We start from the raw sequence: 186,039 nt of genomic DNA on the forward strand, positions 1-186,039 counted from the left end.
AGAAGGGTCGAGAGCGGTGGTTTCAGATTACAGGTACTTGGCCATCACCAGGGCGGTGTCGGCCATGCGGGTCGCGAAGCCCCACTCGTTGTCGTACCAGGTCAGGACGCGGGCCAGCTTGCCGTCGACGACCTGCGTCTGCGGCAGGGCGGCGGTCGAGGAGGCGGCGACGTGGTTCAGGTCGACCGAGACCAGCGGGTCGGTGGTCGTGGCCAGGACGCCGCTCATCGGGCCGTTTGCGGCGGCCAGCAGGGCGGCGTTGATTTCCTCGGCGGTGACTTCGCGACCGGCGACGACCTTCAGGTCGACGACCGAGACGTTCGGGGTCGGGACGCGGATCGACGAGCCGTCCAGCTTGCCCTTCAGCTCCGGCAGGACCAGGCCCAGGGCCTTGGCGGCGCCGGTCGAGGTCGGGATCATCGACAGGGCGGCGGCGCGGCCGCGGTACAGATCCTTGTGCATCGTATCCAGCGTCGGCTGGTCGCCGGTGTAGGCGTGGATGGTGGTCATATAGCCACGCTCGATGCCGAACAGGTCGTGCAGCACCTTGGCCACCGGGGCCAGGGCGTTGGTCGTGCACGAGCCGTTGGAGACGACGATGTCGTCGGCCGTCAGCGTCTCATGGTTGACCTTGAAGACGATGGTCTTGTCGGCGTTGTCGGCCGGGGCCGAGACCAGCACGCGCTTGGCGCCCGCCTTCAGGTGGGCCGAGGCCTTGTCCTTCGACGTGAAGATGCCCGTGCATTCCAGGGCGATGTCCACCTTCAATTCGGCGTGCGGCAGGTTGGCCGGGTCGCGCTCGGCCGTGACCTTGATCTTACCCGTGCCGACGTCGATCCAGTCCTCGCCGGTCGTGACCGTGCCGGGGAAGCGGCCGTGCACCGAGTCATAGCGGAACAGGTGGGCGTTGGTCTCGACCGGGCCCAGGTCGTTGATCGCCACGACCTCGATGTCCTTGCGGCCGTGCTCGACGATCGAGCGAAGGACGAGGCGGCCGATGCGGCCGAAGCCGTTGATGGCGACGCGAACGGTCATGGGGAGCAGTCTCCTGAACAAGGGGCGGTTGTGATTGGCGCCTTAGTGGGACGGAGCGCGCGCGGTTGCAACCCCGTCCCCGTCACAAGGCCCGTAACAAGATATGATCGCCTGTAACCGTCCGGATGCGGTCAAGCCGCTCAGCAGCAGCGGAAGCCGCCGCCTTCGCCGAACCGTCGCGCTTCGTGCAGGCGGAAGAAGGCGGTGCGGTCCAGCGGCGCCTGATCCGGATGGGTCGCCTTCGCATGGGCGACATAGGCGTCGTAGTCCGGCTGGCCGATCATCAGCCCGGCGGTGCGGCGGGCGTCCTTGCCCCACCGCACCAGGGTGTCGCGGCAGGCGCAGAACAGGTCCGCGCCGCCGGGGGTGAAGGAAGCAGGCGGCCTAAGCACGGGCGATGTCCATGGCTTCGTCGGCCAGGGTCAGCTCATGCGCGGCCGGGGTCTCGACCACGGTCGGTTGCCCGGACTTCAGCGCCTTGAGACAGGCTCCGACGCCATAGACCACGACCGTCAGCACCACGAACAGGAAGCCCGCCGTCAGCGCCGAGTTGACGTAGTCGTTGACGATGACCCGGTGCATGTCGCCGATGGTCTTGGCCGGGGCCAGGATCTCTCCGGCGGCCATGGCGTCCTGATACTTCCGGGCGTGGGCCAGGAAGCCGATCTTCACGTCGGGGTGGAACAGCTTCTGCAGCCCTGCCGTGACCGTGCAGATCAGCAGCCAGACCGCCGGAACCGCCGTGGCCCAGGCGAACCTGTGCCGTTTCATCTTGAACAGGACGACCGTGCCCAGGATCAGGGCGACCGCCGCCAGCATCTGGTTGGCGATGCCGAACAGGGGCCACAGGCTGTTGATCCCGCCCAGCGGATCGACCACGCCGGTATAGAGGAAATAGCCCCACAGCCCGACCGTCAGGGCCGTGGCCACGACGTTGCCGGTCCAGGACTGGGTCTGGCGCATCTTCGGCACGGCCATGCCCAGCAGATCCTGGATCATGAAGCGGCAGACGCGGGTGCCTGCATCGACCGTGGTGAGGATGAACAGGGCCTCGAACAGGATGGCGAAGTGGTACCAGAAGGCCATCATGGCCTTGCCGCCGATGACGCCCGACAGGATGTGCGCCATGCCCACGGCCAGCGTCGGGGCGCCGCCCGCGCGCGACAGGATGGAGTGTTCGCCCACGTCCTTGGCCAGCTGCTCCAGCTCGGCCGGGGTGATGTGGAAGCCCCACTGGGCCACGGCGGCGGCGGCCGAGGCCGCATTGTCGCCGATGACGGCCACCGGGCTGTTCATGGCGAAATAGACGGCCGGGTCCAGCACGGTGGCGGCGATCAGGGCCATGATGGCTACGAAGCTTTCGCACAGCATGGCACCGTAGCCGATCAGCGGAATCTGGTTCTCATTCTCCAGCAGCTTGGGCGTGGTGCCGGACGAGATCAGGGCGTGGAAGCCGGACACGGCCCCGCAGGCGATGGTGATGAACAGGAAGGGGAAGAGGGCGCCGGAGAAGACGGGGCCGCTGCCGTCGATGAAGGGCGTGATGGCCGGCATCTGAATGTGCGGGCGCACGATCAGAATGCCGATGGCCAGGGCGACGATGGCGCCGATCTTCAGGAAGGTGGACAGGTAGTCGCGCGGCGCCAGCAGCAGCCACACCGGAATGACCGAGGCGATGAAGCCGTAGGCCATCATGGCCAGGGCCAGGGTCGTGCCCGACAGGGTGAAGGCGGGGCCCCAGAACGGATCCGCGGCGATATGGCCGCCGCCGATGATGGCCAGGACCAGCAGCACCACGCCGATGACCGACACCTCGCCCACGCGGCCGGGCCGCAGATAGCGCGTGTACAGGCCCATGAAGACGGCGATGGGAATGGTGGCGGCGACGGTGAACGTTCCCCACGGGCTCTCGGCCAGGGCCTTGACCACCACCAGCGCCAGCACGGCCAGGATGATGACCATGATCATCAGCACCCCGACCTGGGCGATGACGCCGGGGATGGGCCCCATCTCGGTGCGGACCATGTCGCCCAGCGACCGGCCGTCGCGGCGGGTCGACATGAACAGGACGATCATGTCCTGCACCGCGCCCGCCAGCACGGCGCCGACCAGGATCCACAGGACGCCGGGCAGATAGCCCATCTGCGCCGCCAGCACCGGCCCCACCAGGGGGCCCGCGCCCGCGATGGCCGCGAAGTGGTGGCCGAACAGGACGTTGCGCGGCGTCGGCACATAGTCGAGGCCGTCGTTATGTCTGACGGCGGGCGTTGGTCTGCGCGCGTTCAGCCCCAGCACCTTTCCGGCCAGATAGCGGGCGTAGAAACGGTAGGCGATGGCGTAGACGCACAGCGCCGCCACGACGATCCAGACGGCGCTGATGCTTTCGCCCTGGTGCAGGGCGATGACGGCGAGGGCGACGGCCCCCAGAATGGCGATGGCGCCGAAAATCAGCGCGGTCCTGAGCTTGCCCATGGCGAAGGGTCCTCCGGGTCGACTGGGTGCGACCTTTCGCCTTTTTTGGACCCTAATCGCGCCCGGCGCCAATCGACAAAAGTCGTAGGCCGGCTTCCTTCTCCCTTGTGGGAGAAGGTGGGCGCCGGAGGCGCTCGGATGAGGGGTGTTGGCGCGGCGGTTGAGGTTCTGAGCGGACGCGGGCCCTTCTTGAGGAAAGGTGGCGCAAGCACCCCTCATCCGTCAGGCTCCGCCTGCCACCTTCTCCCACAAGGGGAGAAGGATTACGGAGCGACCACTCGCACCTTGCCCGCCGCTTCGCCTGCGCGCGCCCGCGCCTCGGCCGTATCGGCGCCGCGGGCCAGAGCCACGCCCATGCGGCGCGTCGCATAGCTCTCGGGCTTGCCGAACAGGCGCAGGTCGGCGGTCGGGACCGACAGGGCCTCGGCCACGCCCTCGAACACCACGCCTTGCGCCTCGATGCCGCCGTAGATGACGGCGCTGGCGCCCGGCTCGCGCAGGGTCACGTCCACCGGAAGGCCCAGAATGGCGCGGGCGTGCAGCGCGAACTCGCTCATGACCTGCGTGGCCAGCGTCACGAGGCCGGTATCATGCGGACGCGGCGACACCTCCGAGAACCACACCTCGTCGCCCTTCACGAACAGTTCGACGCCGAAGACGCCCAGGCCGCCCAGCGCGTCGGTCACCTTGGCCGCAATGTCTTGCGCCGCCTTCAGCGCGCCGGGACTCATGGCTTGGGGCTGCCAGCTTTCGACATAGTCGCCCTTCTGCTGGCGATGGCCGATGGGGGCGCAGAAGGACGTAGCGATCGCGCCGTCCCGCAATGACCGCACCGTCAGCAGGGTGATCTCATAGTCGAAGTCGATCCGGCCCTCGACGATGACGACGCCGCCCGCGACCCGGCCCGAGGCTTCGGCGTAGGCCCAGGCGTCGGCGACGCCTTCAGGCCCCTCGACATAGGACTGGCCCTTGCCCGAGGACGACATCACCGGCTTGACGAAGCAGGGGAAGCCCACGGTCTGCGCGCCCGCCGCCAGTTCCTGCGCCGAGGCGGCGAAGGCGTAGGGGCTGGTCGGCAGGCCCAGTTCCTCGGCGGCCAGACGGCGGATGCCCTCGCGGTTCATGGTCAGTTGGGTCGCCCGCGCGGTGGGGATGACGCGCGCAAAGCCCGCTTCCTCGATGCCGGCCAGCACTTCGGTGGCGATGGCCTCGATCTCGGGCACGATGATGTGCGGCGCCTCGGCCAGGATCACGCCGTTCAGCACCTGGGCGTCGGTCATGGGGATGACGTGGCTGCGGTGCGCCACCTGCATGGCCGGGGCGTTGGCGTAGCGGTCGACCGCGATCACCTCGGCGCCAAGGCGCTGCAGCTCGATGGCCACTTCCTTGCCTAGTTCGCCCGAGCCGAGCAGCATGACGCGGGTGGCCGTGTCGGAGAGGGGTGTGCCGATACGCATGATCATCTCCGCTTCCTTCTCCCCTTGTGGGAGAAGGTGGGTCGCAGCGCGACCCGGATGAGGGGTGACGGCGGCGCGGTGTCCGATGTCATGCCGCCGGTCGAAAAGATCATTGAGGGGCGCGCCGACACCCCTCATCGGATCTGCTTCGCAGACCACCTTCTCCCACAAGGGGAGAAGGAGTCTTCTTGATCGCTATCGCCTTACGGCTGCTTGAGCGCAGATTACAGCCGGGCCTTGACCTGTTCCACCACGGCCTCGGCGGTGATACCGAACTCGCGGTAGAGGACTTCGGCCGGGGCGGAGGCGCCGAAGCCGGTCATGCCGACAAAGCCGCCATCCTCGCCGATGAAGCGTTCCCAGCCCTGCTTAATCGCGGCCTCGACGGCGACGCGGACCGTGCCGCGGCCGATCACGGCGTCCTGATAGGCCTTGGGCTGCTGCTCGAACAGGGCGAAGCAGGGGACCGAGACGACGCGGGTGGGCGTGCCTTCGGCTTCCAGCATCTCCGCGGCCTTCAGAGCCAGGGCGACCTCGGTGCCGGTGCCGAACAGGGTGACCTTGGCTTCGCCGCTGGCGGCCTTCAGCTCATAGGCGCCCTTGCGCGACAGGTTCTCGCCCGCGTCGGTGACGCGGACCGCCGGGGTCTTCTGGCGCGACAGGCACAGGGCCGTCGGCGTGGTCTTGTGCTGCAGGGCGACCTGCCAGCACTCCAGCGCCTCAACCGTGTCGGCGGGGCGCATGGTCAGCAGGTTGGGGATGGCGCGCAGGGCCGCCAGATGCTCCACCGGCTGGTGCGTCGGGCCGTCTTCGCCCAGGCCGATGCTGTCGTGCGTCAGGACGTGGATCGCGCGCACGCCCATCAGGGCGCCCAGACGGATCGCCGGACGGCTATAGTCTGCGAACGCCATGAAGGTGCCGCCGTAGGGAATGACCCCGCCGTGCAGCGCCAGACCGTTCATCGCCGCGGCCATGCCGAACTCGCGGATGCCGTAGTTCAGATAGCGGCCGGCGTAGTCCGGCGCGTCCATGATCTGCGTGTTCTTGACGAAGGTGTTGTTCGAGCCGGTCAGGTCCGCAGAGCCGCCGACCAGTTCGGGGATGGCCGCGAACACCGTTTCCAGCGCCTCGCCCGAGGACTGGCGCGTGGCCATCGCGGGCTGGTCGGCGACCAGCTGCTTCAGCTTGGCGTCCAGCGCCTCGAAGGCGCCGGTGGGCAGGTCGCCGGCCATGGCGCGGGTGAAGTCGTCGCGGTGGTCGTGGTTCAGCAAGCGGGCTTCCCACGCCTTGCGGGTCTTGGCGCCCTGTTTGCCGACCTTGGCCCAGGCCTTCTGGACGCCTTCGGGCAGTTCAAACGGCTCGAACGGCCAGTTCAGCCCCTGACGCGTGGCGGCGATCTCCACGGCGCCCAGGGCGGCGCCGTGGGTCTTGTGGCTGCCTTCCAGGGTGGCGGCGCCCTTGCCGATCTTGGTCTTGCAGGCGATCAGCGTCGGCTTGTCCTGCTTGGTCGCCCAGTTCAGCGCCTTCTGGATCTGCTTGTAATCGTGGCCGTCGATGGCCTTGACCGCCCAGCCCGAGGCCTTGAAGCGGGCCAGCTGGTCGGTGGCGTCGGACAGCGACAGCTTGCCGTCGATGGTGATCTCATTGTCGTCCCACAGGACGCACAGCTTGTTCAGCTTCAGGCGGCCGGCCAGGGCGATGGCTTCCTGCGACACGCCTTCCATCAGGCAGCCGTCGCCGGCGATGACCCAGGTGCGGTGATCGACCAGATCCTTGCCGAAGCGCGCCGCCAGATGCCGCTCCGCAATGGCGAAGCCGACCGAGGTGGCCAGGCCCTGACCCAGCGGGCCGGTGGTCGTCTCGATCCCGGCCATGTGGCCGTATTCCGGGTGGCCGGCCGTCTTGAAGCCCCACTGGCGGAAGTTCTCCAGCTGTTCCCGGGTCGCGTCCTTATAGCCCGTCAGGTGCAGCAGGCTGTAGATCAGCATCGATCCGTGGCCCGCCGACAGGATGAAGCGGTCGCGGTCGGCCCAGTCGGGGCGGCTGGCGTCGAACTTCAGGAATTTCGAATAAAGGACGGTGGCGACGTCGGCCATGCCCATCGGCATGCCGGGGTGGCCGCTCTTGGCCTTTTCGACCGCATCCATGGACAGCACCCGGATGGCGTCGGCCATCTGCTTGGGCGAAGGCTTGGCGAATGCGGCTTGGGCGTCGGTCACGGCGAGACCTTTCCTCAGGAACAGGATAAAGCGGGGGCGGCGCCGCTTTACCCCGGCGCGCCGGCAGGTTCTACACGGAATCTGGAAGAAAGGACCCCCATGGACGCGGTTACGGCTGCAAAGGCGCGGATCGATCGAGCGCTGGCCGATCTGGAACGCAAGGTGTTGGAGCTGAAGGCGAGGCCCGCCTCGGCCCCGCCCATCCCTGACGACGACCTGTTCGCGCCGCGTCCTTCGAACGCGGCCGACGTGGCGCGCATCGCCGAGCTTGAAGACGTCGGCCAGGAAACCGCTCAGGCCCTGGCCCGTGCGGCCGACGCCGTGCGCGAGGTGCTGGCGCAGCAGGTCGGGCAAGAGGAGACGAACTGATGGCGACAGTGACGGTAGAGGTCTATGGCCGACCCTATGCTGTGGGATGCGCCGACGGTCAGGAGGCGCGGGTGCGCGATCTGGCGGCCCAGTTCAATGATCGGGTGCAGGGCGTGGCTGATCAGGTGGGGCAGGTCGGCGACGTTCGCCTGTTCCTGATGGCCGCCCTGATGCTGTCGGACGAGCTTGCAGAGGCGAAGCGTCAGGCGGCGGTTCAGAACTCGGGCCGGGCCAAGGCGGCGGCTGCGGCTGTTGCGGCGCCCGCTGCGAACAGTGAAGGCGTGGCCGAGGCGTTGAACGCCGTGGCCGCAAAGATCGAGAAGATCGTCCAGACGATATAGGACGCCGACGCCTCTCCCTCCCTGTCCAGGGGAGGGTGGCTGAGGCCGTCAGGCCGAAGCCGGGTGGGGGCGGCGAGGCTATTCAGGCGCTGAGTGCCTATCACCAAGCCCTCCCCACCCGGTCGCTGCGCGACCACCCTCCCCGGGACGGGGAGAGAGAATCGCGCGCTTCGCCATTGTTGAAACCCGCCCGAACGCCTATCTTGCTTGGCGGCGGGTCCTGCTGCGGCTCACGTCGAAGACAACATATCCTTCTGACCTTAATTCACTCATAGGGATCTGTCCCTGTCCGGGCTCGAGGGCCTGGGCATACGGAGCCCACCTGGCTACCCAGGTCGAGAGGATTTAAACGTTCTTCACGGCTCACGCGGCGCCGCCAACCCTCTTTTTTAGCGCGCTATGCTCACGACGCGGTCGCTCGCGGCTTGAGCGCGTTTTCTGCGCTATCGCTCGCCGCGCGGCGGCTCGCTGGCTGAGCGCTTCTCCTCCCCATTTCATGGGGAGGTGGGTCGGCGGCGAAGCCGATGAGACGGAGGGGCCGTTCCCGCGGGCGCGACTGCCCCTCCACCGCTAAGCGGTCCCCCTCCCCACAAAGTGGGGAGGAAAGACGACGCACGACCGTGTAGAGAAGCCCGATGACCCCCAAGCATGAACTTCGCGCCGCCATGCGCGCCCTGCGCAAGCGTCTGGCCGAGGCCGACGCCGAGGCGGCCGAGCGCGCGGCGGGCCATGCCGACGCCCTGCCGCCTGGCGAAACGGTCGCCCTCTATCGCGCGATGGGGTCGGAACTGGATGCGGACGCCCTCGCCAATGTCCTGCACCTGTCCGGCCGCCGCCTATGCCTGCCGGTGGTGCTGGAGCGCGACGCGGCCATGATCTTCCGCGCCTGGGCGCCGGGCGAGCCGCTGGAGCTGGACGCCGCCGGATGCCCGGCGCCTCTGCCGCTCGCTGACGCCGTGACGCCGGACCTGATCCTGACGCCCCTGCTGGCCTTCGATGCTCACGGCGGTCGGCTGGGGCAGGGGGGCGGCTATTACGATCGGACGTTTGCCGTGCTGCCCGACGCCCGCCGCATCGGCTTCGCCTATGCCGGGCAGGCGGTCGATCGCCTCGATCTGGAACCGCATGACATCCGCCTGCATGGCGTTTTGACCGAGACCGGCTATAGAGCCTTCCCATGAGATTGGCGTTTTTCGGTGACGTGGTCGGCAAGTCCGGGCGCGATGGGCTTTCGGACCACCTGCCGGGGCTGAGGCGCGACCTCAAGCTCGACTTCGTGGTGGTCAACGCCGAGAACGCGGCGGGCGGTTTCGGCATCACCGAGAACACCGCCAACGACATCTTCAACGCCGGGGCCGACGTGCTGACGCTGGGCAACCACAGTTGGGACCAGCGCGAGGCCCTGACCTATATCGTGCGCGAGCCGCGCCTGATCCGCCCGGCCAACTATCCGCGCCTGATGGACGCGCCGGGGCGCGGCGCCGACGTCTTCGTCACCGCTGACGGCCGCCGGGTGCTGGTCATCAACGTGCTGGGCCGCGTCCACATGGACCCGATGGACGACCCCTTCAGCGCGGTGGAGCGCGAGTTGGAGGCCGCGCCGCTAGGCGTGGTCGCCGACGCCGTCATCGTCGACATGCACGCCGAGGCGACCAGCGAGAAGATGGGCATGGGCCACTTCTGCGACGGCCGCGCCAGCCTGGTGGTCGGCACCCACACCCACGTCCCGACGGCGGACGCCCAGATCCTGTCCCACGGCACGGCCTATCAGACCGACGCCGGCGGCTGCTGCGACTACGACTCCGTCATCGGCAACGACAAGGAAGAGCCGCTGCGCCGCTTTACCACCCGTCTGTCGGGCGGCCGCTACGTCCCCGCCAGCGGCCCGGCCACCGTCTGCGGCGTCTTCGTCGAGACGGATGACCGCACCGGCCTGGCTGTGCGCGTCGAGCCGATCCGCGTCGGCGGCCGCCTCAGCCAGGCGATCCCGCAGGTCTGACGACGCCTAAGCGCGTTTGGCCTGCACCAACTGCTGGCGCAGGGTGGCCAGCTGTCGGGCGCGGTGTTCAGGGGCGTGGGTTTCGCTCACATAGGCCTCGGCCGCGCGGGCCAGGGCCAGACGCCGTTCGGGCGCGACAATCAGGCTCTCGATGGCCTGGCTCAGGCCTCGCGGCGTCAGATCATCCACATAGACGGCGTGCGGGCCGCTGGCCTCGCGCAGGCCGCCGCGCCCGGATGAGACCAGCGCCGCGCCCGCCGCATGGGCCTCCAGCGCGGTCAGGCCCAGAGGCTCGGCCCAGACTGAGGGCGTCAGGGCGATGGCCGCGCGCTGCATCTCGGCGCGCACCTGCGCCAGCGGCGCCGACTTCAGCACCCGGACGCGCTCGCCGAACCGCTCCAGCGACGCAATGTGAGGCGCGGCCCACGCTGCGTGTTTGTCCCAGTCGTTCAGCATAAGCACGGCGCGCCAGTCAGGATGGCGCTCCAGCAGGGCGGGCAGGGCGGCGCAGATCAGGTCCACGCCCTTTTCCGGCATGGCGCGACCGGCGAAGGCGATCGCCGGCTCGCGCTGGTCCCTCGGGCCGCGCCACAGCTCCACGTCGATGGGGTTGGGCACAGCGAAGGCCTTGGCCTCCAGCCGGGGGAAGTCCTTCAGAAAATCCCGCCGCGCCGCCTCGCTGACGAAGATCAGCCCGTCCATCCGGTCATAGCGCCGCTCATAGCGCCAGCGGTCGATGATATGGCGCGGCGGTTTCACTGCGTTGTGGCGATACAGGGTGATGGCCGCGTTCGGGAAATGCCGGGTCAGGGCGACGGCCTGCTGCGTCTGCTGATGGAACTCAATGACGTCAGGGCGATAGTCGGCCAGCGCCCGACGCAGGGCTTTCAGACGGTTCGCGGCGGGCAAGGTCTGCGTCGGCACGTCGCCGTGATCCTGGGCGCCTTCGCAGCAGAAGATGCGAACCTCGCCGCTGTCCGCCCGCGCCAGGGTGCGCGCAACCGTCTCCATCGAGTTCGGCTGGTGCAGGTCGAAGCGCGCGCCGACAGGCATGACGACGGCGGTTCTCATGCCCGTGCGTGTCAGGTCAGTCGGGGGTTCTGGCGGCGGCGCGGGCTTCCAGCGCGCGCAGGCTGGCTTCTTCGGCCTTCAGGTCTTCAGTCAGCTGGGCCTTGAGCGCCGGATCGGCGATGGCGGCCAGGGCGGCGCGCGTCTCCTGCACCGCCTGGCGTCGTGCGGCGATCAGGCGCGACAGCTCGTCCGGCTCATGCAGGGCCGGACCCGAAGCGGTCGCACGACGGATCGCCTGCGCCTCTTCTTCCTCGGTGGTTTTCAGCGCGGCGGCCTGCCGGGCGGCGGCCGCGTCGCGCAGGGCGTGCTGGACCGGATCGCCGCCCTCGAACTCGCAGGCCGACAGCAGGGCGGCGCCCGCGACGACGAGGATGAGGGCGCCAATCCGGGATTTTGCTCTCATCAGCCTTCGATCCAGTTCGGCATCCAGCCTTCGTGGAACTCGCGCACATGGGCGACGGGGATCCGGAACAGCTCGCCCTTCGGACCCGAGGAGGCGAAGTCCGTCCCCTTGACCTGGCCTACGACCGAGGCGTGCAGCCCGGCGGCCTGCGCCTTGGCGATCAGGGCGTCCGCGTCCGAGACGGCGACCAGATAGCGGGCCTGATCCTCGCCGAACAGGAAGGCGTGGGCGTGGGCGGCGCTGGAGGCGTTCAGCTCGATCCCGACGTCCGAGGCCAGGGCGATGTCCGCCGCCGCCCCGACCAGGCCGCCGTCCGACAGGTCGTGAACGACCGTCAGTTCGCCCGCCTCGATCAGGCCGCGCACGAAGTCGCCGGTCTTGCGTTCCAACTTAAGGTCGACCGGCGGCGGGGCGCCGTCCTCGCGGCCCAGAACTTCGCGCAGGTAAATGGAGGCGCCCAGTTCGCCGTTGGTCTGGCCGATCAGGACCAGCACGTCGCCCTCGGCCGCGCCGGCGAAGCCGGTGGTTACATCGTAGTTGGTCAGCAGGCCCACGGCGCCGACGGTCGGCGTCGGCGGAATGGCGACGCCGTTGGTCTCGTTATACAAGCTGACGTTGCCCGACACGACCGGGAAGTCCAGCTCGCGGCAGGCCTCGGCCATGCCGTCGGTGGCGCGCACGATCTGGCCCATGATCTCGGGCCGCTGCGGGTTGCCGAAGTTCAGGTTGTCGGTAATGGCGATGGGGCGGCTGCCCACGGCCGTCAGGTTGCGCCAGGCCTCGGCCACGGCCTGTTTGCCGCCTTCATAGGGGTCGGCCTGGACATAGCGTGGGGTGCAGTCGCTGGTCACGGCCAGACCCTTTTCCGTGCCGTGGACGCGGATCACGCCCGCGTCGGCGCCGGTCGAGCTGTCCTGCAGCGTGTCGGCCATGACGTGGCGGTCGTACTGCTCCCAGATCCAGCGCTTGGACGCCATGTCGGGGCAGGCGATGACCTTCAGCACCGCGTCGTTCCAGCTGTCCGGCGCGGGCACTTCGCCCGGATCGAGGCGCGGTTGCAGCTCGGGCTGGACCCACGGACGGTCATACAGGGGCGCGTCGTCGAACAGCGGGGCCAGCGGCACGTCGCAGACGATCTCGCCGTGATGCTTCAGCACCAGATGGCCGGTGTCGGTGGTCTTGCCGATGACGGCGAAGTCCAGGCCCCACTTCTGGAAGATGCGGTAGCCGACGTCCTCGAAGCCCGGCTTCAGGACCGCCAGCATGCGCTCCTGGCTTTCCGACAGCATCATCTCATAGGCGGTCATGCCGGTTTCGCGCTGGGGCACCTTGTCGAGGTCCAGCTCGACGCCGACGCCGCCCTTGCCCGCCATCTCGACGGACGAAGAGGTCAGACCCGCCGCGCCCATGTCCTGAATGGCGGCCACGGCGCCCGAGGCCATCAGCTCCAGCGTAGCTTCGATCAGCAGCTTCTCGGCGAAGGGGTCGCCGACCTGCACCGTCGGGCGTTTAGCGTCCGACTCGTCGTCGAACTCGGCCGAGGACATGGTGGCGCCGTGGATGCCGTCGCGGCCGGTCTTGGAGCCGAAATAGACCACGTCGTGGCCCGCTTCCGGCGCGGCCGAATAATAGATCTCGTCAGCGCGGGCCAGGCCGACGCACATGGCGTTGACCAGGATGTTGCCGTTGTAGCCCTTGTGGAAGTTCGTCTCGCCCGCGACCGTCGGCACGCCGACGCAGTTGCCATAGCCGCCGATGCCTGAGACCACGCCCTTGACCAGGCGTTTGGTTTTCTCATGGCCCGGTTCGCCGAAGCGAAGGGCGTTCAGCAGCGCCACCGGGCGCGCGCCCATGGTGAAGACGTCGCGCATGATGCCGCCCACGCCCGTCGCCGCGCCCTGATAGGGCTCGATGTAGGAGGGGTGGTTGTGGCTCTCCATCTTAAAGATGCAGGCGTCGCCGTCGTCGATGTCGATCACGCCGGCGTTCTCGCCGGGGCCGCAGATGACGCGCGGTCCGGTGACCGGGAACTTCATCAGCTGGTTTTTGGACGACTTATAGGAGCAGTGCTCGGACCACATGACCGAGAAGACGCCCAGCTCGACCTGGTTGGGCTCGCGGCCCAGCCGGTCCAGCAGGACCTGATATTCATTGGGGGCGAGGCCGTACTCTTCGGCCAATTGGGCGATGGTTTTTTGGGGCGCGCTCATGGGCGGGCCTTCTAGCCCTCTCCGAGGCGTCTGTCAGCCCGTCACCGGCGTTCGACGCCGCGTCTCAGACCAAAGGTGACAATGACCCCCGCCACCACCAGCACGAAGGCCGCCGCCAGGGCGGTGAAGGCCAGCACCGGCTTGATCTCCTGCTCGGCCACAAAGGCCCCGACCAGACCCCAGGCGATGGGCAGGGGATAGGCCATCGTCCGCAGCGCCCAGGTCACGCCGATCCCGACCAGGGTGGTGACGACCACGGCCGCCACGGCCCACCCGGTCGGCGACAGAGCGGCGGGCAGGGCGTCGAACGCCGTGGCCACGGTGATCAGGTTCAGCGGCGCCGCGACCGTCAGCCACCCGGCCAGCGCCGCCAGCGGCCAGATCACGAACCAGCGGTCCCGCTCCATCGCCCCGGTCGCCCGAATGGCGCGCGCGCTGGCCAGCATCGGCAGCAGCAGGGCCAGCAGCGCGGCGAAGATGACCAGAACGCTGGCGGCCTTCAGGTTCATCGCCGCCATGACGATCCAGAAGCCGATGCCGAAGAAGGCCACGGCCGACGGCCAGCCCATGCGGTTGATCAGGACGCTCTCGCCTGTCTGCGGCAGGGCCTGACGACCGGCGTAGATCAGGATTCCCAGATAAATCAGGCTCCAGATCGAAAAGGCGTATCCGGCCACCCGCAGCGTCTGGTTGCCGTCGGCGGCGAACTCGGCCTGGCTCAGGCCGAAACCGCCCAAGGCCTGCACAACGGGCACGATGACGGCGAAGACGGCGGCGGCCAGGACAGCGAGGCGGCGGGTCCGCTGGGCGGGGGTGGGGCGTTCGATGGCGATCATGCGTCTCTCCGGCTCAGCTTCGCCTTAACTACGCGCCGGGGCCCAGAAGGTTCATCGGGCCACGATGGAACCGCCGCCCGCCTTCCCGCCTTGCTTTCAGGTCATTGAGAAGGAGGTCGTCATGCCTGACCCAAACAAGCCGGAACCCATCGAGCAGACGCTTGAAGAGGAGGTCGAGACCAACCGCGCCCTCGAACAGGGCCTGGGCGTCGGCACCCGCGAACTGGCCGCCATCCACGAGTCCGGGGCCGAGGGCACCCTGGAGCGCGCGACCGATGAGGACGGCGAACCGGTCGAGGAAGAGGTCGAGGTCGGCGACGCTGGCCGCAGCACCAGCGTCCTGGATCGCAAGGAGCCTTAAACCGCCGCGTAGATGCTCTGGAACAGGATGGCGCCGTCGGCGCTGCCCAGTTCGGCTTCGAACGCACGGTCCGGGTGAGGCATCATCCCCAGCACATTGCCGCGCTCGTTCTGCAGGCCGGCGATGTCGCCGACCGAGCCGTTGGGGTTGTCGACGTAGCGGAAGACGACCTGGCCCTCGCCCTCGATGCGTTTCAGCGTCTCTTCGTCGGCGTAGTAGTTCCCGTCGGCGTTGCCCTGGGTCATGACGATTTCGCGCTGGCCCTGATAGCCCGAGGTGAAGCGGGTCTGGCCGTTGGCGACGGTGATGCTGATCGGCTTGCAGATGTATTTCAGGCTGCTGTTGCGCATCAGGGCGCCCGGCAGCATCCCGGCTTCGCACAGGACCTGGAAGCCGTTGCAGATGCCGACCACGGTGACGCCGTCGTCGGCGGCCTTCTTGACCGCCTGCATGATCGGGGCTTGGGCCGCCATCGCGCCGCAGCGCAGATAGTCGCCGTAGGAGAAGCCGCCCGGCAGGACGATCAGGTCGAGGCCCTTGGGCAGTTCGGTCTCGGCGTGCCAGACCATCTGGACCTGTTCGCCAGTGGAACGTTCGACGGCGACCTTGCAGTCGCGATCGCAGTTGGAACCGGGGAAAACAATGACGGCTGCGCTCATGGCCGGGCCTCCTAGCACCCTTCGCGAGGAATGTCAGGCGGGGCCGCAAAATGAAAAGGCCGCCCACGGCGGGGCGGCCTTTCCTGTCAGAGCGAACGCCCGGCTCAGGCTGTCTGGCGACGGCGCTGCAGCGTCAGGGCCGCAAAGCCCGCCAGCGCCATGGCCAGCAGGATCATGGCCCACTCCGTCAGGGTCGGGACGGCGGCGGGGGTCGAGGTGGTCGTGGGGCCTACCGCGATGCTGGAAGGATTGACGCCGACCGTGATGGTGTCGACCACGGTGTTCGTGGCCGTATTGATGACCGACACCGTTCCGGGAATCCCGCCGCCAGGGGCGCCGTAGTTGGCGACGTAGAGCCGCGATCCATCGCTGGAAAAAGCCAGCGAGTGAGGGTTCGTCCCGACATTGGCAGTGGCTATCGGCGCAAGGTTTGTGGTGTCGTAGCTGCCGACAGAAGCGGAGCCGTATTGGACGACATGGACGGAGTTCCCGTTGGGATGGACCGCCGAGGCGTGGGGGCTCATTCCGACTGGATAGTCGCCCATCGCCGAATGGTCGCTTGTTCTGATTTTGGTCAATTTGCCGTCCATGGCGTTGGCGACGTAGGCGAAGCTTCCGTCACTGGAGAAGGCGACGTTGTAGGCGGACGGCCCGACCGGCACAGTCCGGACGACCTCGTGGTCGCTCGTCCGGATGACGGAGACGGTGCTGCTGTTGAAGTTGACGGCGTAAACAAAGGCGTTGTCAGGCGAAACGGCCACGCTGATGGGGCCGTCTTCGACCATCACAGTGGCGACGACGGCATTGCTGGCCGTGTCGATGACCGAGACGGTGTCCGAGCCGAAGTTGGCGCTGTAGGCGCGGGCGCCGTTGGGCGATACCGCCACGCTATAGGGCGTGGTTTCGACGGAAATGGTGTGCACCAGGGCGTGGCTGGCGGTGTCGATGACTGAAACAGTGCCGCTGCCGGCGTTTGCGGCGTAGGCGCGAGCGCCATTGGGCGAGATGGCTATGCCCTGGGGGTTGGCCCCGACGGCGACGGTATGGATCGAGTTCCCCTCATTGGGACGAATGATCGAAACCGTGTTGGAGCCGGCGTTGGCGACATACAAGGTCTGAGCAAACGCCGGACCGGCCAACCCCATCGCAACGACGGCGCCGAGAAGCACGCGTCGCACGCGCCCGGCGACTGGCGTAATATTCATGATTGAGCCTTCCCCTCTGTGCAAGAAACGCTGGTTTCTCGCAGTCTGGGAAAAAGCACTCTTCATTGCTTATGGCAACGCTTGATGAGCGGTTATGATCACGATGTTCTGCCGCGCCCGGTCAGCTAGGCGATGAGCCAGACCGCAAAACCGCCCAGCGGCAGCGCCGCCCGACCCAGCTGGTCGAGGGTCCAGCCCCACCGCCGCCCCTGCCGATCAGCACCACCACGCCGAAGTGGTCAGCGGCCCAGGCGCCCAGATTGCCCGCCATCATGCCCGGGCCAAACACGGCGAAGACCCAGGGCGCGCCTCCGGTCCCACGCCCGTCACGCGTTCGTCGTCAACCCGCCAGGCCGGCCTTGATGCGCGGATGAGACACCGACAGGCCCAGGGACTGCGCGGCGTACAGCTCCAGCAGGACGCGATCCTCCTCGTCGCCCAGTCGTAGCCATCGCGCGGCCACGGGCGGCGGCGGGACGGCGCGCGTCGATACGTCGGGCGTCCCCAGGCCGCGCGCCGAGACCGTCTGCGCCAGCCGCACGGACGGCGCCAGGGTGCGGACCTCGTCCACATGCGGGGGGCTGCCGACCAGGACGGGCTCCTCGCCGTGATAAAATAAATAGAGAGCGTCGCGATCCGGCAGGCGCGCCCGCGTCAGGGGGCGCAGGGGCTGGTCCAGCAGCCGCCGCAGCAGGTCGGGCATGGCCGAAAGTCGCGCTTGATGCATGTCGGCCGCCGAGCCTTAGCCCCGGTTCTCGTAGGTCGCCGTGATCGACGCCTTGGCCAGGGTGTGGAAATGCAGGTTGAAGCCGAAGACAGCGCCCGAGTTGTCCTCGGTCACGTCCAGACGCTCCACGTCGACCGCGAAGACGGTGAAGATGTAGCGGTGCGGGCCGTGGCCGGGGGGCGGGGCGGCGCCGCCGAAGCCCGCCTCGCCATAATCCGTGCGGCCCTGCACGGCGCCCTTGGGCAGATCGGCGCCGCCCACGGCGCCCGCGCCGGCGGCCAGCTCACGGACGTGTGCGGGGATGTTGGCGACCGTCCAGTGCCAGAAACCCGAGCCGGTGGGGGCGTCGGGGTCGTAACAGGTGACGGCGAAGCTCTTGGTCCCTTCCGGCGCGCCCGACCACGACAGTTGCGGGGAGGTGTTTCCGATCGCCTTGACCTGGGCGTCGGGCAGGACGCCTCCGTCGGAAAAATCGGTCGAAGTGACGGTGAAGCTCATGGCGGCCCTCTCCCTTGGCGGCGGATTCGATCTCTAGGCTAACGGAAGACTCGCCACGGGCGTTGCCGCGCGACATTCTGTCCCCAGCTTAAGTCAAGCTGTCTTGATGAGCGGAGGAACGGGATGCTGCAAGCCCTGTTGGACCGAACCTTTCAGACGCGGGCGATCCGGGTGCGGCTTCCGGACGGCCGAGAGCTGACGGCGGGGCCGGGCGAACCGGAGCTCACGGCCGTGTTGGCGGACATGAAGGCGGCGGTCGCCATCGCCGCCAACCCCGACCTGGCCTTGGGCGAGTGCTTCATGGACGGGACGTTCAGCATCGAGGGCGGGAGCATCTATGACTTCCTGCGACTGACCAGTTCGCAACTAGCCTTGCGGCAGCGCTCGCCGAAACTGAGTTGGCTCCAGCGAATTCGTCGCGGGGCGGAGCAGGCCAACGACCGCCTGCACGCGCGCAGCAACGTCCACCACCACTATGATCTGACGGTCGACTTCTATCGCCTGTTTCTGGACGAGGACCTGCAATACTCCTGCGCCTTCTTCGAGACGCCGGACGCCACTCTGGAAGAGGCGCAGGCGGCCAAGAAGCGCCGCCTGATCGACAAGCTGTTGCTGGAGCCGGGCCATGCCGCCCTGGACATCGGCGCCGGATGGGGCGGGCTGGGCCTGTCGATGGTCGAGCGCGGCGCGCGCGTGACGGGCGTCACCTTGTCCACCGAACAGCACCGCACGGCCAATGAGCGGGCGGCGGCCCTGGGCGTCGCCGATCGGGCCGATTTCCGCCTTCAAGACTATCGCGACCTCGACCAGACCTTCGATCGCATCATCTCGGTCGGCATGTTCGAGCACGTCGGGGCGCCGAACTATCAGGAGTATTTCGACACCGTCGCCCGCCTGCTGGACGACGACGGGGTGGCGGTGATCCACGCCATCGGCCGCAACTCGCCGCCCAACCGCACCCAGCCGTGGATTCGCAAATACATCTTCCCCGGCGGCTATATCCCGGCCCTGTCCGAGGTGCTGCCCGCCATCGAGCAGGCGGGCCTGTGGGTCACGGATATGGAGATCCTGCGCCTGCACTACGCCGAGACGCTGCTGCATTGGCGCGAGCGGTTCCTGGCCCGGCGCGGCGAGGCCCTGGCCATGTATGACGAGCGCTTTTGCCGGATGTGGGAGTTCTACCTGGCCTGCAGCGAAGTCGCCTTCCGCGAACTGGGCCACATGGTGTTCCAGCTGCAGCTGTCCAAGAAGCAGACGGCCGTGCCGCTGAGCCGGGATTATCTGTGCGGGTAGGGAGCTTTCCTCCACATGTAATGGGGAGGGGGACCGCGTAGCGGTGGAGGGGCTTTACAACAGCGGAACCAAGCGGCCCCTCCGTCACGTCGGCTGCGCCTCCGCGCCACCTCCCCATTGCATGGGGAGGAAATGAAAAAGGCCGCCCTTTCGGGCGGCCTTGATCGTCTGATCTCTTACCGCCTCAGGCGATTTCGATCCGGTAGCTTTCGATGACCGTGTTGGCCAGCAGGGTGTCGCACATGCGCTTCACCTCGGCCTCCTTGTCGGCGACGGCGTCGTCGAGGTCGAACTCGATCAGCTTGCCGACGCGGGCGTTGGCGACGCCGCTCCAGCCCAGACCCTGCAGGGCGCCTTCGACGGCCTTGCCCTGCACGTCCAGAACGCCGGGCTTGAGGAAGACGTGAACTTTAACCTTGGCCATTAATGCAGCCCTCCCTGAATCACGGTCGGCATGTCCTTCATGATGCCGAGGCGGCGGGCCACCTCGGTGTAGCTTTCGATGACGTCGCCCATGTCGCGGCGGAAGCGGTCCTTGTCCAGCTTCTCGCCCGTGGTGGTATCCCACAGGCGGCACGAGTCGGGGCTGATCTCGTCGGCCAGGATGACGCGGCTGAAGTCGTTCTCCCACACGCGGCCGAACTCGATCTTGAAGTCCACCAGGGTGATGCCGACGGCGCCGAACATGCCGCACAGATAGTCGTTCACCCGCACCGTCATGGCCAGAATGTCGTCCAGCTCCTGGGTCGAGGCCCAGTTGAACGCCGTGATGTGCTCTTCGGTCACCATCGGGTCGTTCAGCTCATCTTTCTTGTAGTAGAACTCGATGATCGAACGGGGCAGGGGCGTGCCCTCTTCCTGACCCAGGCGCTGGGCCAGAGAGCCGGCGACGACGTTGCGGCAGACCACTTCCAGCGGAATGATCTCGACTTCGCGGATCAGCTGCTCGCGCAGGTTCAGGCGCTTGATGAAGTGGTTGGTCACGCCGATCGAGTTCAGGCGCGACATGATGAATTCGCTGATGCGGTTGTTGATGACGCCCTTGCCCTCAAGCGTCGCCTTCTTCTGGGCGTTGAAGGCGGTCGCGTCGTCCTTGAAGTATTGGATCAGCGTGCCGGGCTCAGGTCCCTCGTACAGGATCTTGGCCTTGCCCTCGTAGAGCTTCTTGCGCTTGGTGTTCATCATCGGGTCCCGAACGGGAAGAAAAACAGATGACCGCAAAACGAAAAACGCGCGGCCCGAAGGTCGGGGCGGCGCGGTCCTGAATCGACGGCGGCTATGACAGAGCCACGCGCCCTTTAGCCGAAGGGCGTCTGTGACACAAATATCCTGAAGCGCCCTTACGTCAGCGTCGCCACGGAAGCCCAGTTGCGTTCGGTCGCGGCGGGGGCCATAGAGCCGTTTGCGGACAAGACTTGGTCCGCGGCTGGAGTTACGACGCGCATGACGACCTTCGACGATCGGGAACAGGCCTTCGAGGCCAAATACGCCCTCGATCAGGAACAGGAATTCAAGGCCATCGCGCGTCGCAACAAGATGCTGGGCCTGTGGGCGGCCGAGAAGATGGGCCTGTCGCCGGAAAGCGCCGAGCAATACGCCGCCGCCGTGGTCCGCGCGGACTTCGAGCAGCCGGGCGAGGAAGACGTCTTCCGCAAGGTCGCCGGCGACTTCAAGGGCTCGGGCCTGACCGTCTCCGAGGGCGAGCTGCGCTCCAAGATGGACGAACTGGCCTCGATCGCCCGCGAACAGATCCGCGCCGGCGAATAAGCCGCTGGATCAGCCCGGGGGGCTTGGCGGCTGAGTTCCTGACGGGGATTTCAAGACGGCGGCCTCATCCTCGGAGGCTGACCAAAACATAAGGCCGCTGCCGGCGATCGGCAGCGGCCTTTTGCTTTTGAGCGATGCGCTCGCCGGTTATTTCGGCATCAGCACCGTGTCGATGACATGCACCACGCCGTTGGACTGAGCCATGTCGGCCTGGGTGACCATGGCCTTGCCGCCCTTGGCGTCGGTCAGCTCCCACTTGCCGCCGCCCATGTCCTTGGCCGTCAGCTTCTCGCCCTGAACGGTGGTCAGGGTGGCCGTCCCGCCGTTGGCTTGAGCCTGGGCGGCGAGGTCCGCGGCGGTCAGGCGGCCGGGCACGACGTGGTAGGTCAGAATCTTGGTCAGGGCGGCCTTCTGCGCCGGCTGCATCAGACCCTCGCGCGTCGCGGCGGGAATCTTCTCGAAGGCGGCGTTGTCGGGGGCGAAGACAGTGAAGGGGCCGGGACCCTGCAGGCGCTCGGCCAGACCGGCGGCCTGGATCGCGCTGACCAGGGTGGTCAGGTTCGGCGCCTTGGAGGCGTTGGCGACCAGATTGTCTGACGGGTTCATCGCTGCGCCGCCGGCCATCGGCTCGGTTGCGGCGGAGGTCATGGGCGGCGGCGCCACCTCGACGGGGGCTGGCTCCTGCTTGGCTTCGTTCTGGCCGCAGGCGGCCAGCGCCAGCAGGGCGAAGCTCGAAACGGCCGCGAGCGCGGCGGTGCGATGGGTCATCATGGCTTCTCTCCTTCGATGAACGGGCGGCGCCCGTGTCGGGAAGGATTACGACTCAGAACCCCAAAAGGATGCGGTGGCGATCAAATTTTCCGGCGCGACACGTGAACGGCCCGCGCCGATCATGTGCGCCCAGCGGCCAGATAAGGGCTCAAAGTGGACCACTGCGCCAGTTTTTTCTCGAAGGGCCGCGCGTGGGCGGGGCTGGATGACGGCAGGTCGAGCAGGGCGGCTGTGGTCGCGCCCTCCAGGATGCGCCGCCCCGCGCGCGCCGCCGTTCCGCCATTGAAGGCGACCGCGTGCAAGGCCGGAAGACGCGCCGTCAAGTCGATCAGATCGGCGGCTTCGGGATTGCGGATGGCGGCGTCCAGACTGCCGCGACGCTCGGCCGAGGCGATCACGTCCCATAGGCCGACGCCATGCGCCAGGAGCGCCTCCAGCCGCGCCGGGTAGGGCAGGGCGGCCAGCGGCGCGCCGAGCAAGGCCTCCATCAGCCGCCAGAAGGCGTTGCGCGGGTGAGCGTAGTATTGACCCGCGCTCAGCGAGGCGTCGCCCGGCAGGCTGCCGAGGATCAGGACGCATGTGCGCTCGTCAACGACGGGCGCAAAGCCGACCCGGCGGGCCGTGCTCACCGGTCGCGCCGGAACCCGGTCAGCTGACGGCCGAAGGCGGCGAATTCCTCGCCCATCAGGAAGCCGGTCACCGGGTGCATCGGATGGTTGGCGCGCGGTTCGCCGCTGTTGTAGGCGGACACCATGCCGAAGTTGAAATAGATGAAGCCGTACTGCTTGCCGCTGCGCTGGATCAGGGCGGCGACCTGTTCCCTGAGGTCCCCCGCCGCGCCTTGCAGGGCCTCCATCAGGATTTTGACCGGCCGCCCGTCCTCGCCCGAGAAGCTCAGGGACCAGGGCAGGGAGGTCTCCATGATCTCGCTGATCAGTTCCGCCGTCGGTTTCTCGAACACGTCGGGAATCTGCACCAGCCCGTCGCGCGCATAGACGTCCGCATATTTCTGAGCGTCGAGGGCGGGGTTCAGGCGAAGGGGCGGCTGGGACATCGTGCGGGCGCTCCGGGGCGTGGGATCACGCCGATATTCCCTCATAGGGCAGGCGGAGCGCCGGGGCCAAGGGCCGTGATGCGGCCCTTGGCTTTCCATACAAAGGCTCAGGCCTCGCCGAACACCCGAGCGAAGATCACGTCCACGTTCTTGGTGTGGTAGCCGAGGTCGAACAGGGCCTCGAGCTCGTCGTGGGGCAGGGTGACGCGCGGGTCGGCCTTCAGGAAGTCGATGAAGACGCCTTCGCCGCGCCAGACCTTCATGGCGTTCTCCTGAACCGCCGCATAGGCGTCTTCGCGCGACACGCCCGCCTGCGTCAGGGCCAGCATGACCCGTTGCGAGAAGACCAGGCCGCCCAGGCGGTCGAGGTTCTTCTGCATGTTCTCAGGGTAGACGTTCAGGCGCTCGATCACGCCCGCCAGACGGTGCAGGGCGAAGTCCAGGTGGATGGTGGCGTCCGGGCCGATGCCGCGCTCGACCGAGGAGTGGCTGATGTCCCGCTCGTGCCACAGGGCGACGTTCTCCATCGCCGGGGTCACGGCCGAGCGGACCAGACGGGCCAGGCCGGTCAGGTTCTCGGTCAGGATCGGGTTGCGCTTGTGCGGCATGGCCGACGAGCCCTTCTGGCCCTTGTCGAAGAACTCCTCGGCTTCGAGGACTTCGGTGCGCTGCAGGTGGCGGATTTCCACGGCCAGGCGCTCGACCGAGGAGGCGACGACGCCCAGGGCGGCGAAATAGGCGGCGTGGCGATCGCGCGGGATGACCTGGGTCGAGACCGGCTCGACGCTGAGGCCCATCTGGTCGGCGACGTATTGCTCAACCGCCGGATCGACGTTGGCGAAGGTGCCGACGGCGCCCGAGATGGCGCAGGTGGCGATCTCTTCACGGGCGGTGATCAGGCGGCGCTTGGCGCGCTGGAACTCGGCGTGATAGCCGGCCAGCTTCAGGCCGAAGGTCACCGGCTCGGCGTGGATGCCGTGCGAACGACCTACGGTCGGAGTGTATTTGTGCTCCTTGGCGCGCTTTTCCAGCGCGGCGAGAACTCGGTCGATGCCGCCCAGCAGCAGGTCGGTCGAGCGCGCCAGCTGCACCGCGAAGCAGGTGTCCAGCACGTCCGAGGAGGTCATGCCCTGGTGCAGGAAGCGGGCCTCGTCGCCGACGATCTCGGCCACGTGCGTCAGGAAGGCGATGACGTCGTGCTTGGTGACGCTTTCGATCTCATCGATGCGGTCGGCGTCGAAGGTCGCGTCCTTGCCCTTGGCCCAGATGGCCTGCGCGGCCTCGGTCGGAATGACGCCCAACTCGGCCATCTTCGTGGCGGCGTGGGCCTCGATCTCGAACCAGATCTTGTACTTGGTCTCTTGCGACCAGATGGCGACGGCGTCGGGGCGGGAATAGCGCGTGATCATGGACGCGTCGTGTCGTTCGCGAGGGGCCGGGAGTCAAGGTTGGCCGGGCGGAAGTGGCGGCTTTTGAGCATCACTTCCGCGCGGATCGGCATTCCTCGGCGCGGAAATCTTGACTGGCGGGGGCCCTGTCCCAGATACAGCGCGCTCAGAGGACGACCTCTCCCATTATGGGCATGACGCCGGGACGACCCGGCACGCCATGCAAGGGAGACTGTCATGGCCTGGATTTTCCTTCTGCTCGCCGGTCTGTTCGAGATCGTCTGGGCCTTCCTGATGAAGATGTCGGAAGGCTTCACCAAGCCGTGGGCGACCGTTGGCACCATCGGCTTCATGATCGTCAGCTTCGGCCTGTTGTCGCTGGCGATGAAGTCCCTGCCGCTGGGCACCGCCTATGTGATCTGGACCGGCATCGGCGCTGTGGGCGCCTTCGTCGTCGGCATCGCCGTGCTGGGCGAGCCGATCACGCCCCTGCGCGTCTTCGGCGCCGTGCTGATCGTCAGCGGCCTGGTGGTGCTGAAGCTCGCCTCCAGCCAGTGACGGCCCGCGGCCGCGCCCCAGGCTGGCCTAGCGCGAGCCGCCGCCCAGCACGGCCTCGGCCACCTGCAGCGGCGCCGGGGCGGGCGGGACGTAGTCGAGGCGGATCGGTACGGCGCGCGCGCCCGAGGCCAGGGCCTCCAGCGTCTTGACCGGCCCGCCCATCATCCGCTGATAGATCCAATAGGCCGCGACGACCTTCTCGACGTATTCGCGGGCCTGAGGCACGTCGATGCTCTCGATCAGCAGCAGGGGATCGGCGTCGGCGCCCAGTTTGCGGATCGCCGCCAGCATCGGTCCCGGCCCGGCGTTGTAGGAGGCCACCGCCTTCAGCAGGTCGCCCTGGAAGGACTCGATCTGGAACAGGCGGTTCACATAGTCCTGGCCCAGCTTCATGTTCACCGCCGGGTCCAGCAGGCGCTGGGGCGTGCGGACATAGCCCTGGTCTCCGGTCATGTGGGCGGCGGTGGTCGGCATGACCTGCATCAGCCCATAGGCGCCGGCGCCCGAGCGGGCGTTGGCGTCAAAGCCCGTCTCCTTGCGCGCGATGGCGTAGACGAGGGCCTTCTCGATGGTGAAGCCGCCGATCGGCTGCAGTTCGGGCATCGGGTAGTGGAGGGCGTCGATGCGGCTGGCCTCGGACTGGGCGGCGCGGCCTGAGGAAACCAGGCGATAGATCCCGGCCCACATCGGGCGCGCCGCGGTGTCGCCGCTGGCGGCGCGCAGGCCGTTGCGGGCGGCCAGTTCGGCGTCGCTGCGTCGCCCGACTTCGTACAGGGCCACGGTGCGGCGAGCGTCCTCGTCCGACTGGATGAAGGCGTTGAGCGCGCGCGTGTCGACGCCGATCGGCTCGGGCGCCAAGGCGGCGCGCTGCAGCGTCGCCTCATAGGAGCGCGGCCCCAAGTTCTCGATCACCGGCTCTTCGCCCAGCTGATGCAGGGCGATCTGGCCGTAGAAGGTGGCCGGCCAGCGCGCGGCCTGGCGCAGGTATTCGACCACGCGCTCCTGACGGCCCGACTGGGCCGCCGCCCGCGCCGCCCAGAAGGCGCCGCCCGAGCGCACCCACGGATCCTCGGTCGGGTCCTGGGCTACGTGTTCAAAGGCGCGGAAGGCCTCGGCGTGCCGGTCCATCCGCCAGGCGGCCAGCCCGGCCGTCCACCAGTCGCCGATCTGCTGGCCCATGTCATAGGCGCCGGCCAGATCATCGTTGTTCAGGGCCACGCGCGCGGCCTTGGCCGGATCATTCACCCCGCCGTCGCCGGGGCTGGTCAGGCTGGCCCAGGTGCGGGACAGCAGGCCGCCTGGACGCTTGGGCTCGGGCGCGCCGTCGGGCAGGCGCCGCATGGCCAGGGTATAGACCCGGTCGGCCATCGGCAGGTCGGAATAGGTCTCCAGCCAGGCCGACAGCTCCTCATAGGCGGCGACGTGGCTGGGGTGGAACAGGCGTTCGAACTCGACCTGGCCCAGAAGGACGCGGTCCTTGGCCTGACGCGCCGAGTTGCGGGCCAGCTCCAGATCGCCGCGCCGCAGGGCGTCGAAGGCGGTGGTGTAGCTAAGGCGGTCCTCGCTGCTCAGCGCCGTAGGCGAGGCCTCGGCGACAGCGGCCGTCGCCACATAGGGGCGGGAGGAGTCAGCATCCTCGGCCTGGGCGACGCCCCCAGCTAGGGCGCACAGGGCGAAGGCGAACAGAGACGCGCGACGCGTCCGGCGGAAAGAATACATGACGCGGCGGCCCCCTTCGTCGGCGTCGGCCCCGTCTCGATTCGGGATTCTACGACGCTCTGCGGACTGGTCTCCAAGACGGCAGGATGCCTGAATCAGGCGCCCGGCTCAACCACTTCGCTTCGCAGACGGACGGACAAATCGAGAATGTCCTTCCAAACCAGACCCTTAGCCTGGGGTTGGCGCAACAGGAAGGCGGGATGGAGGGTGGCGATGGCGGGCGCGGCGGTTCCGCCCTCGGACAGCCGCCATTCGCGCCGCTGGCCGCGGATCCGCATGATGCCGTCGTCGGTCTTCAGCACAGCCTTGGCCGCCGACGCCCCGACCAGCAGCACCGCCTTGGGCTTGAGCAGGGTCGCGGCGCGCTCGACGAAGGGCGCGCAGGCGGCCTGTTCCTGGGGCGTCGGCGCGCGGTTTCCCGGCGTCTTCCAGAAGACGGTGTTGGTGATGAAGGTCTCGTCCAACAGCCCCGCCGCCGTCAGGATGCGGTCCAGAAGCTGTCCGGCCTGCCCGACGAAGGGCTGGCCGCGCACGTCTTCCTCGGCGCCGGGGCCTTCGCCGATGATCATCAGCGAGCCTTGCGGATTGCCGCGCGCAAATACGGCCTGACGGGCGCCCATGGCGCGCAGGGGGCAGCCCTCGAAGGCCGCGATGGCTTCAGCCAGTTCGTCCAGCGTCGCCGCGCCCGCCGCCAGACGGCGGGCCTCCGCTGCGGCTTCGTCGAGGGACGGCGCCGCGCCGGGCGCACGCAGGGGCGTGATCGTGGCCGGTCCCTTGGCCGCGACCGGGGCGACAAAGATCGTCCGGTCGACCGGCTCGTCCTCGAAGCAGGCGTCAACGCCCGCGTCGCGCCAGAAGGCGAACAGGGCCTCTGCGGCGGCCATGTCGAGGGAGGAGGCGTTCATAGGACCCTAGGCAATAGGCCTTGACCGCCCCCGCGTCACCTCCCGATAAGGCGAATAACCACGACGACAATGAGGATTGAGGGGACATGGCCGAGGAAATGATCGAAGGCGGCGCCAAGAACGCATGGCAGGAAGCCGTCATCGACAACCTGCCCCCGCTGGAGGCCCTGGTCGGCGCCGAGCGCGAGGTCATGGAGTATGACGTCGTCATCGTCGGCGGCGGCCCCGCCGGCCTGTCCGCCGCCATCCGCCTGAAGCAGCGGGCCGAGAAGGACGGCAAGGAGATCTCCGTCGCCGTGCTGGAGAAGTCGGCCGAGATCGGCGGCCATGTCCTGTCGGGCGCGGTGATCGATCCCAAGGCGCTGAACGAACTCTTCCCCGACTGGAAGGAACGCGGCGCCCCGCTCGAGACGCCGGTGACCAAGGACAAGTTCCTCGTCCTGGGGCCGCAGGGGCAGGCGTCGCTGCCGATGTTCGCCCTGCCGCCCTTCATGCACAACGACGGCTGCTACATCGCCTCGCTGGGCAATGTCGCGCGCTGGCTGGCCGAACAAGCCGAGGCGCTGGGCGTTGAGGTCTACCCCGGCATGGCCGCCAGCCATGTGGTCTGGGACGAAGAGACCGGCCGGGTGAAGGGCGTCGTCGCGGGCGTCTTCGGCATCGACCGCGAGGGCAAGCCGACCGGCGACTTCCAGCCCGGTCTCGAACTGCACGGCAAATACGTCTTCATCGCCGAGGGCGTGCGCGGCTCGCTGGCCAAGACCATCATGGCCCGCCACAACCTGTGCGACGCCGCGGATCCCCAGAAGTTCGGCATCGGCCTGAAGGAACTGTGGCAGATCCCGGCCGAGAAGCACCAGCCCGGTCTGGTCCAGCACACGACCGGCTGGCCGCTGGACGACAAGACGGGCGGCGGCTCGTTCCTGTACCACTTCGGCGACCGCTACGTGTCCGTCGGCTTCGTCGTGCACTTGAACTACAAGAACCCCTTCCTGTCGCCGTTCGACGAGTTCCAGCAGTTCAAGCACCACCCCTCGATCGCCGAACATCTGGAGGGCGGCACGCGCATCTCCTACGGCGCCCGCGCCATCACCGAGGGCGGCTTCCAGTCGGTGCCCAAGCTGGCCTTCCCCGGCGGCGCCCTGATCGGCTGTTCGGCGGGCTTCGTGAACGTGCCGCGCATCAAGGGCAGCCACAACGCCATGAAGACCGGCATGCTGGCCGCCGACGCCGCCTATGACGCCGTGATCGCCGGCCGTTCGGGCGATGTGCTCGAGGCCTATGAAGCGGCCTACAAGTCGTCGTGGGTTTACAAAGAGCTGAAGGTCGTCCGCAACGCCAAGCCCCTGCTGTCCAAGCTGGGCACGATGATGGGCGGGGCGGTCGGCATGTTCGACCTGTGGGTCAACCACCTGACCGGCGGCTTCTCCTTCTTCGGCACGATGAAGCACGGCAAGACCGACGCCGCTTCGACCGAGCCGGCGGCGATGCACAAGCCGATCGCCTATCCCAAGCCGGACGGAAAGCTGTCGTTCGACAAGCTGTCGAGCGTCTTCATCTCCAACACCAACCACGCCGAGGACCAGCCTGCCCACCTGAAGCTGCTGGACCCGTCGGTGCCGATCAACGTCAACCTGCCCAAATACGGCGAGCCCGCGCGGCTGTATTGCCCGGCGGGCGTGTACGAAGTCGTCTATGCCGACGAGGCGAACCGCGCCGATCCGCGCTTCGTCATCAACGCCCAGAACTGCGTCCACTGCAAAACCTGCGACATCAAGGACCCGTCGCAGAACATCGTCTGGACCACGCCGGAGGGCGGCGGCGGCCCGAACTATCCGAACATGTAAGCTGACATCCCTCTCCCGGCGGGAGAGGGCTTGAGCGCACGAGAGCGCAGCGATCGTTCTTGCGCGAAAGGGTGAGGGGCTAAGGTTTCAGTCGGCGTTAGCCGTTACGCCATGGCCTTCGGCCGACTTGGCCCGCGAACCCTCACCCTTTCGCCTGTTCCAATCGCCTTCGGCTCTTGGAGGCTCAAGCCCTCTCCCAACAGGAGAGGGATTTGCGCTTTCAGACTCTTGCGGGCGCAGGGGAAAGCGTGAAGGGTCCGGCCATGCGTTTCGTCTCTTCTCGCCCTGTCCTGTTCCTGGCGGCTTCCGCCCTTGCGCTGTCGCTGGCCGCGCCCGCCCTGGCGCAGGAGGCGGCGCCCGAACCCGCGCCCGACGCCGCGTCGCAGGACGCCCCCTCCCAGGATGTAGAGACGCACTCCGAGCCCAACGGCGACCCGGTTCCGCACATCATCATCGCCGATGAACCGGAAACGCCCGAAGAACCCAAGGTCACGCCCATTCCCGCCGAATGGTCGCCGATCCCGCTGGACGCCCATCGAAACAGCGCCTTCGGCCTTTACCTGGCGGGCCGCAACGCCCTGACCAGCGGCGAGAGCGCGACCGGCGCCGATTACCTGGCCCGCGTCTACGCCCTGACGCCCGAGCAGCCGCGTGTGCGCGAGCAGGCCTTCACCGCCGCCCTTCTGGCGGGCGACCTGAACGAGGCGGGGCGCATCGCCCCGACCGATCCCGAGGTCTCCCCGGTTATCGTTCAGGCCGGGCGGCTGGTGCAGGCGGTGCAGGCCTATGCCGGGGGCGACGCGCGCCGCGCCAACGCCCTGTTGATCGCCGCCCCTGTGGGCGAGCCGCACGACCGCGCCGGTTTCTATGTCCAGGCCTGGATCGCCGCCGCAGCCGGGGACTGGGATCGCGCCCTGGCCATGCCGCCGGCCGATTTCGACCCGGTCAGCAATCTGGTCGCGCGGGGCAATCGCGCCCGCCTGCTGGAGCAGCGCCGTCGTTATGATGAGGCCGACGCCGAATGGCGGGACCTGACCAGCCACGCCCTTGCCGGCGCCCTGTTCCGTCTGCCCTATGGCGAGTTCCTGGAGCGGCGCGGCCGTCGGGACGAGGCTCTGGTTCAGTATGACGCCGCCGTCACCGCCCGCACCGCCGACCGTCGGGTCATGGAGGGCCGCGAACGCGTCTTGTCCAAGGCCCGTCCTCCGGCCTTGGTGAACTACCGTGAGGGCGCGGCCCAGGCGCTGCGCACCGCCGCGGACCAGATGGTCGCCCAGCGCGCCTATGAGTTCGGCGCCGTCTATCTGCGTCTGGCACAGAACCTGGCGCCCAGCGACAACACCCAGCTGCTGATCGGCCAGACCCTGATCCAGGGCGGCATCGAGCCGGCGGGCCGCGCCGCCCTGGCCGAGGTCAGCGAGGCGTCGCCGGCGACCTACGCCGCCGCCCGGGTGCAGATGGCCATCAGCCTGGCCAAGGTCGATCGCAACGACGAGGCCCTGGTTGAACTGCGGCGCGCGGCCTCCGTGCGGCCGGACGAGGCGGCGGTGGCCTATATGCTGGCCAGTCAGTTGCTGCAGATGGAACGGCACGAAGAGGCGCTGGAGCTGTTGAACGGCCCGCTGCTGAACACGGCGGATCAGGGCTTCGAGGTCCATTTCCTGCGCGGCGCCGCCTATGAATCGCTGGACCGGGACACCGAGGCGGAGGCCGAGCTGTGGGCCGCCCTGCAGATGCAGCCCGACAATCCGACCCTGCTGAACTACCTCGGCTATCTGTGGGTCGATACGGGCTCGCGGGTCGAGGAGGGCGCCGCCATGATCGCCCGCGCCCACGCCGCTGATCCCAAGGACGGCAATATCCAGGACTCGCTCGGCTGGGCCCAGTTCCGTCAGGGGCAGTATGAGGCGGCGGTGGTCAATCTGGAGGGCGCTGTCGACAAGGAGCCGGCCAACGCCGAGATCAACGACCACCTGGGCGACGCCTATTGGGCGGTGGGCCGCCAACGCGAGGCGGGCTTCCAGTGGAACCGTGTGCTGACGCTGGAGGTCGACGACAAGCGCCGCGCCGAGGTCGAGGCCAAGCTGCGAGACCGCCTGGGCCAGGACCCGACCGGGGACAAGGGGATCGGCTCTGCGGGCGGCGCGGCCGACTGACGCCATGTCGACCCCTGACGCCCCGACCCATGACGCCCTGAGCGGACTGGCGCCCGCCAAGATCAACCTGTTGCTGCACGTCGGACCGGTTCAGGCCGACGGCTATCATCCGCTGGTCAGTCTGGCCGCCTTCGCCGATGTCGGCGACCGAGTGACCGTGCGCCGCGCCGAGGCCCTGTCGCTTGCGGTCGAAGGGCCGTTCGCGGCCGGGTTGGACGGGCAGGGCGACAACCTGATCATCAAGGCGTTGTTCGCCCTAGGGGAGGCGGCGGGAATCGGCGCGCCGCCCGTGGCGGTCACGCTGGACAAGCGCCTGCCCATCGCCGCCGGACTGGGCGGCGGATCTGCGGATGCCGGGGCGGCGCTGCGGTTGACGGCGCGCCTGCTGGGCCTCGATCTGCCGGAAGACGAACTGGAACGCCTCGCCCTTTCCGCCGGGGCGGACGGCCCCATGTGCCTGCGCGCCCGCCCGGCCTGGGCCTGCAGAATTGGAGAGGCGCTGGAGGACGAACCGCGCCTGCCGACCCTGCACGGCGTGTTGCTGAACCCCGGCCTGCCGTCGCCGACGGGCGCCGTCTATCGCGCCTATGACGCCGCGCCCGCCGCCGGGGCGGATCGCCCTGCGCCGCCTGCCGACTGGTCGGTCGCCTCGGTCATCGACTGGCTGTCGGCTCAGAGGAACGATCTTGAGGCGCCCGCCCTGTCGGTCACGCCGGGGATCGAACAGGCGCTGGCCGCCATGCGCGCTGCGCCGGGCTGTCGCCTGACGCGGATGTCCGGCTCGGGCGCCACGGTCTTCGGCCTGTTCGATGATCGTGCGGCGGCGATCGAGGCGGCCTTGGCGCTTGATCGGCCGGGCTGGTGGTCGCGTCCGGTAGTGCTGGGCGCGCCGGATATCGAGCCGCGTTCGGCAATTTAACCGGATTTACAGCCCCTGCGGTCAAGCTGGCGGCCATGACCCAGCTGACGCCCGAACAGACCGCCGCCTTCCAACGCGCCCTGTCGCGCCTGTCGCCCGCCGACCGCGCTCGCGTCGCAGAGATCAAGGACGCTGCGGCCCGCGCCGCCGCCGAGGTCGCGCCTCACTGGGACTTCGAACTGGCCGCACGCGCCGTGGACGGCCTGCTGGGGGAGGGCGCGAACGACGACCAGAGACGCGGCCTGGTCGCCGCCTGGGCGCTGGAACTGCCGGGCCGCATCGCCGCCGAGCGCCTGCCGCAGGCGGTTCTGGCGGGCTATCCGACCTATGTGGACCGTCTGGCGGCCTATCTCGACAGCGGGGCGGACCCGTATGATCCCGACTTCTGGGCCAAGGACGTGCGGGTGGCCCTGGCCCTCAGCGTGCCGGGCAGCAAGACGCAGATGCTGGACCTGTCCTCGCCGGTCGGACCCGGCTTGGTGGTGCGGCACATGCTCGGCGGGCGCGGTCCTGGTCCGTTGATCGCTTGGCTGCAGGCGGGAGGCTGGCGGCCCTGGCTGGAGACCCACACCGAGGCGCGCGACCTGTCGGACTTCAACGAGGCGGGTTGGGAGCGCAACTGGGCCGCCGCCGCCGCCCTGTTGCAGACGCGGCCGGAACTGGCAGGCGTCATCGGCTCCAGCTGGTTCTTCGATCCGCCGCTGGAGACCATCAGCCCGCGCCTGACCTATCTGCGGACAACGCCCGTGAACAACGGCGCCTTCATGATCCATCAGGGCGGCGGCGAGATCCATGACGAGCGGGCTTCGGCCTCATCCCCGACGCGCCGGGCGATGATCGAAAAAGGCGAATACCGCGCCTGCTCCTGGCTGCTGTGCTGGCCGCGCAGGCCCCTGATCCGCTGGGCGACGCAGCAAGGCCTCATCTGAGGGCAGGGCGGCTGAAAACCTTCAACCTATAGGTGCGACATCTTGGCGCGCCGTGTCCGGATTTCTCGGCTGGGCCTTGGGGCGGAATCTCAAGCTCCCTTCCCGGCGGCGCTCGGAAAAGCGGGGTTTGGAGAAAAATTCCAATTTCGAGCCGTCGAAGCGTTGCCGTATCGTAAAATCATAGTTGTGAAGAAGAATCTCCGTTCCGTGATTGACAGTAGTCGGAACTTTCCGGCTCAAATGCAGGTAGAGGGAGCGCCGGGGAATCGACGGTCAGGGGACTATCGGGACGGACGCGCCTTTTTGTGCAGTCATCATTGCGGGGAACCATGATTAACGCGTTCAAGGCCGGCCTTCTTGTTGCAGTCGCCGGATCGGCCCTTGTCTGGGCCAGCGACGCCTCCGCCCAGGCGCCGGTCGCGCCGCCGGCGGGCGGCTTCTATATGGCGGACGGCTCGCGCACCGCTGATTATCAGGCGGCGCTGGCCTCCTGGCGCGAAGACGCGCAGTTCTCGATCGACTACTCCAAGGCTTATCTGGGTCTGGAGCACGCCTATGCCCTGGGCCTGACGGGCAAGGGCCTGACCGTCGGCGTAAATGACGCGGGCGTCTACATGGACCACCCGCTGTTCGGCGGGGCGGGCAAGATCAAGGGCCTGAACACCGTCGTCTCCGACGACTACGGCAACAACGGCCGCATCAATCCGCGGCGCGGCTGGGAAGGTCACGGCACCCACGTGGCGGGCACCATCGGCGGCGGCCGCATGGAAGGCGAGCTGATGTTCGGCAACGCCTTCGGCGCCAACATCTATTCGGCCACTACCAACTTCGCCGCCGGCGACTTCCTGTGGTTCCGCGACGTCTACATCAACGGCGACATCGTCAGCACGCCCCAGGCCAATATCATCGACCTGGCCGCCACCGGCGAGGTGCGGATCATCAACAACAGCTGGGGTTCGTCGAACAGCCTGCCCTTCAACGCGTCCGAGGCGCTGGTGCGTCAGACGTTCGGTCCGCGCAGCAACTACGGCGACTTCTACAAGCCGGTTCTCGACAATGACGTCCTGGTCGTCTTCTCGACGGGCAACGGCGGAGGCGCGCATGCCGGCATCGACGCCGCCGCGCCCATGTTCGATCCGCGCCTGCGTTCCAACTGGCTGTCCGTCGCCAACTATACCGGCGCCCTGACGCCCAGCCCCTCGACCAGCTTCTGCGGCCAGACCGCGACCTGGTGCGTGGCCGGTCCGGGCCATCAGATCATCTCGGCGGTGCCGGGCTTTGACTTCGACTTCAACGCCATTGTCGCCATGTATCGGCCGGCGGATTACATTTCGCTCTACACGCCCACGACGGTGGCGGCGTTGCAGAACGCGGCTGTAAACCGCTTCCTGGGCACGCTGAACGCCTATCTGAACGCCAAGTTCGCCGCCGAGGCTGCGGGCCTGCCGTTCGATGAGGCCGCCGCGCGTCGTCGGGTGGCCGAGGACGCGGTCGCCATCACCCTGATTTCGGGCGGCCGCATGGGCGACCCGGACGGCTTCACCTCGCAACTCGCCAGCCTGCTGACCTCGGCCGGCAACATGGCGATCCTGACTCCCGCTTTCTCGTCCGACGTGCTGACCCAGGCCAACGCCCTGCTGATGCAGCGGCTGGAGAGCCTGATCACCTACACCGGGCCGGGCTATGCGGCCTACACGGGCACCTCGATGGCTGCGCCCAACATCTCGGGTTTTGCGGCCCTGCTGATGGAGCACTTCCCTGAGTATGACACGGCGCTGATCAGCGACATCCTGGTGTCCAGTTCGCTGGACCTGGACGCGCCGGGCGTGGACCTGAGGTCCGGCTGGGGGGCGCCGCAGATGGAGGTCGCGCTCAAGGGGCCGACGGCTCTGCGCGACGTTCGGGACGTCGATGTCCGCGTCGGCACGGTGGACGTGTGGAGCAACGACATCGGCGATGCGCGCGACCGCTATTCGGCCGAGGTTCTGGCCTCCTTCCCCGACGACATCGGCGGCATCGTCAAGAAGGGCGGCGGCGAGCTGATCCTGACGGGCAATAACGACTACACCGGCGCCACGCGGGTCGAAGGCGGCCTGCTGACCGTCAACGGCAGCCTGATCAACTCGACCTCGACCGTGGCCGAGCTGGGGATGCTGGGCGGCCTGGGCCGTCTGGCCGATGTGGTGGTCGAGAAGGGCGGCGTCCTGTCGCCCGGCGATACCGCCAATCCGTTCGGCACGCTGACCATCGCCAACGACCTGCTGTTCAAGGACGGCTCCTATCTGTGGATCCGCTCCAGCGTGAACGGCGCCCAGCATTCGCGCGTGGCCGTGGAAGGCGCGACCACGCTGGAAGGCGGCGAAGTCATCCTCAAGGCCGACCAGGGCGAATGGAACCTGCGCACCCGCATGAACATCCTGCAGTCGGCGGGCGGCGTGACCGGCGCCTTCGCCGGCGCCAAGAGCGATCTGGCCTTCCTGAAGCCGATCCTGACCTATGACGCCAACACCGTGAAGCTGACCCTGGTCCGCAATGATGTGACGATCGCCTCGGTGGGGACGACGCCGAACACGAAGGCTGTCGGTGGGGCCCTGGACGTTATGACGGCGTCGATCATCCCGGACGCGCCCGCGGGCCGCAACACGGCCCTGGAAGACGCCATCCTGGACGGCAGCTTCGACAATGTGCGCGGCGCGCTGAACAGTCTGACGGGCGAGGTCCACGCGACCCTGGCCGGCGTGGCGACCGGCGACTCGCGCTTCATCCGCGACGCCATGCTGACGCGCGGCCGCAACGGGACGACCGAGGCGGTCGACGGTCGCGGCGTCGCCGTCTGGGCGTCGGGCGTCTTCGGCAGCGGGCGTCAGGACAACGGCGAACTGGCCGGCTTCCGCAGCGAAACCTCGGGCTATCTGGCCGGGGTCGAGAAGACGCTGAACGGCCGCTCGCACATCGGCGTCGCCGTCGGTGAAAGCCAGTCGGAAATCCGCGCCAACCGCCTGAGCTCGACCGGCGAGGTCAAGACCCAGCACATCGGCGTCTACGGCGCCGCCAGCCTGGGCGCCTTCGACTTCCGTCTGGGCGGCGCCTGGATGGATTCGCGCACCCGCACCGACCGGACGGCCTCGCTGAACCGCTTCAACGAGCAACTGACCGGCCGCTACGACGGCGAGGCCTGGCAGGCCTATGGCGAGGTGTCCTGGCGCAAGCCGGTCATGGGCTCGACCGTGCTGGAGCCGTACCTGAACTACACCCGTGTCGAATATGATGCGGACGTGGTCGAGCGCGGCGGCGACGCGGCCCTGTCGGGCGACGTCTCCCAGACCTCGGACCTGCTGACGGCGGGTCTGCGCACCGAGACCTATCTGGCGGGCGGCAACGGCCGTCCGGCGCTGTCGGCGGTGGGGCACCTGGCCTGGACCGAAGACCTGAGCGGCGACGGCCCCGTGTTCAACGCGGCCTTCTCGGACGGTCCGGTGTTCCGCGTCGAGGGCGCCGACCTGAACTCGGGCGCGCTGCAGGCGGGCCTGGGCTTCAACATCGAGGCCAACAAGTCGACCAATATCGAGGTCGGCTACTCGGGCGTCTTCAACGACGACTACAAGGACCACCGCCTGACCGGCCGCGTCAGCTTCCGGTTCTGATCAGTGCGGACGCCGGGACTTCGGTCCCGGCGATCCTGACGGACAGACGCCGTCGCCCTCAACGGGCGGCGGCGTTTTTCGTCGCCGACTAACAATCGCTCATCCCGGCGAAGGCCGGGATCCAGATGCCGTGACGAGGCGCCAGGAGGTCAAGGCGCGAACGGGCTGCGCGACAATGTCCGTTGCGCCATACAATCTGGATCCCGGCCTTCGCCGGGATGAGCGGAATTTAGAGGCCGCCGCCCAACCGCTCCCACGCCTCGCCGACCGGCAGGATCTCCAGCCCCGCCGCATTGGCCAGGCGGATCAGGCGGTCCAGGTCTGCGGGCGTGCAGCCGTAGGGGGTGGGGTCGCTCTCTACGTCATGGCCATAGGCGATCAGCCAGCCGGGCGCTTCAGCCGCGCGGGCGACCAGCGCCTCCAGGTCGTAGTGGGGCAGGCGGCGCGACTCCAGGCCGATGGCCTGAAGGTTGGCCCGGTCGGCGCGCCCGGCGTTGACCCCGTCGCGCACGCCGCGACCCAGCAGGAAGCGCTCGTCGATCACCGCCTTGGCGCCCAAGGCCACGTCGCCGAAGGGCCAGGCGAAGGTGGTCATGACGTGGCCGTCCAGCCGATCGCTGACCCACTCGGCGTTGCGCGCCAGCTGGTTCGTCAGTTCGGCGGGGCTAAGGCGCAGGGCGCTGACGTGGCCGAAGGTGTGGCAGCCGATCTCGTGCCCGGCCTCATGCGCGGCCTGCAGATGCTCGACCTCGAACTGGGCCTTGCCTATGTTCTCGCCGCCGCACAGGCCGCCCGCGACGTAATAGGTCGCCCTGATCCCGTGTTCAGCCAGGATCGGCCCGGCTTCGGTCCAGGCGCTGGCCGGGAAGTCGTCGAAGCTGAGGCTGAGAATCCCGCGCGCCGGCGCGACTGTCACCGGCCTGACGCCCATATAGCGCGCCGCCCGGCGGCGCATCTGATCGATCCGTTGCTGCATCATGGGCGCCTTCTAGCGCATCCGCGCTTGCAGAAGGGTGAAGGATTGCACCGCCTCGCCTTGCTGGCGAAGCGTGGCGGCCCTATGGTCCGCGCCTCCCGAAATCGGACCGAAATGTCGACCGTGGCCGCTGCTGAACCTCTATCGTTTCAGGACCTGATCCTGACCCTGCACCACTATTGGAGCGAGCAGGGCTGCGCCATCCTGCAGCCGTATGACATCGAGGTCGGCGCCGGCACCCTGCACCCGGCCACCGTGCTGCGGGCGCTGGGCAAGAAGCCGTGGAAGGCCGCCTATGTCCAGCCGTCGCGCCGTCCCGGCGACGGCCGCTATGGCGAGAACCCCAACCGGCTGCAGCATTATTACCAGTATCAGGTCATCCTGAAGCCGAACCCCGACAACCTGCAGGAGCTGTATCTGAACTCCCTGCGCGCCATCGGCATCGACCCCAGCCTGCACGACATCCGCTTCGTCGAGGACGACTGGGAGAACCCCACCGTCGGCGCCTGGGGCCTGGGCTGGGAGGTCTGGTGCGACGGCATGGAGGTGACGCAGTTCACCTATTTCCAGGGCGTCGGCGGCATCGAGGTCGACGTCGTCTCGGGCGAGCTGACCTACGGGCTGGAGCGTCTGGCCATGTATGTTCAGGGCGTCGACAACGTCTATGATCTGAAGTTCAACAAGGAAGGCCTGACCTATGGCGAAGTCTTCCTCGAGAACGAGCGCCAGCAGTCGGAAGCCAACTTCCACGGCTATGACGTCGCCGCGCTGAAACGCCGTTTCGAGGACATGGAGCGCGAGGCGGCCCACTTCCTGACCATGAAGGGGCCGCAGGGGCAGCCGCTGGTGCTGGCCGCCTATGACCAGGTGCTGAAGGCCTCGCACCTGTTCAACCTGATGGACGCCCGCGGCGCCATCGCCGTCGCCGAACGCCAGAGCTACATCGGCCGCATCCGCGACCTGTGCAAAGCCTGCGCCCTCGCTCAAGTCGAACACGAACGGGCGACCGCCTGATGTCCCAGCTTCTCCTCGAAATCTTCTCCGAAGAAATCCCCGCCCGCATGCAGCCCGGCGCCGCGCGCGATCTGGAGCGCATGGCCTCCGACCGTCTGAGGGCCGCAGGCCTGACCTGGGATGCGCTGACCACCTATGCCGGGCCGCGCCGACTGACGCTGGTGATCGACGGCCTGCCCGCCGCCACGCCCGACCGCAATGAAGAGCTGAAGGGGCCCAAGACCTCGGCCCCGGCGCAGGCGCTGGAAGGCTTCCTGCGCAAGACCGGCCTGACGCAGGACCAACTGGTCGAGCGCGACGGCGTCTGGTTCGCGCAAATCAGCAGCAAGGGCCGCGCGACCACCGAGGTCGTGGCCGAGAGCGTTGACGACATCATCCGCCACTTCCCCTGGCCCAAGTCGATGCGCTGGGGCACGGGCACCCTGCGCTGGGTGCGGCCGATCAAGCGCATCCTCGCCCTGTTCGACGGTGCGGTGATCCCGTTCGAGGTCGACGGCATCCAATCGGGCGACGTGACCGAGGGCCACCGCTTCATGGGCGCGGGCCAGCCCTTCGCGGTCAAGGATTTCGCCGAATACCGCGCCAAGCTGGAGCGCAACTTCGTCCTGTTGGACGCCGCCGACCGCAAGCTGCGCATCCTCGAGGGCGCCCGGGCCGTCTGCGCGGCCCAGGGGCTGGCTCTGGTCGATGACGACGGCCTGCTGGACGAGGTGTCGGGTCTGGCCGAATGGCCGACGCCGATCCTGGGCGACATGGACCCGCAGTTCCTGGCCCTGCCGCCGGAAGTGGTCCAGCTGTCGATGAAGGTGCACCAGAAGTATTTCGCCGTGCGCGAACCGGGCAAGGACGGTCTCGCCCCCCACTTCGTCGTCGTCGCCAACGTCGAGGCGACCGACGGCGGGCAGGCTCTGGCGGCGGGCAACGCCAAGGTGCTGTCGGCGCGTCTGAGCGACGCCGAGTTCTTCTGGACCGAGGACCAGAAGGTCGGCTTCGACGCCTGGAACGCCAAGCTGAAGGACGTCACCTTCCACGCCAAGCTCGGCACCCTGGCCGAGCGGGTGGACCGCATCGCCGCCCTGGCGCGCGAGATCGCCCCGCTGGTCGGCGCCGACCCGGCGCAGGCCGAACAGGCCGCGCGCCTGTCCAAGGCCGACCTGGCCTCGGGCATGGTGGGCGAGTTCCCGGAACTGCAGGGCATCATGGGCGGCTACTACGCCCGTCTGGCCGGTCAGCCCGAGGCCGTGGCCGACGCCGTCCGCGACCACTACAAGCCGCAGGGACCGGGCGACACCGTCCCGACCGCCCCGGTCACGGTCGCCGTCGCCATGGCCGAAAAGCTCGACACCTTGGTCGGCTTCTTCGCCATCGACGAAAAGCCCACGGGCTCGAAAGATCCCTATGCGCTGCGCCGCGCGGCGCTGGGCGTGATCCGGCTGGTGCTGGCTGCTGAGGCCCGAGTTCATTTGAGCGAGGTCGCGTCCCGGCATGCGGAGCTGTTGGCCCAGGGTTTGTACCATCAAGCTTTCGCGTCGATTGAGTTGCAGAGTTTCTTCGCAGACCGACTAAAGGTGATGCTGAAGGAAGGTGGCGCTCGTTACGACCTTGTCGATGCGATTGTCGAAACGAAGAAGCTCAGTGAAGGGCAGGCTGACGACGATCTGGTGCGGATCGTGCGTCGTGTGGAGGCGCTGGCCGCCTTCCTGGCGACGGACGACGGAGCGAACCTGCTGGCGGGCTACAAGCGCGCCGCCCAACTGCTCAAGGCGGAGGAGAAGAAGGGGCCGCTGCCGCAGGGCGCCGTCGCCACCGGCCTGCCGAACCAGCCGGCGGAAGAGACCGCCCTGGCCTTCGCCGCCGCCGCCGCCGCTTCGGCCGTGGACGCCGCGCTGGAGGCCGAGGACTTCGCCGCCGCCATGACGGCGCTTGCGCGCCTGCGCGCTCCGGTCGACGCCTTCTTCACCGCCGTCATGGTCAACTCCGACGTGGCCGAAGAGCGCGAAAACCGCCTGAAGCTGCTGGGCCAGGTGCGCGGGGTCATGAACCGCGTCGCCGACTTCGGCCAGATCGCGGGCTAATCCATCATCCCTTCTCCCCTTGTGGGAGAAGGTGGACGGCGAAGCCGGACGGATGAGGGGTGCGAGGACACGGGCGGGCGGCTTCTGATCTAACCTCGCGCCGACACCCCTCATCCGGCCCTGACGGGCCACCTTCTCCCACAAGGGGAGAAGGATTTGAGGGTGCTAACGTCTTCGGCTGCTTGAGCACCCTTGCCCGCAAGGGGAGAAGGCTCAGGCTACCGCATAGCGCGCGGTGATGCCGTCCGGCTGGAAGTCGTGCTGCTCCAGCCGGTCCAGCGAGGCCAGAACGCGGGCCAGGAAGTCTTCGGGATCGCCGTCCTCGATCGCCGGGCGCAGCCAGTCGGTGACGATGGCGCGCGCCGGATAGGTCCCGACCGGGCCGGGGACGCTCAACGCGACCTCTATCCCCTCGGCGATCCAGCCCGCCACAGTGACGAAGAAGTCCATCCCCGTCAGAAAATCCGAGCGGCGCAGGACATAAAGGGTGATGACCCCATTCTCGACCCCGTCGGGGCGCACGATCACGCCGCTGCGGTCGGGCCGCCAGTCGTCCGACAGCTCGACCGCCCGCCACAGGCAGAACCAGACGCGGCACGTCTGCGGCCGGATGGCGTGCACCGAACATCCGGCCCCGTCGACGCAATAGCCGCACAACTCTCCCGTCGGCTTGGCCAACTCAGGCAGATCCAGCGGTATCACGCGGCAGCACTCCACACAGCCGCCGCAGGTCCGCTCGGGAAGAAGAGGAAGGCTCATGCCCGCCCCTTAACCCAAAACCCGGCGAAAAGCGCCGGATGTCGATCACCTCGGGCGAGACCGGCGGATCGTTGTCATGGGTAGGGGGGTGGTGGCGGACAGAGAGTCTGCATTTCGTCAGTTCACGGCGTTTCAGTTCGTTTTATTTTTGTTATTTTTCAAGAAGATAGTTATTTTGACGTTTCAGCGTTATGCAAAATGTTTCACCCAAGCGCAAACCTGATGGTGGGTGCAGTGATGGGTGTGAATGGAGCCGGGTTTGCCGACCATGTGAATTTCTTTGGGGAGACATGAGAGCCAATTCTCAAGCTTATGGTGGGTGTAACTCAGGCTTCATGAGGGGCTTGTTGGCGGGTGAGATGGGGCGTGGCGGACGAAAGGAATTCGAACCCGACAAGTTGTCGGCACTCCGCAGTAGGGTGCATGGTCTCGCATTGATCGTAGCGCTATTCGCCGCATTCGGTGCGGTGATTAGCGCTGGCATTCACCGCAAGGTCATCGGGGGCAGGTGTGACAACCGGTCCGGCCTCGCCATGGATTCTCGTTCGGCAGCTTTTGTGCGAGTCTGGTCGGTCTGATTTGCGAATGCGGCGGAGGGGGCGGTGCCCAAGCTACCGGAGCCAATGGGACCTTTGGCGGTGTCGAGGCTGAGTAGGCCCGGCCTACACACGGTCGGCGGCGTTCCGGGTTTGGCGCTTCAGGTGTTGTCGAGCGGCGGGCGAACCTGGATTCTCCGAGTGGTCATCGGTAATCGTCGCCGTGAGATGGGGTTGGGCGGCTATCCAGGCGTGACACTGGCCATGGCGCGAGAGGCGGCCCGTGAAGCGAGAGACCTTGTTCGCCGGGGGATCGATCCGATCGAAGCCGCGAAGGAGGCGAGGGAAGCGCTCAAGGTGACGCCGACCGTCACCTACACATTCCAGGCTGCGGCAGAAGCCTACATCGCCGCCCACGAGGCGAGTTGGAAGAATGCGAAGCACCGGGACCAGTGGACCGCTACGCTGAAAAACTACGCCTATCCTGTCATGGGTAAGCTCGACGTCGCGGCCATCGAACTCCCGCACGTCATGCGGGTTCTCGAGCCGATCTGGCTCAAGAAGACTGAAACCGCCAAGCGTCTGCGGGGGCGGATCGAGATGGTGCTCGACTGGGCGGGCGCTCGGGGCTTTCGAGAGGGACCGAACCCTGCCCGCTGGCGCGGACACCTCGACAAGCTTCTGGCCAAACCGTCGAAGGTGCACAAGATCGTTCACCATCGCGCTCTGCCGATCGACGAGATCAGCGCCTTCATGATCAGGCTTCGCGACGCCGAAGGTGTCGGGGCACGCGCTCTCGAGTTCGCCATTCTAACAGCGGCGCGTTCCGGCGAGGTGCGAGGGGCGACCTGGAAGGAGATCGATCTCGACGCTCGACTTTGGACCATCAGCGCGGAGCGCATGAAGGCCGCACGCGAACATCGCGCCCCGCTATCCGAGGCTGCGGTCGCCGTATTGAAAGCCATGCCTCGGGGGCGGCCTGACAGCTATGTGTTCCGGGCCGCTCATGGCGGCCGGCTGTCGGACATGACCATTTCGGCGGTGCTCCGCCGACTGGATGTCGATGCCGTTCCCCACGGCTTCCGTTCGACGTTCCGGGACTGGGTCGCCGAGCGCACGGCCTATCCGAACGAGGTCGCTGAAATGGCCTTGGCGCACGCTGTGGGGAGCAAGGTTGAGGCTGCCTACCGGCGCGGCGACCTGTTTGAGAAGCGTTTGGCCATGATGAATGACTGGGCCGAGTTCTGCTCCATGAACGGGGAGGCTCTTTGATGCCAGTCAGCCATGTAAATCGGGCGGAACTGTCGGAAGTGCTCTCCCGTCGCGACAGCCGCTAATTGCGCACGCGCGGTCATGCTTTACGATCCCGATCGTCCCGGCAGTTTCAGTCATCCAGGATATGCCAAGGAGAGATGGGCGTCAGGTCGCACTCGTCATAGTCTAGGGCCGACGGCGGCGTTGGTGTCAGCGGATCAATGCGATCCGCGTGGCGTGACGCCTGGTCGATCCACTGAACGGCCTCGGCTGGCAGGGCGCCTTCAGGCTCGCGGCGGGCGGCTTCATAGGCGAGGATGAAGCCGCGCATGCGTTGAGCGCGTTCCCAGGCGAGGGATTGTTCTTCGAGGTCGTCGAGCTGTTTGCGCGAGGTCGCGCGCTCCAACCGCAACGCGGCGCGTCGGGCGTTCTCCTCTCCGGCGCGGAGCTCTCTAATTTCAGCCTTCCGCGCTTGCACGGTTGCAGCATGGGCGGCGCGATACAGCCCGACCATGATTTCGTTGAGGCAGTCCTCGACTTTTCGAGTCTTGCCATCCTTCCAGAGGCTGCGCAGGCCGTCTCGATATGTCGCCGTCGTGATCTGGACGGTCATGACGCCGCTGGGAACGAAATCGTACATTGGCGCCGTCGAGTATCCGAAGCGCTTCGTTCTAGCCTTCTCGGCCTCGGTCGCCCAATGGATCTGTCGCTGGGAGGCTTCCTCGATCGCAAGACGCTCGGCTTCGCCGCCGATGATGACGCCGACGCCGCCAGGTCCTGAACCGCCGCTTCGAATTTCGATGCGACGTTGGTCCAAAGCTATGGCGAAGGCGTCAATCAGGTTCACCGCTCGTTCTATCGAACCGGGAGGAACGCGAACGCGAAATGGGTCAGGGCCTGCGTAGACGACGGCGCCGTACTTGTCGGGTCGAGCCGCCTTCAGCGCCTTGAAGATACGTTTTGCTATCGGGTGCGTCGGGGAGGTCCCGGTGGAGACCTCGATCCGGGCCTCTGGTCTGGCTTCGGCTTCGATCAGAGGCGCGAAGATGCGGTCCATCAAATCCATCGCGAACGCTGGCGGTTCGGGTGTCACCGTGAACTCGATTGTCGGATCGTCTTTTGATTTCGGCAGCGGGGCGGGCTTTGGCGCCCGACCGGCGGCGACCTGTTGTCGATACCCTTGCGGGGGAAGGGGGATGTCGTGGCGCAGGCAGATCTTTCTCAAGCCCACGTCCGAAAGGCCGAACTGCTGTGCGAGTTTCGTCAGGGGCTCGCTCCACACCAGGCGGTGGAGTTCGCTTCTCGAGACCGTGTGGCGTGTCGTCATTGAGGTGGTCTTTTGATCTGTTCTTCGGCGTCGGCTTTTGAAGGGGCCGCTCCCGCACGAGCCGCCTGATCAAGAGATCAAGCTTCCAGAAGGCCTGCCAAGCGCTGCGCACGCGCGGTTACGGTTTCGATCAGGCGGGGAATGATCGGATGGGCCAGGCCGGCTTCGTTGAGTTCGATCCCGACCTGAGCGGCGATGTTCGGAGTCTGCAACGCAAGGTCTCTGGCGTGGGTCACAAGCTTGGCGGGGTCCAGTCGGGCTTCTTTCGCCAGTCGGGCGACATGTCGCGTGCCGATGTCGCGGAGCCGGTACTCGCCCCCGAACTTCATGGCCAGTTTCAGTTTCTGGAAATCCAGACCGTCATAGGGCAGGGCGCTGGCGACGTCGTACAGGGGGGCCAGGCGCACCCGGCCTCCACCGCTGATCAGCACCGAATAGTTCTTCGCGTGGGCGTCCGTGCCGGCGATGATCCAGTTGAGCAGAATGGCGTCCACGAAGGTAGCGATATCGGTTGAGGGATCGCTGGACTGGTCGGCCAGGAGGTCGATGCTGGCCCGCACGTTCGGGCCGCCTTCGTTCTCGTATTTCTCCCAAGGCAGTCGGGCGAGAGCCTGGCAGAAGTCTTCCTGATGAATCCGGGCGATCCGGCCGCCGATCAGCAAGCGGTCGTACCGCTCGATGACGATGGCGATCTCGTCGCCGAAGGTTCGTACTTCGGATCGCGCCGTCGGCAAGCCGAGGCGACGCGCCATCGTCAGGCAGAAATGCTCGTTCTCGGCGTGACCGTCGAATTCGCCGGTCGGCGGCTTGAGGATGTGGGTGGTAGGCAAGCGTCCCGAGGGGACGCCCCAACGTCCGTCGGCGAAGATCAGCGCCGTCTTGGGTTGGGCGCCGGCCAGGCTGAACTGGCCCGTGTCGCGCGCCTGGCGCCAAGCAGTATGATCCTCGCGCAACGCACGCAGGCGTTCGGCGATGCCGCCCTCATCAAGCCATTCGACGGCGTCGGTCGTGCCTGCCTGGAGCGCGTCCAGGCGATCAGGCCGGACGAACTGCACGGCGCCGGCGCAATCCTCGCCGACCGCGCCGATCAGGGCGAAGGGATTGCGCGGGGAGACATGAAAGCGACGCGCCCATCGGTCGATGACGGCTTCACTGTCCGGCAGCAGTCCCCACAGGAAGGCCTCGACGGGGCCATGGGGATGTTCAGCAGCGGCCAGCGGCATGGAGAGGGATAATGGATAGGCGTCGGGTCGGGCTCGCCAGGCATCTTCATAGGCGAGAGACAGCCGGCCCTGTTTCCGGTGGATGCGGCCTATCTGCTGGCCGTCCAGGAGAAGAATGAGCTGGTCGGTCATGGCGCTTTGGCGGCCGCGACGATGGCGTCGATGTCCACGGACGAGATCGGTGCGCTGGAGGCGGGGAGATCGTCCCCCAGGCTCAGGGGGATATCCAGCGCCTTGAGCGTTCGCAGGACGAGGCCGAGCTCTGCGCCCGCCTTGCCCTGCTCAAGAGAGCCGATCCATTGGCGGCTCACGCCGACCCGATCGGCGACGGCGGCCTGATCCAGGCCCAGCGCCTTGCGGCGTGCCCGAACGGCGGCTCCCAGGTCTCTCGGCGAGCGGATGATCATGACCAGTCCTGTCAGCGTTCGACGACAAATAACATTGTCAGCGTTCGATAACAATCCAATTTGTCAGCGTTCGAAGACGTGCGTGGCGATGCTTGGTCACCGCATATTTCGCGATGTATGCTGGCGGGCTGACCTGTTCGAGAAGCGCTTGCCCATGATGAACGATCAGGCGCTTCTGCATTCCGAGCATCTCGGTCCGGTGACAGAGGGCTCGTACGGCGACAGTTGATGCGCGAGCCCGGCTCCACCATTGGCTGTTCAGCTCTTCTGGAAGCCTTCCGCTTCAAGATTGTCCAGGACGCTCATGAGCCTGATGCTCTGCTTCTCCGTCGGGAAGGATCCCGGCCGAGCCGCAACCCGAAAGAGCGAATGGTCCGCAGGCGTGAGCAGCTTCCTGCCTGCTGCAAATTGTGCCGCTGCGGCCCAATGGTCAGGGCCGAGCTGCACGACGCGTGACTGCGCCTCGATGCCGTTGTCCATCTTCTGGGTCTTACGGGCGTCGCTGACGGCAGCCTTGCGGCTCTGCGGGTCAAGCAGCATGACTTCCATGGTCTCGGGCAGCTCGAACGGCACATCCTGCACTCGTGCCCAGCAGGCCTGCTTCTTGGCCCATTCGGTGACGTTGGCGACGCTGGAACCGGGCTGGGTGACGGCTGGACGGATGGTCTGGGCGATATCCAGGAGAACGGACGCCAGGGCGGAGGGAATGGTTTGCGCCTTCCAGACCTGGTCGAAATCCAGGGCCAGGCCCCGGGCCCTGATGAGCTGGTCCAGCTTGGCGATCGTGTAGGCGACCAGCTGGGCGCGATAACCGCCTTCGTCCTTGTACCACTGCTGGTCGCTGATCCGCTTCTCGAGGCCGCGGAAGATGATGGCCTTGGCGACGGCGCTTCGGAAGTAGAGCTCGTTTACGGAGTCACTGTCCTTCTCCCATCGACGTCCGACCAGCCGCGCATATTCCGCGAAAGTGTGCTGAGCGCCCTTGCTGACGAGGAAGGGGCAGGCTTCCCAAGCCATCTCGAATTTCGCGAGGTCCGTCTTGGCGAAGCTCTGGGACTTGGGAAACTCCTCGTCGAACCGCTTTTTCTGCGTGGGAGTAAGATAGGCGCGAGCATCGGCGTAGGAACCTCGAGCCCGCTCGTAGAACCATTTGGTCTGTCGGAAGGACCCGTCCGACGCGGGCGCCCAGATCCGGCGAGAGAACTCCTCGATGCGGATATGGAACGGGTGGTTGGCGAAGAAATCCGCAGCGTTCACGCGATTCTGACTGTTCGCGTACTCCGAGATCTTCGGCACGACCTCGGTCGCGCGAGCCGGCTCGACGACTGACAGCTTCATCTGGACGAAGATGCGCGAGAGATCCGCCTTGTCCTTCTTTCGCGACGAGAAGATCGAGGCTGTTGTCTGGCCGCCGTTCACGATCTGAAGATTGCGGAGTCGGCTTATGTAGGTCGTGCCGTTCCTGACGACCGTCTCCACCTCCTCGGCCGTGGCCGTGACGCCGTTGTTGTACGCGAAGAACATCGCGGGATCATTGAGGATGGTGTTGCGGATGCCCTTGTTGACGCCGCCCCTGGCCTGAAGGAAGGCGCGGACGTTCTGCTCGAGGAGCCTGGCTCCCCACTGCTCGTAGATTCGCGACAGCAGATCGCCCGGCACGACCGAGAGGTAGGCTTCGTAACCGTCGCCTCCGACGTGCGCCGGCAGGCATGGAAGCAGCTCGCCGAACTGCTCGCCGAAGTCGATCTCGATGTCTTCCTTGCCCCGGCCGGAAGAGACAAGCCGGTGAAGGCGGCCGATGTCCCAGACATTGTAGGAGATCGGCAGGGCGCCCAGCGTTCCGGCTTCCTGGCCGTCGTATCTGTCGTTCAGCCGACGGTTGGTCAGCAGCAACAGGCGGGCTCTCCCGATCTGCGAGCGCCGGGCGTGAATGAGTTCGGCAAGCCCGTACCCGGGCGAGCTTTCCTCCAGTCGATCCCTGAAGTCTCCGGACAGCGCCATCTCGAGGAAGTTCTCGAGCCGTCTGAAATGAGCTGGCACTGCTGACGCGCCCAGGGAAGCCACCGTGACGTCGGAGGAGAAATCGACGACCACCAGCGAGAGCACGCCGTCGGTTTCCGAAGGGTCCCCGCCGTACCCGTCCACTCGCATGCCCTTGGCCGCTCGATAGGGCGTCACGTCCAGCGTCTCCAGCTCGCCCGAGTTGACCAGCCAGTCCCCGAACTGTTCGAGGAAGCTTGTTTCCATGAAGCGGCCCGCGGCGTCGGCCTGGGCGCGGACCTCGTTGAAGAAGTCCTCGTGAAACTGTTCGAGAGTCTCGGCCATCAGTCCTGTTCCATCTCCAGAAGCGCCGCTTCCGGTGTCTCGAACGCTGTGCAGGCGTCCAGTCCGATCCAGTAGCTCACGCTGGCCACCCCGCTTGCGAGACCTGCTGCGTCGATGCAGGGGAAGCCATCGCGAACCTCGAATGCGGACGAGGATGTCCAGGCCCACCAGCGATCGCCGTAGTCATGTTCGGCCGAATAGCCCGCCGCGAGAAGCCGGGCCTCGAAGCCTTCCTCACTGGACGGGTCCTTCGCCACAAGAGCGTCCCTGACCCGTGCGACAAGGGTGTCGAGCGTGAAGGCCTGTCCGGCTTCCGCCAAGGTCGGGGTCAGTGCGTGTACGAGGAGGAACAGCCGCTGATCGATTACCTGCTGCAGCTGGTGCTCTGACGAGATCTTGATTGCGGCCTTGCCGGCATGGCGAGCCTTCACCTCGACAGCGCGGGTCCCGAACACGAAGTCCTTCGGCTCGTCCAGCGGGCCCCGCCAGGCCTCCAGCGCCGGCTTCGGCGAGATCGTGCCCGCCAGGCTTTCCAGGAAGAGGAGCTCGCCGATGAGACCTTGCTGCTCTTCCGGCCCCAGCCTGGCACGACCGGCGCCCCTCAGCAGGCTGTGCCACTTCCAGGCGCGCCTGATGGTGGCTGCAAGAAACGCCCGGTCGCCGTCGAGATGCCGGCTGACCTCGACGATGTCTTCGCAGAGACGATGGAAGAGTTCGACGTCCTCCTCTCGACGGAGAGTCAGGACGAAGGCATGCTGATCGTCGGTCTGCACCATTTCGACGATGTCAATGCCATTCAGCCGGGGGCGGGCCTCGTCAACCGTCGCGCTGCCCACGACCTGCAGCACCAGCGCGCATCGTCCATGGGCGTCGCGCGCCCAGAAGAAGTTCGCAGGGTGCAGGGGATCGATCCGTCGAAGGGTCAGGCCTTCGGACGGCCGCCCCATCTGTGTCCAGGGATGATTGGTCATTCTCCGTCGACCTCCTCGTCCAATGCGTCCTCGCCCATGTACTGCTGCCACCAGAGGCGGGCGACGGCATACTCGACGGTCGGCGGGTTGCCGTCGGCGGGCGGGAAGCTGATGCCCCAGGTAATCAGCGGCTTGTCGGTCATGGACGCGGCGTCGCCGTCGTCCGCAGTGAGATGGATGGGCTGAATGACCAGCAGCGGGCGTTTCCTCACCCTGCGATAGGCTCGATCAGGAACGTTCTGAGTTGCCGGATCCGACGCCTTGCGTCCGGCGAAGAACTCATCCCTGGCGAGGGTGCGCTCGTCTTCCGAGAGCCCGATGGCCTCCACCCCGCGCGACGAGACCCGGCTCTTCGTGCCGACGAGGATCAGGTCCTTGTGTTCCTTTTCAGCGACGCCCGTGCGTCGCTGGCAGCGAACGCTGAAATCAGGATCGGGATAGCTGCCGTCATCGGAGACGCCGACAATGGCCACGTCCCATCGGTCCTGACCCTGTTTCGCAACTTCGCGGATGAACGCGGCTACGGGTTCGGACTGGGTGGCGAGGCTGCGGTCGTTGTTTCGGAATGACCGGATGAATTGCTCGACCAGGGCATGATCGACGTCCTGCCACACGCGGTGGCGTCCGGACCACTGCCCGGACGAACCGTCGTGGCCCTTCTCCGCCCGGACCGCATCCACGAACTCGACGGCGGCCCTGCGGTTCGCTTCGGTCCTGACGGTGTCCGACCAGAGAGCGTAGGTCTCGACGAAGCGATTCGACAGGCCGATCACCATGGGGACCGATTGCGCCGTCCGCATCTTGTTGCGAGCGGTGACGATCAGGGTGTCCGGGTGAGCGCGGACCCGCAGGCCGAACTGCTCGGGCGTAAGCTTGAGCCGTTCCATCCTCCGAAGTTCGTCGCGCAGTTCCTCGATGGACTCGCTGATGTGCTCGTACCAGCCCCGGGTCTCTGGCGGCATCCAGATCCGGCAGAGGTCCTCGTATCCCGGACGATAGCCGAACCACCGGCCCATCTGCAGGAGGGTGTCGTACATCATCGAGTTGCGCAGGAAGTAGCTGACGGTCAGGCCTTCGAGCGTAAGGCCGCGTGAGAGGCTGAAGCCGCCGACGGCGATGACCTGAAGGCCGGTCTCCTCGTGTGCGTCATAGGCGAGCGTTCCTGCCGACCCGCTGTTCACCTCCACGACGCCGATGGGAGCGGCGCCTTCGAGCAGGGCCTCCTGCACATCCTCCCAGGAATGTCCGAGGTGATGGTGCTCCTTCAGCCAGGTATCATGAAGCGCCCTCATGTGCTCGTTCGCCAGCGCTTCGACCGCAGGGCGGGACGCCTCGTGGCGCACGGCTCGCACCAGACGGTTGAGATAGTCGTGGATCAGGTTCCGGAGCTGCTTCTGCACCGCGGTGAAACGCGATGCGTTAACGAGCATGCTTGTGTGGCGAGCGCCCTGTCCGCGCAGGACGCGAAGCGTGCGAGCGATGACGAAGGTCCGGACCGCCTCCTCGAGAGAGGCGGGCAGGCCGGTGACCACATGAGGCTGCTTGTGACTCATCGGCAGATGATCTGCGTTGTCGGTGATGGACCGGATGAATTCGCCGCCCGTCTCGTCCTGGAATATCCGCGACGCGCCGAAGTAGTTCGACGGGGCGTCAAGGGTGACGATGAAGTTGCGCGGGAAGAGGTCCGCCTTGAGCATCTCGTCGTTGGTGTCGGGATCGATGAAGATGTTGGCAAACGGGGTGGCCGTGTAGCCCACGTAGCACTTGCGATTGAAGAGGTTCAGAAGCTCGCGGATCTTCTGGTTGATCTTCGTGGCCTCGTCCGGGTTTGCCGAGGTGTTGATCGAGGCGTTGTCGGCCTCGTCATCGATCAGGAGCATGGGGTAGTCGACGAGCGACTTCGTCCAGCCTGTGTTGTGGGCCCGCAGCCATTCCGTCAGGTTGCGCAGGGTGTGCATGTTCTTCTTGATGACGAGCACAAGAGGAACGTTGAGCGACCCTATGTCCATGCCGGCGGCGTCGGCGATGCGCGAGTTGAAATCGCTGGTGGCATTGGTCAGCGTGATGGGCGTCCTGGTCGACGAGAACTTCGATACGCCGATGTGGGGCTTCTTCGGCTTGCCGCTGTCTCGTCCCACGAAGCCTTCGTCGATCCGCTGCTGCGTCTGATTGCGGAGATTGTTGTGGATGCCTGCAATGACCACGATCAGCTTGTAACCGGCATCGGCGGCCTTGCAGATCAGGCCGGTGTAGTTCGCCGTCTTGCCGGACTGTACATGCCCGACCACCATTCCGCGCCGATCCCATTCACCCGGCTTGCCGGGGTCCTCGAGAAGGCCGGCGATCCGGTCCGTCACGCCGTCCATGGTCGCGAGGACCTGCGGAGCGAAGTTCCGTTCCTCCATCAGCATGCGGTATCGATCCCAGTAATAGGGTTCTATCCGGGCCTTCGCGGCGGGATACCATTCCGTGAAGCCTTCATCCTGGACCACGCCGCCGATCGTCATGTGGATGTCGAACTGGCTCTCGATCTCGCGGGCGAGCTGCTCGGCCTGGTCGTCGGAGACGGTGAAGCTGTCCAGCACACGGAACTGGCCGATCGCTGCACGTATGGCCTCCGGCGTGGGGGCCCCTGTCTTGGCGATGAGCGGGCGGACCACGGTCCTGAGAAGATCGTAGGCGGTGTCAGACATTCTTGTCGTCCATGTCCTGGAAGGATTTGCGGATGAGGGGTTCGGCCGCCGCCCAGCTGGAACGGTAGGGCTCCAGGCGGGCGAGATCGGCGAGCACGGTGTCGAGCGGAATGCCCATGTCCCGGAGGGCTGCGGTCGTCAGACGGACCACGGCCTCGAGGTCCTCGGAGGGCAGGCTGGGAGATGAGACGGATTTCGGATCGGAAGCGGCGTCGGAGAAGATGGCGTCGATGGGGAAGGCCCGCTCCACGCTCTTCAGAAAGGCTTCCAGTTCGCTGGCGTGGCCGTCGGGCAAGGCCTCGGTGATGTGCGCCAGCATCGGGTGATCCCGATTGATCTCGTAGGACACCTGCCCCTTGTTCGCCCTTCGATGCCAGAGCGTGGCGGGACTGTTCGTAGCCGACACATGGCCCTTGGACGTGTAGACTCGCCTCGAGGGGCCCGCGATCTCGTTGATCAGGGCACGAAGTCGTTCCCTCACGACATAGGGGGGCTGGGCGGACGCCTTTCGCACATCGATCTTCCAGAAGGCGTCGAGGCCGTTCGGCATGTCGATCCTGACGCGGGCCAGCTTGGTGAGTTCGCTCTGCCTGGCAAGGCGGAACCACGTGCCGTGGATGATCAGACGGCCGCCGCGATAGACGTAGAAACCCTGGTTCTTGAGATATCCGCCCTCGCCTGCGTAGTGCTCCCAGTCCTTCGCGCTGACCTTGTTGTGATGGGGAAGGATGAAGCCCTCGATGTCGACCTTCTGTCCGGCGACCTGGATGGATTCGGCGGGCAGGCGCTGGGTGGCGGCCGACTTCAGATGAAACGGGTCAAACGGCCTGAGGTCTCGCCCGTTCATGCGGATGCGGACCTTCCGAAGGCCGGGCTCGCCCTGGAGGAAGCGGTGAAAGACCAGTTCCAGGTGGCGGCGGGCGCTGTCCAGGCGATCCAGCAGATGATCGGTCAGGGAGCTGCCACTGGTCGCGTCGGCCAGACGGTCCAGCTTCTGCCATACGACGGCAGTGCCGCTCGCGCCCAGTCCGGACAAGCCCGGCGTGGATCCCAGCTCGAATGCAGGGGGGAGCTGAAGGACCCAGTCGTCGCGCTCCACCACGAAGTCCAGATCCCAGCGTGCAGCCGAAGTCGCTCCGGCGGACCGAGTGACGACGGTGAGGCTCCGCGCCTGCGAGAAGGAAGCCGTCTTCAGGCCGAGACCGAAGCGGCCGAGATCATTTCCATCACGGCACTCTGTCGGGCTGCGGCTGCCCGGGCGCAGGGCGGTGAGGAGATCGCCCCGGCTCATGCCTTCGCCGTCGTCGATCACGGCAAGCCATGGTTCGCTGCCGGTCGTGTCGTAGTTTATCGAGACCGTCGAGGCCCCGGCGCTGATCGCGTTGTCGATGATGTCCGCCAGGGCGGTCTCGAGCGTGTACCCGATGTCGCGCATCGCCTCGATCAGCGATGCGGCGCTCGGGGGCGCGCGATGCTCGCTCGCGCCCTCGTTGATGTCTTGCAAGTTGCAGCTCCTCCCCCACGCCCAACGCTTAGGTTGCGAAACCTACCTTCGTCTTAATCGGCGTTATCCGAATGTCCTGTGGAGGCCGCATGCGACGGAATCGGTCGCAGGAATGCTGTCAGGGCGGTGTGATCGGCGCGCCGAACTCGCAGCTGGGCGCGCCGGAGCCTATCCAGGCGGCAAGGGCCTCGAGTGTTTCCGCAGGCTCACGACGCAACGCACATTCCCAGACCGTGGCGACCCTCCATCCTTCGTCCTCGAGGGTGGCCAGCGTGGCTGCGTCTCGCTGCATGTTGCGGTCGAACTTCTCCCGCCAGAAATCCGGACGAGTCGCCGGCGTGGTGGCGTATCGACATCCCGTATGACGATGCCAGAAGCACCCATGGACGAAGACGGCGGCATTCCAGCGAGGCATGACGACATCGGGCCGCCCCCGCAACTCGCGGGCGTGGAGCCGGAACCGGAAGCCGGCCGCATGCAGATGTCGCCTGACCAGTAGCTCCGGGCGCGTGTCGGCGCCACGGATGGCTGACATCATTCTGGAACGCGTCGCGGGATCGACAATGTCTGCCATGCGTGACTTTGACGGTGGTGGCGCTGGCCGGTCCTGGTAGATAGGGGATCGAATCGGTCGAGGACAGGGTGAGGCGCATGCCGCAGGCATTTCAGGTTGTGGACCTCTTCGCGGGCCCCGGCGGCCTGGCCGAAGGATTCTCTGGCTTCGAGGACGGGACCGGTCATCGACCGTTCGACGTGACGATGTCCGTCGAGAAGGAGCGGTCGGCCCATCGGACATTGCAGCTCCGCGCCTTCCTGCGACAGTTCGACGAGTTTCCGGACGAGTACTACGCGGCCCTGAATGCCGGCGCGGACATGCCCGACTGGTCGAAATCCCACGCCGGCGAGTGGGAGACGGCGCTCGGCGAGGCTCTCTGCCTGGAGCTCGGCACCGAGCAGGCCGGAAGGGTGCTGGATCAGCGCATCGACGAGCTCTTGCGGCTCGACGTGCCGACCGTCGTGATCGGGGGGCCTCCCTGTCAGGCCTACTCTCTGGTCGGCCGCTCGCGCAACATGGGCAAGACCGACTATGTGCCAGCCGAGGATCAACGGCACTTCCTCTATCGCGAGTACATACGGATCCTGAAGCGGCTTCGGCCCGTCGCGTTCGTGATGGAGAACGTCAAGGGCATGCTGTCGTCGTCCATCGACGGCCAGAGAATCTTCGATCAGGTCCTGGGGGACCTCCGCGGAGCGGCAGGCGAGGGATCCTACGTCCTGCTCGCCATCGGTCATGGCCGATCGGGGGCGATGGTCCTGCGCACGCCCCGGGACGCAGCCGACTTCATCGTCCGTGCCGAGGGTTTCGGCGTGCCGCAGGCGCGCCATCGGGTCATCGTGGTCGGGATCAGGAGTGATCTGGCTGCCGGACTGCGTCTTTCGGGGGAAAGCGCTGGCGTCGCGCCGAAGCGGGCCAGTGTTCGAACCGTGCTGGAAGGCATGCCTGCGCTCAGAAGCGGGCTCAGCCGCGCGGACGATCCTGCCGCGTGGCGAGAAACGGTGCTCGCGCAGGTTTCAAGGGTGGTAGACGCCCTGTCCGAAGATCCGGCATTTTCCCATGGCCTCCGGGAACGCGCCCGCGAGCACCTGGCCGCCTTCGAGGGGCGCAACAGCGCTCTGGAGCGCACCAGCAGGGAGCGCCCGGCGGCGATGTCCGATGATCATCGGACGCTCGCGGACTGGATCGAGGATCCCCGCCTCGAGGTGCTGCTCAACCATTCCACCCGCGGTCACATGGACGAGGATCTGGCTCGCTACTTCTTCAGCGCAGTCTTCACGGAGGTCGTGGGGCGTGCGCCCAAGGCGTCCGAATTTCCAGTCACGCTCGCGCCGGATCACGCAAACTGGTCGACTGGAAAGTTCGCGGACCGGTTCAGGACGCAGGCCTGGGATCGGGTGTCGACGACTGTCACCAGCCACATCTCCAAGGACGGCCACTACTTCATCCATCCTGATCCCGCGCAGTGTCGCTCGCTGACGGTTCGGGAGGCGGCAAGGCTCCAGACCTTCCCGGACAACTACCTCTTCCTGGGAAATCGCACCGAGCAGTACGTCCAGGTCGGCAACGCCGTGCCTCCCTTCCTTGCTCGCCAGATCGCGGAGGTCCTCTGGGGAGCTCTGGACAGCTAGGCTTCCCAGATTGAAGAGATCGATGAGCCGGTTTTCTCTAACGTCGTCCTGAGCCGCCAAACCTTTACCCTCCAGCCACGCCTTTCCTAGCGTGGCTGTTGGGTGGGAGTTATTTGGAAACTGCCGCTAGGTGGATGGCGTGTTGGGGAAAGGGGCGGCTCCGCGCGGTCAGCCCGAGCGCCGAGTCACTCGCGAAGCTGTGCGGCGCAGTAGGCCAGGGCCTTGATCATCCGCCCTTCCACGGTCTTGGGCGAAATGCCCAGATGGTCTGCGATCTGCTGGTGGCTCATGGCCCCGAACCGGCTCAGCAAGAAGACGTCCCGGAGCTTCACGGGCATTCCCAGTATGATGTCCTTCAGGACGACGATTTCGACCTGGTCGGCGGCGGCGGGTTGAGCCCGCGTCGCGAACAGGGGCTGCTCAAGCGCAAACCGGTTTTGGTCCCGGCGATAGTCGCTGAGGAAGACATTCCTCGCGACCTGAAGCAGGAAGGCCTTCGGTTTCAGGATCTCGATAGTGGCCGCATGACGCGTCACGCGCAGATAGGTTTCTTGCAGCAGGTCGTCGGCGACCTCTTTGCCAAACTTGTGCTGCAGGGTTCGAAGCAGCCAGGGGCCATAGTCGCGGAACAGCGCCTCGGGATCGCTCCCCTTGGAAAGCGTCAGGGATGGGTTCGCACTCCGGCCGCCAGACGCCACTTCGTCGCCTCCGATGACAAGGCGGGATGTCGCCATATCCCGAGCTCGGTGCGAGGCAAGCGTGCAGGCTTTCAGGCACGTTTGGGCACGCATGAACGCCATGCGGTTCCGGCCTGCTTGTTCGCTTCGTCTCAACCGAGGTTCTCACGCCTCGACGCCGCTCAGCGACGCATCGCCAGCATGAATCACCTGCGCAACCTTGGCAAGTGCGGTCGAATGGCGTTCTCTGGAAGCGCAAGCTTGACGGTTTGGTGCGCCGGGCGTTGAGAACATGGTTGAGCCATGCGCCGCCGCCTTTAGCCGAAGCCTGGACATACGCGGGGGCCGCCCGGGCGGAGGAAAGCTAGCCGAACCTCTGGCTGCCGCAAAGCTGGCCGCCCGATCGAAGGTCTTGGCGTCTGGCTTGGGCCTCGGGAAACGAAAGCCATCACGGGTAAACAACAGCTCAGCGACAGATCGGGAGGGCAAGATAAAAGAGGGGCGTCTTCGCTTCGCTTTTGTCCTTTCGTTTCCACTCACTAGCGAGCGCTCCCGACCGGTTCTGCGACTTGTGACGACTTGCGGCGGTTGAGAGCGGTTTCGCACCCCCTGAGAGGCGTCGTCATGACCTTCCGCAACATCATCGAAGACCGCATGTCGGCCCTGTCGGCGACGGCGGATGACGGGCTTCAGGTACGCCTCGCGACGAGCCTGAAGCGCGACGGCTCTGTCCGGACTTCGATGCTGAAGCGGCTCTCGTCGTCGATGCGCTTCAGCTACGGCGCCAAGGCGGGGGCGCTGAAGACGGCGGCCAAGCGATCCGGCAGCGCCTTCCGCGCGGACGTGCGCCAGCGGGTCATCGTCAAGGCGCTGGTGTCACGCCACCTCGGCAAGGGGATGGCGAGAGGCAAGGCGCTGGCGGCCCATGTCCGCTATCTCGGCCGCGACGGCGCCGGCCAGGACGGGGAGGCCGGGGCCTTCTTCGACCGCAACCGCGACGCCGTCGATGGGGCTGAGCGGACCCAGGACTGGGCCGAGCATCGCCACCACTTCCGCTTCATCGTCTCGCCGGAGCATGGCGACCGCATCGCTGACCTGCGCGACTACACCCGCGACGTGATGGGCAGGGTCTGCGCCGACCTCGGCGAGCCGAACCTGCCCTGGATGGCGGTCTGCCACTTCGATACCGACCAACCACACGCCCACGTCCTGATGCCGGGGCGGCGAGCGAACGGACGCGACCTGGTCATTCCCCGGGACTACGTCGCCTACGGGTTTCGGGCTCGGGCCCAGGAGACGGCGCAGGAGCGCTTGGGCGATCTTTCCCGCCTCGACGCTGAACGGCGCGTCTGGCGCGAGACCCAGAGGGACAGCTTCACCAGTTTCGATCGGCGGCTTCTGGCGTCGATGGACGGGGAGGGGATGGTCGCGGACGCCGTGGGTGGTCGAAACGCCTGGGCCGCTTTGACGCGTGGCCGTCTGGCCCATCTGGAGAGCCTGGGTCTGGCGGAGCGGCATGGGCGCCGGTTCAGGCTCGCGGATGAACTGGAGGGCAAGTTGCGGCGGCTGCAGGTCTCGAAGGACGTCATCCGCACCTTGAACGAGCGCAGGCTGGAGACGGGACGGACCGCTGAGGTTTTCCGCGAGGGAAGGGTAGCGGGACAGGTGATGAAGGCCGGCTTCCACGATGAACTCGGAGCTTCGCCCTTTGTGGTTCTCAAGGACGCCAAGGGCGTCGAACACTACGCGCGCCTAGCGGTCGGAACGGCTCTTCCAACCGTCGGCGCGCAGGCGACCCTCGGTCTGGATGCGAGGGGCATGATGCGGGTTGTGCCGGGAATGGCGCGAGGGGTCGGCCTTGGGCTCTAGGGTGCGGCCGGGGTGTTCCATTCGCCGGATCGGCGCGGCTGCCGGGAGGACGAGCGCAATCCTGTTAGTTGGCTCCGCGCCCAGTCGTGGAGTCGCTGGCGAGGATAGTAGGGCGTTCGGCCCAAATGCATGCAGGGTGGTCCGTCAGATCTCGTGCTGAAGATCTTGGCCAAGGTCCCCGGCGAGCGGCGGATGCCCATGCGCAGCAGTTCGGTCGACGCCTCCTTGCGGGTCAGCAGGACATCCTCCGTCTCTCCCAGGTACAGACCAGTCATTTGGGGTGCTCCTCGTTGCGGGAGCTATCCGGGGACGATGATCCGCTGGCGGTCAATGCGGCCGCCGAGCGGCGATCACGCGCCGGGCCGTTTCAGGATTGTTCAGGGCGTTTCAGGCGGTTTCACCGCGTCCGATCCACTCACGCGGTCTCTCACGAACGTGATGGTGACCGGCCGTCGGCATCCACAGTCAGGCGGTTGTGGCCTTCGATTTCAGCTCAGCTATCCTGGATTGGCAGAGGTCGGCGACGAGGTCGCGCAGTGCGCGAGCCCGCGCCATCAGCCATTCCAAGTCCTCGGCTGAGGCGTGGTATTGATCACTGTAGCGAGCTTCGACATAGGCGCGTTTCAGCAGCTCGAAGCGACGACGGTCGGCGCGTTGTTCGCGGGGCCAGGCCTCGACCAGGCGCGTGTCCACATCCTCGGCGAGGGAGCGCAGGAACTTGATGTTGTGAGAGCGCGGGAAATAGAACGTGTGGACCAGCAGGAAGCAGGCGTAGGCGGCTTCGACAGCTTGGTGGAGATTGAAGGCCGCTTTCCTGCGCCATTCGATGTCGTCTGCGTGTTCCAGCGACACTCGAGCGAGTTCAAGCCATACGTCCACCGAGCGCGAGATTCGCTCCTGATAACCCTCGGCTTGAGCCCATGCATCCCGAGCCGTCAGCGGTTGTGGCGTAGCGAAAGGGTGGCCGGGGATTTCGTAGAGCGAGACGCCGTCGCGGACGATGTCCGTCCAGAAGTACTCGCCGCGCTTCAGAGCGTCGTTCACTTCATGCAGATCATGAACGATGATGTTGACGGTCCGGCCGATGGATGGGTCCCGCAGGATCTGATCCTCGGAGTTCCACCAGTAGTCGGCGATGTTGGTCATCTTCGCGTTGTTGACGACGATCAGCAGATCGAAATCCGACAGGTAGCCGTTCTCGGGTTCATCGACCCAGTCGCCGCGCGCATAGGAGCCGAAGAGAATGATCTTCAGCACCATCCCGCCGCGACGCCATTCCTGCGTGCCGCCCCCGCCGCCGTTCTTGGCGGCCTCGAATCCGGCCAGCAGGGTATCGCGCACGCGCTCAAGCTCGCGCTGCTGCCGCTCCGGAAGATGGTGCAAATCAGACCGCATGAATGGAGTCTAGCCGAAAACTCCGAGGCTGCACCAACCAACGGTCAAGGTGGCGGCGCTTTAGGCCTGCGACGACTGCTTAGCGCCAGGAACGGACATTAGCACCTCGGCAGCAACCAGACATCGAATCGAGGCCGAGTGAACGTCTTCTTCCGATCCGTTGCGGCGTCGCAAGATGCGACGAGGCTCACGGCAGCGGTAGAGGCGGCACGAGAGCCACAGCGGATCAGCGCCAACGATCATGCGGTGTCAGCGGCGGTTGAGCTGGTGCATCAGGTCGAGAAGCGAGACGCGGCATGAGAGAAAGGGCCCCTTCATTTCTGAAGAGGCCCGCCTTCAGCGAGAGATGAGCGCGTCGAGATCCAGCGGGGCGGAAGCGTCAAAATCCACCGGGGTGGCAGAGTGGAAGCGGGACGAACCAACGTTCACGACCACATCCTCTTCGTTCACCGATGCCAGTTTGAGCAACGGGGCATCCCACGCAACGACCTTGTAGGACGAGGTGCCAAAGCCATGCTCCGTCTCCATGGCGAAGCTATAGGATTTGCCGACCTCAAACATCGGCGGGATGCGCGCGCCTATCACTGGAGCCATCAGCGATAATCCTTCGCCGCTTTCAGGCACTCGGCATAGAGGTCGAGCAGGTATTTGCGGTCGGGTCGCTTGCCAGACCCTTCTGCTGCTCCGAGCTGCTTACCTTCAGCAATCATAACATCTTTGTAGAGATCGTACGCGACCCGTTCTTGAGCGGAAGATTGTGGGAGATTCGTAATACGGACGTCGTCGGCCATTGAGGCGTTTCCTGTGCGGTTGATGGGTCTTTAGCCCTAAAGCCAAGGTGGGATTGCTCACTTAGAGACACAAGGGCGAACGGCGGTTGCCCACAGGTTGTCTAGTCCGCGCTACAAGTTCACGCCACACAGCATGTCGCTTCTCTAACATATCGAGGGCGAGTTTGTTCGCGGCAGTCTTGGCCTGCGCGGACGCCTACACGTTCAAGCGACCGACGCAGATGACCAATTCTTTTGGCTGGCAGCAATATTACGGACTGTTGGACTGGTCGTGGCGGAAGCCAAACTTCCCGCCATTCACCGTCACGAAGTCTCTGAAGGATCAGTTTTAGGGCTAAATGATTTGGCTCACGGACCCGAAGTGGGTCAGGCTGAGCCTTCCACGATGTCGCTGATGGGCTGGAAGCAATTATCGACGACGGGCTGGAAAGTAGATCTTTCGACTAGCCTCACTAAGAACAATTCCGTTCCGCTGCGGAAGCTCAACATCATGGCGAACAACGCCTCCATGCTCTCTAATGTATAGCCTACGCCCCGCGCCCGATTGCGCGCCTCCGTGAAGCCTCTCCATCGAGCCTCGCCGTGATTCACCCCGACCCGCAAGCTACGAGAGTGATCGCCGACCTGGGCGACGAACTCGGCACGCTGAACCCAATGCGCGCTACGGCCGTGTTGGGCGGGCTGATGACCCTCCCGGCGCTGCAGGCGAACACGCTGCGACTGGAGACGCTTGCGACCGCAACTGCCGCAGTGGCTACCGGAGGACAGGCACCTGGTCGTGGCCGGCTGGCCAGCTGGCTCAACAATGGTATGCGCGGCATCGCTTTCGCCGAGGATCCGCCCGAGGACGCTTTCCTGCTGCCGGTTCTGACAGACTTCGGAGAGTTCCGTGTTTTCGAGGGTGTGTTCGAGAAGAATGCTGCGATGACGGACGCCTTCGTCGAAGCTCTTGCGGATCTCTCGCGGGAAGAGCCCGACGTCACCGAACTCATGTTTGAAGCCTTTGCGCTGATGTCGCTCTCGGAGGTAATCGCCACACGCGCTCGCCTCGCTCGCGCGGAATATGGTGGCGGATCAAACGGCGAGACGATCGAGCTGCCGCCCAGCGATCGGTTATCTGCGCTGGGCCGTCGCGTTCAGTTCAGCCGCGCCGATCTTGCGTTAGCGCGCGCGCCTTATCAGTTGTTGAAACCATACCTGCTGGACGTGCGGGAGGAGGTTGGCAATCGCGACTCGCTGCGACGCCGACCGGTGATGACCGACGGGACGACATTCGTAGTCGGCGCGCCAAGTTTCCTGCTCGCCGCGTGGCGCCAGCGCGTCGCCATTCAGGCCGAGATGGCCTCTTGGGGGGGCGGCTGGCCGAGAAGCTCGTCTTCGCCGAGCTCCGTCGGGTGGCGGAGAGTGGCTTCGAGAAATTTCCGGACCGGTTTCTGATGAAGCCGGTCGGTTCGTTCGTAACAACGGCAGTTCTGCGCGACCACGGCCCCGGTCGATGGATTCATCTGATGATCATAGGCGACGGCTTCGCCAATGCATCGGAGGCCAGCCTTGACGAAATGGCGCCGAACGCCGCCGAGGTCGGCGACTTCCTTATACAACAGGCGGCCCAGGCTGAATCTTTCGTCTCGACGCAACCCGGTTTCATCGCCGGTGCGCACCTGGTGATCCTGTGTGGGTGGGGGCGCGGTCTGATGTGTCGGCTTCCGGCACCTGGGGTCGGTTGGACGGTGATCCATGCTCCAGCCGCCGATTTCGCGACGATCGGCGCTTTAGGCGTCGACCTCGACGATCTCTGGCGCATGGAGCAACAGCAGGAGCGTTTGACCGAGGCCGGCATCCGGCTCCTGAATCTGAACGGCACGCTCAATCTGGTTCAGTACTGGCGCTCGACCAACAATCTGCTCACCCCCAATGTCGACGGTGGATCGGTCCCGGTGACCATCTCCGTAGGCACTGACTACGTTCTGCCCGCTCGGCGCGAAGCGTTCAGTCGACTCGGTCTCCAATCACTTTCCTGGCGCGAAGATGGCCCCTTCATTCGCGTCCGCCGCAAAGCTACGTCGAGCTGGTTCAACGAACCCGAAGACCTGAAGCAGTACATGGCGATGGGAATGGTCATGCACGGCGAGACAATCGGTGCAGTCGCTATCGACGGGTTCGCACCGGTGTGGGTTGAAATTCCCAAGGTCTGCGGGTCGCACACCTATCGGGTTCCGATGCTGGATATCGTGATCGGCTGGACGGAACGTGCGGTAAAGGCTCTCGCATCCGCCGGTAAAGGGCCAGATCAAGTCCTACACCTGACGTTCCAGATCCCCGCCGAGGCCGATACGGAAGGGTTCGAAACCGCTGGCAATGAGACGGCTCCCGACATCTCAGAAACTATCCGGGTTCAGGTAGAGGGCAAGTCAGCGACATTCGAGTTGTCTCCCGCTTGGTTCGGTCGATGGCACGACAAGGCTAATACGGCAGAGCGTGCGTTGGCGGAGCGGATACTACTCGTCGTGAGCAACCTCTCGGGCCGACCCGCGAGCGCGGCTACCTTGGCGCGGTTGGCCACCGTAGTCGTGCCCGACGATCGCGCCCGTTATCGGCATGCGATCGCGGCCCAAACATACTACGACCTGATCCAAGGCGTAGACGCACCCGAATATCGGGACCTTCCAGAGTCTGCGGCGGCCCTAGCAAAAACGGGCCTCGCCTGGGATGCCTTAGGACGCAACATCGTCGGGCGGTTATCCGAGGCCGACGTCCTGCCGACCATCCGCGCGTCGGTGAACCATCTTCTCGACAAGGTGGCTTCGCGCGCCTTAGCCCTCGATCACCCTGCGCTGGTTCGTCAGATCCTTCGCCGCCTCGAAGGCGCCAATATCGACGAACGTCTCTGGAATGACACTACCGGATCGGCTTTGTCTCTCGCCGATGACAGGGAAATAGCCGAGGGGGTCTTGCGCGAACGCATCTGGGCCGGGACCGCCGTGCGCATCGGTTGCCGATTGCTTGCCGAGATCGTTGGATCGGTCCCACTCAATGATGACGTCAGCCCTGAGCCGAGCGTCGTCGATGTAGACGAGATGCTCGCCGACACGGTTTTGGCGCTGCACATGAGCGACCTCCACGCCGAGATTGAGAATGGGGTTACGCCCCCGGAGGTCGCGGTGTCGCTTTCCGGCGAGTTGCTGAGTCAGCAGGACTTCAGCGAAGCGGTAGTTCGGCCAGTGGGTGAGCGGGTCGCCAATCGTAAGATTCGCGCGGACATGCGCCGCTACGAGAAGCGCGTCGTTCAGCAGGAGGGCATGCCGTCCGTGGATGACAAACTTCCTGCAGAGTATGGCGAAGCCCTGGCGGCCGAATTCGGCCTCAGTATGGATGGAATCCGCAACTTTCGGGACGAGCTCGAAAACATCGCGGTCGAGAAAGGCGAGGCCGTGTTCCGGATGCGCCGGTCCGAGCTGGTGAAGCACGTAGTGGCATCGCGTGGATTGTCAGCGTCAGGCGTGACGCAGCTCGTCATCCGTATGACGATGCCCGTGCGCACCCACTGGAGCGCTCCGCCGGTCGGCTTCTCGCGCCATGAAGTCGAACCGTGGCGCTCGGGACGTCGGTTAGCTTTTCACGCTCGCCCGCTGCTCCCTCTCGACTCGAGCGATGACCCAGAGCTGATGATCGCCGCCGGAGCTGTTGGAACGGGCTTAGAATGGATGACCCGCCGCGCGTTCGACGGCGCACTGCCCGAGTCTTTCTGGACGAGTCCGCAGATGAAGACTTGGTCCATCGACGCGGCCGCGCAGGAATCCGCCAAATTCGCTGAGGACGTCGGCCGCAGGTTTGAAGCGCTAGGATTGGAAGTCGATGTCGGGGTCTACGCCAGCAAAATTTTGAATGCGAAGGTCCCGCCCGAGCTTGGGGATATCGACGTCTTCGCGCTGGATCGCGCGAGGAACCGCACCTGGATCGTTGAGGTGAAGGACTTGGGTCTCTGCCGGAGCCAGCGCGAGATCGCGCTGCGCCTGGCCGACTATGCCGGCATAGTAAAACCCGGCGGCCGTCCCGACTCCATGATGAAGCATCTACGCCGTGTGCGATATGTGCGCGACCAGGCGGCAGCGCTGGCCAAGCAGAATCGCCTGACGGCACCCGTCGAGGTCCGGGGCCTTCTCGTAGTCTCCACCCCGCAGCCCATGATGGTCGTGGAACCCGCCGACCCGGACGCTCGCGTCGTGCTGCTGGATGATCTTGAGACGGCCATCAAGAATTAGCATTCGCGCAACAGGCCTTGCAGATGGGCCAAAAAGGTAGCCATGCCCCACCTTTTAGAACATTTGGCGAACGAAAGCCGCGCTTTCGGAGGAACTATGGACGCGAGGACCGAAACAGAAGTGTTCGCGGACCTAGCTGAACTTTGCCGGTCACCAGGCTTTATCCATGCGATCGTCTACTTCGACTTCCGCGACAATCTCATCCGGTTTGGGGACCGCCTCGATGCCGAGGCGATGGAAAGCCAACATGCAGCGGAGCGGCTCGTCCGCACCGAGATCGCCACCATGATCGGCCTGATGGTTCAAGGCCCCATCGACGCCATCCTACCCATTCCGGAGCGGTTTCAGGAGTATGTGGATCGCGCGCAGGCCCTGCTTCAGGAGCTTCACTGGGCAATGTCGGCGTCCTGGCGCGATAGCTTCAAGATCGTGGATGGCGTGGTGCAGATTCAGGAGCCTATGTGGGCTGGCGCCAATCTACGTGAGCCGATCTTTTACTCAGGGGAGTCTGCCTACGGGTTCCAATACCGGGCTCTGGCGATACGAAAATACGCTGCCGACAACCCGTGGCTCCTGGCCAACAAAGGCTTTGAGATTGGTGACGCCGTCGCGGTCGCACAAACCCTCGCGGATGTGCTGTCAGAACGCCAAATGGCGCTATCCAAGGCAATGGTGGAGCTTCCCCCCGACCAGTGGACAATGCTGCCGGGATCAGTTTTTTCGGTCGATGACATTCAGGGTCGATGCGAGTTGGATCGCTCACGGATTGAGGCGGTGCTGGCGGCGTTCACCTTGCCGCCAGGGCATCTGAACCCACGCTTCACGGCTCTCCACGAATTCAACGCTACCAACGCGATGCCCCTCTTGCATTGGGACGATGGGCAATTCCTGCTGCTTCAACACTACAGTCTTTTGGAGGCGATTTACGAAAGTCCCGTGTTCTGGCTGACCGAAGACAGAACGTATGCGCCGACCGCTGTGCGGCATCGGGGCGAGTTTACCGAGGACTTCGCTGCCGAGTGCCTCGAAAAGGTTTTCGGGAAAGCTCGGGTGTTGCGGAACATTGACATTTATGGCCCTGATCGCAATCGCGTCGGCGAGATCGATGCGCTTGCCATCTATGGCCGCCGCGCGATCCTCTTACAGGCGAAATCCAAGCGGCTGACCATTGAAGCCCGCAAAGGCAATGACCTCCAACTCAAGGACGATTTCAAGAAGGCGGTGCAGGACGCTGCCGATCAGGCGTTTCTCTGCGCAACCGCGTTGTTGGACTCATCCTTCAAGCTGAAGAATGCCGCAGGCGATGGAATTGAACTTCCGCGCAGTTTCGACGTCGTCCAGCCGCTTTGCATCGTCTCCGACCACTATCCGGCCCTTGCCTTCCAGGCGAGCGCGTTTCTCAAACAGAGGACGACTGCGCACATCGTCGCCCCCCTAGTGATGGACGTGTTCGCTTTGGACGTGATGGCCGAAATGCTCGTCGGCCCCTTGCAATTTCTACATTACTTGACGCTGCGGGAGCGGTTCGGCGAACGGCTTTCAGCCAGCCACGAGCTCACTTTGCTGGGCTACCACCTCACGCATCATCTCTGGTTCGATGACGAATTCAACATGATGGTAATGGGGGATGACTTCAGCATTCCCCTCGATATCGCCATGCTGGCGCGTCGCGAGGGACTTCCGGGGCTAGAAACGCCGGAAGGCATCCTGACCAAGCTCAAGGGTACGACATTTGATCGTTTGGTCGCCCAGATCGAAAGCCACGATGACCCCGACATCGGGGAGTTGGGATTGGCGTTGCTCCAACTCGGTGAGGAGACGGCCAGGTCACTCGGTTCTGGTATCGATACGCTTGCCGCCGCTGCCCGAAGAGATCGACGTCCCCATGACCTTTCCCTGGAGTTCGGGGAAGCACAGGCTGGCCTGACTGTTCATTGTCGCTACCCGGACACGCCAGACACCATGCTGAGGCTGTGGGCGCATTGCCGGCTGCGCAAGTACGCCAGCAAGGCCGACCGCTGGTACGGTCTTCTCATTCACCCCGACACCCGCGATGTCCTGGCTAGTGTCGGCTCACTCGAGCCTTGGACGTCCGACGCCGAGATGGAAGAACAGGTGAAGCAGTGGCCGGTTCGCCCGCAGGTGCCGTGGAGCGCCATGAGGCGCCGGCTTGCTCAAAAGGTCGGCCGAAACGATCCGTGTGCCTGCGGCAGCGGAAAGAAGCACAAGAAATGCTGCTTGGTGAGACCCTGAACGGACCCTGCCAATTTCCGCTTTGAGTCAGCTTCAGCCTTTCGCGGAGAGATCGAAGGCAATGACAGTTCCTGACTCGAAGCGGCAGTTCTGAATGTCTGTTCCAAGGCAAAGCGGCGAAGCCCTTCGCCCCCCTTCGATCAGCCAGCAATAATCGGCCCAACTAGCGGGACCAGCGTCCGGCGGCTGTTAGGCCTAGACGGCCAAGCACCACCTCAGGGTATCATTCGTCCTTAGCCAGGAACGATCACCCGTCCGGAGATGCCCAAGTGACATTCGCCGCCGCCTTCCCACGCTCCGCTGGTCTAGAGCCCGACGCTCTGTTCTGGGAGGCCCCCTTTGATTGGATGAACCCTGACGTCGATCTGCTCGAAGCGCTTTGGACGCTCCAGGTCGCGAAGCTTGAAGATCTCGCCGGGTTTTGGTCGTGGACCGAAGCTATCGTCGCAGATTTCGCAGACGCGCGCGGCGCGGCTGGAGGCGCTGCGGCCGTTGACGCGATCGATTGTGCGCGCTTTATCACCTGCATTCCAGCGCTGCATGCGACCCGCGTTTCCGGTCAGCTCGGTGCCTGTTACGATTGGGTCTGGACGGCGATTGCGCCAACTCATGTGCGCGGGCAACGGCTGAACGAGAATGTCTTCTCGTTCCTGATCTTCCCTCATGCGCCTGACGCCTTGCTGCAACTCTATGTCGGCTATGTCCCGAACTTCGCTGCGGCCGCCTTTTATCTCGCTTTCAAATTTGGCGGCCTCGATCAACTAACGGCCGCCATTGCGCGTGGGTCCTGGGAATGCTCCAAGCGCGCGTACGCGCAAGAGCCGAGGGATGGAGCTGCGATCGAGGCCATCATTCAGATGGTCACCTGGGCCGCGCACCAAGACTGGCCGGACGGACAGGTCTGGGCTGAGCACCTTCTCGGCTTGCTCGAAACGACGCCGGTTCTCGAGCACCGCAAGGATATCGCCATCGCGTTCATCACGCCGGCATTTCGCTACACAAACGTCAGTGTGCGGGATCGAACCAATTGGATCCTCGAGAACTTCAACTCGGTTCTAGGCGAGCATGAGCGGCTCCAGGTGCTCGCAGCGGGTATGGAGGGCCCAGAAGACTGGGCTGCACGCCGTGCTGCAATCCTCGACGAAATCGGTCGCGTCAGAGCTCTGCATCTGGCTAGCGTGCGGCCGGGACAGTCCAATCTGGAGGCGCTCGAGCAGAGGGTCTCGATTCTTTGGCCGATCGCCTACTCGCTCGGCCTCTGGGGCGAGGTCGGGGACCTCGTCGAGGTCCTGGGGGCCTGGTATCGGGCCGCCGGACAGGACCCTGCCGATGCCGACCTGCTGACGATCATCCCTACTCACGGCGGCGGTGCGGCGTACCTCTGGCCCGGCGGTCGTTGGCTCACGGGCGACGGCACCTATACGACGCACAACGCGATGCAACGCGCGTCGAGCGAGGCTTTGGGCTCCTACTACCGTGGTGCCGATGGGGATCACGATAGCTCGGTTTACCAAGATTTTCGTTTCGACATTGTAGACGCCAAGGCGGGCTACACGCTCGAGGCGGCGATGCGCGACCATTACCAGTTCGCCGAGCTTCGGGCGCGACTCCCGGAGGGATGGTCGCCGCGGGCCTTAATGGTCTTCCCGAGCGGGCCGGAACCTATCCAGGGAATGTTGATGAAGGACGCCGGCATCGCCGCACCGCTCGAAATCAGCTTCGAGTGCCCCCTGGAGCTCCGGCCGATCCGCAAGATTTCAGTCTGGGCGGGCGGACCATGGCACGAAGCCTTCGAGTTGGAAGCCATCCAGCATGTCGCCCAGCGTGCGGGCTGGAGCGTCGGCGTCACCGCGCCCCAGACGCCGACCGCCGACGACCTACGGCGCTTCTATGAGGACCCTGATGCAGACGTCTGCTGGGTTATATCGCATGGCGCGCACGACCCTTTCGCGATCGGCGGGACCGGCTTGCACCTTCCCGACGAAACCCTTGTGAGTCTAGAAGAACTCCAGCGTTGGACGACGCCAGAGGCGGGCCGTCGCCTTCTCGTCCTCAACAGCTGCAGCGGAGCGACCGCGCAGGGCCGGGGCGGCCTGGCGCGCATAGGGCTGGCCCAGAGCTTGGTGGGACAGAGCCAAGGCGTCGTGGGGCACCTTTGGCCTGTGCACTGGACAGCGGGTCTGGCCTTCGGCGCAGCGTTGGTTGCATGCCTCGAGGACGATCCCTCCGCGAGCGCCGTATTGAGGGCGGCGGCCCTGCTTCGCCAGCCGGATGACCTCATGAGACTGTTGGAGACGCGTTTTGCGGACTGTCCTGGCCTTCTCGAACGCCTTCAGCGTTCGGGTGAAGACCTTGAAAGCCTTATCAACTGGGGCTGCCCGGTCTTGCTGACATAGGCTTAGGACTCATAAAGCTGTGCACCTTTTACTCGCCTCAAGACAACAGAAATGTCGAATCCACCGGAGCTGTCAAAGTTAACGCTTACAAAAGACGAGAAGAAGGATCGCTAGGACCTAAAAATTGACAAGACCGATAAGTTCGTGAAATCCTTCGAGGAGAAGTCCGATGCCACGAAAGGTGGCGTTCTAAAGAAGGCGCTCGGAAAAGAGGGAGGTTCCGTGAATATTCAGAAGGAAGACAGAGACTACTAAGAGGAACGGACCTATCCACGTAGCAAGGATCCGAAGGCTTCCAAGGGCTAGAGAATCGGTCATTCTGTCGCCATGACTAAATGTGTTCTCGAACCATGTGGCTAACCCATCGCAATAGGCGGTGCGTGGAGCTGGACGATCGCGTCTTCCAGCGTCTCCTGACGTTCTATCCCGAGGAGGAGCTGGTCAGTCGTCCAGTGCTCTCCGCAGCTATCCGCTCGGGGGAGATCCGGAAGTCCGATCTCGTGGCCGAGGCCGATAAGCTTTTCATTCCATGGCAGATGTTCCTGCTCACCTGGCCAAACCTTCGTCGGCATCTCCAGGCGATCGAACGTGAACGTCGAGACAAGATCGACGTAGGCCACCTTTCGACCCGATCGGGTGCGAGAGGCGCGGTGCCATATCGCCTGATCGATCGATACATCCGCGCTCAGCGCTTCCTGTTAGAGAGCGAGGCCCACTCCCGAAACAAGTTCTGCGGATCGCTTCGAGGCAAGTCGGTGCCGGCCGCGGTCGCTGCTATCGAACAGCACTTCGGGATCAGTCGTGCGGCGTTCTGGGGCCGGTCGACGAAAGGGCGGGCATTCGATTACTTGGCGGGCTGCATAGAGTCGGGCAATGTGAATGTTGCGCTTGGCACGTCAGAAGCCCGCCTCGTGCCAACTACGAAGAACCACAAGTCTCTCTACAAGAACGTGAGCGGCTTCTGCCTCAAAAGTCCGAAGGTGCCGTTCGCGTTCGTCCACATGAACATGGCAGACACCGAGGAACCCGCAGGACGCCGCATCTACACCCTGATGCTCCTCGTCGTTCTAATCGGCTTGGACATCTACACCGTCACACGGGACTGGCGCCCAGGGCGGACACGCGCCGGCAGAGATGCTGAGCATTCTCCGACTGCGCACCGGATTGTCGGCGAGTTCTTGCTGCCGTGCTCTGCCTTCGAGCACCTTGAAGGACGTCCGGTCACCCGGAAGACCATCGATGACCTGAGCGATACCTATAAGCTTACGCCTTCCGCCGTAACCTACCGGCTCTGGAAAGCGAGCGTCATCAGTCGCGAGGAGCGCGACAGCCTCATCACCCCGTCGACACCCGTAAAGATGAAGGCTCGTTCGCCCTACATCGAGAACGCAGTGCGAAAGTTGAACGGGGGTCTCGTGGTGTCGGCCGTGAACGGGGCCTTCAGCCGGCATTCCATCTCTCAGAACCAGGCGCAGTACGTCCTATTTGGACGCATTCGCCGCCCGCTTTGGGCGAAGTACCGGGCCCGAGTTGGCATATGATCAGAATCCTCGACGCCAACGCCCTCATTGACCTGTGCGACGCTGGCCAGAAATTGGCCGCAGACGAGAAATGCTTCGTGCCCGACGAGATCGCTGCGGAGCTTAGTGGCAGTGAGGCGAACGAGCGTTGGCTGGCTGCCCAACCATTCGAAGCTATTCGCCTTGAGGAGCACGAGTTTCTTGAAGCGTTTGCCCGCTACCTCAACACGTTCCCCGGGGTCTCGTTCTACAGCCTGAAGGGATTCGGTGACGTCGCCATTCTCGCGACGATCGAGATCCTCCTGCGTCGTGCGCCTCCTACGCCCACGCTCTCAAGAGAGGTGTTCCCATGGGATACGGTCTATCTCGTCTCAGATGATCGGAAGCTGAGAAATTTCATCACCCGCACCTTCGGTGATCGCGTGGTTCTGCAGAAGCTTCAGGATTTCCGAGCGTGAGCGCAGGCCGCGAGACGGGGGACCAGAGGGACTTTGGTCGCTGGGGGCTTGAATGTCCTGCTTTCTCCCCACGCCATCGTTCTAATGACTGGTGTCCGGCGATGGCGCGAGGACTGCTTCTGGCGCAAACCTGCCCACCATTTCCAAGACGAAATCAGGTGAAACCCATTGAAACGCCCTGAACAGCCAAAACCAAGCGCAAACACCTTGGCGGGTTAGATGGCGGGTGACGATAACGATTTTCCAAAAAATCGTTTCAAAACAAAGCGTGTGGCGGACAGAGAGGGATTCGAACCCTCGATAGAGTTGCCCCTATACACGCGTTCCAGGCGTGCGCCTTCAACCACTCGGCCACCTGTCCATTCCACCTGAAGCCCGGATGCATCCGGGGCGGAGCCGTCGGGAGCGGACCGACGGGAGGGGCTGATTAGAGCATGACGACCCCATGGGCAAGCGCTCTTGAAGCCTCCATATAGGCGTTGACGATGTTTTCGCGGAGTTCTCGCCATGTTGTTGAAGAAGAATGATGAACTGCCCACGCCTGAGACGGCTTTGCCGGGGCGGGCCGAGGCGCTGGCGACCGATGAGACCCACTTCGTGCTGGGCCATGCGCTGAAGGGGCCGCACCCCGCGGGGATGCAGACGGCCGTGTTCGGCATGGGCTGTTTCTGGGGCGTGGAGCGGGTGTTCTGGCAGTTGCCGGGCGTTTGGGTCACATCGGCGGGCTATGCGGGCGGGATCACGCCCAATCCGACCTATGAAGAGGTCTGTTCGGGCCGCACCGGCCATACGGAGGTGGTGCAGGTGGTGTTCGATCCGACCAAGATCACCTACGGCGATCTGCTGAAGGCCTTCTGGGAGAACCACGACCCGACGCAGGGCATGCGTCAGGGCAATGATCTGGGCACCCAGTATCGCTCGGCCATCTATACGCTGAATGATGAGCAGCAAGCGGAAGCGGAAACGTCGCGCGACGCCTATCAGGCGGCGCTCAGCGCGGCGGGGCGCGGGGCCATCACGACCGAGATCGAACCGGCGGGCCCCTATTATTTCGCCGAGGATTACCATCAGGGTTATCTGGCCAAGAATCCAGCGGGCTATTGCGGCATCGGCGGGACGGGCGTGGTCTGCCCGATCGGTCTGGGTGTCGGCGCCTGATGGATCGGGCGGGCGTCGGCAAGGTCTGCTTGGCCTTGCCGGGGGCGACAATGGATCACCCGTTCGGACCCCGGCATGACGCCTATAAGGTCGGAGGCAAGATGTTCGCCCTGATCGGGGCCGAAGGCGGGCTGTCGTTCAAGGTCTCCGACATCGCCTATGAGGTGCTGACCGAGGAGGGGCGGGCGGCGCCGGCTCCCTATCTGGCGCGGGCGAAATGGGTGCATCTGGCCGATCCGGGCGACTGGCCGGATGACGAGTTGGCCGATCATCTGAAGTCGGCCCACGCTCTGATCGCCGCCAGGCTGACGAAGAAGGCGCGGGCCGAACTGGGACTTTAGGGCTGGGGGTTTCAGGCGGCGGCGCTGCGCGACCGGAACCACAGATAAAGAATCCCCACGGGCGCGATGAAGATCGAGAAGCCCCACAGGAACAGGTTCACGACCAGCTTCAGGAACATCAGGATGACGGCGTTCATGAAGAAGACGGTCTCGCCCATCATCACTCGCTTGATCTCGTCCCAGACCAGCTTGGAGAAGGGAAACAGCAGGGCGCCGACGCCGAAGATCGCCAGGGTCGCGGCGCGGTCATGCAGGGGCTGCGCGCCGCCCGTGGACAGCGTCATCCAGACCATCAGCACCATGAAGGCGGCGCTGAGCACATAGGCGCGGATCAGATAGCGCGGCTGGACCGCGCCAAAGATGCGCTTGATGAGGTTCATGTCGGAGGGACGCTTTCTTACTGGGAGGCGGTCTTCTGTTCGGCGATCCAGCGCTCCATGCGCGCGTCCAGCAGGGCCAGCGGCAGGGCGCCGTCGACCAGCAGGGCGTCGTGGAAGGTCCGCACGTCGAAACGGTCGCCCAGCTCGCGCTCGGCCCGGCTGCGGATCTCGCGCAGGCGGATTTCGCCGATCTTATAGGCTGTGGCCTGGCCGGGATCGCCGATGTAGCGCTGCAGTTCGGTCTCGATGTTGTGCGGCGACAGGGCGGAGTTGTCGCGGAAGCAGGCGCGGGCCTGTTCCTCGCTCCAGCCCAGCCAGTGCAGGCCCGTGTCGGCCACCAGACGACAGGCGCGCCACATCTCGTAGCTGAGGCGGCCAAACCGCTCATAAGGCGTGCGGTAGATGCCCATTTCCTCGCCCAGGAACTCGGAATACAGGCCCCAGCCCTCGCTGAAGGCCGTCACCGACGCGCGGCGGCGGTAATAGGGCTGGTCGGCGGCTTCCTGCTGCAGGGCGATCTGCAGATGGTGGCCCGGCACGGCCTCGTGCACCGTCAGGGCGGGCAGTTCATACAGGGGCCGCTGGTCCAGTTTGCCGGTGTTGACGATGTAGCCGCCGGCGACGCCCGTCTTCATCGACCCGGCGTTGTAGCGGCCGGTGGTGTAGGTCTCTTCCATCTCGACCGGCACCGGGCGCACGCCATACGGCAGGCGCGGCAGGGTGGCGAACAGCGACGGCAGGCGGTCGTCCGAGCGTTTGGCGATCTCGGACGCCTTCTCAAGCAATTCCTCGCGCGTCTGGGCGTAGAACTGCGGGTCTGTGCGCAGGAAGTTCAGGAAGCCGGCGAAGTCGCCGGTCCAGCCCGCGGCGCGCATCTCCGTCTCCATGCGGGCGCGGATGCGGGCGACTTCCTCAACGCCGATCTGGTGCACCTGATCGGGCGTCAGGTCGGTGGTCGTATTGCTGCGGACCAGGAAGGCGTACAGGTCGCGGCCGCCGGGGCGGTGGATCAGGCCCGGCGCCTGCGGGGCCTTCGGCGCATATTCGTCGCGCAGCAGGTCGCGCCACGCGGTGCGGCGGGCGGTGATCGGCCCCTCGACCAAGGCGCGGGCGCGGGCGCGGAACTGTTCCTGCTGGGCGGCGGGGATGGTGGCGGGCAGGGCGTTGAACGGGCGCAGCAGGACGTCGCCCGCCTCGCCCGGCGTCAGGTCGCGTTCGGCCTGGGCCAGGGCGCTGTCGACGACTGAACGGGCCTGGATCAGGCCGGTCTCCAGCCCGCGCCGGGTGTTGGCGATGCCGGCGTCGTAATAGGCGGGCGCCGCCTCCAGACGCTTCAGCCAGGCCTCGGCGTCGGCGGCCGTGGCGATGCGCGTGGCGGGCGCCACATAGGCCAGCATCTGGCCGGGGCCGCCTTCGGAATCGAAGGCCAGACGCGACGGGTCCAGTTCGATCCGCTCCAGCTCGCGGCCGATGAGATAGCCGACGAACGCGTGGTTCAGGCGGTGCGCTTCATCCAGCGCGGCGGGGTCGATGGCGTCCAGCCGGGCCTTCAGCGCGTTCAGCGGCGCGCGGCGAGCCAGTTCGCCCGCACGGCTGGCGTCGGGCAGGCGCGACAGGGCGGCGCGGTCGCCGTCCATGCCCGAGCCGATCGGGTCGTTCTGGCGCAGATAGGCTTCGTATTCGACCAGCAGGGCGTCGAGCGCGGCGGCGCTGGACTGGCTCTGAGCAACGGCCGCCTGCGCAGGCAGGGCGGCTGCGGCCGTGAGCCCCGACAGGCCGAGGCCGGCGAGGAGAAGAAGATGACGCATGACTGAAGCCCTCCCACGAGCAGGCGGGAAGGGAGCGGACGGCGCCGCTGCGGTCAAGCCCCTAGCGGCACAACGCCAGGAAGCGGGCGGCGCGATCCTGCGATCCCGGCTGAGCCGCCATCATCGACCGCTGGTCGCCGTTCCACACGGCCAGCCAGCCGAGGCGCTGGAAACGCTGGAAAACCGGATGCGACGCGGGCGCTGTGGCGACCAGATGGACGCCGTCGTGCATGTCCGCCGGCTCGATCCGGGCCGGGAAGGTCTCGGTGTCGCCGCCCGATTCCAGCGTCACGGCGCGGCGCTGCGGCGTCCGGTCGGCGGCCAGCGACAGGCCGATCTTGCCCGATCCGGGAGCGCACATGAGGCTGAGCGGCACGTCGTCGGACTGGGCCAGTCCATAGGACAGGCGCGGCTCGTCCGGATCCTCGTTCAGGAACCAGTCGTAACCGGCGACCGGCAGGGGGCCGGCGCTGGTCGCCAGAGGCGCGACGGTCGGCGCGCAGGCGCACAGGGCGGACACGGCGGCGACGGCCGCGGCCGTCAGCCAGAAAGTGAGGCGCATCCTGATCCCTATCCGGTGCACAGTTCGGCGAAGCGGCGCAGCTTGGGCAGATTCGCTCGGTCGATCTCTATGGTCTGGGCCTGTTCGCCCAGGGTGAGCGTCAGCCGCCCGGTCGCCAGGAAGGCGGCGAAGACCGGATGGTCGGCGCGCAGCACCGCCTCCAGACGGCCGCGTCGCGCCCGGGCCTCGACCTCGGCCGATGCAGCGCCGGAGCGGATGGTCGCGAACCCGTCGGCGCCCGGCGCGTCATGGAAGGCCAGCCGCACGATGCTGGAGCCCGGCGCGCATTCCAGCGTGGTGCGCAGGCGCGGCGTATCCGGAATCTCATTGGCCAGGACCAGAGGACCGTCGCCGCTGTAGAGTGTCCAGGTCCAACCTTCGGAGGCGCGCGGCGGTCGCGCGGGCGTTGCGGCCTGAGGCCGTTCGGCCGGCGTTTGGGCTCCGCTCTGCGGCGCCGTCTGCACGGCCAGGGCGACGAGCATGGCCTGGGACAGGCCGAGCAGTGAGGTCATGTTTCAGCCCCCGCTGAGGAAAACCGGGGGACTGTGATCACGCATGTCCCGAAGCGCAATAGCTAAGAAAGCCCTGGACCATGCGCCGCTCGGCGCGGGTGGCGGTCAGCTGACGATCGCCGGCCTCGGTCTGGACGGTCATCCGTCCGCCGCGCGCCAGCCCGGTCAGGGCGGCATCGCCCAGCGGCAGGCGCGCTTCAAAGGCCTCGCCGTTCGACAGGGGATCGATGGGCTGCGGCCCGTGCGAAGCCAGGACCAAGCCTGCGCTGCGCGGCTGAACATCGCCATAGACCACGGCCGAGCCCTCGCCCGGCGCACAGGTCAGCATCAGGGCCAGCTGGTCCGAATCCGGCAGGCCATACGCCAGTTTCGCCATCGGGCCCTCGCGCAGCATATGCCAGCCCGCGACCGGCTCGATTTCGCCGCGCGGCGCCGAAGGCGCTTGGGTCGCCGCATGGGCTGCAAAGGCGGCCAGGCCCACGGCGCTCAGGATTGGAAAAAGGCTCTTACGCATCACAAGTTCACCCGCGTTCGACAGAGCAAACGCGGGTCGCTTGTTAAGAGTTCACGGCTCCGCTGGGCCGCGCGCGATTCAGTGATCGGGTGCGGCTGGAATCACACGTTTCGGTGAACGCGGATCAGAACGGGCTGAACCGCTCGACCAGGGACTGGGCGGCGGGCGTCGCCTGCATCCGGCTGATGTCGCCGCGCCCGCCGTAGCTGATGCGCGCTTCGGCGATCTGGCTGTGGCGGATGGTGTTGGCGCTGGAGATGTCCTCGGGCCGGACGATGCCGGCGACGGTCAGCTCGCGCACCTCGCGGTTGGTGCGCACTTCTTGCCGACCCTGGATGACCAGGTTGCCGTTGGGCATGACGGCGGTGACGACAGCGGCCACCGTCAGGTTGACCCGCTCAGAGCGGTTGACGCTGCCCGAGCCGTTGGCGTTCACGGCGCCTTCGGTGCCGATCATGTTGGCGGCGTCGAAACCGCCGGGGAAGGCGCGGCCCAGGCTGTTCTCCAGCCCGAAGAAGTTGGTCACCCCGCCCGAGGCGCTGTTGGTGCGGTTGCGCTGGGTCGAGTTCTGGGTCTGGGCGCGGTCGTTGATGTCGATGGCGACGGTCAGGATGTCGCCGACGCGGCGCGCGCGCTGGTCGCCGAAGAAGCTGCGCGCGCCGGTGCGCCACAGGCTGTTGGCGCTGGCCGAGGTCGGCTCAGGCAGATAGGCCTGCTCGACCGGGACCAGGGCGGCCGGATAGCCGATGGGCGCCAGTTCCGGGCCCTTCACCGCCTCGATGGCGGTGGAGCAGGCGGCCAGCGAGAGCGCGGACAGGGACAGGGCGATCAGGGGCAGGGGGCGCATGATGTCTCTCTCGCTCAACGGGCGGCGAACTGTTGCGGGTTGCGGCGGGCCATCTGGGCTGCGGGACCGGCGACGGCCCGGCCGGGGCCCACAGCCACGGCGTCGATGGTGCGGTTGGACTGGACGTTCAGGATCGGCACGGCCTCGCCCGCCGAGGCGTTGCGCGTCGCCTTGCCGGTGACGGTCAGTTCGACGCCGTCGCTCAGATAGGCGACCTCGACCATGTCGTTGCGGGCGATGACCTGGGGCGAGGCCAGGTCGCGCTGGGCCACGGGCGAACCGGCGCGCAGGGCGCGTTTGGCCTGCAGCCCGATCACGACTTCGGCGTCCTGGGGCGCGCCCGCCGGGGCCAGGTGCGACTGGACCGAGGCCCAGATCACGTCTTCGGGCTGCACCACCTCGCCGGCGGCCAGGCTGCGGGCATAGGTCAGGACCTCGACGCTGGCGCCGGCTCGAGCGGGCGCGCTGACGCTGGCGATGGCGGGACGAGCCGAGGCTTCGGCCGCAGCGGCGCCGCCTTCACGCACCACGATGCGACGCAGGCCGCTGGGGTTGCTCCATTCCAGCCCGGCGCGGCGCGCCGCGATCTGCACCTGAGAGGCTTCCAGCACGGCGGTGGGGCCGACGCGGCGGCCGACCACGACACTGGCCGCCTCGCCCGCGTTGTCGAACAACTCGCCCAGGGTGATGCGGCCGTCGTCGTCGACCGGATCGGGCAGCAGGCTGACCGGCCCGGCCCATGCGGGGGCAGCCAGTGCGGCGACGGCGACGGCCAGGACGGGGGCGAGGATCAGGGCGCGCTTCATGGCTTAGCTCTTCACCTGGGCCGTGACGGCCAGCATGTCGTCGGCGGTGGTGATGACCTTGGAGTTCATCTCATACGCGCGCTGGGCCACGATCAGCGCCGTGATCTCGCTGACCGCATCGACGTTGGAAGATTCGGTATAGTGCTGCAGCAGATTGCCGTAGCCGACCTCGCCGGGCACCCCGACCGTGGCCGGGCCCGAAGCCGCCGTCTCCAGCAGCAGGTTGTCGCCGATGGCTTCCAGGCCTGCTTCGTTGAAGAAGGTCGCCAGCTCCAGCTGGCCCACGACCTGCGGCTCCGGCTCGCCCTGGGTGGTCACCTGGACCTGGCCCGACTTGGAAATGGTGACGTCCAGCGCGTCCTGCGGAATGGCGATGGCGGGCTCGACCGCATAGCCGTCGTCGGTCACCAGCTGGCCTTCGCCGTTGATGGTGAAGTTGCCTGCCCGCGTATAGGCCAGCTCGCCCGAGGGCAGGGTGATCTGGAAATAGCCCTTGCCCTGAATGGCGACGTCGTAGGTGTTGCCGGTGCGGTTGGGGCTGCCCTGTTCGGTGATGCGGTAGACGCTGCCCGCCTTGACGCCCGAACCGATCTGGATGCCGGTCGGCACCACGGTGCCCTGCGACGAGGACTGGGCCCCCATGCGCTCGACGTTCTGATACAGCAGGTCCTGGAACTCGGCCCGCTGACGCTTGAAGCCGACCGTGTTCATGTTGGCGATGTTGTTGGAGATGACCTCCACGTTCAGCTGTTGGGCGGCCATGCCGGTGGCGGCGGTGCGAAGCGCGCGCATGTCTCAGCTCTCCCTTACGAAACCCGGCCCAGCCGCTCGATCGAGCGGCGCGACAGGTCGTTGGTGTTTTCGATCATCTTGGTCACGCGCTCATAGGCGCGGTTGATCTCGATGAGGTTGGTGATTTCCATCAGGGTGTTGACGTTCGACCCTTCCAGCGTCCCTTGACGCACCTGGGCGTCGGTCGCCTCCATCGGCTCGGCGCCGGACGTGTTGCGGTACAGGCCGTCGCCGGACTTCTGCAGCACCGACAGGTCGTCGAAACGCACCACGGTCAGGCGGCCGATCGGCTGGCCCTGCTGGCTGACCGTGCCGTCGTGGGCGACGCTGACGGGGCCGCGTTGAGGGTCCAGATCCAGTTCGGCGCCGTCGGCCATTACCAGCAGGCCCTGTTTGGTCGTCAGCCGCCCCTCGGGATCGGTGACGAAGGAGCCGTCGCGGGTATAGGCGGGGCCGGTCGGAGTCTGCACCGTAAAGAAGGCGCCTTCGCCCTCGATGGCGAAGTCCAGGTCGCGGCCGGTCTGCTTCAGCGCGCCCTGGCCGAAGTCGCGGCCGACGCCCTTGTCCAGGACGAAGCTGGCCGAGGGGCGGATGGCGTCGTTGCGCGCGCGCTCGCCGATCTCGGTCCCGACCATCAGCTGCTCGACCTTGAAGCCGGTGGTGTCGGCGTTGGCGACGTTGTTGGCCACGATGTCCAGCTCGCGGCGAAGCGTCATCTGGCGTGACAATCCGATATAGGCGGCGTTTTCCACGAGCGGGCTCCTTTCGCCCTTTCCCGTCGCAACGACCGTGCCAACAGGGTTAACGCCCGTAGAATGGGGGTTTGAGCGGTTCTGAGCCGTGCGGCGCCCGGCAGGATTTGCCGATTGTAAACGCCTCGTTAACCAAAACAGGGCCACACCCGGCATGTGAGGATCGGGGCGGCTTGGGCATGCTGAAACTGAAGCTGGGCAAGAAGAAGAGCGAGGCGCCGGTCGGCGACGACGCCAACCTGCCCGCCGTAAGCGAGGCCGCGCCCGGCGCTGAGGGCGAAGACGGCGCCGCCGAGGCCTCGGGCAAGAAGAAGATCCCGCTGCTGTTCATCATCATTCCGGCGGCGCTTGTGGTGCTGGGCGGGGGCGGCGCGACCGCCTTCATGCTGATGAAGCCCAAGTCCGCCGAGGCGGCGGGCGGTCACGCGGCTCCGGCTAAGGAAGACAAGAAAAAGGACGGCGGCGGTCACGGCGGCGGCAAGGAGGGCGAGGCGCCCGCCGGCGCAGGCAAGATCGCGCCCGGTCCTGACGGCGTGACCTTCTACACCCTGCCGGACATGATCGTGAACATTCAGTCGGTGGACGGGCGCCCGACCTATCTGAAGCTGCGTCTGACGCTCGAGATGAAGGACGCCTCGGTGGCCTCGCACCTTCAGGCCGAGGCGCCGCGGATGCAGGACATGTTCCAGGGCTTCCTGCGCGAACTGCGCCCCGAGGATCTGGCCGGGTCGGCCGGGTCGTATCAGCTGCGCGCCGAAATCCTGCGCCGCGTGAACCTGATCGCGGCGCCCGGCAAGGTCGACGCCGTGCTGATCGAAGAAATGCTCGTGCAGTAATGAGCGACATCCTGGCTCCCGACAACGAACTGGATCCCTTCGGCGGCGACGCCGACCTGGGCGCCGACCTGGGCGCCGATCTGGGCGCGGGTCTGTCCGAGCGCGTGCTGAACCAGGATGAGATCGACAGCCTGCTGGGCTTCGACATGGGCGGCGGCGACGATGATGAGCGCAGCGGCATCCGCGCCATCATCAACTCGGCCCTGGTCTCCTACGAGCGCCTGCCGATGCTCGAAATCGTCTTCGACCGCCTGGTGCGGCTGATGACGACCAGCCTTCGCAACTTCACCTCCGACAACGTCGAGGTCAGCCTCGACACCATCAGCTCCATCCGCTTCGGCGACTATCTGAACTCCATCCCGCTGCCGGCCATCCTGGCGGTGTTCCGGGCCGAGGAGCTGGACAACTACGGCCTGCTGACGGTCGATTCCAACCTGATCTACTCCATCGTCGACGTCCTGCTGGGCGGGCGTCGCGGCACGGCTGCCCTGCGGATCGAGGGGCGGCCCTACACCACCATCGAACGGGTGCTGGTGCAGCGGATGGTCGAGGTCATCCTGAATGACGCGCGGCAGGCGTTCGAGCCGCTGACTCCTGTCCACTTCAATCTGGACCGGCTGGAGACCAACCCTCGCTTCGCCGCCATCGCGCGCCCCGCCAACGCCGCCATCCTGGTCAAGCTGCGCATCGACATGGAAGATCGCGGCGGCCGGGTCGAACTGCTGCTGCCCTATTCGACGCTGGAGCCCATCCGCAAGATGCTGCTGCAGCAGTTCATGGGCGAGAAGTTCGGCCGCGACAACATCTGGGAAGGCCACCTGGCCACCGAACTCTGGACCACCGAAACCGAGGTGCGCTGCGTGCTGGACGAGCAGCAGATGCCCCTGTCCAAGGTGTTGGACCTGAAGGTCGGCGACACGCTGATGCTGAACGCCACGCCTGAGTCCGAGGTCTCGGTGCGGGCGGGATCCATCCCGCTGACGACAGGCAAGATGGGCCGCAAGGGCCAGCACATCGCCGTTCGCGTCGAAGGCCCCATCAGCACCGACGCCGCCGCCCGTATCGCCAGAGGGACCCGCTGACATGACCGGCATCATCCTCGACTCCATCCTCATGCTGCTGCTGGTCGCGGCCATCGGCTACGGCATCAAGCTGGAGCGCAAGCTGAAGACCCTGCGCGAGGGTCAGCTGGCCTTCGCCGCCGCCGTGACGGAGCTGAACAGCGCCGCCGGACGCGCCGAACAGGCCCTGGCCACCCTGCGCGCCTCGGGTCAGGAGACCGACCTGCTGCACGACCGCATCATCAAGGCCCGCGCGGTGAAGCAGGAGCTGGAGGTGCTGATCGCCCGCGCCCCGGCCCGCCCGGTCGACAGCCGTATTGAAACGCGCGAGGACGAACGCCGCGCCGCCGCCAGGGCTCTGGCTGAGATCGAGGCGACCGCCGAGGCCGAACCGGCCCGCGCCTCTGTAGTCTCGCCCCTGCTGGATGACGAGACCCGCGCCCGCCGCATGGCGGCCCTGATGGAGCGCATCGAAGGCGCTCGCGCGGTCATGAAGGCCCCATCGCCCAAGCCGTCGCAGCCTGCGCCCGCGCCTGAGCGCGCCTCGCCGGTGATGCAGGCCCTGGCCGCTAACCATGCTGCGCAACAGAGCCTAAACCGCGCCCGCCGTAGTCTGGACGACGATCTGTTCGCTGCTTGATGTTGGCCCCTATGTCCGAGGCGCGGTCTCGGACGACTTGAGGGGCGATGATGTTACGCCGCTTTTTTCCTGAGTTTGACCGATGAGCAAGCTGCCCCGCCTTCTGCCCCTGATCGCCGTCGCCATCGGCGGCGTCGTGGCCGTGCGCGCTGCGGGCGTGGCGCCGGATCTGTTTCAGGGCGCGACCGCCTGGGCTCAGGAAGCCGCCGTCAAGGAAGGCGAGGGGGCCAAGTCCGAGCCCAAGCCCGCCCCCGCCGTCTGCGCCCTGACGCCCGAACAACTGGCCCAGCAGGCGGGGATTTCTCCGGCCGAGCTGCGCATCATCCAGTCCCTGTCCAAACGCCGCGACGCCCTGGACGCGCGCGACGCCGACTTCGCCACCACCCTGCCGCTGATGGTGGCCGCCGAGCAGAAGCTGGACGCCAAACTGCAGGCCCTGGAAGCCCTCAAGAGCGAGATCGGCGCCCTGATCGGCCAGGTCGACGAAAAGGAAAAGGCGGAAGAGGACCGTCTGGTCGCCGTCTACTCCGCCATGCGGCCCAAGGAGGCGGCGGCGGTCTTTTCGACCCTGGACGACAGCGTGCGCCTGCCGGTCGCCTCGGCCATGCGCCCCCGCACTCTGGCCGCCATCATGGCCCAGATGCCGCCCGCCGCCGCGCGTGAACTGACCGAGAAGCTGGCCAAGCGCTTCCAGGCCGAGCAGTACGCCGCCCGCGCCGCCGCCGTGGCTGCGCCCGCTGCGACCGCTCCGACCCCGACCCCAGCCGCCCAGCCTGCAGCGCCTGCGCCCGCGCCCGCCCAGGCGGCCCAGACGACGCCGCGCCGTCCGGCGGCTCGCCCCGCCGCCCAACCGGTGAGAAAGGCGGCTGCGCCCGCCGAAACCGGTCCGCGCCCCTATGCGGCGGCGGCCGACGCCCCGGCCGGGGCGCGCCAGTCGGTGCAGTAATCGTCCTAGCTCCTCCGCTATTGAGGGGAGGGGGAGAATGGTTGTCGCGAACCGCCCGCGCGGCTATTCAGCCCGCTTCGCCTTTTCATGAGACCTGCCATGTCCGACGCCCTGCCTGACCGCCTTTCGGTCGATCCCGACAGCCCCTTCCACGACGCCGACCTGCTGGCGCGTGGCGTGGGCATCCGCTTCAAGGGCGAGGAAAAGACCAACGTCGAGGAATACTGCGTCTCGGAAGGCTGGGTGCGCCTGGCCGTCGGCAACCGCGTCGACCGTCGCGGCAAGGCCCTGACCGTCAAGCTGCAAGGCCCGGTCGAGCCCTTCATCAAGGGCGAGTGATCGAGAGCCTTCGATTTCCGCTCTGGCGGCGAAGCTGAGACTTTCGGTCGCAGCCTTCGCCCGCTAGGGTCCGCGCCTCATTGTAGAGTTGGGGAGGCGCACTTGTCGTTCAATGCTCGTCTGATGGCCGCCAGCGCTTTGGCGCTCGGCCTGATCGCCACGCCGGTCCTGGCCCAGGACGCCAGGACCATCCGCGCCGCCGAACAGGTGCGCGACCAGGCGCTGAAGGGCAATATCGCCCTCGACTACGTCACCCAGATCACCACCCGCTTCGGCCCGCGCCCGGCGGGTTCGCGCGCCGAGCAGGACGCCTCGGCCTGGGCCGCCGATTACATGCGCGCCCACGGCTTCCAGAACGTCCGCATCGAGACCTTCCCCCTGATCGGTTGGGAGCGGGGCGAGGAAAGCGCCGAGATCCTCGGGGCCCGTCCGCAGAAGCTGGTCGTGGCGGCGCTCGGCCACTCCATCGCCACCCCCGCCGAGGGCGTCGAGGCGGACATCGTCTTCTTCGACGGCCTGGAAGCGTTGGCGGCCGCGCCCGCCGGGTCGCTGACCGGCAAGATCGCGGTGGTCGACGGCGGCCAGATGGTGCGCATGCAGAACGGCTCGGGCTACGGCTCTCTCTCGCGCATTCGCAGCGTCGGCCCGACCGAGGCGGCCAAGCGCGGCGCGGTCGCCTTCGTGATGCGCTCGGCCGGCTCGGACGAGCACCGGATGCCGCACACCGGCACCACCCGCTATGTCGACGGCAGGGTGCCGCTGCCGTCCTTCGCGCTCAGCGCGCCCGACGCCGATCAGATCGCGCGTCTGGTCGGCATGGGCGAGACGGTGCGCCTGCGCCTGAAATCCACCGCCCGCACCTATGAGACGGTCAGCCAGAACGTCATCGGCGACATCGTCGGCGCCGCGCGCCCGGACGAGATCATCGTCCTGGGTTCCCACATGGACAGCTGGGACCTAGGCACCGGCGCCATCGACGACGCCGCCGGCGGCGCCATCACCCTGGCGGCGGCCAAGCTGATCGCCGAACAGGGCCGCCCGGCCCGCACCATCCGCGTGGTCCTGTACGGCTCCGAAGAGGTCGCCCAGCCGACCGATCACGGCAACGGCGGCGGCGCCTATGTCCGCAACATCGGCGCAGGCGTCGAGAAGCACGTCATCGCCGGCGAAAGCGACTTCGGCGCCGACCGCGTCTACGCCCTGGGTCTGCCGCCGGGATCGCAGGGGACCGACTTCGCCCGCATCGCCGAGCGGATCCTGCGCCCGCTGGGCGTGCTGCCGGGCGAGCCGGAACTGTACGGCGGGGTCGACATCGGCCCGCTGGCCAAGGCGGGCGTCCCGGTCTTCGGCCTGCGCCAGGACGGCACGCGCTATTTCGACCTGCACCACACGGCCGACGACACCCTGGACAAGATCGACCCGGCCCAGATGACGCAGAACGTCGCCGCCTGGGCGGCTCTGGTGCGCCTGATCGCCGATTCAGATGTGGACTTCCGGGCCGCTCGTGCGGCACAGGAGGCCAAGCGCTGAGACGCGCCCTGCGAGCGTGGCGGAACTGGTAGACGCAAGCGACTTAAAATCGCTCGACCTCGGTCGTGCGGGTTCGATTCCCGCCGCTCGCACCATGAATGGCTTTATCGAGTTGCGCCCCCTGGCCGGCTTTTGGGGCTGGCCCTTCCAGGCGCCGGCGTGACCCGAGCGATCAACTGGGATAACAGGGCTCCCTTGCGCCGCAGTTCCGGCAGCGTTGGCGGAGGCGTGACTTGCCAAGAGTATTCCCCCTTCTGATTGCGCTCGTCCTGAGCATGAGCTTCGCCCAGCCTGCTTGTGCGATGCAGATCTTCGTCAAGACTCTGACCGGCAAGACCATTGCCCTTGAGGTAGAGCCGAGCGATTCGATCGACGCCGTGAAGGCGAAGATTCAGGACAAGGAAGGCATCCCCCCTCCCCAGCAGCGCCTGATCTTCGCTGGAGTGCAGTTGGAAGACGGGCGCACGCTTGCTGATTACAATATCCAGAAGGAGAGCACTCTCCACCTGGCTTTGCCGGCGGCGGCGGTCCCGACCATGTCCGAATGGGCGTTGATCATTCTTGCCTTGGGCCTGGCGGGCGGCGCGGGCGTCGCCATCCAGAGGCGGCGGCTCGCCTGAGGCTTTTCGCGCCAGACGGACAGCTGGATCAGAACTAAGCGCCTGCGTTCTCGAACGCAGGCGTTTTGCATTTTGGCCGCGTGCGAGGCGACCCTTCAAGGCGGCGGCGCTCGGCGGTCTGGCAGGGCGCGTTCACCCGCTGCATGAAAACCAATGTCGATGAATGAAGTTTTCGGTGTCGGTCGATTTCTTCGCCTTTAACCGGCATTTGTTGCGAGTAAAGTATAAAGCGTGATGAATATGGTTTTAGTTCATTTTCCCTTGCCGAAAGTTAAGGTTGGATGATCTTGGTTTGATTGTCTATCGCCTTGCTGGAAAGGGCCCGATTTCTGTCAAGACATTTGTGCTGCACAAAAACTTTATCTCGGCTTTGCTGTTGATGTATTAAGCTGTCTTCTCGTGGCTTGCGGGAGCGAGCCGCGCGGCGCGCCGGACGCGCCTTTTCCTTGCGCCTGGCGTTTTCGTCGGGTGCGAACGCAACCGTGACATCCCGTCTGCCTGCGCCTGGGGCGCGGCGGCGTCTTTGCGGCTGCGCGTAGGGCGGGCCGGGGGCTCGCCGGAAGTAGAACAGACAGGAGCGCAGGCGCGCGTGGACGACTTACAACTTCAACAACTGGGCGGGCCGCTGACGATCGGCCTGCTGGTGCTGTTCTTCGGCCTGACCATGCTGATTTCCTTCCGGATCAGCCGACGCAAGGAAAACGCCGACGCCTATATGACCGCCGGGAACGGGATCGGTCTGGGCGTCTCCGCCGCCTCGATGACGGCGACCTGGATCTGGGCGGCGTCGATGTATGCGTCCGCCACCTCGGGCTACGTCTACGGCATATCGGGGCCGATCCATTATGGGCTGTGGGGGGCGCTGATGATCCTGTTCATCTACCCCTACGGCCGCCGCATCCGCGCTGTGGCGCCGCGCGCCCATACGCTGGCCGAGGTCATGTACGCCCGGCACGGCCGCTCCAGCCAGCTGATGCTGGCGGGCTCCAACGTTCTGGGCAGCGTGATCAGCCTGACGTCCAACTTCATCGCCGGCGGCGCCCTGATCTCCATGCTGTCGCCGTTCAGCTTCAGCCAGGGCATCGTCGTCATCGCCGGCGGGGTGCTGCTCTACACCCTGTGGTCGGGCTTCCGCGCCTCGGTCCTGACCGACTTCATCCAGGTCTGCGCCATGCTGGGCGCCGTGGTGGTGATCATCCCGGCCATCTTCTTCGCCATGGGCGGCCCGGCGGTCTTCATCGAAGGCGCGTCCAATCTGACGCCGCAGCAGACCAGCTTCTTCTCGTCCGACGCCTTCCTGAACCAGGGCGCGCCCTATATCGCCGCCGTCCTGGCCTACGCCATCGGCAACCAGACCATCGCCCAGCGCCTGTTCGCCGTGCGCGAGGATCTGATCCGGCCGACCTTCATCACCGCCACGGTCGGTTACGGCGCGACCATCATCGGCATCGGCATGCTGGGCGTGGTGGCGCTCTACGCCGGGATCAATCCGATGGAGGGGGACCTCAACAACCTGATCCCGCAACTGGCCGGGACCTATTTCGGGCCTGTGCTGCTGAGCATCTTCTTCATCATGATCATCGGCTCGCTGGCCTCGACGGCGGATTCCGATCTGTCGGCCCTGTCGTCGATCATGATGGCCGACATTTACGGCCGTGCGGGCAAGCGCAAGGCCGACCCGCGCCTGATGTTGACCGTCGGGCGCGCCACCATGGTCATCGCCACCGGCGCGGCGCTGTATTTCGCCGGGGCGCGGATGAACATCCTGGACCTGCTGGTCCTGGTCGGCGCCATCTGGGGCGCGTTGGTCTTCCCCGTCATCGCCAGCTTCTATTGGGAGAAGGTGACCAACAAGGCCTTCACCGTCTCGGTGCTGGCGGCGCTGGCGATCTTCTTCCCGGTGCGGTTCGGCTGGATCCCGATGGACGGCGCTATCGGCTATGTCTTCGACGTGATCGCCGTGGTCGGCGTCGGCGTGGTTGCGGGCCTGATGACCTTCGGCTTCTTCGGCGCGAGAGCGGCGCGGATCGTCGGCTTCATCGCCGCCGTGGCCGTGGCGCCCTTCGCCATCGGCTTCCTGCATGACTACGCCGTGCTCAGCGGCTCGCTGATCGCCTATGCCGTCAGCACCGTGGTCTGCACCGCCATGTCGCTGTCCAATCAGGACGGGTTCGACTTCTCGCGCATCGCCCGCATGACCGGCGACTTCGATGTGGAGGAAGCCGAACCCGTCGCCGCCTCTGCGGCCGCCCCCGCCCGCTCGAGCTCGCAAATCCCCCAACCCCGCTAACAGGAGATCGCAATGACCCCTTTCTGGCTGACGACCTATGTCCTGATGTGGCCCGTCATCGTCGCGGGCGTGCTGGCTTTCATCGCCCGCGCCTTCTTCAAGGAGTGGCTGGACGCGCACCGGCGCGGCGAGCCGATGATCTGATGTCGAAGGGGGCTGCGGCCCCCTTTTTCATGCCCTGACTGTCTTGGACCCGTCATTGCAGACGGCTAGGGGTTGGAAGACATTCTGCTTCGCCTGGAGTTCCTGATGATCCGCAGCCGCCTTCTCGCCTCCGCCCTGGGGCTGACTCTCGGGCTTGCCGCCATGAGCGGAGTTGCACAGGCGGCCGAGGCGGCGTCCCCGAAGGCGGCCGCGACAGCGACGCCCGCGGGCGAGCGGGCCTCGCCCTCGCTGATCGTCACCATCGTAGTGGACCAGCTCAGCGCCAATCTGTTCAACCAGTATCGCAGCCAGTTCACCGGCGGGCTCAAGACCCTGGCCGATCAGGGCCTGGTCTCGATCAACGGCTATCAGACCCACGGCGTGACCGTGACCTGCGCCGGTCACTCCACCGTCCTGACGGGGGTGCACCCGACCCACAGCGGCATTCCGGCCAACGACTGGATCGACACCCGGACGGGGCAGGACACCTACTGCCTCGCCGCGCCGCAGAACACCCTGGCTCACGGCAAGAACACCGACAACGGCCCGGTCGGCCCGGAACAGCTCAGCGCCTCGACCCTGGGCGACTGGCTGAAGGCGGTCAGCCCTGAGAGCCGCGTCTACGGGGTGTCGGGCAAGGATCGCGGCGCCATCACCCTGGCCGGCCACAAGGGCGACGGCGCCTTCTGGCTGACCGACGGCTTCGGCTTCACCACCTATGTCGAGCCGGGTCAGTCGGCGCAGGCGCGGCTGGCGCCGGTGGCGGCGATCAACGCCCGCATGGCCGAGCGATTCAGCCCCGCCACGCCCAGCTGGACCTATACCAACGAAGCCTGCCGCCGTCTGGAAGGGCAGTGGACCATCGCGGGCCAGACCTTCGACTCCAAACTGCCGCCGGTGAACGACCGCTTCGACAACTCGCCGGTGCTGGACGAGCTGACGCTGGAAGGCGCCATCGAACTGCTGGAGACGCAGCAACTGGGCCGTCGCGGCGTCACCGACATGCTGGGCGTCAGCCTGTCGGCCACCGACCGGATCGGCCACGGCTTCGGCACTCAGGGCCCTGAAATGTGCGAGCAGATGCTGCGTCTGGACGCGGCCCTGGGCGCCTTCCTCGACCGGCTGTCGACCATCCCCGGCGGAGTGATCGTGGCGTTGACGGCCGACCACGGCGGTTCGGACTTCCCCGAGCGGTCGGCGGTCGAGGGCTATCCCCACGCGGGCCGGGTCGACCGCGCCCTGCAACCGCGCGTCAATGCGGCGCTGAAGGCCCGTTTCGGTCTCGACGCCGATCCGGTCGTGTCCTCGGCGGGCGGCTTCGTCATCGTCGACAGGGACCGCAGGTCGCTGGCCGAGCCGCTGCGCTCGCAGGTGCTGGCGGCCGCTGTCGAACTGCTGAACGCCGAGCCGCAGGTGGCCCTGGCCGTGTCGCGGGACGAACTTCTGGCTGAGCCTGCGCCGGCCTCGCTCAATCCCGAAGACCTAAGCGTGCGCGAACGCCTGCGTCTGTCGGCCGTAGCGGGCCGTTCGCCCGACATCCTGCGCGCCTGGCAGCCGGGCCTGACTGGCCAGGGCCGCGTCGGCGGCGCCATCTCCAGCCATGGGTCGCCCTGGGACTACGACCGCCGCGTGCCCATCGTCTTCTGGTGGCCGGGCGCGCAAGGCCAGGAGCGCTTCCTGCCGATGCGCACCATCGACATCGCCCCGACCTTGGCCAATCTCATCGGGATCGAACCGGGCGCTCCGATCGACGGCCGCTGCATGGACCTGCCTCAGTTCGCCAAGGGCCGGTGCGCGGCGGAATAGGTCGCGGAGGTGACAGGAGTGATCCCTTCTGGGCTGACGCGCACGGCGAGCGGCGTATGAGGGCGGATTTTTCCGCTCTCAACCGCTTGCGCCAGCATGTCTAAAAAACGGTCCGGCTGATCTAGAGGGAGACGGGTCAGGTCGCGGGCGCTGTAGAGCCACCATTGGCTGTTGAGCAGCCGGCGGATCGTGTCAGGGCGATGGCGCCAGCCGATGATTGTCGCGGGATTGCCGCCGACGATGGCGTAGGGCGGCACGTCCTTGGTTACTACGCTTCCGGCGGCGACGATGCAGCCTGTCCCGAGCGTGACGCCCATGCTCAGGGTCACGTCGCGTCCGACCCAGACATCGTGCTCGATGACCGGATAGGGCTTCAAGCCGATCGGGGAAAATTTGAACGCTTCTACGACGTTCTCATCCACGTGCCCCCGAACGATGTCGTTATGAGGCCGAAAAGCGATGATGGAGGTCGTCACCCAGTCTATCGGATGGGTGGAGTCCAATATGGCCAAGCCTGTCGATATCGAACAATAGCGCCCTATCCGCATGGCTTCGTGAAGCGCCGAATAGGAGTAGCTGTGCATGCCCATGGCGCACAGGCCGGACGACGCGTCGCCGCCGATCGAGGGTGTGTAAGGGCCTTTATAGAGTACGCATGGTCCCTCTATCTCAAAGGTTCTCATGACGCGGATATCGGTATCCACTCGCGCCCAACCATAGGTTTTTGATGGAGGCGGCGTATTCTGACACAGCATCACGCCTGCATTATAGAGGTGGTCAAGGCCTTCACGGGTGACGCGCATGGTACTCTTTAAACTGGGTCTGTGAGCGTGCAGGACTACAGTACCGTGAACGGTTCGCCACCCCATAACTCATCTGAAGACAAAGAGAGCTGGCGGATCTGGCGCTCATAAACTCGTGTTTCCGCGGCTTGAGGCGCTCTTACGCCCCTGCCGTTTCCTTGGCACAAGGGCTTGAGAAACGCCTCTGAGGGGAGGCGTCGGCCGTCAGAGCCACACGAGGAAACCCGTTTATGCAAAGAGCCCGCCGCGCCCGCATCGTCGCGACACTCGGACCCGCCAGCCGCGCGCCGGGAACCGTCAAGGCGCTGGCCCAGGCCGGGGTGGACGTCTTTCGCCTGAACTTCAGCCACGGCTCGCACGACGATCACGCCGCCGCCTTCAAGGCCGTGCGCGGCGCCGAGATGGCGCTGAAGCGGCCCCTGGGCGTGCTGGCCGACCTGCAAGGCCCCAAGCTGCGGCTGGGCCGCTTCGCCGATGTCGAGATCGACGTGAAGCCCGGCCACAAGATGCGTTTCGACCTGGACCCGGCTCTGGGCGACGAGACCCGTGTGCAGATGCCGCATCCGGAGATTTTCCGCGCCCTGCGCCCGGGCATGCTGCTGCTGATCGACGACGGACGCGTGCGCCTGCGCGTGGGCGAGCGCACCGACGAGTGGTGCGACGTCACGGTCGAGAGCGGCTCCAAACTGTCGGACCGCAAGGGGGTGGCCGTGCCCGAGGCGGTGGTGCCGGTCTCGGCCCTGACGCCCAAGGACCGCGAGGACCTGGCCTTTGCGCTTCGTCTCGGCGTCGACTGGGTGGCCCTCAGCTTCGTGCAGAAGGCCGAGGACATGGCCGAGCTGAAAAGCATCGTGAACGGTCAGGCCGCCTGTCTGGCCAAGATCGAAAAGCCCCAGGCCCTGAACGATCTGGATAGCATCCTCGACTATTGCGACGGCGTCATGGTTGCGCGCGGCGACCTGGGCGTCGAGATGGAGCCGGAAGAGGTGCCGGTCGCCCAGAAGAAGATCCTGCGCGCCGCCCGCCAGCGCGGGGTGCCCGCCATCGTCGCCACTCAGATGCTGGAATCCATGACCAGCTCGCCCGCCCCCACGCGAGCGGAGGCGTCCGACGTGGCCAACGCCGTCTATGAGGGCGCCGACGCCCTGATGCTGTCGGCCGAGACGGCGGCGGGCGACTATCCGCTGGAAGCGGTGGCCATCATGAACCGCATCATGGAACGGGTGGAGCGCGACCCCCTGTGGCCGGGCCTGATGGACGCCGAACACGCCGGGATGGACATCGACGATGTCGACGCCCTGGTCGCGGCGGCGAGGAAGGCGGCCGAGGCGTCCTCGACGGCCTGCATGGTGGTGTTCACCACCCTGGGCGGCACGGCCCGGCGCATGTCGCGCGAGCGGCCGCTGCAGCCGGTGCTGGCCCTGACGCCCAAGCCGGAGACGGCGCGCCGGCTGGCCCTCGTCTGGGGGCTGGAGCCGCGCCTTGGCGATCAGCCGACCTCGCTGGAGGGTTTGACCGACGATGCGGTCCAGGCGGCCATGCTTTACGGCCTCGCCGAGCCGGGCCAGCGCATCCTCATCCTGGCTGGAACGCCGTTTGGCGCGCCGGGCGCGGCGAATCTGTTGCGTCTGGCCCATGCTCCGGCCCATGCTGCGCCTCGCGGCGGACAAGGGGCGAGGCGCGCCCGCGGAACCTGACGGGGCGGAATGATCAAATACATCGGCTCAAAGCGGGCGCTTCTGGGCCATGTGGCGGGAGCGGTGCGGGCGGCTCTGCCTGAGGGCGGCATGGTCTGCGACCTGTTCTCCGGCACGGCGCGCGTCGGCCACCGGCTGAAGCGCGACGGCTTCCGCGTCTGGTCGAACGATCACAACGCCTATGCCCATGTCCTGGCCACGACCTATGTGCAGGCGGACCGCGAAGTCTGGGCCGAGCGCGCCGAGGCCGTGCTGGCCGAACTGCGCACCGTGCAGCCAGAGGCCGGCTGGTTCACCCGCACCTTCTGCGAAGAGGCCCGCTTCTTCCACCCCGACAACGGCGCCCGTATCGACGCCATGCGCGAGCGCATCGAAACGATGGGGCTGGAGCCGGAGCTTAAGTCCGTCGTCCTGGTCGCCCTGATGGAGGCGGCCGACCGCGTGGATTCCACGGCGGGCCTGCAGATGGCCTATATGAAGCAGTGGGCGCCGCGCGCGCTGAAACCGCTGGAGCTGCGCCTGCCCGACCTGCTGCCCGGCGTGGTTTCGGGACCGTGCGTGGCGACGCGTGGCGACGCCGTGGAGATCGCGACCGAGGTCGAGGCCGATCTGGTCTATCTGGATCCGCCGTACAATCAGCACTCCTATCTGGCCAACTACCACTGCTGGGAAAGCCTGGTGCTGTGGGACAAGCCTGAGACCTATGGCGTGGCGCGCAAACGGATCGATGTGAAGACGCGCAAGAGCGCCTTCAACAGCCGCCCCGGCATCGGCCCGGCCATGCAGTCGGTGATCGAAGGGCTGAAGGCGCCGAACCTGATCGTCAGCTTCAACGACGAGGGCTATCTGAGCCGCGAGGATCTGGTGGCCATGCTGGCGTCGCGCGGTCACGTCCAGGTGCTCGATATCCCCTATCCCCGCTACGTCGGCGCCCGGATCGGCATCCATAATCTGAAGGGCGAGAAGGTCGGTGCGGTGGGGCGCCTGCGCAACGTCGAACACCTGTTCGTCGTCACCGATCGGCCCGTGGTCCTGCCGGTGGCCGCCTGACCTGACGGACGCGCTAGGGCGAAGACCGAAGGAACGAAGCTGGCGGCCTGTCGTTTTGCTGACATGCGTTCGTTTGCTTCTCCCCGTTCCCATAGTGATTTCGACACCGCGCGCCGCGCGGCGGGCGATCAGGCTGGGGCCTCCCGGTTCGGGCGGAGGCTGGCGATCGATACGACTTCCGCCAGCGTCAAACGCCCAGCGCACCGCGACAGCGTGGGGCGCGGGTTGGACGGATGGACCATCTTCCTGCTGGGCGCCCTCGTAGCGGGCATCATGGGCATGATGCTGGGCGGCGTCCTGTCGGTCTGAACCGTTAGGCGGCTTCCAGCAAAGCCCTGATCGGCGCCCAGCTGCGCCGATGCTCCGGGCAGGGGCCGAGCGCCTGCAGCGCCTTCTGATGAAGGGGGGCGTTATAGCCCTTGTGGCTGGCGAAGCCGTAGCCGGGGTAGGTCGCATCCATCTCGATCATCAGCCGATCCCGGGCCGTCTTGGCCAGGATGGACGCCGCCGCGATGGACAGGGAGCGGGTGTCGCCCTTGACCACGGGCGTCACCGCGCAGGGCAGGGGAAAGCGGTAGTTGCCGTCCACCAGGGCGTGCACCGGCGGATGGGCCAGGGCCTCGACCGCCCGCCGCATGGCCAGGCCTGTGGCGTGAAGGATGTTCAGCTGGTCGATCTCCTCGACCGAGGCGAAGCCGACGCCCCAGGCCAGGGCGCGGGTCTTGATGTCGATCTCCAGCACCGCGCGGCGCTTTTCGGTCAGGGCCTTGGAATCATCGATTCCCTTGGGCAGGTCGTCGGGGTTCAGGATCACCGCCGCCGCCGACACCGGCCCGGCCCACGGTCCCCGGCCCGCCTCGTCGATCCCGCAGATATGGCCGTTCCACGTCGACCGGGCCTCCAGCTCCAGCAGCAGTGTGGGGAAGGCGCGATCAGGCTTGCAGGGAGCTTTCGAGGCAGGGGCTTTAGGCGACGTCATCACGCCCCAGTGCCACGAAGCCCGGCCGGACGGAAGGCCTGCAAGACAGAGGAGGGCGGGTCGCGGCGCCGCCTCACGGCGCATGGTAGGCCCGGAGGGACTCGAACCCCCAACCAGACCGTTATGAGCGGTCGGCTCTAACCATTGAGCTACGGGCCCCCGAGCGCATGGAAGGCCGTGCCTAGCAGGGGACGCGTCGGCTGCAAAGCCGCCTTGGACCTGTCGCGCTTTTCACGCCGATGAATGGAACCTGCACGGGGGTCTTCCGCGTTCGTTCAGCTTGAAACGGTCAAGTTAGGCCGTGGCTGGCGAACACGCCCGCCTGAACGATTTCGACGGAGACCTCCCCATGACCCGCACCTCACGCGCCCTGATGATGGGCGCGGCCCTGATCACCTTGGCGGCGCCGGCCGTCGCGTCCGCCGCCTCTGGCGCTCAATCTCAGCCCGGCGGCGCTTCTCCGATCCAGGTGCACGCCATGGCGCAACAACCCGCCCTGAACCTGTCGGCCTACGGCGAGGTCAAGGTCGCGCCGGACCAGGCGACGATCAACTTCGGCGTGGTGACCGAGGCCCCGACGGCCCAGGAGGCCATGGCCCAGAACGCCCAGCAGATGACGCGCGTCATCGCCGCCCTGCGCCGCGCCGGCATCGCCGAGCGCGACATCCAGACCTCGGGCCTCAACCTGTCGGCGCAGTACGACTATCAGCAGAACGAACCGCCCAAGCTGCGCGGCTATCAGGCTTCGAACCGCGTCACCGTGACCATCAACGACCTGACCAAGGTCGGCGCGACCGCCGACGCCGTGGTCACGGCCGGCGTCAATCAGATCGACGGCATCAGCTTCGGCCTGAAGGATCCCAAGGCCGCCGAGGATCAGGCCCGCGTGCTGGCCGTGCGCGCCCTGCAGGACAAGGCGCGCCTGTACGCCGACGCCATGGGCGTGCAGCTGGGGCAGGTGCGCTCCCTGACCGAGGGCGGCGGCTACGTGCCGGAAGTGCGCCCTCAGGCCATGTACGCCCGCGCGGCGATGGACGCCGGCGGCGCCTCGACCCCGGTCTCAGCTGGCGAGCTGTCGGTCCGCATCGACATCAGCGGCGCCTACGACATCGGCCGCTGATCCCGTCCGGATGAAATGATGAGGGCTCGCTGGCGACGGCGAGCCCTTTTTCATAGGTTTATTACCGTCCATTCATTTGACGGAGCGGACGCGGCCTCTATCCTCACGCTTGGCCGCTTCTGGCCGCGATCCTGGACGTCCGCCTTCCCATGAAGCAGTTCTTCCTCACCATGCTGGGCGTCTTCGCCGGGCTTGTGGCCTTTTTCGTCGTCCTGCCCGTCGTGGCGCTGATCTTCTTCGCCATGGCGGCTGGCGCCTCCAAGCCTTCGACGCCCGCCCATACGGTGTTGGAGCTCGACCTGCGCAGCGGGCTGACGGACCAGACGCCGACCAATCCCTTCGCGGCCTTCAGCGGCCCCAGCATGTCGGTGGTTCAGGTCGTGGACGTCCTGGCCCAGGCGGCGGCCGACGACAACGTCAAGGTCCTGCTGGTGCGCGCGCCCGAAGCCGGCATGACGCCCGCCTCGGCCGATGAGGTGCGCCAGGCGATCGCCCGCTTCCGCGCCGCGGGCAAGACGGTCATCGCCCACAGCCAGGGCTTCATGCCGGTGGGCGCGGTGATGTCCAGCTATATGGTCGCCGCCAGCGCCGATCAGCTGTGGCTGCAGAACACGGCGGGCTTCCAGGCCGTCGGTTTGGCGGCGGACAGCGTCTTCCTGGGCCGCGCCTTCCAGAGGTACGGCGTCAAGGCCGACTTCGAGCAGCGCTACGAATACAAGAACGCCGTCAACGAGTTCACCCAGAGCGACTTCACCGCGCCGCACCGCGAAGCCATGCTGGCCTGGATGGGCTCCATCCACGACAACGCCATCGCCAACATCGCCCGCGACCGCAAGACGACGCCGGACGCCCTGAAGGCCGTCATCGAGGCCGGCCCCTATTCGGCCGATCAGGCCCTGTCGCTGAAGCTGGTCGACAAGATCGGTCAGGTCGAAGAGGCCGAAGCGGCAGCCAAGACCAAGGCGGGCAAGGACGCCAAGATCGTCAAGTTCGGCGACTACGCTTCGCTGAAGGGGACGCGCACGACGTCGGGCTCGGGCTCGGCCAAGTCGGCCATCGCCATCGTCGGCGGCGAGGGCGCCATCATGACCGGTCGCGGCTCCAACGATTCGCCCTTCGGCGGCGGCTCCAACATTCGTTCGGACGACACCGCCAAGGCCATCTATGACGCAATCGAGGACAAGGACGTGAAGGCCATCGTCTTCCGCGTCTCCTCGCCGGGCGGCTCGCCCGAAGCTTCGGAACAGGTGCTGGCCGCCGTGCGCGCGGCCAAGGCGGCGGGCAAGCCGGTGGTCGTGTCCATGGGCGCCTACGCCGCGTCGGGCGGCTATTGGATCAGCTCGGAAGCCGACTGGATCGTGGCCCAGCCCTCGACCCTGACCGGCTCGATCGGCGTCTTCGGCGGCAAGTTCGTGCTGGCCGACGCCTTGGGCCGTTTCGGCGTCGACATGCGCGGTCTGTCGGTCGGCGGCGACTACGCCGACGCCTTCTCGCCGACGCAGACCTTCGATCAGGGCCAGCGCGCCGCCTTCGCCGCCTCGATGGACCGCATCTACGAAGAGTTCGTCGCCCGCGTCGCTAAGGGCCGCAAGCTGCCGGTCGAGCGCGTGCGCGAGATCGCCAAGGGCCGTGTCTGGACCGGCGCCCAGGCGCACGGCCTGGGTCTGGTCGATCAACTGGGCGGTCTGAACGAGGCTGTGGCTAAGGCCCGCGAACTGGCCAAGATCCCGGCTGAGGAGAACGTCCGCTTCAAGCGCTTTCCGCAACCGCAGTCGCCGTGGGAGGCGCTCGCTACCGCCTTCGGCGCCTCGGGCCAGGCCGCCGAGGCCATGGTCAAGGTCGGCCAGGTGATGGGCGATCCCGCCGCCCAGGCCGTTCTGAACCGGGTCGAAGTCGACCGGATGCGCAGCCGCGGCGCTGTTGTTCTGGCCGATCAGCCCGCCTTCTGAGCCGGGCCGGGACCGCAAAAGTGACTGGTGCGTGATGTCGCAGTCCATTGACCGTTCAGGTCGATGGTCCGACATTGCGCCTCAGGCGTTCATCCGGACGCTGAGAGAGGTTTTGAGTTCATGATCAACTCCGACCCGATGGGCCCGCTGGGTTTCAATGCGCGCCGTCGGCCGGGTTCCGGCCTGCTGGCGCCCTTCTTTTGGGCGGCGGGTCTGATCGCCACCGCCCTGGCTGTCGCCGTGGGCGCGCTGTTGGCGGTGTTCACCGCCGCCGCCGTGGCTCTGATCGCCGTGGTAGGCGGAGTTCTGGTCTTCGTCGCGGGTTTCGCCCTGCGCGCACGACGCGCCATGACCGCCCGTCGTCGTCGGGATGAGGGCGTGATCGACGCCAAAAAGGTCGGCGACACCTGGGTGACGTACGGCTGGGAAAAGGAAGGGCGCTGATCGGCCCGCATGATCTCCCGGCCATGATATCCTTCACCGACGCGCCGTCCCCTAACTTCGACGCCCGACGCGGCCCGCCGGACATGCTGGTGCTGCACTATACCGGCATGCCGACGGCCGAGGAGGCCGTGGCCCGCCTTCGCGATCCCGAGGCCAAGGTCTCGGCCCACTACGTCGTCGACGAGGACGGCTCGGTCCTGCGCCTGGTGGCGGAGGAGCGCCGCGCCTGGCACGCCGGGCGCGGCGCCTGGCAGGGCGAGACCGACGTCAACGCCGCCTCGATCGGCATCGAAATCGTCAATCCTGGCCATGAGTTCGGCTATCGCCTGTTCCCCGCGCCGCAGATCGAGGCGTTGATCGCGTTGATCGGCGACATCCGCACCCGCTGGTCCATCCCCGACGCCCGCATCATCGGCCACTCCGACATGGCGCCCGAGCGCAAGCAGGATCCCGGCGAGCTGTTTCCGTGGAAGCGTCTGGCCGAGGCTGGGCACGGCCTGTGGTTCGACCCCGCGCCCGAACGCATCGCCGCCCTGGGCGGGCCGCTGTCGCCGGGCGACGAGGGGCTGGGCGTCATCGTCCTGCGCTCTGGCCTGCACCGGCTGGGCTACGGCCTGCAACCCGGCGGCGCCTATGACGAAGAAACCCGCCTGACCGTCGAGGCCTTCCAGCGCCGCTGGCGGCCCGATCGCGTCGATGGGATCGCCGACGGCGAGACGCGCGCGCGCCTGGTCGGCCTGCTGCAACTGGCCTCGGTTGAGAGCGTGACGGGCGTTCTGGATTGACGCGGCGCCCTATCGCGCGCATCTAGCGCTCGCCAGACGGCCGGGCGGTCGCGGCGGGGGCTTGCTCCTGTCGAGGAAAGTCCGGGCTCCACGGTGAAAAGGCGGCGGGTAACGCCCGCCCGGGGCGACCCGAGGGACAGCGCCACAGAAAGCAAACCGCCTGGGCTTCGGCTCAGGGAAGGGTGAAAGGGTGGGGTAAGAGCCCACCGCGTCGGCGGCAACGTCGACGGCATGGCAAGCCCCGCCTGGAGCAAGACCAAATAGGGACATCGCGCGGGGTTCGCTCTGCAGGGTTCACCGCCCCAGATGTCCGGGTAGGTCGCGAGAGCCGTCCAGCAATGGCCGGCCCAGAGGAATGATCGTCGCCGCTTTCGAGCGGAACAGAACCCGGCTTACAGGCCGTCTGGCGTTTTCTTTAGAGGCCCTAACGGCCGTTCGGCCTGCCTGAGGGCTGATATTCGCCCTACCGCGCGTTCGCGCTGCTGGAGGGCAGTCGCTCTTTTTTGACGCCGTCATCCTCGGGCTTGACCCGAGGATCCGGCCGTCCGTCTGCGCGTCGTCGGAGGTCGGGAACGCGCGGGCCGCTCAATCCTCGGGTCAAGCCCGAGGATGACGGTGTGGAGACGAGCGCGGGTCGGCGGCATCGGCTTTGCCATTAACTATTCCGTTGAAATTAAGGCCTTAGAACCCGTCCACAGGCTGTGAATACTCACTTTGTTCCATGTATGTTCTGATTTTACAGTCTTTGCGAGGCCCGGCGAACCGCAAATTAGGTTAAAGGGTGTCAACTAATCCCATTGAGGCCCATTGTGTCCCATGCTATCCCAATCGCTCATGAGTAGGGGCCGAACGCCCGACGCGTGGGCTTTCATCAACGGACTTCAGGGACGAGCCGCAGGGTTCGATAGGGCAGGGCGTGTTTCTCTCGACCTACGAGAAGCAGCTGGACGGCAAGCGCCGTCTCCTGATCCCTCAGGAATTCCGCACGGCCGAGAACGGCGCTGAACACGGCGTCTTCTGCTTTCCCTCCATCGAAGCCGATTGCCTGGAAGCGGGCGGCGACAAGCTGTTCGCCGAATATCGCGCGGTGATCGAAAGCCTGCCCTTCGGCGATCCCTACCGTTCGGCTCTGGAGGCCTCGATCTTCGGCGAGCAGAAGCCGCTGGCCTATGACTCGGGCGGGCGCATCACCCTGCCCGAACATCTGTGCGCCGAGGTCGACCTGTCCGACACGGTCGTCATCTACGGCGTCGGCGAACGCTTCCAGATCTGGAACAAGGACAAGTGGGCCGCGCACCGCGCCGAGCAGCGCCGCATGGCGCGTGAGGGCCTCAAGCAGTTCGGCGAGATGCGTCGCCAGGCCCAAGGTCAGGTGATGGCCGCCAAGGCCGGAGGGGCGGCATGACCTCTCCCCACGCCCCCGTCCTGCTGGCCGAGGTGATCGAGGCGCTCGATCCCAAGCCGGGCGATGTCATCATCGACGCCACCTTCGGAGCCGGCGGCTACACCCGCGCCATCCTGGAGCGCGGCGCCGAAGTCGTGGCGCTGGATCGCGACCCGACGGTGCAGCCTTTCGCCGAGGCCGTCGCGCGCGACTTCCCGGATCGCTTCCAACTGATCCGCACCCCATTCTCGGGCCTGGCCGAGGCGTTCGAGGAAAGCGGCAAGGCCAAGCTGGACGGCGCCGTCTTCGATATCGGCGTCTCGTCCATGCAGCTGGATCAGGCCGAGCGCGGCTTCTCCTTCATGCGCGACGGGCCGCTGGACATGCGCATGTCCGATGAGGGGCAGACCGCCGCCGACATCGTCAACACCTGGGATCACGGGCCGCTGGCCCATATCTTCAAGCTGTACGGCGACGAGCGTCAGTCAGGCCGGGTCGCGACCGCCATCCTGCGTCGCCGGGTCGAGCAGCCCTTCACCCGCACGCTGGATCTGGCCGACGTGGTGGAAAAGGCTCTGGGCGGCCGGCGCGGCGCCGCCATCCATCCGGCGACGCGCGTGTTTCAGGCCCTGCGCATCGCCGTCAACGACGAGTTGGGCGAGCTGGAGCGCGGGCTGGAGGCGGCCGAGGCGACGCTGGCGCCGGGCGGGCGGCTGGTTGTCGTCACCTTCCATTCGCTGGAAGACCGCATAGTCAAAGCCTTCCTGACCGAGCGCACCGGCAATGCGCCGGGCGGCTCGCGCCATGCGCCGGTCGCGGTGGAGACGCGCAAGCCCAGCTTCGACCTGCTGTTCAAAGGCGCGCGCGAGGCGGGCGAGGCCGAACTGGCCGCCAACCCCCGCGCCCGCTCGGCCAAGATCCGCGCCGCTGTCCGCACGGACGCGCCGGCCTGGGGCGCGGCGAAGGGGAGGGGCGCATGATCGCTGTCCCCGCCCCGGTCCAGCGGCTGTTCGAGTGGAAGGTGCGCGGCGTGCGCTGCGTCGAGATCATCGGCGTGGCCTGCGTCCTGGCCCTGGTCTTCTCGGTCTATATCGCCAAGGCGGCCGCCGCCCGCGAAAGCGCCGAGATCAGCCGCATCGAGCGCGACATCCGTGAAAACCGCCAGCGGGTCCGCCTGCTGCGCGCCGAGGTCACGCGCCTGGAGCAGCCCGCGCGTCTGGAGGCCCTGTCGCGCGAGATCGGACTGGGCCCGGTCGATGTGAAGAAGCAGGCGGGCGAGGCGACCCTGCCCGAAATCGCGCCGCCGCCGGCTGAGAAGCCCGCCGAACAGGCGCCTGCCGCGCCCGCCGCCGCTGCGGAGGTCGTGCAATGAGCGTGCATGACCATCACGGCATGGGCTATCGCGGCCGTCCACAGGCGACCTTCGGCGGCGCGGTGTCGGCCTGGGGGCGCTGGGTCGCCTCCCTGGTGTGGAACCTGGAGCACTCGTTCGAGCGCGCCCGCGCCGACGCCCGGCCCGAAGAAGACACCCGCGTCCGCATCTTCCTGATCATGGCGGCCTTCTGCGCCGTCTTCGCCTGCCTGGCCCTGGGCGCGGCGCACGCGGCGTTGCTGGCGCCGGCGCGAGGGACGGGGGCGGGCTTCCATCCCGGCGCCCTGACGCGGGCCGATCTGGTGGATCGCAACGGCCAGTTGCTGGCGACCAACATCACCCACTACGGCCTCTATATCGACCCGCGCGAGGTCTGGGACATTCCGGCCGCCAAGGCGCAGCTGCGCCGCGCCCTGCCGCGCATCCCGGCCAAGCGTCTGGACAAGGTGATGAGCGGCGAGCGCCGCCTGATCGTGCTGACCGGCCTGACGCCGTCGGAGCGCCGCGCGGTCCATGCGCTGGCGCTGGGCGGAGTGACGTTCGAGCCGGAGGACCGCCGCGTCTATCCGCTGGGCAGCTCGGCCGTGCATCTGATCGGTCGTTCGGATACGGGCGGCGAGGGCGTCGCGGGCGCCGAACTGGCCTTCAACCAGGAAATCCGCGCGGCGGGCGTCGCGGGCGAGGACTTCCCCCTGTCGATCGACCTGCGGGTCCAGGGCGTGGTCGAGAACGAGCTGGCGATCGCCGCCGAGGAACACAAGGTCAAGGGGGCCGTCGCCGTCGTCGCCGACGTGCAGACAGGCGAGATCCTGGCGATGGCCTCGTGGCCGACCTATGACGCCAACCGCCGCAACGCCGCGCCGGAAGAGGCCACGCTGAACCGCGTCGTCTCGGCCCACTATGAAATGGGTTCGGTGTTCAAGAGCTTCACCGTCGCCGCAGGGATCGACACCGGCCGGGCCGACATGAACACCCTGTTCGACGCCTCTCAGGCCCTGCAGATCGGCAAGCGCCGCATCACCGACTTCCACGCCACCAACAAGGTGCTGACGCTGGAGGAGGTCTATCTGCATTCGTCCAACATCGGCACCTCGCGACTGGCGGTCGAGATGGGCGGCGATGTGATGCGCGACTATTTCCGCCGTCTGGGCCTGCTGGACGCCGCGCCGATCGAGTTGAAGGAGTCGGCCGCCCCGCCCAAGGTGCGCAAGTGGGACGACAGCACCCTGGCGTCGCTGTCCTTCGGCTATGGCGTCATGGTCACGCCGATCCAGTATGTGGCGGCCTATGGCGCGCTGAGCAACGGCGGGCGCTATGTGGCCCCGACCCTGCGCAAGGGCGGCCGTCCGAACGCCCAGACGCATCAGGTCGTCTCGCCCGAGACCTCGGCGACCATGCTGGACCTGATGCGCCGCAACGTCACGCGCGGTTCGGGCCGGTTCGCCGATGCGCCGGGCCTGCGCATGGGCGGCAAGACGGGTTCGGCCAATAAGCTGGTCAACGGCCGCTATAATCCGGCGGTGGCCGTCGGCTCCTTCGCCGGGGTCTTCCCCGCCGACGGCCCGGTCGACGCCAAGCGCTACACCGTCTTCGTCCTGATGGATGAGCCGGGCGTCTATCCGCGCACCGGCGGCTACGTCGCCGCGCCCGCCGTGGGCCGCATCGCCAACCGGATCGCCGGCTTCCTGGGCGTCGAGCGCAAGGCCGACCGCTGGTCCACCGCGCTGGGCGAAAAGATCCCCGAGTTCCAGGACGTGGAGGGCGACGGCCGATGAGCCTTCCCAGCGCCCACTTGCGTCTCTCCGAACTGCTGCGCCGCGATGTGGCTTCCGACCCGGAGATCACCGCCGTCACCGCCGACAGCCGTCAGGTCGTGCCTGGCGCCCTGTTCGTCGCCTTGCCGGGGACGCAGGCCGACGGCCGCGCCTTCATTCCGCAAGCCTTGGCGAAAGGCGCCGCCGCAGTGCTGGCGCCGTCGGACACGCCTGCGGGCGCGGCGCCGGTCCTGGTCGGATCGGGCGACGTGCACCGGGCCTACGCTATCGCCGCGCGCGCCTTCTACGGCGCCCAGCCGCGCACCTGCGTCGCGATCACCGGCACCAACGGCAAGACCTCGGTCGCCAACTTCTGCCGCCAGATCTGGGCCGGCCTGGGCCTGAAGTCGGCCAGCATGGGCACCCTGGGCGTCGTCGGCCAGAAGGGCGACAAGACCTACGCCCTGACCGGCCCCGGCCTGACCAGCCCCGACGCCGCCGAGGCCGCGCGCCTGCTGGCCGAGCTGGCCCGCAAAGAGGTGACGCACCTGGCGCTCGAAGCCTCGTCCCACGGCATCGATCAGCGTCGCCTGGACGGAGTGGCGATCAAGGCCGCAGGCTTCACCAATCTGACGCAGGACCACCTCGACTATCACGGCACGATGGACGAGTACCGCGCCGCCAAGCTGCGCCTGTTCGAGGCCCTGCTGCCGCGCGGGCGCACCGCCGTGCTGAACGCCGATTCCGACGCCTATTCGGCGTTCGCCTCGGCCTCGATCATGGCCGGTCTGGGCGTGATGGGCGTGGGCGAGCGCGGGCGCGACCTGACGCTGCTGGCGCGCCGGGCGACCCCGGAAGGCCAGCGCCTGACCCTTGATGCGCGCGGCCGGGTGCATGACATTCTGCTGCCTCTCGCGGGCGCGTTTCAGGCGTCCAACGCCCTGGTGGCGGCGGGCCTGTGCATCGCGGGCGGCGAGGATCCCGACCAGGTGATCCCGGCGCTGGAGCTGATTCAGGGCGCGCAGGGCCGCCTGCAACGCATCCCGGGCGGCGCGCGCGGGGGCGAGGTCTATGTCGACTACGCCCACACGCCCGACGGGCTGGAGACGGTGCTGAACGCCCTGCGTCCGCACGCGACGGGCCGCCTGATCGTCGTCTTCGGCGCGGGCGGCGACCGGGATCGGGCCAAGCGTCCGCTGATGGGCGAGATCGCCGGGCGTCTGGCCGACGTGGCCATCGTCACCGACGACAACCCGCGCTCGGAGGACCCCGCCGCCATCCGCGCTCAGGTGCGTGCGGGCTGCCCGGACGCGCTGGAAGTCGGCGACCGCCGCGAGGCCATCCGCCACGCCATATCCCTGATGCGTGAAGGAGATGTGGTCGTGATCGCCGGAAAAGGGCATGAACAGGGTCAGATCGTCGGCGGAGTCGTGCACCCCTTCGACGACGCCGCCGAAGCGACCGAAGCCCTGAAAGATCATGCCTGACGCTCACACGCCGCTCTGGACCGCCGAAGCGATCGCCTCGGCGACCGGCGGCCAACTTCACGGACCCGATGTTCCTGTCTCGGGCCTGACCTACAACAGCCGCGAGATCCAGCCGGGCGACCTGTTCCTGGCCCTGCACGGCGCCCGCGACGGGCATGAGTTCGCCGAGGCCGCCTTTGCGGCGGGGGCGACGGTCGCGCTGGTCGACCGGCTGGTCGAGGGCGGACCGTACGTCCTGGTTCCCGACACCCTGAAGGGGCTGGAGGCGCTGGGCGTCGCCGCGCGCGATCGCGCCCGCCTGCGCGGGGCCGTCACCGGCAGCGTCGGCAAGACCAGCGTGACCCAGGCGATCAAGGCGGGCCTTGATCTGGCGGGATCAAGCCACGCCTCGATCAAGAGCTACAACAACCACATCGGCGTGCCGCTGACGCTGGCGCGGATGCCGCAGGGCACGGATCGCGCCGTGTTCGAAATCGGCATGAACCATCCGGGCGAGATCGGGCCGCTGTCGGCCTTCGTGCGCCCGCACGCCGCCTGCGTCACCACGGTCGGGCCGGTGCATATCGAAGCCTTCGCTGACGGCGAGGCGGGCGTGGCGCGCGAAAAGGCCGCCATCTTCGAGGGGCTGGCGCCGGGCGGCATCGCCGTGGTCAACGCCGCCGACGCCCACGCCGACATCGTGCGTCAGGGCGCGGAAAAGGCCGGGGCCGTCGTGCGGAGCTTCGGCCATGCGCCTGGCTGCGACGCGCGCCTGCTGGACTTCGTCGCGGATAGCGAGGGCGCGACCGTCACCGCCGAGCTGGACGGACGGCGCATCGAATATCGCCTCGCCCAGTCGGGCGTGCACTGGGGCCTGAACAGCCTGTGCGTCATCCTGATGCTGCAGGCGCTGGACGTGTCGCTGGAGACGGCCTTGCAGGCGCTGGCGGGCTTTCAGCCGCTGGCGGGCAGGGGGCAGATGAGGACGGTCGCCATCCCGGGCGGCGCCTTCACCCTGATCGACGAGAGCTACAACGCCAATTCGTTGTCGATGAAGGCGGGCTTCGCCAGCCTGGGCGCCAAGCCGGTCGGGCCGGGCGGGCGCCGCGTCGTCGTGCTGAGCGACATGCTGGAGTTGGGCGAGCACAGCCGCGCCCTGCACGAAGGCCTCGCCCCCGCCATCGCTGCGGCTGGGCTGGACCTGGTGCATACGGCTGGGCCGCAGATGCGCCTGCTGCATGAGGCGCTGCCGCCGTCGCTGCGCGGGCAGTGGCGCGAGACCGCCGCCGAGCTGGCCGCCGAGGCCGCCAGCCTGGTCCGGCCGGGCGACGTCGTCATGGTCAAGGGCTCGAACGGATCAAAGGCCTCGCTGGTCGCGGCCGCGCTTGCAAAGCTCGGCGTGACCGAACAAGGCAACAACCCCTCAAGCAGCGGCGCGCCGCGCGCGACGCGATAGGGTCACCCAAGAATGTTCTATCTGCTCTATCTCTATTACGCGGACATCGCCCAGGAATATCCGCTGCTGCACCTGATCCAGTATCAGACGGTGCGCGTGGCCCTGGCCATGGCCACGGCCATGATCGTGGCGGTCGCCATGGGCAGCCGTTTCATCAACTGGATCCGCGCCAAGCAGGGCCGCGGCCAGCCGATCCGCGACGACGGCCCCGTCTCGCACCTGTCCAAGGTCGGCACCCCGACGATGGGCGGTCTGATGATCCTGGCGGGCATCGGCGTGGCGGTCTTCCTGTGGGGCGACCTGACCAATCCCTACATCTGGATCGTCTCGGGCGTGACGGCGGCGTTCGGCGTGCTGGGCTTCATCGACGACTACGCCAAGGTGACGAAGCAGACCTCGGCCGGGCTGACGTCCAAGCAGAAGCTGGCGGCCCAGGCGGTCGTCGCCGTGATCGCCGGCGTGCTGACGGTGTTGTGGATGACCCAGTCGCCGACCTCGCCGGGGCTTGAGACCTCGATCGCCTTCCCCTTCCTGAAGGCGGTGCTGCTGAACATCGGCTGGTTCTATGTGGCGTTTGCGGCCTTCACGATCATCGGCTTCTCGAACGCGGTGAACCTGACGGACGGGCTGGACGGCCTGGCCATCGTGCCGGTGATGATGGCGGCGGGCGCCTTCGGCATCATCTCCTACCTGGTCGGCAACTTCCTGTTCGCCGATTATCTGCAGGTTCACCACGTGCCCGGCGCGGGCGAGCTTGCCATCTTCTGCGCCGCCATCATCGGCGGGGGCATGGGCTTCCTCTGGTATAATGCGCCGCCGGCCAAGATCTTCATGGGCGACACCGGCTCGCTGGCCCTGGGCGGCGCTCTGGGCTCGATGGCCGTGGCGACCAAGCACGAGCTGGTGCTGGGCATCGTCGGGGGCCTATTCGTGGTCGAGGCGGCCTCGGTCATGATCCAGGTCGGCTACTTCAAGCTGACCGGCAAGCGCATCTTCCTGATGGCGCCGATCCACCACCATTTCGAGAAGATGGGCTGGCCGGAATCGACCGTGGTGATCCGCTTCTGGATCGTCGCCGCCATGCTGGCCCTGGCCGGTCTGGCCACGCTGAAGCTGCGTTGAGCCGATGATCCCCGTTCCCGGCTTCGAGGGGCGTCGCGTTGCGGTCTTCGGCCTGGGGCGGTCGGGGATCACGGCGGCGCGCGCGCTGCAGGCGGGCGGGGCCGTCCCCGTGCTGTGGGACGACGGCGTCTCGGGCCGGATGCAGGCCGAGGCCGAAGGCTTACTGGTCGAGGATCTGACCCGCGCCGACTGGTCCGGGTTCGCCGCCCTTGTGCTGTCGCCGGGCGCGCCGCTGACCCATCCCAAGCCGCACTGGACTGTCGAGCGCGCCCATGAGGCGGGCGTGCCGGTCATCGGCGATGTGGAGCTGTTCGCGCGGGCGCTGACCGCCTTGCCGCCGGGGGATCGGCCGCGCGTGGTCGCCATCACCGGCACCAACGGCAAGTCCACGACCACGGCCCTGATCGGCTGGGTGCTGAAGCAGGCGGGCCTCACCGTTCATATCGGCGGCAATATCGGCATCGGGGTTCTGGCTCTGCCGGAGCCGACGGCGGATGCGGTCTATGTGATCGAGGTGTCGTCCTATCAGTTGGACCTGACGACGGGCTTTGCGCCGAACGTGGCGATCCTGACCAATGTATCGCCCGACCATCTGGACCGCCACGGCGGGATGGTAGGCTACGTCGCCGCCAAGCGCCGCATCTTCCAGGCGCAGGATGGCGAGGCTCTGGCGCTGGTCGGCGTGGACGAGGAATGGGGCCGGAAGATCGCGGCGGACCTGCAAGCGCAGGGGCGGCGGGTGGAAACGGTTCTGAGTCTTCCTTCTCCCCTCGGGGGAGAAGGTGGCTTGCGGAGCAAGACGGATGAGGGGGACGTGTCCCCTGCCGCGTTCCCTGCCGAAGAGGCGCCGTCGTATCTGGCGTCCCCCTCATCCGAGCCGCTTCGCGGCCCACCTTCTCCCCCGAGGGGAGAAGGGTATTCGGCGGCGGCGGGCGTGTTGATGGCTGGCAGGGAAGTGCTGGCTGACCTGACCGCCGCCCGCTCGCTTCCCGGTCGTCACAACGCCCAGAACGCGGCTTTCGCTTACGCCACGGCGCGGGCGCTGGGCGTGTCGCATGAGGCGGCGGTCGAGGGCCTGCTGAGCTTCCCCGGCCTGTCGCACCGCATGGAGGCCGTCGGCCGCCTCGACGCCGTACGCTTCATCAATGACTCCAAGGCCACGAATGCGGATGCGGCGCGGCAGGCGCTGGCCTCCTACCCCTCCGTCTTCTGGATTGCGGGCGGCAAGGCCAAGGAGGGCGGGATCGACAGCTTGCGCGACCTCTTCGCGCGCGTGACCAAGGCCTATCTGATCGGCGAGGCGGCGGACGACTTCGCCGTGACCCTGGCCGACACGCCGCACGTCGTCGCCCAGACGATGGAGCGCGCCGTCGAACTGGCCGCCGCCGACGCCGCGATGGCCGGGGGCGAGCAGGTCGTCCTGCTGTCGCCCGCCTGCGCCAGCTTCGATCAGTTTCCCGATTTCGAGGTCCGGGGCGAGGCGTTTCGCGCCGCCGTCCTGGGACTGGGCGCACGGCCGGAGCCCGCCGCATGACGCACAACAGCTACAGCCATCCCTTCTCGCGCAACGACCAGAGCATGGTGGCGCGCTGGTTCTGGACGGTGGATCGCGGCCTGCTGGGCGCGGCGCTGACGTTGATGGCGCTGGGCGTGGCGCTGAGTTTCGCCTCCAGCCCGGCGGCGATCGGGGCGGACGAATCCATCACCGATCCCTTCCACTACTCCTGGCGGATGATGGTCTTCTCGACCATGGGACTGTTTGTGATGCTGGGCGCGTCGCTGCTGTCGCCGCGCGGCGTGCGGCGGATCGCGGTGCTGGCCCTGATCTGCTCCATCCTGGTCATGGCCGCCCTGCCGATCGTCGGCGACACGGTGAAGGGCGCGGCGCGCTGGATCAATCTGGGGCCGTTCAGCCTGCAGCCGTCCGAGTTCGCCAAGCCGGGCCTGATCGTCTTCGCCGCCTGGATGTTCGCCGAGGCCCAGAAGGGGGAGGGCGTGCCGGGCGTCAGCATCGCCTTCGGCCTGTGGGCGCTGACGGTCGGCCTGTTGCTGATCCAGCCGGACATCGGCCAGACGCTGCTGGTCACCACCACCTTCATGGCCGTCTTCTTCATGGCCGGGGTGCCGCTGAAGTGGGTCGCCGTCATCGCCGCCATGGGAGCGGGCGGGGTGGTGTCGCTGTATTTCATGTTCGGCCACATGCGCGACCGTCTCAGCCGCTTCCTGTCGCCCGAGACGACCGACACCCACCAGATCGACCGCGCCTCCGAGGCCATTCGCAACGGGGGACTGATCGGGCGCGGCATCGGCGAGGGCGTGATGAAGCGCCACGTGCCTGACCTGCACACCGACTTCATCTATTCCGTCGGCGCTGAAGAGTTCGGCCTGGTGCTGTCGTTGATTATGATCGGGCTCTACGCCTTCATCGTCATTCGCGGGATGCGCAAGGCGATGAAGCTGAACGACTCCTTCGAACAGACGGCGGCGGCGGGGCTGTTCATGCTGATCGGGCTTCAGGCCTGCATCAATGTGGCGGTGAACCTGAACCTGATCCCGACCAAGGGCATGACGCTGCCCTTCATCAGCTATGGCGGCTCGTCCATGATGGCCATGGGGCTGACCATGGGGTTTGCGCTCGCCCTGACCCGGCGCCGTCCGGGCGCCTATGAACTCGGCTCGAACGTCGCCCCGCGCCGTCGCCTGCTGCCGTAAGAGAGTATCGCTCATGACCAAGGTCTGCGTCGTCGCCGCCGGGGGCACCGGCGGCCATATGTTCCCCGCAGAGGCCCTGGCCCGCGAGATGGCGGCGCGCGGCTGGCGTGTGGTGCTGGCCACCGACAAACGCGGCGAGCAGTACGCCCACGCCTTTCCGGCCGAAGAGCGTCTGGCGCTGGACGCGGCGACGGGTTCCGGGCCCATCGGCCTGATGAAGGCCGGTCTGGCGATCATGAAGGGCGTCGGCCAGGCCAAGGCCGCGTTCCAGCGCACCGGCGCGGACGTGGTGGTGGGCTTCGGAGGCTATCCGTCGGCGCCGGCCCTTCTGGCGGCGGTGACGACGCGCCGCCCGACCGTGATCCATGAGCAGAACGCGGTGCTGGGCCGCACCAACCGCTATCTGGCGCCCAGCGTGGGCGTGATCGCGGCGGCCTTTCCGACCCTGGGCCGGGCGCCGGACAAGCTGAAGGACCGCGTCCAGCTGGTCGGCAATCCGGTGCGGCCCGACATCCGCGCCCTGTTCGACCGGGCCTATGCCGCGCCGGCGGGCGGCGGCCCGATCCATGTGCTGGTGACCGGCGGAAGTCAGGGCGCCCGCATCCTGTCCGAGACCGCGCCGCGCGCGCTGGCGGCCCTGCCCGAGGCCATCCGCAACCGGCTGAAGGTGCAGCAGCAGTCGCGGCCCGAGACGCTGGAGGCCGCGCGCCAGATCTATCTGGACGCCGGGATCCAGGCCGAGGTCGCCCCCTTCTTCCGCGACATGGCCGACCGGCTGTCCAAGGCGCATCTGGTGATCGGACGCGCGGGCGCCTCGACCTGTTCGGAGCTGGCGGTCGCGGCCCTGCCGTCGTTGCTCATCCCGCTGAAGATCGCGATGGACGACCACCAGACGCTGAACGCGCGGGCTCTAGCCGAGGCGGGCGCCGCGAAGGTGATCGCCGAGGACGACCTGACCGTCGAGACGCTGACGACCGCCCTGACCGCCATCCTGTCCGATCCTGCAGCGCTGGCGGCCATGTCGGCGGCGGCTCGTTCGGTCGCCATCCCCGACGCCGCGCAACGGCTGGCCGATCTGGTGGAGCAGGCGGCCCCATAAGACCCTTCTCCCCGCCGGGGGAGAAGGTGGGCGGCGAAGCCGCTCGGATGAGGGGGCGCTTCCCTCATCGAGACGGGTTGATGGGGGTTTGCGTCATTTGGCGTCCCCCTCAACCGTCTCGCTGCGCGAGCCACCTTCTCCCCCGGCGGGGAGAAGGGCTATGGTCTAGCCATGCCCCAGTTCGTGCTCGACCTGACCAACACCGTGTTCGCCCTCTGGCGTCAGTTTCACTGGCTGCCCAAGTGGGCGGTGATTTCGATCATCACGGTCGTCTTCGTCTTCATCGGCTGGGCGGCCAACCAGGTGGTGTTCGCCCTGCTGAAGCTGGCGGTGCGCAACCGCGACGCCTTCTGGAAGGGGATGCTGAAGCGCGCCCGGCTGAAGGTGCGGCTGGCGGTGATGATCATCGCCCTGGCGCTGGCGGTCACGGTTTCGCCCCTGGCGCCCGAGCCGTCGCTGTTCATCCGCCGGACCCTGCTGTTCTGCTTCATCCTGGTGTCGGGCTGGATGCTGGCCGGCGCGGTGGACATGGGCGCCATCGTCCACCTGAAGAAGTTCAACATGGAGGCAGAGGACAACCTCTACGCCCGCAAGCACGTCACCCAGACGCGCATCCTGCAGCGGGTCGCCGCCATATTGATCGGCCTGATCACCCTGGGGCTGGCGCTGCTGACCATTCCAGGCGTCAAGCAGTGGGGCCTGTCGCTGCTGGCTTCGGCGGGCGTGGTCGGCATCGTCGCCGGTCTGGCGCTGCAGCCCTTCCTGACCAATCTGATCGCGGGCATCCAGATCGCCACCGCCCAGCCGATCCGCCTGGACGACGCCGTCATCGTCGAGGGCGAGTGGGGCCGGGTCGAGGAAATCACCTCGACCTATGTGGTGGTCAAGCTGTGGGACTGGCGGCGCATGGTGCTGCCGCTGACCTATTTCATCCAGAAGCCGTTCCAGAACTGGACGCGCGAGGATTCGCGCCTGATCGGCGTGGTCTTCCTCTACGTCGACTACGAGGCCCCCATCGAGCGGCTGCGGGTGAAGCTGGAGCAGATCGCCCATGGCTCGCCGCATTGGGACGGCGACGTCGTGGCCCTGCAGGTCACCGACATCACCGAACGCACGGCCCAGGTCCGCTGCCTGACCAGCGCGCGCAACGCCTCGGTCGCCTTCGATCTGCGCGCCGAGGTGCGCGAGAAGATGCTGGCCTTCATGCGCGACGAATGCCGCGAGGCCCTGCCGCGCGACCGCGTCGACCTGGACCGCGAGGAACGCGGCGCCCTGCGCCTGAAGCCGGAAACGCCCTGACGATCAAGAAGCGATCTTAGGGAACCAGACGCGCGCGGCCGATCCAAACCGCAGCCGCTGTCGAGGTCGCCTCCACCGCCGGAACAGCCTTTCCGCACGCCGCAGCGGCCAGCGCCGAGGCGTCCTGACCCGGCGTGATCGGGGCCGGCGGCGCATTCTCGGGCGTGACAGGGCCTTCGGTCCCATCTGCGCGCAGCGACGCGAAGTCCAGCCGGTCGGCCGTCCAGGCGGCGCAGTCGAATCGCCACCACGACCAGCCGCCGACATAGGCGACGCCGCCGATCAGCATGTCCTCGCGGCTGATCTGCAGCGACCGCATCCGCACGACATTGGCGCCCTCGTCGGGCTGCGGCCTGATCGACGCCAGATCGGCGAAGACGGCGAACCGGTTGCTGCCGGTAAAGGCCAACAGCGGCGGCGGCGCGGCTTCGACGGCGGGCGGCGGCGGGGGGATGGTCAGCATGCTTGCTCCGAGGTGCGCCGGTGTTCTGTTTGGATTAACCCTGTCCGCATACCCGATGTTGAAACGGCCAGGCTAGACAGCCGTCATGTATTACGCGCCGCCCGGTTTTGACCCCTCCGGCCCGCCGCCGGACCGACGTCGGCGGCCGCGCGCGCCGTTTCGCCAGACGCGCCGGCCAGACGAGCGGATCGCCCTGCTGGGCGAGCCGGTCGATCTGGTCCGCCCCGAAGAGGTGCTGCTGCATCTGGAGCGCAGCGTGGACGCGGGCGTGCAGTCCATCGTCGCCAACCACAATCTGCACAGTCTCTATCTGATCCGGCGCACGCCGGGGATGCGGCGTCTGTACGAGGCGGCCGATCTGATCGAGCTGGACTCGACGCCTCTGATCCATTTCGCCCGTCTGCTGGGCTATCCGGCGCGGCCGCAGCACCGCTGCACCTATCTGGACTGGCGCGATCATTTCTGGAGCCTGGCCGACCGCAGGGCCTGGCGCGTCCTCTATATCGGCGGCGCCGACGGCGTGGCGGAAGAGGCGGCGCGGCGCCTGACGGCCCGCTATCCGCGCGCGACGGTGAAGGGGCTCAGCGGCTATTTCGACGCTACGCCGGGGTCCTTGGGCAATACCGCGGTCCTGGCGGCGATCAGGGACTTCGCCCCCCACGTGCTGTTCGTCGGCATGGGGATGCCGCGTCAGGAGCTGTGGATCGCGGACAATCTGGCTTCGCTGCCGGCGGTCCCGATCCTGCCGGTCGGCGCCGCCTTCGACTATGAGGCCGGGGTTCAGAAGGCCGCCCCGCGCTGGATGGGGCGGCTGGGCGTCGAATGGCTGTTCCGTCTGTTCGCCGATCCGAAACGACTGTTCACGCGCTACTGCATCGAGCCCTGGTTCCTGATCGGGCCGGCGCTGGCCGACATGCGTGCGGCGAGAAGGCGAAAGCGCTGACTTTCTCCTCCCCACTGTGTGGGGAGGGGGACCGCGTAGCGGTGGAGGGGCTCTGCGACAGCGGAACCAAGTCGCCCCTCCGTCTCGTCGGCTGCGCCGCCGAGCCACCTCCCCATTGCATGGGGAGGAGAGGCGACCTCTACGCGGTGACGATCTCCTCGGCCTGTTGCAGGTCGACGCTGACCAGCTGGCTCATGCCGCGCTCGGGCATGGTGACGCCGTAGAGGCGGTCCATCCGGCTCATGGTCACCGGGTTGTGGGTGATGACGATGAAGCGGGTGTCGGTGCGGCTGCGCATCTCGTGCAGCATCCGGCAGAAGCGGTCGACGTTGGCGTCGTCCAACGGCGCGTCGACCTCGTCCAGCACGCACACCGGCGCCGGATTGGCCAGGAAGACGCCGAAGATCAGCGCCGCCGCCGTCAGGGCCTGCTCGCCGCCGCTCATCAGGCTCATCACCGACAGCCGCTTGCCGGGCGGGCAGGCGTAGATCTCCAGACCCGCCTCCAGCGGGTCGTCGCTCTCGACCAGCTTCAGCTCGGCCTGACCGCCGCCGAACAGGGCCTCGAACAGGGTCTTGAAGTTGGTGTTGATGACGTCGAAGGCGGCGATCAGCCGCTCCCGCCCCTCGGCGTTCAGTTCGTCGATGCCGTCACGCAGCTTGGCGATCGCCTGCGTCAGGTCGATGCGCTCGGTCTTCATGGCGCTGAGGCGGTCGCCGTATTCGGCCGCCTCTTCCTCGGCGCGCAGGTTGACGGCGCCCAGCGCCTCGCGCTCGCGCTCAAGGCCGTAAAGCAGACTCTCGGCCCCCGCCGCGTCGGGCGGGCGGGCGATGGCGTCGTCGGTCAGCTTCCGGCCCAGTTCCTCGGGCGACATCTGCGCCGTCTCGCGGATGTTGGCCGCGCTCTCGGCCAGCTTTTCGGCCGCCGCCTCGGCGCGGGCGGACAGGCCCGCCCGGCTTTCGCGGGCCTGAGAGGCGGCGGTTTCGGCGGCGCGGGCGGCGCGGTCGGCCTCCTGCGCGCCCGCTTCGGCGACGGCCACGGCGTCGGTCGCGGCCTGCTTGCGCTTCTCGGCCTCGGCCAGGGAATCCATCAGGGCGTTGCGCTGCTCGGCGAAACCGGCGGGCGCGGCCTCGGCCTTCGTCAGCGCTGCCTGCGCCTTCTCGGCGTCGCGCTCCAGCGTCTTGAGGCGGGCGGCGCTGTCGCTGGATCGCGTGACCCAGCCCTCGCGGGCTCGGGTCAGACTGCCCAGCCGTTGCTCGCGCATAGCGCGGTCTCTAGCCTCTTCGTCGCGGGTCGAACGGGCGGCCTGCGCCGCCAGCCGGGCGCGTTCGGCCCCGCCGCGCGCCTCGGTCAGCTCCTGACGCAGGCCGACGACGACATCGGAAGACGACTCCACCGAACTGGCCTCGGCGAAGGCGGCCTCGGCCTCCTGCACCTCGCCGTTCAGCCGGGCGACCGTCTCGTCCAGCGACTGGGCGCGGGCCTCCTTGCGGGCCTGATCGCGCATCAGGGATTCCACCCGGTCGCGGGCCGAGACGACCTGCTTGTCCAGCGTGAAGGGTCGCAGGCGCGCGGCCTTGACCTCCTCCTCGGCGGCGCGGAAGGCTTCGCCTGCGGCCTTCAGCGCCCCTTGCGCCGTCTCCAGCGCGGGCTTGCCCGTGTCGATCTCGGCTTCCAGTTCCGACAGGCGGGTGCGCTGGGCCAGACGCACGGCGGCGGGGCGCGGCGCCTCGGCGCGGCTGACGAAGCCGTCCCAGCGATAGAGGTCGCCCTCAACCGTCGTCAGGCGCGCGCCGCGCGGCAGGGCGCGAGCCAGTTCGGCGATCCGCTCGCGCGACGCCACGCCGCAGAAGGCCAGACGCGCCGCCAGCTGATCCGGCGCCGTCACGTGGGCGGACAGGGGCTCGACGCCCTGCGGCCAGTCCGGCGGCGCCGCGTCCGCGCCCGCCCAGTGCGCCGGGGCGCGGGCGTCCAGCGCGGCGTCCAGATCATCGCCCAGCGCCGCCGCCAGCGCCGCTTCATAGCCCTTGGCCGCCGACACCTTGTCCAGCGCCGGGGGATGTTCGCGCTTGCCCGTGACCAGCAGTTGGGCCAGGCCGCGCGCCTCGGTCTGCAATCGGCCCAGCCGGTCCTCGGCGGCGCGAGCGGCAGTGCGCGCCTCCTGCTCGGCGCGGGCGATGTCGCTGCGTTTGGCCTCGGCGGCCTCGACGGCCTCGCGCGCGGCGGTCAGTTCGGTCTGCGCCGTCTCCAGCGCCGCCTTGGCCGTTTCGATCTCGGGCGTCTCCAGCGGGCCGAGCGCCTCGCGTTCGCGCTTAGCCTGTTCGTGCTGGCCCTTAACCCGCGCCAGCCGGGCCTCGGCGTCGCGCTTCCGCGCGCTTTCGGCGTTGGCGCGGGCTTCGACGGCGGCCAGCGTCCCGGCCAGCCGTTCGACCTCGGCGTCGGCGGCCTTGCGCGCGTCTTCGGCCTCCAGCAGGGCGCGTTCCAGTTCCGGCCCGCGCTCGGGGGCGGCGGCGATCTCGGCCTTCAGCTTCTCCAGCTCGCGGTCCAGCCGCTCCAGTTCGCGCGCCGCGTCGGCGGCCATGCCGTCCTCGCGCGCGCGGTCGGCCTCGATGCGGGCGACCTCGGCCTTCAGGCGGTCGACCTCGGCACGGGCGGCCTGTTCGGCCATGTCCAGCCGGTCGCGCTCGATGATGGCGCGGTTCAGCAGGGCGGTGGCGACCGCGTCTTCCTCACGCGCGGGCTTCAGCCCTTCCTGCGCGTTCAGGGCCGCCGTCTGGGCCGCCGCCGCCGCCGTGGTCGTTTCGGCCACCAGCCGGTCCGCCTCGCGCAGTTCGGCCGCCGCCGTCTCGGCCGCCGCCTTGGCGTCGGTCCAGCGGACGTAGAGCAGGGCCGCCTGCAGGGCGCGGATCTCGGCCGAAATCTTCTTGTATTTCTCGGCCTGACGCGCCTCGCGCTTCAGCCGGTTCAGCGTCGACTCCAGTTCCTTGCCGATGTCGTCCAGCCGGTCGAGGTTGGTCTCGGCCGCCCGCAGCCGCAGCTCCGCCTCATGGCGGCGGGTGTGCAGGCCCGCCACGCCCCCGGCTTCTTCGAGGATACGGCGGCGGTTCTGGGGCTTGGCGGCGATCAGTTCGCTGATCTGGCCCTGACGCACCAGAGCTGGGCTGTTGGCGCCGGTCGAGGCGTCGGCGAACAGCAGCTGCACGTCGCGCGCCCGCACCTCCTTGCCGTTGATGCGATAGGTCGAGCCGCGCCCGCGCTCGATCCGGCGCGAGACCTCCAGCATGGGGCTGTCGGTGAAGGGCTGGGGCGCGCGCTTGCTGGCGTTATCGATGGTCAGCTGGACTTCGGCGTGGTTGCGCGGCGGACGACCCGCAGCGCCCGCGAAGATCACGTCCTCCATGCCCTGGCCGCGCATGGCCTTGGCCGAGTTGGCGCCCATGACCCAGCGCAGGCTCTCCAGCACGTTCGACTTGCCGCAGCCGTTCGGCCCGACGATGCCGGTCAGACCGGCCTCGATGTGCACCTCGGCCGGGTCGACGAACGATTTGAAGCCGACGAGCCGGAGGCGCTGGAACTGCATCGCGTCGCGGTCAGCGCGCCCGGATCAACGGGTCGATGGCCGCCGACAGGGACTGAAGCGAATGGTCATCGACCCGCTTGCCGTTGACGAAGAAGGAGGGGGTCCCGGTCACGCCGGCGGCCACGGCGCCCTCGACCTCGGCCTGCAGGGCCTGGCCGACGGCGGGGTCCTTGAGGCAGGCCTCGATCTGCTCCTGAGTGCGGCCGCTGGCGGCGATGGCGGCCGCGAACCAGTCGCGCGCGTCGCCCTTTTCGAAGGCGGCGGCCTGACCGCTCATGAAGGCGCGGGCCACGTCGAAAAAGCGGCCCGGCGCGGCGCATCGCCCGATGCCCGCCGCCGTCGAGGCGATCTGGGCCGGGGCCGTCGGCATGTCGCGGAACACCAGCCGAACCTTGCCGGTGTCGATATAGCGAGCCTTGAACTGGGGCAGGACCTCATTGGTCCAGTCGACGCAGTGATTGCAGGTGAAGGAAGCGTACTCGATCACCGTCACGGGCGCGTCGGCGCGGCCCATGATCCGGTCCGCCGCCGTCACGGCCGGGACTGCCGTCGGAGCTGAGCTTGAGGATGCGGCGGACTTGCGGACCAGGTCCAGTGCGGCGGCCGGAGCGGCGCTCAGGCCGACAATCGCCAAGGCCGAAATAAGGGTCAGGATGCGACGGGTCATGAGGCGCTTTATAGCAGGGGATCGATGTGGGCTGACAGGCCTGCCAGCGATTTGTCGTTCACGATCTGGCCGTTGACCATGAAGGTCGGGGTGCCGCTCACGCCGGCCGCCGAGGCCTGCCCGATCCGCTGTTCCAAGGCGGCGATGGCGGCCTTGTCCGAGGTGCAGGTCTTGAACTGCGCCTCGCTGAGCCCGGCGGCCTGCGCTGTGCGCAGCAGGACGTCGCGCGGGGCGGCGCCGCCGTGCATTTCGGCCTGTGACCGCATCAGATGGTCGATCACCTCGAAATATTTGTCCTCACCGGCGCAGCGGGCGATCAGAAATCCCGCGACGGCCACGTCCTGAGGGTGCGTCGGGAATTCGCGGAAGACGAAGCGGACCTTTTGGGTGTCGACGTATTTGGCCTTGAAATCAGGCCAGACCTGCTCGTTCCAGGCGGCGCACCCGGCGCAGGTGGTCGAGGCGTATTCGACCACCGTGACCTTGGCGCCCTCGGCGGCGCCGATTGCCATGTCGCCCTCGGCCGCCGCCCTCCCGCCGCCCCCCTGGCCGCAGGCGGACAGGATCAGGGCCATGACCGCCATGCCGACGACCGTTGAACGCTTCATCATGTCCGCCCCCCTCCGTTTGGACGTTTACTTCGCCAGCGCCGCGTCGATGGCTTCGGACAGGCCGGACAGGGAACTGTCGGCCACGTTCACGCCGTTGACGGTGAAGTAGGGCGTGCCGTTCACGCCGGCGCTGATACCGGCCTGAATGCGTTTCTCCATGGCTTCGATGGCGGCCTTGTCGCGGATGCAGTCGTTGATCTGCTGCTCGCTGAGGCCCGCCGCCTGGCCGGCGCGGAACAGGGTGGTGCGCGGCGCCACGCCCGCCAGCCATTCCTTCTGGCTGGCCATGATGTCGTGAACGACGTCGAAATACTTGTCGGGACCAGCGCAGCGAGCGATCAGGAAGCCGGCGACGGCGATGTCCTGCGGCGGCGTCGGGAATTCGCGGAAGACGAAGCGAACCTTGTTGTTGTCGACGTACTTTTTCTTGAACTCGGGATAGACTTCCTCGTTCCAGACGGCGCAGTGGCCGCAGGTGATCGAGGCGTACTCCACCACGGTGACCTTGGCGCCTTCGGGCGCGCCCTGCGCCATGTCGCCTGCGACTTCGCCCCCGGCGCCGCCGCCCGAACACCCGGCCAGCACGGCCATCGAGGCCAGGGCGGCGGCGGACAGGGCGGCGCGGCGGCTCATGGCGGCGTATTTGAAGGTCGAGGCCATTGGAGGTCCTTGTCAGAAATGAGAGGCGGAACCGTCGCGCGATTCTCGCGCGCGAGCGAAAACGTCTGAATGTCGAGAACGCCGGCAGGGAGGATTTGTCAACGTCACTCTTCGCGCGGAGGCTGCGACAGCACGGCGCGGCCCAGCTTTCCCAGCGCCGCCTTCAGCCCGTCAGGGGCCGCCTCGACCGAGGCGTTCAGTTCCGCTTCCATCGCGGCGGGCAGGGGCGGCAGGACGGCGCGGCCCCGCGGGCGGGGCTTGGCGCCAGAGGCTGGCAGGGGCTTCACCGGGCCTTGCGCGATGCGCAGTTTTTCGACCGAGCCCGCCCCCAGAAACAGGTTCACCCGCTGGATGATGTCCGCTGACTGGTGCTGGACCAGCAGGGCGGCGGGCCCGGCGACGCGCAGCTCCAGCGTGCCGCCGGCGTTGCCGCGGCCCTTGGTCAGCTTCTGCGGGCGGGTGACGCGGGCCAGCCGCTCGCCCACGATCTCGACCCAGCGCGGCTCCAGGGCCGAGGCGCCGCGCCCGAACTGGGCGTCCAGCTTCTTGATCAGCGGCGCCAGCGACCGGCCTGCCGGAGGCGGCGGTCGCAAGGCCGGGCGCGTCCGGCGCCGAGCCAGGATTTCGCGGGCTTCGCTTTCGGTGGGCAGGGGACGACGCATTCGTCCTATATAACCTGAGCGATGACCGACGTCCCCTCTCTCCGCGCCGCCCTGCTCGATTGGTACGACGCCCATGCGCGCAGCCTGCCGTGGCGCGCGCCGCCGGGGGCGGAGGCGAAGACCGACCCCTATCGCGTCTGGCTCTCCGAGGTGATGCTGCAGCAGACGACAGTCCCGCACGCCGCGCCCTATTTCGAGCGCTTCACCACCCGCTGGCCGACGGTGGCCGACCTGGCGGCCGTCGAGGACGCCGAGCTGATGGCCGCCTGGGCGGGGCTGGGCTACTACGCCCGGGCGCGAAACCTTCTGGCCTGCGCCCGCGCCGTGACGGCCGAACACGGCGGCGTCTTTCCGCAGACTGAGGCTGAGCTGCTGGCTCTGCCGGGCGTGGGCGCCTACACCGCCGCCGCCGTGGCCGCTATCGCCTTCGACCAGCCCGCCAACGTCGTCGACGGCAATGTCGAGCGGGTGATGAGCCGCCTGTTCGCGCTGGAGACGCCCTTGCCCGCCGCCCGGCCCGAACTGCGGCGGCTGGCGGCCCTGTTTGTGGGCGAGCATCGGCCGGGCGACTGGGCGCAGGCGCTGATGGACCTGGGCTCGGGCGTTTGTCGGCCCCGGTCGCCGCTGTGCGATCAGTGTCCGCTGGCCTTTGGCTGCGAGGCGCTGAAGACGGGAACGCCCGAACGCTATCCCCTGAAGACGAAGAAGGGTGAACGGCCGCATCGGCGCGGCCACGCCTATGTGCTGACGGATGGTGCGGGACGGGTCGCACTGGTCCGGCGGCCGGACAAGGGTCTGCTGGGCGGGATGGCGGGCCTGCCGACCTCGGACTGGAGCGCGACGCCGGCGTTCGCGCCGCCGATCGATGCGGACTGGCGCGCGGCTGGATCGATCGAGCATGTCTTCACCCACTTCAGCCTGACGCTGGAGGTGCATGTGGCGACGGGCGAGGGCGATTTCTCATGGACCCCGGCGGACGAGGCGGCCAAAGCCCTGCCGACCGTGTTCAGGAAGGCGCTGGAGCGGGGGCTGGGAACCGCTTGAGGGTTTGAGGCGCAGAGCCGTCGACGCAACCAACCCTTCTCCCCTTGTGGGAGAAGGTGGCTCGCGCAGCGAGACGGATGAGGGGTGTGTCCGCGCCGGCGTCTAGCTGCACACCTGCCGAAGTCACAAAGTTCAAGCCTACCGCCGACACCCCTCATCCGAGCGCCTTGCGGCGCCCACCTTCTCCCACACGGGGAGAAGGAAAAGCGGATCCAGGCCTTAACCCGTCGCTCTCAGATTCACCGTCCCGCTGCGTTCGCGCGGCATGACCACCACATGGCCGTTCAGGCGCTGGAAGTGCAGGTCGATCACGCCGTCGCCGACCTTCAGCCGGGTGATCGACAGTCGATCCAGCCCGGCGGGCAGGGCGGGATTGTTGACCTCGACCAGACCCTCGGCGGCGTCGATGTTCAGGCCCAGCACCGCCTGCATCATCAGGAAGACCGACCCGGCCGCCCAGGCCTGCGGCAGGCAGGCGACCGGATAGGCGATGGGCGGCTCGCCCGTTTCGCGCACGAAGCCGCAGAACAGTTCGGGCAGGCGCATCTGGAAATGGGCGGCCGAGCCGTAGATCTCGCCCAGCAGCATGGCCACCGCATGCCGCTCGCCGTAGCGGGCCATGCCGGCTGCCGCCAGCGCCGTATCGTGCGGCCAGACCGAGCCATTATGATAGCTCATCGGGTTGAAGCGGGCCTGCCCCTTGGCCAGTGTCCGCAGGCCCCAGCCTGAGCGGAACTCGGCCGTCAGCATCCGCCGCGTCACCCGACGCGCCCGCTCATGCGAAGGCAGTCCCGTGAACAGCAGGTGCCCGGCGTTGGAGCCGATTGCCTGGCACTGCTCGCCGTCGCCGTCCAGGGCGATGGCGTAGAAGCCCTCGTCCTCCATCCAGTAGCGCTCTTCGACCAGGGCGCGCAGCGTCTCGGCGCGGTTCGCCCATTCGTCGGCGCGGCCGTCGCCCAGGACGGCGCCCATTTCGGCCAGCGCCTTCCAGGCGGCGAAGGCGTAGCCCTGAACCTCCAGCAGGGCGATCGGGCCCTTGGGAAAGCGGCCGTCGGCGTGGAAGATGGAATCCTCGGAATCCTTCCAGCCCTGGTTCGACAGCCCGGTGTCGGCCGCGCGGGCGTAGTCGATCAGGCCGTCGCCGTTGCTGTCGCCATAGTCCTTCATCCAGCCCGCGGCCGCGATCAGATTGGGCCACAGGGCGCGGATCGTCTCATAGTCGTTGGTGCGCTTGGCGTAGGCGCCGGCCAGGGCGATGAACAGGCAGGTGGTGTCGACCCCGCCGTAGTAGAGGCCGAAGGGGACCTCTCCCAGCACGCTCATCTCGCCGCCGCGCGTCTCGTGCATGATCTTGCCGGGGGCGGAGTCCATGAAGGCGTTGGTCTCGGTCGCCTGGCGCGCGGCCAGATAGGTCAGCACCCCCTTGGCCAGGCCGGGGTCGATCCACAGCATCTGCCAGGCGGTGATGATGCCGTCGCGCCCGAACGGGGTCGAGAACCACGGCGTCCCCGCATAGGGATAGGGGCCGGTCGGCAGGTCGGTGACCAGCAGGGCGATATCGGCCCGCGACTGCCGCAGCCAGTCGTTGAAGCCCTGGTTGCGTCCGCCCTCGACGATGGCGCCGCGCCGCAGTCGCCGCCGCATGGCCAGCCGCGCCAGGATGGAGTGCCAGCGCCAGCGCTCCTCGTCCGGCTGGTCGCAGGCGTCCAGGCCGCATTCGACGAACAGGTCCAGGCTGCGGCCGCGCGGCAGGCTGAACATGAACTCGGCGCGCGTGGCGCTGAGGCGGGCGGGCGGCTCCGAAAAGGCCAGGCAACTGGTGCGCTTCACCCCGTCCAGGCCGGTGTAGCTGAAGGTCACGCGCCGCCCGTCGATCACCGGCGGATGGATTTCGCCCTGCTGGGGCCGCACCGTGCCGCGCACCTGGAAGATGTCCGCGAAGTCGGCGTCAAACTCGAACGTCAGCGGCAGCAGGATGTCCTCGACGCCGTGGTTGACCATCCGCACCCGCTCGAACAGCCGCCGGTCCCAAATGAAGCGCCGTCGTTCCAGATGCAGCACGCCCGCCGGGGCCGATCGTCCGCCCATCGGCGGCAATGGGCGGTTGGTGGAGTGGCAGGTGAAGAAGACATTGTCCTTGGTCACGCCCGAGCTGAGGCGCGACGGCCGCGCCCGCCCGACGGTCAGGGCAAAGCGCGACAGCAGCCGGGTATCCTTGTCGAACAGGCCGTCGGCGCCCGCCTTCACATCCCCCCAATGATCGGCCACCAGGAAGGTGTCGCCGTCCTTGAGGGCCATCAAGGTCTCAAGGCCGTCCTGATCGTTGGTGTCGGCGGCCGTGACCTGGGTCGAATAGGCGTCGTCCATCAGCGTCTCCGCTTGCGGCTGGCTCCCCTGCGCAGCTGATAGGCGAACGGTCGGGAACGGGGTTCAGTTCAGACGAAAACAGCGTTCGCCCTCGGCCGGGGCCTCTAGGCCAGAGCGGCGAAGCTGCGCTCTTCCTCGATGGGCCGCATCGGGGCGGCAAACGGACGCCGCGCCAGCAGGTCGCCGTAGACGTCCAGATAGCGCCGCGCCATGGCGGTCGCCGAAAAGCGCAGATCAAAGCGGGCCCGGATGGCTTCCCTGTCGAGCCGGTGCGCATGGGCGGCGGCGGCGACCGCCTCTTCCATCGTGGACACGAGGAAGCCGGTGGCTCCCTCCTCAATGATTTCAGGCGTGGACCCGCAGGCGAAGGCCACGACCGGCGTGCCGCAGGCCATGGCCTCGATCATCACCAGGCCGAAGGGCTCGGGCCAGTCGATGGGGAACAGCAGGGCCTCCGCGCCGCCCAGGAAGGCTGATTTGTCCGCATCGCCGATCTCGCCGACGAACTCGACCAGAGGGTTGTTTCGCACCAGCGGCTCGATGACGGTCTCCCAGTAGACGCGGTCAGCGGCGTCTACCTTGGCGGCGATCTTGAGGGGCTTGTTCAGCCGGGTCGCGATCTCAATGGCCCGGTCCGGACGCTTCTCAGGCGAGATGCGGCCCAGGAAGGCCAGATAGCCCTGCGACTGGGGGGAGAACCGGTAGAGATCGCCCGGCATGCCGTGATGCACGGTGGCGCGCCAGTTAGCGTGGGGCAGGGGGCGACGCTGATCGTCCGAGATCGACACCAGGCCGAACTCGGGCCAGCGCGTATAGACGGGCGCCAGATCCTTGACATCAAGCCGGCCGTGAAGCGTCGTCACCGTCTTGTCGGCCCACCCCTGGAAAAAAGGGAAGTGGATCATGTCGGTGTGGAAATGAATGACGTCGAACTGGTCGGCGCTGTCCAGCACCTCGGCCAACTGGCTCATGTGCGCGGCGAGATCAGATTTCAGCGGCGCGGGGTCCAGGCGGATGGCCTGGTCGCGGACCGGCACCAGCCGTGCGCGGGTGCGGGCGTCGGCGCTGGCGAACAGGGTGACGTCGTGGCCGAGATCGACAAGGGCGTCGGTCAGATGCGCGACCACGCGCTCCGTGCCGCCGTAAAGCCGGGGCGGCACGGCCTCATACAAAGGCGTGACTTGAGCAATTTTCATGACAGGCTCCTGCGCCCGCGCGATACGCGGCGCCGAAACCTCAATCCGCCCGGCCAAGCCGGGTTCCAGCGTTGCCGGAACGATATTATTCAATCGCGCCTGTGAGTTAGGCGAAGAGCGAGATTCGCGCCCTACTGCATCCCGGCCCGGATCTCGGCGCGCAGGGCGTCGATGGGGCGCAGGCCCGTGTCCGTCTTAAAGCGCCAGTAGGTCCAGCCGTTGCACGCCGGGGCGTTTTCCAGGAGGGCGCCCAGCTTGTGGATCGAGCCGGTCAGGGCGCCGGACACCAGGGAGCCGTCGGCGCGCACCCGCGCCTCGCGCTCGCCCTTGGGGCAGTAGAGCTTGTCGCCGGGCGCCAGCAGGCCCGCCTCGACCAGGGCGCCGAACGGGACCTTGGGCTCGGCCTTCTTGGAGCCTGTGACGACCAAGTCTTCCGGCGCGGCCGGGATGACGGCCTTGATGCGGTTTTCGGCCAGTTTGGCGTAGGTCTCGTCGCGCTCGATGCCGATGAAATGACGGCCCAGGCGCTTGGCCGCCGCGCCCGTCGTGCCGGTGCCGAAGAAGGGGTCCAGCACCACGTCGCCGACGCGGCTGGCCGACAGCAGCACCCGGTGCAGCAGGGCTTCGGGCTTCTGGGTCGGGTGGGCCTTGGCGCCGTCCTCGTCCTTCAGACGCTCATGGCCGGTGCACAGGGCCAGCGTCCAGTCCGAGCGCATCTGGGTGTCTTCGTTGAAGGCCTTCAGCGCGTCGTAGTTGAAGGTGTAGCGCTTCTGCTCGCGCGACTTGGCGGCCCAGATCAGGGTCTCATGGGCGTTGGTGAAGCGCGTGCCCTTGAAGTTCGGCATTGGGTTGGACTTGCGCCAGATGATGTCGTTCAGCACCCAGAACCCCAGGTCCTGCATCGCCGCGCCCAGGCGGAAGATGTTGTGATAGCTGCCGATGACCCACAGCGAGCCCTCGTCCTTCAGCACTCGGCGGCACTCGCCCAGCCAGGCGCGGGTGAAGGCGTCATAGGCGGCGAAGCTTTCGAACTTGTCCCAGTCGTCGTCGACCGCATCGACCTTGGAGTTGTCGGGACGCAGCAGGTCGCCGCCCAGTTGCAGGTTATAGGGCGGGTCGGCGAAGACCATGTCCACCGACTTGTCCGGCAGGCCCTTCAGCACCTCGATGCAGTCGCCACGCAGGATGACGTCGGTCTTCAACTCGGACATGGAAAAGCGGCCCCGGACAGATGAGGCGCTTATGGTGAATCCTTACGGTTAAGGCGGAGTAACCAAGATTCAGAACAGGCGAAGGAAATGGGGCGGCGCTCGGCGGCCGCCCCACCTCTCGTCGTCAGGCCAGGGTGCGGACCTTGGGTTCGCGGTCCCACTGACGGGTGGCTGCGGGCTTGATGAAGCCGTCGGCCCCGTTCGACAGATCGACCACGCCGGCGTCGGCCTCGACCCCCGCCTTGTCGAGCAGGGGTTGGGCTTCGGGCGTATGACCGATGGCCTTCAGGTGCCCAAAGGCGTCCTTGGCGAAGTCGACGGCCGCTCCTTCGGTCAGCAACTGCTCGCAGCCGTCGGCCGACAGCACCAGGGCGACCGCGTCGAACAGCACCGAGGGCGCGCCCGCCAACTGATGATCCGCCTTCAGCGTCGAGCCGTCCTTCAGCTTGGCCCCGCCGCGCTTGGGCGCGATGATCTCCACCGCCGCGCCGGCCGCCTTGGCCGCGTCCTGCACCGCCTTGACCACGGCCCCGTCGGCCCCGTCGGTGACCAGCACGCCGACCTTGCGCCCCTTCAGGCTGTCCGGGTATTTGCCGATCAGACGCACGGCGGGCGACGGGTCCAGGTCGATCGGCTCGGCCGCCGCCGGGGTCTTTTCGGGCAGGGCCATGCCCAGGCCGTCGGCGACCCGCTTGGCGAGGTCTTCATCGACGTTGCGCAGATTGCCCATCACGCGATTGCGGACGTGTTCCAGCGAGACCTTCGACAGTTCGAACACGATGGCCGAGGCCAGGTGAGCCTGTTCGGGCGCCGCCAGACTGGCGAAGAACAGCCGCGGCTGGCTGTAGTGGTCGGCGAAGGTCTCGGAGCGCAGCCGCACCTTCTCCTTCTCCACCGGCTCGCGGAAGCTGGTGAAGCCGCCCTTGGCGTCGGCGCGGGGGCCGCCTTCCTCTCCGGCCTGAGCCAGGCTGTTGGGCTCATAGTTGGCGCGACCGGTCGGGACCTGCGTCTGCATATGGCCGTCGCGCTGGAAGTTCTGGAAGGGGCAGCCCTTGGCCTGGTTGATCGGAATCTGGTGGAAGTTCACCGTCCCCAGGCGCGACAACTGGGTGTCCTGATAGGAGAACAGCCGGCCCTGCAGCAGCGGGTCGTCCGAGAAGTCGATGCCCGGCACGATGTTGGTCGGCAGGAAGGCGGCCTGTTCCGTTTCGGCGAAGAAGTTGTCGGGGTTCCGGTTCAACGTCATGCGGCCGATGACCTTAAGCGGATGGACTTCCTCGGGGATGATCTTGGTCGCATCCAAGATGTCGAAGGGCAGGGCGTCGGCTTCGGCCTGGGTCAGCACCTGCACCGCGAAGTCCCACTGAGGGAAGTCGCCCTGGTCGATGGCGTCGAACAGGTCGCGGCGGTGGAAGTCGGGATCCGCCCCGGCGATCTTCACCGCCTCGTCCCAGCAGGTGGCCTGCGTCCCCAGCTTGGGCCGCCAGTGGAATTTGACGAAGTGCGATTCGCCCTTGGCGTTGACCAGGCGGAAGGTGTTGACCCCGAACCCTTCCATCATGCGCAAGGAGCGCGGGATGGCCCTATCCGACATGGCCCACATCACCGTGTGGGTGGTCTCGGGCATCAGGCCGACGAAGTCCCAGAAGGTGTCGTGGGCGGACGCGGCCTGCGGATAGCCGCGATCCGCCTCCATCTTCACGGCGTGGATCAGGTCGGGGAACTTGATCGCGTCCTGGATGAAGAAGACCGGGATGTTGTTGCCCACCAGGTCCCAGTTCCCCTCCTTGGTGTAGAACTTGACCGCAAAGCCGCGCACGTCGCGCGGGGTGTCGATCGAACCGGCGCCGCCAGCCACGGTCGAGAAGCGGGCGAACAGTTCGGTTTTCTCGCCGACCTCCGTCAGGATCTTGGCCGTGGTGTATTGTTCGAGGCTCTCGGTCAGCTCGAACACGCCGTGCGCGGCCGAGCCGCGCGCGTGGACGATGCGCTCGGGAATGCGCTCGTGGTCGAAATGCTGGATCTTCTCGCGCAGGATGAAGTCTTCGAGCAGCGTCGGTCCGCGCGGACCTGCCTTCAGCGAGTTCTGATTGTCGCTGATCGGCGTTCCATGGTTGGTGGTCAGCCGCGTCTCGGGGGTCGAGGCCTGCTGATGCAGTTCCCCGCCTTGGCCGATGATGTCTTGGTTTGTCGAATTCTCGGGCACCGCGTCGCTCCTCCTGGCCGTCATGGCGAGCAACGAACGTTCGGTCTGCGCAATTGGGTGCGGGGTTCAGCCGATTTTACATATAATGCCGCGCAGGCGCCTGGGGCGTCTTCGCAGTCGGCGACGGTGCGGCTATGAGGCGTGCATGATCCGTCGTCTTCGCCCCGTTCCGTTCGCCCTTGGGCCTGTCCACTTCGTCGGCATCGGCGGCATCGGCATGAGCGGCATCGCCGAAATCATGCTGAAGATCGGCTATCAGGTGCAGGGCTCGGACGCCAAGGCCAGCGCCAACACCGAGCGGCTGGAGAAGCTGGGCGCCCGCATCTACATCGGCCACGACGCCGCCCATGTGAGCGAGGGCGTCTCGGCGGTGGTCTATTCCACGGCGGTCAAGGCGGCGAACCCCGAACTGGTCGTGGCGCGCGAACGCCGCATTCCTCTGGTCCGTCGGGCCGAGATGCTGGCGGAACTGATGCGGCTGCAATTCTCTATCGGCGTCGGCGGCACCCACGGCAAGACGACGACGACCTCCATGGTCGCGGCCCTGCTGGACGCGGGTGCGCTGGACCCGACGGTGGTCAACGGCGGCATCATCAACGCCTACGGCACTAACGCCAAGGTCGGCGACGGCGACTGGATGGTGGTCGAGGCGGACGAGAGCGACGGCTCCTTCCTGCGCCTGAAATGCACCGTGGCGATCATCACCAACATCGACCCGGAGCACCTGGACCACTACGGCGACTTCGACGCGGTGAAGAAGGCCTTCTGCGACTTCATCGAGGACATTCCCTTCTACGGCTTCGGCGTGGTCTGCCTCGATCACCCCGAGGTGCAGAAGCTGGCGGCCCGGATCGATAACCGCCGTCTGGTCACCTATGGCCTCAATCCGCAGGCCATGGTGCGCGCTGACAATGTGCGGATGGACCCGGACGGCTCGCGCTTCGATGTGGTGATTCAGGGGCAGGGCATGGCGGCTCTGGACGAACCGGCGCGCATCGAGAACCTGCACCTGCCGATGGCGGGCTGGCACAATGTCTCCAACGCCCTGGCCGCCATCGCCGTGGCGCGCGAGATCGGGGTGGACGACGATTCCATCCGCGCGGGTCTGGCGGGCTTCGGCGGGGTCAAACGGCGCTTCACCACCACGGGCGTCGCCCACGGGGTGCGGGTGATCGACGACTACGGCCACCACCCGGTCGAGATCGCCGCCGTGCTGAAGGCCGCGCGCCAGGTGGTCCACAACGCCGACAATCCGGGTCGCGTCATCGCCGTGGTCCAGCCGCACCGCTACACCCGCCTGCGCGACCTGATGGAGGAGTTCTCCACCTGCTTCTCGGACGCGGACAGCGTTCTGGTGGCCGACGTCTATCCGGCGGGCGAACAGCCGATCGAGGGCGTCGACAAGCACGCCTTGGTCGAGGGCGTGCGCCGCTACGGCCATCTCCACGTCGCTGCGCTGGAGAACGCCGCCGCCCTGCCGCGCGTGATCCGCGAAGAGACGAAGCCGGGCGATCTGGTGGTCCTGCTGGGCGCGGGCGACATCACCAGCTGGGCCTACGCCCTGCCGGCGCAGCTAGAGGCGCTAGGCTGAGCGTCTTGCTCCCGCTCATCCCGGCGGACGCCGGGATCCAGTGAGAGCTTCACGACGAAGCCTTGCCGCCCTACATCGAATTGAACGTCAAACGGCTGGATGCAGCCAAAGCACTGGGTCCCGGCGTCCGCCGGGATGAGCGGATCTATCGGATGGCCTGGACTGACAATCTCCCCGCCGTGCGCGGCAAGCTGCTGCTGAACGAGCCGCTGGGGCCTTACACCTGGTTCCGTGTGGGCGGCGCGGCGGACGCCCTGTTCATCCCGGCCGACGCCGATGATCTGGCCGATTTCCTGAAGGCCCTGCCCGAAAGCGTGCCCGTCACGGTGATCGGCGTCGGCTCCAACCTGATCGTGCGCGACGGGGGGGTCGAGGGCGTGGTGATCCGTCTGGCGGGCCGCGCTTGGGGCCAGGTGACGGCCGACGGCGACACCGTCACGGCGGGCGCAGGCGCGCTGGACAGCATGGTGGCGCGCGCCTCGGCCAAGGCGGGCATCGCCGGGCTGGAGTTCTATGCGGGCATCCCCGGCTCCATCGGCGGCGCCCTGACCATGAATGCGGGCTGCTACGGCTCGGAAACCAAGGACGTGCTGGTGTCCGCCTGGGGGCTGAACCGCAGGGGCGAGCGGGTCGAACTGTCCCTGGCCGACTTCGGCTATACCTACCGCCACTCCAACGCTCCGGCCGACATCATCTGGATCGAGGCGACCTATCGCGGCACGCCCGACGCGCCCGAGGCCGTCGCCGCCCGCATCCAGGAGATCACCGAGCGGCGCGAGAAGACCCAGCCGATCCGCGAAAAGACCGGCGGCTCGACCTTCAAGAATCCGGACGGCCATTCGTCGTGGAAGCTGGTCGACGACGCGGGCTGGCGCGGCAAGCTGCACGCCGTGACCGGAGGCGGCGCCAAGTTCAGCGAGTTGCACTCCAACTTCATGATCAACCCCGGCGAGGCGACCGCCGCCGACATCGAAGGCCTGGGCGAAGCCGTCCGCGCCGACGTGCTTGAAAAGACCGGCGTGCAGCTGAACTGGGAAATCAGGCGGATCGGGCGGAAGTAGGCGCGACCCTCTCCCTCCCCTTTATAGGGAGGGTGGCTGAGGCCGTCAGGCCGAAGTCGGGTGGGGGCGGCGAGGCAAATCAAGCACTGCGCCCAGGATCGCCTGGCCCTCCCCACCCGGTCTCCGCTTCGCTTCGACCACCCTCCCCATGAAGGGGAGGGAGAGGCGCTTAAATTCCGCTTCTGGCCGCTATCGTTTCCAACCGGTTAACCGTATTCAGGGCATAGGGGCGGGCTAGTCTTCGGATGTTGCCATGCGTGCGCCCCTGAACACCCTCCATGTCGCTGTCCTGATGGGCGGCCTGTCGTCGGAACGCGAGGTCTCGCTGTCCTCGGGTCGCGGCTGCGCGGACGCCTTGGAAGGGCAGGCGGCCAAGGTCACGCGCGTGGACGCCGGGCGCGATCTGGCCCAGGTGCTGACAGCGCTGAAGCCCGACGTCGTCTTCAACGCCCTGCACGGCAAATGGGGCGAGGACGGCTGCGTGCAGGGCATCCTTGAGACGCTCAAGATTCCCTACACTCACTCCGGCGTCCTGGCCTCAGCATTGGCGATGGACAAGGACAAGTCCAAGGCCGTGCTGCGCGCCGCGGGCGTCATCGTGCCCGGCGGCGGCCTGTTCGACCGGCACGAGGTCGCCAGCCGCCACGTCATCGACCCGCCCTATGTGGTCAAGCCGAACGCCGAGGGCTCCTCGGTCGGGGTCTTCCTGGTGCGCGAGGGCGCCAACCGTCCGGTGGCCGAGGTCGGCGCCGCCGACTGGGCCTATGGCGATCAGGTGATGGTCGAGCCCTTCATCGCCGGCAAGGAGCTGGCGGTCACGGTCCTGGGCGAGGCGACCGGTCCGCGCGCCCTGACCATCACCGACATCACCCCGACCAAGGGCTTCTACGACTACGAAGCCAAATACGCCGAGGGCGGCTCCACGCACGTCCTGCCCGCCGAGTTGCCGCCGCACGTCTTTGACAAGGCTTTACGCCAGGCCGAGCTGGCTCACGCGGCCATGGGTTGCCGAGGGGTTTCCCGCGCCGACTTCCGTTATGACGATGTTAACGACGTTCTCGTTCTGTTGGAGATCAACACCCAGCCCGGCATGACCTCGACCTCGCTCGCTCCTGAGCAGGCGGCCTATGTCGGGATGGATTATCGCGAACTGGTTCGTTGGATGGTGGAGGACGCCTTATGCCCGCGGTAGTGCGCGGCGGTCGGCGACAGTCTTCGGGCAAGGGCGGCGCGCGCGGCGCCCCCCCTAGCCGCGCGGCCGCGATCGGCCGGCTGGACATGTCGCCGCGCGTCGTGGCGGCGACCCTCGTGGTGGGCGTCGGCATAGTCGCGGCCGTGCTGGCCACGGGCGCACGCGCCGAGCGCATCTCGACCGCCGCCACCGAGCGCTTTGACGCCGTCACGACCGGCATGGGTCTGAAGGTGCGTCAGGTCCACGTCACCGGGGCCTCGCCCGAGGCCGCCGCCGCGGTGCGCGCCGCTATCGGCGTCCACGCGGATCAGCCTATCGTCAGCCTGGACCTGGCCGCCGTGCGCGACCGGGTGCAGACCGTCGGCTGGGTCAAGGAGGCGCGCGTGGTGCGCCTGCTGCCCGACACCCTGATCGTGGACGTCAAGGAGCACGACCGCCTCGCTGTCTGGCAGGTCGGCGGCAAGGCCCACGTCATCGACGCCCAGGGCCTGGTTATCGAGGGCGCCGACGCGGGCCGTTATCCGCGCCTGCCGCTGGTGGTGGGCAAGGGCGCCGATCAGGCCGCCTCCGACGTCCTGCCCCTGCTGGCCCAGCGCCCGCGCCTGATGGCCAAGGTCGACGCCCTGGTCCGCGTGGACGAGCGCCGCTGGGACCTGCGCCTTAAGGACGGCTCCCTGATCCAGCTGCCCGCCGTGGATCAGGAATCCGCCCTGATCCGCCTCGACGCCCTGGACCAGCGCGAACGCCTGCTGGACCTGGGTTTCGCCCGCATCGACCTTCGCACGCCCGAAGAAGTGGCCGTCCGCCCTTCCGAAGGCGCCGTTTAACTCTCTGACCTCTTAGGACACGACCCATGGTTGGACGCAGCCGAGACATGAAGCCGGAACAGGGCAGGGGCGCGCCGCGCGCGCCGGTCGTGGCCGCGCTCGATCTCGGTCAGTCCAAGGTCGCCTGCTTCATCATGAAGCCCGACGGCGTGCGCCACGCCGACCGCACCATCCGCGTCGCCGGGGCCGGCCACGTCCAGTCGCGCGGCGTCAAGGGCGGGGCCATCGTCAACATGGACGAAACCGCGCAGGCCATCGGCCACGCCGTCGAACGCGCCGAGCGCGCGGCGGGGGCCCCGGTCTCCGGCGTCGTCGTCACCACGGCTATCGGCCAGATGGCCAGCCACCGGGTGCAGGCGCGCGTGTCCCTCGGCTCCCATCCGATCAGCGACGCCGACCTGGCCCGCGCCATCGGCATGGCCCTGGCCCAGATCCGCCTGCCGAACCGGCGCCCGATCCACGTCCTGCCCATCGCCTGGTCGGTGGACGGGGCGCGCGGCGTGCACGATCCGCGCGCCATGCGCGGCGGCTCGCTCGGGCTCGACCTGCTGGTCGTCTCCATGTCCGAGGGCTCGTTCAACGCCCTCAGCCACTGCCTCGAACTGGCCCACCTGGACCTGCAGGGCGTGGCCGCCGCGCCCGTCGTCTCCTCCCTGGCCGCGCTGGAAGAGGATGAGATGGAGCTGGGCGCCCTGTGCATCGACATGGGCGGCGGCTCGACCTCGGCGGCGGTCTGGGGCGGACGCTCCCTGCTGCATATCGAAAGCCTGAACGTCGGCGGCGACCATGTGACCGCCGACATCGCGCGCGGCCTCTCCACCTCGCGCGTCGGCGCCGAGCGCCTGAAGACCCTGCACGGCTCGGCCATGGCCAGCGCCAACGAAGACCGCGAAATGCTGGAAGCCCCGCCGCGCGGCGAGGACGCCTCGGCCGGCCCGGTCATCGTCCCGCGCGCCATGCTCAAGACCGTCATCGCCCCGCGCGTCGAAGAGACGCTGGAGCTGCTGCGCGACCGCCTGAAGCACGCCGGCATGGGCCTGGAGCCCGGCGCGGGCCTGGTCCTGACCGGCGGCGCCAGCCAGCTGAATGGCGTGCGCGAACTGGCCGTGCGCGTCTTTGACCGCCCCGTGCGCCTGGGCCGCCCGCAACGCGCGCCCCACCTGGCCGACGCCGCCGCTGGCCCGGCCTTCTGCTCGGCCGCCGGCGTCCTTCTTCGCGCCGCCTACGGCCCGCGCGAGGCGGTCTCCGCCCGCAAGCTGATGTCCCGCCAGATCACCGCCGCCGACGCGCCCAAGGTGCACCGCGGCGGCATGGTGGCGCGTGCGGCCGGGTGGCTGCGAGACAACCTGTAGGGCGTCGATCCAGCCGCGCGGAATACGCTGCTGCGACGTTTCGAGTTTGAGCGCCGCCGCATATGTGCAGGCAGGGCTCAACCGCGAGCCGGGTTTCGCGCCGGCTTCAGCGAAGCTCTGCGGCGCGGCGCTTGGATCAATGCCGAAAATAGAAGTTCGCTGAGCGGCTGTGGGCGCGACTCGTGCGCTCCCAACTGAGGCGGGGTTGTGGCCGTATTGTTACACGAACGACGTTTATCGGCCCCATTCGAGACACAAAGCTTGCTTGGCCGGCGCTATTGGTTAGACCCAAGCTAACAGGGTCCTTGAGTTCGCTTCGGGCGCTTTGAGTTTAACAAGGTTGGGGCACATCCAATGCAAATGAACCGCAGACATCTTTTTGGGACGACCGTCCTTGCGGGCGTCGTGGCGCTTTCCGCGCCGGCGCTGGCGCAGTCGACGCAGCCTGATGAGCAGGTGTCCCAGGTCGAAGAGATTGTCGTCACGGGCTCGCGTATTCGCCGCGATCCGACCACCTCGCCGACTCCGCTGATCCAAGTTCAGCGCGAGCAGCTGCTGGAAAGCGGCCAGTCGACCATGATCGACTACCTGGCCACTATTCCTGCTCTGTCGAACTCGGTGGTGCCCTCTGATACGACGGGCTCCGGTCTGGGCGATGGCGGCCTGTCGCTGCCGAACCTGCGTTCGCTCGGTTCGGGCCGCACCTTGACCCTCGTTGACGGTCGCCGGCATGTCGGCTCCAACGGCGGTTCTCTGGCGGTCGACGTTGACACCATCCCGCGCCTTCTGATTCAGAACATCGAGATCATCACCGGCGGCGCTGCGTCCGTTTACGGCGCTGATGCCGTGTCGGGCGTGCTGAACTTCAATCTTCGCAAAGACTACGAAGGGGCCGAGATCGACGCCAACTACGGCATGATCAACGATGGCGGCGAGGCGAACCAACGCGTCTCTGCGCTGATCGGCAAAAACTTCTTCGACGACCGCCTGAACGTCTATGCGTTTGGCGAGTACGAGAAGGCGGACGAAGTACGCGCAGCGGATGTGGACTGGCTCCGTGGCTCGACAGCGCTCGTTTCGACCGACGCCGACCCGGTGGCGCGACCCTTCGACGGTGTCATCGATTCGACCCTGTTCTCCAACCTTCGCACCATGCAACGGCTGCGCTGGGGCGTCGTGAACCTGGCCAACAACCGCGCCGCCAGCCCCACCAATGACCCGGACACGAGCTATTTCAGCTGCGGCGTTGTGGGCTCCGCCGTGCCGACGGCGAACTACAACAACACCAACTGCACCCAACTCGCTCAGGGCAAGTCCTGGGTGTTCAACGGCGATGGCTCGGCGAGGCTTGCGGACTTCGGAACGCGCGTCGGGACGGGTCTGTCGCCAGTCTACAACGTCGGCGGCGATGGCGAACTGGCCTCGGAATACGCCAACTACACCTTCTTCCCGCGGTCCGAAGCGAAGCGGTTCCAGGTTGGGGCTAACTTCCGTTTGACGGAAAGCATCCTGGCTCGGTTCGAAGCGAAGCGCGTCGAGGAAGAGACCTTTGACGAAGGGCAACCCACCTTCTTCGACATCTTCATCTCAGACCGCACGGCCGCTAACCGGCTGTCGACCATCCGCGCGACCAGCGCCTTCGACATTCGTCTGAGCGACAACGCCTTTATCCCGGAAAATCTGCGGCAGGCGATCCTCAACAACCGGATCGACATCTATTCGCAGCCCACCGCCACGGAACCGGGTCAACTGCTCGGCACTGCGGCGGCGCCCTACGCCCGCTCGGCGCTGCGCGGCCCGGATCGCAGCCAGCTCAACACGCGCGATTTGACGCGTTATGTGGCCTCGGTGGAAGGGCGCTTCGACAACTTCCTGTTCGTCAAGGACGGTAGCTGGGACATCGGCTACACCTACGGCGAGGTCGAGGTCGCAAACCGTGAACGCGGCGTCGATGTCGAGCGCATGGCGTTCGCGGCGGACGCCGTGCGTGACACGGCGGGCCTGCTCGGCACGCCGGGCGGTATTGTCTGCCGCTCGACCTTGCTCGCCAAGCAGGGCGTCCCGATGGGACAACTCGGCGACCTGGTGCGTGGCGGTGACGTTCGCAGCTCCGAAGCCGGTCGCGCTGCAATCGAGCAGTGCAAGCCGTTGAATATCTTCGGTGTTGGCCAGCAGAGCCAGGAAGCTCTGGACTACCTCTACGCTGAAGTCGGCACGACCGATCGTAATGAGCAGGAGCAACTGCTGGGCTCGTTCTCGGGCCAGTTGTGGGACTTCTGGGGCGCTGGCCGCATCGGCATGGCCATCGGCGCCGAGCATCGGCGTGAATTCACCGAAGGCACGGGCCGCGATCGTGAGTTCGGTGACCGTCTGTTGTTCCTGAACAGCGGTCCTGATCAGGAGCCGGTGGAATACGAGAGCGACGAGATCTTCGGCGAAATCTCTATCCCCCTGTTCCGCGACAGCTTCCTTGGCCAATTTGCCGAGCTGAGCGGTTCGTACCGTTACTTCGATTACAGCCATATCGGCACGGGTGACGTCTATGGCGTCAACCTCGTCTATCGTCCCATCCAGGACATCGCCTTCAAGACGAGCTTCAATACCTCTCTGCGCGCTCCGACCCTGTCGGAAGTGTATGGTCCTTTTTCGCAGACGTTCTCGTTCTTTGGTTCGAACGATCCCTGCACCACGTCCAACATCAATGCCGCCGCGAATGCCGAGTATCGTGCGAACCGGATCAAGAACTGTACCGCTCTGGCCGCTCAGCAGGGTCTCACGTTCGACTTCGCCGGTGACACGCCGGGAACCACGGACGATTTCGGTCGCCTTTACTCCACGTCCAGCATCTCGGGCGTGAGTGGCGGGAACCCGAATCTGGAACCCGAAGAGTCCGACTCGTTCACCTTCTCGGTCGTGCTCCAGCCGCGCTTCATTCCGAACTTCAGCCTCGTTCTCGACTATTACGAGATCGAACTGACCAACGTCATCGCCTCCGTGTCGGCGCAGACGCTGGCTGAAAACTGCGTCAACGGGCCGACGCTCAATGAGGGAGCTTGCTCGTTCATCTTCCGCAACAATCCTGATGTCCCGTTTGGGGTTGGCGCGCCCAGCAGCGATCCGGTCGGCGGTTACATCGAAAGCTCGATCAACTACGCCAAGCGCACCACGCGCGGTCTGGACTTCACGGCCAACTATTCGGTCGACATGGAAGAGATGTTCGGCTTGAACGTGGGTCGACTGGACTACCGTTTGGGCGGGACCTGGTTGATCGAGCAGAAGCAGTTCAACAACTCCCAAGATCCCAACGACTATACAGGCCTGGATTCGACGCTGCGGTATCCTCGCGTTCGCATGACGTCGTCGCTGACGTATCGTCCGACCTCCAAGTGGAGCCTGAACTGGACGATGGACTGGCAGACGGCCCAGGACATCTCGCAGATGCGTACTTTCGTGGCGAATGCGGACGCGCGACTGGTGCAGTATATGAACACTGGCAACTTCGCCCGTCATGACTTCACGGTTCGCTACAACGTTACGGAGGACGTCTCGATCCGCGCAGGCGTCACCAACGCGTTTGATGCCGAGCAGGCTAAGTGGCTGGGCTTCACCATGTACCCGAACTTCGATCCGTGGGGCACGCGCTACCACATCGGGGTGAACTGGAAGGCGTGGTAACAACGACTAGTTACTGAAGCTAAGCGGAGGGCGGCTCAATCGAGCCGCCCTTTCGTTGTAATGCCGGCGGTATTTTGTGGCTAAGCTAGGGAAATCGCCTGCCATTTCCTCCGACTCACGCTACCGAGGGTAACTCTTCGTTAACTCAGACAGGGTTTTCCTTAACGCGCTCATAACCAATGCGATTCGGCGGGGATCTCGCGTTGGGGACGAAGGGCAGGGTCCTTAGGTCGGAATTACATAATGTCTCTCTCGCTGGTCAGGCCGGAAGCCACGGAATTGAAGCCCCGCATCGTCGTGTTCGGCGTGGGCGGAGCCGGCGGCAACGCCGTCAACAACATGATCGACTCCGGCCTCGAGGGGGTGGAGTTCGTCGTCGCCAATACTGACGCCCAACATCTGAGCTTCGCCAAGACCGACCGTCGCATCCAGCTGGGCGAGACCATCACCCAAGGCCTGGGCGCGGGCGCCCACCCCGAGGTCGGCATGAACGCCGCCGAGGAAAGCGCCGATGAGATCCACGCGCACCTGGAAGGCGCGCACATGGTCTTCATCACCTGCGGCATGGGCGGCGGCACCGGCACCGGCGCGGCGCCGGTCATCGCCAAATGCGCGCGCGATCGCGGCATCCTGACCGTCGGCGTGGTGACCAAGCCCTTCACCTTCGAAGGCCGCCACCGGATGCGCCTGGCTGACGCTGGCGTGGCCGAGCTGCAGCGCTACGTCGACACCCTGATCGTCATCCCGAACCAGAACCTGTTCCGGGTCGCCAACGAGCGCACCACCTTCTCCGACGCCTTCGGCATGGCCGACCAGGTGCTGCACTCGGGCGTGCGTTCGATCACCGACCTGATGATCCTGCCGGGCCTGATCAACCTGGACTTCGCCGACGTCCGCGCCGTGATGAGCGAGATGGGGAAGGCCATGATGGGCACGGGCGAGGCCACGGGCGACGACCGCGCCCTGCTGGCGGCCCAGAACGCCATCGCCAACCCCCTGCTGGACGAAACCAGCCTGAAGGGCGCCAAGGCCGTGCTGGTGAACATCACCGGCGGCATGGACATGACCCTGCTGGAAGTCGACGAGGCCGCCAACGCCATCGCCGGCGAAGTGGACGGCGACGCCAACATCATCTTCGGCGCCGCCTTCGACCCGGCCCTGGACGGCAAGATCCGCGTTTCGGTCGTGGCGACCGGCATGGACGAGGCTGTCATTCAGCAGATCGAGCCGCAAGGCCAGACGTTCAGCCGTACGGGCGCGCCGTCGGCGGCTGCGCCGCGTCAGCCGGAGGTCCGCATCGACCCGGTGCGCGACGCCGCGCCGCAACCCGCGCCGGCTCCGACCTATGAAGCCCCGGCCGCACGCGCGCCTGAGCCTCGGATCGAAGCCAAGCCCGAGCCCGTGATCCACGACGCGCCGCGCAACCTGGAGCCGATCGTCGATCCGTGGGTCGAGGAATACGAGCAGGGCGGCGGCCGCGGCCAGACCGCAGCCTCGTCGGAACAGGGCGACCTCTATTTCGACCGCGCCCCCCAGCGTCAGCAGCCTGCGCCGCAGCAACCGGCCCAGCACTCGACCCAGCGTCCGGCCGCCCGGCACGAAGAGCCTGCCGAAGAGCCCTTCTATGACGAGCGCGATCACCGCCGCAGCGGCTGGAGCCTGTTCGGTCGCAAGCGCCAGCAGTCGCAGCAGCAGCCCTCCTACGCGCCGCCGCCGTCGTCGAACCGCACGACCCAGCAGCTGCGTCAGACCCAGTCGATTCAGCCGCAGCATCAGGACCCGCAACTGGGCCAGAGCGAAGACGACGACCTGGAGATTCCCTCCTTTCTTCGCCGCCTCGCGAACTGACCGCCCTAAACGGCCCTAAAGTCTAGAAGCGCCCCGGAGCTGGTCTCCGGGGCGTTTTGCTTGGGCGAGCGGCCCCGCGGCGGGCGCGCCGGCCGGTGTCTCGATCGTAACCAAAGCGAAACAATCCGAAACCCGACTTTCATTTCGGGCTTGAGCCCCCAGGCGTAAACGACGGGTGAGGCGAAGACCGTCCAGCGGGGCGGGTCGCGCAACAGAGAGCTTCCGAGTGACGGTCCGCAACGACCAGTACGAACAGACTATCGTCGCCCCGGCCATCTGCGCCGGCGTCGGCGTGCACACCGGCCGCCGCGTGCGTCTGGTCGTGCGCCCGGCAGCGCCCGGCCACGGTATCGTCTTCGTGCGCACCGATGTGACCGACCGCGACAACCGCATCCCCGTCTCGGGCGAAGCCGTCGTGGACGCGCGCCTGAACACCATGATCGAGAATGCGGCGGGCGTGCGCCTGTCGACGATCGAACACCTGATGGCCGCCCTGGCCGCTCTTGGCGTCTCCAACGCCGTGATCGAGGTGGACGGGCCGGAGCTGCCGATCCTGGACGGCTCGGCGCTGCCGTTCGTGCAACTGCTGGACCGCGCCGGCTTCCGCCGTCAAGAGGCGCCGCAGACCTATATCGAGATCCTGAAAGCCGTCCGGGTGGAGGAGGGCGACAAGTCCGCCGTCCTGTTGCCGTGCGACCGCTATGAGATGCGCTTCGAGATCGACTTCCCCACGCCGGTCATCGGCAATCAGGTGGTGGATTTCGTCGTGGACGAGGCGACCTTCCGCTCGGACATCATGGCCGCCCGCACCTTCGGCTTCGCTCATGAGGTCGAGGCCCTGCGTCAGGCGGGTCTGGCTCGCGGGGGGTCGCTGGAGAACGCCGTGGTCATCGACGGCGACCAGATCCTGAACCCCGGCGGTCTGCGCATGGAACGCGAGTTCGTGCGTCACAAGGCGCTGGACGCCATCGGCGACCTTTATGTCCTCGGCGCCCCCCTGCTGGGTCGCTACGAAGGCGTCAAGGCGGGGCACGCCCTGAACAACAAGCTGGTCCGCGCCTTGCTGGCCCAGCCGAACGCCTGGCGCGAGACGACGCGCGTGCCTGATATGGCGATGGCGGGGTAGGTCTCCCTTCTCCCCTTGTGGGAGAAGGCGGCGGGCGGAGCCTGACGGATGAGGGGTGTGATCGCCTCGGCGTCCGGATAGGCGCATCGCTTGCTGTAGATGATTTCCGAATGTCGCGCTGACACCCCTCATCCGAGCGCCTTCGGCGCCCACCTTCTCCCACAAGGGGAGAAGGGTCAGCTTAGCGTGATCGCGGAGATCAATCGGCCGAAGTCCGGTTCGGCGGCCAGAAACGCCCGGCGGTTGGAATAGAAGCGCCGTTCGTCCGCCCGCGTGTCGTCGCCGGTCCAGGCGGCCTCGCCGACGCCGGCCTGTTCCAGTCGCCACAGAACGAAGCCGGGCAGGTCGAACTGTCGTTTGTCTTCGGCCGCGCCCGGGCGGAAGAAGCGTTCGCTGCCGGGGTCGTGGTGGGCGAAGCGCTCCTGATAGTCGGCGCCGACTTCGTAAGAGCCCTGCGCGATGCAGGGGCCGACAACGGCCACCATGCGCGACGGTTCGGCGCCCAGGGCCGTCATGGCCTTTACGGTCGAGTGGATGATGCCGCCAAGGGCGCCCTTCCAGCCGGCGTGGGCGGCCCCGATGACGCCTGCTTCGGCGTCGGCGAACAGGACGGGCGCGCAGTCGGCGGTCAAGACGGTCAGCACCGGACCCTTTACGCCCGCGACCACGGCGTCGCCTTCGGGACGCTCTCCGCCCCAGCCGCTTTCGGCCACGCGGGCGACGGCGGAGTGGACCTGATAGCAGCCGCACAGGTCATCGGCGGCGCCGCCCATCCATTCGGCCACGCGGCGGCGGTTCTCGGCGACGCGCGCCGGGTCGTCCTTGGACCCCACCCCGGCGTTCAGCCCGGCGTAGATCCCCTCGGACACGCCGCCCTCGCGGGTGAAGAAGCCGTGGCGCACCCCGGCCTTGTGGAGTAACGGGTGGGTGACGGGGTTCAGGCTCATGCAGCGCCCTCCAGTTCGAAACGGGCGGCGTCGATGGCGGCCTGAACAGCCTTGCGGGCCTGAGGGCTGTTCTTCCAGCAGGTGGAGCCGACGCTGGCGGCGGCGCCCGCGCAAACGACGGCTGCGTCCGCCTGGGCCAGACGGGCGAAGCCGCCGACGCCCAGTTCCTCCAGCCGTTCGATCACCTTGGGGCCCACGCCCTTGGTCGCCAGCAGGATCTGGCGCTCGGTGTCGGTGAAGGTCATGGCCGTATCAGCCTCCATCATCGGGCGGGCCGCGTCAGAAGCCCGGCAGGGCCAGCGAGCGCGGCGAGAAGATCGCCGCCGCCTTGAACAGTTCGCCCATCTGATCCGGCGCGGTCAGGCGATCCAACTGGCGCTGGATGATCGGGGCGGCCTCGGGGCGTCCCTGCATCAACCGTTGGGCGCGGGCTTCGATCCCCAGCGCCTTCAGGAAGGCGCCCTGGGCGATGCAGCCGGTCACGTCGGCGCCGCCGCGCACGGCGGCCTCCAGCACCAGGGGGAAGTCGGCCCACTGCGTCAGGTCGGCCTCGCCCGGCGTCGACAGGGGATCGACCTTCTGATGCCGCCGCAGGGCCTGCAGCGTGTCGCCCGCCTCTGGCTTGCTGCGGCCATAGTCGATCAGCAGCGCCGCCCCCGACGCCGCCCGGATCATCGTCGCCAGGTCGCGACCGAAGGCGGCCTGCTGCTCCGAAATCTCGATCACCTGGCCCGGTTCGACGTCGAAGCCGGGCGCCTCGAAGCCGTCGGCGATGGCGGTCAGGCCGAAGGTCAGGTCATTGTTGTCGGTCACGCCGATGCGGCGCTCGGCCCAGCCGCCTTCGGTCTTGATGAACTGACGCGCGGGCAGGCAGTCCAGCACCTCGTTGGCGATCAGGATGACGGGGGCGTCCGTTTCGACCTGATGCAGGGCGCTGAGCCAGCGCGGATGCACGTCGGCGTCGGCCAGGCGCCGGGCCTGTTCGGCGCGTAAGGGGGCGCTGGGCTCGATCAGGATCAGATCGACCGCCTGCAGGAAGCCGGGAACCAGCCGCGCCGCGCGCAGCACGTCCGACATCAGCGTCCCGTCGCCGGGGCCGACCTCGACCAGGCGCACCCGCTCGGGCGCGCCCAGGCGGCTCCAGGTCTCGATGGCCCAAAGGCCGATCAGTTCGCCGAACATCTGGCTGATCAGCGGGGCGGTGATGAAGTCGCCGCCTTCGCCCAGCGCCGGACGGGTGGCGTAATAGCCGCCCTTGGGGTCGTGCAGGCAGCGGGTGACGTAGTCCGCCACCGTCATCGGCCCGGTCAGCACGATCTCGCGGACCAGCCGGTCCTTGAGCGTCTCCGCCATAGTGGTCTTACGCCTCCGCGACTTGCGGCTTCTTCAGCGCCCGCCAGATCAGCCAGGCGCCGACCAGCATCATCGGGATCGACAGGATCATGCCCATGGTCAGGCCCAGCGGCAGGTTCTCCAGCCCGGCGTCGGGCTGGCGCACGTTCTCCAGCGCGGCGCGGCAGACGCCGTAGCCCAGCAGGAACAGGCCGGTGACGAAGCCCGGACGTTTCAGCATCCGCCACTTCCAGATCGCCAGCGACAGGATGACGAACAGCAGCAGGCCCTCAAGCCCCGCTTCATACAACTGGCTGGGGTGGCGCGGTTCGTTGCCGGCGGGGCAGAAGCCGTACATCTGCTGGATGCGCTCATTGCAGAAGCGGATGGCCCAGGGGACGGTCGTCTCGCGGCCCCACAGCTCGCCGTTGATGAAGTTGGCGATGCGGCCGAAGAACAGACCCAGCGGCGCGACCGGGGCGATCAGGTCGCCCAGGCTGAGCGGGTTCACCTTCTGGCGACGGGCGTACAGGGCGAGGGCGACGACCACGCCCAGGAAGCCGCCGTGGAAGCTCATGCCTCCGGTCCACAGCTGCAGCAGCTCCAGCCGCTCGCCCCAGCTGTCGCCGGTGAACAGTTGGGCGAACATCGCCGGCTTGTAGAAGAGCGCATAGCCCAAGCGGCCGCCGAGAATGACGCCCAGGGTGATCCACAGCACCAGGTCGTCCAGTTGCGGTCCCGTCACCGGCGGCTTGCCGGGCGCCCACAGCCGCTCGGTCTTGGCCAGACGCGAGGCGTACCACCATCCCAGCACGATGCCGGCCACATAGGCCAGGGCGTACCAGCGGATGGGCAGGGGGCCGAGATGGATCAGGACAGGGTCGAATTCGGGAAAGGGCACGGGGCCTCCGTCTGCGCTTTCAGGGGTCGCCCATGGTCTAGCAAGCGGGACTGCATTCGTCGCGCGCTTTTCCCGCGAAGCAGTCTATAGGCCGTTGGCGGGTAAGGTTTGGTTTACCCAAATCAATGCACCGTTAACCATCATCGGGCCGGCAGGCCCGGGAGTTCTCAAGAGGCCGCCATGCAGACGCGCAATCCCCTCCTTGATGAGTTCGCCAAGCTGACCACCGGCGCCATGGGCCTGGCCCAGGCTGCGGGCGAAGAGGCCAAGGCCGCCTGGCGCGCCCAGGCCGACCGCTTCGTCGCTGAAATGGACCTGGTGCGTCGCGACGAGTTCGACGTGCTGAAGGACGAAATCGCCGTCGTGCGGGCGGAGATCGCCGCGCTGAAGGCGGCTGCATCGGCTCCGGCGAAGGCCGGCGCGGGATCGTCCACAGACGCCGCCTCGCCCCCGGATTCAGCCGGTTGAGCCGAATCTGCGAACACGCCTACCGTCCTCGAAAGCGACCCTTTGAGTCGCTGTCGCTGCTGAAGAAGTTGAACGCCTGATGGATGCTGTGAGACCCGAAGAGGTCGACCTGCCCTTTGATCCGCTGGATGTGGTCGAACACGTCCTGACGGCGGAGAACCTGCCGTTCGACCGCACGGACGAGGGCGATCTGGCCTTCGCCCTGGCCGGCGACTGGAAGGATTATGAGCTGTGGTTCGCCTGGCGGCCCGAGGGCGACTGCCTGCAACTGTGCCTGGCGCTGGACCTGCGGGTGGTGAAGACGCGCCGCGCCGCGGCCTATGAGCTGGTCTCCATGATCAACCAGCGCACCTGGCTGGGCCATTTCGAGATCTGGCCGGACGAGGGCGAGATCGTCTTCCGCCACGCCCTGGCCCTGCCGCACACCGAACGGCCGACCCTTGCCCAGGCCGCGTCCATGATCGACGCGGCGGTCGAGGCGGCGGATCGTTACTATCCGGCCTTCGACTTCATGGTGCGCGGCTCCAAGAAGCCGCAGGAGGCGATCGACGCCTGCCTGTTCGAGACGGTGGGCAACGCCTGATGAGCGGTTCCGGACGTCCGGTCGTGCTGCAAGGCGTGGGGCGCCTGGGCTCGGCCATTCTGGAAGGCTGGCTGGCGACGGGCGCCGTGGACCCGGCCGATCTGATCATTCTGACGCCGTCGGAAAAGCCGGTCGCCGAGGCGGCGCGGGCGAAGGGCGCGCGGATCAATCCGCCGCTGGAAGCGCTGGCGGACGCCCGCGCCTTCGTCATCGGCGTCAAGCCCGCCAAATGGCTGGAAGCCGCGCAGGCGGTGCTGCCGCATCTGGCCTCAGACGCCGTGATCGTCTCGGTCATGGCCGGGGTGCGCGGCGAGACGATCTCTGAGGGTTATCACGGCCGCCCGGTCGTGCGCGTCATGCCGACGACCGGCGTGGCGCAGGCGCGGGGCGTGGCGACGCTGTGGTCGTCTGATGCGGATGCCTTGAAGGTCGGACAGACCCTGTTCGAGCCGATCGCGGAAACCGTCCTGCTGGACGACGAGGCGCTGATGCACGCGGCGACGGCGGTGTCCGGCTGCGGCCCCGCCTATTTCTTCGCCTTCACGCGGGCTCTGGCCGAGGCGGGAGAGGCCGAGGGCCTGTCGCCCGCGGCCGCCGCCCGTCTGGCGCGCGCCACCCTGCGTTCAGCCGCGGCGGGCGCGGAGGGCGACGAGGCGCTGAACGCCCTGATCGACCGCGTGGCCTCGCCAGGCGGCGTGACCGAAGCCGGCCTGATCGCCCTCAATGAAAACGGCGCCCTGGACCGATCGGTCGAAAGCGCCGTGAAGGCGGCGGTCGCCAAGTCCACTGAACTCAGCGGCTAATCCGTTTTTCCTCCCCATGAAATGGGGAGGTGGATCGGCGGCGCAGCCGACGAGACGGAGGGGCCGCTTGGTTCCGCTGGCGTAAGCCCCTCCACCACTACGTGGTCCCCCTCCCCATTGCATGTGGAGGAAAGAGCCGCCTCACCGCGTGACGAAACGCCCGTCGGCCAGGTTGCGGGCCAGGCGGTCATAGGCGCGCTGGGCGTCGCTCCAGGTCGTAGAACCGCGCGCGTCGGCCAGGGTCGGGGTGTAGTAGTTGAACTTGACCGGCTGAACCTCGCCGGAAGCCGTCGTCACCGTGCCTTCGACCGCGGCGCCGCCAATCGACAGGCTGCGCATGGCGTCCAGACCCGGCTTGTCGGACAGCTGCTGCATGGTCGGACGGTTGGGCTTCAGGTCGGTGATGACAAGTTCAAGCCGGGCGCCGTCCAGGGCGTGGCGTTCCGTCAGCACGCGCTCGACCGTGCGGGTCAGGTCGCTGACCTGCTGTTGAACATCGCGCTCGCCCAGTTCCGCAGCGGTCTTGGCGAAATCGGGGCTGACCGTCACGACGACGGCTGAAGGTTGAGCCGCAGCCGCGCCGGAGAGGGCGAGAACGGCGGCGATCGGTGCAAGAAAAGCAATAGAACGCATAGTCAGGCTCCTGAATTCCAGGCCCCCCTGGAACACTGGACAAGATGGCGATGATTTTACGGTTCCGCTAGGGGCGCCCGGCAAGGATCTAAGGGGCGCGACGATCCGCCGGCAGTCGGATCGCAGCCTTCAGGCCGCCCAGTTCGCTGCGGCCCAGGGTGATGTCGCCGCCGTGGCTGCGCGCCACGTCGCGCGCCACCGCCAGGCCCAGACCCACGCCCTTGCGGTTCTGGTTGCGCGAGGCGTCCAGCCGCGAGAAGGGGCGGAAGGCTTCTTCGTGCATGTCTTCGGGGATGCCGGGGCCGTCGTCCTCGACGGTGATCTCCAGCCCGCCGGAGGGCAGGGGACGCGCCGACAGCCGCACATGCTCGCCATGCGAGGCGGCGTTGCCGACCAGGTTGTTGATCGCCCGGCGGAAGGCCAGCGGTCGGGCCAGCATGTTCAGATCGTCGGGCGTCTCGACCTGGGCGGCGGCCCCGGCGCGGCGGGCGTCCTCGGCGGCGCGGCGCAGCATTTCAGGCACGGAGATGGTCTGGGCGGCTTCCCCGGCCTCGCCGCGCGCGAAGGCCAGGTATTCGTCGATCATATGCTCCATCTCGTCCAGATCGCCCTTCATCGCCTCGGCGCGCTTGAAGGGCGGCGCCAGGGCCAGTTCGAGGCGCAGACGGGTCAGGGGCGTGCGCAGGTCGTGGCTGACCGAGGCCAGCAGGGCCGTGCGCTGGTCGATGTGGCGCTGGATGCGCGAGCGCATGTCCAGGAAGGCGCTGGCGGCGGCCCGCACCTCGCGCGCGCCATGCGGCTTGAAACGCGGCACGCTTTCGCCCCGGCCGAAAGCCTCGGCCGCATGGGCCAGACGCTCGATGGCGCGCACCTGATTGCGGATGAACAGCACCGCCACGGCCAGCAGCAGCACCGTGGCGATCATCAGCCACAGGACGAAGATGTGGGCCTGCGTCGCCACGGCCCGCTCGCGCGGGGCGATGACGCGCAGGACGCCGTCCGCCTCCTGCACGCGGATGTCGACGTAGGCGGGGTAGCGGGTGGTGTCGAACCAGAAGGGCTGGTCCAGCCGCGAGGCCAGCGCCTTCTCCAGCGTGCGGTCGACCAGTCCCAGGGCGCCGCGCCGCTCTTCGGCGGGCAGGGAGGCTTCGGGCTGGAAGGCGATGGACAACTGCATCGACCGCTCGGCGCGCTCCGAGATCAGAGCCAGATTGCGGGCCGATGGGTCGTCGCGATAGCTCTCGGCGGCCCAGGCCACGTCGCCCGCCAGGCCTTCGGACAGGCGCGCCGTCACCGCCTGCCAGTGGGCGTCGAAGAAGGCCCAGGTCACCGCCGCCTGCATGATCAGGACAGGCAGGACGATGATCAGCAGAGAGCGGCCCCACAGGGAGGTCGGCACCCGGCGCTTGATCCAGCGCGTCCAGACGTTGAACGGCATCAGCCGCATCGGCGTCGCCTCAGTCCGGGGCCAGCATATAGCCGATGCCGCGCACGGTCTGCAGGTAGCGCGGGTTCTTGGGGTCCGCCTCCAGCTTGCGGCGCAGGCGCGTGACCTGCACGTCGACAGCGCGCCCCGTCACATCGGCGGTGTCGGGCGACAGGGTCATGCGCTCCACCGGCGAATGGGCGTGGATGGCCAGGGTCTTGAGCAGTTGCGCCTCGGCTTCGGTCAGGCGCTGCAGGGCGCCGTCGCGCGTCAGCTCCAGCCGCTCCATGTCGAAGACGGCGGGGCCCATGTGGATCTCCTTGGGCGTCATCAGCTTGCCGCCGGTGCGGCGCAGGATGGCCTCGATCCGCAGCGCCAGTTCGCGCGGATCAAAGGGCTTGGACATATAGTCGTCCGCCCCGCGCGACAGGCCCTCGATCCGGTCGTCCGGGTCGCCCTTGGCCGTCAGCAGCAGCACCGGCGTCTTGGACAGGGCGGCCTGACTGCGGATCCAGGTCGTCAGGTCGAAGCCGCTCTCGCCCGGCATCATCACGTCCAGCACGATCAGGTCGAACTCGATCAGTTCAACCATGCGGCGTGCGGCGCCTGCGTGGGCGGCGCCGGTGACGCGATAGCCCTCGCGGCTCAGGAATTCCTTGAGCAGTTCGCGGATGCGGTCGTCGTCGTCGACGACCAGGATGTGCCGTCCGCTGCCGGCCGGGGCGACGGGACCGGAACGGCCGTTGGCGCGCGGCTCGACCATGCTCATCGCCATTCTCCCTGCGAGGCGCCGTTGACGCTGGGTTGCGGCAGGCGTCTAACCGAGATCGTTGCGCAGGAGACGTACTTCAATGGCCTTCGTTCCTTTCGACGATCGTGACGGCTGGATCTGGTTTGACGGCGACTTCGTCCCCTGGCGGGAAGCGAAAACGCACGTCCTGACCCATGGCCTTCACTACGGCTCGTCGGTGTTCGAGGGTGAGCGTATGTATGGCGGTGAAATCTTCAAGCTCACAGCCCACAGCCAGCGCCTGAAGCGCTCCGCCGAACTGCTCGACTTCGAGATTCCCTATAGCGTGGCCGAGATCGACGCCGCCTGCAAGGAAACCTGCGCCCGCAACGGCCTGACCGACTGCTATATCCGGCCTGTCGCCTATCTGGGCGCCGAACAGCTCAGCGTCTCGTCGCTGAACAGCAAGGTCCACCTGGCCATCGCCGCCTGGGAATGGCCCAGCTATTTCGACCCTGAGGTCAAGAAGAAGGGCATCGCCCTGGAGTGGGCCAAGTGGCGCCGCCCCGACCCCGCCACGGCGCCGTCTACGGCCAAGGCGGCGGGCCTGTACATGATCTGCACCATGTCCAAGACGGCGGCCGAGAAGCGCGGCTTCAACGACGCCCTGATGCTGGACTGGCGCGGCTATGTGGCCGAGGCGACCGGCGCCAACGTCTTCTTCGTCAGGGACGGCGTCCTGCACACCCCGCGCGTCGACCACATCCTGGACGGCATCACCCGCCAGACGGTGATCGAGATGGCCAAGGCGCGCGGCGTCGAAGTCGTCGTGCGCGACATTCTGCCGGAAGAGCTGGGCGATTTTTCCGAATGTTTCCTGACCGGCTCGGCCGCCGAGGTGACGCCGGTGGGCCAGGTCGGGGACCATCGCTTCACGCCCGGCGAACTGTCGCTGAGCCTGATGGACGACTACGGCAAGCTGGTGCGCGGGCAGTTGTAATCAGTGGTTCCTCTCCCGGCGGGAGAGGGCTTGAGCGCACGAGAGCGCAGCGATCGTTCTGGCGCGACCCGAAGGGCGGCGCGTAGCAGCCAAAGGGTGAGGGGCTAGGGTTTCAGTCGGCGTCAGCCGTAACGCGACGGCTTTCCGCCGACTTCAGCCGCGAACCCTCACCCTTTCGCCTGTTCCAATCGCTTCGCTCTTGGAGGCTCAAGCCCTCTCCCATCGGGAGAGGGAAGAGTCGCGCAGTTTTCCCTATTCCCCTTGCCAGCGGCCGCCCGCTGGCGTTGATGCGCAATTGAGAAGCCGGCTCCGATAGCGCCGGTCGCGGAGCCGCTTGTTTCATGTTCAGCCTTCTGAACCTCCAGAGCCTGGTCGGGCTGTTCGTCATCGTCGTCGTCTGCTGGGCGATTTCCGAGAACCGCCGCGCCTTTCCGTGGCGGTTGGCGATCGGGGCGGTGCTGGTTCAGGCCGCTCTGGTGCTGGCGACCTTCGCCATCCCCGGCTCGCAGGTGGTGCTGGACGGCATCAACAACGCCGTCAGCGGCCTTGAGGCGGCGACTGAAGAAGGGACGCGCTTCATCTTCGGCTTCCTGGCGGGCGGGGAGCAGCCCTACGCCGTGGCCAACGAGGGCGCCCTGTTCACCTTCGCCTTCAAGGTGCTGCCGCTGATCCTGGTGATCTCGGCCCTGTCGGCTCTGCTGTGGCACTGGAAGATCCTGAAGTGGATCACCCTGGGCTTCGGCTTCCTGTTCCAGCGGACCATGGGTCTGGGCGGGGCCTCGGCGCTGGCGGTGGCGGCCAACGTCTTTCTGGGGATGATCGAGAGCCCCATCGTCATCCGCGCCTATCTGGACAAGCTGACCCGTTCGGAAGTCTTCCTGATGATGGTGGTGGGTCTGGCCACCGTCGCCGGTTCGACCATGGTGGCCTATGCGACCATCCTGTCGCCGGTGCTGACCAATGCGGCGGGCCATGTCCTGGTGGCCTCCATCGTCTCGGCGCCTGCAGGCATCCTGCTGGCCCGCGTCATCATCCCTGAAAAGCCGGGCGAGGGCGGGGCGGTGGCCGACTACAACTCGGCGCTGAAGTACGACAGCTCCGTCGACGCCATCGTCAAGGGCACGTCCGACGGCCTGATGGTGGTGCTGAACATCTCGGCCGTGCTGATCGTCTTCGTGGCCCTGGTGGCGCTGGCCAACATCATCCTGGGCGGCTTCGTCATCGCCGGAGACCCGCTGACGGTCGAGCGCATCCTGGGCTGGCTGTTCGCTCCGGTGGCCTGGCTGACCGGCGTGGAGTGGGCCGACGCCCAGAAGGCGGGCTGGCTGCTAGGGGTCAAGCTGACCCTGACCGAGTTCGTCGCCTTCATCGAACTGGGCAAGGTGCCCGCCGCCGAGATGAGCGAGCGCACCCGGATGCTGATGACCTATGCGCTGTGCGGGTTCGCCAACATCGGCTCGGTCGGGATTACCGTCACCGGCCTGTCGGTGCTGATGCCCGAACGCCGCGAGGAGGTGCTGGGCCTGGTGTGGAAGGCGCTGTTCGCCGGCTTCCTGGCGACCCTGATGACCGCCTGCATCGTCGGGGCCTTGCCCGCCGCCGTCTTCGCCTAGTAGCGTCGCCGAGGGCAGCCGAAGGGACCCTCTGATGAAGCTCTATGAAAGCCGCCGCGCGCCCAATCCGCGCCGCGTCCGCTGGGTCATGGCCGAGAAGGGCGTGACCGATGTCGAACGGGTCGAGATCGAGCTTCTGGCGGGCGAGCACCGCACCCCTGCCTATCGGGCCAAGTTCGGCGTGCCGCACGTTCCGGCGCTGGAGCTGGACGACGGGACCTGCCTGACCGAATCCATCGCCATCTGCCGCTATCTGGAGGCGCTGCACCCCGAGCCGAACCTGTTCGGCCGCGATCCGAAGGAGCAGGCGATCATCGAGATGTGGATGCGTCGGTGCGAGATGTATCTGGCCAATCCGATGATGCTGAACGTGCGTTTCACTCATCCGGCCCTGGCCGCGCTTGAGGCGCCCCAGCCCCAGGTCGCCGAATACAACCGCCTGGGCGCCGAGCGCTTCATGAAGACCCTGGACCGGCATCTGGCGGATCATGAGTTCATCGCCGCCGACCGCTTCACCATCGCCGACATCGTCGGGGTCGTGGGTCTGGATTTCGCCCGTCTGGTCAAATACCGCCCGCCCCAGGAGTTGACGCATTTGGCGCGATGGCTGGCGACGTGCCGGGCCCGTCCGGCGGCCTCGGCGGGGATGTGATCCGACCTTGCGCAGCCTGACCGCGCCGGACCGCTGGCTGGCCCTGCTGCTGGCCGCCCTGGCGGGCTATGTGGATAGTCTGGGCTTCCTGCATCTGGGCGGGGTGTTCGTCTCCTTCATGAGCGGCAACAGCACCCGGCTGGCCGTCAGCCTGGCTGAGGGGCGCTGGCAGGCGGCGGGGGCGGTGGCCGGTGTGCTGGCGCTGTTCGTGCTGGGCGCCATGCTCGGCGCCCTGGTCGCGGGCGGCGAGGGCGCGCGCTCGCGCAGCCGGGTGCTGGCGGTCGAGGCCTTCCTGCTGGCCGGCGCCGCCGTGGCGGCGGGGGCGGGCATCGCGCCCGTGGCTATCGGCCTGATGGTCATGGCGATGGCCGTGGAGAATTCCGTCTTCCTGCGCGACGGCGAGGTCGGGGTCAGCCTGACCTATATGACGGGAACGCTCGTCAAGACCGGCCACGCCCTGGCGGCGGCGGTGCGAGGCGGCGATCCGTGGGCGTTCCGGCCTTATATGGCGCTGTGGGCGGGCCTGGCAGGCGGCGCGCTGCTGGGCGCCGTGGTCTATGGCCGCCTGGGACTGGACGCCCTGTGGCCGGCGGCGGCCGTCGCGATGGGGCTGGCGCTGGGCGTGCGGTTCATTCGCGCGGCGTGAACTTCCGGATCACGCCCGAGAAGGTCATCAGCAGTCGTTCGCCGGTGACGATCTGGCCGCGCACGAAGATCAGGCTCTTGCCCGCCTTGGTCACCTGGCCCGTGGCCTCGATCAGTTCGCCGACATAGGCGCCGTCGATAAAGGTGGAATCCAGCTGCACCGTCACGCCCGAGGCGCCTTCCATCTCCTGATAGGCGATCTGGAACATGGCGATGTCGGCGAAGGTCATCAGGCAACCGCCGTGCATCCGCCCGCCCGCGTTCATATGCTTCTGCTCGGCGCGGAAGGCGCAGCGCATGTGGCCGTCGGGGTCAGGCTTGCCATAGAAGGGGCCGACGACCACGTCGAAGGTGTCGCGCAGATTATAGGTCTTCCAGCCGGCGAACTCGCCTTCGGTGACGGTGATTATCTCGGCCATGTCGGTTTTGCCTTCTTTCCGATCTCGCGGTGCAGCATATAGCGCCTATGAGCGATCCAATCGAAGCAGCCATTTTTGAAAAACTGGCCAAGGCCGATCCGAAAAACGTCGGCGGCAAGAGCATTGAACCGGCCGATGTGGCCAAGGAACTGCAGCCCGAGCAGTGGCAGCGGATGCTGCCCAAGGTGAAGGCCACGGCGCTGGGCCTGATGCGTCAGGGCAAGCTGACCATCACCAAGAAGGGCAAGGTCGTCGATCCCAACAACTTCCGCGGCGTGATCCGTCTGCGCCTGCCGACCGAGGCCGAGACGGCCGCCGCCCTTGCGGCCTTGCCGCCGGTCGAATCCTCGGATGACGACTTCGACTGATCCGGAAAACGGCCCGGAATCCGGCCTGGACGAGGTCCTGGCCGAAATCCGCGCCTGCCGGGCGTGTCTGGGCCAGTTGCCGCATACGCCGCGGCCGGTGGTCATGGTCACGCCGGAAACCCGGCTGCTGATCTGCGGGCAGGCGCCGGGGCGACGGGTGCACGAGAGCGGCCTGCCGTTCACCGACCCGTCGGGCGTTCGCCTGCGCGACTGGATGGGCGTGGACGAGACGACCTTCTACGGCGACGCGCGCCTCGGGGTCGCCGCCCAGGCCTTCTGCTTTCCCGGCACGGATCCGAAAGGCGGCGACTATCCGCCGCCGCGCCGCTGCGCCGAGTTGTGGCGGCCGCGCCTTCTGGCTGAACTGCCCAAGGTCGAGCTGACCCTGCTGGTCGGCGGCTATGCGCAGGTCTGGGCGCTGGGCGACCGCGCCAAGGCCAATATGACCGAGACCGTGCGCGCCTGGCGCGATTATGCGCCCGGTATCCTGCCCCTGCCGCACCCGTCCTGGCGCAATACGGCCTGGCTGAAGAAGAACCCCTGGTTCGAGGCGGAGGTTCTGCCCTACCTTCGCCAGCGGACAGCGGAGATATTGGCGTGACACATCGGTCTTTCCTTCTCCCCTCGGGGGAGAAGGTGGGCGCCGGAGGCGCTCGGATGAGGGGGCTCTATCGGCGCTTCAGACGGTTGATGGTCCGGGTGCAGCCGACAGCCCCCTCATCCGTCTCGCTTCGCAAGCCGCCTTCTCCCCCGAGGGGAGAAGGACGATGGATCGCCGCCGTGCTTCTCTCCCTCGCCCTATCCGCCTGCGCCACCCCCTACGCCCAGCCGCCCCTGACGCCGCCCGCAGGCTTCACCGGCCCTCGCGTCGAGGAAGGCGCCCTGGGGCGCGGCGCCTTCGTGGTGCAGGACGGGGCGCGGCTGCCCTATCTGCGCTGGAGCCCCGAAGATCAGGCGCCGTGGGCCGTCGTCATCGCCCTGCACGGGTTCAACGACCACTACGCCTCCTTTCGCCTCGCCGGCCCGTGGTGGGCGCAGCGGGGCATCGAGACCTGGGCCTATGACCAGCGCGGCTTCGGCCTGGCGCCCGGACGGGGCGAGTTCGCGGCTGAGAGCCTGACCAGCGCCGACCTGCGCACCATCGTCGCCCTGGTCCGGGCCGAACGGCCGGGCGCCTTGATCGTGGTGGCCGGCGAGAGCATGGGCGGCTCCTCGACCATCGCCGCCTTCGGCTCCGACGCGCCGCCCGACGCCGACCGCGTGGTCCTGCTGGCGCCGGGCGTCTGGGGCTGGTCCAGCCAGAGCGCCTTCAACCGCGCGGGGCTCTGGGCCGCCGCCCGCCTGATGGGGGCCAAGCGAGTCGAGCCGCCATCGTTCGCCGTGCGCGACATCCGCGCTTCGGACAATACGCTGGAGCTGATCCGCAACGGCCGCGATCCCCTGTCGATCCTGTCGACGCGGTTTGATTCTCTTTATGGCCTGGTCGATCTGATGGAGACGGCGACTCTGCGTCTCGGCCGCGTCGAGAAGCCGACGCTGCTGTTGTACGGCGCCCACGACCAGATCATCACCCCGCGGCCGATGCGCCGCGCTCTGGAGCAGGCGGGCGAGCGGCCCAACCTGACGACGGCCTACTATGCGGACGGCTGGCACATCCTGAACCGGGACCTTCAGGCCGAGGTCGCGTTCGCGGACATCGAGGCCTGGCTGCGGGACCCGGCTCAGCCGCTGCCGTCCGGGGCGCCGCCGGTCCTCCCGGCGCTGCGGGCCGATCCCAGGGCGCGCTGAACGAAAAATATGCGGAAAATCAGACCCTAAGCCGCATCGTAGCCAGAACTGATCCGACGATCACGGTGATGCTTGCCGTTTGGTCAGGGGGCGCGTATGTCCATGCGCACAAAAAATACCCCAGGAAAGGCCTGTCATGGGCAAGACGCTGTTTGAATCTCCTTCTTTCGCAAACCATGAAGGCGTCCACGCCTTCTACGACGAGAAAACCGGCCTGAAGGCTATTGTTGCGGTGCACTCCACCGCGCGCGGCCCGGCTGTCGGCGGCACCCGCATGTGGAACTACGCCTCGTCGGCCGAAGCGCTGGAAGACGTGCTGCGCCTTTCCAAGGGCATGAGCTACAAGAACGCCGTGGCCGATCTGGAGATGGGCGGCGGCAAGTCGGTCATCATCGGCGACAGCCGCACCCAGAAGACGCCTGAGCTGTTCCACGCCTTCGGCCGCTATCTGAACGGCCTGGGCGGCCACTACTACGCCGCCGAAGACGTCGGCACCTCGGTCGAGGACATCGCCGAAGCCCGCAAGGTCACTGAATTCGTCCTGGGCCTGAAGGACGGCCCGGAAGCCTCGGGCGACCCCAGCCCGGTCACCGCCGAGGGCGTGTTCCGCTCGAACCTGGTCGTCGCGCGGCGCCTGTTCAACCAGAACGACATGACCGGCCTGACCGTCGCCATCCAGGGCGTGGGCCACGTCGGGGCCTATCTGGCCGAGAAGCTGCACAAGGCCGGCGCCAAGCTGATCATCACCGACGTCAACCAGGCCAACCTGGAAGCCGTCGCCGCCAAGACCGGCGCTGAGATCGTCGCCCCGGACGCTATCTATGACGTCGCCGCCGACATCTACGCACCGTGCGCCCTGGGCGCCACGCTGAACCCGCAGACGCTGGACCGCCTCAAGGTCAAGGCCGTCTGCGGCGCCGCCAACAACCAGCTGGCCACGGCCGACATCGGCGACGAGCTGTTCAAGCGCGGGGTGCTGTATGCGCCCGACTACGTCATCAACGGCGGCGGCATCATCAACGTCGCCTCGGAAATGAACGCGCGTCAGACCGGCGGCGCCTATGACCCGTCGTGGGTCGAGGGCAAGCTGTCGCGCCTGATGGAGACCTTCGAGGAAATCCTCGAGCGCTCGGTCGCCGAGAACAAGCCGACCCACCTGATCGCCGACGCCATCGCCGAGGCCCGCATCAAGGCCGCCGCCGACAAGAAGGCCGAGGCTCAGAAGGTCTAAGGCTTTCGACCAGACAGCCTGCCTCCCTTGAGGAAGCGGGCGGGCGCCGGGGGGCGCCGAAGGGGGTGTGGGGCGTCATGGTCCCGCAGCCCCTTTTTCTTTTGCGCGCGAGTTATCCCGCTCGCATCGGGAGCGGGGGCTGCAGATCTCCAGCTCTTTAACGCCTCTTAACGCCGCATTTACCATCCAGGCGGCAGTTTCTGCCTAGCGGGTTCGGTTCGTCCCGCGTGTGCAGGGGCGGTTGCGCGTGGGCGGCTTCACGGAAGCTTTGAAGAAGTTCGGCATCGGACGCCTGGCCGCCATCCTGGGCGTGGCCGCGGGCGTGGCCGCCGTCCTGGTCGCCGTCATGCTGCGCGTGGGCCAGGCCCCGGACGCCTTGCTCTATTCCAACCTGGACCTGCGCGAAGCCTCCGAGATCAGCGCCGCCCTGAGCCAGGCGGGCATCAAATACTCGTCCAAGGGCGACGGCTCGACCCTGTTCGTCAGCCGCGACGAAGTGGGCACGGCGCGCCTGATGCTGGCGGGCAAGGGGCTCGTGACCTCGGGCAGCGTCGGCTACGAAATCTTCGACAACCAGTCGGTGCTGGGCCAGACCGAGTTCCAGCAGAACCTGAACGAACAGCGCGCCCTGCAGGGCGAACTGGCCCGCACCATCATGTCGATGCGCGGCATCGCCTCGGCCCGCGTCCACATCACCATGCCTCGGCGCGAGATGTTCCAGGCGGCCGCCGTCGATCCGACCGCCGCCGTGGTCGTGGGCCTGTCGGGCCGTGACCTGACGTCCGACCAGGTGCGCGCGATCCGCAACGTGGTCGCCTCATCCGTCCCGAACCTGAAGCCGGACAAGGTCACCGTGACGGATCAGGCCAACCGCACCCTGGCGGCGGGCTCCGAGGAGACCGGCTTCACATCGGCCACCGCCGACGCCGCCAAGGCCTCGACCGAGGCGCAGATGCAGGCCCGCATCAAGGACATCGTCGAGGGCGTCGTCGGCGCCGGTGCGGCGCGCGTCCAGGTCACGGCCGACATCGACCACAGCCGCTCGACCACTCAGGAGCAGAAGTTCGACCCTGACGGTCAGGTCGTCCGCTCGACCTCGACCAACGGCAGCCAGTCGCAGGACACGACCGGACAGCAGGAAGGCGCCACCGCCACCGCCAATATTCCCGGCGGCGAGGCCCCGCCCGCCAATCCCATCGGCTCGACCCGCGCCGAGAACACCGAGACGACCAACTACGAGATCTCCAACACCACCACGACGACGGTGAAGGAGCCGGGCGAGGTCAAGAAGCTGTCCGTCTCGGTCGCGGTCGACGGCAAATACACCCCGGCCGCCGACGGCAAGGGCGAGCCGACCTACGCCGCCCGCACCGCCGAGGAAGTGCAGCAGATCAAGGCCCTGGTCGCCGCCGCCGTCGGCATCGACGAGGCGCGCGGCGACAAGCTGGAAGTCGTCAACGTCCGCTTTAACCGCGAACCCTCCGTCGCCCCGGGCGAGGAAAAGGGATCGTCGCTGTTCGCCTTCGACAAGAACGACATCATGCGCGGGGTCGAGCTTCTGGTCCTGCTGGTCACGGGCCTGCTGCTGATCTTCTTCGTCCTGCGCCCGCTGCTGAAGACCGCCTCGGGACAGGGGCGCGCAGGCGTTCCCGCCCTGGTCGGGGCCAATGGAATCCCCGTCACCGCGCTGGACACCCAGCTCGTCGGCGGGACCCTGCCGGGCGGCGCCCCCATGCTGGCCGGCCCCAGCGACATGGAGCAGCGCATCGACATCGCCCGCATCGAGGGCCAGGTGAAGGCCTCCTCCATCAAGAAGGTCGCCGATTTCGTCGACAGCCACCCCGAGGAGTCCACGGCGATCCTGCGCGCCTGGATGCATGAAACCTGATGGCGGCGCGGTTGATGTCAAAAGGCGCGGCGGTCGACGACGCCAAGAAGCTGACGGGGCCTGAGAAGGCGGCCGTCGTTCTTCTGTCTCTGGGCGAAGAGCATACGGCCCTGTGGCAGCAGCTCGACGACGAAGAGATCAAGGAAGTCTCTCAGGCCATGGCCGGCCTGGGCACCGTCACCGCCGCCGTGGTCGAGGAGGTGCTGGTCGAGTTCGTCTCCGGCATCGGCGGGTCGGGCTCGCTGATGGGCTCCTACGAGCAGACCCAGCGTCTGCTGGCCTCCTTCATGCCCGGCGATCGGGTCGAAGCCCTGATGGAGGAAATCCGCGGCCCCGCCGGCCGCACCATGTGGGACAAGCTCGGCAATGTGAACGAGGCCGTGCTCGCCAACTATCTGAAGAACGAATACCCGCAGACGGTCGCGGTGGTCCTGTCCAAGATCAAGCCGGACCACGCCTCGCGCGTGCTCACGGCCCTGCCCGAGGACTTCGCCCTGGAATGCGTCCAGCGGATGCTGCGCATGGAGCCGGTGCAGCGCGACATCCTCGACAAGATCGAACAGACCCTGCGCAGCGAGTTCATGTCCAACCTGGCGCGCACGTCCAAGCGCGACAGCCATGAGCTGATGGCCGACATCTTCAACAGCTTCGACCGTCAGACCGAGGCCCGTTTCATCGGCGCGCTGGAGGAACGCAACCGCGACGCGGCCGAGCGCATCCGCGCCCTGATGTTCGTGTTCGAGGATCTCTCGCGCCTCGATCCGGGCGGGGTGCAGACCCTGCTGCGCTCGGTCGAGAAGGACCAGCTGGGGCTGGCGCTGAAGGGCGCCTCGGACTCCTTGCGCGAAATGTTCTTCTCCAACATGTCCGAGCGCGCCTCGAAGATCATGCGCGAGGACATGGAATCCATGGGGCCTGTCCGCCTCAAGGACGTCGACAACGCCCAGATGGCGATGGTCCAGGTGGCCAAGGATTTGGCGGCGCGTGGCGACATCATGCTGGCCGGCCAGGGCGGCGACGACGAGTTGATCTACTGACATGAGCGCCCTTCCTTTAAACGCCGTCCCCTTCGCCTTCGACACCGAGTTCGGGGCCGACGGCGCCGTGCTGCGCGCCTCGACCTGGCAGCCGACCAAGCGCGCCTTCGCCCCGGCCGAGGTCGAGGCCCTGGTCGCCCAGGCGCGGCTTGAGGCCCGCCAGCAGGCGTTGAACGAGGTCGAGGCCCTGCGCGCCGAAGCCCTGTCCATCGTGGCGCAGACGGTGTCTCAGGCGGCGACCGCCCTGCGCGGCGTGGCCGAGGCGCACCGGCGCGAATCCGCCGAACTGGCCTTGGCCGCCGCGCGTGTGATCGGTTCGGCCGCCTTCGAACGCTTCCCGCGCCGTCCGCTGGAGGCCGCCCTCGAGGCCCTGGGGCAGGAGATGGACGCCACGCCGCGCCTTGTCGTCCGCGCCTCGGGTCTGGACGAGGACGGCCGCGCCCAGATCGAGGCCCTGTGCGCCCAGGCGGGCTTCTCCGGGCTGGTGGTGTTCCGCGACGAACCGCATCTGCCCGCCGCCGCCTTCGCCCTGGAATGGGCGGACGGGCGCGCCGAGTTCGACCCGGCCGAGGCCGAGGCGCGCGTCGCCGCCGCCCTTAACGCCGCATTGGCCGCTGAAGCCGGCCACGCTGAGCCGCCCCTCGAAGGCGGCGCTCATGACAGGAGGGGCTTCTGATGGCCACCGACGATCTCTCGCTTGAGGAATTCGGCGATTCCACCGCCCTCAACCTGGCCGATGACGGCGGCGAGAAGTCCGCTGTCGACCTAGCGCCGGTCTTCGACGTGCCGGTCAACATCTCCGCCGTGTTGGGCAAGGCGCACATGTCCGTCGCCCAACTGCTGAAGCTGAACAAGGGCTCGGTGCTGGAGCTGGACCGCAAGGTCGGCGAGGCCATCGACATTTTCGTCAACAACCGCCTGGTGGCGCGCGGCGAGGTCGTCGTCGTCGAGGACCGCCTGGGCGTGACCATGACGGAAATCATCAAGACCGAGGACAAGGGCGCCTGATCGGCCGCCCCGTCACGGACAGGATTTGAAGGAGTAGGGCGATGCGTCTTCTGGTGGTGGGTCGTTTAAGCGGCCAACTGGCGACGGCGGTGAAAATGGCCATGGCGCACGGCGCCAAGGTCCAGCACGTCGAGCGCGCCGATCAGGCGACCGAGCAACTGCGCCGGGGGCAGGGCGCCGACCTGCTGATGGTCGACTACCGCATCGACATCGCCGCCCTGATCGCCGCCAACGACGCCGAACGCATCCATGTGCCGGTCGTGGCCTGCGGCGTCGATGCTGACGCCAAGGAAGCGGCGGACGCCATCCGCGCCGGGGCCAAGGAGTTCATCCCCCTGCCGCCCGATGCGGAGTTGATCGCCGCGGTGCTGTCGGCCGTGGCCGACGATGAGCGGCCGATGATCTCGGCGGATCCGGCGATGAAATCGGTGATCCAGCTGGCCGATCAGGTGGCGCGCTCGGAAGCCTCCATCCTGATCACCGGCGAAAGCGGCGTCGGCAAGGAGGTGATGGCCCGCTATCTGCACAGCAGCTCGCGCCGCGCCGACAAGGCGTTCATCAGCGTCAACTGCGCCGCCATCCCGGACAACCTGCTGGAATCCGAGCTGTTCGGCCACGAGAAGGGCGCCTTCACCGGCGCGGTCGCCCGCCGCATCGGCAAGTTCGAGGAGGCCGACGGCGGCACGCTTCTGCTGGATGAAATCAGCGAGATGGACGCCCGGCTTCAGGCCAAGCTGCTGCGCGCCATCCAGGAGCGGGTGATCGACCGCGTCGGCGGCTCCAAGCCCGTGCCGGTCAACATCCGCATCATCGCCACCTCCAACCGCGACCTGGCCAAGGCCGTGGCCGAGGGGACCTTCCGCGAAGACCTGCTGTATCGCCTCAACGTGGTGAACCTGCGCCTGCCGTCTTTGCGCGAGCGCCCCGGCGACATCGCCGTCCTGGCCGACCACTTCGTCAAGAAATACGCCGCCGCCAACGGCGTGCCGCCCCGCGCCATCGGCCCTGAGGCGCGGCGCGCCCTGGTCGCCCACCGCTGGCCGGGCAACGTGCGCGAGCTGGAGAACGCCATGCACCGCGCGGTGTTGCTGGCGTCCGGATCCGAGATCGACGTCGACGCCATCCGCCTGCCGGACGGCCGCCCTCTGCTGGGCGGGGACGGAGCCTCGACGCCCGCCGCCTCGACCTATGACGCCGGGGTCGCCGGACAGGCGGCCCAGGCCGCCGACGCCGTGACCCGCAGCTTCGTCGGTCAGACCGTAGCCGAGATGGAGAAGACCTTGATCCTGGACACGCTCAGCCACTGTCTGGGCAACCGCACCCATGCGGCGACCATCTTGGGCATCTCCATCCGCACCCTGCGCAACAAGCTGAACGAGTACGCCGACCAGGGCACGCCGATCCCGGCGCCCCAGTCGGGCGTGGCGGCCGCCTACGGCGCGGCGGGCTGATCCGGTGCGCGCCGACCGCCGCACCCTGCTGATCGGCGCCGGCGCCCTGATGTCCGGCGGCATGGCTCTAGGCGCCTGCACGCGCGCGACGCCGCCAGCGGCGCCCGAGCCCGGCGGCATCGACCTGGACCTGTCGGCGCTGGAGGCCCGGCACGGCGGACGCCTGGGCGTCTCGGTCCTGACCGAGGGCAAGCGCGCCGATTGGCGCGGCGACGAGCGGTTCCTGTATTGCTCGACGTTCAAGATGTATCTGGCCGCCGCGACCCTGCTGCGCGTTCAGGCCGGGCAGGAGCGGCTGGACCGGGCGATCCCGGTGACGCAGGCCGACATGATCGCCCACGCCCCGGTGACGGCGCCGGCGGTTGGTTCGACCCTGACCATCGAGCAGTTGATGAAGGGCGCGGTCGAGGTCAGCGACAACCCCGCCGCCAATATCCTGATCCGCGAAATGGGCGGACTGGACGCCTTGCGCGCCTTCTATCGCGGCATCGGCGATGAGACGACCCGCGTGGATCGGCTGGAGCCGGAACTGAACCGGGCGGACGGCGACAAGGACACCATCCAGCCCGCGCAGTCGGCCCGCAACATCGAGCGGCTGATCCTGTCAGAGGCCTCGCCGCTCGAGTCGGCTTCCAAGCGGTTGCTTCTGGAGTGGATGGTGGCGTCGCCGACCGGGCAGGCGCGCCTGAAGGCGGGCGTCCCTTCCGGCTGGACCGTCGCGAACAAGACCGGCACGGGCGGCGGCGGGCCGGTGAACGACATCGGCGTCGTCTATCCCATCGAAGGCGCTCCGATCATTATGGCCGTCTATTTCCATGCAACGCCGGACTCGACCGACGCCCAGCGCGAGGCGGTCATCGCTGACGCCGCCCGACTGGCGCTCAAGGCGCTGGGGCATGGCTGACATGGATGAGATCTGGCGAATCCTGTCATCAGGCGGCATGACCTTCGCACGTCGTCATGGCTGACGCGCCGTACCTGATGAAGGACGGCATGGCGCGCCCTACGGGGCGTGATGCGCTCGGCTGGTTGATGCGCGGCGAAGTCGGCATGGCGGTCGGCGTCATCGGCGTCATCATGCTGCTGATCCTGCCGGTCCCGAAGATGCTTCTGGACCTGTTGCTGGCGATCTCGCTCGTCTCCAGCGTCCTGATCCTGATGACGGCCGTGATGATGAAGCGGCCGCTGGACTTCGCCATCTTCCCCACGGTGCTGCTGGTCTCGACCCTGTTCCGCCTGGGGCTGAATCTGGCCTCGACGCGGCTGATCCTCAGCAACGGCCAGGAAGGTCACGACAGCGCCGGCAAGATCATCCAGGCCTTCGGCGAGCTGATGATGGGCGGCAACTTCATCATCGGGGTGATCATCTTCGCCATCCTGCTGGTGGTGAACTTCGTCGTCATCACCAAGGGCGCGACCCGCATCGCCGAGGTCTCGGCCCGCTTCACCCTGGACTCCATGCCGGGCAAGCAGATGGCCATCGACGCGGACCTGTCGGCCGGGCTGATCAACGAGGAGCAGGCCAAGCTGCGCCGCAAGGAGCTGGAGCAGGAATCGACCTTCTTCGGCGCCATGGACGGCGCCTCGAAATTCGTGCGCGGCGACGCCGTGGCGGGCCTGATCATCACCTTCATCAACGCCATCGGCGGCCTGCTGATCGGGGTGGTCCAGCATGGCATGCCGGCGATGCAGGCGGCCAACACCTATGTCCAGCTGACGGTCGGCGACGGTCTGGTGACCCAGATCCCGGCCATCATCATCTCAGTGGCGGCCGGCTTCCTCGTGACCAAGGCCGGGGTCGAGGGTTCGGCCGACAAGGCTTTCGTCAGCCAACTGGCCACCAACCCCGTGTCGCTGGGCGTGGTGTCCGGCACGGCGGGACTGATCGGCCTGATCCCCGGCATGCCGCTGCTGCCGTTTGCGGCGCTGGCGCTGGGGACCGGCTTCATGGCGTGGAAGCTGGGCCGCGACCGGCTGAAGCCGCCGCCCGCCGAGCCGGTGGACCTCAAACCCAGGGAGGATGTCGAGGAGCCGATCTCCACCGCCCTGACCATCGACGAGGTGAAGATCGAGCTGGGCTACGCCCTGCTGGCGCTGATCAACGACCTGGAGGGGCGGCGCCTGACGGACCAGATCCGCGCCCTGCGCCGTTCGCTGGCTCAGGAATACGGCTTCGTCATGCCCAGCGTGCGCATCCTCGACAATATGCGCCTGCCCAATCAAGGCTACGCCATCCGCATCAAGGAGATGGACGCCGGATCGGGCGAGGTGCGCCTGTCCTCCCTGATGGCGATGGACCCTGCGGGGCGTCAGGTCGAACTGCCCGGCGAGCACACGCGCGAGCCCGCCTTCGGCCTGCCCGCCACCTGGATCGACGAGTCGCTGAGGGAAGAGGCGACCTTCCGCGGCTACACCATCGTCGACCCTTCGACGGTGCTGACCACGCACCTGACCGAAATCCTCAAGGAGAACATGGCCGAGCTGCTGTCCTACGCCGAGGTGCAGAAGCTGTTGAAGGAGCTGAAAGGCGAGGAGCAGAAGCTGGTCGAGGAGCTGATCCCCTCGGTCGTCACCGTGACGACCCTGCAAAGGGTGCTGCAGGCCCTGTTGCGCGAGAAGGTGTCCATCCGCGACCTGCCCGCCATCCTCGAAGGCCTGGCCGAGGCCGCGCCGCACACCACCAGCGTCTCCACCCTGGTCGAGCATGTCCGCAGCCGCCTGGCGCGTCAGCTGTGCTGGCAGCACAAGGCCGACGACGGGGCCCTGCCCATCGTCACGCTGTCGCCCGAGTGGGAGCAGGCCTTCGCCGACAGCCTGGTGGGCCCCGGCGAAGACAAGCAGCTGGCGATGGCGCCCAGCAAGCTTCAGGACTTCATCCGCGCCGTCCGCGACGTGTTCGAGCGCGCCGCCATGACGGGCGAGAACCCTGTCCTGCTGACCGGGCCGCAGGTGCGTCCCTATGTGCGCTCCATCATCGAACGCTTCCGCGGACAGACGGTGGTGATGAGCCAGAATGAGATTCACCCCAAGGCCCGCCTGCGCACCGTCGGCTCGGTTTAGACGACTTCACGGTTAATCGCTGGACACCGCGCAGGCGGCGAATATGGTTCCGGCCATGAAACGCATTCGGCCGGCCCTGCGCACCTTCGGAACCTTCCTGCGCACCCCGACCCTCAGTCGCTCCATCATCGCGCTTCTGGCCCTGGCCATCCTGCTGCTGATGGCGGTCAACGCCGCGACCTTCGTCATGATCCAGCGGACGGCGGCCTATAACGACACCGTCGATCACAGCCAGCAGGTCCGTCTGGCGGCCAAGGACATGCTGATGCTGCTGACCGAGGCCGAGACGGGTCAGAGGGGCTTCATGCTGACGGCCCGGACCGAATATCTGGGGTTGCACGAGAACGCCGTGGCCAAGCTGCCGGGCGTGGTCGAGCGGATGGAGCAACTGGCCGTCGGCGATGAGGATCAGGCCCGCCGGGTGGCCAAGGTGAAGGGGCTTTATCGCGAGCGCCTGAAACTGATGGCGGACACGATCGAGCTGACGCGAACGGGGCGCATCGGCGAAGCGGTGTCCTTGATCCGCAACGGTCGCGGCAAGTCTCTGATGGACCAGATCCGCGTCGAGCTGTCTGCAGTGGATGTGGTCGAGGCGCAGCGTCTGACCGAAAGGACGCGTCAGTCCGAGCGGGCGCAGACGGTCACGGTCGCGGTCAACGCCCTTGCGGCGATCCTGGTGCTGATCCTCGCCGGCATCAGCGTCTGGATGGTTCGGCGCTATGTGGCCGAGATCGAGGAGGCGCATTTCGAGCTCGACCGGGTCAACGCCGGGCTAGAAAACGAGGTGCGCGACCGCACCGCCGAACTGACCCGCGCCAATGAGGAAATCCAGCGGTTCGCCTATATCGTCAGCCACGATCTGCGCGCGCCCCTTGTCAACGTCATGGGCTACACGTCCGAGCTTGAGCAGGTCAGCAAGGCCCTGGAGCAGCAGCTGACCGCGCTGGAGGCGACCCACCCGGAGCTTGTGGACGCCGAGGCGCTGCGTTCGGTGCGCGAGGATGCGCCCGAAGCGGTGGGCTTTATCCGCACCTCGACGGCCAAGATGGACCGGCTGATCAACGCCATCCTGCGCCTGTCGCGCGAGGGGCGCCGCGCCCTGCAGCCCGAGACGCTCGAGATGACGGCCATGGTCCGCGCCATCGCCGACACCGTCAGTCACCAGGTCGCCGAAACGGGCGGCGAGATCACGATCAGCGACCTGCCTGCGATGGAGAACGACCGTCTGTCGATCGAGCAGGTCTTCAGCAATCTGATCGACAACGCCGTCAAGTATCAGCAGCCGGGCCGACCGATCCATATTGAGGTCAGCGGCCGGCAGGAGCCGGACGGCTGGGTCTCCTATGCGGTGCGAGACAACGGCCGGGGCGTCTCGCCTCGCGATCACGAGCGTATTTTCGAACTGTTCCGTCGCTCTGGCAAACAGGACACGCCCGGCGAGGGGCTGGGCCTTGCGTTCGTGCGCAACATCGTTCGCCGCATGGGCGGCACGATCGAGGTTGAGTCCGAATTGGGAGAAGGCTCGACTTTTTACCTAAAATTTCCGAAGCGTCTCGTTATGCTGGGTGACCATCAAGGAGACCGCCTGTGAGCCACTCGGTGAAGATCGTCATGGTCGAGGACGACCACGGCCACGCCAAGCTCATTGAGAAGAACATCCGGCGGGCGAATATCGCCAATGACATCGTCCATTTCGACCATGGGGATGCGGCGCTGGATTATCTCTTTCAGGAAGAGGTTCGCCGCAGCGGGCCGCTGCTGATCCTGCTGGACCTCAATCTGCCGGACATGTCGGGCACGGACATCCTGGAGCGGGTCAAGGCGGACGAGCGTCTGCGCCGCGCCCCGGTGGTGGTGCTGACCACGACGGACGACAAGGGCGAGATCCAGCGCTGCTACGACCTGGGCTGCAACGTCTACATCACCAAACCGGTCGACTATGAAGCCTTCGCAGGCGCGATCCGCCAGCTGGGTCTCTTCCTCTCCGTCATGCAAGCCCCCGAGATCTGACGCGTGGATCAGGCCCGGCCCCCCATACGGCTTTTGTACATCGACGATGATCGCGGCCTGTCGCGCCTGGTTCAGAAGGAGCTGGAGCGCCACGGCTATCAGGTGGTCTGCGCGCCAGACGCCGATGCAGGCTATGAGGCGCTGAAGGCTGAAACCTTCGATGTCTGCGCCTTGGATCACTATATGCCGGGTCGCGAGGGTCTGGACGTTCTGCCCGACATCCTGGCGCTGCCGGAACCGCCGCCGGTGGTCTATGTGACGGGCGCGCAGGACGGGCGCATCGCCGTGGCCGCCCTGAGGGCCGGCGCGGCCGACTATGTCATCAAGGACGTGTCCGAGGACTTCACCGCCTTGTTGCGCTCGGCCATCGAGGACGCCCTGCTGCGTCGCCGGCTGGAGCGCGAGAACGAGCGCGCGCATGACGAAGTCCGTCAAGAGCGCGACCGCGCCGAGGCCCTGCTGCGCGAGGTGAACCATCGCGTCGGAAACTCGCTGCAACTGGTCTCCAGCTTCATCTCCCTGCAGCTGCGCCAGCTCGCCGACGAAGGCGCGCGCGCCGCCCTGCGAGAGGCCCAGGTCCGCATCGAGGCCGTCGCCCATGTCCATCGCCGCCTCTACACCTCGGCGAACGTCGAACGGGTTCAGATGGACGAATATCTGGCGGGCTTGGTCGAGGAGCTGAGCAAGTCGATCGGTCCCAATGGTGACGGCTCGCGCCTGACCCTGTGCGCTGAACCTCTTCAGGTGACCACCGACCAGGCCGTGTCCCTGGGGGTGATCGTGACCGAACTGGTCACCAACGCCGTGAAATACGCCTATGAACCCGGCGCCGCCGGCGAGATCCGCATCCTCCTGCAAAAGGCCGAAGACGGCAGTCGGGCCCTCTTGACGGTCGAGGATGACGGCCCCGGTCTGGGCGACGGCGCGCCCAAAGGCACCGGCCTGGGCTCCAAGATCATCTCGGCCATGGCCAGCGGTTTGCGCTCGGCGATCGAGCTGGATTCCGCCCACCACGGCGTGCGCGCCCGTCTCGCCTTTGATCTCTGACCGTTTTGGGCTTCCGTCGGGCGTCCCGGCGGGTTTAAGCTCGGTGAAATGAAGCTTCAGTTCGGCACGGCGCGCCCCGGCCTCGACTATATCCACCGCCCTGCTGTTTTCGGCATCGCTGAGCGCGACGGCCGTCTGGCCTGCGTCCGCGTGGATCGCGGCGAAGGCGGCGTCTATTACGACCTGCCCGGCGGCGCACTGGACGGCGACGAGACCGAACAGCAGGCTCTGGTCCGCGAGTTCGCCGAGGAAACCGGCCTGATCATCCAGCCGGTAGACCGCCTGACCGAGGCCGGACAATATTTCCTCAAATCGGACGGCGCCGCGGTGAACAACGTCGGCGGCGTCTGGGTGGTCAGCGTGACCGGCGCCGACCCTTCGACCAAGCAGGAAGCCGACCACGAGCTGGTCTGGATGGAGCCGCTGCGCGCCTTGTTCAGCCTTCGCCACGAGGCCCACAGCTGGGCCGTCGCCCGCTGGCTGCGGGACCGTCATGCTGCAGCTTCGGAACCGCAGCGACGATAGGGGGTTGTTTTCCCTGAGAGACCGCCATTTCCGGCGGTCGCTGTACAGGGAGTCCAACATGGCCGATCACGACCGCATTGAAGGCGCCGCCAAGAACATGGGCGGCAAGATCAAGGAAGCCGCCGGCAGGGTCACCGGCGACGAAAAACTGAAAGCCGAAGGCCGCGCCGATCAGGTCGAAGGCAAGGTCCAGAACGCCGTCGGCGGCGTCAAGGACGCCCTAAAGGGCAAGTAAGGACGGAGGCTACCCTCATCCAAACGACCGCCGCCCTTGCCAGGTGGCGGTCGCGGCCACAGTCCTGCCGAAATCTGTTTTAAGTATCGTCGTCATGTCAATCGCTGCTGGGGGCAAGCGGATGTGGTCGCGCCGTTCGATCTTGTTAGGGGCCGCCGGGGCGGGCGTAGCGCGTGCGACTCCCGTTTGGCCGCAGGAGGCGCTGTCGAATGACGAACTTCTCTTTAGCGAAGGCCGCTATCTGCCGACCTATCTGGACCTGAAAGCCCAGTCCGAAGCGGGCGACGAGGCCGCGCGCTAGATGCTGAGCCAATTCGCGTCCTTTCTGGGCGATGAGGAGACCGCTATCGGTCTGGACGAACGACCGCCTCGGCCATCCGTCGTTCCGCCGGACCTTGAAGGCGCCGTGGCCCGTGATGCGATCGAGGCCATCACCGAGGCCGCCCGCGACACCCGCATCGTAATCCTGAACGAAGCGCACAATGTTTCCGCGCACAGGGCGTTCGCCGCGCGGGTCATGCGGGCGCTGCGCCCACTGGGCTACGATTGGTTCGCCGCCGAGACCTTCACCCAGCCCCAGCCTGTGCCGCTTGTCCGGATCGGCGCCTATACGAAGGGCGCGCCCTTCCTAGCCAGCTACGGCTACTACACCCACGATCCGGTCTTCGCCGAAATGGTGCGCGAGGCGGCCCGGCTGGATTACCGCTTCTCGGACTATGAGCAGCGTTTCGACCAGAGGACGCCCGAGGGCGCGGACAGCGCCGCGCAGATCGCCGCGCGTGAAGAGGCGCAGGCCGACAACCTGATCGCCAACATCCTGTCGACCCACCCCGAGGCGCGCGTCTTCATCTACGTCGGCTACAGTCACGCGATGGAGGTTGAGGGACGGGGCGGGCTATGGTTTGCCGCGCGTCTCAAGGCTAAGGCGGGCATCGACCCCTTGACCATTGAGCAGTCGAGGAACTGGCCAGCGCTCGCGCCTGAGAACGATGCCCCGCACGTGGCGGCCGTCCTGGCCCGTTTTGCGCCCGAGGCCCCGATCGTGGTGTCAAAGGATGGCGAGAGCATCGCCACGCCCAACTATGCCGGAAAGATGGATCTGTCGGTCTTCCATCCGCGCATGACTCCCGTGGCGGGCCGCCCCGGGTGGCTGGCGGCGGATCCCGAGCGGCGGCGCGTGATGATTAAGGTTCCGCCGCTGGACGAGCAGGTGCTGATCCAGGCCCTGTCGATGGCTGAAACCACGGCCGGGCCGCCCTCGGATCATTATCTGCTGCCGCCCGGCGCGCCGGAGGCGACCTTCTTCCTCCACCCCGGCCGTTACTTCTTCCGCCAGGAGACGGTGGCGGGCATTCAGCCCGCCTTCGGCGCGCTCAGGGTAGATTAGCGCGCCAGCGTCCGCATCGCCCGTTCAAGCCCCTCCAGCGTCAGGGGGAACATGCGGTGCTCCATAACCTCGCCGATCAGGTTCACCGAAGGCGTGTAGGACCAGTGGCGTTCGGGCACGGGGTTCAACCAGACCGACTTGTCCCACTGTTCGCGGGCGCGTTTCAGCCAGACGGCGCCCGCTTCCTCGTTCCAGTGCTCGACCGAGCCGCCGGGCATGGTCACTTCATAGGGCGACATGGTCGCGTCGCCGACGAAGATGGCGCGCCAGTCGCCGGGATATTTATGGATCAGGTCCCAGGTCGGGATGCGTTCGCTGTGGCGGCGCCGGTTGTCCTTCCACACCCCTTCGTAGAGGCAGTTGTGGAAGTAGAAGAACTCCAGGTTCTTGAACTCGGTCCGCGCGGCTGAGAACAGCTCTTCACATAGCTGGATATGGCCGTCCATCGAGCCGCCGACGTCGAGGAACAGCAGCACCTTGATGGTATTGCGCCGCTCGGGCCGCATGTGGATGTCCAGCCAGCCCTGACGCGCCGTGCCGTCGATGGTGCCGTCGATGTCCAGTTCTTCGGCCGCGCCCTCGCGGGCGAAGCGGCGCAGGCGGCGCAGCGCCACCTTGATGTTGCGCGTCCCCAGTTCGACCGTGTCGTCCAGATTGCGGTACTCGCGCTTCTCCCAGACCTTGACCGCGCGGCCGTGACGGCCGGGGCCGCCGATGCGGACGCCCTCGGGGTTGTAGCCGCCGTGGCCGAAGGGGCTGGTTCCGCCCGTGCCGATCCAGCGGTTGCCGCCCTGATGGCGCTCCTTCTGTTCCTCGAGCCGTTGCTTCAGCGTCTCCATCAGCTGCTCGAAACCGCCGAGGGCCTCGATCTGGGCCTTCTCCTCGTCGGTCAGGTATTTTTCGGTCAGCAGCCGCAGCCAGTCCTCGGGGATGTCGGCGGTGATCTCCTCGCCGGCACTGACGCCTTCCAGCCCCTTGAACACCTTGCCGAACACCTGATCGAAGCGGTCGTAGTGCTTCTCGTCCTTGACCAGGACTGCGCGCGACAGGTGGTAGAAGGCTTCGACGTCGCGTCCCGCCACGCCCTTGTCCATGGCCTCCATCAGATGGAGCCATTCCTTGAGCGACACAGGCACCTTGGCCTCGCGCAGGGCGGTGAAGAAGGGCAGCAGCATGGGCTTAAGACTGGCCTCGGCCTAGCCGCGCCGCAAGATGAACTCGTCGTCCATCCAGGCGCCGACCGGATACTGATACTCGCCAGCCTTCTCGAACCCGTAGGCGGCGTACAGCTTCTGGGCCTTTTCGTTGCCGCTCCAGACGCCGATCCACAGGGGGCCGTCGGTGTAAGCCTCCATCCACTCCAGCGCGACCTTCAGCAGTTGCGTGCCCAGTCCCAGGCCCTGCGCCGGCTTGCCGACATAGAGGCGGCGCAGCTCGGCGTGGCTGGCGCGGCCGTCGGGGTGGGGCAGGGTGTTCGGCCCGGCGTTGGCGAAGGCCAGCAGTTCGCCGTCGCGCTCGGCCACCCACCAGGCGGCGCCCGGCTCGGCCAGTTTGGTGGTGATGGCCTCGGCGTTGAAGCTGGCGTCCAGGAAGGCCGTCAGATCGGCGACCGGGTAAGGAATGCCGAAGCCGGTGACGAAGGTGTCGATAAAGGTCTGGCGCCCCAGGACGGCCAGGGCGGCGGCGTCGTCAGGACGGGCGGGGCGGATCACGGGGGCGCTCATGGCCGACGCATAGCGCCGGGCGGGCGTCGGGTGAAGGCGTGTCGAGACCGGCTTGGCGACATCATCGCAGCGTCGTCATCTTTGTGTGGTTGCAGGGGCGCGCGACGGGGGCTACCACCTTTGTCCAAGGTGCGCCGTCCGCGGCGCCCGTCAATGCTCGGATGGGGAGGTTAAGGGACGCCAAGGCCTTGGTTTCACAGGCCGATCCCCGTGCTATGACTTCTCCTGCACTCATGACTCATTCCGAATCTGCAACTCAGACGCCGGTCGCGGCCGCCCGCTCCGCGGGGGCTGAAGCCGCCTATGGGGCCATTACGCTGGCGCGCCACGGCGAGCCGGCCCTGTCGCGCAAATGCATGATCACCTCGGACCAGTATCGCGACTGGTGGGGCCGCTATGAGATCGGCGGCCTGCGCGCGGGCCAGACGCCGCCTCAGGCTCTGCTGACGGCCGCCGAGGGCGCCGGGGCCATCTACGCCTCGACTCGACCCCGCGCACAGGAGACCGCGCGCGCGGTGGCGCCGGATCGCGACGTGCTGGTCGACGCCCTGTTCATCGAAGCGCCCCTGCCGCCGCCGCGCTTCCCACGCTGGATCAAGCTGTCGCCGCGCTATTGGGGCGTGATCTCGCGCATCTGGTGGCACGCCTTCAATCACCACGAAGGCCAGGAAACCCGCGCCGAGGCCGAGGTCCGCGCCGATCAGGCCGCGCGCGTGCTGATCGCCCGCGCCTCGGAGGGCCACGACGTGCTGGTTCTGGCGCACGGCTATTTCAACCACATGGTCGGCCGGCGGCTGAAGGCGCACGGCTGGCGCCTGGTGCATAATCAGGGCTTCAAATACTGGTCCCAGCGCCGTTTCGAGAGGCGCTGAGGTCGCGGTCTGAGGAAGGCCGTTGAAGCGGCGCGCGCGCCTCTCTAGGTTGCGCCCATCATGACCGACGCATCCGTTTCCCCCGCCGTGCCCGCCGATCTCAGCTTCGAGGACGCCCTGTCGCGTTTGGAGGGCATCGTTTCGCGCCTGGAATCGGGTCAGGCGCCGCTCGAAGAGTCCATCGCCCTGTACGAAGAGGGCGCGCGGCTGAAGGCCCACTGTGAGGCGCGGCTGAAGGCCGCCCAGCTGCGGGTCGAGAAGATCGTCGTCGGCGCCGACGGCCAGGCCAAGGGCGTCGAACCGGCCGAGTTCGGCTGATGTCCGCGTCCGACCTGGCGCCGCAGATCGGCTTCGACGACTTCATGAAGGTCGATGTGCGCATCGGCCGGATCATCAAGGCCGAGCCGTTTCCCGAGGCCCGCAAGCCCGCCTATAAGCTGACCATCGACTTCGGCGACGCCATCGGCGTCAAGAAGTCCTCGGCCCAGATCACCCATCACTACACCCTGGACCAGCTGGACGGCCGCAAGGTCGCCGCCGTCGTCAACTTCCCGCCGCGCCAGATCGGCCCGATGATGTCCGAAGTGCTGACGCTCGGTTTCCCGGACGCTGAGGGGAACGTCGTCCTGGTCGGCGTCGATCGCGACCTGCCGCTGGGCGGGAGGCTGTTTTGAAGGTGCTGGCCGCCAACTCGCCCGAGCAGGCCGTCATCGATCGCGTCGCCGAGGTCGCTGACGTCGTCACCGTGGCGCTGGATGAACTGTTGCCGCGCGCCGACGGACCGGAAGTGCGCCTGACCGAGGCCATGCGTTACGCCGCCCTGGGGCCGGGCAAGCGGCTGCGTCCCTTCTTCGCCATCGAGGCGGGCCGGATGCTGGAGGCGGACGACCGCGCCGTCCTGCGCGCCGCCTGCGCGCTGGAATGCGTCCACGCCTATTCGCTGGTGCATGACGATCTGCCGGCGATGGACGACGACGACGTGCGGCGCGGGCGCCCGACCCTGCACATCGCCTATGATGAGGCGACGGCCATCCTGGCGGGCGATGCGCTCCAGACGGCGGCCTTCGACATCATTCTGGACGAGGACACCCACGACGAGGCGGCCGTGCGCTGCGAACTGGCGCGTCGTCTGTCTTTTGCGTCTGGCGCGCGCGGCATGGCGGGCGGTCAGATGATCGACCTGATGGGCGTCCGCGACGATCTCGGCGGCGTCGCCCGGATGCAGCGGCTGAAGACCGGCGCCCTGTTCGCCTACGCCTTCGAAATCCCGCTGATCGTCGCCGACGCCAATGAAGCCGCCTGGCACGCCCTGACCAGTTTCGCCCACGACATCGGCCTGGCCTATCAGATCGTCGACGATGTTCTGGATGCGGAAGGTTCGGCCGAGGAGATGGGCAAGGCCGCGGGCGGCAAGGACGCGGCCCTGGGCAAGACCAACTTCGTCACCCTGCTGGGGGTCGAGGCGGCGCGACAGAGGGTCGCGCACCTGGCCGATCAGGCCCGCTCGCACCTTGACCTGTTCGGCCATGACGCCGAAATCCTCAAGGCCAGCGTGGACTTTGTGCTCAAGCGCCGGTCCTGATAGGAAACGCGCCCGCCCTCAGCGGGTTACTGTTTGACGCCTCGTCGTCTGAAGGCCCCCGATTCCCATGTCCAACACCCCGCTTCTCGACACCGTCAAGTTTCCCGCCGACACGCGGGGCTTCGACATTCCCCAGCTGAAACAGCTGGCGGACGAGGTGCGCGCGGAAACCATCGACGCCGTATCGGTGACCGGCGGCCACCTGGGCGCCGGTCTGGGCGTGGTCGAGCTGACGGTCGCCCTGCACCACGTCTTCGAGACGCCGCAGGACATTCTGATCTGGGACGTCGGCCACCAGTGCTACCCGCACAAGATCCTGACCGGGCGGCGCGACCGGATTCGCACATTGAGACAGGGCGGCGGCCTGTCGGGCTTCACCAAGCGGTCCGAGAGCGAATACGACCCCTTCGGCGCGGCCCACGCCTCGACCTCCATCTCGGCGGCGCTCGGCTTCGCCGCCGCGCGGGACGCCAAGGGCGGGAACAACCGCGTCGTGGCTGTCATCGGCGACGGCTCCATGTCGGCGGGCATGGCCTATGAGGCGATGAACAACGCGGCCGAGGCCACCAGCGGCCAGCTGATGGTCATCCTGAACGACAACGACATGTCGATCGCCCCGCCCGTCGGCGGCATGAGCGCCTATCTGGCCAAACAGGTCTCGGGCGGGACCTATCAGAACATCCGCAAGGTCGGGAAGAAGTTCGTCGACCATATGCCGCGCCCCTTCCGCGACGCCGCGCGCAAGGCCGAGGAATACGCTCGGGGCATGATCGTGGGCGGCACCTTCTTCGAGGAGTTGGGCTTCTACTACATCGGGCCGATCGACGGCCACGACATGGAAAACCTGGTCCCCATCCTGAAGAACGCGGCCGCCATCACCGACCGCCCGGTGCTGGTCCACGTCGTCACCCAGAAGGGCAAGGGTTACGCCCCAGCCGAGAGCAGCGCCGACAAGCTGCACGCCGTGGTCAAGTTCGACGTGGTGTCGGGCAAGCAGGCCAAGGCCGTCTCCAACGCCCCCAGCTACACCAAGGTGTTCGGCACCGAGCTGATCAAGCACGCGCAAGCCGATCCGACCATCATGGCCGTCACCGCCGCCATGCCGTCGGGCACGGGGCTGGACCTGTTCGGCCAGGCCTTCCCGGATCGCACCTTCGACGTCGGCATCGCCGAACAGCATGCTGTAACCTTCGCCGCCGGCCTGGCCGCCGACGGCATGAAGCCGGTCTGCGCCATCTACTCCACCTTCCTGCAGCGCGGCTATGATCAGGTCGTCCATGATGTGGCGATCCAGTCCCTGCCGGTGCGCTTCGCCATGGACCGCGCCGGTCTGGTGGGCGCGGACGGCGCGACCCACGCCGGGTCGTTCGACATCGGCTTCATGGGGGCTCTGCCCGGCATGGTGCTGATGGCCGCCGCCGACGAGGCCGAACTGGCGGCCATGATCTCGACCTCGCTGGCCATCGACGATCGCCCCAGCGCCTTCCGCTATCCGCGCGGCGAGGGCGTGGGCGTGGACATCCCCGAACTGGCCGCCCCGCTGGAGATCGGCAAGGGCCGCATCGTGCGCGAAGGCACGTCGGTCGCCATCCTGTCGCTGGGCACCCGCCTGCAGGAATCGCTGAAGGCGGCCGATCTGCTGGCGGCCAAGGGCGTCTCGGCCACCGTCGCCGACGCCCGCTTCGCCAAGCCGCTGGACGCCGATCTGATCCTGCGTCTGGCGCGCGAGCACGAGGCCCTGATCACGGTCGAAGAGGGCGCCATGGGCGGCTTCGGCGCCTTCGTGCTGCAACTGCTGGCCGAGAAGGGCGCGCTGGACGCCGGGCTCAAGGTCCGCACCCTGCACCTGCCCGACATCTTCCAGGACCAGGACAAGCCCGAGATCATGTACGCCCAGGCCGGCCTGAACGCCGAGCACATCGCCGCCGCCGCCTCTACGGCGTTGGGCGTCGACGCCAGCCGGGCCGTGCGGGCGTAGACCGATTTTCCTTCTCCCCTTGTGGGAGAAGGTGGTCCGCCAGGACCGGATGAGGGGTGTCGCCGCGGCGACTTGCCGTTTTCACTGGAGCTCGAACAGTGGATGAGGGCGTAAGCACCCCTCATCCGAGCGACTCCGGCGCCCACCTTCTCCCACAAGGGGAGAAGGGCAGGGATCGCAACGCAATCGACCATCCCCCCTTGGCCCCTGTGCTAGACTGCGCGCGGGCCGAGGGGAGATTTCAGGCGATTCAGACGAATTGGACTCTCTTTTTTCCTTCTCTCACCAGAGGCGGAAAGGGGTCACAGCACCCCGATCATGCTGGCGACCAGCGGGTGGCGCACGATGTCGCGTTCGGCCAGGCGCACCACGGCGATCTCGGGCACGGCCTCCAGCCGCTCAGCGATGTCGGAGAGCCCCGACACGCCGGGCAGCAGGTCCGACTGGTGCGGGTCGCCCGTCACCACCATGGTCGAGTGCCAGCCCAGCCGGGTCAGCAGCATCTTCAACTGGACGTAGGTGCAGTTCTGCGCCTCATCCACGACGATGAAGGCGTTGTTCAGCGTGCGGCCGCGCATATAGCCGATGGGGGCGATCTCGATCAGACCTTCGGCCATCAGCGCCTTGACCCGCTTCATGCTGAGCCGGTCCGACAGGGCGTCGTAGAGCGGGCGCAGATAGGGGGCCAGCTTGTCCTCCATGTCGCCGGGCAGGAAGCCGATCGATTCCCCGGCCTCGACGGCGGGACGGCTCAGGACGATGCGGCCGACCTTGCCCGCCTCCAGCGCCTCGACCGCCTTGGCGACCGCCAGATAGGTCTTGCCCGTGCCCGCCGGACCCAGCGCCAGCACCAGATTGGCGTGGTCGACGGCCTCCATCAGCGCGGCCTGGCCGTCCGACTTGGGCTTGAGCGTCTTCAGGTAGCCCTGATCGCGCTCGTCGTTCGAGGGCAGGGGCGACCAGCCGCCGACCCGGGCGGGCAATCGCCGGACTTTGGCGTCCTGAAGGAATTCGGGCGAATCCAGCACGCCTTCGCGCAGCTGACGCTTGATGGCCGATCGTTTGCTCATGGACGCCTCCAGGGCATGAAAAAAGGCGAGCCCGGCTGGGTCTCGCCTTGGTCGTCGGTGGGGGAGGTAGGGGCCGAAGTCGCGCAGCCGTCCCGAACGGTCGAAGGGTCTTCGCCGCAGCAGGTGCGCCGCCGTCCCCGAACTGGTCGCGAACACGCCAAGCGCATTCTCCAGCGTCTGACCGGACCGGGCTTGATCCGGCTTCGGATCCGGGGGCGAATGGGGCCGACCGAATCGCATCAACAGATTGATGCTAACGTGGTTTCTGAAGGGTTAAAGCCTTCATTTTAAGAAGAATAGGCGGTGTGCGGATGAGTGTTTACAGTCTGGGCGACAGCAAGCCTCAGCTTCCAGCGGAAGGCGAATACTGGATTGCGCCCAGTGCGACCGTCCTAGGGAATGTGATTCTGCATCCGGGCGCCAGCATCTGGTTCAACGCCGTGCTGCGCGGCGACAACGATCCCATCGTCATTGGGGCCGACAGCAATATTCAGGACGGCAGCATCCTGCACACCGACCTGGGATCGCCTCTGACGATCGGCGCCGGGGTCACGGTGGGGCACAAGGTGATGCTGCACGGCTGCGAGATCGGCGACAACAGCCTGATCGGCATCGGCGCGGTCATCCTGAACGGGGCGCGTATCGGAAAGAACTGCCTGATCGGCGCCAACGCCCTGATCACCGAGGGCAAGGTCATTCCTGACAACAGTCTGGTCATGGGCCAGCCCGGCAAGGTGGTGCGGGAATTGGAAGAGGGTCAGATCGAGGGCCTTCGCATGTCGGCGCAGCACTATGTCCAAAACTGGCGGCGCTATGTGACGGACCTGAAGCGGATCGACTGACCCGTCGCCCCACAATGGCACGGGTCACAATGGGACAGGCGCTGCGGCTAAGGGGCCGGAACGGCGCAAACTCGCGCAGGAGGGGATGAAACAGCCCATTGGCGGACACTCGAAACGGCCCGGCGCTTGCATTGGTCCTGCTGACGATCAATGCAGGAGTCCGATCCCATGCGGATAGGGATTACGAAAATGCTGGCGGGCGCTGTGGCCTTTGTGGGGCTGATGGCGGTTGCTGATGCGGCTGCGGCGCAGTGCGGGCCGTCCAGTTGCCTGCCGCCGCCGCCGCCCACGCCGATCTTGCCTCCGCCGACGCCGATCACCCCGCCGGTGACGCCGCCGGGCGGCGGTTGCGGCCCTAGCGGCTGTCTGCCGCCGCGCCCGCCGGTGACCCCGCCTTGCGGCGGCGGCGGATGCCTGCCGCCTCCGCCCCCTCCGTGCTGCGGCTCGGGCGGGGGCAATGTGAACGTCAACGTCAATGTCAATGCGAACGCCAGCGCCAACGCCTCGGCGCGCGCCTGGGCCGGATCGCGCGCGGCGTCGACAGTGATCGTGGCGGGCGGCGGCGGAGCCTATTTCAACGTCGACCAGCCCTATCCGACCACCATTCAGGGCCTGAACGTCCAGGGCGGGATGCAGATGGTGCGGGTGCCCTTCACCGCCTCGCGCCGCATCGAGAAGCAGGTCGTGCTTCAGGCCGTCTGCATCGATGACCGCAATGTGCCCCACCCGGCGTCCCAGGTCGTTCCCGGCCGCGACGTCGCGGACAGCTACGACGGCGAACTGTACCGCTGCCTGGCGGGGACCAAGCTGCAGTGGACCGTCAGCGAAGCGGAAGGCGCGGCCGGCGAAACCACGGCCTGCAACAAGGGCGACGCCCTGTGGCACGGCGCCGGCGGCCGTCTGGAATGCCGTCCTGAAAAGCAGGCGCGTCAGTGTAATGAGCGCTCGCTGCTGCGCCGTTACGGCGCCGGCGTGAAGGTTCTGACCATGATCCGCGAAGAGACCTACACCGAGTATCGCGAGGAGATGGTCGAGGGCGCCGCCTCCACCGGCATGATCATGATGGACGGCGGGGTCGGCGGCCGGGTTTTCTGAACCCGCTGTTCAGCCTGGCGACAGACGCGATCGTCTAGGGTCAGGCATCGACTCTCCGTCGATAGGCCAAACGACTGGGCCCCGTTCCTTTCGGAACGGGGCCCCTTCTTTGTTACTGGGCGTTGACGGAGACGACCTCAGCCTTCCACGCCGCATCCGGTTTCAGATACTGGCGCGCGGCCGCCTGAATGTCGGCGGCGGTGAAGGATTCCAGATCGCTGATATGCGTCTGGATCTGTTCCAGGGAGGCGGGCTTGGCGGCCAGATCCTCCAGTTGACCCAGCCAGTATTCATTGCCCGCCTGGCTGCGGCGCAGGCTTTCGATCACCGGCAGGCGCGCGCGGTTCAGTTCGTCCTCGCTGACCGGCTTGTCGCGCAGGTCGGCGATGATGGCGTCCACGGCGGCGAAGAAGGCGTCGAACTTTTCCGGAGCCGTGTCGGCGGTGATCGAGATGGAGCCGTAGCCCGCGAACACGTCGGACGACGAGGCGCGCACGCCCGGCGAGTAGGCCAAGGCCTGCTTTTCGCGGATCTCGTCCAGGACGCGCAGTTTCAGCACCTCAGCCAGGATGGAGGCCTTGCGCGCTTCGGTGCGGTCGTTGACGGCGTCTGTGGTCGGCCAGGCGATGTAGGCCAGGCCCTGCTCGGCCGGACCGGCGTGGGTCAGGCGGATCGGCTGGGCCGTCGGCGCCGGGAAGCGGCGCTGGTCCGACCCGGCCAGAGGCTGGGCGGCCGGGGCGCGGGCGGGCAGGGCGGCGAAGGTCGAGGCGACCGAAGCCACCGCGTCCTCGATCTTGACGTCGCCGACCATGACGATGTCGATCGGGCCCGTCGCCAGACCCTGAACCACGCCCTGCTTCAGTTCATCCAGGGTGAAGGCGGCGATTTCCGCGGGCGAAGGCATGGATTCGCGCTTGTCGCCGCTGGCCAGCAGACCCGAGGCCTGAAGGCCGAAGGCGCCGCCGGGGGTCGCCATCTGCTGCATGATCACCTGCGGCAGCACGGCCTTGATCTGCTCGAACGGCGCAGGGCGCAGGCCCGGATCGGTCAGATAGGCGGCCAGCACCTGCATCTGCAGTTGCAGATCGGCCGGACGGGTGGCGCCTGACAACTGATAGGCGTCGCTGTCGATGCTGAAACCGGCGCCGTAGATTTTGCCGGTCAGGACGCGGTTCAACTCGTCGGCCGTCAGCTTGCCGAGACCGCCGGCCGTGAAGACCATCGGGGCCAGGGACTGAGCGGTGAAACGATCGGCCGGCAGGCCCATCTCGCCGATGCCGGTGCGGACCGAGATCAGGATCTGCTGGTCCTTGAAGGTCGTCGGCTTGACGGTCAGGCGCACCCCGTTGGGGAAGGTGACGATGGTGGCGCCGACGGCGGCGACTTCGGTGGTCGAGGCGGGCGTGGCGGCGGCGCCGAAGTCGGCGTAGGGCCAGTCCAGAGCGGCCTGTTCCGCCGGGGCGGCGACCGGCGTGGCGCGGCTGGCTTCCAGCAGGGCCGTGACGCCGGCCTCGCCGCCTTCGATCGGCTCGGGCGTGACGACCAGAGCCAACGGACCCTGGCCTTCGAAGGCGCGCTTAACGGCTTCGCTGACCTGAGCCGCTTGAAGGTCTTTCACCGTAGCTTCAAAGAGCGCCAGGTTGGTGGCGGGGGAGGAGAAGACCTTGTCGTCGTTGGCGGCGCCCAGCAGGGCGTTGGCCAGGGCCGGGGTGCTGCGCGTGGCGGCGGCCTGGACCGCCGTTTCCAGCGCGGCGCGGCTGTTGGCGATCTCGCGATCCAGTTCGATCTGGGACACGCCGAACTGAACCAGGCGGCGCTGTTCCTGCTCGATGGTTTCCAGCGCGCGCTGGATGCCGCCGGGATTGAAGGCGGCCGAGACGCTGGCGAGGTCCAGGGTCTTGAACAGGGTTCCCTGTCCGCCGCCCGCGCCGATGAAGGGCGGGTTGTCCGCGCGGGCCAGTTCACCCAGACGGCGGTTCAGCACGGCCATGCCCAGGCCTTGCAGCATGGCGTCGCGGCGTTCAGACGCCGTATCGGGATCGAGGTCGGGGTTGCGGATCCAGTTCAGCTGAACCGACGACTGCACGCCCGGCTCGACTAGGATGCGGGTCTCAGGCTGACGCGGGGCGACCTGTCCCAGATCGGGCTCGGGACCGTCGGCGGCCTTGGGCGTCCAGTCCGAGAAGGTCGCCTTGATCTTGGCTTCCATCTGATCGACGTCGAAGTCGCCGACGGCGATCATGGTGGCCCGTTCGGGGCGGTAATAGGCCTCATAGAACTCGACGAAGCGTTCGCGCGGCGCGGTGCGGATGATGCTGAGGTCGCCGATCGGCAGGCGATTGGACAGCCGCTGGCCGGGCGCCAGCAGGGCGATCTGCGCTTTCAGCGAGCGCAGGGCGGGGGTGTTGCGCAAGCGCTCTTCACCCTCGATCACGCCGCGTTCGGAATCGATGTCCTCGGCCTTCATCAGGGCCTCGGAGACCTGTTCGCGCATGATCCGCAGCGAGGTGTCGACGGTCTCGTCGTTGGTGCGGGGCAGCTCCAGCGTATAGGCGGTCTGGTCAAAGCTGGTGAAGGCGTTGGTGTCGGCGCCGAAAGCCAGGCCCAGACGCTCCAGAATCCGCAGCAGCTCGTTCTCGGGCACGTTCGTCGTGCCGTTGAAGGCCATGTGCTCCATGAAGTGGGCCAGACCCAGCTGGTCTTCGTTCTCCATCAGGGAACCGGCCGCGATCCGCAGGCGCAGCGACGCCTGACCCGGAGGAGTGGCGTTCTTCATGATGGCGTAGCGCATGCCGTTGGGCAGGACGCCGAAGCGCACGGCCGCGTCGGCCGGGATGTCGCTGGCCGCCTGGGCCCAGGGTTTGGAGGGTTGGGCGTTCTGCGCCGCGACGGCCGAAGGCGGCGTCAAGGCGACGGCAGGGAGGGCCACGCCGCCCATCAGGGCGAGGCTGGATGCGGCGAGCAGAAGCAGGCGGCGAGGGCGAGGGGATCGCATTCGGTGGTCTCCGCGACGTGCGAGCGGGCGGCCCCCGGGACTGATTGCGGCCCTGCACGTAAGACAGGCGCGAAGCTTCTTCAGCCTCGCGCCTGTTTACGGTGACAAACGAGCTTGACTAGCTCAAGTTACCGAAAGTTAATTTCCCGGTCGAGCGACGTAGAAGGTCGCCGTGTTGCCGACGGCGTTGGCGCCGGCGACGACATTTCGGCCCCAGCCGTTGACGGTGGCGGTCGCCGTGGCGCGCACGTCGCCTGCGTTGGTCTGGCTGTTGCGCACGTTCAGGTCGCCGCCGCAGGTCGAACACGCAAAGCCGGTGACGGCGTTGCCCGCCGCATTGGCGCCGACATAGGCGTCGTAGCCGTTCTGGCCGGTGAACCCGGCGCTGGCGGTGACGCCGCCGGTGTTCATCTGGGTGTTGTCGATGCTGACATAGATGTCGTTGTTGCCCGCATGAACCTCATTGCCGACAGCCTCGGCGGTCGAATAGGCGGCGCCGAAGTCGTAGGAGCTGAGCTCGGTGCGCGACAGTACTTCGGCCGAGTTATGCTGGTCCACGTCGACAACCAGAGAACCGCCCTGATTATAGAAGGCCGCCTGGTTGGAGGCTGCGCGGCTGCGCGCGGCGATGTCCCAGGCGTTGCCCGCCCACACGCCGGTCCAGGCGGTGACCCCGGCGCCGGAGGCGGTCTGGCTGACCGACAGGTCCTGGTGCGAGTTCGGGGTCGAAGTCGCCTGCACGGCGTTGGCCGAAGCATGGCTGCTGAAGACCGCCGGGGCCGGGGCGTAGGTGAAGCGGGCCTCGTTCTCGGCGTAGATCTGACCAGTCGAGTTCTGATCGGTGCGGCCGGTGATGGCGCCGCGCTGATCGCCCGTGCCGCTGGCGCCCAGGGCGACGGTGTTGCCGATCGCGTCGGCTGAGACATGGCCGCCGTAGTTCAGGCGGGCGCCGGTTTCCTCGATCCGAGTCCGCGCGGTGACGTCGCCATCCAGATTCTGACCGGCGTCCACGTCGATGCCGGTGTTGACGGCGGTCGCGGCCAGATAGTTGCCGCGCGCCTGGGTGACGCTGTTCACATAGCCCGTATCGCCGCGCAGGGTCAGGGAGGTGTCCGCCACTGCGGCGCCCTGCATGTCCTGGGTCGAACGGATGTCGGCGGCGCGGCCTTCGGCGCCGCCGGACAGGGCGTTGCCCATGGCGGCGTTCGACACGGCGACGTTGTCGCTGACGTTGACGACGTTCAGGCGCTGACCGCTGATGACGTCGCCAAGGTTGAGCTGCTCATTCAGGACCAGCCCGCGATCTTGAGCGGAAGCCTCAGCGGCCGCCGCTACGCACAGCGCTGTCGCGGCGATCGTGCCAGCGAGACGGGTCGGCGCGAGTCTGGCCATTGTTCGTGTCCGTGTTTGCGTAAGCGGGATAATAGCCGCCCGTCGGGCCGACAGGGCTGTCGGCCAGCGGGTCGTTGGCGGGGTTGAGGCAGATTTCCGGGCCGGGGGCGCCGTACAGATTGGCCATGAACTCGACCGTGGCGCGTTCGACCAGGGCGCGGACGGCCAGTTGAACCGGCTCCAGGCCGCTGGACCCGGCGGAAATGTCGAAGACGTTGCCGTTCAGGAAGTCGAACACGCCGGCCGACACTTCGCGGCCGACGATTTGCTTCTGATAGGAGACGACATCCACGACTTCGAGGGTGGTGGTCTGCACCAGACGAAGGTCGATCGCGACGTTCATCACGAACACCTTGCCGGTGATCAGGCCCGAGCCGCCGTTCTGTTTCACTTCGCCGCCGGCGACGTCGAAGCCGCCCGAGCGGATGTTGTAGTTCACCTCGGTGATGCCGCCGACCACATAGAAGTCCGAGCCCGGCACCTGACCGGCCAGGATGCGGCGGAAGGCGGCGTCCTGCGGTCCGCCGTTCGGCACGTCGTCGCCGATCAGCTTGTTGTTGGCGTAGCGCAGCTCAAGCTCGGACACCGAGGTGTCGTAGCGCTCGACGATGCGGGCGCCGGCCTTGGCCAGGGCGGTGTTGGCCATCAGGGACGCGCCCTGGGTGATCTGGCGGCCGCCGTCCGAAGAGATGGAGCCGGTGTAGTCGCTGATCCGACCCACGGCCATGCGCGGCGAGGGCAGGTTGTAGCGGCGCGCATAGTCGGCCAGGCAGTAGAGCGCGGTCGAATAGGGCGTCGGGTTCGACGTCACCGGCGCGTTGCCGATCGGCTTGGCGTACTGGCCCGACGGCCCGGCGGAGGTGCTGACGCAACCGCCCAGCAGGGCGGCGGCGGCGGCGACGCAGCCGAGGGCGCGCACAGGCGAGCGACGGATGGCTGGGATTTTCATGGACGCGGCCCGTTCAGGGTGGTGCCGGCGTTGATGTCGCCGGTGTTGGTCTGGTTGGAGTTGACGACGACCGTGTTGCGGTTGCCCTGGACCACCACATTCAGGTTGTTGCCGATGGCGGTCGAGCCGCCGATGTTGGTCCCGCCGCTCGAGCCGACGCCGCCGTTGAAAATGCTAGACGACGCATTGCTGTCGCTTCGCGAATAGGCGCTGCCGTTCTGCTGGATGAGGCCGTCGACGACCAGGCGGTTGCCGTTGGCGTCGCGGGTCGTGCCGCGGCTGGCCTGGGCGGTGGTGTAGCGCGAGGCGCCGTAGCCGGCCTGGAACTGGCCCGCGCCGGCCGAGCCGGTCGACTGCGCGACGGCCGAACCGGCAGGCAGGCCCGCCAGCACGACGGCGGCGGCCGCAACGGTCATGAGTGTCAGTCTATGAGACGGCATCAGGCGCTCCCGAGAACTTCTGGAAGGCCCCTCGCAATGACCATGCCAGCCCATATCAGTCTCGGAATGGCGCAAAACGACGGCTTGAGCTGGAATGCGACTGGCCCCATCAAGGACGAATGTCCCAATCTGACGCCCGTTCGCCGCGACCGCCGCGCGAAAAGATGTTCAACGCGCCCTTCCTGCCCCTGCTGATCGCAGCATCCATGCCGGTGCTCTATTATCTGCAGGAGCGGCTTCCCGATCTGGGAGTGTCGATGGCCTTCGTCCCGGCAAGGCTGTGGGCGGGCGACTGGCAGGGCCTGTTCACCTCCATGCTGCTGCACGGCGGCTGGGCTCATGTGACGATGAATGCGGTGGGCGCCCTGGCCTTCGGCGCGCCTGTCGCGCGTTTGATGGAGCGCGGACCGGGACCGCTGGTCTTTATTCTCTTCTATATAGCCGCCGGCGTCGTGGCGGCCCTGGGCTATGGCCTGGTGCATCCGTACAGCATGGGGCCGCTGGTCGGCGCCTCAGGCGCGGTCTTCGGCCTGATCGGAGCCGCCACCCGGTTGATGGGCGGGCATGGGCGCGTCCTTCCGCTGTTTCATCCGATGGTGTTGCGCGCCTCGGCCGCCTGGATGGCGGTGAATCTCATTGTGGGTCTGATCGGTCTGGCGCCGGGAGCGGAGGGCGCCCGCATCGCCTGGGAGGCGCACGCCGTCGGCTTCGTGTTCGGCATTCTCGCCATCGGGCCGATCGGGGGCTGGTTCGCCGCGCGCCGTGATTTGCC

The 186,039-nt window shown here is 67.2% G+C and carries 169 protein-coding genes, 3 tRNA genes, 2 other RNA genes and 1 pseudogene (1 of these 175 only partly in view); 101 read left to right on the forward strand and 74 right to left on the reverse strand.

What is annotated here, in order from left to right; translation table 11 throughout:
- Positions 1 to 27: 27 nt before the first annotated feature.
- The 5 genes from gap to tkt form a co-directional block, all read right to left on the reverse strand.
- Positions 28 to 1,035 carry a type I glyceraldehyde-3-phosphate dehydrogenase gene (gene gap / locus DA69_RS01125; protein ID WP_025977858.1) on the reverse strand — a complete coding sequence of 336 codons (1,008 nt, stop codon included), beginning with the start codon at positions 1,033 to 1,035 and terminating at the stop codon, positions 28 to 30.
- A 140-nt stretch (positions 1,036 to 1,175) separates the two neighbouring features.
- Positions 1,176 to 1,427: a YbdD/YjiX family protein gene (locus tag DA69_RS14985; RefSeq protein ID WP_025977857.1), complete on the reverse strand. Its 252-nt coding sequence runs from the start codon at positions 1,425 to 1,427 to the stop codon at positions 1,176 to 1,178.
- Positions 1,420 to 3,507 (reverse strand): carbon starvation CstA family protein, encoded by a 2,088-nt coding sequence (locus DA69_RS01135; protein ID WP_025977856.1) that lies wholly within the window; start codon positions 3,505 to 3,507, stop codon positions 1,420 to 1,422. The genes DA69_RS14985 and DA69_RS01135 overlap by 8 nt, the downstream gene beginning before the upstream one ends.
- A gap of 263 nt (positions 3,508 to 3,770) precedes the next feature.
- Entirely contained in the window at positions 3,771 to 4,970 is a 1,200-nt protein-coding gene (purT, locus tag DA69_RS01140; RefSeq protein WP_201105627.1) for a formate-dependent phosphoribosylglycinamide formyltransferase, read from the reverse strand.
- Between the two features lie 218 nt (positions 4,971 to 5,188).
- Entirely contained in the window at positions 5,189 to 7,138 is a 1,950-nt protein-coding gene (gene tkt / locus DA69_RS01145; protein ID WP_025977854.1) for a transketolase, read from the reverse strand.
- A gap of 144 nt (positions 7,139 to 7,282) precedes the next feature.
- Here tkt and DA69_RS01150 point away from each other — a divergent pair, with 144 nt between their 5' ends.
- From DA69_RS01150 to DA69_RS01170, 5 genes are all read left to right on the forward strand, one after another.
- Positions 7,283 to 7,552, forward strand: coding sequence for a hypothetical protein (locus tag DA69_RS01150; protein ID WP_025977853.1), 270 nt, complete (start codon positions 7,283 to 7,285; stop codon positions 7,550 to 7,552).
- Positions 7,552 to 7,893 (forward strand): cell division protein ZapA, encoded by a 342-nt coding sequence (locus DA69_RS01155; RefSeq protein ID WP_025977852.1) that lies wholly within the window; start codon positions 7,552 to 7,554, stop codon positions 7,891 to 7,893. The genes DA69_RS01150 and DA69_RS01155 overlap by 1 nt, the downstream gene beginning before the upstream one ends.
- Before the next feature lie 217 nt (positions 7,894 to 8,110).
- Positions 8,111 to 8,271: non-coding RNA, 6S RNA (gene ssrS, locus DA69_RS01160), on the forward strand.
- A 257-nt stretch (positions 8,272 to 8,528) separates the two neighbouring features.
- Positions 8,529 to 9,074 carry a 5-formyltetrahydrofolate cyclo-ligase gene (locus DA69_RS01165; protein WP_025977851.1) on the forward strand — a complete coding sequence of 182 codons (546 nt, stop codon included), beginning with the start codon at positions 8,529 to 8,531 and terminating at the stop codon, positions 9,072 to 9,074.
- Positions 9,071 to 9,892 (forward strand): TIGR00282 family metallophosphoesterase, encoded by an 822-nt coding sequence (locus DA69_RS01170; RefSeq protein WP_025977850.1) that lies wholly within the window; start codon positions 9,071 to 9,073, stop codon positions 9,890 to 9,892. The genes DA69_RS01165 and DA69_RS01170 overlap by 4 nt, the downstream gene beginning before the upstream one ends.
- Before the next feature lie 6 nt (positions 9,893 to 9,898).
- Here the strand turns inward: DA69_RS01170 and DA69_RS01175 are convergent, their stop codons facing one another.
- From DA69_RS01175 to DA69_RS01190, 4 genes are read right to left on the reverse strand one after another with little or no spacing between them, the layout of a single operon-like run.
- The gene (locus DA69_RS01175; RefSeq protein WP_029972612.1) at positions 9,899 to 10,963 is read right to left on the reverse strand and encodes a glycosyltransferase family 4 protein; all 1,065 of its coding nucleotides are present in this window, start codon (positions 10,961 to 10,963) and stop codon (positions 9,899 to 9,901) included.
- A 16-nt stretch (positions 10,964 to 10,979) separates the two neighbouring features.
- Entirely contained in the window at positions 10,980 to 11,366 is a 387-nt protein-coding gene (locus DA69_RS01180; protein WP_025977848.1) for a hypothetical protein, read from the reverse strand.
- On the reverse strand, positions 11,366 to 13,576 hold the full coding sequence (gene purL / locus DA69_RS01185; protein ID WP_025977847.1) for a phosphoribosylformylglycinamidine synthase subunit PurL: 2,211 nt from the start codon (positions 13,574 to 13,576) through the stop codon (positions 11,366 to 11,368). Before purL ends, DA69_RS01180 begins: the two co-directional genes overlap by 1 nt.
- A 41-nt stretch (positions 13,577 to 13,617) precedes the next feature.
- Positions 13,618 to 14,412: a hypothetical protein gene (locus DA69_RS01190; protein WP_025977846.1), complete on the reverse strand. Its 795-nt coding sequence runs from the start codon at positions 14,410 to 14,412 to the stop codon at positions 13,618 to 13,620.
- Between the two features lie 121 nt (positions 14,413 to 14,533).
- Here DA69_RS01190 and DA69_RS01195 point away from each other — a divergent pair, with 121 nt between their 5' ends.
- Entirely contained in the window at positions 14,534 to 14,773 is a 240-nt protein-coding gene (locus DA69_RS01195) for a hypothetical protein (RefSeq protein ID WP_235599187.1), read from the forward strand.
- Here the strand turns inward: DA69_RS01195 and purQ are convergent.
- The 4 genes from purQ to DA69_RS01215 form a co-directional block, all read right to left on the reverse strand.
- Positions 14,770 to 15,432 (reverse strand): phosphoribosylformylglycinamidine synthase subunit PurQ, encoded by a 663-nt coding sequence (gene purQ, locus DA69_RS01200; protein WP_025977844.1) that lies wholly within the window; start codon positions 15,430 to 15,432, stop codon positions 14,770 to 14,772. The two genes, DA69_RS01195 and purQ, sit on opposite strands and share 4 nt — an antisense overlap.
- A 104-nt stretch (positions 15,433 to 15,536) precedes the next feature.
- On the reverse strand, positions 15,537 to 16,637 hold the full coding sequence (locus DA69_RS01205; RefSeq protein WP_167349622.1) for an IPTL-CTERM sorting domain-containing protein: 1,101 nt from the start codon (positions 16,635 to 16,637) through the stop codon (positions 15,537 to 15,539).
- Positions 16,638 to 16,977: 340 nt separating this feature from the next.
- Positions 16,978 to 17,364 (reverse strand): hypothetical protein, encoded by a 387-nt coding sequence (locus DA69_RS01210; RefSeq protein ID WP_025977842.1) that lies wholly within the window; start codon positions 17,362 to 17,364, stop codon positions 16,978 to 16,980.
- A 15-nt stretch (positions 17,365 to 17,379) separates the two neighbouring features.
- Positions 17,380 to 17,862 carry a YbhB/YbcL family Raf kinase inhibitor-like protein gene (locus DA69_RS01215; protein WP_025977841.1) on the reverse strand — a complete coding sequence of 161 codons (483 nt, stop codon included), beginning with the start codon at positions 17,860 to 17,862 and terminating at the stop codon, positions 17,380 to 17,382.
- A 123-nt stretch (positions 17,863 to 17,985) separates the two neighbouring features.
- Between DA69_RS01215 and DA69_RS01220 the strand changes: the two genes are divergently transcribed.
- Complete coding sequence (locus tag DA69_RS01220) at positions 17,986 to 19,155, forward strand: SAM-dependent methyltransferase (protein WP_025977840.1); 1,170 nt, start codon at positions 17,986 to 17,988, stop codon at positions 19,153 to 19,155.
- Between the two features lie 184 nt (positions 19,156 to 19,339).
- On the opposite strand, the gene purS is transcribed toward DA69_RS01220, so the two are convergent.
- Together purS and purC are read right to left on the reverse strand one after the other, a co-directional pair.
- Positions 19,340 to 19,579, reverse strand: coding sequence for a phosphoribosylformylglycinamidine synthase subunit PurS (purS, locus tag DA69_RS01225; protein ID WP_025977839.1), 240 nt, complete (start codon positions 19,577 to 19,579; stop codon positions 19,340 to 19,342).
- Positions 19,579 to 20,337 carry a phosphoribosylaminoimidazolesuccinocarboxamide synthase gene (gene purC, locus DA69_RS01230; RefSeq protein ID WP_025977838.1) on the reverse strand — a complete coding sequence of 253 codons (759 nt, stop codon included), beginning with the start codon at positions 20,335 to 20,337 and terminating at the stop codon, positions 19,579 to 19,581. Before purC ends, purS begins: the two co-directional genes overlap by 1 nt.
- A gap of 261 nt (positions 20,338 to 20,598) precedes the next feature.
- Here purC and DA69_RS01235 point away from each other — a divergent pair, with 261 nt between their 5' ends.
- Positions 20,599 to 20,922 (forward strand): DUF1476 domain-containing protein, encoded by a 324-nt coding sequence (locus DA69_RS01235; protein ID WP_025977837.1) that lies wholly within the window; start codon positions 20,599 to 20,601, stop codon positions 20,920 to 20,922.
- A 147-nt stretch (positions 20,923 to 21,069) separates the two neighbouring features.
- Here DA69_RS01235 and DA69_RS01240 read toward each other — a convergent pair whose 3' ends face one another.
- The 4 genes from DA69_RS01240 to purB form a co-directional block, all read right to left on the reverse strand.
- Positions 21,070 to 21,693 (reverse strand): fasciclin domain-containing protein, encoded by a 624-nt coding sequence (locus DA69_RS01240; RefSeq protein WP_029972610.1) that lies wholly within the window; start codon positions 21,691 to 21,693, stop codon positions 21,070 to 21,072.
- 119 nt (positions 21,694 to 21,812) lie between these two features.
- Positions 21,813 to 22,322 carry a DNA-deoxyinosine glycosylase gene (locus DA69_RS01245; protein WP_025977835.1) on the reverse strand — a complete coding sequence of 170 codons (510 nt, stop codon included), beginning with the start codon at positions 22,320 to 22,322 and terminating at the stop codon, positions 21,813 to 21,815.
- The gene (locus tag DA69_RS01250; RefSeq protein WP_025977834.1) at positions 22,319 to 22,747 is read right to left on the reverse strand and encodes a hypothetical protein; all 429 of its coding nucleotides are present in this window, start codon (positions 22,745 to 22,747) and stop codon (positions 22,319 to 22,321) included. The genes DA69_RS01245 and DA69_RS01250 overlap by 4 nt, the downstream gene beginning before the upstream one ends.
- Before the next feature lie 107 nt (positions 22,748 to 22,854).
- Entirely contained in the window at positions 22,855 to 24,156 is a 1,302-nt protein-coding gene (gene purB, locus DA69_RS01255; RefSeq protein WP_025977833.1) for an adenylosuccinate lyase, read from the reverse strand.
- 216 nt (positions 24,157 to 24,372) lie between these two features.
- Here purB and DA69_RS01260 point away from each other — a divergent pair, with 216 nt between their 5' ends.
- The gene (locus DA69_RS01260; RefSeq protein ID WP_025977832.1) at positions 24,373 to 24,693 is read left to right on the forward strand and encodes a DMT family transporter; all 321 of its coding nucleotides are present in this window, start codon (positions 24,373 to 24,375) and stop codon (positions 24,691 to 24,693) included.
- Positions 24,694 to 24,720: 27 nt separating this feature from the next.
- Here the strand turns inward: DA69_RS01260 and DA69_RS01265 are convergent, their stop codons facing one another.
- Positions 24,721 to 26,412, reverse strand: coding sequence for a lytic transglycosylase domain-containing protein (locus DA69_RS01265; protein WP_025977831.1), 1,692 nt, complete (start codon positions 26,410 to 26,412; stop codon positions 24,721 to 24,723).
- A 95-nt stretch (positions 26,413 to 26,507) separates the two neighbouring features.
- Positions 26,508 to 27,317 carry a uracil-DNA glycosylase gene (locus DA69_RS01270; RefSeq protein ID WP_025977830.1) on the reverse strand — a complete coding sequence of 270 codons (810 nt, stop codon included), beginning with the start codon at positions 27,315 to 27,317 and terminating at the stop codon, positions 26,508 to 26,510.
- 191 nt (positions 27,318 to 27,508) lie between these two features.
- Here DA69_RS01270 and DA69_RS01275 point away from each other — a divergent pair, with 191 nt between their 5' ends.
- The 5 genes from DA69_RS01275 (at position 27,509) to DA69_RS01295 (ending at position 36,812) form a co-directional block, all read left to right on the forward strand.
- Entirely contained in the window at positions 27,509 to 29,164 is a 1,656-nt protein-coding gene (locus tag DA69_RS01275) for an electron transfer flavoprotein-ubiquinone oxidoreductase (protein WP_235599236.1), read from the forward strand.
- Positions 29,165 to 29,427: 263 nt separating this feature from the next.
- The gene (locus DA69_RS01280) at positions 29,428 to 31,320 is read left to right on the forward strand and encodes a tetratricopeptide repeat protein (RefSeq protein ID WP_025977828.1); all 1,893 of its coding nucleotides are present in this window, start codon (positions 29,428 to 29,430) and stop codon (positions 31,318 to 31,320) included.
- A 4-nt stretch (positions 31,321 to 31,324) separates the two neighbouring features.
- The gene (locus DA69_RS01285; protein ID WP_029972607.1) at positions 31,325 to 32,239 is read left to right on the forward strand and encodes a 4-(cytidine 5'-diphospho)-2-C-methyl-D-erythritol kinase; all 915 of its coding nucleotides are present in this window, start codon (positions 31,325 to 31,327) and stop codon (positions 32,237 to 32,239) included.
- Between the two features lie 35 nt (positions 32,240 to 32,274).
- Positions 32,275 to 33,168, forward strand: coding sequence for a hypothetical protein (locus DA69_RS01290; protein ID WP_025977826.1), 894 nt, complete (start codon positions 32,275 to 32,277; stop codon positions 33,166 to 33,168).
- A gap of 329 nt (positions 33,169 to 33,497) precedes the next feature.
- Entirely contained in the window at positions 33,498 to 36,812 is a 3,315-nt protein-coding gene (locus tag DA69_RS01295) for an autotransporter domain-containing protein (RefSeq protein ID WP_025977825.1), read from the forward strand.
- Between the two features lie 229 nt (positions 36,813 to 37,041).
- Here the strand turns inward: DA69_RS01295 and DA69_RS01300 are convergent, their stop codons facing one another.
- Entirely contained in the window at positions 37,042 to 37,791 is a 750-nt protein-coding gene (locus DA69_RS01300; protein WP_029972606.1) for a polysaccharide deacetylase family protein, read from the reverse strand.
- A gap of 111 nt (positions 37,792 to 37,902) precedes the next feature.
- Between DA69_RS01300 and DA69_RS01305 the strand changes: the two genes are divergently transcribed.
- The gene (locus DA69_RS01305; RefSeq protein ID WP_003165881.1) at positions 37,903 to 38,802 is read left to right on the forward strand and encodes a glycine--tRNA ligase subunit alpha; all 900 of its coding nucleotides are present in this window, start codon (positions 37,903 to 37,905) and stop codon (positions 38,800 to 38,802) included.
- Positions 38,802 to 40,877 carry a glycine--tRNA ligase subunit beta gene (gene glyS, locus DA69_RS01310; protein ID WP_025977823.1) on the forward strand — a complete coding sequence of 692 codons (2,076 nt, stop codon included), beginning with the start codon at positions 38,802 to 38,804 and terminating at the stop codon, positions 40,875 to 40,877. The genes DA69_RS01305 and glyS overlap by 1 nt, the downstream gene beginning before the upstream one ends.
- 213 nt (positions 40,878 to 41,090) lie before the next feature.
- On the opposite strand, the gene DA69_RS01315 is transcribed toward glyS, so the two are convergent.
- On the reverse strand, positions 41,091 to 41,636 hold the full coding sequence (locus tag DA69_RS01315) for a hypothetical protein (RefSeq protein WP_025977822.1): 546 nt from the start codon (positions 41,634 to 41,636) through the stop codon (positions 41,091 to 41,093).
- Positions 41,637 to 42,259: 623 nt separating this feature from the next.
- Here DA69_RS01315 and DA69_RS01320 point away from each other — a divergent pair.
- On the forward strand, positions 42,260 to 43,444 hold the full coding sequence (locus tag DA69_RS01320) for a site-specific integrase (protein ID WP_082891402.1): 1,185 nt from the start codon (positions 42,260 to 42,262) through the stop codon (positions 43,442 to 43,444).
- 112 nt (positions 43,445 to 43,556) lie between these two features.
- Here the strand turns inward: DA69_RS01320 and DA69_RS01325 are convergent, their stop codons facing one another.
- From DA69_RS01325 to DA69_RS01360, 9 genes are all read right to left on the reverse strand, one after another.
- Positions 43,557 to 44,753 carry a hypothetical protein gene (locus tag DA69_RS01325; protein ID WP_145915877.1) on the reverse strand — a complete coding sequence of 399 codons (1,197 nt, stop codon included), beginning with the start codon at positions 44,751 to 44,753 and terminating at the stop codon, positions 43,557 to 43,559.
- Positions 44,754 to 44,830: 77 nt separating this feature from the next.
- Positions 44,831 to 46,108 carry a type II toxin-antitoxin system HipA family toxin gene (locus DA69_RS01330; protein ID WP_025977819.1) on the reverse strand — a complete coding sequence of 426 codons (1,278 nt, stop codon included), beginning with the start codon at positions 46,106 to 46,108 and terminating at the stop codon, positions 44,831 to 44,833.
- Positions 46,105 to 46,383, reverse strand: coding sequence for a helix-turn-helix domain-containing protein (locus DA69_RS01335; protein WP_025977818.1), 279 nt, complete (start codon positions 46,381 to 46,383; stop codon positions 46,105 to 46,107). Before DA69_RS01335 ends, DA69_RS01330 begins: the two co-directional genes overlap by 4 nt.
- A gap of 37 nt (positions 46,384 to 46,420) precedes the next feature.
- The gene (locus DA69_RS14655; RefSeq protein WP_167349623.1) at positions 46,421 to 46,564 is read right to left on the reverse strand and encodes a hypothetical protein; all 144 of its coding nucleotides are present in this window, start codon (positions 46,562 to 46,564) and stop codon (positions 46,421 to 46,423) included.
- Positions 46,565 to 46,641: 77 nt separating this feature from the next.
- Positions 46,642 to 48,708: an AIPR family protein gene (locus DA69_RS01340; RefSeq protein WP_025977817.1), complete on the reverse strand. Its 2,067-nt coding sequence runs from the start codon at positions 48,706 to 48,708 to the stop codon at positions 46,642 to 46,644.
- Positions 48,708 to 49,679 carry a PD-(D/E)XK motif protein gene (locus DA69_RS01345; protein WP_082891403.1) on the reverse strand — a complete coding sequence of 324 codons (972 nt, stop codon included), beginning with the start codon at positions 49,677 to 49,679 and terminating at the stop codon, positions 48,708 to 48,710. Before DA69_RS01345 ends, DA69_RS01340 begins: the two co-directional genes overlap by 1 nt.
- Complete coding sequence (locus DA69_RS01350) at positions 49,676 to 52,372, reverse strand: Z1 domain-containing protein (protein WP_025977815.1); 2,697 nt, start codon at positions 52,370 to 52,372, stop codon at positions 49,676 to 49,678. Before DA69_RS01350 ends, DA69_RS01345 begins: the two co-directional genes overlap by 4 nt.
- Complete coding sequence (locus tag DA69_RS01355; RefSeq protein WP_051582112.1) at positions 52,365 to 53,876, reverse strand: ATP-binding protein; 1,512 nt, start codon at positions 53,874 to 53,876, stop codon at positions 52,365 to 52,367. The genes DA69_RS01350 and DA69_RS01355 overlap by 8 nt, the downstream gene beginning before the upstream one ends.
- Before the next feature lie 118 nt (positions 53,877 to 53,994).
- Positions 53,995 to 54,450 (reverse strand): very short patch repair endonuclease, encoded by a 456-nt coding sequence (locus tag DA69_RS01360; protein WP_064108262.1) that lies wholly within the window; start codon positions 54,448 to 54,450, stop codon positions 53,995 to 53,997.
- Between the two features lie 77 nt (positions 54,451 to 54,527).
- On the opposite strand from DA69_RS01360, the gene DA69_RS01365 reads away from it, so the two are divergent.
- Positions 54,528 to 56,063 (forward strand): DNA cytosine methyltransferase, encoded by a 1,536-nt coding sequence (locus tag DA69_RS01365; RefSeq protein ID WP_025977813.1) that lies wholly within the window; start codon positions 54,528 to 54,530, stop codon positions 56,061 to 56,063.
- A 185-nt stretch (positions 56,064 to 56,248) separates the two neighbouring features.
- On the opposite strand, the gene DA69_RS01370 is transcribed toward DA69_RS01365, so the two are convergent.
- Positions 56,249 to 56,863 carry an RNA polymerase sigma factor gene (locus DA69_RS01370; protein WP_082891404.1) on the reverse strand — a complete coding sequence of 205 codons (615 nt, stop codon included), beginning with the start codon at positions 56,861 to 56,863 and terminating at the stop codon, positions 56,249 to 56,251.
- Between the two features lie 501 nt (positions 56,864 to 57,364).
- Here DA69_RS01370 and DA69_RS01375 point away from each other — a divergent pair.
- Positions 57,365 to 58,609, forward strand: a complete 1,245-nt coding sequence (locus DA69_RS01375) for a DUF3363 domain-containing protein (protein WP_025977811.1) — start codon at positions 57,365 to 57,367, stop codon at positions 58,607 to 58,609.
- Between the two features lie 465 nt (positions 58,610 to 59,074).
- Here DA69_RS01375 and DA69_RS01380 read toward each other — a convergent pair whose 3' ends face one another.
- From DA69_RS01380 to DA69_RS14480, 3 genes are all read right to left on the reverse strand, one after another.
- Entirely contained in the window at positions 59,075 to 60,004 is a 930-nt protein-coding gene (locus tag DA69_RS01380) for a HEPN domain-containing protein (RefSeq protein ID WP_025977810.1), read from the reverse strand.
- Between the two features lie 336 nt (positions 60,005 to 60,340).
- The gene (locus DA69_RS01385) at positions 60,341 to 60,598 is read right to left on the reverse strand and encodes a hypothetical protein (protein ID WP_025977809.1); all 258 of its coding nucleotides are present in this window, start codon (positions 60,596 to 60,598) and stop codon (positions 60,341 to 60,343) included.
- Complete coding sequence (locus tag DA69_RS14480; RefSeq protein WP_145915878.1) at positions 60,598 to 60,795, reverse strand: hypothetical protein; 198 nt, start codon at positions 60,793 to 60,795, stop codon at positions 60,598 to 60,600. The genes DA69_RS01385 and DA69_RS14480 overlap by 1 nt, the downstream gene beginning before the upstream one ends.
- A gap of 271 nt (positions 60,796 to 61,066) precedes the next feature.
- Here DA69_RS14480 and DA69_RS14485 point away from each other — a divergent pair, with 271 nt between their 5' ends.
- From DA69_RS14485 to DA69_RS01415, 7 genes are all read left to right on the forward strand, one after another.
- On the forward strand, positions 61,067 to 61,321 hold the full coding sequence (locus DA69_RS14485) for a hypothetical protein (RefSeq protein WP_145915879.1): 255 nt from the start codon (positions 61,067 to 61,069) through the stop codon (positions 61,319 to 61,321).
- 86 nt (positions 61,322 to 61,407) lie between these two features.
- A complete protein-coding gene (locus DA69_RS01390; RefSeq protein ID WP_145915880.1) occupies positions 61,408 to 62,232 on the forward strand; it encodes a hypothetical protein in 825 nt (274 codons plus the stop codon).
- A complete protein-coding gene (locus DA69_RS01395; RefSeq protein WP_145915881.1) occupies positions 62,142 to 65,057 on the forward strand; it encodes a hypothetical protein in 2,916 nt (971 codons plus the stop codon). The genes DA69_RS01390 and DA69_RS01395 overlap by 91 nt, the downstream gene beginning before the upstream one ends.
- A gap of 96 nt (positions 65,058 to 65,153) precedes the next feature.
- Positions 65,154 to 67,310 carry an SEC-C metal-binding domain-containing protein gene (locus tag DA69_RS01400; protein ID WP_025977807.1) on the forward strand — a complete coding sequence of 719 codons (2,157 nt, stop codon included), beginning with the start codon at positions 65,154 to 65,156 and terminating at the stop codon, positions 67,308 to 67,310.
- Between the two features lie 269 nt (positions 67,311 to 67,579).
- Positions 67,580 to 69,706, forward strand: a complete 2,127-nt coding sequence (locus DA69_RS01405; protein WP_064108265.1) for a CHAT domain-containing protein — start codon at positions 67,580 to 67,582, stop codon at positions 69,704 to 69,706.
- A 380-nt stretch (positions 69,707 to 70,086) separates the two neighbouring features.
- On the forward strand, positions 70,087 to 71,247 hold the full coding sequence (locus DA69_RS01410; protein ID WP_025977805.1) for a hypothetical protein: 1,161 nt from the start codon (positions 70,087 to 70,089) through the stop codon (positions 71,245 to 71,247).
- Positions 71,244 to 71,684: a hypothetical protein gene (locus DA69_RS01415; RefSeq protein ID WP_025977804.1), complete on the forward strand. Its 441-nt coding sequence runs from the start codon at positions 71,244 to 71,246 to the stop codon at positions 71,682 to 71,684. The genes DA69_RS01410 and DA69_RS01415 overlap by 4 nt, the downstream gene beginning before the upstream one ends.
- 271 nt (positions 71,685 to 71,955) lie before the next feature.
- Here the strand turns inward: DA69_RS01415 and DA69_RS01420 are convergent.
- Positions 71,956 to 72,045, reverse strand: a tRNA-Ser gene (locus DA69_RS01420).
- Positions 72,046 to 72,191: 146 nt separating this feature from the next.
- Here DA69_RS01420 and msrA point away from each other — a divergent pair.
- Together msrA and DA69_RS01430 are read left to right on the forward strand one after the other, a co-directional pair.
- Complete coding sequence (msrA, locus tag DA69_RS01425) at positions 72,192 to 72,842, forward strand: peptide-methionine (S)-S-oxide reductase MsrA (RefSeq protein ID WP_025977803.1); 651 nt, start codon at positions 72,192 to 72,194, stop codon at positions 72,840 to 72,842.
- On the forward strand, positions 72,842 to 73,183 hold the full coding sequence (locus DA69_RS01430) for an MmcQ/YjbR family DNA-binding protein (RefSeq protein ID WP_025977802.1): 342 nt from the start codon (positions 72,842 to 72,844) through the stop codon (positions 73,181 to 73,183). Before msrA ends, DA69_RS01430 begins: the two co-directional genes overlap by 1 nt.
- 11 nt (positions 73,184 to 73,194) lie before the next feature.
- Here the strand turns inward: DA69_RS01430 and DA69_RS01435 are convergent, their stop codons facing one another.
- The 9 genes from DA69_RS01435 to flgF form a co-directional block, all read right to left on the reverse strand.
- The gene (locus tag DA69_RS01435) at positions 73,195 to 73,563 is read right to left on the reverse strand and encodes a hypothetical protein (RefSeq protein ID WP_025977801.1); all 369 of its coding nucleotides are present in this window, start codon (positions 73,561 to 73,563) and stop codon (positions 73,195 to 73,197) included.
- A 17-nt stretch (positions 73,564 to 73,580) separates the two neighbouring features.
- Positions 73,581 to 75,371 (reverse strand): DUF885 domain-containing protein, encoded by a 1,791-nt coding sequence (locus DA69_RS01440; RefSeq protein ID WP_025977800.1) that lies wholly within the window; start codon positions 75,369 to 75,371, stop codon positions 73,581 to 73,583.
- Between the two features lie 61 nt (positions 75,372 to 75,432).
- Positions 75,433 to 75,933: a hypothetical protein gene (locus DA69_RS01445; protein ID WP_025977799.1), complete on the reverse strand. Its 501-nt coding sequence runs from the start codon at positions 75,931 to 75,933 to the stop codon at positions 75,433 to 75,435.
- A gap of 8 nt (positions 75,934 to 75,941) precedes the next feature.
- Complete coding sequence (locus DA69_RS01450) at positions 75,942 to 76,445, reverse strand: hypothetical protein (RefSeq protein ID WP_029972602.1); 504 nt, start codon at positions 76,443 to 76,445, stop codon at positions 75,942 to 75,944.
- 37 nt (positions 76,446 to 76,482) lie between these two features.
- Positions 76,483 to 76,959 carry a hypothetical protein gene (locus tag DA69_RS01455; protein ID WP_025977797.1) on the reverse strand — a complete coding sequence of 159 codons (477 nt, stop codon included), beginning with the start codon at positions 76,957 to 76,959 and terminating at the stop codon, positions 76,483 to 76,485.
- Between the two features lie 124 nt (positions 76,960 to 77,083).
- Positions 77,084 to 77,806, reverse strand: coding sequence for a flagellar basal body L-ring protein FlgH (gene flgH / locus DA69_RS01460; RefSeq protein ID WP_025977796.1), 723 nt, complete (start codon positions 77,804 to 77,806; stop codon positions 77,084 to 77,086).
- Positions 77,807 to 77,820: 14 nt separating this feature from the next.
- Positions 77,821 to 78,612, reverse strand: a complete 792-nt coding sequence (gene flgA, locus DA69_RS01465) for a flagellar basal body P-ring formation chaperone FlgA (protein ID WP_025977795.1) — start codon at positions 78,610 to 78,612, stop codon at positions 77,821 to 77,823.
- 3 nt (positions 78,613 to 78,615) lie between these two features.
- Positions 78,616 to 79,404, reverse strand: coding sequence for a flagellar basal-body rod protein FlgG (gene flgG / locus DA69_RS01470; protein ID WP_025977794.1), 789 nt, complete (start codon positions 79,402 to 79,404; stop codon positions 78,616 to 78,618).
- Between the two features lie 14 nt (positions 79,405 to 79,418).
- Positions 79,419 to 80,156 (reverse strand): flagellar basal-body rod protein FlgF, encoded by a 738-nt coding sequence (gene flgF, locus DA69_RS01475; protein WP_024354813.1) that lies wholly within the window; start codon positions 80,154 to 80,156, stop codon positions 79,419 to 79,421.
- A gap of 179 nt (positions 80,157 to 80,335) precedes the next feature.
- Here flgF and DA69_RS01480 point away from each other — a divergent pair, with 179 nt between their 5' ends.
- The 11 genes from DA69_RS01480 to DA69_RS01525 all read left to right on the forward strand — a co-directional run bounded on the left by DA69_RS01480 (position 80,336) and on the right by DA69_RS01525 (position 90,368).
- Positions 80,336 to 80,992: a flagellar basal body-associated FliL family protein gene (locus DA69_RS01480; RefSeq protein ID WP_025977793.1), complete on the forward strand. Its 657-nt coding sequence runs from the start codon at positions 80,336 to 80,338 to the stop codon at positions 80,990 to 80,992.
- Positions 80,992 to 82,074, forward strand: coding sequence for a flagellar motor switch protein FliM (gene fliM, locus DA69_RS01485; RefSeq protein WP_025977792.1), 1,083 nt, complete (start codon positions 80,992 to 80,994; stop codon positions 82,072 to 82,074). The genes DA69_RS01480 and fliM overlap by 1 nt, the downstream gene beginning before the upstream one ends.
- A gap of 1 nt (position 82,075) precedes the next feature.
- Complete coding sequence (locus tag DA69_RS01490) at positions 82,076 to 82,693, forward strand: DUF6468 domain-containing protein (RefSeq protein ID WP_025977791.1); 618 nt, start codon at positions 82,076 to 82,078, stop codon at positions 82,691 to 82,693.
- A gap of 82 nt (positions 82,694 to 82,775) precedes the next feature.
- Positions 82,776 to 83,639, forward strand: a complete 864-nt coding sequence (locus DA69_RS01495) for a MotE family protein (RefSeq protein WP_025977790.1) — start codon at positions 82,776 to 82,778, stop codon at positions 83,637 to 83,639.
- A gap of 99 nt (positions 83,640 to 83,738) precedes the next feature.
- Positions 83,739 to 83,978, forward strand: a complete 240-nt coding sequence (locus DA69_RS01500) for a DUF3297 family protein (RefSeq protein ID WP_003169732.1) — start codon at positions 83,739 to 83,741, stop codon at positions 83,976 to 83,978.
- A gap of 123 nt (positions 83,979 to 84,101) precedes the next feature.
- Positions 84,102 to 85,508, forward strand: coding sequence for a M20/M25/M40 family metallo-hydrolase (locus DA69_RS01505; protein WP_029972601.1), 1,407 nt, complete (start codon positions 84,102 to 84,104; stop codon positions 85,506 to 85,508).
- Positions 85,509 to 85,518: 10 nt separating this feature from the next.
- Positions 85,519 to 85,603, forward strand: a tRNA-Leu gene (locus DA69_RS01510).
- Positions 85,604 to 85,783: 180 nt separating this feature from the next.
- Positions 85,784 to 86,128 (forward strand): ubiquitin family protein, encoded by a 345-nt coding sequence (locus DA69_RS01515; RefSeq protein WP_051582114.1) that lies wholly within the window; start codon positions 85,784 to 85,786, stop codon positions 86,126 to 86,128.
- A gap of 589 nt (positions 86,129 to 86,717) precedes the next feature.
- Entirely contained in the window at positions 86,718 to 88,418 is a 1,701-nt protein-coding gene (locus DA69_RS01520; protein ID WP_025977787.1) for a sodium:solute symporter family protein, read from the forward strand.
- 12 nt (positions 88,419 to 88,430) lie between these two features.
- Entirely contained in the window at positions 88,431 to 88,562 is a 132-nt protein-coding gene (locus tag DA69_RS14815; protein ID WP_025977786.1) for a putative transporter small subunit, read from the forward strand.
- A gap of 105 nt (positions 88,563 to 88,667) precedes the next feature.
- Positions 88,668 to 90,368, forward strand: a complete 1,701-nt coding sequence (locus tag DA69_RS01525; protein WP_029972599.1) for an alkaline phosphatase family protein — start codon at positions 88,668 to 88,670, stop codon at positions 90,366 to 90,368.
- Here DA69_RS01525 and DA69_RS01530 read toward each other — a convergent pair.
- Entirely contained in the window at positions 90,335 to 91,171 is an 837-nt protein-coding gene (locus DA69_RS01530) for a CatB-related O-acetyltransferase (RefSeq protein WP_167349624.1), read from the reverse strand. The genes DA69_RS01525 and DA69_RS01530 overlap by 34 nt on opposite strands.
- A 230-nt stretch (positions 91,172 to 91,401) precedes the next feature.
- Here DA69_RS01530 and pyk point away from each other — a divergent pair, with 230 nt between their 5' ends.
- The 3 genes from pyk (at position 91,402) to DA69_RS01545 (ending at position 94,227) form a co-directional block, all read left to right on the forward strand.
- The gene (gene pyk / locus DA69_RS01535; protein WP_025977783.1) at positions 91,402 to 92,868 is read left to right on the forward strand and encodes a pyruvate kinase; all 1,467 of its coding nucleotides are present in this window, start codon (positions 91,402 to 91,404) and stop codon (positions 92,866 to 92,868) included.
- Between the two features lie 9 nt (positions 92,869 to 92,877).
- Positions 92,878 to 93,918, forward strand: coding sequence for a DNA adenine methylase (locus tag DA69_RS01540; protein ID WP_025977782.1), 1,041 nt, complete (start codon positions 92,878 to 92,880; stop codon positions 93,916 to 93,918).
- A gap of 63 nt (positions 93,919 to 93,981) precedes the next feature.
- Positions 93,982 to 94,227, forward strand: coding sequence for a hypothetical protein (locus tag DA69_RS01545; RefSeq protein WP_025977781.1), 246 nt, complete (start codon positions 93,982 to 93,984; stop codon positions 94,225 to 94,227).
- Between the two features lie 4 nt (positions 94,228 to 94,231).
- On the opposite strand, the gene DA69_RS01550 is transcribed toward DA69_RS01545, so the two are convergent.
- Both DA69_RS01550 and DA69_RS01555 read right to left on the reverse strand, forming a co-directional pair.
- On the reverse strand, positions 94,232 to 94,897 hold the full coding sequence (locus DA69_RS01550; protein WP_064108305.1) for a ribonuclease HII: 666 nt from the start codon (positions 94,895 to 94,897) through the stop codon (positions 94,232 to 94,234).
- Between the two features lie 83 nt (positions 94,898 to 94,980).
- Positions 94,981 to 95,056, reverse strand: a tRNA-Ile gene (locus DA69_RS01555).
- A 190-nt stretch (positions 95,057 to 95,246) separates the two neighbouring features.
- Here DA69_RS01555 and DA69_RS01560 point away from each other — a divergent pair.
- The 16 genes from DA69_RS01560 (at position 95,247) to DA69_RS01635 (ending at position 112,859) form a co-directional block, all read left to right on the forward strand.
- Positions 95,247 to 96,017: an SIMPL domain-containing protein gene (locus DA69_RS01560; protein WP_025977779.1), complete on the forward strand. Its 771-nt coding sequence runs from the start codon at positions 95,247 to 95,249 to the stop codon at positions 96,015 to 96,017.
- Between the two features lie 149 nt (positions 96,018 to 96,166).
- The gene (gene sppA, locus DA69_RS01565) at positions 96,167 to 97,966 is read left to right on the forward strand and encodes a signal peptide peptidase SppA (protein WP_025977778.1); all 1,800 of its coding nucleotides are present in this window, start codon (positions 96,167 to 96,169) and stop codon (positions 97,964 to 97,966) included.
- Between the two features lie 120 nt (positions 97,967 to 98,086).
- Positions 98,087 to 98,410 (forward strand): hypothetical protein, encoded by a 324-nt coding sequence (locus tag DA69_RS01570; protein ID WP_025977777.1) that lies wholly within the window; start codon positions 98,087 to 98,089, stop codon positions 98,408 to 98,410.
- Positions 98,411 to 98,433: 23 nt separating this feature from the next.
- Positions 98,434 to 99,195 carry an N-acetylmuramoyl-L-alanine amidase gene (locus tag DA69_RS01575; protein WP_025977776.1) on the forward strand — a complete coding sequence of 254 codons (762 nt, stop codon included), beginning with the start codon at positions 98,434 to 98,436 and terminating at the stop codon, positions 99,193 to 99,195.
- A 32-nt stretch (positions 99,196 to 99,227) separates the two neighbouring features.
- An RNA gene (gene rnpB, locus DA69_RS01580) (RNase P RNA component class A) lies at positions 99,228 to 99,606 on the forward strand.
- 505 nt (positions 99,607 to 100,111) lie between these two features.
- Complete coding sequence (locus tag DA69_RS01585) at positions 100,112 to 100,600, forward strand: division/cell wall cluster transcriptional repressor MraZ (RefSeq protein WP_025977775.1); 489 nt, start codon at positions 100,112 to 100,114, stop codon at positions 100,598 to 100,600.
- Positions 100,597 to 101,559, forward strand: coding sequence for a 16S rRNA (cytosine(1402)-N(4))-methyltransferase RsmH (rsmH, locus tag DA69_RS01590; protein WP_025977774.1), 963 nt, complete (start codon positions 100,597 to 100,599; stop codon positions 101,557 to 101,559). Before DA69_RS01585 ends, rsmH begins: the two co-directional genes overlap by 4 nt.
- Positions 101,556 to 101,951, forward strand: coding sequence for a cell division protein FtsL (gene ftsL / locus DA69_RS01595; protein WP_025977773.1), 396 nt, complete (start codon positions 101,556 to 101,558; stop codon positions 101,949 to 101,951). The genes rsmH and ftsL overlap by 4 nt, the downstream gene beginning before the upstream one ends.
- Positions 101,948 to 103,726 (forward strand): peptidoglycan D,D-transpeptidase FtsI family protein, encoded by a 1,779-nt coding sequence (locus DA69_RS01600; protein WP_025977772.1) that lies wholly within the window; start codon positions 101,948 to 101,950, stop codon positions 103,724 to 103,726. The genes ftsL and DA69_RS01600 overlap by 4 nt, the downstream gene beginning before the upstream one ends.
- On the forward strand, positions 103,723 to 105,192 hold the full coding sequence (locus tag DA69_RS01605; protein ID WP_025977771.1) for a UDP-N-acetylmuramoyl-L-alanyl-D-glutamate--2,6-diaminopimelate ligase: 1,470 nt from the start codon (positions 103,723 to 103,725) through the stop codon (positions 105,190 to 105,192). The genes DA69_RS01600 and DA69_RS01605 overlap by 4 nt, the downstream gene beginning before the upstream one ends.
- A complete protein-coding gene (locus tag DA69_RS01610; protein WP_025977770.1) occupies positions 105,185 to 106,627 on the forward strand; it encodes a UDP-N-acetylmuramoyl-tripeptide--D-alanyl-D-alanine ligase in 1,443 nt (480 codons plus the stop codon). Before DA69_RS01605 ends, DA69_RS01610 begins: the two co-directional genes overlap by 8 nt.
- A 12-nt stretch (positions 106,628 to 106,639) precedes the next feature.
- Positions 106,640 to 107,749 carry a phospho-N-acetylmuramoyl-pentapeptide-transferase gene (mraY, locus tag DA69_RS01615; RefSeq protein ID WP_025977769.1) on the forward strand — a complete coding sequence of 370 codons (1,110 nt, stop codon included), beginning with the start codon at positions 106,640 to 106,642 and terminating at the stop codon, positions 107,747 to 107,749.
- A gap of 4 nt (positions 107,750 to 107,753) precedes the next feature.
- A complete protein-coding gene (locus DA69_RS01620; protein ID WP_064108266.1) occupies positions 107,754 to 109,283 on the forward strand; it encodes a Mur ligase family protein in 1,530 nt (509 codons plus the stop codon).
- Positions 109,280 to 110,461, forward strand: coding sequence for a putative lipid II flippase FtsW (gene ftsW, locus DA69_RS01625; RefSeq protein ID WP_025976219.1), 1,182 nt, complete (start codon positions 109,280 to 109,282; stop codon positions 110,459 to 110,461). The genes DA69_RS01620 and ftsW overlap by 4 nt, the downstream gene beginning before the upstream one ends.
- Positions 110,462 to 110,474: 13 nt before the next feature.
- On the forward strand, positions 110,475 to 111,560 hold the full coding sequence (murG, locus tag DA69_RS01630) for an undecaprenyldiphospho-muramoylpentapeptide beta-N-acetylglucosaminyltransferase (RefSeq protein ID WP_025976220.1): 1,086 nt from the start codon (positions 110,475 to 110,477) through the stop codon (positions 111,558 to 111,560).
- A gap of 171 nt (positions 111,561 to 111,731) precedes the next feature.
- Entirely contained in the window at positions 111,732 to 112,859 is a 1,128-nt protein-coding gene (locus DA69_RS01635) for a mechanosensitive ion channel family protein (protein ID WP_025976221.1), read from the forward strand.
- Positions 112,860 to 112,875: 16 nt separating this feature from the next.
- Here the strand turns inward: DA69_RS01635 and DA69_RS01640 are convergent, their stop codons facing one another.
- On the reverse strand, positions 112,876 to 113,322 hold the full coding sequence (locus tag DA69_RS01640; protein ID WP_025976222.1) for a hypothetical protein: 447 nt from the start codon (positions 113,320 to 113,322) through the stop codon (positions 112,876 to 112,878).
- Positions 113,323 to 113,407: 85 nt separating this feature from the next.
- Here DA69_RS01640 and DA69_RS01645 point away from each other — a divergent pair, with 85 nt between their 5' ends.
- Positions 113,408 to 114,265 carry a WecB/TagA/CpsF family glycosyltransferase gene (locus DA69_RS01645; RefSeq protein WP_025976223.1) on the forward strand — a complete coding sequence of 286 codons (858 nt, stop codon included), beginning with the start codon at positions 113,408 to 113,410 and terminating at the stop codon, positions 114,263 to 114,265.
- Positions 114,266 to 114,404: 139 nt separating this feature from the next.
- On the opposite strand, the gene smc is transcribed toward DA69_RS01645, so the two are convergent.
- From smc to DA69_RS01670, 5 genes are all read right to left on the reverse strand, one after another.
- Positions 114,405 to 117,845 (reverse strand): chromosome segregation protein SMC, encoded by a 3,441-nt coding sequence (smc, locus tag DA69_RS01650; protein WP_025976224.1) that lies wholly within the window; start codon positions 117,843 to 117,845, stop codon positions 114,405 to 114,407.
- Between the two features lie 10 nt (positions 117,846 to 117,855).
- Entirely contained in the window at positions 117,856 to 118,512 is a 657-nt protein-coding gene (locus DA69_RS01655; protein WP_029972292.1) for a thioredoxin domain-containing protein, read from the reverse strand.
- Positions 118,513 to 118,520: 8 nt separating this feature from the next.
- A complete protein-coding gene (locus DA69_RS01660) occupies positions 118,521 to 119,123 on the reverse strand; it encodes a DsbA family protein (protein ID WP_025976226.1) in 603 nt (200 codons plus the stop codon).
- Positions 119,124 to 119,147: 24 nt separating this feature from the next.
- Positions 119,148 to 119,783 carry a thioredoxin domain-containing protein gene (locus DA69_RS01665; RefSeq protein ID WP_025976227.1) on the reverse strand — a complete coding sequence of 212 codons (636 nt, stop codon included), beginning with the start codon at positions 119,781 to 119,783 and terminating at the stop codon, positions 119,148 to 119,150.
- Between the two features lie 104 nt (positions 119,784 to 119,887).
- Positions 119,888 to 120,445 (reverse strand): DUF721 domain-containing protein, encoded by a 558-nt coding sequence (locus tag DA69_RS01670; RefSeq protein ID WP_025976228.1) that lies wholly within the window; start codon positions 120,443 to 120,445, stop codon positions 119,888 to 119,890.
- 21 nt (positions 120,446 to 120,466) lie between these two features.
- Here DA69_RS01670 and mutY point away from each other — a divergent pair, with 21 nt between their 5' ends.
- Entirely contained in the window at positions 120,467 to 121,489 is a 1,023-nt protein-coding gene (mutY, locus tag DA69_RS01675; RefSeq protein WP_025976229.1) for an A/G-specific adenine glycosylase, read from the forward strand.
- A 219-nt stretch (positions 121,490 to 121,708) separates the two neighbouring features.
- Here the strand turns inward: mutY and DA69_RS01680 are convergent, their stop codons facing one another.
- The 4 genes from DA69_RS01680 to DA69_RS01695 form a co-directional block, all read right to left on the reverse strand.
- Positions 121,709 to 123,856 carry an amylo-alpha-1,6-glucosidase gene (locus DA69_RS01680; RefSeq protein WP_025976230.1) on the reverse strand — a complete coding sequence of 716 codons (2,148 nt, stop codon included), beginning with the start codon at positions 123,854 to 123,856 and terminating at the stop codon, positions 121,709 to 121,711.
- Positions 123,857 to 123,960: 104 nt separating this feature from the next.
- Entirely contained in the window at positions 123,961 to 125,052 is a 1,092-nt protein-coding gene (locus tag DA69_RS01685) for a glycosyltransferase family 4 protein (RefSeq protein WP_025976231.1), read from the reverse strand.
- Positions 125,053 to 125,183: 131 nt separating this feature from the next.
- Positions 125,184 to 126,263, reverse strand: a complete 1,080-nt coding sequence (locus DA69_RS01690) for a site-specific DNA-methyltransferase (RefSeq protein ID WP_025976232.1) — start codon at positions 126,261 to 126,263, stop codon at positions 125,184 to 125,186.
- Between the two features lie 124 nt (positions 126,264 to 126,387).
- Positions 126,388 to 128,493 carry a catalase gene (locus tag DA69_RS01695; RefSeq protein ID WP_029972293.1) on the reverse strand — a complete coding sequence of 702 codons (2,106 nt, stop codon included), beginning with the start codon at positions 128,491 to 128,493 and terminating at the stop codon, positions 126,388 to 126,390.
- A 121-nt stretch (positions 128,494 to 128,614) separates the two neighbouring features.
- Between DA69_RS01695 and murC the strand changes: the two genes are divergently transcribed.
- The 8 genes and pseudogenes from murC to lpxC all read left to right on the forward strand — a co-directional run bounded on the left by murC (position 128,615) and on the right by lpxC (position 141,141).
- A complete protein-coding gene (gene murC, locus DA69_RS01700; RefSeq protein WP_025976234.1) occupies positions 128,615 to 130,060 on the forward strand; it encodes a UDP-N-acetylmuramate--L-alanine ligase in 1,446 nt (481 codons plus the stop codon).
- 152 nt (positions 130,061 to 130,212) lie between these two features.
- Positions 130,213 to 131,121, forward strand: coding sequence for a UDP-N-acetylmuramate dehydrogenase (gene murB, locus DA69_RS01705; RefSeq protein ID WP_025976235.1), 909 nt, complete (start codon positions 130,213 to 130,215; stop codon positions 131,119 to 131,121).
- Positions 131,122 to 131,374: 253 nt separating this feature from the next.
- Positions 131,375 to 132,371 (forward strand): annotated as a pseudogene (locus DA69_RS01710) (D-alanine--D-alanine ligase).
- The gene (locus tag DA69_RS01715; RefSeq protein WP_025976237.1) at positions 132,301 to 133,140 is read left to right on the forward strand and encodes a cell division protein FtsQ/DivIB; all 840 of its coding nucleotides are present in this window, start codon (positions 132,301 to 132,303) and stop codon (positions 133,138 to 133,140) included. Before DA69_RS01710 ends, DA69_RS01715 begins: the two are co-directional and overlap by 71 nt.
- A 26-nt stretch (positions 133,141 to 133,166) precedes the next feature.
- On the forward strand, positions 133,167 to 134,492 hold the full coding sequence (gene ftsA, locus DA69_RS01720; RefSeq protein ID WP_025976238.1) for a cell division protein FtsA: 1,326 nt from the start codon (positions 133,167 to 133,169) through the stop codon (positions 134,490 to 134,492).
- Between the two features lie 354 nt (positions 134,493 to 134,846).
- Positions 134,847 to 138,167 carry a TonB-dependent receptor domain-containing protein gene (locus tag DA69_RS01725; RefSeq protein ID WP_025976239.1) on the forward strand — a complete coding sequence of 1,107 codons (3,321 nt, stop codon included), beginning with the start codon at positions 134,847 to 134,849 and terminating at the stop codon, positions 138,165 to 138,167.
- Between the two features lie 243 nt (positions 138,168 to 138,410).
- A complete protein-coding gene (ftsZ, locus tag DA69_RS01730; RefSeq protein WP_025976240.1) occupies positions 138,411 to 140,015 on the forward strand; it encodes a cell division protein FtsZ in 1,605 nt (534 codons plus the stop codon).
- A gap of 226 nt (positions 140,016 to 140,241) precedes the next feature.
- Complete coding sequence (gene lpxC / locus DA69_RS01735; RefSeq protein ID WP_025976241.1) at positions 140,242 to 141,141, forward strand: UDP-3-O-acyl-N-acetylglucosamine deacetylase; 900 nt, start codon at positions 140,242 to 140,244, stop codon at positions 141,139 to 141,141.
- A 176-nt stretch (positions 141,142 to 141,317) separates the two neighbouring features.
- Here lpxC and pgeF read toward each other — a convergent pair whose 3' ends face one another.
- From pgeF to lgt, 4 genes are read right to left on the reverse strand one after another with little or no spacing between them, the layout of a single operon-like run.
- Positions 141,318 to 142,088, reverse strand: coding sequence for a peptidoglycan editing factor PgeF (gene pgeF, locus DA69_RS01740; RefSeq protein ID WP_025976242.1), 771 nt, complete (start codon positions 142,086 to 142,088; stop codon positions 141,318 to 141,320).
- Positions 142,085 to 142,333, reverse strand: coding sequence for a hypothetical protein (locus tag DA69_RS01745; RefSeq protein WP_025976243.1), 249 nt, complete (start codon positions 142,331 to 142,333; stop codon positions 142,085 to 142,087). The genes pgeF and DA69_RS01745 overlap by 4 nt, the downstream gene beginning before the upstream one ends.
- Before the next feature lie 34 nt (positions 142,334 to 142,367).
- Complete coding sequence (locus tag DA69_RS01750; protein WP_025976244.1) at positions 142,368 to 143,441, reverse strand: class I SAM-dependent methyltransferase; 1,074 nt, start codon at positions 143,439 to 143,441, stop codon at positions 142,368 to 142,370.
- 7 nt (positions 143,442 to 143,448) lie between these two features.
- Positions 143,449 to 144,321, reverse strand: a complete 873-nt coding sequence (lgt, locus tag DA69_RS01755; RefSeq protein ID WP_025976245.1) for a prolipoprotein diacylglyceryl transferase — start codon at positions 144,319 to 144,321, stop codon at positions 143,449 to 143,451.
- A gap of 180 nt (positions 144,322 to 144,501) precedes the next feature.
- On the opposite strand from lgt, the gene DA69_RS01760 reads away from it, so the two are divergent.
- The 3 genes from DA69_RS01760 (at position 144,502) to DA69_RS01770 (ending at position 146,175) form a co-directional block, all read left to right on the forward strand.
- Positions 144,502 to 144,789: an accessory factor UbiK family protein gene (locus DA69_RS01760; RefSeq protein WP_025976246.1), complete on the forward strand. Its 288-nt coding sequence runs from the start codon at positions 144,502 to 144,504 to the stop codon at positions 144,787 to 144,789.
- A gap of 79 nt (positions 144,790 to 144,868) precedes the next feature.
- Positions 144,869 to 145,372: a YbjN domain-containing protein gene (locus DA69_RS01765; protein WP_025976247.1), complete on the forward strand. Its 504-nt coding sequence runs from the start codon at positions 144,869 to 144,871 to the stop codon at positions 145,370 to 145,372.
- Positions 145,372 to 146,175, forward strand: a complete 804-nt coding sequence (locus tag DA69_RS01770) for a pyrroline-5-carboxylate reductase family protein (protein WP_025976248.1) — start codon at positions 145,372 to 145,374, stop codon at positions 146,173 to 146,175. Before DA69_RS01765 ends, DA69_RS01770 begins: the two co-directional genes overlap by 1 nt.
- 141 nt (positions 146,176 to 146,316) lie before the next feature.
- On the opposite strand, the gene DA69_RS01775 is transcribed toward DA69_RS01770, so the two are convergent.
- From DA69_RS01775 to DA69_RS01785, 3 genes are all read right to left on the reverse strand, one after another.
- A complete protein-coding gene (locus DA69_RS01775) occupies positions 146,317 to 146,808 on the reverse strand; it encodes a hypothetical protein (RefSeq protein WP_025976249.1) in 492 nt (163 codons plus the stop codon).
- Positions 146,809 to 146,896: 88 nt separating this feature from the next.
- Positions 146,897 to 148,255, reverse strand: coding sequence for an ATP-binding protein (locus DA69_RS01780; RefSeq protein ID WP_025976250.1), 1,359 nt, complete (start codon positions 148,253 to 148,255; stop codon positions 146,897 to 146,899).
- A 10-nt stretch (positions 148,256 to 148,265) separates the two neighbouring features.
- A complete protein-coding gene (locus DA69_RS01785) occupies positions 148,266 to 148,997 on the reverse strand; it encodes a response regulator (protein WP_201105654.1) in 732 nt (243 codons plus the stop codon).
- An 88-nt stretch (positions 148,998 to 149,085) separates the two neighbouring features.
- Between DA69_RS01785 and DA69_RS01790 the strand changes: the two genes are divergently transcribed.
- The 4 genes from DA69_RS01790 (at position 149,086) to DA69_RS01805 (ending at position 152,875) form a co-directional block, all read left to right on the forward strand.
- Entirely contained in the window at positions 149,086 to 149,964 is an 879-nt protein-coding gene (locus DA69_RS01790) for a branched-chain amino acid aminotransferase (RefSeq protein WP_025976252.1), read from the forward strand.
- Between the two features lie 341 nt (positions 149,965 to 150,305).
- On the forward strand, positions 150,306 to 151,577 hold the full coding sequence (locus tag DA69_RS01795) for a NupC/NupG family nucleoside CNT transporter (RefSeq protein ID WP_064108267.1): 1,272 nt from the start codon (positions 150,306 to 150,308) through the stop codon (positions 151,575 to 151,577).
- Between the two features lie 34 nt (positions 151,578 to 151,611).
- On the forward strand, positions 151,612 to 152,229 hold the full coding sequence (locus DA69_RS01800) for a glutathione S-transferase family protein (protein WP_025976605.1): 618 nt from the start codon (positions 151,612 to 151,614) through the stop codon (positions 152,227 to 152,229).
- Between the two features lie 7 nt (positions 152,230 to 152,236).
- Entirely contained in the window at positions 152,237 to 152,875 is a 639-nt protein-coding gene (locus DA69_RS01805) for a YoaK family protein (protein ID WP_025976604.1), read from the forward strand.
- Here the strand turns inward: DA69_RS01805 and DA69_RS01810 are convergent.
- Positions 152,859 to 153,293 carry a PaaI family thioesterase gene (locus DA69_RS01810; protein ID WP_025976603.1) on the reverse strand — a complete coding sequence of 145 codons (435 nt, stop codon included), beginning with the start codon at positions 153,291 to 153,293 and terminating at the stop codon, positions 152,859 to 152,861. The genes DA69_RS01805 and DA69_RS01810 overlap by 17 nt on opposite strands.
- 47 nt (positions 153,294 to 153,340) lie before the next feature.
- Here DA69_RS01810 and DA69_RS01815 point away from each other — a divergent pair, with 47 nt between their 5' ends.
- The 18 genes from DA69_RS01815 (at position 153,341) to DA69_RS01900 (ending at position 170,328) form a co-directional block, all read left to right on the forward strand.
- Positions 153,341 to 153,661 (forward strand): DUF3253 domain-containing protein, encoded by a 321-nt coding sequence (locus DA69_RS01815; protein WP_025976602.1) that lies wholly within the window; start codon positions 153,341 to 153,343, stop codon positions 153,659 to 153,661.
- Positions 153,645 to 154,262 (forward strand): uracil-DNA glycosylase family protein, encoded by a 618-nt coding sequence (locus tag DA69_RS01820; protein ID WP_025976601.1) that lies wholly within the window; start codon positions 153,645 to 153,647, stop codon positions 154,260 to 154,262. The genes DA69_RS01815 and DA69_RS01820 overlap by 17 nt, the downstream gene beginning before the upstream one ends.
- A gap of 179 nt (positions 154,263 to 154,441) precedes the next feature.
- Entirely contained in the window at positions 154,442 to 155,449 is a 1,008-nt protein-coding gene (locus tag DA69_RS01825; RefSeq protein WP_025976600.1) for an alpha/beta fold hydrolase, read from the forward strand.
- 136 nt (positions 155,450 to 155,585) lie between these two features.
- Positions 155,586 to 156,680, forward strand: a complete 1,095-nt coding sequence (locus DA69_RS01830) for a Glu/Leu/Phe/Val family dehydrogenase (protein WP_029972372.1) — start codon at positions 155,586 to 155,588, stop codon at positions 156,678 to 156,680.
- A gap of 247 nt (positions 156,681 to 156,927) precedes the next feature.
- On the forward strand, positions 156,928 to 158,568 hold the full coding sequence (gene fliF / locus DA69_RS01835; RefSeq protein ID WP_025976598.1) for a flagellar basal-body MS-ring/collar protein FliF: 1,641 nt from the start codon (positions 156,928 to 156,930) through the stop codon (positions 158,566 to 158,568).
- Entirely contained in the window at positions 158,568 to 159,605 is a 1,038-nt protein-coding gene (fliG, locus tag DA69_RS01840) for a flagellar motor switch protein FliG (protein ID WP_025976597.1), read from the forward strand. Before fliF ends, fliG begins: the two co-directional genes overlap by 1 nt.
- A gap of 1 nt (position 159,606) precedes the next feature.
- Positions 159,607 to 160,281 (forward strand): flagellar assembly protein FlbE, encoded by a 675-nt coding sequence (locus DA69_RS01845; RefSeq protein WP_025976596.1) that lies wholly within the window; start codon positions 159,607 to 159,609, stop codon positions 160,279 to 160,281.
- The gene (gene fliN, locus DA69_RS01850; protein ID WP_024354748.1) at positions 160,281 to 160,613 is read left to right on the forward strand and encodes a flagellar motor switch protein FliN; all 333 of its coding nucleotides are present in this window, start codon (positions 160,281 to 160,283) and stop codon (positions 160,611 to 160,613) included. Before DA69_RS01845 ends, fliN begins: the two co-directional genes overlap by 1 nt.
- A 41-nt stretch (positions 160,614 to 160,654) precedes the next feature.
- A complete protein-coding gene (locus DA69_RS01855) occupies positions 160,655 to 162,064 on the forward strand; it encodes a sigma-54 dependent transcriptional regulator (protein ID WP_025976595.1) in 1,410 nt (469 codons plus the stop codon).
- 4 nt (positions 162,065 to 162,068) lie between these two features.
- A complete protein-coding gene (bla, locus tag DA69_RS01860; RefSeq protein ID WP_025976594.1) occupies positions 162,069 to 162,968 on the forward strand; it encodes a class A beta-lactamase in 900 nt (299 codons plus the stop codon).
- 56 nt (positions 162,969 to 163,024) lie between these two features.
- On the forward strand, positions 163,025 to 165,124 hold the full coding sequence (gene flhA / locus DA69_RS01865) for a flagellar biosynthesis protein FlhA (RefSeq protein WP_025976593.1): 2,100 nt from the start codon (positions 163,025 to 163,027) through the stop codon (positions 165,122 to 165,124).
- A 55-nt stretch (positions 165,125 to 165,179) separates the two neighbouring features.
- Positions 165,180 to 166,715: a sensor histidine kinase gene (locus DA69_RS01870; protein WP_025976592.1), complete on the forward strand. Its 1,536-nt coding sequence runs from the start codon at positions 165,180 to 165,182 to the stop codon at positions 166,713 to 166,715.
- Positions 166,712 to 167,134: a response regulator gene (locus DA69_RS01875; protein WP_004370806.1), complete on the forward strand. Its 423-nt coding sequence runs from the start codon at positions 166,712 to 166,714 to the stop codon at positions 167,132 to 167,134. Before DA69_RS01870 ends, DA69_RS01875 begins: the two co-directional genes overlap by 4 nt.
- Positions 167,135 to 167,167: 33 nt before the next feature.
- Positions 167,168 to 168,181, forward strand: a complete 1,014-nt coding sequence (locus tag DA69_RS01880) for a sensor histidine kinase (protein ID WP_235599189.1) — start codon at positions 167,168 to 167,170, stop codon at positions 168,179 to 168,181.
- Positions 168,182 to 168,229: 48 nt separating this feature from the next.
- Positions 168,230 to 168,706 (forward strand): NUDIX domain-containing protein, encoded by a 477-nt coding sequence (locus DA69_RS01885; RefSeq protein WP_025976590.1) that lies wholly within the window; start codon positions 168,230 to 168,232, stop codon positions 168,704 to 168,706.
- Between the two features lie 58 nt (positions 168,707 to 168,764).
- Complete coding sequence (locus DA69_RS01890; protein ID WP_035302074.1) at positions 168,765 to 168,941, forward strand: CsbD family protein; 177 nt, start codon at positions 168,765 to 168,767, stop codon at positions 168,939 to 168,941.
- Positions 168,942 to 168,984: 43 nt separating this feature from the next.
- Positions 168,985 to 169,242 carry a hypothetical protein gene (locus DA69_RS14820; protein ID WP_235599190.1) on the forward strand — a complete coding sequence of 86 codons (258 nt, stop codon included), beginning with the start codon at positions 168,985 to 168,987 and terminating at the stop codon, positions 169,240 to 169,242.
- A complete protein-coding gene (locus DA69_RS01900; protein ID WP_051582058.1) occupies positions 169,243 to 170,328 on the forward strand; it encodes a hypothetical protein in 1,086 nt (361 codons plus the stop codon).
- Here DA69_RS01900 and DA69_RS01905 read toward each other — a convergent pair.
- Positions 170,325 to 171,503, reverse strand: a complete 1,179-nt coding sequence (locus DA69_RS01905; RefSeq protein ID WP_025976589.1) for a vWA domain-containing protein — start codon at positions 171,501 to 171,503, stop codon at positions 170,325 to 170,327. The genes DA69_RS01900 and DA69_RS01905 overlap by 4 nt on opposite strands.
- A gap of 21 nt (positions 171,504 to 171,524) precedes the next feature.
- The gene (locus DA69_RS01910; RefSeq protein ID WP_025976588.1) at positions 171,525 to 172,052 is read right to left on the reverse strand and encodes a GNAT family N-acetyltransferase; all 528 of its coding nucleotides are present in this window, start codon (positions 172,050 to 172,052) and stop codon (positions 171,525 to 171,527) included.
- 233 nt (positions 172,053 to 172,285) lie between these two features.
- Between DA69_RS01910 and DA69_RS01915 the strand changes: the two genes are divergently transcribed.
- From DA69_RS01915 to dxs, 5 genes are all read left to right on the forward strand, one after another.
- Positions 172,286 to 172,924: a histidine phosphatase family protein gene (locus DA69_RS01915; RefSeq protein ID WP_025976587.1), complete on the forward strand. Its 639-nt coding sequence runs from the start codon at positions 172,286 to 172,288 to the stop codon at positions 172,922 to 172,924.
- Positions 172,925 to 172,984: 60 nt separating this feature from the next.
- On the forward strand, positions 172,985 to 173,242 hold the full coding sequence (locus DA69_RS01920) for an exodeoxyribonuclease VII small subunit (protein WP_004370819.1): 258 nt from the start codon (positions 172,985 to 172,987) through the stop codon (positions 173,240 to 173,242).
- Positions 173,242 to 173,598, forward strand: a complete 357-nt coding sequence (locus DA69_RS01925) for a tRNA-binding protein (protein ID WP_025976586.1) — start codon at positions 173,242 to 173,244, stop codon at positions 173,596 to 173,598. Before DA69_RS01920 ends, DA69_RS01925 begins: the two co-directional genes overlap by 1 nt.
- Positions 173,599 to 173,633: 35 nt before the next feature.
- On the forward strand, positions 173,634 to 174,506 hold the full coding sequence (locus DA69_RS01930) for a polyprenyl synthetase family protein (protein ID WP_145915938.1): 873 nt from the start codon (positions 173,634 to 173,636) through the stop codon (positions 174,504 to 174,506).
- A 67-nt stretch (positions 174,507 to 174,573) separates the two neighbouring features.
- Positions 174,574 to 176,484 (forward strand): 1-deoxy-D-xylulose-5-phosphate synthase, encoded by a 1,911-nt coding sequence (gene dxs, locus DA69_RS01935; protein ID WP_025976584.1) that lies wholly within the window; start codon positions 174,574 to 174,576, stop codon positions 176,482 to 176,484.
- Between the two features lie 302 nt (positions 176,485 to 176,786).
- Here dxs and DA69_RS01940 read toward each other — a convergent pair whose 3' ends face one another.
- The gene (locus tag DA69_RS01940; protein WP_145915939.1) at positions 176,787 to 177,566 is read right to left on the reverse strand and encodes a PhoH family protein; all 780 of its coding nucleotides are present in this window, start codon (positions 177,564 to 177,566) and stop codon (positions 176,787 to 176,789) included.
- 299 nt (positions 177,567 to 177,865) lie between these two features.
- On the opposite strand from DA69_RS01940, the gene DA69_RS01945 reads away from it, so the two are divergent.
- Both DA69_RS01945 and DA69_RS01950 read left to right on the forward strand, forming a co-directional pair.
- Complete coding sequence (locus tag DA69_RS01945; RefSeq protein ID WP_025976582.1) at positions 177,866 to 178,396, forward strand: gamma carbonic anhydrase family protein; 531 nt, start codon at positions 177,866 to 177,868, stop codon at positions 178,394 to 178,396.
- Between the two features lie 168 nt (positions 178,397 to 178,564).
- On the forward strand, positions 178,565 to 179,491 hold the full coding sequence (locus tag DA69_RS01950; RefSeq protein WP_235599258.1) for a hypothetical protein: 927 nt from the start codon (positions 178,565 to 178,567) through the stop codon (positions 179,489 to 179,491).
- A 112-nt stretch (positions 179,492 to 179,603) separates the two neighbouring features.
- Here DA69_RS01950 and DA69_RS01955 read toward each other — a convergent pair whose 3' ends face one another.
- The 4 genes from DA69_RS01955 to hfaA form a co-directional block, all read right to left on the reverse strand.
- Positions 179,604 to 182,486 carry a M16 family metallopeptidase gene (locus DA69_RS01955; RefSeq protein WP_025976581.1) on the reverse strand — a complete coding sequence of 961 codons (2,883 nt, stop codon included), beginning with the start codon at positions 182,484 to 182,486 and terminating at the stop codon, positions 179,604 to 179,606.
- 138 nt (positions 182,487 to 182,624) lie between these two features.
- A complete protein-coding gene (hfaD, locus tag DA69_RS01960) occupies positions 182,625 to 183,878 on the reverse strand; it encodes a holdfast anchor protein HfaD (RefSeq protein WP_025976580.1) in 1,254 nt (417 codons plus the stop codon).
- Positions 183,805 to 184,827 carry a holdfast anchoring protein HfaB gene (hfaB, locus tag DA69_RS01965; RefSeq protein ID WP_025976579.1) on the reverse strand — a complete coding sequence of 341 codons (1,023 nt, stop codon included), beginning with the start codon at positions 184,825 to 184,827 and terminating at the stop codon, positions 183,805 to 183,807. Before hfaB ends, hfaD begins: the two co-directional genes overlap by 74 nt.
- Positions 184,824 to 185,243 (reverse strand): holdfast anchoring protein HfaA, encoded by a 420-nt coding sequence (gene hfaA, locus DA69_RS01970; RefSeq protein ID WP_035302070.1) that lies wholly within the window; start codon positions 185,241 to 185,243, stop codon positions 184,824 to 184,826. The genes hfaB and hfaA overlap by 4 nt, the downstream gene beginning before the upstream one ends.
- A 143-nt stretch (positions 185,244 to 185,386) precedes the next feature.
- On the opposite strand from hfaA, the gene DA69_RS01975 reads away from it, so the two are divergent.
- Positions 185,387 to 186,039, forward strand: partial view of a rhomboid family intramembrane serine protease gene (locus DA69_RS01975; protein ID WP_029972366.1) — the 5' portion only. It continues 16 nt past the right edge of the window; only the first 653 of its 669 coding nucleotides appear in the window; it begins with the start codon at positions 185,387 to 185,389; the stop codon falls past the right edge of the window.

It is taken from the genome of Brevundimonas naejangsanensis, assembly GCF_000635915.2.
In the GTDB taxonomy this organism is placed as follows: Bacteria; Pseudomonadota; Alphaproteobacteria; order Caulobacterales; family Caulobacteraceae; genus Brevundimonas; species Brevundimonas sanguinis.

What these genes read in the sequence shown, in the direction of transcription:
- DA69_RS01900 (WP_051582058.1), top strand. Translation starts at nt 169,243, where the DNA reads ATGCTGAGCCAATTCGCGTCCTTTCTGGGCGATGAGGAGACCGCTATC.
- DA69_RS01335 (WP_025977818.1), bottom strand. Translation starts at nt 46,383, where the DNA reads ATGATCATCCGCTCGCCGAGAGACCTGGGAGCCGCCGTTCGGGCACGC.
- DA69_RS01305 (WP_003165881.1), top strand. Translation starts at nt 37,903, where the DNA reads ATGTCGACCGTGGCCGCTGCTGAACCTCTATCGTTTCAGGACCTGATC.
- flgH (WP_025977796.1), bottom strand. Translation starts at nt 77,806, where the DNA reads ATGCGCCCCCTGCCCCTGATCGCCCTGTCCCTGTCCGCGCTCTCGCTG.
- DA69_RS01190 (WP_025977846.1), bottom strand. Translation starts at nt 14,412, where the DNA reads ATGATCGCCATCGAACGCCCCACCCCCGCCCAGCGGACCCGCCGCCTC.
- DA69_RS01275 (WP_235599236.1), top strand. Translation starts at nt 27,509, where the DNA reads ATGGAGTATGACGTCGTCATCGTCGGCGGCGGCCCCGCCGGCCTGTCC.
- ftsW (WP_025976219.1), top strand. Translation starts at nt 109,280, where the DNA reads ATGACGCACAACAGCTACAGCCATCCCTTCTCGCGCAACGACCAGAGC.
- DA69_RS01645 (WP_025976223.1), top strand. Translation starts at nt 113,408, where the DNA reads ATGTATTACGCGCCGCCCGGTTTTGACCCCTCCGGCCCGCCGCCGGAC.
- DA69_RS01295 (WP_025977825.1), top strand. Translation starts at nt 33,498, where the DNA reads ATGATTAACGCGTTCAAGGCCGGCCTTCTTGTTGCAGTCGCCGGATCG.
- DA69_RS01375 (WP_025977811.1), top strand. Translation starts at nt 57,365, where the DNA reads ATGACCTTCCGCAACATCATCGAAGACCGCATGTCGGCCCTGTCGGCG.
- DA69_RS01345 (WP_082891403.1), bottom strand. Translation starts at nt 49,679, where the DNA reads ATGACCAATCATCCCTGGACACAGATGGGGCGGCCGTCCGAAGGCCTG.
- DA69_RS01855 (WP_025976595.1), top strand. Translation starts at nt 160,655, where the DNA reads ATGCGTCTTCTGGTGGTGGGTCGTTTAAGCGGCCAACTGGCGACGGCG.
- DA69_RS01845 (WP_025976596.1), top strand. Translation starts at nt 159,607, where the DNA reads ATGAGCGCCCTTCCTTTAAACGCCGTCCCCTTCGCCTTCGACACCGAG.
- DA69_RS01830 (WP_029972372.1), top strand. Translation starts at nt 155,586, where the DNA reads ATGGGCAAGACGCTGTTTGAATCTCCTTCTTTCGCAAACCATGAAGGC.
- DA69_RS01320 (WP_082891402.1), top strand. Translation starts at nt 42,260, where the DNA reads ATGGGACCTTTGGCGGTGTCGAGGCTGAGTAGGCCCGGCCTACACACG.
- murC (WP_025976234.1), top strand. Translation starts at nt 128,615, where the DNA reads ATGATCCGTCGTCTTCGCCCCGTTCCGTTCGCCCTTGGGCCTGTCCAC.
- DA69_RS01265 (WP_025977831.1), bottom strand. Translation starts at nt 26,412, where the DNA reads ATGTATTCTTTCCGCCGGACGCGTCGCGCGTCTCTGTTCGCCTTCGCC.
- DA69_RS01815 (WP_025976602.1), top strand. Translation starts at nt 153,341, where the DNA reads ATGAGCGATCCAATCGAAGCAGCCATTTTTGAAAAACTGGCCAAGGCC.
- DA69_RS01480 (WP_025977793.1), top strand. Translation starts at nt 80,336, where the DNA reads ATGCTGAAACTGAAGCTGGGCAAGAAGAAGAGCGAGGCGCCGGTCGGC.
- DA69_RS01745 (WP_025976243.1), bottom strand. Translation starts at nt 142,333, where the DNA reads ATGACCTTCACCGACACCGAGCGCCAGATCCTGCTGGCGACCAAGGGC.
- DA69_RS01490 (WP_025977791.1), top strand. Translation starts at nt 82,076, where the DNA reads ATGACCGGCATCATCCTCGACTCCATCCTCATGCTGCTGCTGGTCGCG.
- DA69_RS01415 (WP_025977804.1), top strand. Translation starts at nt 71,244, where the DNA reads ATGATCAGAATCCTCGACGCCAACGCCCTCATTGACCTGTGCGACGCT.
- pyk (WP_025977783.1), top strand. Translation starts at nt 91,402, where the DNA reads ATGCAAAGAGCCCGCCGCGCCCGCATCGTCGCGACACTCGGACCCGCC.
- DA69_RS01690 (WP_025976232.1), bottom strand. Translation starts at nt 126,263, where the DNA reads ATGTCCGAGTTGAAGACCGACGTCATCCTGCGTGGCGACTGCATCGAG.
- DA69_RS01635 (WP_025976221.1), top strand. Translation starts at nt 111,732, where the DNA reads ATGCCCCAGTTCGTGCTCGACCTGACCAACACCGTGTTCGCCCTCTGG.
- DA69_RS01665 (WP_025976227.1), bottom strand. Translation starts at nt 119,783, where the DNA reads ATGGCCTCGACCTTCAAATACGCCGCCATGAGCCGCCGCGCCGCCCTG.
- DA69_RS14655 (WP_167349623.1), bottom strand. Translation starts at nt 46,564, where the DNA reads ATGCAGAAGCGCCTGATCGTTCATCATGGGCAAGCGCTTCTCGAACAG.
- purB (WP_025977833.1), bottom strand. Translation starts at nt 24,156, where the DNA reads ATGATCACGCGCTATTCCCGCCCCGACGCCGTCGCCATCTGGTCGCAA.
- DA69_RS01680 (WP_025976230.1), bottom strand. Translation starts at nt 123,856, where the DNA reads ATGGACGACGCCTATTCGACCCAGGTCACGGCCGCCGACACCAACGAT.
- DA69_RS01750 (WP_025976244.1), bottom strand. Translation starts at nt 143,441, where the DNA reads ATGGCGGAGACGCTCAAGGACCGGCTGGTCCGCGAGATCGTGCTGACC.
- DA69_RS01715 (WP_025976237.1), top strand. Translation starts at nt 132,301, where the DNA reads ATGCCCGCGGTAGTGCGCGGCGGTCGGCGACAGTCTTCGGGCAAGGGC.
- hfaB (WP_025976579.1), bottom strand. Translation starts at nt 184,827, where the DNA reads ATGAAAATCCCAGCCATCCGTCGCTCGCCTGTGCGCGCCCTCGGCTGC.
- DA69_RS01800 (WP_025976605.1), top strand. Translation starts at nt 151,612, where the DNA reads ATGAAGCTCTATGAAAGCCGCCGCGCGCCCAATCCGCGCCGCGTCCGC.
- DA69_RS01795 (WP_064108267.1), top strand. Translation starts at nt 150,306, where the DNA reads ATGTTCAGCCTTCTGAACCTCCAGAGCCTGGTCGGGCTGTTCGTCATC.
- purT (WP_201105627.1), bottom strand. Translation starts at nt 4,970, where the DNA reads ATGATCATGCGTATCGGCACACCCCTCTCCGACACGGCCACCCGCGTC.
- DA69_RS01340 (WP_025977817.1), bottom strand. Translation starts at nt 48,708, where the DNA reads ATGGCCGAGACTCTCGAACAGTTTCACGAGGACTTCTTCAACGAGGTC.
- tkt (WP_025977854.1), bottom strand. Translation starts at nt 7,138, where the DNA reads ATGGCCGACGCCATCCGGGTGCTGTCCATGGATGCGGTCGAAAAGGCC.
- DA69_RS01445 (WP_025977799.1), bottom strand. Translation starts at nt 75,933, where the DNA reads ATGCGCCTCACTTTCTGGCTGACGGCCGCGGCCGTCGCCGCCGTGTCC.
- hfaD (WP_025976580.1), bottom strand. Translation starts at nt 183,878, where the DNA reads ATGGCCAGACTCGCGCCGACCCGTCTCGCTGGCACGATCGCCGCGACA.
- DA69_RS01945 (WP_025976582.1), top strand. Translation starts at nt 177,866, where the DNA reads ATGAGTGTTTACAGTCTGGGCGACAGCAAGCCTCAGCTTCCAGCGGAA.
- DA69_RS01655 (WP_029972292.1), bottom strand. Translation starts at nt 118,512, where the DNA reads ATGACCCGTCGCATCCTGACCCTTATTTCGGCCTTGGCGATTGTCGGC.
- DA69_RS01810 (WP_025976603.1), bottom strand. Translation starts at nt 153,293, where the DNA reads ATGGCCGAGATAATCACCGTCACCGAAGGCGAGTTCGCCGGCTGGAAG.
- DA69_RS01530 (WP_167349624.1), bottom strand. Translation starts at nt 91,171, where the DNA reads ATGCGCGTCACCCGTGAAGGCCTTGACCACCTCTATAATGCAGGCGTG.
- DA69_RS01885 (WP_025976590.1), top strand. Translation starts at nt 168,230, where the DNA reads ATGAAGCTTCAGTTCGGCACGGCGCGCCCCGGCCTCGACTATATCCAC.
- ftsA (WP_025976238.1), top strand. Translation starts at nt 133,167, where the DNA reads ATGGTTGGACGCAGCCGAGACATGAAGCCGGAACAGGGCAGGGGCGCG.
- pgeF (WP_025976242.1), bottom strand. Translation starts at nt 142,088, where the DNA reads ATGAGCCTGAACCCCGTCACCCACCCGTTACTCCACAAGGCCGGGGTG.
- flhA (WP_025976593.1), top strand. Translation starts at nt 163,025, where the DNA reads ATGGCTGACGCGCCGTACCTGATGAAGGACGGCATGGCGCGCCCTACG.
- sppA (WP_025977778.1), top strand. Translation starts at nt 96,167, where the DNA reads ATGAAGCAGTTCTTCCTCACCATGCTGGGCGTCTTCGCCGGGCTTGTG.
- DA69_RS01170 (WP_025977850.1), top strand. Translation starts at nt 9,071, where the DNA reads ATGAGATTGGCGTTTTTCGGTGACGTGGTCGGCAAGTCCGGGCGCGAT.
- rsmH (WP_025977774.1), top strand. Translation starts at nt 100,597, where the DNA reads ATGACCTCTCCCCACGCCCCCGTCCTGCTGGCCGAGGTGATCGAGGCG.
- DA69_RS01820 (WP_025976601.1), top strand. Translation starts at nt 153,645, where the DNA reads ATGACGACTTCGACTGATCCGGAAAACGGCCCGGAATCCGGCCTGGAC.
- msrA (WP_025977803.1), top strand. Translation starts at nt 72,192, where the DNA reads ATGTTGTTGAAGAAGAATGATGAACTGCCCACGCCTGAGACGGCTTTG.
- DA69_RS01300 (WP_029972606.1), bottom strand. Translation starts at nt 37,791, where the DNA reads ATGATGCAGCAACGGATCGATCAGATGCGCCGCCGGGCGGCGCGCTAT.
- DA69_RS01500 (WP_003169732.1), top strand. Translation starts at nt 83,739, where the DNA reads ATGTCCGACGCCCTGCCTGACCGCCTTTCGGTCGATCCCGACAGCCCC.
- DA69_RS01350 (WP_025977815.1), bottom strand. Translation starts at nt 52,372, where the DNA reads ATGTCTGACACCGCCTACGATCTTCTCAGGACCGTGGTCCGCCCGCTC.
- DA69_RS01220 (WP_025977840.1), top strand. Translation starts at nt 17,986, where the DNA reads ATGCTGCAAGCCCTGTTGGACCGAACCTTTCAGACGCGGGCGATCCGG.
- DA69_RS01250 (WP_025977834.1), bottom strand. Translation starts at nt 22,747, where the DNA reads ATGTCCCAGCCGCCCCTTCGCCTGAACCCCGCCCTCGACGCTCAGAAA.
- fliM (WP_025977792.1), top strand. Translation starts at nt 80,992, where the DNA reads ATGAGCGACATCCTGGCTCCCGACAACGAACTGGATCCCTTCGGCGGC.
- DA69_RS01150 (WP_025977853.1), top strand. Translation starts at nt 7,283, where the DNA reads ATGGACGCGGTTACGGCTGCAAAGGCGCGGATCGATCGAGCGCTGGCC.
- DA69_RS01915 (WP_025976587.1), top strand. Translation starts at nt 172,286, where the DNA reads ATGACTCATTCCGAATCTGCAACTCAGACGCCGGTCGCGGCCGCCCGC.
- DA69_RS01955 (WP_025976581.1), bottom strand. Translation starts at nt 182,486, where the DNA reads ATGCGATCCCCTCGCCCTCGCCGCCTGCTTCTGCTCGCCGCATCCAGC.
- DA69_RS01270 (WP_025977830.1), bottom strand. Translation starts at nt 27,317, where the DNA reads ATGAACGCCTCCTCCCTCGACATGGCCGCCGCAGAGGCCCTGTTCGCC.
- DA69_RS01525 (WP_029972599.1), top strand. Translation starts at nt 88,668, where the DNA reads ATGATCCGCAGCCGCCTTCTCGCCTCCGCCCTGGGGCTGACTCTCGGG.
- DA69_RS01180 (WP_025977848.1), bottom strand. Translation starts at nt 11,366, where the DNA reads ATGAGAGCAAAATCCCGGATTGGCGCCCTCATCCTCGTCGTCGCGGGC.
- DA69_RS01685 (WP_025976231.1), bottom strand. Translation starts at nt 125,052, where the DNA reads ATGAAAATTGCTCAAGTCACGCCTTTGTATGAGGCCGTGCCGCCCCGG.
- DA69_RS01155 (WP_025977852.1), top strand. Translation starts at nt 7,552, where the DNA reads ATGGCGACAGTGACGGTAGAGGTCTATGGCCGACCCTATGCTGTGGGA.
- DA69_RS01890 (WP_035302074.1), top strand. Translation starts at nt 168,765, where the DNA reads ATGGCCGATCACGACCGCATTGAAGGCGCCGCCAAGAACATGGGCGGC.
- DA69_RS01290 (WP_025977826.1), top strand. Translation starts at nt 32,275, where the DNA reads ATGACCCAGCTGACGCCCGAACAGACCGCCGCCTTCCAACGCGCCCTG.
- glyS (WP_025977823.1), top strand. Translation starts at nt 38,802, where the DNA reads ATGTCCCAGCTTCTCCTCGAAATCTTCTCCGAAGAAATCCCCGCCCGC.
- DA69_RS14815 (WP_025977786.1), top strand. Translation starts at nt 88,431, where the DNA reads ATGACCCCTTTCTGGCTGACGACCTATGTCCTGATGTGGCCCGTCATC.
- DA69_RS01440 (WP_025977800.1), bottom strand. Translation starts at nt 75,371, where the DNA reads ATGCGTCATCTTCTTCTCCTCGCCGGCCTCGGCCTGTCGGGGCTCACG.
- DA69_RS01235 (WP_025977837.1), top strand. Translation starts at nt 20,599, where the DNA reads ATGACGACCTTCGACGATCGGGAACAGGCCTTCGAGGCCAAATACGCC.
- DA69_RS01325 (WP_145915877.1), bottom strand. Translation starts at nt 44,753, where the DNA reads ATGACGACACGCCACACGGTCTCGAGAAGCGAACTCCACCGCCTGGTG.
- hfaA (WP_035302070.1), bottom strand. Translation starts at nt 185,243, where the DNA reads ATGACCGTTGCGGCCGCCGCCGTCGTGCTGGCGGGCCTGCCTGCCGGT.
- DA69_RS01380 (WP_025977810.1), bottom strand. Translation starts at nt 60,004, where the DNA reads ATGCGGTCTGATTTGCACCATCTTCCGGAGCGGCAGCAGCGCGAGCTT.
- DA69_RS01430 (WP_025977802.1), top strand. Translation starts at nt 72,842, where the DNA reads ATGGATCGGGCGGGCGTCGGCAAGGTCTGCTTGGCCTTGCCGGGGGCG.
- DA69_RS01660 (WP_025976226.1), bottom strand. Translation starts at nt 119,123, where the DNA reads ATGATGAAGCGTTCAACGGTCGTCGGCATGGCGGTCATGGCCCTGATC.
- DA69_RS01240 (WP_029972610.1), bottom strand. Translation starts at nt 21,693, where the DNA reads ATGATGACCCATCGCACCGCCGCGCTCGCGGCCGTTTCGAGCTTCGCC.
- DA69_RS01540 (WP_025977782.1), top strand. Translation starts at nt 92,878, where the DNA reads ATGATCAAATACATCGGCTCAAAGCGGGCGCTTCTGGGCCATGTGGCG.
- DA69_RS01870 (WP_025976592.1), top strand. Translation starts at nt 165,180, where the DNA reads ATGAAACGCATTCGGCCGGCCCTGCGCACCTTCGGAACCTTCCTGCGC.
- fliN (WP_024354748.1), top strand. Translation starts at nt 160,281, where the DNA reads ATGGCCACCGACGATCTCTCGCTTGAGGAATTCGGCGATTCCACCGCC.
- DA69_RS01785 (WP_201105654.1), bottom strand. Translation starts at nt 148,997, where the DNA reads ATGGTCGAGCCGCGCGCCAACGGCCGTTCCGGTCCCGTCGCCCCGGCC.
- DA69_RS01260 (WP_025977832.1), top strand. Translation starts at nt 24,373, where the DNA reads ATGGCCTGGATTTTCCTTCTGCTCGCCGGTCTGTTCGAGATCGTCTGG.
- DA69_RS01765 (WP_025976247.1), top strand. Translation starts at nt 144,869, where the DNA reads ATGGATGCTGTGAGACCCGAAGAGGTCGACCTGCCCTTTGATCCGCTG.
- DA69_RS01315 (WP_025977822.1), bottom strand. Translation starts at nt 41,636, where the DNA reads ATGAGCCTTCCTCTTCTTCCCGAGCGGACCTGCGGCGGCTGTGTGGAG.
- DA69_RS01365 (WP_025977813.1), top strand. Translation starts at nt 54,528, where the DNA reads ATGCCGCAGGCATTTCAGGTTGTGGACCTCTTCGCGGGCCCCGGCGGC.
- DA69_RS01280 (WP_025977828.1), top strand. Translation starts at nt 29,428, where the DNA reads ATGCGTTTCGTCTCTTCTCGCCCTGTCCTGTTCCTGGCGGCTTCCGCC.
- DA69_RS01920 (WP_004370819.1), top strand. Translation starts at nt 172,985, where the DNA reads ATGACCGACGCATCCGTTTCCCCCGCCGTGCCCGCCGATCTCAGCTTC.
- DA69_RS01790 (WP_025976252.1), top strand. Translation starts at nt 149,086, where the DNA reads ATGGCCTTCGTTCCTTTCGACGATCGTGACGGCTGGATCTGGTTTGAC.
- mutY (WP_025976229.1), top strand. Translation starts at nt 120,467, where the DNA reads ATGACCGACGTCCCCTCTCTCCGCGCCGCCCTGCTCGATTGGTACGAC.
- ftsL (WP_025977773.1), top strand. Translation starts at nt 101,556, where the DNA reads ATGATCGCTGTCCCCGCCCCGGTCCAGCGGCTGTTCGAGTGGAAGGTG.
- DA69_RS01695 (WP_029972293.1), bottom strand. Translation starts at nt 128,493, where the DNA reads ATGACGGCCAGGAGGAGCGACGCGGTGCCCGAGAATTCGACAAACCAA.
- DA69_RS01760 (WP_025976246.1), top strand. Translation starts at nt 144,502, where the DNA reads ATGCAGACGCGCAATCCCCTCCTTGATGAGTTCGCCAAGCTGACCACC.
- DA69_RS01285 (WP_029972607.1), top strand. Translation starts at nt 31,325, where the DNA reads ATGTCGACCCCTGACGCCCCGACCCATGACGCCCTGAGCGGACTGGCG.
- DA69_RS01435 (WP_025977801.1), bottom strand. Translation starts at nt 73,563, where the DNA reads ATGAACCTCATCAAGCGCATCTTTGGCGCGGTCCAGCCGCGCTATCTG.
- DA69_RS01770 (WP_025976248.1), top strand. Translation starts at nt 145,372, where the DNA reads ATGAGCGGTTCCGGACGTCCGGTCGTGCTGCAAGGCGTGGGGCGCCTG.
- murB (WP_025976235.1), top strand. Translation starts at nt 130,213, where the DNA reads ATGGCCTGGACTGACAATCTCCCCGCCGTGCGCGGCAAGCTGCTGCTG.
- DA69_RS01385 (WP_025977809.1), bottom strand. Translation starts at nt 60,598, where the DNA reads ATGGCTCCAGTGATAGGCGCGCGCATCCCGCCGATGTTTGAGGTCGGC.
- flgA (WP_025977795.1), bottom strand. Translation starts at nt 78,612, where the DNA reads ATGAAGCGCGCCCTGATCCTCGCCCCCGTCCTGGCCGTCGCCGTCGCC.
- DA69_RS01550 (WP_064108305.1), bottom strand. Translation starts at nt 94,897, where the DNA reads ATGACGTCGCCTAAAGCCCCTGCCTCGAAAGCTCCCTGCAAGCCTGAT.
- DA69_RS01400 (WP_025977807.1), top strand. Translation starts at nt 65,154, where the DNA reads ATGGACGCGAGGACCGAAACAGAAGTGTTCGCGGACCTAGCTGAACTT.
- DA69_RS01215 (WP_025977841.1), bottom strand. Translation starts at nt 17,862, where the DNA reads ATGAGCTTCACCGTCACTTCGACCGATTTTTCCGACGGAGGCGTCCTG.
- DA69_RS01605 (WP_025977771.1), top strand. Translation starts at nt 103,723, where the DNA reads ATGAGCCTTCCCAGCGCCCACTTGCGTCTCTCCGAACTGCTGCGCCGC.
- fliG (WP_025976597.1), top strand. Translation starts at nt 158,568, where the DNA reads ATGGCGGCGCGGTTGATGTCAAAAGGCGCGGCGGTCGACGACGCCAAG.
- purC (WP_025977838.1), bottom strand. Translation starts at nt 20,337, where the DNA reads ATGAACACCAAGCGCAAGAAGCTCTACGAGGGCAAGGCCAAGATCCTG.
- DA69_RS01610 (WP_025977770.1), top strand. Translation starts at nt 105,185, where the DNA reads ATGCCTGACGCTCACACGCCGCTCTGGACCGCCGAAGCGATCGCCTCG.
- smc (WP_025976224.1), bottom strand. Translation starts at nt 117,845, where the DNA reads ATGCAGTTCCAGCGCCTCCGGCTCGTCGGCTTCAAATCGTTCGTCGAC.
- DA69_RS01210 (WP_025977842.1), bottom strand. Translation starts at nt 17,364, where the DNA reads ATGCATCAAGCGCGACTTTCGGCCATGCCCGACCTGCTGCGGCGGCTG.
- DA69_RS01925 (WP_025976586.1), top strand. Translation starts at nt 173,242, where the DNA reads ATGTCCGCGTCCGACCTGGCGCCGCAGATCGGCTTCGACGACTTCATG.
- DA69_RS01165 (WP_025977851.1), top strand. Translation starts at nt 8,529, where the DNA reads ATGACCCCCAAGCATGAACTTCGCGCCGCCATGCGCGCCCTGCGCAAG.
- mraY (WP_025977769.1), top strand. Translation starts at nt 106,640, where the DNA reads ATGTTCTATCTGCTCTATCTCTATTACGCGGACATCGCCCAGGAATAT.
- ftsZ (WP_025976240.1), top strand. Translation starts at nt 138,411, where the DNA reads ATGTCTCTCTCGCTGGTCAGGCCGGAAGCCACGGAATTGAAGCCCCGC.
- DA69_RS01205 (WP_167349622.1), bottom strand. Translation starts at nt 16,637, where the DNA reads ATGAATATTACGCCAGTCGCCGGGCGCGTGCGACGCGTGCTTCTCGGC.
- DA69_RS01905 (WP_025976589.1), bottom strand. Translation starts at nt 171,503, where the DNA reads ATGCTGCTGCCCTTCTTCACCGCCCTGCGCGAGGCCAAGGTGCCTGTG.
- DA69_RS01370 (WP_082891404.1), bottom strand. Translation starts at nt 56,863, where the DNA reads ATGGCGTTCATGCGTGCCCAAACGTGCCTGAAAGCCTGCACGCTTGCC.
- purL (WP_025977847.1), bottom strand. Translation starts at nt 13,576, where the DNA reads ATGAGCGCGCCCCAAAAAACCATCGCCCAATTGGCCGAAGAGTACGGC.
- DA69_RS01775 (WP_025976249.1), bottom strand. Translation starts at nt 146,808, where the DNA reads ATGCGTTCTATTGCTTTTCTTGCACCGATCGCCGCCGTTCTCGCCCTC.
- DA69_RS01495 (WP_025977790.1), top strand. Translation starts at nt 82,776, where the DNA reads ATGAGCAAGCTGCCCCGCCTTCTGCCCCTGATCGCCGTCGCCATCGGC.
- DA69_RS01505 (WP_029972601.1), top strand. Translation starts at nt 84,102, where the DNA reads ATGGCCGCCAGCGCTTTGGCGCTCGGCCTGATCGCCACGCCGGTCCTG.
- DA69_RS01360 (WP_064108262.1), bottom strand. Translation starts at nt 54,450, where the DNA reads ATGGCAGACATTGTCGATCCCGCGACGCGTTCCAGAATGATGTCAGCC.
- dxs (WP_025976584.1), top strand. Translation starts at nt 174,574, where the DNA reads ATGTCCAACACCCCGCTTCTCGACACCGTCAAGTTTCCCGCCGACACG.
- DA69_RS01600 (WP_025977772.1), top strand. Translation starts at nt 101,948, where the DNA reads ATGAGCGTGCATGACCATCACGGCATGGGCTATCGCGGCCGTCCACAG.
- murG (WP_025976220.1), top strand. Translation starts at nt 110,475, where the DNA reads ATGACCAAGGTCTGCGTCGTCGCCGCCGGGGGCACCGGCGGCCATATG.
- DA69_RS01620 (WP_064108266.1), top strand. Translation starts at nt 107,754, where the DNA reads ATGATCCCCGTTCCCGGCTTCGAGGGGCGTCGCGTTGCGGTCTTCGGC.
- gap (WP_025977858.1), bottom strand. Translation starts at nt 1,035, where the DNA reads ATGACCGTTCGCGTCGCCATCAACGGCTTCGGCCGCATCGGCCGCCTC.
- DA69_RS01545 (WP_025977781.1), top strand. Translation starts at nt 93,982, where the DNA reads ATGCGTTCGTTTGCTTCTCCCCGTTCCCATAGTGATTTCGACACCGCG.
- DA69_RS01575 (WP_025977776.1), top strand. Translation starts at nt 98,434, where the DNA reads ATGATATCCTTCACCGACGCGCCGTCCCCTAACTTCGACGCCCGACGC.
- DA69_RS01175 (WP_029972612.1), bottom strand. Translation starts at nt 10,963, where the DNA reads ATGAGAACCGCCGTCGTCATGCCTGTCGGCGCGCGCTTCGACCTGCAC.
- purS (WP_025977839.1), bottom strand. Translation starts at nt 19,579, where the DNA reads ATGGCCAAGGTTAAAGTTCACGTCTTCCTCAAGCCCGGCGTTCTGGAC.
- DA69_RS01725 (WP_025976239.1), top strand. Translation starts at nt 134,847, where the DNA reads ATGCAAATGAACCGCAGACATCTTTTTGGGACGACCGTCCTTGCGGGC.
- DA69_RS01670 (WP_025976228.1), bottom strand. Translation starts at nt 120,445, where the DNA reads ATGCGTCGTCCCCTGCCCACCGAAAGCGAAGCCCGCGAAATCCTGGCT.
- DA69_RS14480 (WP_145915878.1), bottom strand. Translation starts at nt 60,795, where the DNA reads ATGGCCGACGACGTCCGTATTACGAATCTCCCACAATCTTCCGCTCAA.
- DA69_RS01195 (WP_235599187.1), top strand. Translation starts at nt 14,534, where the DNA reads ATGCCTGACCCAAACAAGCCGGAACCCATCGAGCAGACGCTTGAAGAG.
- DA69_RS01135 (WP_025977856.1), bottom strand. Translation starts at nt 3,507, where the DNA reads ATGGGCAAGCTCAGGACCGCGCTGATTTTCGGCGCCATCGCCATTCTG.
- DA69_RS01330 (WP_025977819.1), bottom strand. Translation starts at nt 46,108, where the DNA reads ATGACCGACCAGCTCATTCTTCTCCTGGACGGCCAGCAGATAGGCCGC.
- DA69_RS01640 (WP_025976222.1), bottom strand. Translation starts at nt 113,322, where the DNA reads ATGCTGACCATCCCCCCGCCGCCGCCCGCCGTCGAAGCCGCGCCGCCG.
- purQ (WP_025977844.1), bottom strand. Translation starts at nt 15,432, where the DNA reads ATGAGCGCAGCCGTCATTGTTTTCCCCGGTTCCAACTGCGATCGCGAC.
- DA69_RS01455 (WP_025977797.1), bottom strand. Translation starts at nt 76,959, where the DNA reads ATGCGTAAGAGCCTTTTTCCAATCCTGAGCGCCGTGGGCCTGGCCGCC.
- DA69_RS01570 (WP_025977777.1), top strand. Translation starts at nt 98,087, where the DNA reads ATGATCAACTCCGACCCGATGGGCCCGCTGGGTTTCAATGCGCGCCGT.
- DA69_RS01515 (WP_051582114.1), top strand. Translation starts at nt 85,784, where the DNA reads ATGAGCTTCGCCCAGCCTGCTTGTGCGATGCAGATCTTCGTCAAGACT.
- DA69_RS01560 (WP_025977779.1), top strand. Translation starts at nt 95,247, where the DNA reads ATGACCCGCACCTCACGCGCCCTGATGATGGGCGCGGCCCTGATCACC.
- DA69_RS01450 (WP_029972602.1), bottom strand. Translation starts at nt 76,445, where the DNA reads ATGACCTCACTGCTCGGCCTGTCCCAGGCCATGCTCGTCGCCCTGGCC.
- flgG (WP_025977794.1), bottom strand. Translation starts at nt 79,404, where the DNA reads ATGCGCGCGCTTCGCACCGCCGCCACCGGCATGGCCGCCCAACAGCTG.
- DA69_RS01950 (WP_235599258.1), top strand. Translation starts at nt 178,565, where the DNA reads ATGCGGATAGGGATTACGAAAATGCTGGCGGGCGCTGTGGCCTTTGTG.
- DA69_RS01910 (WP_025976588.1), bottom strand. Translation starts at nt 172,052, where the DNA reads ATGAGCGCCCCCGTGATCCGCCCCGCCCGTCCTGACGACGCCGCCGCC.
- DA69_RS01780 (WP_025976250.1), bottom strand. Translation starts at nt 148,255, where the DNA reads ATGCGGCTGATGCCGTTCAACGTCTGGACGCGCTGGATCAAGCGCCGG.